Source organism: Candidatus Kosakonia sp. 282A-S69 (genome assembly GCF_029433855.1).
Lineage (GTDB): Bacteria > Pseudomonadota > Gammaproteobacteria > Enterobacterales > Enterobacteriaceae > Kosakonia > Kosakonia cowanii_A.
Genome location: NZ_JAROAU010000003.1, coordinates 115,344 through 305,933, shown reverse-complemented (window position 1 = coordinate 305,933; position 190,590 = coordinate 115,344). Strand labels below are relative to the sequence as shown.

Below are 190,590 nucleotides of genomic sequence, written 5' to 3'. Positions count from 1 at the left end.
TCAACGCCTGCGGCGTTAGTCCGGGCCCGGGCACCACTTATTCAGAGAACCCAGCCTATGGCTGGGTTTTTGCTTTTTTGCGACCTGACTCTCCATCGAACTGCGTTCGATTATTCGCCGCCTACACGCGTCATTTTAATTAATACCGAAGAATGCATGTTATAAATTAATATTATTCAAAAAACAGTAATGCCATTTCTTTTATCTATAGTATTTGGAGTTTAACAAACGAATAAAATCATTATTTATCGACGTTATTATTGATCGGCAATGGAATTTGACACAGATCACAACAAGCAGTTATCTCTTTTACAGCCTCTTATTACAGATTGCCTTTGGGATTTTTATTCTATAAATAATACCCTCGCTTTTTATTACAGGGGAAAGTAAATGACCAATCCATTTGAAAATGAAAATATTACTTTTTTAGTATTAGTTAACGCAGAGAATCAGCACTCTTTATGGCCGGAATTTATGGCGATTCCTGACGGCTGGGATGTTGTCTGCGGGCCTGCCAGCCGCAAAGAGTGTATCCAGTATATCGAGGAAAACTGGAAGGATATCAAACCAAAAAGTTTACAAAGTCTATAACTCTTTGTTGCCCACTCGTTATCCTGTTTCGCTTTAATATTGAGGTTTTATATGTCCGCACCAGAAGACATGGAATATTTCGCTCTAACGTCGGCTCAGATGGGCATGTGGTTAGCGAATGAAGTTGCACTGAATCAAGCAAATAATAATATTAGTGAGTATTTAATTATTGATGGTGCCATTAACCCATCACTCTTTAAAGACGCTATAAAAAGGATGTTTGCTGAAACTGATGCCATGCATGGTCGTTTTTTTCATGAAAATAACGACGTCAGGCAGACATTGACGCCTGTTAATGATTATGAAGCAGACTATTATGATTTCAGTATGATGGACGACCCGTGGGCAACCGCCATTGAATATATGACGGCGCAGACAAACAGGGCATACTCACTCTCTGAAAAGCACCTGTTTACCTTTTTCCTGATTAAGGTCGCCGAAAATAAGCATATCTATTATCAGTGCAGCCATCACATTCTTATCGACGGCTTTGGCGCCGCGCTGATCCTCAACCGCGCCATTGAAATCTACAACTGCTTAATCGCTGGTGACCCGGTCTCTCCCTCTCCTTTTGGCAGTTTTAAAACCTTGATGGCAGATGATATCGAGTATCGCCACTCAAACCGCTTCGCCCGTGACAGGCAATACTGGATGTCGCGCTTTAGCGACCTGCCCGAACCGGTCAGCCTCGCCGGTCGCGCCGCGCCCTGCGAACACCTTTTGCGCCAGCGCATTTCACTCGAAAAGCCGTTCCACGACGCCATTGTGCAAAGGGCGAGGGACTCCGGTTTTACGCTGCCGCAGCTGCTCACCGCTCTGAGCGCCATTTACCTTTACCGCATTACCGGCAATGAGGATTTAGTGATTGGCTTTCCGATGACGGCACGCGTTGGGCAAGCGCAGCGCAGCATTCCCGGCTTTATGTCCAATATTATGCCGTTGCGCTTAAACTTATCTCCGGCGCTTACGCTCAACGAAGTCATGGCGCAGGCGAGGAAGGAGATGATCTCCTCTCTGCGCCATCAGCAATACCGTCATGAAGATCTGCTTCGCGATCTTAACGTCACCCGCCCGCTGTTTAACACCGCCATCAACGTTGAACTCTTCGGCGAAAGCCTGGCGCTGACAGGGGCGGAAACGTTATCCGTTAATCTCTCCAACGGTCCGGTGGAAGATTTAAGCATCTTTTTCTTTGGCTATGGCGATGAGCGCCCAATAGTGCTTGGCTTCGACGCCAACAGCGCGCTCTATAGTGAGCAAGAGCTGCTTGCCCATTATGAAAGAATGACGGCGCTGTTCAGTGAACTGATAGCCAACCCTGAGATGGCTATCGGCACGCCCTCTTTAGTGACCGCCAGTGAGTATCAGCAAATTGCCCTGCTGAATGATAAAACCGCCTCGCCGACGCCGTCACTTACGCTGGCAGAGTGCTTTGAAAAACAGGTTCACCTTACACCCGATGCCCCGGCCATCTATTACCGCGAAAGCGTGCTGAGCTATGCGCAGTTAAATAGCCAGGTCAATCGAATGAGCCACTATTTATGCCAGCAGGGCGTTCGGTCGGGCGACATTGTCGGGCTGCTGCTACCGCGCACGGAGAATCTGGTGATCGCCATGCTGGCGATTATGAAAGCCGGTGCGATCTATATGCCATTAGATCCCGATCACCCCAGCGAACGCATAAAACATATTCTCGCTACCGCCGCGCCTGCCTGCCTGTTAACCACCTCCGAAACAGCGTCACTGGTTGCGCAATTCCCGCAACATCAAATTGATGATAACGACATTATTGCCGGGATGGCTTCGCAGCCGGAAACCGCCCCCGTAACAACGCCCGCACAGCGGCAGCAGGCGGCGTATGTGCTCTTCACCTCCGGCTCTACCGGCGCGCCAAAAGGGGTGCTGATCCCCCATTACGCATTGACCAATTTCATGGTGGCGATGCAGCAACATGTTCAGCTCTCGGCTGAGCATCGTTTTATGGCCGTTACCACGGTCGGGTTCGATATTGCCGCGCTGGAGCTTTTCCTGCCGCTGCTCAACGGCGCAGCGGTGGTGATTGCCTCACGCGAAGCGGCGCGCGATCCGCACCTGCTGGCAACCAGGATCGCCCGCTGGAACATTACCCATCTGCAGGGCACGCCAGCATTGTGGCAGGGTTTAGTCAGCTACCAGCCGCAGGCGCTGGCCGGACTGACCGCACTGGTCGGCGGTGACGCCCTGGCGACCAATCTGGCCGAACAGATGGTCGCGCTGGCGTCGAGAGTGATTCAGGTTTACGGGCCAACGGAAACCACTATCTGGTCAACAATCCGCGAGTTAACCGCCGACAGCGTTGCCGCGTCCAACATCGGTCTGCCGATCAACAATACCCAGGTTTATATCCTCGACAGCGCGCTGCAGCCGGTGCCGGTGGGTCAGGCCGGCGAGCTCTATATCGCCGGCGATGGCCTGGCGTTTGGCTACCTGAAACGCGCCGATCTTACCAGCGAGCGTTTTGTCGCTAATCCGTTTGGCCCGAAGGGCTCGCGCATCTACCGCACCGGGGATATCGCCTTTTGGGAGAGGGATATGCAGATAGGCTTCCTCGGGCGCGCGGACAACCAGGTGAAGATCCGCGGCTACCGCATTGAACTCGGCGATATCGAAAACGCGCTGCTCGCCTCGAAGGCAATCAAGCAGGCGCTGGTGCTCGCGCATGATGAGAAAGCCTCCGGGCAAAAGCGGCTGGTGGCCTATGTGGTTGCGCACGATGGTGCGGACTGTTCGCCAGAAACGCTGCGCGCCGACTTAGGCAAAAAGCTGCCGGATTATATGGTGCCGTCAGTGATGATGGTGCTGGAGCAGTTCCCCCTGACGGCAAATGGCAAAATTGACCGCCGCGCGCTGCCCGTACCAGCCTTCACCGCACCCGCCCGCGTGCTCCCCTCTACGCCGCAGCAGGAAAAACTCTGCCAGCTCTTTGCCGAGTGCCTGGAGTGCGCCCAGCCGGGGATCGATGACAACTTCTTTAGCCTCGGCGGCCACTCACTGCTGGCGCTGAAACTGCTGAGCCGCATCCGCGAAGAATTCAGATGCGAGATCTCGCTGAAGGCGATCTTCGACGCGCCCACCGTGGCAGAGCTGAGCGCGCTAATTGATGCCGGAAGCGGCACCCCCGTGCGCCCTGCGCTGGTGGCGCAAACGCGCCCCGCGCTGCTGCCGATGTCATTTGCCCAGCAGCGTCTGTGGCTACAGGAGCAGATCGCGCCGGGCAGCACTTACAATATGCCGCTCGCCGTCAGGCTGAAGGGCAAACTGGACGCCACAATACTGGCGCAAGCGCTGGCGGATGTTATCGCCCGCCATGAAAGCCTGCGTACGCGGTTGACGCAGCAGGATGATACCCCTTGCCAGCAGGTACTGACGCCAGAAGAGGCGGCATTCACCCTGCAACAACAGACCATTGCACCGCAACATCTCACCGCACAGCTGATGCAACATAGCGCGCACATTTTCGCCCTCGATCGCGAGTTGCCGATCAAAGGCTGGCTCTATCAACTGGCACCCGAGCAGCATGTTCTGCTGCTGGTGATCCACCACACCGCGGGCGACGGCGGCTCCCTCTTCCCGCTGTTGCAGGATCTGAGCCTCTGCTGGCAGGCGCGGCAGGCAGGTCACGCTCCCGAGCTTGCGCCGCTTGCCGTGCAGTATGCGGATTATGCCCTCTGGCAACGCGCGCTGCTCAGTGACGAGCAGGATGAGAACGCCCTCTTCTCCCGGCAAATGGCCTACTGGCGCAACCAGTTGCAGGGGCTGGCGGAGGAGATAACGCTGGCAGGCGATCGTCCGCGTCCGGCGCGCGCCAGCTATGCGGGCGATCGCGTCGCCTTTACGCTGCCGGATGGCGTTTTTACAAAGCTGACGGCGCTAAGTACACAAACGGGTGCCAGCCTCTTTATGCTGCTGCACGCAGCCCTGGTGGCGCTGCTGCACCGCATGGGCGCGGGCGACGATATTGCGATCGGTACGCCGATCTATGGTCGTACCGATATCGCGCAGCTCCCGATGATTGGCTATTTCGCCAACACCGCAGTGCTGCGCACCCGGGCGTCCGGTAACCCTGAGTTACGCACGCTGATTGAACTGGCGCGCAGCGCCGTGCTGGAAGCCAATGAGCACCAAGATGTTCCCTTCGAACGGCTTGTAGAAGCCCTGGCGCCGGACCGCTCTCTGGCGAAGCATCCGCTGTTTCAGGTGATGCTGGCAGTCGATACGCCGTGGCCGCAGGCCATCAACCTGCAAGGGCTGCAGCTTGAACAGCTTGAGCTGCCCACCACCAGCGCGAAATTTGATCTGCTGTTTAATTTCAATATTGATGAGCAGCAGGGGCGCGTAAGCGGGCATATCGAATACGCTACCGATCTCTATAACGCGCGCACAATTGAGGGCGTTGCCGAGCGCCTACTCCACGTTATTGAGACGCTGGTGAGCGCGCCGGCCACCCGTGTCGGCGAGCTGGCGCTATTAACGCCTGTCCAGCGCGAAACGCTGCTTGGCGGCTGGAATGCCACCCATGTCGCGCTACCTGAAGTGCGTTTAGCCGCGCTGTTTGAACAGCAGGTGCTGCGCACCCCTGACGCCATTGCCGTGAAGGAAGGCAGCAAAACGGTGACCTACCGCCAGCTAAACCAGGCGGCGAACCGTCTGGCGCACCGGCTGCTGGCGCTGAACGGCGGGCATACATTCTGCGCCGGGCTGTTGATGCAGCACTCCATTGATGAAGTGATTGCCACCCTTGCGGTAATCAAGGCGGGCGGTGCTTACCTGCCGCTGCGCCCGCGCGATCCCGTTGAGCGCCAGCAGATGATGCTGGATGACGCGGGTGCCACGCTGCTGATCGCCGATCCCGGCCTGCCGCTTCCGGACGCTGCGCATATCATTCACCTGGCTGACGAGGCGCAGCGGGCGGGAACCGAGACCAACCCGGCATTAACCGGCGCGCCAGAGAGCCTCGCTTACATCATGTACACCTCCGGCTCGACCGGCAAACCAAAAGGGATTGCCGTCAATCAGCAGAGCGTGGCGGCCCTGGCCCTCGATCGGCGCTGGTCGCGGGAGGATCATCAGCGTGTATTGCTGCACTCTCCGTCAGCTTTTGACGCCGCCACCTGGGAGCTGTGGGTGCCGCTGCTCTGCGGCGGTCAGCTGATCGTCGCCCCCGCCGGTGAGCTGGATATTGATGCGCTGGCGCAGATCGTCATGGCGGAGAACGTCACCGCGCTGTGGCTCACCGCCGGTCTGTTCCGTCTGATGGCCGAGGAGCATGCCAGCGCCCTGAAAGCGGTGCGGCTGCTGATTGCCGGGGGAGATGTGTTGCCGGTAGCGGCAATCAGAAAAGTGATGACGCAGTGCCCCGGGCTGAAGATGATGAATGGCTACGGCCCGACGGAAACGACCACGTTTGCCACCACGCACCTGATGCCGGGCATCCCGACGGAGATGACGGTGCCCATCGGTGCGCCGCTCGATAACATGCAGGTCTACGTACTGGATGGTTATCTTAATCCGGTGCCGGTCGGCGTGCCCGGCGAGTTGTATATCGCCGGTCTCGGCCTGGCGCGTGGCTACCATAAACAGCCGGTGCTCACGGCAACGCACTTTGTCGCCAACCCCTTCGCGCAGCCCGGCGAGCGCATGTACCGCTCCGGGGACTGGGTGCGCTGGCGTGAAGATGGCGTGCTCGAATACCTCAGCCGTGGCGATCAGCAGGTGAAAATTCGCGGCTTCCGTATTGAGCTGGCGGAAGTGGAAACCGCGCTGCAACAGCAGCCTGCCGTGGCGCAGGCGCTGGCCTGCATCGTCGAGCCTAACCCGGGTAATAAGCAAATTGTCGCCTACGTTCTCGCTCGCAAAGAGGCAGCCTTCGATGCGGCACAGCTGCGCGAGGCGCTAAGCGCGCAGTTACCAGACTTTATGGTGCCGGCGATGATTATCCCGCTGGAGAGCTTCCCCCTTAACGCCAACGGCAAAGTGGATATGCGCGCCCTGCCCGCGCCGCGCTTTACCGCCGAACAGCGTCGTGGCGCGCGCAATGAGCGAGAGAGCACGCTCTGCGCGCTCTTTGCAGAGGTGCTCGGCTTAGACGAGATCGGCATTGACGACAACTTCTTTGCCCTCGGCGGCCACTCGCTGCTGGCTTCCCGTCTGGTGAGCAAGGTGCGCCGCGAAATGCGTGTTGATCCTGCCATTCGCGATCTCTTTGAAGCGCCGACGGTGGCGCAGTTTGCTGAGCGTTTACACGCCGCCGCGCCTTCACGCTTGCTGCTACAGGCGCGTGAAAAGCCCGCCCGTCTGCCGCTTTCGGCCGCGCAGCGGCGGTTGTGGATGATCGATCGCATCGAGGGAAAAACCGCCACCTACAATATGCCCCTGACCCTTGAACTGGAAGGCGGGGTCAATGTGGCGGCGCTGGCGGCGGCACTGAACGATGTGAAGCTGCGCCACGAAACACTGCGCACCCGCTTTTTACTCCAGCCAGACGGCACCGTTTATCAGCATGTTACCGAGGGTGAAGAGGCGTGCTGTACTCTGGCGGTAAGCGACGTTTTGCCGGACGAACTGCAACGTGAAGTGCTGAACGCTGCGCAATATACCTTCGATTTAGCCGCAGAAGATCCCTGCCGCGCATGGCTGTTTAGCGTGAATGAAGAGCGCCATCTGCTGCTGTTCTTAATGCACCATATCGCCAGCGATGGCAGTTCGCTCTCACCACTACTTCAGGATCTGGCGGCGGCTTACAACGCCCGCGCGCAGGGTAATGCTCCGGCCTTTACGCCGCTGCCGGTAAGCTATGGTGATTATGTGCTGTGGCAGAACGACTGGCTGGGCGAGATCAACGCCGCGGAGAGCCTGGCGGGGCGCCAGCTCGCCTGGTGGCGCAACACGCTCGCCGATCTTCCCGACGAGCTGAAACTGCCCTTTGACCGCCCGCGCCCGGCACGGGCAAGTTACAGAGGCAAACAGTGCCGCTTTACCATTGATGAAATGTTGCACGCTCGCCTGCTTGAGGTCGCACAAGCGCACAACGCCAGCCTGTTTATGGTATTGCAGGCCGCACTGGTCGTGCTGCTGCACCGGATGGGCGCGGGCAACGACATTCCTGTTGGTACCGCCATTGCCGGACGCCGCGATGAGGCGCTTGAACCGCTGGTCGGCTTCTTTATTAATACGCTGGTGATGCGCGCCACGCTTGACGACAACCTCACCTTCAGCGCCCTGCTGGAGAGTGTCCGTGACTATGCACTGCAAGCCTACGAACACCAGGATCTCCCCTTTGATAACCTGGTCGAAGCGCTAAATCCTGAGCGTACACTGGCGCGGCACCCTCTCTTCCAGGTGATGCTGGTGCTGCAAAACATGGCCTACAGCGAAGCGCACTTTGACAATCTGCATACCCAGGTCGCCACACCGCTGCTGCCGGTAGCGAAGTTCGATCTGACCTTTAACATTGAGGAGACGCCCACCGCGCTCAACGGCATTCTCGAATACGCCACCGATCTGTTTGACGATGCCACAGCCGAAGCGCTGGCCGCGCGTTTTGTGCTGGTGCTGAATGCCGTCATGGCGCAGCCGCAACGACGCGTCGGCAGCGTTCCCCTGCTGCTGCCCGCGGAATGCCAGGCCGCAGTGCCGGTCTGCACCCCCTTTGACAAGTGGGCTAACGCCACGCTGCATGAGGTTTTTGAACAGCGCGTACGTGAAACACCGCAGGCGACGGCTCTGAGCCTTGGCGAGGAAACGCTAAGCTATGACGAGCTGAACCGGCGCGCCAACCAGCTGGCACGTTACCTGGTAAGCCGCGGCATCGGCACGGAAGATAGCGTTGCGCTGGCGCTGCCACGCACCCTGGAGACACTGGTGGCGCTACTCGCTACCGTCAAAGCGGGCGCAGCCTATCTGCCGCTGGATGTGCATAATCCGGCGGATCGCCTGGCCTACATTGTTGACGACGCCAGACCGGCGCTGATTATCACCCTCGCAGAGTATGCCGGTACCCTCAGCAGCACGCTGCCCGAACTGCTGCTCGATACGCCGCAGTGTCAGCAGCAGCTGGCGCAGCTGCGCGATGAAAACCTCAATGACGCCGAGCGCCTGCGTCCTGTCAGCCCGGAGAACCTGGCTTATATCATCTACACCTCCGGCTCCACCGGTAAACCGAAAGGGGTGATGATTCACCACAGCAATGTGCTGCGCCTCTTTGCGGCAACCGAGGGGTGGTTTAACTTTGCCCGCACCGATATCTGGACGCTGTTCCACTCCTGCTCGTTCGATTTCTCCGTCTGGGAGATCTGGGGCCCGCTGCTCTATGGCGGCGAACTGGTGGTGGTGCCGTTTATTGTCAGCCGCGATCCGCAGGCCTTTTTGAAACTGCTGAGTGAAAAACGGGTCACTATTCTCAACCAGACGCCTTCCGCCTTTTATCAGTTGATCGAAGCGGAAAACGCGGTTGCGCCAGCAAGCTATCCATTGGCGCTGCGCAAAGTCGTATTTGGCGGTGAAGCGCTCGATTTGAACCAACTCGAGCGCTGGTATCAGCGCCATGACGACGCCGCGCCGGAGCTGATCAACATGTACGGCATCACCGAGACCACCGTCCACGTAAGCTATCAGCCGCTGACGGCGGAGGGGGCGCGCAACGCCTCCGGTAGCCCGATTGGCGTGGCGATCCCCGATCTGCATATCCATCTGTTAGACGATGCGCTGCAACCTGTGCCGGTGGGCGTGGAGGGCGAGATGTATATCAGCGGCGCAGGCCTGGCGCGTGGCTACCTCAATCGCGTGGCGCTGAGCAGTGAACGCTTTGTTGCCGACCCCTATGGTGAACCCGGTGCGCGTATGTACCGCTCCGGTGATATGGCAATCCGCACCCGCAAAGGCGAGCTGAACTATTTAGGCCGCGCCGATCAGCAGGTAAAACTGCGCGGGTTCCGCATTGAGCTGGGCGAGATTGCCGCCGCGCTGGCGAGCTATCCGCACGTGACCCAGGCCGAGGTGATCCTGCAAAATGATCGCCCCGGCAACCCGCAACTGGTGGGCTATATCATTAGCGACAACGGTAGCCCTGTCGACATGGCAGCGCTGCGCCATCATGCGGCGGACAAATTGCCGGAATATATGGTGCCGGCCGCCATTGTGCAGATGGAGAAATTCCCGCTGACCATTAATGGCAAGCTGGATAAACGCGCCTTGCCGAAGCCGAACTTTATGCAGAGTGCGACCCGTCGCCAGCCGCGCAACGCACAGGAGGCGATGTTAGCGGACCTCTTCGCAGAGGTATTGCAACTTGAAGCGCCGGGCATTGATGACAACTTCTTTATGCTCGGCGGCCATTCGCTGTTAGCGATGCGCCTGATAAGCCGCATCAGCAGCGAGCTGGGCAAAAATGTACCCATCCGTACGCTGTTTGATTACCCCACCGTGGCACAGCTCGCCAGCCAGCTTGCACAAGCGGATATGGCCCCGAAAGTGGCGCTGACTCCGCAGCCGCGCAGCGAGTATCTGCCGCTCTCCTTTGCCCAGCAGCGCATGTGGCTGTTGAAGAACCTCGATGATAACCACGCGGCTTACAACATGCCGCTCGCCGTGCGCTTCAGCGGACCGCTCAATGAAGAGGCGCTGGGCCAGGCGCTGCGTGATGTCGTTGCGCGTCATGAAGTGTTGCGCACGCTCTACCCAATTCACCAGGAGCAGCCTTACCAGCATATCCTCGCCGCCGATTCCGTTGAGATGACGCTGGCGGTGAAGGCGGTGAGTGAGGAGGCGCTCGCCAGCGCGCTGGATGAGGCATCAACCTATGCTTTCGATCTGGCGCGGGAGATCCCGCTGCGCTGTACGCTGTTCCGTTTGCCGCAGACCCATGAACAGGTGTTGCTGATTGTCATTCACCATATTGCCTGCGACGGCGGCTCGCTGGCACCGCTGTTCCACGATATCTCCTGCGCTTACAACGCACGCTGTAAGCAGCAGGAGCCGACCTGGACGCCGCTGGCGGTGCAGTATGCCGACTATGCGCTCTGGCAGCGCAGCCTGCTCGGTGAAATCGAGGAGCACACGCCACTCTGCGCGCAGCAGATCGCCTTCTGGCGCAGCGCGCTGGCGGGCGCACCGGAGGAGATGCTGCTGCCTGTCGATCGTCCGCATCCGGCATCACCGGGCTATGTGGGGGATCGGGTCCATTTCCATATTGATGAGGCACTCTATCAGCGGATTAAAATCCTGACGCAACAGGAGGGGGTCACGCCCTTTATGCTGCTGCAGGCGACTGCCGCGATCCTCTTTAGCCGCATGGGCGCGGGCGATGATATTACCCTCGGTACCGCCGCGGCGGGACGTGCGGATGAAGCAATCAGCGATCTGGTGGGCTTCTTCGTCAATACGCTGGTGCTACGCGTCGATCTGGCGGCAAATCCCAGCTTCCGCACGACGCTTGCCAGCGTTCGCGACTCTATGCTCTCCGCCTATGTCAACCAGGATGTGCCGTTCGACTGGGTGGTAAAAGCGTTAAATCCGGGGCGCTCTTCCGCCAGACATCCCCTCTTCCAGGTGATGATGGTGCTGCAAAACAACGCGAATACACCGCCGCAACTGGTGGATATGCAGGCCAGCCACCAGCCGGTGGGTCTGGTGACGACCAAGTTTGATCTGCTGTTCAACTTTGATGAGATTAGCGGCGAAGAGGGGGAGGTGCGCGCGCTTGATGCGCAAATTGATTTCCCGGTGGAACTGTTTGATCGTTCGACTGTTATCGCGCTGGCGGGCTACTTTGTGCAGCTGTTGCAGGCGGCGGTCGATGCGCCGGATCTGCCGGTGAAAAACCTGCCGTTACTGAGTGGCGAACAGCGCAATGCGCTTATTCATGCCGGCAACGACACCTTTGTGCATCTGCCGCCAGCCACGCTAGCGCAGGAGTTTGCCGGCCAGGTGGCGAAAACGCCGCATCACATCGCCATCAGCTGCGGCGACGAGCAGCTTACTTATCAGGAGCTGGATGCGCGCGCCAATGCCTTAGCGCATCGCCTGCAACAGCGTGGAGTGACAGCGGATCGGGGCGTGGCATTACTCCTGGAGCGCTCCCTCTCACTGGTGATTGGCGTGCTCGCCGTGGTGAAAGCGGGCGGCTTCTATGTGCCGCTGCGCACCAGCGATCCGTTTGAGCGTTGGCAGCATATTACCCATACGCTGGATGTGCACATTGCGGTCGTCGATGAACGGCACAGCGCGACGCCTCTGCCGGAAGGGATTGAGGTGCTGACGGTCAACAGTGCGCATACGCAGGAAGAGGCACCGACCATCACGACGCCGCTCAAGCCTGACCATATCGCTTATGTGATGTTTACCTCCGGCTCCACCGGGCAACCGAAAGGCATTGCCGTCACCCAGGATAACGTCGTTGCCCTGGCGCGCGATCGCCGCTGGAAAGGGGAGGATCATCAGCGCATTCTGCTGCACTCGCCGTATGCTTTTGACGCTTCAACCATTGAGATCTGGGCGGCACTGCTGAACGGTCATCATGGGGTGATCGTGCCGGGAGACGCGATGGATCTGCCGGCTATCACCTCAACGATTACCGATCGCAAAGTGACCGCGGTGTTTTTAACCTCCGGGCTGTTCCGCCTGATTGCCGAAGAGGCCTGGCAGTGTCTGGCGGGGGTCAGCAAACTCTATACCGGCGGGGAGAAGATCTCCGCAAGCGCGGTACAGTCAATGCGCGAGCAGTTGCCGGACCTCGAACTGGTGAACATGTATGGCCCGACAGAGGCGACCACCTACGCGACGGTTTATCGGATTACGCAGGCAGATGCACCCTATCTGGATGTGCCGATCGGCTATGCGAAAGATAACGCCCGCGTCTATGTGCTGGATGAGTATTTGCAACCGCTGCCGGAGGGGGTGGCTGGCGAACTTTACATCGCCGGACGCGGGCTGGCGCGTGGCTATATGAACCATCCGGGGCTTAGCGCATCACACTTCGTCGCCGATCCTTACGGGCCTGCGGGGAGCCGTATGTACCGCACTGGCGATAGGGTCAAACGCCGCCGCGATGGCGCAATCAACTTTGTCAGCCGCGGCGATCAGCAGGTGAAAATTCGCGGCTTCAGGATCGAGCCCGCTGAAATCGAGATCGTGCTGAAGCAGCATGACGCCGTGCAGCAGGTGGCGGTCATTCCGTTTGAAGATGCGGCGGGTCATAAACAGCTGGTCGCGTATGTGGTGGCAAAGGGTCCGCAACAGGGCTTATCCGCGGCGTTGCAGCAATTTGCCCGTGAACGCCTACCGGACTTTATGGTGCCTGCGGCGGTGGTACTGCTGGAGGCGCTGCCGCTCAATGGCAACGATAAGCTGGAGATCAAAGCGTTGCCGAAGCCGGATTTCAGCACCGGGGCCAGGCGTCAACCACAAAGCGAGCGGGAGATATGGCTGGCGAAAAAATTCAGTACGTTGCTCAAAGTTGAGAATGTCAGCATCGACAGCAGCTTCTTCGCCATGGGCGGCCACTCCCTGCTGGCGGCGCGGTTGATTACGCAGATCGACCGCGAGCTGCAGGTGAAGCTGACCATCCGCGATCTGTTTGAAGCGCCGACGGTGGCGATGCTGGCGCAGCGGCTGGGGAGCAACCGGCGCAGCAGCATGCTGGATGTGATACTGCCACTCCAGCCACTGGGCGACAAACCCGCGCTGTTCTGTCTGCCTCCCGGCGGCGGCCTGAGCTGGTCATACTCGGGGCTTATCGGCTATCTCGGCGAGCAGCAACCGATCTATGGTCTGCAGTCAAGCAGGATCAGCACCGGCGTGCCAACAGGCTCCGTCGCGGAGCTGGCGAAAAGCTATCTGGCGGAGATCTATAACGTCCAGCCAGCAGGCCCTTACGCCCTTCTCGGCTGGTCCTTTGGCTGCCATCTGGCTCATGAAGTCGCTACGCTGCTACAACAAGCAGGTCATGAGGTCAGCATGCTGGTGCTGGTGGATGGCTATCCGCTCGGGGAGCGTTATCTCGAGACGGTGCTCAGCGACGAAGAGGGCTTAGAGGTGCTGTTTGAAGCGCTGGTCGGTGGCGTTCCGCAAGACAAAACGCAGTTCTCGGTTGAGGGGCTGCGCAGTGGGTTGCAGGCGATTGAACATCCTCTCGCTGACGTGGAGCCAGTGATTTTCGAACGCATTTTCGCCGAGCTTCGCGATGCGCCTGCGCTGCTGGCAACTCTCACACCGGGGCGCTATCACGGTGATATGCTTTTCTTCAAAGCGACGCAGCGTGATGCGGATGGGGAGGATTTCGATCCCCAGCTCTGGGCAAACTATGTGGATGGCAATATCATCGTCCACACTGTGCCGGGTACCCATAACGGTATGTTCAGCCCGGAGGCGTTGAAAACCATCGGCCCGGTTATTCAGCGCTGGCTTGAGAGCCGCTGAGCGCATTGCCCGTTATGGTAATAAAACCGCCGTCATGGCGGTTTTATTACCTATTGATAAGTAGCGAAATGTTGACTCCATATACCCATCACGCACTGCCGCCTTTTATCACTCATCTTGAGATGGGGACAATGGCGGCCATACCGGGGCTCGCCTACTGCCAGCTCTCTTTTGATCGCTACGCCTGGCAGGATGAGCTGTTTGCCCGCTACGCGATCCCATTTCCCCCGCGCCTGCATGCTGCGGGCGTAAAGCGTCGGGCAGAGTACCTGGCCGCGCGTTACGGCGCAAAGCGGCTGCTTGCGCACCACGGCTGCGACGCCAGTGTTGGCATGGCTGCGGATCGCGCGCCCCTCTGGCCTGCCGGCTGGTGCGGCAGTCTTTCCCATACCCATGACCGGGCGATAGCCATCATCGCGCCAGGCGATGGGGGCCTGACGCCGGGTGTGGATATTGAAATGTTGGCTCCGGAAACCATGCGCGAAACCGCCGACATGTTCACCTCGGCGCAGGAGCAGGCGCTGCTCGCGGCCTGCCCTCTGCCCTATGAGAGTGCGCTACTGATCGCCTTCTCCGCGAAAGAGAGCCTGTTCAAGGCGCTCTACCCCGAAGTAAGGCGCTTTTTTGACTTCGATGCCGCCCGGGTTTGCCAGATTGATACGACAGCGCAGCGCATCACGCTTGAACTGACACAAACCCTGACGGCGCGCAGAGCGCAGGGGAGTCAGCTAACGGGTTACTACTTCCTCGCAGAGGATCACCTCATCACGCTTATTGCCTGAGGTATCGCCCGCCATACAGAGTGACAGCCTCTCTTCGTTTATGCAGGAGAGGCTGACTATCCCCGCTTAGCGACCTCCGCATTACCCCTTTTATTACTTATATTTTTTCACCGCCATTAATTCACTCAAATTAAACACCAGGCCTCAAAACAACACTCAAAAAAAATACTTAAATATTTTCTCAGCCATAAATAAAAATAATAATTTACTTAAGCGCTATATATGCACGCAAGTTATTAACAAAACCAAAGAAAACCCATTTTTATTGCTTTAACAGAGATTGTTATATATAAAAATGAGGTTCCCTTTACGCACAGGATAAAGCAATGAGCAATCCCTTCGAAAATGAGAGTCTTATATTCACCGTATTAGTTAATCAAGAAAACCAACACGCTTTATGGCCTGAATTTATTCAGATCCCGGATGGCTGGGAGCCCACCTTTGGCCCGGCAGCCCGGGCTGAATGCCTGCAATACATTGAGCAAAACTGGACGGACATTAAACCCAGAAGCCTGCAAAACAGGTAGTTGTACAAATTTTTTTGTCGTTTTCTACTATTGAGGTTTTAATTATGTCCGCGCTAATTGACAAGGATTACGTCGCCTTAACATCTGCACAAATGGGAATGTGGCTAGCGAATGAAGTCACCCTGCATCCGGGAAATAATACCATCAGTGAATATTTAATTATTGATGGCGAAGTGATCCCACGTTTTTTTAAAGCCGCAGTCAGACAAATGATCGCTGAAGCAGAAACAATGCACGGCCGATTTTATCAAACAGACAATACGGTAAAACAGCAGCTTCCCGCGATCGAAAATTATGATGCCGCATTTTACGATTTCAGTGCGCGTCCGGAGCCGCTGGAAGCCGCGCTGGCTTTTATGAGCGAGCAGACAAACCAGCACTTCTCCCTTATGCAAGGGAACGCCTTTACCTTTTTTCTCATCAAGCTCAGCGCAAAGAGATATATCTACTACCACTGCTGCCACCACATCCTGCTGGACGGTTTTGGCGCCTCGCTTATCCTTCGCCGCACGGTTGATATCTACGACGCGCTGGTGATGGATAAACCTGTTCCCCCCACGCCCTTCGGCAACTTTCGCGCGTTGCTTGCTGAGGAGGCCGCCTACAGAAATTCAAACCGCTTCATCCGCGATCGCGACTACTGGATGGCGCGCTTTCAGGATACGCCTACGGCAGCAAGCCTGGCAGGCCGCAGCGCGCCGGATGCGCCCATCATCCGCCAGCGTAAAAATATTGATGCAGGCCTGCATCACGCCCTGCATCGCCATGCCGAAGCCGCAGGCTGCACGCTCCCCCAGCTGCTTACGGCGTTAACCGCCATTTACCTCTACCGCATGACAGGCCACGAAGAGGTGGTGATTGGGCTGCCGCTGGCGGCACGCGTCGGGCGGGTGCAGCGCACCACCCCCGCAATGATGTCCAACATCCTGCCGTTGCGGCTGCCGCTCTCGCCTGCGCTGACGCTTGATGATGTGCTGGCCCTTGCAGCAAAAGAGATGATGTCCGCGTTACGCCATCAGCAGTATCCCCATGACGATCTCACCCGCGACCTTAGCCTCACGCGCCCGCTCTACCACACCACGGTCAACGTTGAGTTATTTGGCGACGATCTGGCGTTCAACGGCGCGAAAACCTTCCCGGTGAATACCAGCAACGGCCCGGTTGAAGATCTCGCGATCTTCTTTTATGGCTATGGCGATGCGCATACGCTGGTCGTCGGCTTTGACGCCAATAGCGCGCTCTACAGCCCAGAGAGCTTATCCGCCCATCACCACCGCATGCTGGCGCTGTTTAGCAAGTTAATCGACCATCCGCACGCCCCGATTGCCGCCCCCTCGCTGCTAAGCGTAGAGGAGGAGCGGCTTCTCGCGCAGGCAAATGATACCTGCGCACCCGTGCCGCCCCTCTCCTTTGCGGCGCTGTTTGAACGCCAGGCCAGAAGCACGCCGCACGCGCCTGCCCTTGACGATTGGCACACCCAATTGAGCTACAGCGAGCTTAATTGCCAGGCAAACCGGCTCAGCCGCTATATACAGGCGCAGGGCGTACGTCCCGGCGACAGTGTCGCGCTGTTATTGCCGCGCACGGTGGATATGGTCATTGCCATGCTGGCGGTCGCCAAGGCGCAGGCCGTTTACCTGCCGCTTGATGCCGGGCACCCGGCGGAGCGCCTGCAACACATTCTTGCTACCGCCCAACCGGCGCTGATTCTCTCCTCGGCGCAAACCGCCGGCATAATAACGGGTTATCGCCAGCAGCAGATCGACAGTGACGCAGCGGTGGCGGCCATTGCGGCACTGAATGATGATAACCCTGCGACGCTGCCACAGCCGCAGCAGCCGGCGTATGTGCTCTTTACTTCTGGCTCCACCGGCGCGCCGAAAGGGGTGCTCGTCTCCCACGGCGCGTTAACAAACTTCCTGACCGCAATGCAGCACACCGTGCAGCTGACGGCGCAGCATCGGCTGTTAGCCGTAACGACCCTCAGTTTTGATATCGCCGCGCTGGAGCTTTTATTGCCGCTGATGAGCGGCGCGTCTGTGGTCATTGCTTCGCGGGAGTGTGCGCGCGACCCGCGTCTGCTGGCGCAGGCGATCGCTGAAAAACAGATCAGCCATATGCAGGGCACGCCCGCGCTGTGGCATGGGTTAGTGGCCTATCAGCCCGACTCGCTCGCGGGCCTGACGGCGCTGGTCGGCGGCGACGCGCTACCCAACATGCTCGCGCAGCAGATGGTCGCGCGCGCTGCGCGCGTTATTCAGCTCTACGGCCCCACTGAAACCACCATCTGGTCAACCATAAGCGAACTGAGCGCCGCGAACCTCTCGCCGTCGGTGATTGGTAAACCCCTCTTTAACACCCGTATCCATATCCTTGATGACGCCCTCAAACCGGTGCCAGTTGGGCAGCCAGGCGAGCTCTATATCGCCGGTGACGGGCTGGCGATCGGCTATCTCAACCGGGCAGATTTAACCTGCGAGCGCTTTGTTGCCAGCCCCTTTGATGAAGGGGGCCAGCGGATGTATCGCACGGGCGATATGGCCTGCTGGAGCGAAGAGCAGACGATCGTCTTTCTTGGCCGGGTCGACAATCAGGTCAAGATCCGCGGCTATCGCATTGAACTCGGGGAGATTGAAAACGTGCTCCATGCTCTGCCCGAGGTCAAACAGGCGCTGGTGGTCGCTCATGAAGAGCCGGCGAGCGGGCAGAAACGGCTGGTGGCGTACGTTGTGGCACACAATGCTGACGCCTGTACGCCGGAGGCGCTGCGCGCGGCATCAGCACAAAAACTGCCGGACTATATGGTGCCCGCGCTGGTGATGCTGCTGGCGCATCTCCCTCTGACAGCCAACGGCAAAATTGACCGCCGGGCACTGCCGCAGCCAACCTTTACCTCTCTCGCCCGGGTGCCGCCTACTACTGCGCAGCAGCAGGAGCTGTGCCGGCTGTTTGCCGAGTGCCTGGCCATCGAACCGCCGGGTATACACGACAACTTTTTTAGCCTCGGCGGACACTCGCTGTTAGCACTGCAGTTACTGAACCGCCTGCGCCAGAGCTTCGGCGTGGAGCTGTCACTGAAAACGTTGTTTGATGCGCCGACGGTTGCTGAACTGAGCACGCATATCGCGCAGACGCACAGCCAGCCGGCCCGCCCTGCGCTGACCGCGCAACCCCGCCCGCCGCAGCTGCCAATGTCGTTTGCCCAGCAGCGCTTGTGGTTGCAGCAGCAAATCGCCCCCAGCAGCGCCTACAACATGCCGCTGGCGCTAACGCTGAGCGGCCCGCTGGATGCAGCTGTGCTGGCGCAGGCGCTCTCTGACGTCATCGCTCGCCATGAAAGCCTGCGCACCCTCTTAACGCAACAGGAAGAGATGCCCTGCCAGCAGATCCTTCCGGCACACGACGTCAAATTCACGCTGCCGACCCTCACCATCGCCCCCGAGCACCTTGATGAGCAACTGGAGAAGCACTGCCAGCATCTGTTTGCGCTGGATAGCGAACTGCCTGTCAAAGCCTGGCTCTATCAGCTGGCAGCGGATCAACATGTTCTGCTGCTGCTCATTCACCATACCGCAGGGGACGGTGGTTCACTCTTACCGCTGCTGGAGGATTTGAGCCTCTGCTGGCAGGCGCGGGCCACGGGCCAACGCCCGTCGCTGCCGCCGCTGGCGGTCCAGTACGCCGATTATGCGCTCTGGCAGCGCGCCTTGCTGAGCGAAGCGCCCGGCGCAAATGCGCGCTATACGCAGCAGATGGCCTACTGGTGTCAACAGCTGGCAGGCGTGCCGGAAGAGGTGACGCTGCCCGCCGACCGGCCACGTCCGGCACAGGCAGATTATCGCGGCGATCGCGTTGACTTTGCGCTCACTCATGAGCTGTTATCGCGCCTGAAACAACGGAGCGATGAGCTGGGCGTGAGTCTGTTCATGCTGCTCCATACGGCAGTGGCAACGCTGCTACACCGTCTGGGCGCGGGCGATGATATCGTGATCGGCACGCCGCTCTTTGCCCGTAGCGACGTCGCCCTGCTCCCGCTGATTGGCTATTTCGCCAACACGGCGGTACTGCGAACGGATATGAGAGGCAACCCGACGCTTAACGCCATCCTCGCCCAGGCGAAATCGGCGGTGCTGGAAGCCAATCAGCATCAGGATCTCCCCTTTGAGCAGGTCGTCGAGGCGCTGGCACCCGACCGCACGTTAGCCCGCCACCCGCTCTTTCAGGTGATGATAGTGGTCGATACGCCGTGGCCGCAGGCGGTCACGTTCCCGCAGGTCGGGGTGGCACAACGTCAGCTCCCGACCACCACCGCCAAATTTGATCTGCTGTTTCATTTTGATGTTGATGAGGCACAGCAGCGCCTGAGCGGGCATATTGAATATGCCACCGCTCTGTATGATAGCGCCACGATTGCGGGCTTTACCCAACAGTTGATCCGGGTCATCGAGACCATTGTGCAGCGCCCTGACGCCCGCGTCGCGGAGGTCTCGTTGTTAAGCGATACGCAGCGTGAAACCGTGCTTAAGCGCTGGAACGCAACAGATGTCACGTTGCCGCCGCTGACGCTGGCCGGGCTGTTTGAAACGCAGGTACAGCGCGCCCCGGACGCCATCGCGGTGAAAGAGGGTGACAAAACGCTGAGCTATCGCCACCTCAATGCGGCAGCGAACCAGCTTGCGCATCGCCTGATGGCGCAAACCCGGGGCGCGCCATTCTGCGCCGGGTTACTGATGCAGCACTCAATTAACGAAGTTATCGCCGTGCTCGCCGTGATCAAGGCGGGTGGCGCTTACCTGCCGCTGCGCATCACCGATCCGCTGGAGCGCCAGCAGTTCATTGTGGATGAGGCCGGTGCAACGCTACTGCTGGCGGATGCCGCACTACCGCGGCCCACGGTCGATAACGTGATCCTGCTTGATGATCTGCCGAAGTCCCACTGGCCAGTAAGCAACCCGCCGCAGCCCTCTGTGCCCGGCACGCTTGCCTACATCATGTTCACCTCCGGCTCGACCGGTAAGCCAAAAGGAATTGCGGTCGAGCAACAGAGCGTGGCGGCGCTGGCGCTGGATCGGCGCTGGCGGGCCGAGGATCATCAGCGGGTGCTGCTGCACTCTCCGTCGGCCTTTGATGCCTCAACCTGGGAGTTGTGGGTACCGTTGCTGTGCGGTGGTACCGTTATCGTCGCGCCCGCGGGCGAGCTGGATATTGATACGCTGACGCAGACTATCGTCGAGGAGAAGATCACCGCGCTCTGGCTCACCGCCGGGCTGTTTCACCTGATGGCAGAGGTGCATCCGCAGGCGATGAAGACCGTGCATTTACTGATTGCGGGTGGCGATGTGCTCTCCACGCACGCGATTCGCGAGGTGATGAGGCACAACCCAACGCTTGTGATGATGAATGGCTATGGCCCAACGGAAACCACCACCTTCGCAACGACCTGGCGCATGGCGCAGATCCCCGACGGCGTGACGGTGCCTGTCGGCACACCGCTGGACAACATGCAGGTTTATGTCCTTGATGCTTATCTCAACCCGGTGCCTGTCGGCATGCCCGGTGAGCTCTATATTGCCGGCATTGGGCTGGCGCGCGGCTATCATCGCAACCCCTGTCTGACCGCAACGCATTTTGTCGCCAACCCCTTCTCAGCGCCTGGCGCGCGTATGTATCGCTCCGGCGACTGGGTGCGCTGGCGGCAGGATGGCGTGCTGGAGTACCTCAACCGTGGCGATCAGCAGGTTAAAATTCGCGGCTTCCGCATTGAGCTGGCTGAAGTTGAGGCGGCCCTGCAGAAGCAGGCAACGGTCGCCCAGGCGCTGGTGAGCGCCCGTGAAAGCAGCCCGGGAAACAGGCAGCTCATCGCGTGGGTGACGGCCAAACCTGGCGAAACCTGCGATGCCGACGCGCTGCGTCGGGCGCTGGGCGCGCAGCTGCCGGACTTTATGGTGCCAGCCATGATCATTGCGCTTGAGCAGCTTCCTTTGACCGCCAACGGTAAAGTCGATCAGCGCGCCCTCCCTGCGCCGCACTTCGCCACCGCCGCGCACCGTGCGCCGCGTAATGATCTTGAACGCACTCTCTGTGCGCTCTTCGCCGCAGTGTTAGGGGTGCCGGAGGTAGGCATCGACGATCACTTCTTTGCCCTCGGTGGACACTCGCTGATGGCCTCCCGCCTGGTCAGCAGAATTCGCCGGGTGCTCAATCTCAACCCGGCGATCCGTGATCTGTTTGAAGCACCGACAGTGGCGCAGTTTGCCGGGCGGTTACAGGCCAGCGGGAGCGCGCGTCCGCGCCTCTGCCCACACCAGCGACCGCCGCGTCTGCCGCTCTCTTCAGCACAGCGTCGCCTCTGGATGGTCGATCGTATTGAGCAGGGTAAATTCACCTACAACATGCCCGTTACTCTCACCTTACGGGGAGAGGTCGTCGTCTCCGCCCTCATGATGGCGCTCGACGATATCGTGCTGCGCCATGAAAGCCTGCGCACACGCTTTCACGAGCTTAACGATGGCACGGTTTGCCAGAAGATCACTCCGCCGTCGTCGGCATGTTGCCCGCTGACCCAGCTCACGGTTTCCGCCGACGATCTGCCCCACGCCGTGCAGACCGCGGCGCAATATACCTTCGATCTGGCGCAGGAAGATCCCTGCCGCGCATGGCTGTTTAAGGTGGATGAAGGGCAGCATCTGTTACTTATCCTGATGCACCATATCGCCAGCGATGGCGGCTCGATCGCCCCGCTGCTGCGCGATCTGGCAGAGGCCTACAACGCCCGCGCACGGAACCAGTCGCCCGCCTGGGCAGAGCTTGCGGTGCAGTATGCCGACTACACGCTGTGGCAGCAGGCGCTGCTGGGCGCGCCGGAGGAGAAAGCGAGCCTCTTTAACCGCCAGTTGGCCTGGTGGCGCGATACTCTGCACGACCTGCCCGATGAGCTTCAGTTGCCCACAGATCGGCCGCGCCCGCTGCGCGCCAGCTACGTGGGTAAACAGTGCCACTTTGCCATTGATGCCCGGACAACCACCGCGTTAGAGGCGCTGGCACGGCAGCATAACGCCAGCTTGTTTATGGTGTTACAAGCCGCGCTGGCGGTGCTGCTCTGCCGCTGCGGCGCCGGTGAGGATATCCCACTCGGCACGGTGAGCGAGGGGCGTAGCGATGAGGCGCTCGAACCGCTGGTGGGCTTTTTTATCAATACTCTGGTTATGCGTACCGATCTCAGCGGTGATCCGACCTTCGTGACGTTACTCGATCGCGTTCGCGAACAGACGCTGGCGGCCTGGGAGCACCAGGATCTCCCCTTCGAGAGCCTGGTTGAGGCGTTAAATCCCGCACGCTCGCTGGCGCGGCATCCCCTCTTCCAGGTGATGCTGGTGCTGCAAAACGTCGCGCGCAGCGATGCCCTGTTCGATGAGCTGGAAACCGCCGTCGCCACGCCATCGTTGCCGGTGGCGAAATTCGATCTCACCTTCAACCTCGAAGAGACGCCTGAGGGGCTGCGCGGCATGGTGGAGTACGCCGTGGATCTGTTTGACGAGGCCACCGTCGTGCGCATGGCGGGCTATTTCACCCACTTGCTGGCAGCCATTGCGGCCAATGCCGCGCGTCGCGTGAGCGAACTGCCGATCTTCAGCGACGCTGAGCAACATCAAATTATGCAGGTGTGGAATAACAGCGCGCGGGACGTTCCCGCCGCGACATTTGCTGAGCAGTTTGAAGCCATCGTGCGCGCCACGCCGCAGGCAACGGCCCTGATTGCCGATGAGGAGACGCTGACCTACGCACAGCTGGATCGGCGGGCAAACCGCCTGGCGAATCTGATGCTGGCGCGGGGCATCGGTGCCGAGCAGATTGTCGCCATCGCACTGCCGCGATCCGTTGCGCTGATTGTCACGCTGATTGCCACGATGAAAACGGGCGCGGCCTATCTGCCTCTCGATCCTGATTATCCGCCCGATCGGGTGGAGTACATGTTAAGCCACGCGCAGCCAGGGCTGGTGGTAAGCCAGGCAGAATTTGCCGACCGGCTGGCGCCGGCGTATGCCGCGCTACACCTTGACCACCCGGCCCTGCGCGGGCTGCTTGCCGAACAGAGCGCAGAAGAGATTACGTTGCCGCGCAGGCTACAGTGCGATAACGCCGCCTACCTTATTTACACCTCCGGCTCGACCGGTACACCAAAAGGTGTCGTCGTCACCCATCGGGGGATTGGTCACCTGGTTGCCAGCATGGTTGCGCGCCTCCACGTCACGCCGCAAAGCCGTGTATTGCAGTTCGCCTCGCTAAGCTTCGACGCCTCATTCTGGGATATCAGCATGGCGCTGCTGAGCGGCGCGGCGCTGGTTGTAGCCACAAAAGAGGCGCTCACGCCCGGCAAACCGCTCTATACCCTCATGCGCGAACGCGCTGTGACCCACGCCACGCTGCCGCCGGTTGGGCTGGCGGTCATGCCGCGCGAACCGCTGCCCGAACTGGCGACACTCATCGTCGCCGGGGAGGCCTGCCCGCCGGAACTGATTGCCTTCTGGGGCTCCGGTCGGCGGATGATTAACGCCTATGGGCCGAGCGAATCGACCGTGTGCGCCACCATCAGCCAGCCGTTGCAGGCCGATCGCCTGCCGCCGATTGGCAGGCCGATTTTCAATATGCAGGCCTATGTGTTGGATGCACATCTGAACCCCGTTCCGCCGGGAGTTAAAGGTGAGCTCTATATTGCCGGTGAAAGCCTGGCGCGGGGCTACCTGAAACGACCCGATTTAACGGCGGAACGCTTCGTCGCCAACCCCTTTGGTGCCAGGGGCAGCCGGATGTACCGCACCGGCGATATGGCAAGCTGGAGCAGTGACGGCGAGCTGATGTTTGCCGGGCGCGTCGATCACCAGGTCAAAATCCGCGGTTTTCGTATTGAGCTGGGTGAGGTTGAATCCCAGCTGCGCAAACATCCGCAGGTTGCGCAGGCAACGGTGATTGTTCGTGAAGATAAGCCCGGCCTGCGCCAGCTGGTGGCCTACGCCGTCGCCCGCGATGAGCGCGCGCAGGGCGGGGAGATCCGCGACTTTTTGCGCGACTTTCTGCCGGACTATATGTTGCCGGTTGCCGTTGTCCTGTTACCGGCGATCCCGGTCACACCAAACGGCAAAGTCGACCGCCGGGCGCTGCCTGCACCGCAGTTTGCCCGCGCGCAGCACACCCCACCGTGTAACGCGCAGGAGCAGTTGCTTAGTACGCTGTTCGCCGAGTTGCTCAATCTGCCGGAGGTTGACCGCACAATGAGCTTCTTCGAGTTGGGCGGCGACAGCATCACGGCGATACAGCTGGTGGCACGCGCCCGCCAGGCGGGGTGGCTTTTCACCCCACGCGATGTATTTGAGCATAAATCGGTCGCCGGGCTGGCCAGCATCATGACCGCGGTTGCGGAGCGGGAAAGCGCTCCGCAGATTGCCGCCGTCGGCGAGCTGCCCGCCACGCCGATCGTCCACTGGTTAATGGAGAACCCCGGCGATATCAACGCCTTCTGCCAGGCTACGCTGCTGCAAACGCCCGCCAATCTGGATGCGCAGGCTCTGCAGGAGATGCTCGCCGCGCTGGTCAGCCATCATGATGCGCTGCGCTTAACTGCCCGCCGCGATGCCAGCGGCGACATCGTTCTCTGTGTGCCGCCTGCCGCTGATGAGAATGGAATGCTGGAGATTATCGATGACCAGCCTCTCTCAGCCGAACAACGGCAGCAGCAGATTCAGGAGGCCTGTCGCCGGGCGAAGCAGCGGCTCGATCCGGCGCGCGGTAAGATGGTGCAGGCCGTCTGGTTCCGCGCCGCGCTCGGGCAACCGGGGCAGCTGATGCTGCTACTCCACCATCTGGTAGTGGATGGCGTCTCCTGGCGGATACTCGCCTCCGATCTGCTCGCCCTCTGGCGCGCGCGCAGCGCGGGGAGAAAGGCGCAGCTGACGGACGCGGGCACCTCCTTTCGCACCTGGGCGATGCGCCTTGAGCAGGAGGCGCAACGCCGTGGCGATGAGCTGGCGCACTGGCAGAGCGTGCTCAGCCAGCCGGACGCGCTGTTAACCACACGGCCTCTGGCAGACGCGCGTGACACCCTCGCCACCAGCGCATCTCTGCGCATGGAGCTTGGTAGCGAATTCACCCAGCCCCTGCTGGCGACCCTGCCGGCACGCTTTCACGCCAGTATCCATGATGTGCTGCTCTGCGCCCTGGCACTGGCCATCACGGCCTGGCGCGAGGATGGGCAAACGGATGTGCTGCTGGATGTCGAAGGGCACGGGCGCGAAGAGTTAGCGGGCACGGAGCTGTCGAGTACCGTTGGCTGGTTTACCACGCTCTACCCGGTGCGTCTGGCGCCGGGTCGCGCGCAGCTGACCCGTCCCGACTCGCTGGACAGCGCCCTCAAGCGTGTCAAAGAGCAGCTGCGCCAGGTGCCGGAGAACGGGCTGGGTTATGGCCTGCTGCGCTATCTCAACCGCCAAACCCGCCCGCTGCTTGCCGCGCTGCCGCAACCGCAAATCGGCTTTAACTATCTGGGTCGTTTCAGCGTCGAAGAGGCGCGCGACTGGCAGCTTGCGGCTGAGGCCCACCTGCTTGATACCCGCGCGCACGACAGCTTCGCGCTGCCGCACGCCCTCTCGCTCAATGCGATGGTAGAAGAGCGTGCGAGCGGCCCGGTGCTGGTGGCGAACTGGTGCCGGGCGACTGAGCTTTATGCTGAAGAGCGGGTAAGTCGCCTGGCTACGGGGTGGTTTAACTGGCTGAAAGCCCTGTCGCAGCTTACGCAGGTCGAAGATATCGGCGGTTTCACCCCTTCCGATATGCCCCTTGTCGCGCTGCAACAGGCGGGGCTGTCAAAACTTCAGTCAAAATGGACGAAGAAAAAATGAATATGGATATTAAAGAGATACTTCCGTTATCCCCGTTACAGAAAGGTCTGCTGTTCCATATGCTGCTTGATACGCGCGGCAGCGATGCCTATCAGGTGCAGCAGGTTTATCAGCTTGAGGGGGAGCTGAATGTCGCCAGGCTCAAACAGGCTGTCGGGCTGCTGCTGGCGCGCCATCCCCATCTCTGCGCCGGGTTTGAGTATGAAGAGGTCGACACACCGGTTCAGCTGATCCTCTCCGGCCTGCCGCTCCCCTGGCAGGAGGTTGATTTAAGCACCATGTCGCTGGAGCAGCAGACGTCGGCTTTTCACACGCTGCTTGAGAGGGACTATAACAACCGCTTCGCCCCCGGCACGCCGCCCCTGCTGCGTTTTACCCTTGTAAAGTGCGCGCCGACGCAGCATAAGCTGATTTTCACCAACCACCATCTGTTGCTGGACGGCTGGTCGATCCCGGTACTGCTCGAAGAGCTGTTTCGCTTATACCTCGCTGACACGCCGGAGGGTGAACTGCCGCCAGCCGTGCCCTACCGCGACTATCTGCAGTGGCTCGCCCGGCGCGACACCGGGAAGATGCGCGAGGCCTGGCGCGAGGCGTTACGCGGCCTGCAAGCCCCCACCTGCCTTGCCGGTGGGCGTACCACCGACAATTTGCAACCGCACCTGCTCTACAGAACGGTGGATGCCGGGCGAACCCGGCAGCTTAACCGCTGCGCCCGCGAGCTTGGCGTGACGGTCAATACTCTGTTGCAGTGCGCCTGGGGCATGCTGCTTGGCGCGCTCACCGGGCGCTGCGACGTTGTTTTTGGCATCACCGTTTCCGGCAGGCCGGCGGAGCTTAGCGGCATCGAAAGGATGGTCGGGTTACTGATCAATACGCTCCCGCTTCGCCTGACGTGGCGCATGGATGAGCGTTTCGCCACCCTGCTGCAACGTTTGCAGGCTGAGCAGACGCGCCTGCTCGACAGCCAGTATCTCGATCTCACCACCATTCAGGCTGACGCCGGCGGCGAACCGCTGTTTGATACGCTGATGGTGTTTGAGAATTACCCACACAGCGCAAGTGCCGCGGCGAGCGAAAAGTTAACCGTCTCGCTGGACTCGCACCGCGGCGGCGATGCCTCTCACTATCCGCTGGGGCTCATCGCCGTTCCCGGCGAAACGCTCTCGCTGCGTTTTAGCGCGCTGGCAGATATTTTTGCCGATGAAGAGGTTGAGCGGCTGGCGGACCGGTTCCTGCATCTGCTTTATACCCTCATCGACCGCCCCGACAGCCTTATTGGTCATGCTTCGCTGTTACTGCCGCAGGAGGCGCAGGCGCTGCTTCCTGTGCCGATCTCATTCGCTGACAGCGTGCAAACCACGCTGCATGAGGTGTTTGAACAACGCGCCGCGCAATATCCCGATGCCACTGCCCTCTCGCTTGGCGATAATTCACTGCGCTACGACGAGCTGAACCAGCGGGCGAACCAACTCGCCCGTCATCTGGTGAGCTGCGGGATTGGCAGCGAGGAGTGTGTGGCGCTGGCGCTACCGCGCACGCTTGAGGCGCTGGTTGCCACGCTTGCCGTGCTCAAGGCGGGCGCGGCGTACCTGCCGCTGGACGTGCATAACCCGCCTGAGCGGCTGGCCTACATTCTTTCCGATGCCAGACCGGCGCTGATCGTTTCGCTGCAGGAGTATGCGGGGATGTTTGCCGAATCGCCGTTGCTGCTTCTGGATAGCGCCGAAAGCCAGCAGCAACTGGCGCAGCTCAGCGGTGCCGATCTCCAGCAGACCGAGCGGCTGCGCCCGGTGCAGGCGCACAATCTCGCCTATATCATTTACACCTCTGGCTCCACCGGCAACCCGAAAGGGGTGATGATCCCGCACAGCAACGTGCTGCGTCTTTTCGCCGCAACAGAGGCGTGGTTTAGCTTCTCATGCCACGATATCTGGACCCTGTTTCACTCCTGCTCGTTCGACTTCTCCGTCTGGGAAATATGGGGCGCGCTGCTCTATGGCGGCGAACTGGTCGTAGTGCCCTTTATGGTCAGCCGCGATCCGCAGGCCTTTTTGCGGCTGTTAAGCGATAAAAAAGTGACCATCCTCAACCAGACGCCGTCAGCCTTCTATCAGCTGATCGAAGCCGAGCGCAACCTGCCCCACGATGCGCTGCCGCTGGCGCTGCGTAAGGTCATTTTCGGCGGCGAAGCGCTCGATCTCAGCCAGCTTTCGCGCTGGTATCAGCGCCACCCGGATACGGCACCCGAACTCATCAATATGTACGGCATCACGGAGACCACCGTGCATGTGAGCTATCAGCCGTTAACCGCGGCGCGCGCACGCGAGGCCACAGGCAGCCTTATCGGCATGGCGATCCCAGATCAGCACATCCATCTGCTGGATGATGCGCTGCGTCCGGTGCCGCCGGGCGTGGAGGGCGAAATGTATATCAGCGGTGCCGGGCTGGCGCGCGGCTATCTGAACCGTGTCGCCCTCTCCAGCCAGCGCTTTGTCGCCGATCCCTGGGGGGCACCGGGCTCACGCATGTATCGCTCCGGCGATATCGCCGTCAGGAGCAAAGAGGGTGAACTGCACTACCTCGGGCGCGCGGATCAGCAGGTGAAGCTGCGCGGTTTTCGTATTGAGCTGGGCGAAATTGCCGCCGTGCTGCGCAGTGCGCCACAGGTCAGCCATGCAGAGGTGGTGCTGCTTGATGCCGACACTCAGCCGCAGCTGGTGGCCTACGTCACTGGCGACACTCCCGCGCCACTCGATATGGACGCGCTGCGCAATGTGGCGGCAGCAAAACTGCCGGGCTACATGGTGCCGACGGCGATTATCCAGCTTGCGCAGTTCCCGCTGACCCTCAACGGCAAGCTGGATAAGCGCGCCCTGCCGCGCCCCGATTTGACGGCCAGAAGCGAACGACGCGCACCGCGCACTCTGCAGGAGGAGATCCTGCAGGGGCTGTTTGCCGAGGTGTTGCAGTCAGATCTTCCCGGCATTGATGATGACTTCTTTGCCCTCGGCGGCCATTCGCTGCTGGCGATGCGGCTGGTGAGCCTTATCACCCGCGCGCTGGAGGTTGAGGTGCCGATCCGCACGCTGTTTGACTATCCAACGGTCGCGCAGCTCGCCGGCCAACTGGCGAAACAGGGAAGCCGGCCGGGTGAAGCGCTACGCCCCCAGCCGCGCAGCGCGCGGTTGCCTCTCTCTTTAGCCCAGCAGCGCATGTGGCTGCTGAAAAATCTTGATAACAACCATGCGGCCTACAACATGCCGCTCGCCATCCGTTTACAGGGGGCGCTGAACGACGCTGCACTGCGTGAAGCCGTGCGGGATGTGGTTGCGCGCCATGAGATCCTGCGCACCCGCTACCCGCTCCACCAGGGGCAGCCCTGGCAGGAGATCCTCGCGCCCGATGCACTTGAGGTGACATTCGAGGTGAACGACATCGCGGCCTCGTCGCTGGCCGATGCCCTGAATCGCGCCGCTGCCTGCCCGTTTGAGCTGGCAGATGAGATCCCGCTTCGCGCCACGCTGTTCCACCTTTCGCAAACACAAGAGCATGTGCTGCTGCTGGTTATCCACCATATCGCCTGTGATGGCGGTTCGCTGGCACCGCTGTTTCGCGATCTCGCCTGCGCCTACACGGCGCGCTGCGCCATGAAAATACCGGAGTGGACGCCGTTGCCGGTGCAGTATGCCGATTACGCCCTCTGGCAGCGCGAGAGGTTGGGTGAAATAGAGAACCATAGCGAGATCGCCGCCCGGCAGCTCGCGTTCTGGCGCGAGGCTCTCTCCGGCGTGCCCGAGGCGATGGCTCTGCCTGTCGATCGTCATCCGACTGCCGAGACGAATTATCTCGGTGAGCAGGTCAGGCTGCGCATTGATGAGCGTCTCTATCAGCAGATTACACAGCTGGCCCGCCATGAGGGGGCCACCCCCTTTATGGTGCTGCAAACCGCCGCCGCCATCCTCTTTAGCAGAATGGGGGCTGGAGAGGATATTACGCTCGGCACCGCCGTCGCCGGACGTTCAGATGAGGCAATGCGCGATCTGGTGGGATTCTTCGTCAATACGCTGGTACTTCGCGTTGATCTGGCAGCAAACCCCACCGTCGGTGAGGCGCTGGCTCAGGTGCGCGAGTTTATGCTCTCCGCCTGGGTTAACCAGGAGGTTCCCTTTGACTGGGTGGTGAAAAGCCTCAATCCCGAGCGCGTCAGTGGCAGGCATCCGCTCTTCCAGGTGATGATGGTGCTGCAAAATAACGACGCCACGCCGCCGCAGTTCGCGGAGCTGTCGCTTTTGCCGCAGCCGGTAGGGCTGGTGACCACCAAGTTTGATTTGACCTTCAACGTTGAGCAGGTCCACGACCCGCGCGGCGACGTTAGCGCGCTGGAGGTGCAGATCGACTACCCGGTCGATCGCTTTGATGCGCAGACCATCACTGCCCTGGCGGACTCCTTCACCCACCTGCTGCAAGCCATGGTTGATGCACCGGATAGCGCGGTGATGACGCTGCCGCTGCTCAGTGACCGCCAGCGTAAGCAGATGCTTGATGTGTGGAACGAGACTCACTGCGACGTGCCACCAGCCACCTTAGCCGCGCACTTTTCCCGCCAGGTTGCCGCCACGCCGCAGCGTATTGCCGTCAGCTGCGCGCAGGAACAACTCAGCTATCAGCAGCTGGATAGCTGCGCCAACGCTCTCGCGCGGCGCCTGCAACACCAGGGCGTAAACATGGAACAGGGCGTGGCGGTGTTAATGACACGCTCTCTTTCGCTGGTGATTGCCCTTCTCGCCGTGGTGAAAGCGGGCGGTTTCTATGTGCCGCTACGCGCAAGCGATCCCACTGAACGCTGGCAACATATTATTGATGAACTGGATGTGCGCTGCGTGCTGGTAGATGAAAATCACAGCCAGGCCGCGCTGCCTGCGGGCGTGCAGAGGCTTATCGTCGATGACGCGGCAACCCAGGCCGCGGCTCCGGCTGTCTCAACACCGGTGACGCCGCACCATCTGGCTTATGTGATGTTTACCTCCGGTTCGACCGGCAAACCGAAAGGGATTGCCACCACCCAGGATAACGTGCTGGCATTAGCCCGCGACCGCCGCTGGCAAGCGGAGGCCTGCCAGCGCATTCTGCTGCACTCGGCCTATGCGTTCGACGCCTCAACCTGGGAGTTGTGGGGGACGCTGCTCAATGGTCACCATGCCGTGATCGTCCCCGGCGAGACGCTGGATCTGCCGCTGCTCACCGCCACCCTCGTTGAGGGCAAGGTCACGACCGCCTTTTTAACCTCCGGGCTGTTCCGCCTGATTGCCGAGGAGGCGAGCGACGCTCTCGCAGGCTTGCGCCGGGTCTACACCGGCGGGGAGAAGATCTCTGCCAGCGCGGTACAAGCCGTGCGCGAGCGCTGGCCGCACCTCGAACTGCTGAATATCTATGGCCCGACGGAGATCACGACCTATGCGACGGACTACCTCATCACCCAGGCCGATGCGCCCTATGTTGACGTGCCGATTGGCAGAGCGTTCGATAACACCCGTCTCTACGTGCTTGATAGCCATCTTCAGCCGGTGCCTCCGGGCGTGGCGGCGGAGCTCTATATCGCCGGGCGCGGGGTGGCGCGCGGCTATGTCAACCACCCGGCGCTGAGTGCGGCACACTTTGTCGCCGATCCCTTTGGCCCAGCGGGAAGCCGGATGTATCGCACCGGCGATATTGTCAAATGGCGGCGCGATGGCGCGCTCTGTTTTGACAGCCGCCGCGATCAGCAGGTGAAAATTCGCGGTTTCCGTATTGAACCCGGTGAAGTGGAGATGGTGCTCAAGCAGCACGCTGCGGTTCAGCAGGCCGCGGTGGTGGCGCTTGAGGATCGCCACGGTAATAAGCAGCTTGTCGCCTATGTGGTGCCCTCTGTGCAGGAGGCAGATCTGAGCGCTTCTCTGCAACAGTTTGCGCGCGATCGGCTCCCGGACTTTATGGTGCCGGCGGCGATTGTGCTGCTGGCGGCGCTGCCGCTTAACGCCAACGGTAAGCTGGCGCTTGCCGATTTGCCGAAGCCCGATTTTCATATTGAGCCAGGACGCGCGCCGCAAAACGAGCGGGAGCTCTGGCTGGCCAGGCAGTTTTGCGAGCTGCTCAATGTGGAAGCGATCACCGTCGACAGCAGCTTTTTTGCACTCGGCGGCCACTCCTTACTGGCGGCACGGCTGATTAACGCTATCGACACAACGTGGAAGGTGAAACTGACCCTGCGCGATCTGTTTGAGCACCCGACGGTGGCGCTGCTGGCACAGAGGCTACAGAGTAATCAGCGCAGTAACGTGCTGGATGTGCTGCTGCCACTGCAACCGCGCGGAGAGAAAACGCCCCTCTTCTGCCTGCCGCCCGGTGGCGGCTTGAGCTGGTCCTACGCCGGGCTTATTCCCTGGCTTGGCGATGCGCAGCCGCTGTTTGGCCTGCAGGCGCAACGGTTGAGCAGCGGCAAGTCATTACCCTCGGTTAACGCGCTGGCAAAACGTTACCTTGCGGAGATAGTGAAGGTTCAGCCAAACGGCCCTTATGCCCTGCTCGGCTGGTCGTTTGGCTGCCATCTGGCCCATGAAATCGCCACCCTGTTGCAGCAGGCCGGACAAGTTGTCAGCGCCCTGATCCTGCTCGATGGCTACCCGTTGGGCGAACGCTATCGCGAAAAAGAGCGGCAAGACAGCGAGAGCCTCGCTGCGCTGTTTGAAGCCTTAACCGGCAGCGTGCCCGATGAGAGTGCGCTCACCGTCGAGGCGCTGCGCCGCTGCTTAGTGGCGCAGGAGCATCCGCTGGCGGTGATGGAGCCTGTGGTTTTTGAGCATATCCTTGCTGAATTCCGCGAGGCGCCACGTCTGCTGGCGGCGTTCACACCGTCGCGCTTTCAGGGGGATATTCTGTTCCTGCGCGCGGCAACGCGCCGCGTCGGTGAAGAGAGACTTGATGCGCAGCTGTGGTCGCCCTTCGTTGAGGGGAGAGTCGTGACCCACACCCTGCCCTGCAGCCATGATGGCATGTTCAGCCCGCAGGCGTTGCAGCAGGCCGGGCCGCTGATCCGTGACTGGATAGCCGGGCGGGAGTAGCGCTTTCCTGCATAAAAAACCGCCTGCAGGGCGGTTTTTTTATCTCTGCGACCGAGGGGATCAAAAGCGGCTCTCTTTGAGCCCGAGCGAATGGAGCATTAGCTTGATGACCGGTACGCTGAGGATAAAGAGCACCAGCAGGAGCAATACCTGCCGCGCATCCAGCGCCAGCGCCCAGCCGCACGCCAGCGCTACACCGATGCCGGAGTCCGCCTGATCGAGAAAGAGAAACAGCCCTTTCCTGCGCACGGGCAGCGTGCCCGGCGCAATACCCAGCCCCCGCTTCAGCGCCGAGTTCGGCAGTTCGCCAAGCATATACCCCAGCCCCGTCGCCGCGCCCAGCAGCCACGGGTTATCCACCTCATCAGCCAGACAGAGCGGGGCCACCAGCGTGCTGATAAGCGGCACCACCACCCCCCCTCGCCAGGTCTTGTTGCTGCCAAACAGACGCGCATTGAGCGGAACCGCGAGCCAGGGAAGCATGTTGCAGGTCACCACCACCATATGCACGCAGCCGGCAATAAACACCGGCAGCAGTAGCCGCCAGAGCATCCACGGTGAAGGGTCATCCATACACGCCTCCGAGATGCAGCGCGCCAAACAGCGCCGCGCCGCTAAGACAGAGCGAAAAGAGGGCCATCAGTGAGGAGAACTTAGGAAAGGGGCGATCGAGGAGCATTGCCAGGCTGAACAGCGTTAATGTCACGCTCAGCAGCGCTGAGCAGAACCGAGGCGGCAAAAAGAGCGCCAGCAGCGACCAGCCGCTGAGGATAAACAGACTCCAGAAGACCGGCATGCCCAGATAAGCCAGCGCGGCGTTGTGGGTGATATTGCCGCTTTCGTTAAAGCGGGAGAGCCGAAGCGCGCCGCACACCACCATCAGGGCAAGAAAAAACGCGCCGCCGCCGCGATAGCCGCTGAGATAAAAAATCAGCGCAGGCGCCACCAGGTAGAGCAGCAGATCGCAAAAGCCGTCAAGATAGCGGCCAAACGGTCGCTCGCAGCCGAGCCAGCGCGCCAGTTTGCCATCCAGCGCATCGGCCAGCATGGCGAGGTAAAGCAGGCTGATACTGAGCCAGATAGCGCCGGATAAGGCGGCCTCTATCCCGGCAAGGGCGATAACCATGCCCGTCAGCGTCAGGCAATCTGGTAATGAGAGACGGCAGATAAAGGGAGATCTCATCAGCACACCTCCGGACAAAAGGGCTTCAGTTTTCGCCGTGCGATCAAGCAACGCAGCCGCGCGCGATCGATACGGCTGTAATGGCGCGCATCGACGGGCAGTTTTGCGCAGACCCAGAAGCGGACCGGCTCATCGGGAAAGAGGGTTGCCAGCAATGGCGCGGCGGCGCGGCACTGCGCCGCCTGTTGCAGCACCACGCAAATCTCCCCCTGCGGCCCCTGCACCACCGCGCTGGCGGTGATCCCCGGCAGGTCATTGAGCTGCTTTTCCACGGGATAAGGCGACAGGGTTAAGCCGGAGGGTGTGCGCAGCTGGTCGGCGATCCTGCCCGTCAACCAGAGGCGCTGCTGCGCATCCAGAAAACCGCTGTCTCCGGTGCGGTGCCAGATGCGCCCCTCCCTATCGCGGATTTTAGTGCGCCGCTCCGCCTGCGGGTTATCAAGATAACGGGTCAGCACCTGCGGCCCGCAGACCCAAATCTCTCCCTCCTCCCCCGCGGGCTGTGGCGCCTGCTGACGCACAATCAGGATCGCGGTTTGCGGCCCCGATCGCCCGACAAGGTAGCCTGGCTGCTTGTCCCAGGCGTCAAGAAGCTCATTCGCATCAACATTGCTGATGGGATCGGCTTCCGACGCGCCATAGCTCACCGCGCAGCGCGCGTGTGGAAAATAGTCGCGGGCAGCAAGTAACAGCGCGCGGGTCACCGGTGCGCCGCCAATAATCACCTCCCTCACCGCAGGAAAGCGGCACTGCTGCACATCGGCATAGGCGACAAGCTCGCGTAGCCAGGCGGGCGAGACACTCAGGCGCGTGATCGCCTCAGCGTTAATCGTGTCGGCAATCATCTGCACCGGCAGGCGGCCCTGCGCATCAAAAGTAGGCAACAAATAGCAGCACCCCGCGTGAAAATGACTGAAGAGCGTCAGGAGCGGAAAAGAGGTGACATCCCGCGGCTGGCGGTGCGCAAAGAAGTGGCTCATCGCCCGGCATTGCGCCAGCAGAGAGTGGTGGGAGCGCACGACCCCTTTTGGCGTGCCCGTCGATCCGCTGGTAAAGGTCAGCAGCGCGGTCGCCTCATCATCAAGGGGCTGAACGCGAAAGGCGGTGCCAGCGCCCTCCGCCTCCGCCTCCGCCTGTTCTAAGGGGGCGGTAAAGAGCCGCGGGGTATCGATCGTAAAGCGGCGAATCATCCACAGCTCCGGCAGCAGATACCAATGCTTCCCCGCCTTTTGCGCCACGATCATGGCGCTCAGACGCGCCTGTTTCAGGCAGCTACGCAGTTGCTGGCGCGGCAGATTTTTTTGCACCAGTACGGGTATTAGTCCGGCCCCCAGCATCGCGTAGAGCAGAGGGTAAAACTCCATCTCCGCAGTCAGCAGCAGCAGTACGCGCGCGCCGGCCTGCAGCCCGCTGCGCTCCAGCCTGCGCTGATACACCGCCGCGCGGGAGAGAAGCTGCGCATAGGTGAGGATTTCACGCCCGCCGCAGAGCGCGGGCAGCGATTGAGGCTGTTGCAGCAAATAGTCACAGAAGTTCATAGCGCACATCCCTGTAATAGAGCCCATAGTGGTGGAAAACCTTGTGCGGGCTACGACAAGCGCGCAGCGCGGTGGCGGTCGTCGGCCCTTTCCAGTTAAGCAGTGCCGCGCCGAGGCGCGGCCACTGGGCATCAAAACTGAAGAGAAAGCGGCGCACCAGCGTGGCGTAGAGCGGCGAGCGGCGGTAGCGCGGCACAATCATGATGGTTTTGAAGATCCCGGTTCGCTGACGCCTGTCCGCCAGGTTAAACAGCAGGCCGGCGACATCGCCCTGTGGGCCGAAGGCGAGACAGGAGCCCGGCGCATCGAAACAGGGTTGCAACGATTCGACATTAAAGTGCCAGTCGAAGAGCGCCTCGCTGCCGGGAGTCCAGCCGACGCTCTTCGCAAAATGGTGGATGATGAGCGTATAAAGCTCCTGCCGGTGCGCCAGCCACAGCGCGGGGGTCAGCGGTCGGAGGGAGAAATCAGCCGCCCGCCAGCGCCCGATATCCTTTTCGGGAAGGGGCAACTGACGCACCGTATTTGCATCTTCAAAGAGCGAGAAGTAGCGCGCCAGCGGCTGAAACCCCATCTGCGCAAGCAGATGCTGATACCACGGCGGGTTATAGGGCTCGCCGGCAAACGGCGCGCTGATCGGCGTGTCCAGGCGCAGGCGAAATTTGCCTAACGTGCTGAAATTAATCGGCCCGATAAGCCGTGAAGCGCCCTGGGTTTTTGCCCAGCGCATCAGGGCGCGAAACAGGCGATGGTCAGGAATGCAGTTATTAATGGTTTCCCAGAAACCAAAATTCACCACCGTTTCCCCTGCGGCGTTGAGGGTGGCGAAACCGGCTAAGCGCGCACAGTCGCGGATGTAACCAGTCCAGACGCGGCCCTGCTGCATAAAGGGGTTGGCGGCGCTAAACTGGCGCGCCATGACGGCAGCCTCTTCGCCAGGCCAGAATGGATCACACGCATAGATCTGCGGTGCAATCGCCAGAAACCCCTTCTCCAGCGTATCGCCCGCCCGCCACTCCTGCTCAATCAATGGTCGGCTCATGTTCCCCTCTCCCTCTCTCGATGTTGCGCGTAATCTTCCCGTTCGCGCCGTTCATGCGGATCACCTCGCCCTGCTGAAGCTGGCGGGTCACGCCGGGTACACCAACAATGGCCGGAATACCCATCTCGCGGGCGACGATGGCGGAGTGCGACAGCGTCGAGCCGCGCTCGACAATCAAACCGCCAAGGCCGGGAAAGAGCGGCGCCCACCCCGGATCGGTGCGCACGGTGCAGAGGATGGTACCGGCCAGGTTGCTCGCCTCCTCCGGGCAGAGCACCAGGCTCACCGGCGCTTCCACGATACCGGGGTAGCAGCCGGTGCCTTGCAGGTGCGTAAGATCCGCCGCCGCTGGCTGCGCGGCGTGCAGCGTCTGCTGCTGGAACAGCGTCTGCGTAATGGTTAAGCGGTGAGCGGGCTCCTCCTCCTGCTGATAGCACGCATATTCGGCGCGCCGCTGCGCAATCAGGGCGGTTAAGCCCGTTTGCACCGCCGTTCCCTCAAGCCCCTGGTAGATCTCCTCCCGTGTCAGCCAGAAGATATCCCGGTCACTGTCCAGCACCCCTTCGAGCGCCAGCTGGTGCCCCAGTTGAAGATAGATATCGCGGTAGAGGGCAAACATTTTCGTGCGGGTGAAACGCATCGTTTCGCGGTGGTGGATCGCCCGTTTCAGCCTGCTGAGATGGCGTTTGAAGCGCGCCAGCGCGCGCTTGCCGCGCGTTTGCTGCAAATGGCAGAAGACCCTCTCTTCCGCGTCGGCCCGCAGCTTCGCCGTCGGCTTTGCCTGCACGGTTTCACTGCTCAGATAACTCCTCAGTATGTTAAAGAGAATACGGGGGTCCTGACGCAGCGTGATGCTCTCCAGCTTCAGTTCGCCAATGGTGCGATCGCCATACTGCTCGATGTAGTCGAGACACTGCTGATAAAAATAGCTATCCAGCGCGTTAAGGCGGATAAGCAGATGGGGACTACTATCGCTTTGAATAAGGGCCGCCAGCTGCGGGCGTTGACGGGCATACTGGCTCAGCGCCAGCAGATGCCGGGTCGGCGCCGTGCTGATCAGCTGCTCCTCGTCTGCCAGCAGATCGCCGCTTAATTGCTGATGCTCATCGGGCCAGGCTGCGCGCAGTACGGACTGCACTTTGCCGTTATAGCGGGCAACATAAAAGTCATTCACAATGGGCGCGGTCCAGCGCTTCAGCAGATGTTCATCAAGGTATTTAAGCCGACCAATAAGCTCCGCCGGAGAGAGGGTGTGGAGAGTGTCGCGATCGACATGGCTCTGCGCGAGAGTGTAGTTATGCAAAAACTGACGGATACGCGGTTCAAGCGTGAAGAGCGCCCAGGTGACCCGCGCGCCCATCTTTAGCATCGCCGGCAGCGCGGCGACCTTTTCACGCGTGGAAAGCGGCTTATCCTTGATGATATCCACCGGTTCCTCCAGCCCCATCATCGCTTCCATATCACTTTTATTCATCCTGAACGACGGCAACAGCAGCAGAGCCCGATACCAGTTCTGGATGTTGTAATAGACCCGACCGCGCACCAGGCTGAGCATATTGTCAGTAATGGCCCGGCGCTGCTCGCGCTCCCTGGCAGAGCAGCCTGCCAGTTGCAGAGTTTGCTCATACACCGTGGCGTAAGCGGCGCGGGCGAAGGAGAAGGTGAGCGGCGTCGTCACCCCGCAGTAAGACTCCTGAATATTGGCATTGTCACAGATCAGCGTCTCGCTCGCGCAGCCGCTATCTTTCGGCAGATGGGTAATGGGCCGGGTTTGCAGCAGGTGCAGATGGTTATCTTTGAGCGTCCACTCAATATCCTGCGGCGCGCGCAGCGCCCGGGCGATCGCGGCGCCCATATCGCGCAGGGCGAGGATTTGCGCCGCCTTCAGCGAGGGTGCCGCCGCCTGGCTGTCATCAAGCGTCACCTCCCGGGTGCCGGTGCCGCGCTTGCGGTCAAAGACCACGGCGGTGTGTTTCTGGCTGAGCTGTTGTGTAAAGCCGCTCCCCTGCAGCGGGACGTTAAACTCGTCGGTGTTGCACTGCCCCGAAACGATCCCCTCTCCGCATCCCCAGGCAGCAGAGATAAGCATCGTCTGGCGCGAACCGCTGACCGGGTGTGCGGTAAAGAGTACGCCTGACACCTCGCCTTCGACCATCTCCTGAACAATGACCGCGCAGTGGATCGCGCTGAGCGCCAGACCTTTGCGCTGACGATAGGCCATGGCGCGTGCGCTCCAGGTTGACATCATCACCCCTTTTACCGCATCGACCAGCTGCTGCAGGCCGCGCTGAAAGAGAAAGCTGTCCATCTGCCCGGCAAAAGAGGCCTGACGGGCATCCTCGTCGCTGCAGGAGGAGCGCACCGCCCAGAACCGCTCGTCGCCCAGTGTGGCGAGCGCATGCATCAGGGGCTCCGGCAGCGGCAGCCGGGCGAGGCGCGCGCTGATTTTCCCGGCAATGGTTTCAATCTGATCCGCGGGCATCTCCGGCGAGAGCTGGGCGACCCACTGCGAGGCTTTCGCATCGCAGCGCAGCATCTCATCCATCGCACCGGCGGGGATCACCCACCAGTCCGGTACCGGATAACCATGGGCGGTGAGCCACAAGAGGTTGGCTGCCTTGCCGCCCAGTTGCTGCTCATCAAGTGTGACCGCATCGGCGGCAGAGTAGAGATAGTTCACGGTAACTCCTTTTAGATCCGTTGCTCACTAAGCTCAATCAGATGTCCCCAGGTGCGCAAAATGGCGGGAAACCAGGGGCGTGGCTTGACGTGATGAAGCATCAGGTAAAACGACAGTCGGCGCAGGCCGAAGTCGCGCAGGGCGAGCCAGAAACCGCGATACCACTCCCCGACATCAATAGCGGTTCCCAGACGCCTTGCCAGTTGCCTGCGGTGAAACTCCACGTGGTGTAACAGCGTTTGCAGCGTGGTGCGCTCATCGAGCGTCCACGTTAAGAGTTCAGCCAGATCGCGCTGCGGAACATGCAGCGTTGCCAGCTCCCAGTCCCAGCAGCAGAGGCGTGCATCCTCACGGCGCAGCGCGATATTGCGCGGGCTAAAGTCGTTGTGCACCAGCGTTCTCGGCAGCGTCGCCAGCTCGCGCCACTGCGCCGTGCTCTCCCCGGCGCACTTAAGCCAGTGGTGCAGCAGCGGCCTGGTGAAGAGCAGTGGAGCGCTGCGATGGCTGAAGGTGGCGATGGCCTGCCAGAGCGGCACCATGCTGCTGATCGTGTCGATGGAGGGAGAGTCGATATGGCAAAAGGTGGCCTGCAGGGCGTCATCGCGGCGATACCAGAGAGCGTGAATATCGGCGATGCCCTGCAACGCGGCATCGATCTGCGCGGGCTGCCAGCGCACGCCGTTTGACAGGCTGTTGAGCAGCGCCTCCTCCCCGAGCAGCTCCTCAATGATGATGCTGTGCTTCCCATCTTCGTAGGTGCCGTAGAGCGTCGGTACATGGCGGGTAAAAGCGGGATCGGTTTGCGTAATCAGCGCCATCTCCCTTTCACGCGCATGGCTGAACTCGCTGACAGGAAGCAAGCGCACAAGCAGATCGGCAAGCTCGGGGGCGCAGCCTGCCGCCAGCGAGTGCAGCAGTTGGGCTATCGCATCGGTTTGCGGTTTGTGCTTCAGCAGCGCCGCCACCTGGGTGCCATCTTCACGCTGCAGGCGGTAGGCAAACAGGCCAATGGGCAGCGTCGCGCTATGCGAACTGAGCGCCGTCAGGATACTCTCCTGGCTCCCCTGCCAGCGCATCGCGGTGACACTCCGGGGCGGCTCTTCGCCCCACGCGGCGGTATAGCGGGCGCGCTGAAAGCAGCGGCACAGCGGGTCCTCTTCTGCTCTGCCGGAAGGTGCGCTACGCCGCTGACGACCAAGCTGCTCATGGGATTTCGCAAACTCATCGCTCGCCAGCGCGCTAAGGGTTGAGATATCGAGGGCCAGGCAAAATGAGGCGATGATCTCCGCCAGCCTTTCGCTGCCGTTTGTCCCATGGCAGCCCAACATTTGCAGGCACTCGGCCTGATCGGGAAGCGTGGTACCGCCACCGACCGTGCCGACCACCAGCGCCGGGAGCGTCATGCTGCAGTAGACGTCACCCTCCGGTGTCAGGCGCATTTGCAGCTGCGAGAGGGAGGATTCATGGCTACAGGCGATATCCTGGCCGAGGGCGGTAAACATCGCCGCGATGACGTTGGCGGTATTGATATTTACTCCCGTCATGCCTGCGGCAACGGAGCCTTCACAAAATCCCTGAAACGCCTCGACCAGCTGCGCGGGTGCGATGCGCAAACAGCTGCGGCAGGCGGCGGCGGTCAGCGTTGCCTCGGCGATCACCTGGGTTCCTCTGCCCTGGGCAAAGCTGCTCCACGAGCTTTTCTTATCACTGGAGAGGTTGCTTTCAAGGATGTAACGCTGGGGGGCTAATGCCAGCGGAAGATGTTCGAGGATCCACCTGCACGCCTGCCAGGTGCAGGTGGTGGTCATATTCTGCCCGGCGGCGTCTGCCGTGTGATAGGTAAAGGTCAGGTGCACGGCATTGCCGATGACGCGCGGCGTCAGGCTGGTGAGGCGCGCAAAACGCGAATGCTGGCGCACAATATCGCTGATGTCGGTGAAATAGTCCTCGGCCCAGGCGCAGAAAGCGAGCGCATCGCGCACCGAGATAAATTCGAAGCGCGGCGAGCGCATCATCCGCTGGCCGGTGACGCGCGCCGTCGCCCCGCCACTGTGAGTGATAGCGCTGGCACCGCGCGAAACCGAGGCCACCAGCGCCCCTTCGCTGGTCGCCAGCGGCGCGTAAAAGATCCCCTTCGCGCGCCAGCCGTTGATAAGCAGCGGCCCGGCAATACCGACCGGCACTTCAACCGAGCCGATAAACCCCTCAAGATGACTCTGCAACGTCTCCGCCTGCAGATGGGTGGCAGAGAGCCGGTTTAAGGCGTGGCCGGTGTGCTGACGCAGCCAGACCAGCCTTTTTTGCCGCCCCTTCTCACTCCAGTCGTAGAGATGGCGACGGGGTAGAGCGGCGGCGCTTTGCAAAGGCGCGTCGCGCGGGTGGCACAGCTTTAGCTGCCAGTAGCACTGTTTATTCTCCCGCGCCGAGCGGCAGGTTAAAGTCGCCGACCACTGCCCGCTCTGCTGTCGCTCTTTATGCAGAAGCCTGAGCGCCGGGAGCTGAACAGCCTGTTCGTAGAGTGATAACGCGCGCTGCGGACCGGAGATAAACGCATCGCAGCGATCTTCGCTTTCAAATAAGAGTGTAAACTCGGTCGGGTGGATATCGACAATGGTTGCCGTAATTAATGATTTCATCATTATTACCTCTTCCCTGTGCTACAAATATATTTCAACGATACACAATATATATCCTGCCAACATTGCCATGCCGACCATCGCCTCATTTCTTTTCCTGTTCCGCTGACCGGGATTAATCAGAAAAATCAGCAACTGGCTTACGGAAAAGAAATTAACCAAACCACTTACCACATAAAACCAGCCCGACACCGCACCGGTTTTGCATAAAATAAGAAAATATTGCGTAATGGCCATCAATATAAGCAGACTGACAATCATTAATACCGAAAGCGGGCGACCATATAATTGCGACCAGCTGGTCACCTCTTCACGATCCTCATCCGGGCCTTTACATTTACGCGTGATTTCAAAAATTAATCCGCATAAAAAAGCGAGCAACATCAGAAAAATAAGCGGCAGTTCAAGCGTCACCACCGGCGAGGCCAGCGTGGCCAGCCACCAGATTACAAACGGCATTACCAGCGTGTGGGAGAGCGCGTAGAGAGCGAAGTGCCGCTTAAGCCACTCAGCCACAAAAAACTCTTTCGTCATCAGGAAGGTCCAGCTGAGCAGCAGCCCCCAGCTTAGCCATACCTGCTGCTGCCCCTGTGCGAGCAGAGCGATGCCGCCCAGCTGGAGCAGCACGCAGAGCGCACCGAGCAGCTTCAGGTGAGCCAGGCTGATAATGCCCTGCTGCAATACGCGCTGCGGGTGATGAAGGCAGTCATCCGCATAATCTTTATGTTCATCCAGCACGCGTAACAGCAGAAAAAAGGAGAGTGACAGCAGGCAGCCGAGCGCTATTTTTGCTGGGCTAATAGTGGCTTGCGCGGGTATAGCAACGGAAAAGGATAAAAACCAAAGAATAAAAAAGAGCGGTATATTTGTTAAAGGAAAGCGTTCATTCACCCATAACATCATTCGCGAAAACAGCGAACTATTTTCTCTACAGGTCATAGCAACCCCCGATAAATAATTATCTGAAAACAGAAAGATCGTCACGCTTAATGACATTATTAACAAGACAACTCTGTAAGAAATGAAATAACGGTGCGTGCAGAGCCAATATAAATCTCTACCTGTGCAGTTTCATTTAAAAAAACCGCCTGATGTGATCGCTCTCTAATAATATTAAGAAGTTATTAATTATTCGTTATAAAAGACGAAACAATAATATTGTTGCCTTAGTGCTTTTAAGATTAAATTATTTAATTGCACGGCGGCGGGAAATAAAAAAGGCCATGCGTGTGGGCATGGCCTTTATGCGCGAGAACGTTAGCTCAGCGAAGAGGTAGGTGTGGCAGATTTTAAGGCAGGTTGCGGTGCGTCGCTCCACAGGGTGTCATAAGCGTGGCCGGTGAGATCCTCAACGATGTGGCGCGCTTGCGGCGTCACGCTCTGTTTCAGGCCGCCCGCCTTCAGGCGATCGAGCTCTTCCACAAAGATGCGGTGCGTGCGCTTATTCAGATGGAAGGTCAACGCCTGCCATAGCGCCACCAGCAGCAGGCCAACGGTGCCGACAAACAGGAGCATCACAATGGTGTTGATCGCCTCCTGCGGCTGTACCTGGCTGCCTTTCACGAAACCGCCGCTCTGCAGCAGCAGCCCCACGGCGAAGGTGGCGATGGCGACCGTGGTTTTGCGTGAAAAGGTCATTACCGCGGCGAACAGCCCTTCGCGGCGCTGGCGCGTCACCATTTCGTCAATATCCGGAATAAACGGGAAGACGTTCCACGGTGTGAACTCCAGCACGCAGCGCCCCACCTGGTAGAGACCGGCAAGGATCACCAGCACCAGCACGCTATGCGCGGTCGGGAACTGGTAGACCAGGAAGAAGCCCGCCAGGCAGATCATCATCAGGCTATAGGCGAATACATAGAGGCGTGAAGGGCCAAATTTGATGATTGCCACCCCTGCCGCCAGCGTGACCGGCAGGCCGACAATGCTCATCGATAGCAGCGTGCCCGCCAGCGACGACGAGACATTCAGACAGTAAACGCAGAAGAAAACGAACACCGTGTTGTAAACATCTTTCGCGGTAAAGGAGAAGAGGTAGATAGCCAAATGTTTACGAAAGGCGCGGATCTTAAGCGTGGAGGCATAATCTTTAAACAGCGCGCCAATGCCGGAGAGCTTCTGCGCCATGCTGCGCGCCGGTGCCGCTCTCTCCATCTCGGCCACCATTTCCGGGGTCAGCTCGCGCTCCCAGGTCACGCGCCAGGAGATAAAGACGCAGACCATAAAGAGCACGGCGAAGACAACGCCGTTGATGAGATACGCATCGGCGTTCTTCTCGCCCAGCCAGCCAATCAGCAAGCCTGGAATAAAAGTGGCGAGGAAGGTGCCGGAAGCGGAAAGAAACATGCGGCAGGTCGAGAGCTTGGTGCGATCGTTAAAATCTTTTGTCATCTCTGAAGGCAGCGTCTCCCAGGGGATCAGCACCATCGCGGCGATGATCTCAAAGGCGAGGTAGACGGCGAGATAGAACCAGAAGTTCATGCCGTTGAGCCAGAGCAGGATATAGACCAGCATCAGCGGTGCGCCGATCAACAGAAAGAAGCGGCGGCGGCCAAACTTTTTACCTAAGGCATTTTTATAAAAGTGGTCAGTAAAGCTGCCCATAAACAGGCTGACGATGGCATCGACAATACGGGCAATGGCAACAATAGAGGCGGCTTCGAGCGGTGACAGGCCGACAAAGGTGGTGTAGTAGAAGAGCAGCCAGGCACCAATGACTGTAAAGGCCCCGCCGCCCATAATATCCGTCATGCCATAGCCAATGCTGACAGGGATTGTGACTTTACGCGGTTCACGACTCATCATCCCCTCCCGCCTTTTGCTTAATATCATTCGTTATCAGAGACATATAAACCCCATTTAAGGATCATCGCGTTAAACGCTGGCCGCTGTTTTGCACGGCCTGGTAGTGACGCATGCTTCACGGACTCCACGTTATCTCTGCCAACGAATTCAAGTCTACTACCATACAAGATGAAGCGGTGAAATTGTGAACTTCGCCATAACCCGCGCAAAATAACGCATAACGGGAATGAAAAAGTAAAAAAATGTGAGACAGCGCTGAGTTTATTACGCCTGATGCGTAATGGCCGGAACCGGTGCGGGAGAAGGAGAAATTGATCGGCTTATGGAAGGGGAGAGAGCCCGCCGGCATGCAGACGGGCGGTGTGTTAACGCGCACAGTTCATTCCAGTAGCTGTAGCGCATGACGAGATGGAAGCGTTCACTTTTCATCGTAAATCCATAAGGAGGGATGGTAGTCGAGGCCGTAGAGCAGGCCAAAGGGGATCAGCAGCGCGACATGCCGCCCGGAATCAAACTCCCCCTCCTCTACCGGCACATTCAGCGGTGGGGCGAGGCGTGAGAGCCATTGTTGCAGCCGTTGTTTCATCAGCACGTTCTCCAGCAGAGGGTTGATGCTGCCAGTAAAACGCACTTTGATGGCTAACCAAAACGACAATTTTTTCACTCATTTGCCGAAAAACGCAAAAGGCGCGGGCAAAAAAAAGCCCCTGCGCGAAGGCAGAGGCAAGGCCATGTCCGAGCCGTAAAACTTAGTTAAAGACCATTCCGCCATCAATCAGCAGAGATTGCCCGGTCATGTAATCCGAATCGGGGCCAGCGAGGTAAGAGACGCACGCGGCCACATCTTCCGGCTCCGACAGACGACCTAGGGTAATGCGTTTCGCAAACTCTTCGGTACCGTAACCGATCGGTTTACCCGCTGCTTCAGAGACCTGGCGGTCAATCTCGGCCCACATCGGTGTTTTCACGATACCCGGGCAGAAGCCATTAACGGTAATCCCCAGCGGGGCCAGATCGCGCGCGGCGGTCTGGGTTAAGCCGCGCACCGCGAATTTGCTTGAGCTGTAGACCGCCAGCTCCGGGTTACCAACGTGGCCGGCCTGCGAACAGGCATTGATAATTTTGCCGCCATGTTTTTCCGCTTTGAAGGCCTGGATCGCCGCCTGCATGCCCCAAATCACGCCTTTGACGTTGATGTTATAGACCTTATCGATCACCTCTTCGGTGATGGACTCAATCGGCGTTGAAGGCGCGACCCCGGCATTGTTGACGATCACGTCAAAGCCGTGCAGTTTTTTGCGCGTCTCTTCGACGGCGGCAAAGACCTGCTCGCGGCTGGAAACGTCGACGGTGACGGCAATTGCGCTACCGTTGCTGGCGTTGATCTCCTCGGCCACCGCTTTCGCGGTCTCGCTGTTGTAGTCGGCAACGGCAATGGCAAAACCATCTTTTGCCAGACGCAGGGCGATGGCGCGGCCAATGCCCTGGCCGGCACCGGTAACAAATGCGACTTTTTTCATAACGACTCCTTAGTTTTTACAGAATCTGGCTGAGGTGCAGCTGGCCCATCAACAGCGGGTTGTCGCTGTAGTCGACCGGAATGGCGACCACCGCCGGGCCTTGTGTGTCCATCGCTGCGCGCAGCGTCGGCTCCAGTGCGGCGGTGCTTTCAACGGCAAACCCTTTCGCGCCGAAAGATTCGGCATAGGCTTTAAAGTCGACGGGGCCGAAGTTGACCCCGGAGAGGCGCTGATATTTTTTCTCTTCCTGAATCGCCACCATGTTGTAGGCGTTATCCACCCAGATGATGTGCAGGATATTGGCGCCGAGACGCACAGCGGTTTCCAGCTCCATGCTGGATTGTAAAAACCCGCCGTCGCCGGAGACAGAGACCACTTTGCGCCCCGGGTTCACCAGCCATGCACCAATCGCCCACGGCAGGGCAACGCCCATCGTCTGCTGGCCGTTGGAGATCATCACCTGGCGCGCGCGGAAGCTATAGAGGTAGCGGGCAATCCAGATATGGAAGCTGCCCATATCCACCGTCAGGGTGACGTCGTTATTCACGATATCCTGCATCGCGCGAACAATGCGCAGCGGGTGAATAGCGAACTGATTGAGCTGCGCGCCTTTACGGCTGAGCAGTTCACGCTGGTTGCGACGGTCAATCAGGATTTCCGAGGCGCGCGGCGAGAGCACCAGCGGTTCGGCAATCTTATGTGCCAGCTTATCGAGCGTGCTGGCGATATCACCAATCAGCTCAACGCTCGGCGAGTAGTTGCGCTCTTCATACGCAGGCAGCACGTCAATATGCACCAGCTTCGCATCGCCGGTGTTCCACATCGCTGGCTCATACTCCACCGGGCTGTAGCCGATACAGATGACCAGGTCCGCCAGGTGCAGCAACCGGTCGCCCGCCTGGTTATTGAAGAGGCCCACGCGCCCGGCAAAGCGGGTAAAGTGCTCCTGATTAACCGCGCCCGCCGCCTGGTAGGTGCTGGTCACCGGAATATGGGTTTTCTCCAGCAGGTGATGCAGCGCGGCAATATTCTCTTCCCGGCTGGCCATCAGGCCGAGCAGGAAGACAGGATTTTTCGCTCCGGCAATCAGCTTCGCCACTTCATCAATCATCTTATCGGGCGCGGAGCCCAACTGCGGCACGGCGTTAGAGGGCAGAATATTACCGCTGGCCGGTTGGTCGGAGATATCCTGCGGAATGCTGACAAACGCACTGCCCGGGCGGCCCTGTTCGGCGGCGCGGAAGGCGTTCGAGACCACTTCGGAGATGGCATCCGGGGAGGAGATCTCAACGGAATATTTGGTCACCGGCTGGAACATCGCGACCGTGTCCATGCTCTGGTGCACCAGCTTGGCTTTGTCGGCGCGTTTCACCGCCCCGCCCAGCGCAACCACCGGGTCGCCTTCGCTGTTGGCGGTCGCCATGCCGGTAATCAGGTTGGAGCAACCGGGACCAGAGGTCACCAGCGCCACGCCCGCTTTGCCGGTGATACGCCCGACCGCTGCCGCCATAAATGCGGCGTTCGCTTCGTGGCGTACCGGAATAAGTTCAATGGAGGAATCGAGAAGAGAATCAAACACTTTATCGATTTTCGCGCCGGGGATGCCGAAGACATGTTTGACACCCTGCGCTTCCAGTTGCCCCACCACCATGTCGGCACCGTGGGCCCACATCTGGGTATGGCGTTCGTTGCTCATACACTACTCCTTTACATCACTTAGTTCTCAACCGAACGGATGGCGGCGTCCAGGTTATCCGGGTGCAGATCCGCTTTCAGGAAGGCTTCATCGGCAGGGAGATCGATCATCAGTTGATGGATTTCACCAAACGTCAGCGTGCCGTGATCCAGCTGGTAGTCGAGGAGATGACCGCCACCATGGCGATCGTCGGTAATAAAGTGTTCGTGGTAACCCGCCACATTGATCCCCTGCATATGTTGCGGGGTGCGGAAGCCGACCAGCACACCGTCGCGGCCGTTAAAACGGAAGACCGGCTGATCGTCGAGCACATCGGTCATCGCGCGGTAGGGCGGCGTCTGGCGCGGCACGGTGCGGGTATGCGCATGGCGGAAGTGACCGTCGATACGCAGGGCGCAAAAGAGGTTGTCGGACGGAATCTGCCGATCAATCACCTCATGCAGCGCCTGGCGGCTAATGGGTTCCTCAAACACGTGGCGGTATTGCGGTTTGAACCAGGTCATTACCGCAAAAGGGGTTTTCTGCTCCGGCTTCGCGGCGCGGGCGCTGCCATCGGAACGTAATTGGTACACTTCGCTGTTAAAGGCAATTAATTCACCATCAAGCTCATTAAATGTACCCAGACCAAAATCACCATGACTAAGTAGATCCTTAATCGTGGTATTCCCTTCATAAACGCCGCTAAGTAGCGCACTCATTAGCGATGTTTGATATATCACGCCGTTTGGCTTGCTTTCAGAAAAAGCACGAATTGTGTTTCGTAGATTTCCCTCGCAAGAACAATCAGTTGCGTCACTCATCATCTTTTCCCCCACTGTAGAGACGATTAGAAAAGCTGATTAAATATTGACTCGTTTCAGCGGGGGATTCCAATATAGAAAACATGAGGGTTTAAGATGTTTTAGATATGGAACTTCGTTATTTACGTTATTTTGTCGCCGTTGCCCAGACGCAACACTTCACGCGCGCAGCGGAAATGCTCGGTATGTCGCAGCCGCCATTAAGCCAACAGATTCGTCGTCTTGAACAAGAGGTGGGCACCCCGTTGTTCCATCGCCAGACGCGCGGCGTCACGCTCACCGAGGCTGGCGAGGCCTTTTATGATGATGCCTGCCATATCCTTGCGATGAGCGATGCAGCGCTGGAAAAAGCGAAGGGCATCGCCCGGGGGATTAACGGCAAGCTCAACCTTGGCGTGACCAGCTCCAACGCTTTCCATACCCACTTTTTCTCGGTGCTGCGCCAGTTTCAGCGCGACTACCCAAAGGTGGCGCTCTATCAGAAAGAGGACAATATGGCGACGCTGATCCACGGCCTGGATGAGGGGTTAATTGACGTTGCATTCGTGCGCCTGCCGTGCGAAAGCAGCAAAACCTTTAGCCTGAAGCTGGTGGATGAGGAGCCGATGCTGATTGCCCTGCACCGCACTCATCCGCTGGCGGCGAAGGCGGATATTGCACTCAGCGAGTTGCAGAACACGCCGCTGATTCTCTTTCCGCAGGCGGTATCGCCGGGGCTGTATGAGCTGATCTACAACGCCTGCCTGCGTGCCGGTGTGGAGATGGAGAATGCCCATCAGGCCTCGCAGTTCTCCTCATCCCTGAGCATGGTGGCCGCCGGTTTCGGCTTTGCCATCATTCCGCAGTCGATGGCCTGCTTTGGTCATCCGATGGTGACATTTCATTCGATGGCGGGAAATACGCTGAAAACCGATGTGGCGCTGGCGTGGCGCAAGTTCGAACGCTCGCCTGCGGTCAGGCGGTTTATCGATCACTTTTAAGCGCCCGAGGACTCGGGCGCAGAGCCCTTAACGGCGGTGGGTATTGACGACCTGATTGATGCCTTTGCCATCAAGCGCGGCACCAGGATCGGCGAAAAAATCGAGATTGAAGTAAGTGTCATCGGTCAACAGTTCAACCCGGTGCCAGTACTCCGGCGGGCTGATGCCAAACTGCCCCGCTTCGATCACCACCTCGCTCTCCGGGGTGGCCTCATGTTCACTGGCAAAACCGATATATTTCACCGCGCCCTGCATCACCGACAGACGGCCATAGACCCCTTTCTTAGTGTTATGGTGCGTCAGAAGCACCTGCGGCACCGTCTCTTTCGTCCAGAAGGGCGTTGTGCGGGTGTGGCGAAAATGGAGTGGAATAAACTGCGTCATTGTTAGCCTCCGGTTACCAGCCGCATACGTTGGTCTCTTCATCCGATTCATAGCCGCGGACGATATTAATCAGATCTTTTACCGCATCCGCCGTAATAAGGGGATCGGTCAGTTCACTGAGGTCGCTGAAATCTTTATCGACCGAGACACCATTATTATTATTGGTGACGGTAAGCGTATATTCACCGCTATGGTCGGAAGAGAGATTTAATTTTGCAACCAGTTCAGTAACGGCCTGATTCGCAATATCAGGAACGTAGAGTGACATCGGCTTTAAATAAACTTTCTGCTCTGTTTTACCGCTTTCCTGATGGCAAACCGAGAGTGAATAACCTCTATTTTCTCTATCCATAATTGCTACCTCAACCTTCAATCAGAATTTTGGGATCAACATAGAAATCGACGCTGAACACGGTGTCATCACTGAGCGCCTCGATATTGTGCCATTTTTCAGGCGGGAAGACGCCGAACTCCCCGGCGTGGATGGTCAGGGTTTCCACCGGTTGCGGGCTGGTCTCATCGGCATAGCCGTAGTAGCGGATCGCGCCGCGCTGCACGCTTAAACGGGGGTAGACACCAGGCCGGGTACCGGCATCAAGATGGCGTTTCCAGATGGAGGCCGGCGCCGTCTCTTTTGTCCAGAAAGGGGTGGTGCGAGTGTGGACATAATTCACGGGTATGGCAATGCGTTGCATATTTCATCCTCTTTTTATCTCAGCCGCTGTCGTTGCCGGGAGGGGAAAAATAATATGCTGGATAGCATATACCTGTTTAAAAAAATATCGACTGTTTTTTATGAATGTTATTTCAAGTTGATAAGATAAATCTTCTTTAAACCTATTTCGTGCTACTTTTTATACTCCATAAGGAGTGTATTTATAAAAAATAAAAACGCGATAAAAATGAAACCAGCATAGCCAGTAAATGTAATTATTTATTCGGCAACGCTAAACGATGCCCCCAAAATGGGGGCAACGTCGCTTATTGCAGAAGAGCGCGCTCCCAGCCGTCAAAGATCGCCGCCACGTTATACTGCGCGGCGTCCGCCTCGCTTAGTTGATAGCGCTCACCCCCCTGCCCGGCACCTGGCCCGCGGTTACTGGCCTCATAAAAGCGGCTGTCCTGCGGGTAAAACCATATTTTGTCGCCGTTTTTATCTTTGCCGGACATCTTGTCCCAGCCGTAGATATGGTCATCAATCTCGCTATTGATAATCGCCGCCAGGCCAATGGCGTTAGGGTCGGCATAACGCCCGTCACTAAACTGGGTGGTCGGGTGCCAGGGACGGCCCAGCGCAAAGCTTTTCGCCGGCACGCCCGGCTCTTTGCTCAACTTACTGTTGATAATAAACAGACCAAACCGCTCGTCGGCCTGGGTGGCAGGCGCGGTGAGGTAACCATACGGCGGTGCGGTGTCATGACGGTTACGGGCGATGATTTCGCAGCGATCGAACACCGCGATACCGGGGCCAAAGATAAAATCGACATGGCCGCTGATGGCACAGTCGGTGAAGTAGCTGCGGCTACCCTGCTTGCTGTAGAAGGTGTCCTGGTAACCCTCAAGGCGAACGTGGCGAAAGCGCGCTCTGTCTGCCCCTTCTGCCACCATCAGCGCCACCGCCTGGGTATCTTTTAACTTCTTCGCATCGCCTTCCGGCAGCGCGGCGTTGGCGGGAAAATCGAAAGTATTGCGAATAGTGAGGTGCTCCAGCGTCACGCCGCTGGCTCGGATCTCTACGGTGCTGGTGCGCCCGGTGCCGAGCTTCTGCCCCTGCTCATCCAGCGCACCCGCGGGCGTATTGGCCTCAATCACTGTGCCCGCCGTCGATTGCCCGACCAGCGTGACGGGCTTTTCAATCACCAGCCGCTCATGCCAGCGCCCCTCTTTAATCAGAATGCGCCACGGTGTGCCGTTCTGCGGGGCGGCGTCGAGCGCCTGGCCGATAGTGGAAAACTCACCGGCCTTCGGCGTGGGCGATACCACGGCGTTCCACTCGGCCGCTTGCGCGCTGGCGCTCAGGCAGGCCAGCAGCAGTGCGGAGCAGTGCAGGGTTTTCATTATTCTCTCCTTGGTAGGTTTTTGGACATGGGCAGTTGATGCAGCCAGGGCGCAGATCTGCCAGATATGACGCTATGCCAGCGCGGCGCGCCGGTTGAATCAGGATCTGTTTCTGGCAAATAGCGGCCTCTGTCCAAATCAGAAAGGAGAGTCGGCTTAACGGGCTGTAATGCTTTTAATTTTTTACACCAGCATAGGTGAGTAAAAAGCGTTTGCGAATTTTAAAACGCTGTTTTGAGATCAAACTCAAACTTATCAGGCAGATTACTTAAACGAGAATCAAAACTATTATCACGATAGAGGAGAGAATTTATTCCTGCCCGACCAGGTTGTTTCTGAATGCAGCTATATATGCAAGCAGGTTGATTAATTGGCTAAAAAGACCTTAAATCATAAGAAGATATTTTAACTGGCCTCAGGTGTGCTTTTCTGGCAACCTTTGCTTTCTTTTGAGTCGGTAAAAAATTAACATTGCCCGACGTGGTTTCAATATTTGAACGCGGACTCAACCTGCAACGGTAAGTAAAATAATCATGAAAAATAAAAAGATAGACACGATGGCCCGCGTCGCTATGCGCATCAGGGGCTTATCAGTAAAGGAAAAACGCCTTCGCTACCAGGATAAGATGTTCACCTTTAAATATGTTTCCGGACATTACGAAGTCTTTTTGGACGGAGAAAAAGTTGACACCTTTGCCACGGAAAACATCAATCAGGCGATTGCAGATTTTAAAGAAAAAAATAACAAAAACAGGCGCTGATAAACCTGCAAATACGCTTTTCTGCTCCGCTTCGACCGCTGTAATTAAATCTTAGAGCACACATAATACCGGGCGACATTACCGTTCGCGCCGGTCTTTTCGTGCACGCCATTAAACTCCCCAGGAAACAACCTCTTAAAATTAGTAGCCAAATCACCAGGTTAGGCATAATTTTTTTACATAAACTGTTTACTTGGTAACGATAATTCATATCATCTTGATAATTACTCTCAACATGAGAGCGGTGCTTACCTGACCGGTTCCGGTCATCCTCACCTGCATTATCAGGAACGTTATAAGAATGAAAAATCGTTACCTTTGGGCTATTAACCCCTGTTTGTTGATGATGTTATCCGCGCAGGCTGCGGCGCAAGACGCTAAAGAGGAGACGCTGGTAGTGGCTGCAAGCCGCGCCAATCATAGCGTCGCCGATATGGCGCAAACCACCTGGGTCATTGAGCAGGCTGAAATTGAGCAGCAAGTTCAGGGCGGCAAGGAGTTAAAAGAGGTGCTGGCGCAGCTTATTCCGGGAATGGATGTCAGCAGCCAGGGGCGCACCAACTACGGCATGAATATGCGCGGGCGCTCAATGATGGTGATGGTTGACGGTGTACGCCTCAACTCATCGCGCACCGACAGCCGCCAGCTTGATTCAATCGATCCCTTCAATATCTCGCGTATTGAGATTATCTCCGGCGCCACTTCGCTCTATGGCGGCGGCAGCACCGGTGGCCTGATCAATATCGTCACCAAAAAGGGGCAGCCGGAGACGGAAGTGGAGTTCCAGACCGGGACCAAAAGCGGCTTTAATAGCCATAACGATCATGACGATAACGTCGCGGCCTCGGTGAGTGGCGGTAATGATAAGGCCTCCGGGCGGTTGTCGGTTGCGTATCAGCGCTACGGCGGCTGGTATGACGGCAAAGGTGATGAGGTGATCATCGATAACACCCAGACCGGCCTGCAATACTCTGACCGTCTTGATGTGATGGGCACCGGTACGCTCAATATCGATGAGCACCAGCAATTACAACTCACCACGCAGTACTTTAAGAGTGAGTCGGACGGGAAACATGGCCTCTTCTTAGGCGAGAACTTCTCGGCGGTGACCGGCTCCGGCTCCGCCTACAACAAAGGCAACCTTGATGCCGACCGGATTCCGGGCACCGAGCGCCACCTGATTAATCTGCAATACTCGAACACCGATTTCTGGGGCCAGGATGTGGTAGCGCAGATCTACTATCGCGACGAGAGCCTGGCGTTTTACCCCTTCCCGACGCTCTCCAGTGGCCGGGTTTCCAGCATTGGCGCGTCGCAGCAGAAGACCGACTTTTATGGCGGCAAGCTCACCATCAACAGCAAACCGGTTGATGACCTGACGCTGACCTGGGGGATCGATGCCGAACATGAAAACTTCGACGCCAACCAGCAGTTCTTTAATCTCAACAGCGCCGCCGCCAGCGGTGGAATGCAGCTGGATAAAACCTTTAAGGTCGAGCGCTACCCGGGCTACAGCATCACTAACATCGCGCCATTCCTGCAAAGCAGTTACGACATTGACGCCATCACTCTGAGCGGCGGCGTGCGTTACCAGTACACCGAAAACCGCGTCGACGATTTTGTCGGTTACACGCAGCAGCAGGCGATTGCCAGCGGTAAAGCCACCTCGGCGGACGCCGTACCGGGCGGCAAAACGGATTACAACAACCTGCTGTTTAACGCTGGCATCCTCGGCCATCTGACCGACCGCCAGCAGTTGTGGTTCAACTTCTCGCAGGGCTTTGAGATCCCGGACCTGGCGAAATATTACGGTGCCGGTACCTATCAACTGGTCGATGGTCACTACCGCCTGCTGAACAGCGTCAATGTCAACGATTCGAAGCTGGACGGCGTAAAAGTGAATGCCTACGAACTGGGCTGGCGCTATACCGGTGATAACCTGCGCACGCAGATTGCGGGCTACTACTCCCTCTCCGATAAAACCATCAACATCAATAAAAATGATATGACTATCAATATTGATGATGATAAGCGCCGTATTTATGGCGTTGAGGGTCAGGTGGATTACTTCTTTACCGACAGCGAGTGGAGCACCGGGGCCAACTTTAACGCCATCAAATCCGAGACGCGAGTCAACGGTAAGTGGGAAAAACTGAGCGTCGACAGCGCCAGCCCGTCGAAAGTGAGCGCCTGGATCAACTGGGCGCCGGGCGACTGGACGCTGCGTCTGCAAAGCACCCAGACCTTCGATCTCTCCGACGCCGATGGCAAACGCATCGATGGCTATAACACAGTCGATATGCTCGGCAGTTACGCCCTGCCGGTAGGCAAAGTGAGCTTTAGCGTGGAAAACCTGCTGGATGAGGAGTACACCACCGCATGGGGTCAGCGTGCGCCGGGATTATATAGCCCAACCTATGGCGCACCAGGGTTATATACCTATAAAGGTCGTGGCCGGACATTCGGTGTAAATTATTCGGTTCTTTTCTGATATTTACTGCCGCCTGTTAACCAGGCGGCAGTAATTCTCAGCCGAATGCCTGCTTATAATCAATCCTGCTTGCCTTACCTTAAGCTAAATATAATTATTATTTTTGAGTTATTTCTGAATTAACTGACTGAGAATATAAAATATATTAACTAAAATGGCGAAGTGTTATTGCATATCCGTCGGGGTAGACTCGCCGGGTGCAATCTGCTGCGCCTGTTTTATTTTGCTCTGTTGAGCAGTTTGGTTAAGCGCCTCAATTTCCTGAGCGCGTGCCAGCTGCTCCTGCGTCACCTTTCTTCCGGTAAAGGCATCAATCATTTCGGTTCGCCCATCGGGATATTTCACTACTGTCACCAGTCGCCCGCCGAACTGTGGAATGCCTGACATCTCTAGCGCATAATCAATCTCTTGATTTTGCTCTCTTTTCTTTTGACGCACCGGCTCTTCGGCTTTGACCTCTTTGCTCTCCTTATGGCTCTCCGCTTTGCTGGAAAGGGTCACTTTTATGCTCTCATCCTGGTAGGTGTGAGCCTCTTTGACGTTCTCTGTAGAGGTGGTCATCGCCGCTTTATGGGTGGCGTGCTCGTGTGTGTTGGCAAGCGGAGGGCTTGCCTGAATAGCCTGAATCTCCTGCATAATTCTCTCCGCGCGTAGTTAACAGATAATTAGCTGATGACTCCTCCGGGATGAGTCGAAAAAAATATCCCTATAACGTTTATCGTCAGCCAGAGAAAACAAATTAATAAGAAATAATGGTAACAGTAGCTTAATTACAGACATTTTAAAAATAAGAAAAGGCTTATTTAATAGAATATTAATTTAACTTAAAGCGGCGAGATAATAATAAATCCTTTTTAAGTCAGCGCATTTAAATAAAACTTTTGCAGATAACCAGTGAAAGATAGCGCGGTCGATAACCACAATAATGGCCACTCTTTTCCGCCCGGTTTGTGGTGTATCCTCGCCAGAGGCGACTGCTACACTGCAAGGCATGTAGCCCGACAACTTCAAACATCACAGAGAGGGAAACGCTATGTCAGACAACTATCAACCCCCGAAGGTGTGGACATGGGATCAATCCGGCGGCGGCGCGTTTGCCAATATCAACCGTCCGGTTTCCGGTGCCACTCATGAAAAAGCGCTGCCGACGGGCAAACATCCGTTGCAGCTCTACTCGCTCGGTACGCCGAACGGCCAGAAAGTAACCATTATGCTTGAAGAACTGCTGGCGAAAGGCGTCTCTGAAGCGGAGTACGATGCGTGGCTGATCCGTATCGGTGAAGGGGATCAATTCTCCAGCGGTTTTGTCGAGGTGAACCCCAACTCGAAAATCCCGGCGCTGCGCGACCACAGCACCACGCCGCCGACCCGCGTGTTTGAATCGGGCAATATCCTGCTCTATCTGGCAGAGAAGTTTGGTCATTTTCTGCCGCGCGATCTCGCCGCTCGCACCGAAACGCTGAACTGGCTCTTCTGGCTGCAGGGCTCCGCGCCGTTCCTTGGCGGTGGCTTTGGTCACTTCTACAGCTATGCGCCAGTAAAGATCGAATACGCCATCAACCGCTTCACCATGGAGGCCAAGCGCCAGCTCGATGTGCTGGATAAGCAACTGGCGGAACATCAATTTGTCGCGGGCGATGAGTACACCATTGCCGATATGGCGATCTGGCCATGGTACGGCAACGTGGTACTGGGCAACGTCTATGATGCGGCAGAGTTCCTCGATGCGGGCAGCTACAAAAACGTCCAGCGCTGGGCGAAGGCGATCGCTGAACGCCCGGCCGTGAAGCGCGGCCGCATGGTGAACCGCACCTTCGGCCCGGCGAATGAGCAGCTGCATGAGCGCCACGACGCCAGCGACTTCGATACGCAAACCGAAGATAAACGCGGCGCGTAAGGGAATGATAAAGGCGGCGCGCCAGCAGGCGATTGTGCAGCTTCTGAAGAGCCAGCAGTCGATGACCACTGCCGCGCTCGCCGCTGAGCTTGCCGTCAGCGTGGAGACCATTCGCCGCGATCTCAATGCCCTGCAGATGCAGGGCAAAATTGTGCGTCGACATGGTCGCGCACGCACCCTGGCTGACGGCAGCGAGCCGTTTCGCGCTCGCTTAAAAAGCCACTATGCGGATAAGGCCGATATCGCCCGCCATGCGCTGAACTGGGTGGAAGCCGGGATGACGCTGGCGCTGGATGCCAGCTCAACCTGCTTTCACCTGGCGCGGCAGCTGCCCGATATCCCGCTGACGGTGTTTACCAATAGTTTGCCGGTGTGCGAGGTGATGGCCCGGCGGCAGCACAGTGAGCTTATCTGCTCCGGCGGCCGGCTGGCGCGCGGTGAGCGCTGTTACGTCAATCCGGCGCTCGCCAGCCTGCTTAAATCGCTGGAGATCGATCTCTTTATCTTTTCCTGCGAGGGGATTGATGGCAACGGCGAGATGTGGGATTCCACACGGCATAACGCGGCGTTTAAATCGGCACTGCTGCGCCGGGCGCAGCAGTCGCTGTTACTGATTGATAAGAGTAAGTTTTATCGCGCCAGCGAAGCCAGCATCGGTCACCTTTCCCTGGTGACACAAATGATCACCGACGCGCCCCATCCCTGAGGCGCGCTATTACAGGATTAGAACGCGACCCACTCATCGGACGATGCGCCAGGTTTGCGTGCTGCGCCACGGCCCATGTCAGGTTTAACCAGGTTAGGCGCGGCGGGTTTGTGCTCCTCTTCGCGGGTCAAACGGAACTGCTGCACGGAACGCTGCAACTCTTCGGTCTGACGCTCCAGCGCAGCGGCAGCAGCCGAGACCTGCTCAACCAACGAGGCGTTCTGCTGCGTGACGTTATCCATCTGCGTGATGGCAACGCCCACCTGCGAGATCCCTTTGCTCTGCTCGGCAGAGGCGGCGGCAATCTCTTTCATAATGGTGGTCACTTCACGCACGGCGCGCAGAATGCCCTCCATCGTGGTGCCGGTGTCATTGACCAGCTGCGCCCCTTTCTCAACGCGTGAGACGGAGTCGGCGATCAGCGTTTCGATCTCTTTTGCCGCGCCCGCACTGCGGCTGGCGAGGTTACGCACTTCGCCAGCCACCACCGCAAAACCACGCCCCTGTTCACCGGCACGCGCCGCTTCTACCGCCGCGTTAAGAGCAAGAATATTGGTCTGGAAAGCGATGCTGTTAATCACCGTAGTGATTTCAGCAATCTTCTTCGAACTGCCGGAGATACCGTCCATCGTGCTGATCACCTCTTTCACCAGCGCGCCACCTTTGCTGGCGGTGACCGAGGCGACTTCTGCCAGCTCGCTCGCCTGGCTGGCGTTATCGGCGTTCAGTTTCACCGTGGCGGTCAGCTCTTCCATGCTGGCGGCAGTCTCCTCCAGCGCGGCGGCCTGCTCTTCGGTACGTGATGAGAGGTCGTTATTACCGGTGGAGATCTCAGACGCGCCGCGCCAGATGTTTTCACTGCCGTGGCGGATGCTGCTTACCGCTTCGCGCAGGCTGTCCTGCATTGCTAACAGCAGCGGGATCACCTGGCCGACGCAGTTACGCCCCATATCTTCCAGCGGCTGACTGAGATCGCCCTGTGCTATCAGATTGAAGTGCGCACGAATACGGGCCAGCGGTTTGACCAGCATGCTCACAAGATAGCGATCCGTAAACAGCAAAATCAGCAAGCCCAGCACCATCGCGACAATGATCGCGGTGCGGGTGGTACTGGTCTGGTGGTCGACCATCATGCGGGTTTCATCCAGCATGACGCCAGCGGCTTTGTTGAAGTTCTCGTTCGCGAGGCCAAAGTTGCGGCTCAGTCCAGGCGTAACGTTATTCGCCTGCGCGCGGTAGGCTTCCGGCGAGCCCTGCTGCGCCAGCTGCATCTGCGGCGTAACGCCCTGCTCCAGCAGCGCCTGCCAGCCAGCGATCACCTGTTCGGAGACGTTGGGATCCATCGGCCCTGGCGAAACGGCTTTGAAGTCGGCAAGGCGTTTTGCCATGTTATCCAGTGCCTGCTGCACGGGTGCCATGTCCGGTGTTGCCCCCGCCGCTTTGGCTTCCATCACGCGGTTCAGACGCGTCACAAAGCGAAAGTATTGGTCATTGCCCTGGCTCAGAAGCGTCATTTGTGTCACCAGTTGGCGGTCAACTTCATTACCGTCGGCAACTTTTGACAAAGAAGAAACGCTATACAGCCCGACGCCAGACCACAGCACGCCGAAGACCCCGAGGATCACCAGCAATACGGCGCGTATAGTGAAGTTACGAAGCATATTCATAATATTATTCCTTGCGGTGAAGGTAGCCCCTCGCCTGCGGGCGAGAGTTATCATTTTTATCGGCACGCGGCAGAGAAGTTGTATAGTCGCTTTAAAATATTTATGTAAAAAAATGAGCTCTTTTTTGTTATGCCTTTTACAAAGGTGATGCCCCGAGGAATAGTTATTCTGCTAACTTTTTGTTGCGCAACCGCAATGACATATAAAACATAAGAAATTGATTTTAAAGGGATAAAACCAGGAAATCGGGAGTGGAACAATAAGCCAAGCGAGTTTTAATGCATCAGCAAGAAAATAGATAACCCGCTTTTAAATTATTAATTTTGATCCTATTAAAAACTCTCAAACAAATAAAAGTCGGCTAACGAAATCTCCTTTTTATATATTTAACGAACGCAAAAAAAGGATAAAAACAGGCGAAAAATGAGTTTTTACACGCTTATTTAATAATTCGGCCCGCAAGGCTTCGCGAGCCGCTCTAAACGCGCAAGCCTAATAACCATGCGCCCTGCCGAGGCGCGGGCTGCCCTGTGTGCTACTGCGCACATTTTTGTTACGCGGGAGGCCATCGCTTTTTCTTATATTTCACCCTATTTTTACGACCTGGCAGGAAAAAGGGCGGCGGCTTTTTATCACCGCCTTCCAGGAATTTTCGTAGATTTAAGCTGTAACTAAAAAGAATTAAGCAGCGGTGTAAGGCGCGCGCGGAACATTATTTGTTACCGCCGTTTGCCTTCCGCTCGGCCCCTCTTTTGCTGACAGGCGATCGCACGTAAGATAGAAACGTCGTTTCAAAACTACCCGTCATCGCCAGATACGAGAGGAGAGATTATGCCCGGCTTCGCCAACCCTCAGCGTTATGAAGAGATGCAGTATCGTTACTGCGGCAAAAGCGGTTTGCAACTGCCCGCCCTGTCGCTCGGTTTGTGGCACAGCTTTGGTCACGTCAACACGCTGGATGCACAGCGCGCGCTACTGCGTAAAGCGTTCGATCTGGGAATGACTCACTTCGATTTAGCCAATAACTACGGCCCGCCCGCGGGCAGCGCGGAGGAGAATTTTGGTCGCCTGCTGCGCGACGATTTTGCCCCCTACCGCGATGAACTGATTATCTCCACCAAGGCTGGTTACGATATGTGGCCTGGCCCTTACGGCTCCGGCGGATCACGCAAATATCTCCTCGCCAGCCTCGATCAGAGTCTTAAGCGTCTTGGCGTCGACTATGTTGATATCTTCTACTCGCACCGCGTGGATGAGAAGACCCCAATGGAGGAGACTGCCGCTGCGCTGGCGCAGGCGGTGCAGAGCGGTAAAGCGCTCTATGTCGGGATCTCCTCTTATTCGACAGCGCGTACGCAGCAGATGGCCGCGCTGCTGCGCGAGTGGAAAGTGCCGCTACTTATTCATCAACCCTCCTACAACATCCTCAATCGCTGGGTCGATAACAGCGGGCTTTTAGACGCGCTTGAGGAGAATGGCGTCGGCTGTATCGCATTTACGCCGCTGGCGCAGGGGTTGCTGACGGGAAAATACCTTAACGGCATCCCTGAGGGATCACGCATGCAGCGCGAAGGCAAAAAGGTGCGCGGCCTGACGGAGAAGATGCTGACCGAGAGCAATCTCGCCAGCCTGCGTCTGCTTAATGAGATGGCCGAGCGCCGTGGGCAGTCGATGACGCAGATGGCCCTGAGCTGGCTGTTAAAAGATGCGCGCGTAACTTCGGTATTGATGGGTGCCAGCCGCCCGGAGCAACTGGAGGAGAATGTGCAGGCGTTAAACAACCTGAGCTTCAGCGCCGATGAGCTGGCGCAAATTGATAAGCATGTGGCCGACGGGGAGTTGAACCTGTGGCAGGCGTCGTCAGATAAGTAAGGCTGCTTTGCCGGATGGCGCTACGCTTATCCGGCTTACGGGAGAGAGGTTGACTGGCGGCCTGATAAGACGCAGCCGGCAATCAATGCTTGCCGCGGGTTAACCGATCCAGATAGCCCATCACAAAGGCGGAGAGGACAAAGGTCAGGTGGATAATCACATACCACATCAGCTTGTTGTCCGGGACATTCTTCGCATCCATAAAGACGCGCAGCAGGTGAATCGACGAAATGGCGACAATCGACGCCGCCACTTTATTTTTTAACGAGGTGGCGTCCATTTTCCCCAGCCAGTTCAGCTTCTCCTTGTGCGCGCCAATATCGAGCTGCGAAACAAAATTTTCATAGCCGGAGAACATCACCATCACCAGCAGACCGCCGACCAGCGTCATATCCACCAGCGACAAAAGCGTAAGGATCAGGTCCGCCTCTGCCAGTGAGAAGATGTTAGGGATGACGTGAAAAATCTCCTGGAAGAATTTGATGGCCAGCGCCAGGAGAGCAAGAGAGAGGCCAAAATAGACCGGGGCAAGCAACCAGCGCGAAGCGTACATTGCGTTTTCCAGAAAGCGTTCCATGTTCCGTAGTGTCTCGTCAGATAGCTAAACTGGCGCTCAGTATAGCCTGGCACCGTCAGCCTTTTGCAACACTCCGGCTGAGTTAACTACACGTCGCCGGGATTAACCCATGGACGCTGGTTCTCCGGCCAGACCAGCACCACCAGCGCCGGGTAAGCTTCCGTACTGAACTCCTGGAAACATTGGCGCAGGTTGAGCACATCCAGATCGCTGGCGGAGACTTTTTCGCCATTGACGCAGCGTTTTTTAATGTTGTCGTAATACTTATACACGGCGGAATTGAGATCGCTGCAACGGCGCTGGGCTTCAAATAAACCGGGCGTGTTATTTATCTCTGCCATCTTCATGCGCTTGATCGTCGCTTGCAAAAAATCGATATATTCGTGGTTAACGCGCCAGTACCACGCTGGGGTAATCGCGTTCATTAACGCCGAGAAATGATCTTCGCCCTCTTCTTTTGACAATGGCGCTAACTGAGGCGCATGTTCATTAATTTCACTAAGGGGAGTCTTTTTATTGTACGCATGCATCAATAATAAAACGCCGCCTGTTAGCAGCAATAAAGTAATAACAGAATACAAAATACTGTCCATCGGCAGACTCCTTTTTTTTGATTTTAAAATTGCCCCATGATATTGTCAACGAACCTCGCCCCTTAATATTCTCTCCCCTGTTAAATAGTAAAGGATAATAGAAATGCTTCCCGAGAACCTTGTCCCGGCGCGCTTTCATCTTTCTGCCGTTGAAACCCGGGCAGGAGAAGAGGGAAAAGAGCCTGATTTTACTCAGGATATCGGCCCACTTTCTGAGCATGCGCAAAATATACTGGCCAACGCCAGCCGCAGCGGACAATCTCGTAATATGCTGCTTGAAGAGCACGATCGCCATATTAAAGATCGATTATTCCGCGTCGTAAAAATTGAGACCTTTGCGCGTTTACTTAATGATTTACAAGCCGAAGGTGAGATTGATGCTCAGAGCCTGAGCAAAATAATTTCCGATAAGACGCAAGCTATTAACGAATCAGGTGATGAGATTTGGCTTAATCTGATTACCCGCGAAAAAGATGAGCCAATATTTTATAAACTTGGGGATGAATAACGTGGCTGAAATTGAAAATAATAACGTCTATATCAATTACAGCGAAAGCAAAAGCGACGAATTTATCTTAAAGCAGAATATCGACGCGCTGGTGCAGAGTAAAAACGAGACGATTCAACGCATCGCCCAGGATTTAGTCTCCATTCCTGCGGCGCTGGTGCAGTTAAAGTGGCAAAACCGTCGGGAAATCTACCCCCTGCAGGTGAAAGAGGAGATTTACGGCGCGACGATTGCCGCCATCATCGAACAGCATCCTGAACTACGCGAAAAGATCATGGGGCGGCTGGAGGCTAACTATCAGCACCTGGTCAGCCGCGAGAGTGCGACCCTGCGCTGGAGCCGCAAACTGAGCGAGGGGCTATACCGCACCTCGACAGTCTCAACAGGGGTGGTGAACGAAAAGCCTGCCAAAGTGAATAGCAAAGGAAGCCACCCGTCTGGATCAAGAAAATCCTGAATTTGCCTGCGAAGTCAGCGTGAACTTCTATCCTTAAGGTCTAAGCAACCGATATGGAGGATACTTAATGGCAACTGACCAGACAAAAATCCAGGATCCGACCACCCAGTACTACACCGGAGAATATCCTAAGCAGAAGCAGCCCTACCCGGGCGTGCAGGCTAAAATGGAGCCGGTTCCCGATTGTGGTGAAAAGAGCTATGTCGGCAGCGAGCGGCTGAAAGGCCGTAAAGCGTTAGTGACCGGCGGCGACTCCGGCATTGGTCGTGCAGCGGCGATTGCCTATGCCCGTGAAGGTGCGGATGTCGCTATCAACTATCTTCCTGCCGAAGAGGAAGATGCGCAGCAGGTTAAAGAACAGATTGAAGCCGCCGGGCGCAAAGCCGTGCTGATCCCGGGCGACTTGAGCGATGAAGCCTTTGCCCGCTCCCTGCCGCATAAAGCGAAAGAGCAGCTTGGCGGCCTGGATGTGCTGGCGCTGGTAGCAGGCACGCAAACCGCAATCGAGGAGATTGCAGACCTCAGCAGCGAGCAGTTTATCTATACCTACAAGGTCAACGTTTTCGCGCTCTTCTGGATTACCCAGGAGGCGATTCCGCTGATGCCGCGCGGGGGCAGCATTATTACCACCTCGTCGATTCAGGCTTATCAGCCGAGCACCCATCTGCTTGATTACGCCTCGACAAAAGCGGCTATTCTCAACTACACCCGCGGGCTGGCAAAACAGGTCGCTGAGAAGGGCATTCGCGTGAATAGCGTCGCGCCGGGGCCAATCTGGACCGCCCTGCAGATCTCCGGCGGCCAGCCGCAGGAGAAACTGCCGGAGTTCGGCCAGCAGACGCCGCTTAAACGCGCCGGTCAGCCAGCCGAGCTGGCACCGGTTTATGTCTATCTGGCAAGCCAGGAGTCAAGCTACGTCACTGCTGAAGTGCATGGCGTGACGGGTGGCGAGCACCTCAGTTAAGCAGGCATAAAAAAAGCTGGCTTCGGCCAGCTTTTTTATCTCTTGTGCGGGTTATTTCGCTTTCGCGACCTCTTCCCCTACCAGACCGATCTTCAGGTAGCCCGCCTGATGCAGGCTGTCCATCACTTTCATCATCGTCTCGTAATCTACGGTCTTATCAGCGCGGAAGAAGATGGTGGTCTCTTTTTTGCCTTCGGTTACCGCATTCAGCTGGTTGATCATCGTCTCTTCCGTTACCGGATCGTTGCCGATAAACATGCTGTTGTCCGCCTTCACGGAAAGATAGATCGGTTTTTCCGGGCGCGGCTGCGGCTGGCTGGAAGAGGCAGGCAGATTGACCTTAACATCGACGGTGGCAAGCGGCGCGGCCACCATAAAGATAATCAGCAGCACCAGCATCACGTCGATAAACGGCGTGACGTTGATTTCGTGCATTTCGCCGTTATCGTCGAGGTTTTCATTAAGACGCATTGCCATAGAGACTCACCCTACGCGTAATTTCTGGGTGGTACGAACCGGCTGCGCGTTGCTGGCGGCCAGATCCAGATCGCGGCTTTGCAGCAGCAGCACCTGAGCGGCAACATCACCGAGGTTCGCTTTATAGTTACCGATCATGCGCGCAAAGATGTTGTAGATCACCACCGCCGGGATCGCGGCAACCAGGCCAATAGCCGTCGCCAGCAGCGCTTCGGCGATGCCCGGCGCAACAACCGCGAGGTTAGTGGTTTGCGTCTGCGCGATGCCGATAAAGCTGTTCATGATGCCCCACACGGTTCCAAACAGACCGATAAAGGGCGAAATTGCGCCGATGGTGGCGAGGAATCCGTTGCCGCGACCCATCTGACGCCCCGTTGCCGCCACGCGGCGCTCAAGGCGAAAACCGGTACGCTCTTTGATCCCTTCGTTATCTTCGCTGCCTGCGGAAAGTTCCAGTTCGTTTTGCGCTTCGTTAATCAGCAGCGCGCTCAGGCTTCGGGCGTGGAAGGTCGAGGCGATCTCAGTAGCCTGATCCAGTGAGCGGGCATCGGCCAGCTGCTGCTGTTCACGCTTAAGGCGGCGCTTCTGCCCGAGGATCTCAACGCTTTTACTGAAGAAAAGCGCCCAGGTGACGACTGACGCCAGAATCAGGCCGATCATCACGATTTTCACCACGATATCGGCGTGCTGATACATACCCCATACGGAAAGATCCGTCTGCATCAAATTATTACCCACTCTGTTTCTCCGGGACGCAAATCACAAAAAACACTGCGCCATAATAGCAAAAAGTCGTCGAATTGATAGTAGTTCTCATTAGTATTTACATAGTGCACAACACAACCTGCACTTTCCTTGCGTTGACGCAGTAAACAGGCGCGTCTGCTGGTTTTATAGAAAAATTCACCGCCTCTGATGCATCATTTCACAATCATGGTAGTCTGGACATCCAGACGTATAAAAACAGGCTGAGCAGACATGACGGCGAAACATCTCGATACCGCGCTGGTAAACGCCGGGCGGAGCAAAAAGTATACTCAGGGTTCGGTGAATACGGTGATTCAGCGCGCCTCCTCCTTGGTGTTTGACACGGTGGAAGCGAAAAAGCACGCCACACGCAACCGCGCCAACGGCGAGCTTTTTTATGGACGCCGCGGGACGTTAACTCACTTCTCCCTGCAAGAGGCAATGTGCGAGCTGGAGGGCGGTGCCGGTTGCGCGCTCTTCCCCTGCGGCGCGGCAGCGGTGGCGAACACCATCCTCGCCTTTGTCGAACAGGGCGATCACCTATTAATGACCAATACCGCCTACGAACCGACGCAGGATTTCAGCACCAAAATTCTCGCTAAACTGGGCGTCACCACCAGTTGGTTCGATCCGCTGATTGGCTCAAGCATCGTGCACCTGGTGCAACCCAACACCAAAGTGGTGTTTCTTGAATCGCCTGGCTCCATCACCATGGAAGTGCATGACGTTCCCGCCATCGTGCAGGCGGTGCGCAGCGTCGCACCTGACGCCATCATTATGATCGACAACACCTGGGCGGCGGGCGTGCTGTTTAAGGCGCTTGAGTTTGATATCGATATCTCTATTCAGGCAGGCACCAAGTATCTGATTGGTCACTCCGATGCGATGGTCGGCACCGCTGTGGCGAACGCCCGCTGCTGGGAGCAACTGCGGGAAAATGCTTACCTGATGGGACAGATGCTGGACGCGGATACCGCCTATATGACCAGCCGCGGCCTGCGTACGCTGGGGGTACGTTTACGCCAGCATCACGAAAGCAGCCTGAAGATCGCCGAGTGGTTGGCGGCGCATCCGCAGGTGGCGCAGGTCAATCATCCGGCGCTGCCGGGCAGTAAAGGGCATGAGTACTGGAAGCGGGATTTCAGCGGCAGCAGCGGCCTCTTCTCCTTTGTGCTGAACAAGCGTTTAAACGATGAAGAGCTGGCTAATTACCTCGATCATTTTTCGCTCTTCAGCATGGCCTATTCATGGGGCGGGTTTGAATCGCTGATCCTCGCCAGCCAGCCTGAGCACATCGCAGCTATCCGCCCGGAAGGGCGCGTCGACTTCAGCGGCACGCTGATCCGATTGCACATTGGTTTAGAAAACGTTGATGATCTTATCGGTGATTTAGTGGCAGGCTTTCAGCGCATCATGTAAACCAGGTTTAACGGGGCAAAAAGTAAGATTATTCTCCCTTTGTTGCGCCCCGGATCGAGGTCTTTTTGGCGAAGTGGAGTACAATAGCCTCCTCTACGCGGTTCCACAGGAAAGCCCATGGCTGTTATTCAAGATATTATTGCTGCGCTCTGGCATCACGACTTTGCTGCGCTGGCCGATCCGCATGTTGTCGGCGTTGTCTATCTCGTGATGTTTGCCACGCTCTTTTTAGAGAACGGCCTGCTTCCTGCCTCGTTTTTACCGGGCGACAGTCTATTGCTGCTCGCCGGGGCGCTGATTGCGCGCGGCTGCATGGATTTCGTCTCAACGCTGCTGATCCTTACCTCTGCCGCCAGTCTCGGCTGCTGGCTGAGCTATGTTCAGGGGCGCTGGCTGGGCAATACGCGTATCGTCAAAAGCTGGCTGGCGCAGCTGCCGGTGAAGTATCACGAGCGCGCCACCTGCATGTTTGACCGTCACGGCCTGCTGGCGCTGCTGGCCGGGCGTTTTCTGGCCTTTATCCGTACCCTGCTGCCGACGATGGCCGGCATCTCAGGCCTGTCGAACCGCCGCTTTCAGCTCTTCAACTGGCTGAGCGCGCTGCTGTGGGTCGGCGTGGTGATCTCGCTCGGCTACGCTATCAGCATGATCCCGTTTGTAAAACGCCATGAAGATCAGGTGATGACCTTTTTAATGGTGCTGCCGGTTTTCCTGCTGGTGGTCGGCCTGATTGGCGCCGTCACCGTCGTGCTAAAGAAGAAGTTCAGCAACGCCTGAGCCACCGCCCTCTTCCCGTGAAGAGGGCGTCTGTTATGCCCCCTGCATGGTGCGAATGCGCGCCAAATCCTCTCCCGGCGTCACGCCGAAGTAACGTTTAAATTCGCGGCTGAACTGCGACGGGCTCTCATAGCCAACGCGCATCGCCGCCGCGCTCGCTTTCATCCCATCGTGCACCATCAGCATCCGCGCTTTATGCAGCCGGTAGGTTTTCAGGTATTGCAGCGGAGAAGTACTGGTCACCGATTTGAAGTTATGGTGAAAGGCCGAGACGCTCATGTTCGCTTCTGCCGCTAACTGGTCGACGCTGAGGTTTTCGGTGTACTGGCTCTCGATGCGCTTTAAGACACGGCTAATCAGACTGAAGTGGGTCTGGCGGCTCACCAGCGCCAGCAGCGCGCCGCCGCGCGGCCCGGTCAGCACGTGATAGAGCATCTCGCGGATAATCTGCTTGCCCAGGATGCGCGCATCCAGCGGCCGCTCCATCACATCCAGCAGGCGCTCTGCCGCACAGAGGATCTCCTCCGATAACACCGCCGAGTTAATGCCACTGGCAGCGTTCTCCGGACGAAAATGCTCATCTTCACCGATATCCATTAGCAGCTCCTGCAACTGCAAAATATCGACATTGAGACGAATACCCGCCAGCGGCACCTCCGGCGTGGCAAAGGTTTCACACTCGAAGGGCAGCGGCACCGTTAACAGCAAATATTCATTGGTGTCATAGCGAAAGACGCGCTCGTTGATATACCCGATTTTATGACCGGAAAAGAGAAACACGATCCCCGGCTGGTACATCACTGGCGTACGGGTGCCGGGCTGCGTGCCATAGAGCAGACGGATATCCGGCAGCAGCGCGCTCAGTCTATTTTCATTACTTTTCAGTTTCTTAACTTTTTCAGTTAGATGCAGGCAGATCGCTTCACGGTTCATGCTTTGCCACTCCGGCGGCCAGTTTTAACGGCTCTAGTGTGCAAACTTTTGTGACATTTCTCCAGTCGGTTAGAGAAACAGGCAAGACATCGGCAGGAATGTGCATTGAGCCTGCGCAGCCCCGCGCCCACAATAATCTGCATCGGGCGGCCTGCCGCCTCAGATTTTTCACCTCATCAGAAGGGAACGAGCAATGAATAACTTTAATCTGCATACCCCAACCCACATTCTTTTTGGCAAAGGCGCGATTGCCGAGCTGCGCGCGCAAATCCCTGACAACGCCCGCGTGCTGATCACCTACGGCGGCGGCAGCGTGAAAAAAAATGGCGTGCTTGACCAGGTTTACAGCGCGCTTCAGGGGATGGATGTGCGTGAATTCAGCGGTATCGAACCGAACCCGACCTACGAAACGCTGATGAAAGCAGTGCAGGTGGTGCGCGATGAGAAGATCACTTTCCTGCTGGCGGTCGGCGGCGGTTCGGTGCTGGATGGCACCAAATTCATCGCGGCGGCAGCGCACTACGCCGAAGGTGTCGATCCGTGGCACATCCTGCAAACCCGCGGGAGCGAGATCAAAAGTGCTATCCCGATGGGTTCCGTACTGACGCTGCCTGCGACCGGCTCTGAATCCAACGCCGGCGCGGTGGTTTCCCGTAAAGCGACCGGTGATAAGCAGGCATTTCACTCACCGTTCGTGCGACCGGTCTTTGCGGTGCTCGATCCGGTTTACACCTACACCCTGCCCCCACGTCAGGTGGCGAATGGCGTAGTTGACGCCTTTGTCCATACTGTAGAGCAGTACGTCACTTATCCGGTGGATGGCAAAATTCAGGATCGCTTCGCCGAAGGCATTCTGCTGACGCTGATTGAAGATGGCCCAAAAGCGTTGCAGGAGCCGGAAAATTACAACGTGCGTGCCAACGTTATGTGGGCGGCGACCCAGGCGCTGAATGGCCTGATTGGCGCGGGCGTGCCGCAGGATTGGGCTACCCATATGCTGGGTCATGAGTTGACGGCGATGCACGGGCTTGACCACGCACAAACCCTGGCGGTCGTACTGCCTGCGCTGTGGAATGAGAAACGCGACACCAAACGTGAAAAACTGCTGCAGTATGCCGCGCGCGTCTGGAATATCACCGAGGGCAGCGACGATGAGCGCATTGACGCGGCAATTACCGCTACGCGCGACTTCTTCGAGCGTATGGGCGTGCCGACGCGCCTGTCCGGCTACGGCCTCGATGGCAGCTCCATTCCGGCGCTGTTGGCTAAACTGGAAGAGCACGGCATGACGGCGCTGGGCGAGCATCAGGATATTACGCTGGATGTGAGCCGCCGCATCTACGAAGCCGCGCGCTAAGCGCTTATCCGTCCCGGCTTTCGTTTTTGGGTTTTTCGACCACACTTAATGCAAACCAGCTTACCGGGCCTGTCCCGGTAAGCCTAGCGAAAGGAGAAATGCATGACACATCCAACGGTGATTAAACTCGCTGACGGCAATCTGATGCCGCAACTGGGTCTTGGCGTGTGGAAAGCGAGCAACGAGGAAGTGGTTACCGCCATCCATAAAGCACTGGAGGTGGGCTATCGCTCCATCGATACCGCTGCTGCTTACAAGAACGAAGAGGGAGTCGGTAAAGCATTAGCCAGTGCGGGCGTGCCGCGCGAAGAGTTGTTCATTACGACTAAATTGTGGAATGACGATCAGAAACGCCCGGCTGAAGCGTTTAAAGAGAGCCTGGAGAAGCTTCAGCTCGATTATGTCGATCTCTACCTGATGCACTGGCCGATGCCGGCAATCGATCACTATGTCGAGGCCTGGAAAGGGATGATCGAACTGCAGCAGCAGGGGCTGATCAAGAGTATCGGCGTCTGTAACTTCCAGACCCACCACCTGCAAAAGATTATTGATGAAACCAGCGTCATTCCGGTGGTTAACCAGATCGAACTCCATCCGCTGCTGCAACAGCGCCAGCTGCATGCCTGGAATGCCACACATAAGATCCAGACCGAATCCTGGAGCCCGCTGGCACAGGGCGGCGAAGGGGTCTTCGATCAGAAAATCATTCGCGATCTGGCGGATAAATATGGCAAAACCCCGGCGCAGATCGTTATTCGCTGGCATCTCGACAGCGGCCTGGTGGTGATCCCGAAATCGGTCACTCCTGCGCGCATCGTTGAGAACTTCGACGTCTGGGATTTCCGCCTTGATAAAGATGAGCTGAGCGAAATCGCCAAACTGGACGAGGGAAAACGCCTCGGGCCAGACCCGGATCAGTTCGGCGGTTAAAGGCATTAAACGTAGTCAAACGTAGGCCGGATAAGGCGAAGCCGCCATCCGGCACATCCCTGCGCCATGCCTTGCCGGATGGCGCTGACGCTTATCCGGCCTACACATCACCTTATCGCGTCGCTTTTTTCCTCTGGTGCGCAATCGGCGTATGTTTGGTTAATGCCGGGCGCGTGCTGCGGCTCTGGCGGCGCGCTTCACGCATCTCCTCTGCCGTTGGCGCAGGCACCAGGCACTCACGGCGTGAACCAATCAGGTGCTTTTTACCCATCGCCTCCAGCGCCTGGCGCAGCAGCGGCCAGTTGGCCGGATCGTGGTAGCGCAGCAGCGCTTTATGCAGACGGCGCTGCTTATCTCCTTTTGGCACCACCACCTCTTCACTCTTGTAATCGATCTTCGCCAGCGGGTTCTTGCCGGTGTAATACATCGTCGTTGAATTTGCCAGCGGCGATGGATAGAAGTTCTGTACCTGATCGAGACGGAAACGGTGGCGCTTCAGCCACAGCGCCAGGTTGACCATATCCTCATCACGCGTACCGGGATGGGCGGAGATAAAGTAAGGGATCAGATACTGCTCTTTGCCCGCCTGCTTCGAGTAGGTGTCGAAAAGCTGCTTGAAGCGATCATAACTGCCCATGCCTGGCTTCATCATCTTCGACAGCGGCCCCGCTTCGGTATGTTCCGGTGCAATTTTCAGATAGCCGCCAACGTGGTGCATCGCCAGCTCTTTAACATAGCGCGGATCTTCCACCGCCAGATCGTAACGCACGCCGGAGGCGATAAGGATCTTCTTGATGCCGCGTAGATCGCGGGCACGGCGGTAGAGATTGATGGTCGGCTGATGGTTAGTCTCCATATGCGGGCAGATCTCCGGATAGACGCAGGAGAGGCGTCGGCAGGTCTGCTCGGCGCGCGGCGAGGTGCAGCGCAGCATATACATATTGGCCGTTGGCCCGCCAAGATCGGAGATCACACCGGTAAAACCGGGCACCGTGTCGCGGATTGCCTCGATCTCATTGATGATCGAATCCTCAGAGCGGCTCTGGATAATGCGCCCTTCATGCTCGGTGATAGAACAGAAAGAGCAACCGCCAAAACAGCCGCGCATGATGTTAATCGAGAAGCGAATCATGTCGTAGGCCGGAATACGGCTCTCGCCATAGGCCGGATGCGGCACGCGCTGGTAAGGCAGCGCAAAGACACTGTCCATCTCCTCCGTCGAGAGCGGAATGGCAGGTGGGTTGATCCAGATATAGCGATCGCCATGCTTTTGCAGCAGCGCGCGGGCGCAGCCGGGGTTAGTTTCGTGATGCAGAATGCGCGACGCATGGGCATAGAGCACTTTGTCCGCTTTCACCTTCTCGTAGGAGGGCAGCAGCACGTAGCTCTTTTCCCATGGCTTCAGACGCGGCGGCTGCACGGTCACCCGTTTCGCGGCCTGCGGCTCAACAGCGTTATTATCGGCGCAGGGCAGATCCTCGCCGTACGGGTGCGGGATCGGGTCGATCTTTCCCGGCGTGTCGAGGCGGGTGGAGTCTACCCCGCTCCAGCCTGGCAGCGCCTCTTTCACCATGATCGCCGTATTGCGCACTTCGCGGATCTCGCCGATTGGCTCACCGGCCGCAAGGCGGTGCGCCACCTCGACCAGCGGGCGCTCGCCGTTACCAAAGATCAGCATATCCGCCTTGGCATCGACCAACACCGAGCGGCGCACGGTGTCAGACCAGTAATCATAATGGGCGGTGCGGCGCAGGCTGGCCTCAATCCCGCCGAGGATCACCGGCACCTCTCTCCACGCCTCTTTACAGCGCTGGGTATAAACCAGCGTTGCGCGATCCGGGCGTTTGCCGGCCACGTTATCCGGCGTATAGGCATCGTCGTGGCGCAGCTTACGATCGGCGGTGTAGCGGTTGATCATCGAATCCATATTGCCGGCGGTGACGCCGAAAAAGAGGTTCGGTTTGCCGAGGCGCATAAAGTCCGTTTTGTTGCTCCAGTCCGGCTGAGCAATGATGCCGACGCGAAAGCCCTGCGCTTCCAGCATCCTTCCGCAAATCGCCATACCGAAGCTCGGGTGATCGACATAGGCATCGCCGGTCACCAGGATGATGTCGCAGCTGTCCCAGCCGAGTTCATCCATCTCCTCGCGCGACATCGGCAGGAAAGGCGCGGGGCCGAAGCAGGCCGCCCAATACTGCGGCCAGGAGAAAAGATCGCGATCCGGCTGGATCAGGGAGAGTGCGCTCATCGTGCTTCCAGAAAGGGTAAAAAAGGAGTCAAAGGGCGGCGATTATACGCCCTCTTTGTGTGGGAATAGAAGGAGCTTTTTTCAGCACCCGGCGGACAGCGGGCCGCCGGGTTGGGGAGGGTTATGGAGCCGGGTTGACCAGCAGCTGGCCGACCGAGCCGCGATCGGCCATCTCCAGCGTCTGGCTCTGGAACTGGAATGGGAAGTGCGGCCACGAAGGCTGACCAAACCACACCAGCAGCTCCACCTGGCCGTCGATCCAGACGGTGTCTTTCCAGCCGCGATCTTCCGGGAATGGCAGCGCGCCGTTGACGCTGCGCAGCATAAACATCGCGCCTTCGATATGGAACGACTGCGGCATCTCCGCGCGCACCGTCCAGCGCTCCCAGGTACCCTGCTGGGCGGTCACATCGATACGCTGCGGATCCCACAGCTGCCCATTGATACCCGGATCGCTACCGAGTGTCATATCCCGGCTGCGCGATGGCGAACCGGCCATCAGATCCGCCGACAGCAGGCGCATCGGCAGGGTATCCGTAACCAGCGGCAGCAGGCCGGTAGGACGCAGAGTCAGCACCAGCGTGGAGATGAGGATACTCGACGGCTCAAACAGACCGCGCAAACGATCCATAATCCCCGCCGCTTCGCCGCAGGTAATCGAGACTTCATCGCCGTTAGTCATATCGACCAGCACTTCGCGCCGCTCGCCGGGTGCCAGCGACAATTGCTTGACGGACACCGGCGCTGGCAGGAAGCCCTGATCGCCCGCGATAACATGCAGAGCGCGGCCGTCGCTCATCTGGAGCAGATAGCGCCGGGAGTTGGAGGCATTGAGCAGGCGCAGACGCACCCAGCCGCGGGAGACTTCGACAAACGGGCTCTGCGCGCCGTTGACCATCAAGGTATCGCCGACAAACCCACCGCTGCCCGGCTCGCTATACTCCGGTGTACCGAAGTTATCCAGCCGTTTATCCTGGATGATGACCGGGAAGTCATCCACGCCGTAGTGATTGGGGATCGGCAACGCTTTGCTGATCTCATCCTCCACCAGCCACATCCCCGCCAGCCCGTTATAGACCTGCTCAGCGGTGCGGTTCGGCGTGTTGGCGTGATACCACAATGTCGCCGCGCTCTGGCGAATCGGCAGCACCGGCGCCCAGTCATTGCTGGCGCTCATCATCCGCGCCGCGCCGCCCATCAGCGGGCCTGGCACCTGCAGGCCGCTCACGGTCATCGCCACGTTTTCCGCCAGCCGGTTGCTGTAGATAAGCTTTACGTCATCGCCATTCCAGACGCGGATGGTCGGCCCGAGATAGCGACCGTTAATGCCGGCAACCGGCGCGCGGGTACCTTTTACAAAGGACCAGTGCGCGCGCTGGAGCGTCAGGAAAAGCGGCTGTCCGCGTCGCGATTCCAGCAGTGGCGGAACGGGCAGCGGCGGTTGCTGCCCGGCAGCATTCGCCCTCAGCGGCACTGCGCTGGTACATAGCGCAAGGCCGGAAGCCTGAAGAAACTGACGCCGACTGAGTGACATATTTGCTCCGAGTAACACTGACTTAATACGCCAGAGGCTGTGTGCCTCCGGGTTTGCTCACACCTGATGTTTAAACCCGACCGGCGGCTTCGCGCTCTGCCACTTCTTTATCGAGCTCTTCGATTTTTGCCGCCATCAGTTCGCGGCAGTGGGTCGCTAACTTACGAACCTGATCTTTACCAAACTGCGAAACATCCACCGGCGGCAGCATCTCAACAATCACCAGCCCATTATTCAGGCGGTTGAGATTCACTTTATTCGAGGTGGTGGAGACGCAGACCGGAATAATCGGCACACCGGCGGCAATCGCGGCGTGGAACGCACCGGTTTTAAACGGTAGCAGACCGCGACCGCGGCTGCGGGTCCCTTCCGGGAACATCCAGATTGAAATATTGCGTTTCTGAATCTGCTTCACGACCTGGGCGATGGTGCCGTGCGCTTTGGCGCGGTTATCGCGGTCAATCAGCAGGTTGCCGGTCAGCCAGTAGAGTTGACCAAAAAACGGGATCCACAGCAGGCTCTTTTTACCGACGGTAACCGTCGGTGGCAGCACGATGCCGGAGGCGGTCACCATATCGTAGTTGTTCTGGTGATTGGCGATATAGATGGCGTTGCCGAACTTATCGGCGCCCGGTGGCAGGCGTTTTTCAACTTTCAGCCCGCATACCGGCGCGAGGCGACCAAAAAGATGGCCAAAGGTGGCGACATGTTTTGGGTTTCGGGGACTGAACAGGCAGTAAAGCGAACCAAATACCGAGACCAGAATGGAGTAAATAACGATGATGATGACACGAAAAATAAATAACATAGCGACCTCTGAAGCCCATACCCTGAGCATTATATACACGCCAGCGTAATTCCGCTGATGCTGGCTGCGCCTCGCTGACCGCGATGCGGTCCGGGCTTGTGTTATGCGGCCTTTAAAAAGAACGTATTGTTAATCGCAATCCGCGAATAAACAACGTCTTTACGGGAAATTTGCTAAGAAATATCTCCCCGCGCACGGCGGGGAGAAGATGATGAAGATTACTCTTCGCTATCGCCCGCGCCCGGACGGGCCGGCGAGTCGATCTCTACGCGGTCAATCTTCTGCAAACCGCGCATCAGCGTACCGCGACGTCCGCGCTCGCCATGCACTTTTTGCAGCTCTTCCGGACGCAGTTTGATTTTGCGTTTACCAACGTGGAGCGTCAGCGTGCTCTGCGGTGGCAGCAGGTAGAGATGCGCCAGCGCGTCGCTCCCTTTCGCCGCATCGGCGGAGGGAATGCCGATGATCTTGTTGCCTTTGCCTTTGGAGAGCTGCGGCAGATCGCTGACCGGGAACATCAGCATGCGCCCGGCGGCGGTGATCGCCAGCAGCATATCCTCGTCATGCTCGATGGCAATCGGTGCCATCACGCGCGCGTTATCAGGCAGGTTGATCAGCGCTTTGCCGGCACGGTTACGGGCGATTAAGTCATTAAAGGTACAGACGAAACCATAACCCGCGTCGGAGGCCATCAGCAGCTTCTGATCTTCATTACTCATGATCATATGCTCAACCGTCGCGCCCGGCGGCAGCGTCAGTTTGCCGGTAATCGGCTCGCCCTGCCCGCGTGCCGACGGCAGCGAAATCGGGTCAACGGCATAGCTGCGCCCGGTGGTATCGATAAATACTACCGGCTGGTTGCTCTTGCCCTTCGCCGACGCTTTCCAGCTGTCGCCCGCTTTGTAGCTCAGCCCCTGCGCGTCAATATCATGCCCTTTGGCGCTGCGTACCCAGCCCATCTGCGACAGCACGATGGTGACCGGCTCTGACGGCAGCATATCGTGCTCGCTCATCGCTTTGGCCTCTTCGCGCTCGTGCAGCGGTGAGCGGCGATCGTCGCCGAAAGCGGCGGCATCGGCCTGCAGCTCTTTCTTCAGCAGGGTGTTCATTTTGCGCTCGGAGGCAAGAGTCGCCTGCAACTGATCGCGCTCTTTCTCCAGCTCGCTCTGCTCGCCGCGGATCTTCATCTCTTCCAGTTTGGCGAGGTGGCGCAGTTTTAACTCAAGAATGGCTTCAGCCTGGGTTTCACTGATGCCGAAACGGGACATCAGCACCGGCTTCGGCTCATCTTCCCCGCGGATAATCTCAATCACTTCGTCGATGTTGAGAAACGCCACCAGCAAACCTTCAAGGATATGCAGGCGCTTGAGCACTTTCTCCAGGCGGTGATTCAGGCGGCGGCGCACCGTATCGCGGCGGAAGGTCAGCCATTCGGAGAGGATCTCCAGCAGGTTTTTCACCGCCGGGCGACCATCCAGGCCAATCATATTGAGGTTGATACGGTAGCTCTTCTCCAGATCGGTCGTGGCGAAGAGGTGGTTCATTACCTGATCCATATCGACGCGGTTGGAGCGCGGCACCACCACCAGGCGGGTCGGGTTTTCGTGATCCGACTCATCGCGCAGGTCGTCAACCATCGGCAATTTTTTGTTGCGCATTTGGCTTGCGATCTGCTCCAGCACGCGCGCGCCGGAGACCTGGTGCGGCAGTGCGGTGATCACCACGGCACCATCCTCTTTTTTCCACACCGCGCGCATACGCACGGAGCCGCGACCGTTCTGGTAGATTTTGCGGATCTCCGCACGCGAGGTGATGATCTCCGCTTCGGTCGGGTAGTCCGGCCCCTGGACAATATCCAGCAGCTCATCAAGGGTGGTTTTTGGCTGGTCAATCAGCGCAATCGCCGCGTTGGCAACTTCACGCAGGTTGTGCGGCGGGATGTCCGTCGCCATACCGACGGCAATACCGGTCGTGCCGTTCAGCAAAATGTTCGGCAGACGGGCAGGCAGCATTTTCGGCTCCTGCAGCGTACCGTCGAAGTTTGGCACCCACTCAACGGTGCCCTGCCCCAGCTCGCTCAGCAGCAGCTCGGCATATTTTGACAGGCGGGATTCGGTATAACGCATGGCGGCGAAGGATTTCGGATCGTCCGGCGCCCCCCAGTTCCCCTGGCCGTCGACCAGCGGGTAGCGATAGGAGAAGGGCTGCGCCATCAGCACCATCGCTTCATAGCAGGCACTGTCGCCATGCGGGTGGTATTTACCCAGGACATCGCCCACGGTACGGGCGGATTTCTTGAACTTCGCGCTGGCGCTCAGCCCCAGTTCAGACATTGCGTAGACGATGCGACGCTGAACGGGTTTCAGGCCATCACCGATAAACGGCAACGCACGATCCATGATGACGTACATGGAGTAGTTCAGGTATGCGTTTTCCGTAAATTCATGCAGCGCAAGGCGCTCTGCCATATCGCTCATTAATCGTGATTCCTCAACGTATGCGCCCACCTTTTCGGCGGCAATATTGCCGCAGATACTACCCTATCTGCGGCGAGGAGTCATAGCGATGCGCGATTTTTTCACGAGCGGTCAGCGCTTACTGACCGACTTTGCGGATCTCTTTTACGTCGATCTCAACGGAGTTCCAGTCTTTGTCCACTTCACCCTGGATTTCAACCTTATCCTGCGGTCCGACGCTCAGCCCTTTCCAGCGTTTCTGGTCAATATCGACATTGATGGTGCCAGTAGCATCTTTAAAGGAGTAGGTGTCATCCGAGATGCGCTCAACGATGTTCCCGCTAAGCGTCACCCAGGCATCATCGCGCAGGGATTTTGCACTCTCAACGGTCGCTTTACTGCCGTTTGGCCCGGTAAAGCCGCCGCCCTGCTGGGTGGTGTTTTGTTGTTGTGCCGCACCCGGGCCGGTAAAACCGCCCTGATTAGCAGCAAATGCCGGCGCGGCGCAGAGTGCGAGAACAGCGGTGATAGCAGCAAACTTTTTCATCTTATCTCTCCCTTTTTGTTGGTAAGGCTCCATTAAGCCAGCCACTTCTTAACAACTTCTTAAGGCGTAAAAAGATTATTTTTCGCTGTACAACGCCCGTGACGAGCGGGTTAACTGCCTGCAGGTCTGGATACACGGAGAGAGTATGCGAATTCTGCTCATAGAAGATGATGCGCTGATTGGCGACGGTCTGAAGGCTGGCCTGGGTAAAAAAGGCTTCACGGTGGACTGGTTTACCGACGGCAAGCTCGGCAAGGCGGCGCTGTTTGCCGCACCGTATGACGCGGTGATCCTTGACTTAACGCTACCGGGTCTGGATGGGCTGACAATCCTGCGCGACTGGCGCGAGGAGAAGCGCGGCGAGCCGGTGCTGATCCTCACCGCCCGCGACGCCATTGAGCAGCGTGTCGAAGGGCTACGACTCGGCGCTGATGATTATCTCTGCAAACCCTTTGCGCTGGTGGAAGTCGCCGCCCGGCTGGAAGCGCTGATTCGCCGCGCCCACGGACAGGCACAAAGCCTGCTACGGCACGGCCAGGTTACGCTCGACCCGGTAAGTCTGGTGGCCACCTTTCATAATGAGACGCTGGTGCTGAAACCAAAAGAGTTCGCGCTGCTGGAGCTTCTGCTGCGCAACGTTGGGCGCGTGTTGCCGCGAAAAGCGATTGAAGAGAAGCTCTACAGCTGGGATGGGGATGTCTCCAGCAACGCGGTAGAAGTGCATGTGCACCACCTGCGCCGCAAGCTCGGTAGCGACTTTATCCGCACCGTGCACGGCATCGGCTACACCTTAGGAGAGGCATGAAATTTACGTTTCCCCATAGCCTGCGGCTGCGTCTGACGCTGCTCTTTTTGCTGCTTTCGCTGGCGGCCTGGCTCTGCGCCAGCGTCGTCGCCTGGCAGCAGACGCGCGATAAACTCGACAAGCTCTTTGATACCCAGCAGATGCTGTTCGCCAAACGGCTGAGCGTAATGAAGCTCGATCAACTGCAAAGCGCCGCGCCGCAGGTCACGAAAAAAAGGATGAAGCATGGTCATCTCGATGATGACGTGCTGGCCTTCGCCATCTACTCCACCGACGGCAAACTGCTGCTACACGATGGCGATAACGGGCGCGATATCCCCTACTCCTGGCGTCGCGATGGCTTTGATGATGGGCAGCTGCGCGATGATGACGATAAGTGGCGCTTTCTGTGGCTAACCGCGCCCGGCGGTGAATACCGCATTGTTATCGGCCAGGAGTGGGAGTATCGCGAGGAGATGGCGCTGGAGATTATTACCTCACAGCTAACACCATGGCTGGTGGCGCTGCCGTTAATGCTGCTGCTGTTAATCGCCCTGCTGACCCTTGAGCTGCGCCCCTTGAAAAAGGTGGCGCTGGCGCTGCGTTCACGCGCTCCGGATCGCGCCGATGCGCTGGAGATCCGCGGCGTGCCTGGCGAAGTGCGCCCGCTGCTGGATGCGCTCAACCAACTCTTTGCCCGCACGCACACCATGATGCTGCGCGAGCGGCGCTTTACCTCCGACGCCGCCCACGAGTTGCGTAGCCCGCTTGCGGCGCTGAAAGTGCAGACAGAAGTCGCGCAGCTCTCCGATGACGATCGCACAGCCCGCACCAAAGCCCTGAGTCAGTTACATCTCGGCATCGATCGCGCGACGCGGCTGGTCGATCAGCTGTTAACCCTCTCGCGCCTCGATTCGCTGGAGCATATGGATGATGTCGAGACGCTGGCGCTTGATGCGCTGCTGCAATCGGCGGTGATGGAGACCTACCACAGCGCGCAGCAGGCAGGGATTGATATCCGTCTGCACCTGAATGCACACGGCGTACGCCGCCAGGGACAGCCGCTACTGCTTAGCCTGCTGGTGCGCAACCTGCTGGATAACGCCATCCGCTACAGCCCGCCAGGCAGCGTAGTGGATGTCATACTTGAAGCCCATAGCCTGAGCGTGCGGGATAACGGGCCGGGGGTCAGCGAAGAGGCGCTGGCGCGTATTGGCGAGCGCTTCTATCGCCCGCCGGGGCAGGCCGAAACCGGCAGCGGCCTCGGGTTATCGATTGTCCAGCGCATCGCCGCCCTGCATCAGATGCAGGCCACGTTTACCAACCATCCTGAGGGGGGCTTTAACGTCACACTACGCTGGTAAAGCAATTATTGCTTATTGAGCAAAAGTCTTTGCCATTATTGCCAATTTAATCGCACCGTTGATGCGGATAGAATCGCCGACAAACGTATTTATCCGGGAACAAAAAATGAGCAATATTCTGATTATCAACGGCGCGAAGAAATTCGCACACTCCAATGGCGAACTGAACGATACCCTGACCGACGTTGCGGCAAGCTTCCTGCGCGATGCCGGGCACAATGTGAAAACCGTGCGTACCGACGGGGAGTATGACGTTAAAGCGGAAGTGGAGAACTTCCTGTGGGCCGACACGGTGATCTGGCAGATGCCGGGCTGGTGGATGGGCGCGCCGTGGACGGTGAAAAAGTATATGGATGATGTCTTTACCGAAGGCCACGGTTCACTGTACGCCAGCGATGGTCGTACCCGCTCTGATGCAGCGAAAAAGTATGGCTCCGGCGGCTTAATCCAGGGCAAAACTTACATGCTGTCGCTCACCTGGAACGCGCCAATTGACGCCTTTACCGATAAAGAGCAGTTCTTCCACGGCGTCGGCGTTGACGGCGTTTACCTGCCGTTCCATAAAGCGAACCAGTTCCTCGGTATGGACGCGCTGCCGACATTTATCGTCAACGACGTCATCAAAATGCCGGATGTCCCGCGTTATATTGCAGAATATCGCAAGCATCTGGCGGAGATTTTTGCTTAACTGTAGCTGGACTTAAAAGGAGTAAACCATGTTGACAGTAGTAGCAGAGATCCGCACTCGTCCGGGGCAGCACCATCGCCAGGCCGTGCTTGATGAATTCGCGAAAATTGTACCGGTTGTGCTGCAAGAAGCAGGCTGCCACGGCTATGAGCCGCTGATCGACCACGCCGCTGGCGTTAGCTTCCAGACGACCGCACCGGATTCCATCACGATGGTCGAGCGTTGGGAAAGCGTTACGCATCTTGAAGCGCATCTGCAAACGCCCCACATGAAAGCGTGGAGCGAAGCAGTAAAAGGCGATGTCCTCGAGACCCATATCCGTATTCTCGAATCGGGTCTGTAAGGTGCTTCCCCTCACCGCCAGGCGGGGGGAGAATACTCAGGCCGGCGTGGGCAAAACGGCTCCCCGGCCCGTTGCTTACCAGTACAACTTCCAGCTCAGCGAGAAACGCGCCAGCGCTTCGACATAGAAGTAATCCCCCCAGCTTGCACACTCATCCACCCCTTTATTGCTCGACAAATGATAGACCGAGTGCTTGAGCAGACCGTTGGTCGCCTCATGCTTGCCCGCCAGATAGTGCTCATTTAACGACGACATAATGCGCATCGCCCACTGCTGGTAATGGGCACGGTCCGGATCGGTCACCGGCAGCTGTTTAACCAGCTCCAGCAAACCGCATACCGCAATCGCCGCCGATGAGGAGTCGCGCAGCGCATCGGTGCCGACCAACGCCAAATCCCAGTGGCAGACCGCATCTTCCGGCAGGCGATTGAGGAAATAGTTCGCCAGCCGTTTTGACAGCGCCACCATCTCTTTATCACCGGTATAGATATAGCTCAGCAGAAAGCCGTAAATCCCCCACGCCTGGCCGCGCGACCAGCATGAATCATCGGCGTAGCCCTGCTGGGTGTTGCCATAGCGCGGCGCGCCGGTCTGCACATCCATATAGTAAGTGTGAAAGGTAGAGGCATCTTCGCGCACAAGGTACTTTGCCGCCTGGTTAACGTGGGCTTCGGCGGCGTCGGCAAAGCGCCTGTCGCCGGTTTGCTCCGTCGCCCAATAGAGCAGCGGCAGATTCATATTGCAGTCGATGATCATCCGCCCGGCCTGGGCAGGATCGGTTAGATCGCCCCACGCCTGGATAATTTGCGCTTTTTCATGAAAGCGCTCCAGCAGCGCTTCGGCCGCCAGCAGCGCAAAGCCGCGCGCGTCGCGATTGCCGGTTAAGCGCCAGGCCGCCACGCAGGAGAGCGTGTATAAAAAGCCGAGATCGTGGGTGTTAGTATCTTCACGTCCGGCGATGCGCAGGCCAAAGGAGCGCACGTGGCGCTCGGCCAGCGCACGAAACGCCTCGTCGCCGCTCATCTCCCAGGCCAGCCACAGCTGCCCGGTCCAGAAACTGGTGGTCCACTCGACGTTGCCGGTCAACGGATAAAAGCCGTCGACGCAGGTCTCCGCCGGAAACTGTTCACCGAACTCGGTTAAATGACGGCGAATCAGTTCAAGGGTATGGCTACGCGCAGACTCCAGTTCATCTTTAAAAGTTTGCGCATCGGGCGCGGCCGGGCATGGGCGTAACGTTTCCTCGTTGATTTTACTTAACATCGTTCGGTTCCTTCTCTGTTCAATAATCGGATAGCCATTACCCTGCCGTTTTCGCATCCAGCGTGCGGGCTTGCCGCCATTTGCTCTGGCAGGCAGACAGGGTAAACAGGGAGATAAAGGTAAAGGTCAGTGCAATCGCGCCCATGATGATATAGGTGTGTTCAAAGCCGATGCGGTCATACAAAATCCCCGCAGGTGACGAGACCACCACATTGCCGACGTAGAGCATCGCCTGGTAACCCAGCAGATACATGGTGGCATTAACGCGTTTGTCGAAATGCTCGGCGATATATTTAAATACCGACACCAGCAGCAAACAGATTTCGAGGCCGTAGAGCGGTTTAAGGATCGAAATAAGCAGATGCGATTCGCACAGCCCGGAGATAATTAACCGCCCGCCAACAATCAGGCCGACAATTAATAATCCGCGCTTGGCACCAATAAAGTTCACCAACAGCGGGATCACCATATACATGACAAATTCCATGCCCGACTGCACCGTACCCAGATACCCAAACACCGCATTGCCTTCATGCACATCGTCAAAGAAGGTGACGAAGTAGCGCGAGAATTGCTGTTCGGCAATAAACATCATCCACGCGACACCGGCGACATAGAGGCAGAAGGCGCAGAATTTACGGTTGCGCAGCAGCGCATAGACATCGGCAGGCGCGATCTTCTCTTTGGTCAGCACGTCACCCGCGTGAGCGGAGTGGACATTCACTTTCAGGCTCAGCAACACCGCCAGCATAATCAGCGATGCCACGGACCCCATGATGAAGTTATAGGCCGGCGAGAGGTTAAACAGCAGGCCGGAGAAGGAGGAGGCCACCGCCCAGCCCAGCGATCCCCACATGCGGATCTGCCCGAACTCCATACCGTTTAAACGGCTGTAACGGTCGGTATAGGATTCGCACGCCGCCACGCCTGCATACCAGGCGAAGCTTAGATAGATGGCGCCGACAATAATGCCGACCAGCGTGTTGGACATTAATAACGGCTGATAGACATAGATAAAGAAGGGTGCCATTAAGGCCGACATCAGCACGACAAAATAGAGCAGGTATTTGCTCATGCCGATTTTATCCAGGATATAGCCATAAATCGGTTTCAGAATAACGGAGAAGATACCGTTAACGGCAAACACCGTGCCGATCACCGTCCCGCTTAAATTGGCTTTTTGCCCGAGCCAAATTGCCAGCAAACCAATACTCGCCGACCAGGTAAAAAAGTAGAGAAAGATAAAAGTGCTGATTTTGTAATATTCAGTTTTATTATTTATGGTGATTTTTTCCATACTATCCTCGACGAAAGCATGTAGGGTTCAGCGTTATTTCCCGGCCAGCGCCGGGAATCAAAGTGCAATCTCGACACGGTTTTTCTGCCCCGGTTGATGGATCACCAGCGCGTTATTGTTGATAAAAAGTTCCGGTAAGAGCGGGTTGAAGGCCAATTCGCAGGTTGCCGCCTGCACGGCGCACGCTAGCCACTGCTGGCCTGGGGCAATGTCGGTACGCAGCACGGGAATGGAAGCGCAGGGTGAAAACATGATGCTGCTGTTAGGCGGTGTGATGATGCTGTCCGCCTCACGTGTAGCATCAGTAAGCAGGTTGAAAATACCACTTACGCCGTTTTCAGCGACCACCAGGCTGCCGTGCTGCTCAGGACGATGGGGCGCTTTCAGCACTGCAAAGCCCCCTTCCACGCTGGTCAGCGTGCGCGCGGTATCGATACGGTGGACGCGAAGATGCCACTCCCCGCAGGGGATAAGCCAGGTGGCGATCTGCACGTCATGCCACGGCGACCAGCGCGAGAAGATCGCCTGTTGGCTTATCACCACCTCGTCGCACTCGCGGCGGCCGCGAAAGTAGTTATCCCCTGCGCTCAGCAGCAGCATTGAGTCGCAGGCAGCATGTTTAATGCCGTAGCGCCCGCGCTCAATGGTGAAACCAAAGCGGCTGGAGTAGGCGAATTTGGTGTATTTCGCTTCGGTATTAACGTAGTTGTTCAGTTCAAGCTGTCCGGCAGTCAGCATCCAGACATGCTTTGACTCTTCGCTGTGCACGATAAGCTGCCCGGCAGGGGCGATAACTCGCTGCGCGTCGAGCCGCGGTAGCGGCTGCTCTTCGGCGCGCCAGAAGGGGTGAGACGCGGGCAGCGCGAGGATCAAGAAGACCTTCAGCGCCCAGTAGGGCGAGCCTGGCGAGTTGTAATCTTCGCACATCGCCAGGTTCGGGTAGGCAAAACCGAGCGTCAGAATACCATCGCGATCGAAGATGGGTTGTTTGAGCCACCAGCGCAGATGGCGCAGGATCACGCCTTTTACCACACCCGGCGTAAAGACCGGCAGCCCGGCAAAGGCGACAGCGCTCCAGAAGGCGACCATCGCAAAGCGGTAGGTGAGGCTGCGGCCAAACGGCACCGACTCCCCCTCTGCCGCCGACATGTAGATGAAGTCTTCGGCAAAGCGGCTTGCGCGCTCGCGAATCGTTGCCGCGCGCGTGACGTCCTCTTCGCCGTTCAGCGCGGCGTAGATCAGGCCATAAAAATGGAACGCCATCGAGATGTAGTAATCTTTTGGCCGACCGGGGCCGTCGGAGTACCACCCTTCGCCGAGATAGTAGGCATCCATCATCGCGAAGCGGCGCTCAACTGCCTGTGCATCCCACGGCAAACCGGCGCGTTTAAACCCCAGCTGCACCATGATAGCGAAGAAGTTCCAGTTACTGTCGGGCATCTCCGCTTCGGTGATCTGGTTAAGCCAGCGGTAGAGGTTCTCAGTTTGCTGGGCAGTGAAGTTCAGCATGAACTTTTCGCCCAGCAGCGCCAGCCCGAGACCATAGGCTGCCATCTCCACCAGCCGCTGATCGTATGCCACGGTGTCGCCCCAGTAGCCGCTATCCTGCGGATCGGTGCCGCGCTTAATCGCCAGCAGATATTTCTCGCTGAACGTTTGTGCATCGCCGCCCGCCATTAGCGGAAACAGCCCCCATAGCGCGCGGGAGAGCCCCTCCATTTCAGCAATCTCATCGTTGTAATGGGCGCTGGTGGCACCGAGGGAGAAGTGCGTCGCACCGGCCGGGAACTGTTTATCCAGCGCGTCGAGCATGGTAGTCAGCGCGCTGACCACGTCTTCGCGGGATGACAATGGATTTGATTTTTTTTCGTGCGCCGCCTGCATAACTTCCCTCCCCTGATGTGTGGCAGAAGAATAGTTAATGAGCAGCGCGGTGAAATGTTAGCTCTGTCACACCGCCGTAACTTCTCTGAACCTGTTATTGAGAAAATTTAAAACCGTGGTTTATAAATGGCTACAGGCAAGTAAAAATTGAGATTGATTGCACCATGACTTCAGGCTTGCAGACAGAGCGGCTGGAACTGATTACCCTCAACGATGCGATTGTGTCGTTTAGCCGCCTCTATGCCAATACCGTGCGTTACCATCACTGGCATCAGTGCCTGGAAGTGCTCTATGTCGAAGAGGGGTTTGGCGTGGTGATTGTTGATAATCGTCACTACACCATGCGGCCCGGCAGGCTCTTTTTCTTCCCGCCCTTTACGCTGCACCGGGTGATGGTGGATGAGCAGGCGCAGGATTGTTATCGCCGTACCATTATCCATGTCGACCACCATGTCGTGCTCAAACACCTGCGCGATTTTCCGCATAATCACCAGCGCCTGCAGCGCCTCTCCTTGCGCGGCGGCGCAGCGGTGGTGATGGATGCGGCCGATATTCATCCCCATATCGATCACCTGTTTAGCTGTTATGCGAAGCTGTCCGAGAACCGCAGCCTCAACGTCGAGCAGGTCGCCTGTTTGCTGCTCAATCTGTTAAGTATGTTGCCGGAAGATAATGAGAAATTACCGGAAGAGCAGAGCGGGATCGCCACGCCAGTGATGTTCTGGCTGCAGGAGAATTACCGGCAGAAGTTTAGCCTGCAACGGCTCGCCGGGGATCTCGGTAAGTCCCGCAGCTATGTCTCGCGCCGCTTCCACTTCGAGACCGGGGAGCCGATCCATCAATATTTAAATACTCTGCGCCTGCGCAAAGCGTGCGACTCGCTGCTTCATACGCCGCTCAGCATCCGCGAGATCGCCATTGATGTCGGTTTTTCCGATGTAACGTACTTTATCAGCGCTTTTAAACGCGGTATCGGCGAAACGCCGTTGCAGTACCGGAAGAATCATCGAAACGAACAAGTCCTTAGAAAGCACCTTTAAAAGCGCTTTTTAAGCTTCAGGAGCGCCTCGAAAACCCGCGCGTCCCGGCAGCACAGCTTCATGGGCGCAAAGATCAGTACAAAATTAAGCTACACGGCGCGGGATACCGGCTGGCCTATAAGGTCGAGGATGAGAGCATCACCGTGACGGTGATGGGTGTGGGCAAACGCGAGAACGATGAGATCTATACTGCCACCCGCTTCAGATAAGATGCACAACGTAACGGATGGCGGCTTACGCCTTATCCGGCCTACATCAAACCCGAACAAGTTGAGCAAGCCCGGTAAGCAGAACGCCACCGGGCATTCAGGATTACGCTTCGATTTCCGCCGTATCACCCTTCTCTTGCAGCCAGTTGCGTCGATCTTCCGAGCGCTTCTTGGCCAGCAACATATCCATCACGGCATCAGTCTGCTTATCATCTTCGTCGCTGATGACCAGCTGCACCAGACGGCGGGTATTCGGATCGAGCGTGGTTTCACGCAGCTGCATCGGGTTCATCTCGCCCAGCCCTTTAAAACGCTGTACGTTCGGTTTGCCCTTTTTGCGTTTCAGCTGCTCCAGCACGCCGGTTTTTTCCTCTTCCGTTAACGCGTAATAGACCTCTTTGCCAAGATCGATACGGTAGAGCGGCGGTAGCGCGACATAGACGTGTCCGTTTTTCACAAGCGTTCTGAAGTGCTTCACAAACAGCGCGCAGAGCAGCGTGGCGATGTGCAGGCCGTCAGAATCCGCATCGGCAAGAATACAGATCTTGCCATAGCGCAGCTGGCTGAGATCTTCGCTATCCGGATCGATACCGATCGCGACCGAAATATCATGCACCTCTTGCGAGGCCAGCACCTCATCGGAGGAGACCTCCCAGGTGTTAAGGATCTTACCCTTCAGCGGCATGATCGCCTGAAACTCGCGATCGCGTGCCTGCTTCGCCGATCCGCCCGCGGAGTCCCCTTCCACCAGGAAGAGTTCGGTTCGCGAGAGATCCTGCGCGGTGCAATCCGCCAGCTTGCCGGGCAGTGCCGGGCCGCTGGTAAGCTTTTTACGCACCACTTTTTTGGCGGCGCGCATGCGGCGCTGGGCGCTGGAGATCGCCATCTCTGCCAGCAATTCCGCCGTCTGAATATTCTGGTTCAGCCACAGGCTGAAGGCATCTTTCACCACGCCGGAGACGAACGCCGCGCACTGACGGGAGGAGAGACGCTCTTTGGTCTGCCCGGCAAACTGCGGATCCTGCATTTTGACCGACAGCACGTAAGCGCAGCGATCCCAGATATCTTCTGCCGAGAGCTTCACGCCGCGCGGCAGAATATTGCGGTATTCGCAGAATTCGCGCATCGCATCAAGCAGGCCCTGACGCAGACCGTTCACGTGGGTCCCGCCCTGCATGGTCGGGATCAGGTTTACGTAGCTCTCGGTCAGCAGCTCGCCGCCTTCCGGTAGCCAGAGCAGCGCCCAGTCCACCGCCTCCGTTTCGGCAGAGAAGTTGCCGATAAAGGGCTTTTCCGGCAGCGTCGGCAGGCCATTTACCGCTTCGCTCAGGTAGTCGTTCAGACCATCCTGGTAGCACCAGCGCTGCTCGGCGTTATTCACATTGTCTTTAAAGAGAATTTCAACGCCCGGGCAGAGCACCGCTTTCGCTTTCAGCAGATGCATCAGGCGCGAAACGGAGAAGCGCGGGCTGTCGAAGAAGGATTCATCCGGCCAGAAGTGAACGCTGGTACCGGTATTGCGCTTACCGCAGGTGCCAATGACCTGCAGATCCTGCACCTTGTCACCGTTCTCAAAAGCGATGCTGTAGACCTGGCCGTCGCGTTTGACGGTCACTTCTACGCGCCGTGACAGGGCGTTAACCACCGAAATGCCGACGCCGTGCAGGCCGCCCGAGAACTGGTAGTTTTTATTAGAAAATTTACCGCCCGCATGCAGGCGGCAGAGGATCAGCTCGACGGCAGGAACGCCCTCTTCCGGGTGGATATCCACCGGCATGCCGCGCCCGTCGTCGATAACTTCCAGCGACTGATCGGCGTGAAGAATGACCTCCACGCGCTTCGCGTGGCCCGCCAGCGCTTCATCCACGCTGTTATCAATAACTTCCTGCCCCAGATGGTTAGGGCGCGTGGTATCGGTATACATCCCCGGACGGCGGCGAACCGGCTCAAGCCCGGTGAGTACCTCTATGGCATCAGCGTTATAGGATTGCGTCATGGTGTATTCGTAGATAGTGATCGCATCGTTTCCAGCGGCTTATTCAAGCCCAAGGAAATCGATAATCTGTGTGAAATGTTTCTCAAAGCCCGTGAAGGCGTGATTTCCGCCCTCTTCAACTGTCTGACGGCAGGCATCGTAATAGGCCACCGCCTGGCGGTAATCGAGCACTTCGTCCCCGGTTTGCTGCAGCAGCCAGATCAGATCCGGCGCCTCAAGCGGGTCAACTTGCATCACTTTGAGCTCGTAAATATGGCGAGACTCTAGCACATATTGCTGCCCTGTGTAGGGGTTCTCGTTAGGGCCGAGATAATCCGCCAGCAATTCAAATGGCCGAACCGCCGGATTGACCACCACCGCCGGCAACATAAAGCATTGCGAGAGCCAGGTCGCCAGATAACCGCCGAGCGAAGAACCGACAATACCGAGCGTTTTTCCGCCCCGTTCAAGCACCAGCGACTCCAGCATCTCTGCGGCCTCGGCCGGATAGGGCGGCAGTTGCGGCACCACCATTTCAATATGCGGATGATGCTGCGCGACCCATTGCGCCAGCTGCGTCGCTTTGCCGGATCTGGGCGAACTGTTGAAACCATGCAGATAGAGAAGCGTTGACATCAATAGCCTTCTGAGGCGGTATCGGGTCTGAACTCGCTCCCCGCCAGACGGCACACTTCGGTGTGCAGCGTTCCGTCAGGGTAGAGATCCAGCCAGCGCCAGCCTGGCGCGATGGTATCAAGCGTGAAGCTGGCGCAGTGCGGCTTAAACTGCACGCAGGTCGACGGTGTTGCCAGCAAGCGGCGACCATTCCAGTCGAGATCCAGCTCCTGATGGATATGTCCACACAGCAGCGTGCGCACCTGAGGAAAGCGTTGCAGCACATTATCCAGCTCCGCGGCGTTGCGCAGGCTGTGCTGATCGAGCCAGCTACAGCCGGACGGCAGCGGATGGTGATGCAGAAGCAGTAAGGTGTGACGCTGCGGGCTGTCGGTGAGTTTCTTCTCCAGCCAGTCGAGCTGAAATTCGCTTAACTCACCGTGCGGAACGCCAAACACCTGGCTGTCGAGCAGCAGAATTTGCCACTGCTCGCCGACAAAAACACGTTTCGCGGGCGAGATACCGGCATCCTGCAGCGCGCTGTACATGGCAGGTTGAAAATCGTGATTGCCCGGCAGCCAGACGCAGGGTGCGTCGAAGCTTGCGATACCTTCAGCAAAGTGCTGATAGGCCGCAGCGGTATGATCCTGCGCCAAATCGCCGGTAGCGACAATCAGATCGCACGAACGCTGCTGAACCCGGATCGCATTCAGTACCGCCTGATAGCTCTCCCAGGTGTTAACTCCTAACAGCGTTTCATGCTTTTTGGCGAACAGGTGAGAATCGGTTATTTGTAATACCCTGACTCTGGACTCACTCCCCAGAGAGAGGTTTAACAGGCTTTCCAAATGGTGTCCTTAGGTTTCACGACGCTAACAAACCGGAATCGCCATTGCTCCATGTGCTAAACAGTAACGCAGCCAGTCGGCCAGAAACTGGTTAATTTGATGCTTTTCGTCGCGTTGATGCAACTTTTTATTGGGGTAATCATAACGCGCTTTAAATCGAAAGATCTGCTGGCTCGAACACACTTCGGCTACCATCGCATCGTGATACAGGCGCACTGTCATTGAGGGCAGGCTCCAGTAGCTGACGGCAGGCGCGGTCTGTTCGATCTCCACAAGCGTAGTGTAGCGGGTGGATTCAACAATCGTTAATCGGTACTGCGCATTGGTCACCTGATAACTTACCGCTTCGCCTGCCTCATCATTACGCGGTAGCAGGCGGCGCAGCTGGGCGAAATTGGTTTCGCACAGGCGCATCATTTCTGGGAAGTCAGGTGTGTAACGCTTCATTTTTTCCACTCGTTTTGTAAGCTCTCATAATGCAGCTGCAGCCATTGCAAGGCGATGACAGACGCTGCGTTGTCAATTGTCCCCTCTTCTACCCACTGGTAAGCCTGCTCCCGGCTCACCACATGAACACGAATATCTTCGTTTTCATCCACAAGGCCATGAATACCCGAGGCCTGTGTGGCATCCACTTCGCCAACCAATACGGCAGTGCGCTCGCTGGTACCGCCCGGGCTTGCCAGGTAGCTCAGCATCCTTTTCACGCGTCCGACCGCTAAACCGGCCTCTTCGCCCGCTTCGCGCCGTGCGACATCTTCATCCGACTCGCCCGCTTCAATCATGCCGGCAACCATCTCCAGCAGCCACGGCGTGTCGCTGGTGTCGAAGGCCGCAATGCGAATCTGTTCGATCAGCACAACTTCGTCGCGCACAGGGTCATAGGGTAGCAAGACTGCGGCGTGACCGCGTTCAAAAATTTCACGCTGCACTTCGCCGCTCATTCCCCCATTAAAAAGACGATGGCGAAAACGATAGCGGACGAGCGAAAAAAAACCGGTGTAGAGTGTTTCCCGTGCAATAATTTCTACATCATTTTTTGTGAAAGTGACGATGGATGAGTCTGGCTTATTCATTGGCGGCGTCTCAAATGAAGTGATGATAAATCGGTGGATTTTCAAGCCTGTTTTACGCGTGTTTCAAGCGCTATGTGTTAGATTGATGCAAATTTATGCCGATGGCACGTTACGCCAAGCTTTCGCGGTGCGTACTTCTGGTAGAATCTGCGATTATTTTTCCAATTTAGATCAGCGCTAGTACTGCTTCACAACAAGGAATGCAAATGAAGAAATTGCTCCCCCTCTTTATCGGCCTGAGCCTGTCCGGTTTCAGTGCGATGAGCCAGGCAGAAAACCTGTTACAGGTTTATCAGCAGGCGCGTTTAAGCAACCCGGATCTGCGTAAATCTGCCGCCGACCGCGATGCCGCCTTCGAAAAGATTAATGAAGCGCGTAGCCCGTTACTGCCTCAGCTTGGTTTGGGGGCAGACTACACCTACACCAACGGTTTCCGCGATAGCCAGGGTGTCGATTCCAATGTAACCAGCGGTTCACTGCAGTTAACGCAGACCATTTTTGATATGTCGAAATGGCGTGCGCTGACTCTACAGGAAAAAACAGCCGGGATTCAGGATGTCACCTGGCAGACCGACCAGCAGACGCTGATGCTGAACACCGCAACCGCCTACTTCAACGTGCTGAGCGCCATCGATACGCTCTCCTACACCGAAGCGCAGAAGCAGTCTATCTATCGCCAGTTAGATCAAACCACCCAGCGCTTTAACGTCGGCCTGGTTGCCATCACCGATGTGCAGAACGCCCGCTCACAGTATGACACCGTGCTGGCGAACGAAGTTTCCGCGCGTAACGCGCTGGATAACGCCGTAGAGACGCTGCGCCAGGTGACCGGTAACTACTATCCGGAGCTGGCGTCGCTGAACGTCCAGAGCTTTAAGACTGACAAACCGCAGCCGGTGAACAACCTGCTGAAAGAAGCGGAAAAACGCAACCTGACGCTGCTGCAGGCGCGTTTGAGCCAGGATCTGGCGCGCGAACAGATTCGCCAGGCGCAGGATGGTCACTTGCCGACCCTCGATTTGACCGCCTCTACCAGCGTGTCGAACTCCTCCTACAGCGGCTCCAGAACGCGTAATAACTCGCAGTTCAGCGACTCCGATGTTGGTCAGAACAAAGTTGGCCTCAGCTTCTCGCTGCCGCTCTACCAGGGTGGTCAGGTGAACTCACAGGTCAAGCAGGCACAGTTTAACTTTGTTGGTGCCAGCGAGCAGCTGGAGAGCGCGCACCGCAGCGTAGTGCAGAACGTTCGCTCCTCCTTTAATAACGTCAACGCCTCGATCAGCAGCATCAACGCCTACAAACAGGCGGTGGTTTCTGCACAGAGCTCGCTCGACGCGATGGAAGCGGGTTACTCGGTCGGTACACGCACAATTGTTGACGTGCTGGATGCCACCACCACGCTCTACAACGCGAAGCAGCAACTCTCAAGCGCTCGTTATAACTACCTGATTAACCAGCTGAATATTAAGCAGGCGCTCGGTACGCTGAACGAGCAGGATCTGGTCGCACTCAACGGTGCGCTGGGCAAATCCATCTCTACCGCGCCAGAGAGCGTGGCGCCGGAGAATCCGCAGCAGCAGGCTAAAGTTGAGAACTTCGGCGCGGATGCACAACCTGCCGCCGCGCGCACTGGCCTGACGCGTTAATCACCCGCAGTACACCACGGGGGCACCCAGCCCCCGTTTTTACGTAAGGCAACGTAAAGGCCTCCTCGCCTCGCTTTAATTTCGACCACCCATCCTCTATCCTGATCGTCTATTCATGCCTTTGGGGTCCACAGGAAGATAAAAATGAAACGGACAAAAAATATCAATCATGCGACGTTCCGCAAAAGCTGGAGCGCACGTCATTTAACGCCTGTCGCGCTGGCGGTCTCCGCCGTATTTATGCTGGCAGCCTGTGAACAAAATGACGAAACAGTTTCTATGTACCAGAACGCCGACGACTGCTCCTCGGCGAATCCGGGTAAAAGCGCGGAGTGTACCGCCGCCTACAACAACGCCTTAAAAGAAGCCGAACGCACCGCGCCGAAGTACGCCTCGCGCGAAGATTGCGTGGCTGAGTTTGGCGAAGGTCAGTGCCAGCAGGCGCCTGCACAAGCGGGCGTCGGTGCGGCGGGCACAGAAAACCAGGCGCAGAACCAGTCCAGCGGCAGCTTCTGGATGCCGCTGATGGCCGGTTACATGATGGGCCGCTTAATGGGCGGCGGCGCGGGCTTTGCTCAGCAGCCGCTCTTCAGCTCGCGTAACCCGGCAAGCCCGGCTTACGGGCAGTACACCGACGCCTCCGGTAAAGGCTATGGTGCAGCGCAGCCGGGCCGTACCGCAACGGTGCCTAAAACTGCGTTAGCGCCGAAACCGGCGACCACCACCACCGTCACCCGCGGCGGCTTTGGTGAATCTGTTGCCAAACAGAACAGCATGCAGCGCAGCAGCGCATCCGGCACCTCCAGTCGTTCCATGGGTGGCTGACGTCGATGGAGAGAATCAGTATCAGCGAGCGCCCTGACTGGCGCGAGAAAGCGACGGAGTATGGCTTTAACTTTCATACCATGTATGGCGAACCCTACTGGTGTGAGGATGCCTACTATAAACTGACGCTTGCCCAGGTAGAGAAGCTGGAGGATGTCACCGCCGAGCTGCACCAGATGTGCCTGCAGGTGGTGGAAAAGGTCGTTGCCAGCGATGAGCTGATGACCAAATTCCGCATTCCGAAACACACCTGGGGCTTTGTGCGCCAGTCGTGGGCCACGCGCCAGCCTTCGCTCTATTCACGTCTCGATCTCGCCTGGGATGGCGTCGGCGAACCTAAGCTGTTGGAAAACAACGCTGACACGCCGACCTCGCTGTATGAAGCGGCCTTCTTTCAGTGGATCTGGCTCGAAGATCAGCTCAACGCTGGCAACCTGCCGCAGGAGAGCGATCAGTTCAACAGCCTGCAGGAGAAGCTCATCGCACGCTTCGCCGAGCTGCGCGAGCAGCACGGCTTCCAGCTGCTCCACTTCACCTGCTGCCGAGATACGGTAGAAGATCGCGGAACGGTGCAGTATCTCCAGGATTGCGCGGCCGAAGCGGAGCTGGCCTCTGAGTTTCTCTATATTGAAGATATTGGTCTCGGTGAAAAGGGGCAGTTTTCCGATCTACAGGATCAGGTGATCGGCAACCTCTTCAAGCTCTATCCGTGGGAATACATGCTGCGAGAAATGTTCTCCACCAAGCTTGAAGATGCCGGTGTGCGCTGGCTGGAACCGGCCTGGAAGAGCATTATCTCCAACAAAGCGCTGCTGCCGATGCTGTGGCAGATGTTCCCGAATCATCCCAATCTGCTGCCGGCCTGGTTTGCTGATGAAGATCATCCGCCGATGGAGAAGTATGTCGTGAAGCCGATCTTCTCCCGCGAAGGTGCCAACGTCTCGATCGTCGAGAACGGCAAGACCGTTGAGTCGGTGGAAGGCCCTTATGGCGAAGAGGGGATGATTGTGCAGGAGTTCTACCCGCTGCCGAAGTTTGGCGACAGCTATACGCTGATTGGCAGCTGGCTTATTAACGATCAGCCTGCCGGGATCGGCATCCGCGAAGATCGGGCGCTGATCACCCAGGATCTCTCCCGCTTCTATCCGCATATCTTTACCGAATAAATAAAAAACCCGGCCATTACGCGCCGGGTTTTTTATAGTCACAGGCTGAGCCTACATCACGCCAAACAGTTTCGGCAGGAAGAGCGAGATAGCCGGAATATAGGTCACCAGCATCAGCACCACGAACAGGATGGCGTAGAAAGGCAGCATCGCCTTCACCACCTGCTCGATCTTCTGTTTACTCACCGCGCTGGCGACAAAGAGTACCGATCCCACCGGCGGCGTAATCAACCCGATCCCCAGATTGACCAGCATGATCATGCCGAAATGCACCGGATCGATTCCCAGCGCATTGGTCACCGGCAGCAAGACCGGCGTCAGGATCAGGATCAGCGGTGCCATATCCATCAGCGTGCCGAGCAGCAGCAGCATGATGTTAATGCACATCAGGATCACATACTTGTTGTCAGAGAGCTGGGTAAACGCCTCGGTGATGCGGCCCGGCAGCTGCATATAGGTCATCACCGCGCCGAAGGCCGAGGCGAAACCGATCAGGATCATCACAATGGTGACGGTTTTCACCGTGCGGTACATCAGCTTCGGTAGCTCGGACCATTTATAGTCACGATAGATAAACATGGTGACGAAAAAGGCCCACAGACAGGCGATCGCCGCCGATTCGGTAGCGGTAAAGATCCCGGAAAGGATGCCGCCCATGATGATCACCACCGTCATCAGCCCCCACAGCGTATCGGCAAAGATCTTCAACGCCTGGCGAAACGGGACGCGCTCCCCTTTCGGATAGCCACGCTTATGGGCAAAGACCACGCACATCACCATCAGGGTGAAACTGAGCAGCAGGCCAGGCAAAATCCCGGCGATAAACAGCGCCGCGATGGAGACAGTTCCGCCCGTCGCCAGCGAGTAGATCACCGAGTTGTGGCTGGGTGGCGTCAGGATCGCCTGCACCGATCCGCTGGCGGTAACCGCAGCGGCGAAATCGCGCGGGTAACCCTTTTTATCCATCTCCGGGATCATCACCGAGCCAATCGAGGCGGTATCTGCCACTGACGATCCCGAAATAGCGCCGAAAAACGTCGAGGCGACGATGTTAACCAGCGACAGCCCGCCACGAATAAAGCCGACAAAGATATAGGCAAAGTTGACTAATCTGCGGGCAATACCGCCCTCCGCCATGATCGCCCCGGCCAGGATAAAGAACGGGATCGCCAGTAGTGAGAATTTATTGACGCCGTTGGTCAACTGGATCATCACCGCTTCCAGTGGAATATCGATATACCACGCGCCGAGTACCGCGCTGATGCCGACCGCATAGGCGACCGGCACGCCAATCGCCAGCATAATGGCGAGCGTAAAGACCAGAATAAATGCATCCATAAAGGTTCCTTACTGGAATCAGCTCGACGAGCCGAGCATCACCACCGGACGGTGGTACTGCGCGCCAAAAAGCATCTTCTCGACAATGAACAGAAGGGTGATTGCAGAGCCAATCGGCAGCGGTAAATAGCTCTCTCCGGCGGTAAAGAGCGGGAACTCTGCCACCGGCTGCTCCCACAATTCGGCGCACAGCGTCGCGCTGTACCAGAGGATAAAGAGGCTGATGGCCATCAGCATCAGATCCGCCAGCAGGAAACAGACCTTACGCAGCGGCTCGCTTAACCTGTCGGTCATCATGGTGACGGCAATATGCGAACCGGCACGGTAGCTCACGGCAGCGCCGATAAAGGTAAAGGTCACCATGCAGATGATCGCCACCGGCTCCGGCCAGGAGAGCGCGCTGTTCAACACATAGCGGGCGAAAATCCCCACGGGGATAATCGCGACCATCACCAACAGCGCAAGCCCAGCCACCCACATAGAGAGGCGATAGAGAATATCCATTAACAACGAATAGCGTTCTGCCATAGCGGTTTTCCCGGTAGAAGTCGCAAACGGGCAGGCGGAGCTGCCCGGCCAGCTTACTGCACGTCCTGGATCCGCTTAATCAGATCCTGGTGCGCGTTACCGTATTTATCGCGTACCGACTGCGTGGCATCGTAGAAAGCTTTGGTGTCGATGTCGTGGAACTGCACACCGCCCGCTTTCATCGCCTGTAGCGACTTCTCGTTATAGGCTTTCCACAGCTCGCGCTGCTCCGCCTGCGCCTCTTTCGCCAGCTTGAGGATCAGCTCCTGGTCCTCTTTTTTTAGCTTGTCCCACTTGGCTTTTGAGAAGAGAAACAGCTCGGGAATAATGAAGTGTTTGCTCCAGGTGTAGTTCTTCACCACCGGCAAATAGTTGTGCGCCACAAAGGTTGGCGGGTTGTTCTCTGTGCCATCTATAACCCCGGTCTGCATGCCGCTGAAGACTTCACTCACCCCCATCGCGACCGAGTTCGCCCCCATCGCTTTCAGGGTATCGAGGGCAATTGGGCTGCCCTGAACGCGGATTTTCATCCCTTTCAAATCTTCCGCTTTAGTGACCGGCGCTTTGGTAATGAGGTTGCGCGTGCCGGCATCCATCCAGCCGAGGAAAACCAGCCGCGACTTGCTGCTTGCAGTAAGCCGATTGCCAATCTCCTGGCCAATCATGCCGTCGAGCACTTTGTGCATATGATCTTCATCGCGAAAAATATAGGGCAGCGTGAAAACGTTAATCTCCGGCAATATTGCCGCCACCGGCGTCATCGAGACGCGAATAATATCGATCGCGCCGATTTGCGCCTGTTCGATTACCTGTTTTTCATCGCCTAACACGCCGCCGGGAAAGGTTTTAATTTCCAGCCGGCCATCGGTAGCCTTACTCAATTTCTCACCCATATGTTTTACCGCCACGACATTGGGGTAATCCGCCGGGTGAACATCGGCAGCGCGAAACGTTTGTGCAAGAGCGGTATGCGACATAAAGAGCAGAGCGGAACTGATCGAGAGAGTCAGAAAACGTTGTGCTGAGTTCATATTGCCGGATCTCCAGAAGTTTCATTTTTGGCACACTCAAAACTGCCGCGAGCAGAAAGCGCGTGGCTGGCGTCGAGAGTGATGATGGGTATGAGAACAGGACAATCAGAAGGGTAGTCACTGGCGAGAATTTGCGCGACGATGGGGTTCACAAAAAACACCAAAATCAGCACAGCGTTTCATTTTTGCAGCACAGTTCTTTTTATTTTCATAAAAACCCCGGTTCAGAGGCGTTTTTTTGCGATCTTTCTCCGGTTTCCGCGATTCTGGCGCAAAAAAATGGCGCATTGCGCGCCATCGTTTTTAACCCACCTGCACCGACAGCATGCTGATGGAAGCCATCTCCATCCCCTCGACGGGAATGGAGAGCGGCTCGTTGCCATCCCATGCGCCAAGCACATAGAGCAGTGGCAGAAAGTGTTCCGGCGTCGGATTGGCGAGCGGACCACTATCATGGTCGAGATAGTTGACCAGTGGATGCTGTTCAACTGCCCCCTGCCACGCCAGGTTCTGCTTCACAAAATCGTTGAAGGCGACTGCCCACGCAAAGGGCGTGGTGTCACCGTGCCAGCGCGCCGTGCGCAGGTTGTGCACCACATTACCGCTGGCGATAATCATCACCCCTTCATCACGCAGCGCGGCGAGCTTACGCCCCATCTCCATATGCCACGCCGCCGGTTTGGTGCTGTCGATACTGAGTTGCACCATGGGAATATCCGCATTGGGGTACATCTTGATCAGTACGCCCCAGGCACCATGATCGAAGCCCCAGGCTTCATGATCGAGCGTCACCGGTACCGGTGAGAGCAGCGCCATCAGCTGCTCTGCCAGCGCGGGCGAACCCGGCGCAGGGTAATGCACGTCGTGCAGCGCCTGCGGGAATCCGCCGAAATCGTGGATCGTCTGCGGTCTCTCCATCGCCGTTACGCCAGTGCCGCGCGTAAACCAGTGCGCCGAGATCGCCACAATCGCTTTTGGACGCGGTAAGGTGTCGCCCAGTTTCCGCCAGGCGCGGGTATAAACATTATCCTGCAGCGCATTCATTGGGTTGCCATGCCCAAGAAACAATGCGGGCATACGGGTTGCAGACATGAGGATATCCTTACAGAAGATGCCAATATGATGAAAGCAGGTTACGCTTTTTCTCAGGGCGATGAACTCAGATAAGCATGATGAAGATCGTCAGTAATTTTGAATGTAAGGAATACGTAAAAGTGCCGTGGCTGCCTCGCTTTTCCGCGGGCGAAAACTTACATTAATGAGAATGATTATCATAAAGGAGCAATGTATGTCAGTCCCGTTGATTCTGACCATCCTGGCGGGCGCCGCCACGTTTATTGGCGCCATTCTGGGCGTTATCGGCCAGAAACCCTCCAACCGCGTACTGGCATTTTCGCTCGGCTTTGCCGCCGGGATCATGCTGCTTATCTCCTTAATGGAGATGCTCCCCGCCGCGCTGGCAACCGAAAGTATGCCGCCAATGCTCGGTTACGGCATGTTTGTCGTGGGTTTGCTCGGCTACTTCGCACTGGATCGCCTGCTGCCTCATGCCCATGCGCAGGATTTAATGCAGGGCTCGCAGGAGGCATTGCCGCGCGGCATCCGCCGTACCGCCATTCTGCTGACGCTCGGTATCAGCCTGCACAACTTCCCGGAGGGGATCGCCACCTACGTAACCGCCAGCAACGACCTGGAGCTGGGCTTCGGCATCGCTTTTGCCGTGGCTTTACACAATATTCCTGAAGGCCTGGCGGTGGCAGGCCCGGTCTACGCGGCAACCGGCTCAAAACGTAGCGCCGTGATGTGGGCCGGTATATCCGGTCTGGCAGAGATCCTTGGCGGCGTGCTGGCGTGGCTGATTCTCGGTAGCCTTGTCTCGCCGGTGGTGATGGCCGCAATTATGGCGGCGGTCGCGGGGATTATGGTCGCACTGTCGGTGGATGAGTTAATGCCGCTGGCAAAGGAGATCGATCCCAACAACAACCCAAGCTATGGCGTGCTGTGCGGCATGTCGGTGATGGGCTTAAGCCTGGTCGCCCTGCAGGCGATGGGCTTCGGCGGTTAACGGCTGCGCCACGCTATTTGGTCTGCCCCACGCGCTGAAATCTTCTCAGCTCTGCCTGCGCGCGCTGGTAGCCTTCGTAAACGGCATCGCGCTCGTGGCGGCAGGCCCTGTAACGGCGTCTCAGGGCGTGCACATAACCGACCACCAGCACCACGACGAGCAGCAACCAATACCAGGAAATAAACACGGCGCCTCCGCAAATAAACTTTCGCAAAAATAATGAGTTAGCCGCAGCGAGTCTATGCCGCAGCGCCTACCACTTTATAAGTAGAGGGGGTGAATAGCAATGCGGAAGTCCTGTAAGCACACCAAACTTTGACCTGGCGCAGGCAAAAAAAATCCGACGCCGCTGGCATCGGATTTTCTCTGCTGCATGCCCGCGATTAGCTGGCTTTGCGCTCCAGATCCTGGCGGTAAGCCACCAGGTCTTCAATTGTCACAACGGCCATATTGTGCTGTTTCGCAAAGGCGATGCACTCCGGCGCGCGCGCCATTGAGCCATCATCATTGGTTAATTCACACAGTACGCCGGCCGGTTTAAAGCCCGCCAGCGAGACCAGGTCGATGGTCGCTTCAGTGTGGCCACCGCGGGTCAGCACGCCGCCCTCCTGCGCGCGCAGCGGGAAGACGTGCCCAGGACGGTGCAGATCGGACGGTTTAGCGTCATCAGCGATGGCAGCGCGCACGGTGGTCAGGCGGTCAGCAGCGGAAACGCCGGTGGTTACGCCATGTGCTGCTTCGATAGTGACAGTAAAACCGGTGCCGAAGGCGCTGGTGTTGTTCTCCACCATCATCGGCAGGTCAAGCTGCTTACGACGTTCGTCGGTGAGGCAGAGGCAAACAATGCCGCTACCGTGACGGATAGTAAGCGCCATCTGCTCAACGGTCATGGTTTCGGCAGCGAAAATCATATCGCCTTCATTTTCACGGCTCTCATCATCAAGAACCATCACACCACGCCCTTCGCGCAGGGCAGCAAGCGCCTGTTCAACGCGATCGAAAGCGGTGCCAAAAGAGGAAAGTAGCGTCTGATTCATGGTAAAAGACCTCAATAAAGTTATGGTTACCAGAATCAGGGCAGTCTTAGGAGTGTCATTAAACGACCAAAAATAACGCGAGCGGGCACCTTTGCCCGGCAGAATCGTTACTCTCTCCCATCCGGACTTTAACCGTCGGCCCCGGAATTACACCGGATCTGCTGACCTTCAAACCAACGTCTGAAGCGCTCGCGGGCTTTCAGCGTACGCTGATTTACCGCCGGTGGGGAATTTCGCCCCGCCCTGAGAATAAGCGCGATAACTATAACGCCAATGATAACGGCGGGCAATGCATAAGCTTCAAACAATTCTGGTTTATCACCTGCAGTTATCACACTACAATAATTAGCTGAGCCCATCCGAGCAGGGAACCGAAAATGATTGATCCGAAGAAAATTGAACAGATTGCACGACAGGTTCACGAATCCATGCCGAAAGGGATCCGTGAGCTTGGCGAAGACGTTGAGAAGAAGATTCGCCAGGCTTTGCAGGGGCAGTTAACCCGCCTTGATTTGGTCAGCCGGGAAGAGTTCGATGTACAGACGCAGGTTCTGCTGCGCACCCGCGAAAAACTGGCGCTGCTGGAGCAGCGTCTGAACGATCTGGAAAACCGCGGTTCCACCTCTGCCAGCACGCAACCGGCTCCCGCGCCTGTTGTAGCCTCTGAGGTGACGGAAATTAAACCGGCACCGGCGATCCCGCCTGTGGACGAGACGCCGTAATAAAAAACGGGCCGCAAGGCCCGTTCTGCTTTACAGAGTAACTCGCCGCTTACTGGCTGTTTTTCTGAATCTTTTTGATGATATTCGTCGTCGAGCAGCCATCTTCAAAGTTGAGCACCAGCACTTCCCCGCCGTTAGCCCACACCTCTTCGCTGCCAGCGATTTGTTCCGGTTTATAATCCCCGCCTTTCACCAGCTTATCCGGCAGAACCCCAGCAATCAGACGCTGCGGCGTATCCTCTTCAAACGAGACCACCCAGTCCACGGCTTCCAGCGCGCTCAGCACAATCATGCGCTGCTCAAGCGGATTAACCGGACGGGTTTCGCCTTTCAGGCGTCTGGTGGAGGCATCGCTGTTGACCGCAACAATCAGGCGGTCGCCGAGCTTGCGCGCGTTCGCCAGGTATGAGACATGCCCGGCGTGGAGAATGTCGAAGACGCCGTTGGTCATCACCACTTTTTCACCGCGTTTGCGCGCGGCGGCAACGGCCACTTTCAGCTCCTCTTCGCTCATCACACCGAAGCCCGTTTCCGCGCGACCGCGGACGGCGTTTTCCAGCTCGATGGGTGAAACCGTTGAGGTACCGAGTTTACCGACCACCACACCGGCGGCAGCGTTGGCAAAGAAGCAGGCTTCCTCCAGCGAGTTACCCGCAGCAAGCGTCGCCGCCAGCACGCCAATTACCGTATCGCCAGCCCCCGTCACGTCATAGACTTCCTGCGCCTGGGTCGGCATATGCAGCGGCGCTTTACCCGGCTGCAGCAGCGTCATACCCTGCTCGGAGCGGGTCACCAGCAAGGCAGAGAGATCGTAATCGGCGATCACTTTCATGCCGCGCTCAACGATCTCCTCTTCGCTCTTACACTTGCCCGCCACCGCTTCAAACTCAGAGAGATTCGGCGTCAGCAGCGTCGCGCCGCGATAGCGCTCGAAATCGGTTCCTTTCGGATCGATCAGCACCGGTACACCGGCTTTCCGCGCCAGTGCAATCATCTGCTGAACGCTGTTGAGCGCGCCTTTGGCGTAATCGGAGAGCACCAGCGCGCCAATCGATCCCAGCGCCTGGTTGATGCGCTCATGCATTGGCTGCGGATCGACGCCCTCAAACCCCTCTTCAAAATCGAGGCGGATCAGCTGCTGGTTGCGTGACAGCACGCGCAGCTTGGTGATGGTTGGGTGAGTCGGAACAGAAACAAAGTCGCAATTGACGTTAACATCCGCCAGCGCTTTGCTCAGCGCGCGCGCCGCGTCATCAATGCCAGTCAGGCCTACCAGCCGCGCGGAGGCACCCAGCGAGGCAATGTTCATCGCCACGTTCGCCGCGCCGCCCGGACGCTCTTCAATGGTGTCGACTTTGACCACCGGCACCGGCGCTTCCGGGGAGATGCGGCTGGTTGGACCGTACCAGTAACGATCCAGCATCACATCGCCCACCACCATCACACCGGCTTGTTTAAACTCTGGCAGCGTAACTTTCATTCCTGTCTCCTGAGAGATACAAAATTTGCGCGCGATGATATCACACTTACGCCGGGGCGCACGGTTCCACCAGCCACTTCACCCAGCTGGTTTTAATCAGCTCTCGTTCAGCGACAAAGCAGGAGCGCGGCACATTTCCCGGCAGCTCCTGCAGCGCCAGGTGGTGCAGCTCATCGCGCAGCGTGGTGTAAGCATGGGTCAGCGCCAGTGCCTCCTGCTCCTCCATGATGCCGTTCTGCGCCAGCCCTTCCAGAATGCGCACATTGTCTGACCAGCGCGTCAGCTTCGGCTTGTCGTGGGCGTAACGCAGCACCAGATATTGCGCGATAAACTCGATGTCGGTAATGCCGCCCTCATCGGTTTTCAGATCGAAGCGATCTTTCTGTTTATTGCCGAGGTGGGCACGCATCTTCTCGCGCATCTCGCGCACTTCGGTTTGCAGCGTTGTGCCATCGCGCGATGTCAGCAGAATATCGCGGCGAATCGTGTCGAACTGCGCGGTGAGTTGCGGGTCGCCATACACCACGCGTGCGCGGGCCAGCGCCTGATGCTCCCAGGTCCAGGCTTCGTTTTTCTGGTAATCGGCGAAGGCCTCAGCGGTGGTAACCAACATTCCTGCCGCGCCGGAAGGGCGCAGACGCGCGTCGACTTCATAAAGGATGCCGGAAGAGGTGCGCGTGCTGAAGAGATGCATAATGCGCTGCGCCAGCCGCAGGTAGAACTGACGGCCATCGATTTCGCGCTCGCCGTCAGTCATCACATCCATTGGGCAGTCATGCAAAAAGACCAGATCGAGGTCGGAACTGTAGCCAAGCTCCCAGCCGCCCAGTTTGCCATAGCCAACCACAGCAAAGCCGCGCCCTTCGCGATCGTGCAGATGCATTGGCTGTCCGTAGCGCTTCACCATCTGTCCCCATGCTTGCTGAACCACGGCGTCAATAATCGCTTCTGCCAGCCAGGTTAAGTGATCGCTCACTTTCATCACCGGCAGCGTACCGGCAATATCCGCCGCCGCAACGCGCAGCAGCTGCGCCTGCTTGAACTGACGCAGAGCTTCCAGCTGCTGCTCCTCATCCTCTTCCGGCACGCGTAGCAGATACTGGCGCAGCTCATCGCGGTAGGCGTTCATCGCCGTCGGCTGGTAGAGCGTGGCGGGATCGAGCAGCTCGTCGAGCAGGATCGGGTAGCGCGCCAGCTGGCTCGCCACCATCGGTGAAGCGGCACACAGCGAGATGAGATGTTTCAGCGCGCCGGGAAATTCGCTCAGCAACTCAAGGTAGGTGGTGCGGGTCACGATGCCGGTAAGCAGCGGCATCAGACGCGATAGCGGCACCGGCGCATCCTCGCGCGAGCAGACATCGCTCAGCAGGTGCGGCATCAGGTGATCGAGCACCTGGCGGCCGCGCTGGCCGATGGGGCGTTTATCAAGCTCTTTGCGGAAATCGGCGATCAGTGCCACCACACGACGGCGATCCTCATCGCTTAAATGCGCGATCCCCGGCGTGCTGTCCTCCTCCTGCAGCGCGTCCTGCCACAGCTCGCGCCACTGTTCAGAGAGCGCCTCATCGGCAGACTCCGCTTCATCATCGCCAATCAGTTCATTAAAGATGCGCCGCACGGCGGCCATATGCGCCTCAAGCCGGCTGCTGAGCGTGTCCCAATTCTCCACGCCCATGCCCCAGGCAAGACGCGCGCGGTTCAGATCATCATCCGGCAGCGTCTGCGTCTGCTCGTCATTAATGCTTTGTAGCAGATTCTCCAGCCGTCGCAGCCAGAGGTAGGCTGCGCGCAGTGTATCTGCATCGCCCTCCGGCAACAGGTGCAGCTGATCGATAGCCGCTAAGGTCGGCAGCAGCGAACGGGATTGCAGCGCCGGCTCACGTCCGCCGCGAATCAGCTGGAAAACCTGCACGATAAATTCGATTTCGCGAATGCCACCCGCGCCGAGCTTGATGTTGTCCTTCAGGCCCCGGCGGCGCACTTCGCGGGCAATCATCCCTTTCATATTGCGCAGGGACTGGATCACGCTGAAGTCGATATAGCGGCGGAAGACAAACGGACGCAGCATGGCGCGCAGTTCGTTGGCATGCACGCCCTCGTCATCGCCCATGATCCGCGCTTTCACCATTGCGTAGCGCTCCCAGTCGCGCCCCTGCTCCTGGTAATAATCCTCCAGCGCGGCAAAGCTCAGCACCAGCGGGCCACTTTCGCCAAATGGGCGCAGGCGCATATCGACACGGTAGACAAACCCATCCTGCGTCGGCTGGTCGAGCACTTTGATCAGCCGCTGCCCAAGGCGCGTGAAAAACTGGGCGTTATCGAGCTCGCGTCTGCCGCCCTGTGTCACACCGTTTTCCGGCCAGGCGAAGATCAAATCGATATCGGAAGAGAAGTTAAGCTCGCCGCCGCCGAGCTTACCCATGCCGAGCACCAGCATCGGCTGCGGTACGCCCTGTGCATTGCACGGCGTTCCCCATTCGCGACAGCAGGCGCTATAAAGCCACTCTCGCGCGGCGACGATCACTGTTTCCGCCAGCACGCTTAACTGTTGCAGCACTGCCTCATCACTGATTAGGCGCAGCGCCTGCGCCCAGGCGATACGCACCATGATGCGGCGGCGAAACTGGCGCAGCGCGCGCATCAGCGATGCTTCGTCGGTGACGGTTTGCAGCAGCGCATCCAGCCATGTCGCATAGTGCTGCCACTCATCAGCCGTGGGCGGCGCGCTCTCAAGCTCTGCCAGCCACTCTGGCCAGGCGGCCAGGCTCTGCTGGACGAAATCACTGAACGTGAGCACTGACTGCGCCTGCGCGCTAAGCGGCCGGTCGGTGAGCGCCTCCGGCAGACGGGAAAGCACCGTTTGCCAGTGTTGCGATAAGGGGGATGCGTGCTGCATTCAAAACGTCCTTACGTTAGCGTTTCCCGCTGTGTAGCCAGAATGGCTCTTCGTTAATGGCGGTATTACGGAAATGCTCAATTTCGATTTTCTGGCGCGTTTCAATCGCGTGGTAGAGACCCTGCCAGTTCTCCAGCCACGCGTTCGCCCGCGCCCGATCGTAGTAGCCTGCCAGCAGTAGCGTGCTGTCGATATCACGCGCCAGGCGCGGCAGCTGATCGCGATAGCTGTCGCCAAGATGGTGAGCAAAGGTCTTTTTCAGTTCAGAAGCGGTGCGCGAGAGGTGAATATCGGCGAAGCGCTTGAAGGAGTCGGCAAATTTCGCCTGCGCTTTTTCATCAAGAAACGCGCGCCAGCCCTGAGTCACCAGCCACTCCGTTAACAGCAGTTTCGCCATCGCCGAGGGCACATCCCATACCGCCGTTTCAGCGGAAACGGAGGAGGTCAGCGTCGCTTCCGCCTGGGTTAGCAGATCACGTAAGTGAGCGCTCGCTTTACGCGGCACAATGCCGCCAAAGAGCGTAAAGGTGTGGCGCAGCAGCGCAATGGCGCGCAGCACTTCAGGCCGTGCCGCGTCATCACCGCGCACCCACAGCTCTTCATGGTACTGCCACTGGGAGAGCGCCAGTTCCAGCGCGCTGGTAAACGCCTGCTCAACGGTCGCTTTCGGCGCGGGCTGCATAAAGGGCGTCGGGCGCAGTTCGCGCGGCGCGTTGCCCTGTGCGAGATGATACCCGCGCGCGGCTTTGCTCAGGCTGCCCTGACGCAGGCAGGAGAGCGTGGCCAGCTGACGCGACAGCTTGAGAATATCCGCCGCATCGCCGCTCAGCAGTTCGAGTTCAAGCTCGCAAATCGGCTCGGCGAACTCACCCGCTTTCACTTCCCCTAAATCGAGGCCAATCTCAATACGGCTATCGCCGACGTTGACCAGCCACTTTTCGCGGTAAAAATCGGTGCTGAACAGCGGCTGCGCGCGCAACTGGAGGTTATCCGGCAGGCCACCTTCGGGCCAGACCTCAGCGGGAAAGCGCGAAAGGTCAAGTTCGGCCTTATCGAGGGGAATGTTATATTCCGGGCGCTGATGTAAACCGCCAATGACGCGACCGGCGATTTTCATCGTCATCTCATATTGGCCGTTCACACCGCGAATCCGCAGCCCCATATCATGGCTGCGCAGCCAATTGTCAGGCGTTTCGTAATAGATGTTGAGTAACTGGCTGGACGCGATATGTTCGTCGGTCAGCGTATGAAGATGTTGACGAAGCGTTTCCACGCAGTCGCTCTTCACGATAAACTTTAATTCGATTTCCTGAGCCATGGCCTTGCACTTATGGTTATGTCACATCAGTGAAAATTTTGGCGAACTAACGCGCCCTGGGTTTGTCAGTAGATAGTATTTTTTGCCAAATTGCCATGAATGCGCAATCTGGCGGGTGCAAATGTTCGCATCAGTGCGCAGTTTGATCTGGAAGATTCCGATTGATGGTGCCCGTCGGGTGTCGTCAGACTGTCGCCACTGTTTACCATTCACATTCAAAGAAAATAATGATTGCCTGATGCCAAATTTACGCCTGATTGGAATAACCCTTTTCGCGCTTAGCGTCTCTGTCGGCACCCACGCTGAAGAGAAACGGTATGTTTCGGACGAATTGAGCACCTGGGTCCGTAGCGGCCCCGGCGATAATTACCGCCTTGTTGGCACGGTAAACGCCGGTGAAGAGGTCGCCCTGCTGCAACAAAATAATGAGTATGGCCAGGTGCGTGACAGCAGCGGCCGTACTGCCTGGATCCCGCTTAAACAGCTTAACACCCAGCCCAGCCTGCGCACACGCGTGCCGGAACTGGAAAACCAGGTGAAAACGTTGACCGATAAGCTGACTAATATCGACAACACCTGGAACCAGCGTACCGCGGAGATGCAGCAGAAGGTGGCGCGCAGCGACGGAGTGATTAACGGTCTCAAAGATGAGAACCAGAAGCTCAAGAATGAGCTGATCGTAGCGCAGAAAAAGGTTAACGCCGCCAACCTGCAGCTGGATGACAAGCAGCGCACCATCATCATGCAGTGGTTTATGTATGGCGGTGGCGTGCTGGGCGCGGGCCTGCTGCTCGGCCTGTTACTGCCGCACATGATCCCGACGCGTAAACGCAAAGATCGCTGGATGAACTAAGCAGATTCGCCATCTTCTCTACACTTACGTATTATCTGACGACAAATGTGTTGAGGAGAGTGGCGGCGTGAAGAGTTATCTGGTCGGTGGTGCAGTACGCGATACATTGTTGGGTCTGCCGGTCAAAGACAGAGATTGGGTAGTGGTCGGTGCCACGCCGCAAGAGATGCTCGATGCGGGCTACCAGCAGGTAGGCCGCGATTTTCCTGTCTTCCTCCATCCGCAAAGCCGTGAGGAGTACGCCCTGGCGCGCACCGAGCGGAAGTCCGGTTCCGGCTATACCGGTTTTACCTGCTATGCCGCCCCCGATGTCACGCTTGAGCAGGATCTGCTGCGCCGTGATTTAACCGTCAACGCACTGGCGCAGGATGAAAACGGCACGATTATCGATCCGTTTAACGGTCAGCAGGATCTGCGTCAGCGCACTCTGCGCCATGTCTCCCCCGCGTTTAATGAAGATCCGCTTCGCGTGCTGCGCGTGGCGCGTTTCGCCGCCCGTTATGCTCACCTTAGCTTTCGTATCGCCGATGAAACCATGAGGCTGATGCGAGATATGACCGCGGCCGGCGAGCTGGCGCACCTCACGCCCGAGCGAGTGTGGAAAGAGACGGAGAGCGCACTGCGCACCCGTAATCCGCAGGTCTACTTTCAGGTGCTGCGCGACTGCGGCGCGCTAAAGGTACTTTTCCCGGAGATCGATGCGCTGTTTGGCGTTCCGGCCCCGGCAAAATGGCACCCGGAGATTGATACCGGTATTCACACGCTGATGACAGTATCAATGGCAGCGATGCTGAGCCCCGAGGTGGATGTGCGTTTCGCCACGCTGTGCCATGACCTCGGTAAAGGGCTGACACCACCCGCGCTCTGGCCGCGCCATCACGGTCACGGCCCGGCAGGTGTCAGGCTGGTAGAGGGTTTATGCCAGCGTCTGCGTGTACCGAATGAGCTTCGTGATTTGGCAAAGCTGGTGGCTGAGTTTCACGATCTGATCCACACCTTCCCCATTCTGCAGCCGAAAACCATCGTCAAGCTGTTCGATGCAATTGATGCATGGCGCAAACCGCAGCGAGTGGAGCAAATCGCGCTCACCAGCGAAGCGGATGTACGCGGGCGTACCGGCTTTGAAGCCATTGATTACTCGCAGGGGCGCTTACTGCGTGCGGCCTGGGAAGTGGCGCGCGCGGTGCCGACAAAAGCGGTGATTGAGGCGGGTTTTACCGGTGCGGCAGTGCGTGAAGAGTTAACCCGCCGACGTATCGCGGCGGTTGCGCAGTGGAAAGCAGAGCACTGCCCTCAGCCCGAAGCCTGAGGGCGATAATGCTTAGAAGAAGACAACGTAGACCGCTGCAGCGACGATGAAGCGGTAGATCGCGAACGGAATAAAGGAGATGTGTTTAATCAGCTCCAGGAAGGTTTTGATAGCGATCAGCGCGACGATAAATGCTGTCACGAAACCGACGGCGAACATCGGGATATCGCCAGTGGTGAGAAAACCGATGCTCTTATAGAGATCGAGCGCGGTTGCGCCCATCATCATCGGCACCGCCAGCAGGAACGAGAACTCCGAGGCAGCGTAACGGCTGACGCCCACCAGCATACCGCCAGAGATAGTCGCGCCGGAGCGGGAGAAGCCCGGCCACAGCGCCAGACACTGGAAGCAGCCAATCAAAAATGCCTGGCGATAGGTCATATCATCAACGCCCTGCGCGCGCGGCACTTTCGGCTTCAGCAGTTCCGCGGCGATCAGCAACACGCCACCCACCACCAGGGCATAGGCGACATTTTTTGGGTTGAAGAGCGTTTTGATCGCATCGTGGAACACCAGGCCTATCACCACCGCCGGGATCATCCCCAGCAGAATATGGATCAGCGACAAACGCCCGCTGCCGGTGCCTTCATGGCGCGGCGGCTTGCCGAAATGGATGCCGATAAGGCCAAAGAGGCGGCGCCAGAACATCACCACCACGGCGAGAATCGAGCCGAGCTGAATCACAACTTCAAAGGTTTTTGCAGTATCGCCTTCAAAGCCCAACAGATGGCCGACGATAATCATGTGACCCGTACTGGAAACGGGAAGAAACTCGGTAAGCCCCTCAACGACACCAAGAATGGCCGCCACCAGCAGGGAGTGCATATCGCTCATCAAATAAACCCCTAAAAAGATATAAAAAACGGCTCATCCAGTGGAGAAGCCGCGAAAAGCCGTATCTATGACCTGAATACTAGCGTTTGGTTTAACGATGATGAATTTAAATACTTTTTTTCGGATTTAGGCCACGCTCGATAACTACACCCACATTTTTAGCCCGTGCCACTGCGCCAGGCTTGCTCAGTTTGATGCGCACCCAGGGGGAGTTAAAACGCGCCAGCAACAGCTCTGCCACCTCTTCTGCGACACGTTCCACCAGCGCAAAACGCGCGCCTTCAACGTGTCCCACGACGGTCTCGGCAATATCCGCGTAGCTCAGGCAATCCTGTACATCATCGCTTTTTGCCGCCAGGCGGTTATCCCATGCCATTTCGATATCGAACACTAACTGCTGCTCAATGGTCTGTTCCCAGTCATAAACACCAATCGTGGTGATCACCGAAAGCTGCTCGATAAATACAATATCCATCCTACCCCGCCTGCTGATTACGCCTGGGCGACTGCCGCCAGGCCGCTGTATGAGTGGTTATCCGCCAGATTTTGCACAAAACCCGGATACCACTTTCCGAAATTTATGCGTATTATCCATGGATGCAGAGAATAAAACGACATTTTCAAAACGGAACAGCGTTATGAGTGCAATCGCGCCTGGGATGATCGTCCTTGCGTACCTTTGTGGCTCAATCTCCAGCGCCATCCTGGTCTGCCGCCTTGCTGGTTTCCCTGACCCGCGAGAGAGTGGCTCCGGTAACCCCGGAGCTACCAACGTATTACGTATTGGCGGCAAGGGCGCAGCCGCAGCGGTACTGATTTTTGATGTTTTAAAAGGGATGCTGCCGGTATGGGGCGCCTACGCGCTTGGCGTTACGCCCTTCTGGCTGGGTCTTATCGCTATCGCCGCCTGTCTGGGCCATATCTGGCCGGTATTCTTTAAATTTAAAGGCGGTAAAGGCGTGGCCACCGCGTTTGGTGCGATTGCGCCGATCGGCTGGGATTTAACGGGCGTCATGGCGGGCACCTGGCTGCTGACAGTGCTGTTAAGCGGCTACTCGTCGCTGGGCGCGATTGTCAGCGCGCTGATTGCGCCATTTTATGTCTGGTGGTTTAAACCGCAGTTCACCTTTCCGGTGGCGATGCTCTCATGCCTGATCCTGCTGCGTCATCATGACAATATTCAGCGTTTATGGCGGCGTCAGGAGAGCAAAATCTGGACGAAGCTGAAAAAGAAAAAGCGGCAGGATAAAGCATAGATCTGCCCGGCGCGTGAAGAGACCGGGCAGTAGTCACTCAGGCGGCGGGAAGTTCCGCCAGCGGCCAGCGCGGACGCACCGTCACGCCAAGCCCGACATCATCACCCGCTTTCAGGCGCACCATACCCGCATAGGCAATCATTGCCCCGTTATCGGTACAGAACTCCGGGCGGGCATAGAACACTTCACCGCGACGTTTTTCCATCATCTGCCCCAGTTTTGCACGCAGCGTACGGTTAGCGCTGACGCCACCCGCCATCACCAGCCGGGTGAATCCGGTTTGATCCAGCGCGCGTTTGCATTTGATCATCAGCGTATCGACCACCGCATCCTCAAACGCACGCGCGATATCAGCCCGTGTCTGATCGTCATTACCACTGTTACGAATAGTATTGGCGGCAAAGGTTTTCAGGCCGGAGAAGCTGAAATCAAGCCCTGGCCGATCGGTCATCGGACGCGGGAACACAAAGCGCCCCTCCGTTCCCTGCGACGCCATCTTCGACAACATCGGCCCGCCAGGGTAATCAAGACCCAGTAGTTTAGCCGTTTTGTCGAACGCTTCGCCGGCAGCATCATCAATGGACTCGCCGAGCAGCTCATAATGACCGATGCCGGTCACGCTGATGAGTTGCGTGTGACCGCCGGAAACCAGCAGCGCGACAAACGGAAACGCCGGCGGGTTCTCTTCCAGCATCGGTGCCAGCAGGTGACCTTCCATATGATGTACCGCAATCGCCGGAACATCCCAGGCGAAAGCCAGCGAGCGGCCAATGGTCGCCCCGACCAGCAGCGCGCCGACAAGACCCGGCCCCGCGGTATACGCCACTGCATCAATCTCTCTGGCGGTTAATCCGGCCTCTTTTATCGCCGCCTGAATCAGCGGCACGGTTTTACGCACGTGGTCGCGTGAGGCGAGTTCAGGCACCACCCCGCCGTAATCGGCGTGCAGTTTTACCTGACTATAGAGTTGGTTAGCGAGAAGACCTTGTTGGTCGTCATAGATAGCGATGCCGGTTTCATCGCAGGATGTTTCAATACCCAGTACGCGCATGGCTCTGTTTACCTCTTTGCAATAGCGCGCAGTGTAGGGCGAATGCCGGGCGATGTAAAACTTTGCTCACTTGTGCAGCTGAGTTCGTGTATACTCCTCACCCTTACAAAAGTCCCCTTTCAAAAAGGGCGGCGGTGCTTTACAAAGCAGCACCAGTTGCAGTAAAATTCCGCACCATTTTGAAATAAGCTGGCGTGAACGCCAGCGGCAAACCGATTTAATCAAAGGTGAGAGGCACATGCCGGTAATTAAAGTACGTGAAAACGAGCCGTTCGACGTAGCTCTGCGTCGCTTCAAGCGTTCCTGCGAGAAAGCAGGTGTTCTGGCGGAAGTTCGTCGTCGTGAGTTCTATGAAAAACCGACTACCGAACGTAAACGCGCTAAAGCATCCGCTGTGAAACGTCACGCGAAGAAACTGGCTCGCGAAAACGCACGCCGTACTCGTCTGTACTAATTACTGAGGGCGAGCGCCCTCTGTGTTAGACCGAGTTGTAGTTGTAAGGCCGTGCTTCCGAAAGGAATGCGCGGCTTATTTTCGTTTATAACCTCATATAATTTTCGCCTTTTCAGCAACTTACCGCTGAAGAGCATAACGAAAACTATATAAGATCAAAACGGGGCCTATGGCTGGACGAATCCCACGTGTTTTTATCAATGACCTGCTGGCGCGCACCGACATCGTCGATCTTATTGACGCGCGCGTAAAGCTAAAAAAGCAGGGCAAGAACTACCATGCGTGCTGTCCATTCCATAACGAGAAAACCCCCTCTTTCACCGTAAACGGTGAAAAACAGTTTTACCACTGCTTTGGTTGTGGCGCGCACGGCAACGCCCTCGACTTTTTAATGAACTACGACAAGCTCGAGTTCGTCGAAAGCGTCGAAGAGCTGGCGGCAATGCACAACCTCGAAGTGCCGTTCGAAGCAGGCAGCGGACCGAGCCTGATAGAGCGCCATCAACGGCAAACACTCTATCAACTGATGGACGGGCTGAATGCTTTTTATCAGCAATCGCTGACCCAATCCGCCGCAGAGCCTGCTCGACAGTACCTCTCCGGACGCGGTTTGAGCAGTGAAGTCATTACGCGATTCGCTATTGGTTATGCGCCGCCCGGTTGGGACAACGTACTAAAACGTTTCGGCAACAATAGTGAGAACCGCAAGTCGCTGATCGATGCAGGCATGCTGGTCACAAACGATCAAGGACGCAGTTACGATCGCTTCCGCGAGCGGGTGATGTTTCCGATTCGCGACAAGCGCGGCCGGGTGATTGGTTTTGGTGGACGCGTGCTGGGCAACGATACGCCCAAATACCTGAACTCACCGGAAACGGACATTTTTCATAAGGGTCGCCAGCTGTACGGCCTTTATGAAGCGCAGCAGGATAAGGATGAACCGCAGCGGCTGTTAGTGGTCGAAGGTTACATGGACGTGGTGGCGCTGGCGCAATATGGCATTAACTATGCCGTTGCCTCGCTTGGCACCTCCACGACGGCGGATCATATTCAGCTGCTGTTCCGGGTGACCAAAAACGTCATCTGCTGTTATGACGGCGACCGCGCCGGCCGCGAAGCCGCATGGCGGGCGCTGGAAACCGCGCTGCCCTATATGAGCGACGGTCGTCAGCTGCGTTTTATGTTTCTGCCAGATGGCGAAGATCCGGATACGCTGGTGCGTAAAGAGGGCAAAGAGGCGTTCGAAGCGCGGATGGAGCAGGCTCAGCCTCTCTCCACGTTTCTGTTTAACAGCCTGTTGCCGAAGGCAGATTTGACCACGCCGGATGGTACGACGCAGCTTGCCGCGCTGGCGCTGCCGTTGATCAACCAGGTGCCGGGCGAGACGCTGCGTATTCAGTTACGCCAGATGCTGGGCAACAAGATTGGCATTTTCGACGATGCGCAGCTCGATCGATTAATGCCGAAGCAGGTGGAGAGCGCGGCGGCGCGGCCTGCCCCTCAGCTAAAACGCACAACCATGCGTATACTGATAGGGTTGTTGATCCAGAACCCGGAGCTTGCACCAAAAGTGCCTCCGCTGGCCGGTCTTGATCAATCCAGACTGCCCGGACTTGGCTTATTTGCAGAACTGGTCAACACTTGTTTGTCTCAACCTGGTCTGACAACTGGGCAGTTATTGGAACATTATCGCGGCACGAATGAAGCCGCAACCCTTGAAAAACTGTCAATGTGGGACGATATAGCAGATAAGGACATCGCTGAAAAAACCTTTACCGACGCGCTCAATCATATGTTTGATTCGATGCTTGAACGGCGACAAGAAGAGTTGATAGCTCGCGATCGCACGCACGGTCTAAGCAGCGAAGAACGCCGGGAGCTCTGGCAGTTGAACCAGGAGCTGGCTAAAAAATAAATTCAACGGCTTAAGTGCCGATAATCGTTCGGGTTGATCCCGACAGCCGCGACGAGGGCCAGCGGCAAAAATATAAATACACCCTCGCGTTAAATGTTGGCGGTTTATTTCGCTAACCGACACCAACCTCATGAATTTAAGTGTGGATACCGTCTTATGGAGCAAAACCCGCAGTCACAGCTGAAGCTTCTTGTTACCCGTGGTAAGGAGCAAGGCTATCTGACCTATGCCGAGGTCAATGACCATCTGCCGGAAGATATCGTCGACTCCGATCAGATCGAAGACATCATCCAAATGATCAACGACATGGGCATCCAGGTGATGGAAGAAGCACCGGATGCTGATGATCTGTTGCTGGCTGAAAACTCCAACAACACAGACGAAGATGCTGAAGAAGCCGCTGCACAGGTTCTGTCCAGCGTAGAGTCTGAAATCGGACGAACTACCGACCCGGTGCGCATGTACATGCGCGAAATGGGCACCGTTGAACTGCTGACCCGTGAAGGCGAAATCGACATCGCCAAGCGTATTGAAGACGGGATTAACCAGGTTCAGTGCTCCGTTGCCGAGTATCCGGAAGCCATCACCTACCTGCTGGAACAGTACGACCGTGTTGAAGCAGAGCAGGCTCGCCTCTCCGATCTGATCACCGGTTTTGTCGATCCGAATGCCGAAGAAGATATGGCGCCCACGGCGACCCACGTCGGCTCTGAGCTCTCCAGCGAAGAGATGGACGACGATGAAGATGAAGAAGAAGACGACAGCGATGACGACAGCGACGATGACAACAGCATCGATCCTGAGCTGGCGCGTGAGAAATTCGCTGAACTGCGCACGCAGTACGAGCTGACTCGCGACACTATCAAAGCAAAAGGACGCAGCCACGCTGCCGCACAGGAAGAGATCCTCAAGCTGTCTGAAGTCTTCAAGCAGTTCCGTCTGGTGCCAAAGCAGTTCGACTACCTGGTAAACAGCATGCGCGTGATGATGGATCGCGTACGCACCCAGGAGCGCATCATCATGAAACTGTGCGTTGAACAGTGCAAAATGCCGAAGAAAAACTTCATCACCCTCTTCACCGGTAATGAAACCAGCGAAACCTGGTTCAACGCCGCGCTGGCCATGAACAAACCATGGTCTGAGAAGCTGAAGGATGTGACTGAAGAAGTGCAACGCGGCCTGATGAAGCTGCAGCAGATTGAAGAAGAGACCGGCCTGACGATTGAACAGGTTAAAGATATCAACCGTCGTATGTCTATCGGCGAAGCGAAAGCGCGTCGTGCGAAGAAAGAGATGGTGGAAGCGAACTTACGTCTGGTTATCTCTATCGCCAAGAAATACACCAACCGTGGTCTGCAGTTCCTCGATCTGATTCAGGAAGGGAACATCGGCCTGATGAAAGCGGTTGATAAGTTCGAATATCGCCGCGGTTACAAATTCTCCACCTATGCCACCTGGTGGATCCGTCAGGCGATCACCCGCTCTATCGCGGATCAGGCGCGCACCATCCGTATTCCGGTGCATATGATTGAGACGATCAACAAGCTCAACCGTATCTCTCGCCAGATGCTGCAGGAGATGGGTCGCGAGCCGACGCCGGAAGAGCTGGCTGAGCGTATGCTGATGCCGGAAGATAAGATCCGTAAAGTGCTGAAGATCGCCAAAGAGCCAATCTCCATGGAAACGCCAATTGGCGATGATGAAGATTCGCATCTGGGTGATTTTATCGAGGATACCACCCTCGAGCTGCCGCTGGACTCGGCAACCACCGAGAGCCTGCGCGCTGCAACGCACGATGTGCTGGCTGGCCTTACCGCCCGTGAAGCGAAGGTGCTGCGCATGCGTTTCGGTATCGACATGAATACCGACCATACGCTGGAAGAGGTAGGTAAACAGTTCGACGTTACCCGCGAACGTATCCGTCAGATCGAAGCGAAGGCGCTGCGCAAACTGCGCCACCCGAGCCGCTCTGAAGTGCTGCGTAGCTTCCTCGACGATTAATCGTCACGCCAGATAAAAAAGCTCCCTGACGGGAGCTTTTTTTCGCCTGTTATTCACAACCCACGCGCTGCCAGCGCCTCATCCAGCTCGCGGTAGGCTTCAACCAGCTTCTCCAGCGAAGCGCGGTTCAGGCCACTGGGATTGGGTAGTACCCAGATTTGCGTCACACCGATGGTTATCTCCTGCTTACCCCACTTCGCACCGCGCACGCTAAAGGCTTGTTCAAAAGCCTGTTTGCCAAGCACCGCCAGCGCGGCGGGCTGATACTCTTCTATTTTATGCACCAGCTCCCTGCCGCCAGTGCGCAGCTCATGCAGCCCGACTTCCGTCGCCTGCACGGTCGGACGCTGAACCAGCATGGTGATGCCGCAGCGCGTGTCCAGCAGATGGTGCTCATCCTCAGGGCGCAACTGCTGGTCGGTAAAGCCGGCCTGATGGATCACTTTCCAGAAGCGATTGCCAGGGTGCGCAAAATGAAAACCCGTGTGGGCAGAGGATTTCCCCGGATTAATGCCACAAAACACGACGCGCAGTCCCGGCGCCAGAATATCGTGGATCATACTTAACTCCCGATCAGAAACGATAAACTTAAGTATAAGAGATTGAAAATGCGCTGTTTATAAAAACATCAGCCGGGCGATTCCCGCTGGATTGCGAGGATAAGTTACTCTATAATTCACCGCCACGGCCCCTTAGCTCAGTGGTTAGAGCAGGCGACTCATAATCGCTTGGTCGTTGGTTCAAACCCAACAGGGGCCACCAAATTTTAGCTTTAAAATCATATGATTAAGCCACTCGAAAGAGTGGCTTTTTTGTACTCTTTCCCTACAGTGTCGCAAAAGTGTCGCAGCAATTTATGAAGCAAGTTGTTCGATGAGGATACGTCATGAGTTATTACGATGATATAAACACTGATTACTGCCCAAACTGCCACGCTAAAATTCAAGGGATGGGCTCCTGCGAATGCATTACTTATGACAATCGTTGCTCATCCTGCGGCGTTCCGCTGAAGAATGTCCGTATAGAGGTTTGCTCTCCATCTGAAGCCCCCTACATTCTTTATGCTATTGAGATTGATGTTAGCCGATTAAAAAAACAACAATAAGTTATTGGTTAGGTTATGTAATATAGCTTGCTTCAGGGGAAATACAAATATAAAAAAACATAAAAATCATGAACATACAAACTGAAAGCTATAACACATGCAGTAATATGTCGCAAAAATGTCGCACAAAATCACTTTATTCTTTGTTTTCTTAAGATAGCAATTGATCTAACCCTCACTATTAGTATAGGTTTATCGCATCCCTAACTAATATCTTTCTGAACTCTATTAATAGGAGGAGTGCTTGAAAACTAAATTCCCCGGTTACTACAGTACACCAGAAGAATCTCTATCTAATATATGGTCAAGTGAATCAACATTGTTTGTTTTCGATACAAATTGTCTCCTCAATCTTTATCGATGTGAAGAGCAGACGCGCGAAGACATTTTAAATGTCATGCAGGCCATAGCTAATCGAATATGGATTCCATTTCAGGTTGGCTTGGAGTTCCAAAAAAACAGAAGAGTAATAATTAACTCAAGCATAGAAAGCCTCGAAAACATTAGAGAAGCCCTAAGAAATATTTATACTCAAAACATGCTTGACCATGGGAAAGTGAAGCGTGCTTTATATAACAATCTAAATGAAAGCATTTCAAAACTTCAGAAATCATTAAAAAAGCCTATAGAATCATTTATCGAAAGCGAAATCAGCACAAGAATAAAAAGCAAGGAAGCCATTTCGTCACATGATTCTATTCGCGATGCAATCGATAAAATTATCGGTGATAAAGTCGGTAATATACCTGCACAAGCCACCATCGATGAAATTGATAAAGAAGGAGAACAGCGGTACTCAAATAAGATTCCGCCGGGATTCAAAGACTCTTCGAAAAAAGAAATAACTTACCATTCTGGAATTGCCTTCCAAGACAGATTTGGTGATTTATATCTTTGGAAAGAGTTAATAAATAAAGCTGGAGATAAAAACATACAGAACATTTTTTTTATAAGCGATGACACAAAAGACGATTGGCTTTTTAAATATAAAAATACTGTACACGGCCCCCTTGAGTCTTTGAAGACTGAGATATGCCAACAATCCAGCATTGAGCATTTCAGGTTAATAAATCAATTCACATTTTTAAATGAAGCAAAAAAATACCTAGACGACATCAATGTAAGCGATGAATCATTAGAAGAGATCGAAAAAATATCGCTAAGAAACTCAAACCCAGAATCACACCTTGATACTTTCCGTGATAATGAAAAGTCTTCGTTCAAATGGTCGATTAACGATAGCCTTAAAGATTTTTTAGGAGGCCATTCTAAAGAAGTTAGGATCAGATACCGAAAAGAACACTTAATATTTCAAGCACATGAGCAACTCGAAATTTTTGAAAAATTAGCCGATAAAACTTTGTTCGTATTAAATGATCTTATAGGGTTGGAGGAAGTTTATAATATAGAGGTTAGAAAAAATTACAAAAATTTTTATGAGAGCTTATCTTCTTCTCTACATATAGCAAGAGGGTATGCTAACGATTTGTCAGAATTAATAAAAGACAATGGCGAAGCTCAACAAATAATTACATCTACTATTAAATTGAGACAACACTGTGACTTACTGGATAAGGGCGTTATCAATACATTGAATTATCTTGAGTCTGAATTTAGATAAATCACACAAAATGCGCGCTGGTTTCGTCCAGTGCTCTCGCGTTCTTACATGCGATAAGTAAGCACTATCAGCACTGAAGCCGGGTTAGCAAGAATGACCCGGCTATCGCATTGCCGCATTCATTCTCTAAAGATGCTTACCATGGACGAGCGCGACATTTTTTCCCAGTGCTCAAAAGCATTTATCCACGCCGCAGACTCATCAGGAAAGGTTTTACCAGCAACGGGCAACCACTCACGCGTGCCGCCAGTGATATCCAGATAGCGCACGTCCCAGCCTTCAGGATGTGGCCGGATAACATAGCGCTGATCCGGCAGAAAGAAAGACGTATAAAAAGCGTCTTTGGTTAGTTCCTCTCCTTCATCAAGAAAAACGAAAACCGCGCCACATATGGAAACCCGCCTCATTTTGTCGTCCCCCGCAAAACCAAAATACTGTATATAAAAACAGTATAACAAAGTTAAAAATTTTCAGTCCACGCAAAATCACCAATGCGCCTGCACCGCCCGCCGTTACTGACGTTGCGGCTTATTCCCCATGCTGCCGATAAATCGATTTGCTTACCTTTTCCTGCAGGATCTGCTTTCCCTCACTGACGAGCCAGTCAATAAAATACTTGATAGGATGGGTGTCCACTCTATGCAAAAGGTGATTTTATGACTGATTTGTTTCCACATTCCGTAGTGCTCAACGATGAAAAATATGCAGCGAATTGGGACATGAATAAAGGGGTGATACGCATTGTAGTTGGGGAGAATCCTCCCCCGCTTCATCCTGGTGATGTAGTGGAACTTTTCATAAGTGGTAAAGCCAGCAATATCAAAAAATTCACTGTCACCAGTCCTCCCATTCATCACAAGGGTGCCTCTGCGGAGAAGGGGCGAAAATGCAGGTTACTGTTCAATGTCTCCGAGCTAAGAGGATAAATTTAGCTTTAATTCAGAAAATCTTTTGCTTGCATCCTTCCTTCAAGTTGCTCGTTTTGAGAGCTAAATTTATTCACATTTTTCAGTCTTTGAAAAATTCCTAGCCCCTCTGAAACCCGTACCAGCTATGGCTTTGCGGGTTTTCCTTTATTTTTCGCTCTCACATAACTTGATCCTCTAAATCTCACGTAAAATCTAAAAAAACTCTATTTTTCCGATAGTTATAATTTTGGCTAGATCCTTCGCGGATCCTTTTTACTGAAAAGCACTGAAATTCTTTTCATTTTTTTCAGTCCGGGTTTTTACGCCAGCGCCCGGCAAGGGCGCGGGTTTCCACCATGCCAAGCGTCTGAACATAACTTCCTGTAACAAACGTCGCGCGGCGCGCTTTGTCAGCAAAGATTTTAATCTCGTTTTCGGGAAAATAAGGCCGCTTGTACTTTCCATAAGGTACGTTGAAAAAGCCGTTGCGGTTATAGCGGCACAGGCCATTAAAACAATGGCGGTTAAGATAAAGAAAAAGGGCTGCTCGCCATTCTGGATCAGCATCGTGATTGAAAGAATCGCGACTATCGTAAAAGCCATCCTCAGTATTGAAGGTTTCGAACAGATGCCGGGTACGGTCAATCAAATCAAGAGGATTTGCCGCTATCTCTTTGTATAAAGCAATCAGATCGGGATTAACGTCACCAATTAAGTATTCGTCATATTCAGTATTGAGCATGACGGAACATGAACCAGCAAAGGGCTCAACCAGGCGTTTACCTTTCGGCAGATGTGGACGCAACTGCGTCATAAGGCGGGCTTTGCTGCCCACCCATTTTAATGGTGATTTTATTGCCATGCTGCACCATCTTTACTGCTGATGGCTTCGGCTTCTGCACGGATTAGTTCTACGATCTCCGCTGCGCTTAGACCCTCAATGGCAGCATACGCGGCCAGTTTATCGAGACGCGTTGAACACAGATCCGCAGCGGCGGCTTTGCCCTCCTGGGTGGCTTTATTCAACATGGAGAGAAGATCTGTTCCTGATTTTATTAAGGGCAAATCCTGTCTTGTCATTCGCATTTCGGTTTCCTTAAGGCAAAAGAATCTCCGGCCATTGCGGTAATGGCCGATAAATTCAGGGTTTGATTAGTGAAAAACGGGGGTTTTAACTACAGCAGAATGATTTGGCGCCGGGACTTTATGAAGCGGGTAAGTCTGACGCCACCACTCCTGAATTAACGCCTTAATCTCACCCTGCCCAAGCGCGCCGGCGGTGTAGAACAAAGCCCGTAGGCTGGCCAGCGCCTCAATCTGGCTTTCTTTTATTTCGGCTTCCCGGTAAACGGTGCACCACATAGCGGCATTAATGGCCAGCCAGTGCCTTTGATTTGTCAGGTGTTCCGTATCGTTGAAGAAGAACGGATGCAGCGAAACGCGCCCGGCTTTATCAGTATTTTTGCTGATAAACATCAGAGCGTAATTCATTGGCACCAGCCAGGCGTTTAGCTCTGTGGCGAGTGTGGTTTTGTCTACAGAAATTATTGTCATAGCGGAAGTCCTGGTTTATCGCTGACGCAGCTGGTTGCGCCCGGCGATCAGATTTGCAGTACTTGCGGGAAGTACGGCAGCAGATTGCTGTGGTGTGCAGGTCTTGTTAGTAATGCGTCGAGCAGTACGCGGGGAAAAGTCCTGTTGCCTCAACGAACCGAACCCCGCAAACAAGTTGCGCGCATGCTGAATACCGGCACGAAGCTGCAACATTCGGCGATGATCCAGACGCGCATAAAGCTCATACCAGTTACATTCAGCTAGGCCTGAACTCAACACCTCGGCACCGTGCAGTGATGCAGCATGAAGGACTAATCCCCGCCACTCGGGTTTGAGCGAGTCCCAGTATTTAGCCGCCTCCGAATGACCAGGAAACAGCTGTTCGCGTAATGTCTGGATGCGCTCAAGATTAGAAGGCATGGACACCTCCGATAAATTTGGTGAAACGCTCCCAAATAGAAATTGGGCGTGTATTGAATTTATGAATATGCGACGGGTTCCAGCGCTTGCCGTTTGGCAGTTCAATCCAGCCATTTCCATAGCTGGGAAGTTGCGGCGTCGGTGATTGTCTTTTGAGCATTGATGCAATGTCTTTCATAAGAACGCCTCACATCAGCCCGGTGGCATTTGTCGTCACAATATCGACGGCCGCAGCCAGCACGGGCATTGAGGAAACACGGCTTTCAACGGTATAAGCCAAAACAGAAAGGCTGCGGATTGCATCGCGAGCACGATCAAGAATTTGAGTGCGGCGGGCAGTTGTCATGTGATCTGTTGATACTGCTTCCCCAGCAATCGCGCCCACGCATGCAGTCGCACTAAGGGCGCAAAACTGCATGTTGGCTTCTGTTGCGTTGTTGACTGGAACAGACGGAAGGCAGTTAATCTGTGCGAGCAGCCCATCAAGCAAACGCCCATCCTCTGTACTATCAGTGATGGCCAACAGGTCTTCACAGGTCAGACGGTGTGGTTGCAATGGATTCAGCTTGTTACGCAGTAATTGTGGGCGCATATCAACGGCAGCGGCCACATCTTCCAGATTGTGTGCCAGCGCAAATGCTCGGCAAGCTGCATCAAAGTGAGCGTGTTTAGAAGTCTGATAATCAAACATTGTTAGCGCCTCCCTAATCCGTAGGATGAATTACGCGTTAAGCGAAACATTACATTCGCTTAACGCCATCACGGTTAAGGCGGCCATATTCACTTCAACCAGCCCTTTTTTCTGCGCACCTTTAGGCTTGATTGGGAGTTTCCCGTACGAAATCAGATTCTCAGCAGTACTTCGCGACATACCAGTACGGCGGCAATATTCATCAAGTGGAATGTATGGATCGGGGATCACGATTGTAATGTTGGGACGCATAATGCAAACTCCTCTGGTTATGGATAAGCCAATATCCACTGTTATTAACCTATATTCGCAAAAAACTACAACAAGGAGAGGCTAGATCGTATTAAGCGACAATTCAATACATTTCTCGCATTTTACGAATTGCTGGCTAAATTATGGGCAAATTCTCTTACGGACAAATCAGCCATAGCAGTGAAGTGCTCGACAGAGTAATTAATGCTTATGGATTTACGTCTAAGCTGATGCTTGCCGACCATTTTGATATGGCATCAAGTAGTCTGGCTGGCCGCTACAAACGTGGTGGTTTTCCCGCTGACATGGTTGTTCGGTGTGTAGCTGAAACTGGCGCGTCGTTAGAGTGGCTTGCTACTGGCCAAGGTAGGAAATTCGACGATGAAGAACTCGACATCATGAAAATGCCTCGTCGAAAAATAGTTGATGGTCTGCTTTACGATTCAGGGATGTACATGCTTGATAAGGTTTCATTCCTACCAGGTATTCCCTTACCTAAATCCCCAATCTGCGTACTTGAAGGTAACAACCAGTTTATAGTTGATACCTCCTTCACTGAGGTTTATGACGATCAGTGGCTTGTTGAAATTGAGGGGAAAACAAGCGTTCGCACTCTGACTCGTATTCCCATCAAGAAGGTTCGTGTTAGCGGTGTGGGTATGGCTTTTGATTGTGGCATTGATGACATTACTATCATCGGCCGCGTTGTCCTGACGATTAAATAATATGACCATAAGAAAACTCAGCGATGGCCAATGGATTGCTGACTTTTATGCGGTCAACCGTAGTGATGGCAAGCAAGGCAAAAGAGTACGAAAGAAGTTTGCAACCAAAGGCGAGGCGTTAGCATTTGAAAACTACACTCTTCAAAAAGTTGAGGACACGCCCTGGCTTGGACAAGGCAAAGACAAACGCCGCCTTTCCGATCTAGTTCATCTATGGTTTGAGCGCCACGGAATAACTTTGCGTGACGGTGAGAAACGTAAAAGCACCATGCTTTGGGCTGATCAGTGCATGGGTTCTCCCCTGGCTACGGAATTCTCAGCCCAGCTTTTCACCGCGTACCGGGCTAAAAGGCTCGATGGCCATTTTGCCCGTACTAAGCGCGTCACTCAGGTTTCGCCTCGCACCATGAACTTAGAGCACGCGTATTTACTCGCTGTATTCAATGAATTGAAACGGCTTGGTGAATGGGAAGCGCCAAACCCGTTAGAAAACGTTCGACAGTTTAGAACAGAAGAAAGCGAGATGGCATATTTAACGGGTGAGCAGATTGATCGACTTTTAGAGGCATGTAAACTCAGTTCTGCAAAAGATTTGGAAATGATAGTGAGACTTTGTTTGTCTACTGGTGCTCGGTGGGGAGAGGCTGAGAAACTAAAACGCAGTCAATTCACCGCAGGGAAGGTTACATTTATCAAAACCAAAGGGAAGCGTAACCGCACCATCCCACTTAATCCAGCAATAATAGCCGAATTACCAAAAAAGAATGGTACACTTTTCGCCCCATGTTATTACGCCTTTAGATCAGCCCTTGAAAGGGCAGGAATTGAATTGCCGGCTGGGCAGATGACGCACGTTCTCAGGCACACTTTTGCATCCCATTTTATGATGAATGGAGGAAATATCCTTGTCCTGCAGCGAATACTAGGACATACAGACATCAAAATGACTATGCGTTACGCTCACTTTGCTCCAAACCATCTAGAAAAAGCAATAAAATTCAATCCCTTAGCCAAATGATAAAATTTTAGGATTATTGATGAGTAAAACTAACTTAGAAAATTATTTGAGTTATTATCAATCTTTAAATTCTCCAGGGTTTGCCGTTTTGGTTGTTGGCGAGTGGGGATCTGGCAAAACATACCAGGTTCTTAAAGCAATTCCTCCAAGCTTACAATGTCACGTGAGCTTATTTGGAATAGATAACGCCCAAGAAGTTTACACTACTGTTTTTGCTAAAATGTATCCTGGAAAGCATTTTGCAAAAAAAATAATTGATTTAACTAAAGACGTCTCAATTGAAATTGGTGGAATAACCTCAGGAGCAGGAAGCTTAATAGGAAATGCACTTGGCCCATTAATTAAACAAACAGTCGATAAAGATAAAATAATAATATTCGATGACCTTGAACGCTGCGCAATCCCAAACAATGATATATTAGGCGTTATAAATCAATATGTTGAGCACCATCAATGTAGAGTAATTATAATCGCTCATGATAAAAAAACCCATGATAACTTTATTACAACGAAAGAAAAAATTGTCGGACATACAATAAAAGTCGAACCACAAATTGACGATGCAGCAAAACATTTCTTCCCTCAAAATTATCATATAAACAATTATTCTTTCGCTAAATCCATTATATTGGATGCCTTTAAAAAAACTGAGTGTCAATCACTAAGAATATTAAAATCTGTCATTGGTGACTGCAATAGATTAATTAGATGCCTTGAGCCAATACATATTAAAAACCAGTCAGCAATGCAAGCATTATTTAATCACTTCTGTATAGTCAACATTGAATTTAGACTTGGAAATCTTGATGCAAATAATCTTAAGATATTCCCCAAAAGCCATTTAGAATATTTGGCATTCAAAAGTAAATCTGAGAAAGCTAGCGAAGAAGAACAAAAAAAAGCACGTAATATAATCAAATTCATATCTAAATATCCTACAGAAGACATCAGAACGCCTATAATAAGAAATGAATTATTAGCAATTATTTTAGAAACAGGTAGTTATCCAAAAAAAGAAATCATCGATTCCGTAAATATTTCCAAGTACTTTTTTCAGAACATTAAGCGTCCTGCATGGGTAACAATAATAAATTTTGATAGTTTAGATAGTGATGTCGTAAGACCGGCAATTGAAGAAATGTTTAATAGCTTCAGAAATTTTAAAATAATAGAAATTGAAGATTTAATGCACAGCTTCTGCTTAACTTACATGCTATCTGAAATTAATGAAGTCAACATGAGCTTTGATGACATCTACTCATTCCAGTGCGAATACATTAAAAATCTTCTAGATAAAGGGCTACTTCCACCCGCGCCACTATTATATGATCCGTTTTCTGATAATATTTACAGAAGTGCACGGAACTATACATATTGGATCAAAGATTCTTATAGCTGGTATGTCGATGAAGTAGTACAAACTTTAAAAAAATCAAGAAAAGAAAGTCAGATAAAAAAACGACCGGAGTATGCTGAAGATATTTTAATTGCACTTGAAACAGATGTGGAACTGTTTAAGTCCTTAATTATTGGAGATGGAACAATTTCGGGGAAGTATTCAACAATAGACATATTATCTCAAATTCCACCGGAAGACTTTGTAATTTATTGGCTGACGCTTCCTGTTGATTCTTGGAGTAGAATTGCTGATATTTTGATATCCAGATACTCTAATGGTTCATTACTGCATTTACTTAATGGTGAAAAACTATGGTTGTGCGAAGTAAACCTATGCCTAATTTTTGAAGCTAAGAGGAACAAAGGCATCGATAGAGCCAGAATCGAACGCCTTTTCCCCCACAGCGTGCTTGTCGAATTATAATGTCGCAAAAGTGTCGCAAGAACATAAGAATATAGGTGTATATAAGTACATATTTGTTTCTTATGTTGCTGATTTTCATGTAAGTTATTGTTTTTTAAAAAGCGATCATGGTTCTCATAATCGCTTGGTCGTTGGTTCAAACCCAACAGGGGCCACCAAATTTTAGCTTTAAAATCATATGATTAAGCCACTCGAAAGAGTGGCTTTTTTATTGAGTAATTTAAAAGTGGCGATGTAATGGCGATCAATTTTTACTATGGCGATGTCATGGCATAAAAAACCGCACAAAGGCGGGTCTTTTCACATCCATAATTGATGCTGTCTGGTATGAGTTCGATTGGGTGGCACAAGGTCTCCGAATCCTTATTAGTACTTGCACCGGTCAGGATGAAAAAAATCACAGAATGCATGCGAAAAAAGGCATCAAATGCGTTCATCCGCATACATCATCTACCTGAGCTTCAAGGAGTATTTATTTATCTTTCGCAGGCTTTAAAACGCGGTAAATTTTACTCACTACATACACGGTTAGAATCCCAATAGATATAGACGAAACCCCAAGAAAAATTATTGACGAGAGGAAGGGACTGAACAAGCCACCCAAACTTGTAAAATCGCTAATCCGGAGAAGGATGTCACTGGGTACCTTTCTTAACACAATCTCAGGAATGATGAGGAAAGAAATAATTCCAGCTAAAACATAGACGACAATTTTTCGACTTGTTTTCATTTTCAGCAATGCCTCTGCATATAACCCGGATCAATCCAACAATAAGAGACCAGGAGCTTAGCGCCTGGAGCGCCTTAAGAGCCTAAACACTTTTTTAGTTAGCTCAATAGTGAGCACGCCCAGCAAAATAGATGCTAAACCAAGAAAAATCAGTAACGAAAGAAGGTGGCTAAACACGCCTCCGAGACTTGTGAAATCACTGAGTCGGGCAAATTGTTCCGGAGTCAGAACGCGAATCACGATTTCTGGAATAGTGAAAAAGAAAACCATAACAACAAGAACATAAACCACTTTCATAACGCTTTTTTTCATTATCTTCCTTGATCCCTATATCTTTAGTACGGTCCCGAACCCCAGAATTACACATTCACTGGTGCTCCCGAGCATCCCCAGCTACACCCTACATAAAAACACGATCATGGCAGTTATGACGGCGCTGCTGCTTTGCTTTGTGATGTTTGTCATTGAATCCGTGCTAGCAGACAACAACAGTCGTGGATAATAACGTCTTACGCAGGTCTGTTTTTTCTCTTCTCCCCGGTGCGCGGCAGCATCGGAACAAAATCGTCACCGCGCGGGGTCATTACCGATTGCTTGCGGGTAATAAAAATAGTGTCCGACGGAATATCTTTATTCACAAATGACATGGCACCAATCACCACGTTATCGCCAATCGTGATTGGCCCCACCAGGCATGAATTGGCGCCGATATCGACGTTATCACCGATGCGAATAAAATCGTTATCCGTCATTCCCTGAACAACGCCAATCGTCGTGTTTTGCCGGATAGTAAAATTAGCGCCAATTCGCGCGCTATAGGTGATAACAACGCCGGTATGGTGCGGTATATGCAGTCCGGGTCCTATTCTGGCTTCCAGATCGATATCCGCCGCGAATTTGCTCTTAATCATATTGGAGAGTGATTCAGCTACCCGCTTCTGGCGCTTGTTACCATGCTCATTCATTTCACTGGCCAGCCGCCACCAGAATAAAAAATTCCTGCGGCGGTTTTTCTTCTCCCGAAGAAGACGGCGAAACGAGAATTTATCTTTGCGAATGACCTCAATGCGCCAGAACTCACGCAGATCGTGTGCCTTAGACGAGAAAATAAAAAAGAGGCATGTTAACAGTTTGATAGTGAGTCTCCTGCCCCTCTCGCTAGCGCTTACGGGGGATTCATAATTTCCTCACAATCATAACATTTGAAACAATTGCCGACAAAGCGTCCTGCAGCACGCCCTCCATACGTCACCTTTTTGATACCCTGCCGCTGTGAGATCATTTCCCCTTCTGAGCATCCCCTGGCACGCCTGTACCGACACTTTGAGCCGCTTATCGCGCAATTAGAACGCCATAAGCGCAATTTTTATAGAAAGACTAACGCATTGAAATATGCCCATGTAATATGAGGCCGGGCTATTGCGACTTTCGCCTGCGTGGTCCAGATTTGATGAATAACGACTCCCCCTTAACAGACTCATTAAGCGCTTTGACGAAACGCCATGAACAAACCCATAAAACGGCTTGAAATCATCAAATACGCCATTGAACTGGAGGATGACAGCATCATCCTCAGCCAGCTTCCTTTGCTGAAAACGGAAGTGACCGACCCGGAGTTAGCGTTTATTGTTCACGCGCTCGAAGAGAAAAATTACAGCGATGCAATGCGCGCCATTACGGCGTGGCTCCAGAGCCAGCGCTCGATCGTCAGTTGGCAGGATCCGCAGGTTGCCGCCAGCAAGCTGGAGCTGAAAGCGCTGGAGGAGCAGCTTCGCGAGCTTATCGACAAGCGCAATGCGCGCATCCAGCAGCTGGATGAATTTAACGATCTCTACTTAACCCGTCTGGGGCCGCTGATGTCGCAGATCCTGCGCCTGCGTAAAATGCTGGCTGAAGCCGCGGTGCGTCGCCAGGAAGCGGAAGCGCGTCGCCGTGAGGCCGACTATCTGCGCTGCCAGAAATACCTCTCCCAGGCGGTGAACGTGCTGGTGACGCTCACGCAGCGCTGGCAGAGCATGCCACCGCACTCCCTGCAGGCAGCGGAAGCACGTAAACATCTCCAGCAGCAAAGCGAGCTGATCGCCTCCCTGCTTGCAGAAGCGCAGGAGCTGGAGCGCGGACTGACGCGTGAAGAGGAGCCGACGCGCCAGGCGCGCGACGAAGCGCGTCAGGAGTATGAAAGCTATCAGGAGCAGCAGCACGACGCGGAAAAACGGTTCAGCTTCGAGCAGAAGATGTCGGAAGAGGAGCGCCATGAGCTGAAACGCCTCTGGCGTCAGGCGAGTAAACTCTGTCACCCCGATCTGGTCGACAGCGACATGAAAAACGATGCTAACAGCATGATGGTGCAGCTCAACCAGGCTCGTCAGCGCGGCGATCTGAGCGCGATTCGCTCTATGCTCAGCCGTCTGCAAAAAGGGCTGGAGCCGCTGATGGCCAGCGACAGGCTGAATGACGTGCAGCGTCTGCGTCAGCGCATTGTTGAAGTGAAGCAGCATATCGCTACGCTGATTGAAGAGTTAATGACGCTGGAGAAAGAGGAGACCTGGCAGTTGGTCTCTTCCCTCGGCGATCGGGAAACCTACTTCCGCCAGCAGGAGAAAGCGCTGGCTGAGATCCGGGAATCCCTTGAGCAGCAGGTTAGCGAAGCCGAATACGACGAAGTTGCCTGATATGCGCCCGGCGCTCTGCCGGGCCGCAGCTATTTTTTGTGCCAGTAAGCCTGCGCGCGAACGAGCTGCTGATCGATGGTGTCCGTTTCAAACTGTGCCTTCAGCGATTTCACTACCTCCCCCTCTCCGGTCAGCCAGATAAAATAGCCCTCATCCGGCACAGTGAGCGCCGCCAGCTTTTCTGCCACCTTCTGCGGGTGTTGCCCAATCACATACTGAATATCAAAACCCTCCAGGTGTGCGAGATAGTCCTGGTAAGCGGCATTGTCGATCGTCACCAGCGCCGTTACCTGCGGGCGGCGCGCAAGCTGGCTTATCGCTTCCAGGCGGCGACGGAGAGCCGGCATACCGGACTCATCGCACACATAGAGTTGCCAGGCATAACCTTCCGGCACCACCAGCGAACCGCGCGGCCCGCCAATAGTCAGATGATCTCCGGCCTGCGCGTTAAGCGCCCAGCTGCTCGCCACACCACCGTCGTGAAGATAAAAATCGAGCGTCAGCTCATGACGGCTGCCATCATAGAGCGGCGTATAGTCGCGCGACTGTGGACGCGGCCCATCGCCCCAGTCAATCCCCTCATCCGTTACCACTGGCGGAACAAAAGACGTGCCCGCCTGCGGGAAAAAAACTTTGGTGTGGTCATCGAAACCGCGTGAACTAAAGCCATCGAGCTGCTCACCGCCAAGCACAATGCGCTGGAAGCCCTCGCTTGCCCGCTCAGCGCGCAAAACGGTTAACTGGCGAAAACGTAGCTCATTGCGTACGCGTTGCGGATAGCATGAAGGAGTTGTGGTCATAATCGGCCCTACTGAGTGTGAAACAGATATATCTAAATTTTGTGCAAATGATAATGATTGTTGTTCTTAGCGAAGGCAAGATCTTTTTAAGATATAACTACCACCGGGCGCACACTCTGATAAAACTGTCAATTAAATATATACTTATCAATAAGATAAAAAGATTAAATCAATCAGGCCTGTTACCACACCTAATTTAGATATAGATTAGATATATCAGATTACAACGGAGAGTAAGATGCGCCCTTCTTATGACAGTCACGATAACGAACGCCACGGCGCTCGTCGGCAACGCTTTTTTGGCCACGGGGAGTTACGTATTGTGCTGCTGCATCTTCTGCGCGACAGCGCAAGCCACGGCTATGAGCTGATCAAAGCCATCGAAACGCTGACCGAGGGAAACTACACGCCCAGCCCCGGCGTGATCTACCCGACTCTCGATCTGTTGCGCGATCAGCAGTTAATCACCATCAGCGATGAGGAGAGTGGGCGCAGGGTGATTGCAATAACGCGACACGGTCAGCAGTGGCTGGATGAGAGCCAGCAGCAACTGGCGCAGATTCTGGAACGGATCAAAGCACGTAACGTCGGTTATCAGTTGCGCAGGGATCCGCAGATGAAGCGGGCGCTGGCTAATTTTAAAGCCGTGCTTGATTTGCGTGTTAACCAGCAGGCACTCAGCGCCGCGCAGCTTAAACAGATAATTGGCATTATCGACCGCGCGGCGCTGGAGATATCCCAGCTGGATTAAGCTGGCATTGGCGCTTCACGCAGGCGGAAGACTTTCACCAGCTCACGCAGATGCAGCGCCTGGTCGTTCAGTGCCGCCGCCGCCGCCACGGACTCTTCCACCAGGCTTGAGTTCTGCTGGGTCGTGGAGTCAATCAGGCCAATAGCGCTGTTGATCTGCGAAATACCATCGGTCTGCTCGCGGCTCGCCTGGCCGATTTCACGCAGGATCACATCCATCTCTTCGACGTTGGTCACCATACCGTTAATCAGCGCGCTGGCTTTCTCCACCAGCGCCATCCCTTCACGGGTCTGGCTGGCTGAGTTCTCAATCAGATGGCGAATATCATTCGCCGATGAGGCACTTTTCTGCGCCAGCTGACGCACTTCACCCGCCACCACGGCAAACCCACGGCCATGCTCACCGGCACGCGCCGCTTCAACCGCAGCATTCAACGCCAGGATGTTGGTCTGGAAGGCAATCGCGTCAATCAGGTTGATGATGTCGGACATGCGATTAGAGGTGTCATTGATAACCCGCATCTTCTCGGTGACCTGCATCATCATCTCGCCATTGCTTTTCACCACCGTCGCGGCATCGGCCGACAGTGTCGTGGCTTCAGAGGTGTGATCGGCCGTGTTCTTCACGGTTGCGGTGATCTGCTCCATGGAGGCCGCGGTCTGCTCAACGGAACTCGCCTGCTCTTCGGTGCGCGCCGCCAGATCCTGGTTACCGGCAACAATCTGCGCCGCCGCGCTGGAGATATTTTCAGAGCCGTTCTGCACCTGATGCACAATCTCCACCAGACGATTTTTCATCTCCATCAGCGCACGCAATAGCGTCCCCGTTTCATCACGGTGATGCGAGTCAATCGACCGGGTTAAGTCGCCATCGGCAATCGCTTCAGCAAAAGCCACTGCTTCACCGAGCGGGCGGGTGATCATCCGCGCGATCACTACGCCAATCAGGGTGCCGAGAGCAATGCTGATCGCCGCCAGTGCAATAAGGAGCAGGCGGTTGGAGCCAAAGTCGTTCTGCACCTGCTGACCCGCGTCGCGCATCTGCTGATCCTGAATGGCAATCAGCGCCTGCACTTTCGCTTTATAGGCATTCTGGACGTTGATGGTATTGGTCATCATCTCCTGAATGGCGGCCGCGCGATCGTTGCGCTTTACCGCATCGAGGATGCGAAAACGGGAGTCGAGGTACTGCTGGCGCACGGTACGGATTTCAGCGAGGATTTGCTGTGACTGCTCGTCGCGCAGGTTTTCCGACAGATCTGCCAGCAAGGCAGTAATACGCGCACTGATAGCCGCCAGCTCTTTTTGAGAATCAGCCGACCATTTGCCGTCCGTATCTAACAGCATTAATTGTTGCGTACTGACAAACGTCTGGAAATTATCAATTAGCTGGTTTGCTTTTACCGTAGTTGGATAATCCTCATGCACAATTTCCTGCATACCATTGTTGGCACGATTAAGGCTAAAAAGCGAGAAACAGGAACTCACCACCATCAATACAATAAGGAACCCGAATGCCAGAAATAACTTCGTACCTATTTTTACATCATGTAAAAACATATCTTCTCCGTGGATTTGAATGTCTTGCTGACAAAAGCTTTGAACCCTAATTCAGAAGGCACGCTTAAGTCCCCGGCGCGAATGGAAAGCCTGCCGCCACCTGACGTTATCGGTAACGTTAATGCTAACTTTATGAGTTTGATCGTTTTTTTATTAAATTAATTGGCCTCAGGATAGTCAGAAGCTATCAATACAGCCTCATTGATCGTTATTTGTTTCGGTTTCTTATAATTTCAATCATATATTAACGGGAGTTAACTAGAGTTAATTGGAAATTAAATTTCATGCTAACTAATTTATTCCCCCCAAGCCTGAAGAAGCCTTACTTAATAAAAAATTAACAATTAAGAAAAAATTATTAACAAGGACATGTATGAGAAGAAATAAAAAAACCGCCAGCGGAGGTGGCGGTTTTTTTAATTAAATATCCATTAATGCAAAACGGAAACCGCATCCTGTAGGCGACCCGCACGCTGTTTCACCATTGACGACACCTCCGCACTCTGCTCAACCAGCCCGGCGTTTTTCTGGGTAATGGCATCCAGTTCCGCCACGGCACGCGTCAGATCCGCCAGCCCCGATGCCTGCTCAGAGGTGGACTGGCTAATCTGGGCAATCAAGGCGGTGACATCTTTGACCTGAGCCACGATATCGTCCATGGTGCGGCCCGCCGCGTGAACCTGATCGGAGCCGGACTGCACTTTGCTGGCGCTGGCATCGATCAGTTTACGGATATCATTCGCGGCGTTAGCGCTGCGGCTTGCCAGGTGGCGAACTTCCCCGGCGACCACAGCGAAGCCTTTCCCCTGCTCCCCTGCCCTTGCCGCCTCGACCGCGGCGTTCAGCGCCAGGATATTGGTCTGGAAAGCGATATCGTTAATCAGCGCGGTGATGGAGCCGATACGCTGCGTGCTGTCGGCAATCTCATCCATGGTTTTGACCACCGTTTCCATCGCTTTACCACCATGAGCAGCGGCGTTACTGGCGGAGCTGGAGAGCTTATCCGCCGCAGAGGCCGTTTCTGAGTTGCTCTGTACCGACGCGGCCATCTGGCCCATGGTCGCCACAGTCTGCTGCACGTTTACCACCGTCTGGCGTGTGCGCTCATTTAAATCTTCGTTGCCCTTCGCCAGCGTTTCGCTGCCGTTAAGCACGCTGCTTACCTGCCCGGAGACATCATTAATCAACCAGCGGCACATCAGCCCCAGCTGCCCGACCGAGCGCAGGATTAGCCCCACTTCATCGCTACGGTTGAGGAAATCGACGTTGTTACGATCGCCTGTCGCCACGCTCAGCGCCTGCTTTGCCACATTCTCGACCGGACGAACAATTTGCCACTCAAACGCCAGCGCGCCCAGCAGCGTTACCAGCGTACTAACCAACATCGACACGGGATGCGCGCCGGTTAACCACAGCGCCGCCAGTTGCGCCACCCACAGCAGCGCCATGACGCTGCGCGCGCGCCAGCGCAGCGGAAGCGTGGCCACTTTCCCAAGTGCGCCTTTCCCCAGCACCAGCCCTTTATGCAGGCGCTTTTTGCTGCGTCCTTCATTTAATGCGTTGTAGAGCGGTTCAACCGCCGCGATCTCCTGCTCCGTCGCGCGGGTGCGGATCGACATATAGCCAGTCACCTCACCGTTACGCACCATCGGAACGGCATTCGCCCGCACCCAGTAGTGGTCGCCATTTTTACGGCGGTTTTTCACAATGCCGCTCCATGGTTCGCCCTGTTTCAGGGTGAACCACATATCGGCAAATGCTGCTTTCGGCATGTCGGGATGGCGCACGATATTGTGCGGTTGGCCGTTTAACTCATTGAGGTGATAACCGCTGGCGTGAATAAACGCATCGTTAGCGTGAGTGATGTAGCTCTGCGTATCAGTGGTGGACATCAGCGTGGCGTCATCGTCCAGCGGGAAGTTACGCTGGCTGACATAAAGAGGAGAAGACATGGTTGCGTCCTGTGCAGGTTATATTGCCGTGAAAAAAGTATTGCGAATGTTATTTCGGCGATAATGAATTTATCTTTAGTTGTTAAATTTGATTTAGATCGCAAATCGGCAGAAAACCCTGATTCTTATAGGTTTGTTAAGATATTGATTTTAATAGTTTCACTCTGAAAACACTTAGTCAGCCTTACTGGTTATGCCCCATTTTCATGCATCCGACGCTCTTTTTTGGCGCAAAAGGCCTTTTCACTCTCTCGCCCTGCATTTTTTAACAATGTTGTAACCTCTTTTTGGGCCGGTCGGCATGATTAAATCTTGTACGATTCAGATTTCACCTGGCGTTTATCCCGATTTCACTGCCCGCCGCCGAAGTGGCGTAATCCCTGCAATACTTTAATCAGTATCATGTGATACGCGACTCCTGGAGCTTATTTTGAACAGGTTACCTTCCAGCGCATCCGCCTTAGCGTGCAGCGCTCACGCCCTGAATCTCATCGAGAAGCGAACGCTTGATCATGAGGAGATGAAAGCTTTAAACCGAGAGGTAGTGGATTACTTTAAAGAGCATGTTAACCCGGGGTTTTTAGAGTATCGCAAATCTGTAACTGCCGGCGGGGATTACGGAGCCGTAGAGTGGCAAGCAGGCAGTCTGAATACGCTTGTCGACACCCAGGGAGTGGAGTTTTTAGATTGCCTGGGTGGATTTGGTATTTTCAATGTGGGGCACCGTAATCCAGTTGTCGTTTCCGCCGTACAGAACCAACTCGCCAAACAACCTCTGCATAGCCAGGAGCTTCTTGACCCGCTACGGGCGATGCTGGCAAAAACGCTGGCAGCGCTTGCGCCTGGCAAACTTAAATACAGCTTCTTTAGTAACAGCGGCACGGAGTCCGTGGAAGCGGCGCTGAAACTGGCGAAGGCGTATCAATCTCCGCGTGGGAAATTCTCTTTTATCGCCACCAGCGGCGCGTTCCATGGCAAATCGCTTGGCTCGCTCTCGGCGACGGCGAAGTCGACCTTCCGTAAACCCTTTATGCCGCTGCTGCCGGGCTTCCACCATGTGCCGTTTGGCGATATCGACGCCATGCGTACTGCGCTGAGCGAAGGGCTGAAGACCGGGGATGAAGTTGCGGCGGTGATACTTGAGCCGATTCAGGGTGAAGGGGGCGTGATCCTCCCTCCGCCGGGTTATCTGCCTGCGGTACGTAAGCTGTGCGATGAGTTTGGCGCGCTGCTTATTTTCGACGAAGTGCAAACTGGTATGGGGCGCACCGGCAGGATGTTCGCCTGCGAGCATGAAAACGTTCAACCGGACATCATGTGTTTAGCCAAAGCCCTTGGCGGCGGCGTGATGCCAATTGGCGCGACCATTGCTACCGAAGAGGTCTTTTCGGTGCTGTTTGATAACCCCTTCCTGCACACCACCACCTTTGGCGGTAATCCACTGGCCTGCGCGGCGGCGCTGGCAACCATCAATGTGCTGCTGGAAGAGAACCTGCCGGCGCAGGCAGAGCAGAAAGGGGACATGTTGCTGGATGGCTTCCGTGCGCTGGCGCGTGACTATCCCGATCTGGTACAGGATGTACGCGGGCGCGGCATGTTGATGGCGCTTGAGTTTGTGGATAACGAAACGGGTTACAACTTTGCCAGCGAGATGTTCCGTCAGCGCGTGCTGGTGGCCGGCACGCTCAATAATGCGAAAACCATTCGTATTGAGCCGCCGCTCACGCTCACCGTGGAGCAGTGCGAGCAGGTGCTGCACGCCGCAGGCGAGGCGCTGGCGGCGCTGCGCGTTTCGGTGGAGCCGGTGTAACTCCCTGCCCGATGGCGCTTCGCTTATCGGGCCTGCAATTTACTCTCCCCCGCAGACCAGATAAGGCGCAGCCGCCATCCGGTATTTTTGTCCGATGGCGCTTCGCTTACCGGGCCTGCAATTTGCTCTCCCCCGCAGACCAGATAAGGCGCAGCCGCCATCCGGCATTTTTGTCCAATGGCGCTTCGCTTACCGGGCCTGAAATTTGCTCTCCCCCGTAGGCCGGATAAGGCGCAGCCGCCATCCGGCATTTTCTCTGTCTGCGCTTTTTTGAATCCCATCACAATCATTTACTGCCGCTTTTCCCTTCTGTTGTCGCGGCGGCTACAGTAGAACTCATCCGACCACATAACAATAATTTTACATTGGAAGAGAGCATGAGCCACTACCCGTCGCTGTTCGCCCCGCTAGATCTGGGTTTTACCCAGCTTAAAAACCGTGTGCTGATGGGATCGATGCACACCGGTCTGGAGGAGCGCCCGGACGGCGCAGAGCGGCTGGCGGCCTTCTATGCCGAGCGCGCCCGTCACGGCGTGGCGTTAATTGTTACGGGCGGCATCTCCCCCGCCCCCTCCGGCGTGACAATGGAGGGCGCCGCAGTGCTGAACGATGTCAGCCAGCTGCCGCACCATCGGCACATTACCGAAGCAGTGCATCTGGAGGGTGGGAAGATCGCGCTACAGATCCTCCATACCGGGCGCTACAGTTTTCAGCCTAACCTGGTCGCCCCCTCCGCTATTCAGGCTCCCATCAACCGCTTCAAACCTCATGAACTGAGCCATGATGAAATTCTTAGCCTGATTGAGGATTTCGCCCGCTGCGCGCACCTGGCACAGCAGGCCGGTTACGACGGTGTCGAGGTGATGGGCTCTGAAGGCTATCTGATTAACCAGTTTCTCGCCGCGCGCACCAACCAGCGGGAAGATGAATGGGGCGGTGATTATGCTCGCCGGATGCGTTTTCCCCTTGAGGTAGTGCGGGCGATCCGTGAGCGGGTTGGGGAGCACTTCATCCTGATTTATCGCCTGTCGATGCTCGATCTGGTGGAGGGCGGCGGCACGCTGGATGAGACCATTGCGCTGGCGCAGGCCGTTGAAGCTGCAGGTGCTACGCTTATCAATACAGGGATTGGCTGGCATGAAGCGCGCATCCCGACCATCGCCACGCCGGTACCGCGCGGAGCGTTTAGCTGGGTGACGCGCAAGCTGAAAGGCAAAGTAAACGTCCCGCTGATCACCACTAACCGGATTAACGATCCACAGGTAGCCGAAGCGATCCTCGCGCGCGGCGATGCGGATATGGTGTCGATGGCGCGGCCGTTTCTCGCCGATGCAGAGCTATTAAGCAAAGCGCAGAGCGGCCGCGAAGAGGAGATTAACACCTGCATTGGCTGTAACCAGGCGTGTCTGGATCAGATCTTTTACGGCAAAGTGACCTCCTGCCTGGTCAACCCGCGTGCGTGCCACGAAACGCTGATGCCGATCTCCCCGGCAGAGCAGAAGAAAAACCTCGCGGTGGTTGGCGCAGGCCCGGCCGGTCTGGCCTTTGCGGTGAACGCCGCCGCGCGCGGCCACAGTGTGACACTGTTTGATGCACAGGCAGAGATCGGCGGGCAGTTTAACGTCGCGAAACAGATCCCCGGTAAAGAGGAGTTTTACGAAACTCTGCGTTACTACCGCCGGATGCTCGACAAAACCGCCGTCGCGCTCTGCCTGAACCAACGTGTCGATCCCGGCATGCTGACGCTGTTTGATGAGGTGATCCTCGCCTGCGGCATCGAGCCGCGGATGCCGCTGATCGACGGCATCGATCATCCAAAAGTGCTGAACTATCTCGACGTGCTGCGCGATAAAGCGCCGGTCGGCGAGCGCGTGGCGATCGTCGGCTGCGGCGGCATTGGCTTTGATACCGCAGTCTATTTAAGCCAGCCGGGGGAATCGACCAGCCAGAATATCGCTGAATTCTGCGTGGAGTGGGGAATTGATACCAGTCTGAATGAGGTCGGCGGCCTGCGCCCGGAAGGGCCGCAACTGCCGAAAAGCCCGCGACAGATTGTGATGCTGCAACGCAAGGCCAGCAAGCCGGGCGAAGGACTCGGGAAAACCACCGGCTGGATCCACCGCGCCACGCTGCTGTCGCGCGGCGTGAAGATGATCCCGGCTGTGAGCTACCAGAAGATTGACGATGAGGGTTTACATATTCTGGTCGGCGGCGAACCTCAAGTGCTGGCAGTGGATAATGTGGTGATCTGCGCCGGTCAGGAGCCGCGACGCGAGCTGGCCGAACCGCTTCGCGAAGCGGGTAAACCGGTGCATTTGATTGGCGGCTGCGATGTGGCGATGGAGCTGGATGCCCGCCGGGCGATAGCGCAGGGCACCCAACTGGCGTTAACCATTTAAAAAAAATGCCTGATGGCGCTGCGCTTGCCAGGCCTACGGGGTTTGAGACGTTGTTGGCCGGATAAGGCGTGAGCCGCCATCCGGCAAAGCGCCTGATGGCGCGTTCGGTTAGCGCTTCTTGCGCACTTTGACCGATTTGAGGATCACGAACTTATTGTTGGTCACCACGGTTTCGCAGTTACCGAACACGCGTTTGAGCTTGCGGAAATAGTCGAGATGGCGATTGCCGACAATGCGTAATTCACCGCCATATTTCAGGCAGCGGCGCGCATCGTTAAACATCTGCCAGGCGATGTGATCGGTGATGGCGCTCTGCTGATGGAAAGGCGGGTTACAGAGCACCGCAGTAAAGCGATCCGGCTCAATGCCAGAGAGCGCGTTATTGATCATAAACTCGCAGCGCTCCATATCCTCTGGCAGGTTGCTCTCCACATTCAGACGTGAAGAGGCGACCGCCATTGCCGACTCATCAACAAACAGCACCTGCGCCTGCGGGTTATTCGCCAGCAGCTGCATGCCAATCACGCCATTACCGCAGCCGAGATCCACTATCTCGCCCTCCACGTTTTCCGGTAGATATTGCAGGAAAAAGCGTGCGCCGATATCCAGCCCGCTGCGGGAAAAAACATTCGCGTGGTTGTGGATGGTCCAGGGGGTGCCATCAAGCTTCCAGCTTGCCAGCAGCGGCGTTTCGACAGGCGCGGGGGCGCTAAAAGTGCAGTTAATCAAGCGTGCTTTGCGCCATGCCAGTGTTGTAGTGGTTGGGCCGAGGATCTTTTCAAACAGCGCGATTGTCGAATTATGAATATCGCGGGTTTTTGCACCGGCGATAATCCGCGTTTGTGGCGTAACCACGTCGCGCAGGGCGCGCAGCTGCTGCTCAAGCAGCGCCAGCTGTTTTGGTATTTTGATCAGCACTAATGCCGGGTCGGCCGGCAGCGGGCTGAGGCAATCCTGAAACGTGACCGCCGCTTCATCCAGATCGTTAATGCGCAGGTTATGCTGCGTTGCCAGCTCGGCAATAAAGGAGTCATTAATCGACACCGGATGGTGGGCCGCCAGCGCGCAGGCCAGCGCGCCGAAGCTGTCGTTGAAGATCAGAACCGGGCCATCGACCGCATCCACCTGTTGCAGGAGATATTCATCCGCTGCATCCCACGCCTGTAGCGACGCCTCTTCCACGCCGACAGGGAATCTGTCTAAAGTGAATGACTGTCCGTTTAACTCAACCTGGCTCATCGACCCTCCGCAATGCTAAAATTCGCGCGTTTTATCGCTCAATTACCGAAGGATGTAAACATATTTCACCATGAAGACCCTTACCTATCTTCAGGGATATCCTGAATCCCTGCTGGCGCAGGTGCATACGCTGATTGAGCAGAACCGTCTGGGCGAGGTGCTGGCAAAACGCTACCCCGACAGCCACGGTGTCACCACCGATAAAGCGCTCTATCACTATACGCAAGAGATGAAAAACCAGTTTCTGCGTAACGCCGCGCCGCTGAACAAAGTGATGTATGACAGCAAAATTCATGTGCTTAATAATGCCCTTGGCCTGCACACCGCCATTTCCCGCGTACAGGGCGGTAAGCTGAAAGCGAAAGCGGAGATTCGCGTCGCCACCGTTTTCCGCGATGCGCCGGAAGCCTTTCTGCGCATGATTGTGGTACACGAACTGGCGCACCTGCGCGAGAAAGAGCACAACAAAGCCTTTTACCAGCTCTGCTGTCATATGGAGCCGCAGTATCACCAGCTTGAGTTTGATACCAGGCTGTGGTTGACCCATCTCACCTTGCGCTAAGCGTGCGCGCCAGCGCACTGGTTTTGTCATGTTGACGTGATAGAGTGACAGCGCAACCCTTTAACGGAGAAGTAGCGCCTTTATGATACGTTTCGCTGTCATAGGGACGAACTGGATCACGCGCCAGTTTGTCGATGCCGCCCATGAAACGGGCAAATACAGACTCACCGCCGTCTATTCCCGCAGCCTTGAACAGGCGCAAACCTTCGCCACCGACTACCCTGTCGAGCATCTCTTTACCTCACTTGAGGAGATGGCGCAGAGCGATGCGATTGACGCGGTCTATATTGCCAGCCCCAACGCCTTGCACTTTCCGCAGACGCAGCTGTTTCTCAGCCATAAAAAGCATGTGATCTGCGAAAAACCACTGGCCTCAAACCTGCGTGAAGTGGAAGCCGCCATCGCCTGCGCCCGTGAAAATCAGGTGGTGCTGTTTGAAGCCTTCAAAACCGCCAGCCTGCCAAACTTCCTGGTGCTGAAACAGTCGCTGGCGAAAGCGGGCAAGTTACGTAAAGCATTTATTAACTACTGCCAGTACTCATCGCGCTACCAGCGTTTCCTCGACGGCGAAAACCCCAACACCTTCAACCCCGCGTTCTCTAACGGGTCGATTATGGATATCGGGTTTTACTGCCTCGCCTCGGCGGTGGCGCTGTGGGGCGAGCCGCACAGCGTGCAGGCTTCGGCGAGCCTGCTCTCAAGCGGCGTCGATGCGCATGGCGTGGTGGTAATGAATTACGGCGATTTCAGCGTCACGCTGCAGCACTCGAAGGTGAGCGATTCGGTGCTGGCGAGTGAGATTCAGGGTGAAGCGGGCTCACTGGTCATTGAAAAGATTTCCGAGTGCCAGAAACTCTCCTTCATACCGCGCGGCGGCAAAGCGCAGGAGCTAACGCAGCCACAGCATATCAATACTATGCTGTATGAAGCCGAGACGTTCGCGCGGCTGGTGGAGGAGAATGAGGTGAACCATCCAGGCCTTGCGGTCAGCCGGATTACGGCAAAACTGCAAACCGAGATCCGCCGCCAGACTGGCGTCATCTTTCCGGCAGATGAAGTCGACGCACAGCTCCCTGCGTAAAGCTGCGTAAGGAGCGATCGCAATTCATTGACGCGATCAATATGTTGACATATTTTGTTACCTGCAAAGGGGAGTAACTTCTTCGCCGGTGGATCGTCATTACGGTGCGTAAAGCATCCGGTCGCCGGGCGTCGTCATTGACGTAAGTGAGACCTTGCCGGAAGGCGAAATCCCCCTGCACCTGGCAAGCGGCTAACGTCTTCTGACGTTGGCCGTTTTTGTTTGGGTGAGGATCCGGGAATGAATAGTGTTGGCACACCGATGTTATGGGGCGGTTTCGCCGTTGTCGTGGTGATTATGCTGGCGATCGACCTTCTGCTTCAGGGACGTCGTGGTGCGCACACGATGACAATGAAGCAGGCGGCCGTTTGGTCAGTGGTGTGGGTTAGCCTGTCGCTGCTGTTTAATGCCGCCTTCTGGTGGTATCTGACGCAGACCGAAGGGCGCGCGGTAGCGGATACGCAGGCGCTGGCGTTTTTAACCGGTTATTTGATTGAAAAAGCGCTGGCGGTAGATAACGTCTTTGTCTGGCTGATGCTGTTTAGCTACTTTGCCGTCCCTGCGGCATTGCAACGCCGGGTGCTGATCTATGGCGTACTCGGGGCGATCGTGCTGCGTACCATCATGATCTTCGCCGGTAGCTGGCTGATCACCCAATTCTCATGGCTGCTCTACGTGTTTGGTGCCTTCCTGCTCTTTACCGGCGTGAAGATGGCGCTGGCGAAAGAGGATGAGAAGGGCATTGGCGACAAACCGCTGGTACGCTGGCTGCGCAGCCACCTGCGCATGACCGACAGCATCGAAAATGAGCACTTTTTTGTGCGCAAAAACGGTCTGCTGTATGCCACGCCGCTACTGCTGGTGCTGATTCTGGTGGAGCTGAGCGATGTGATTTTCGCCGTCGACAGCATTCCGGCGATCTTCGCCGTCACTACCGATCCCTTTATCGTCCTGACCTCTAACCTGTTTGCCATTCTGGGGCTGCGCGCGATGTACTTCCTGCTGGCGGGCGTGGCGGAGCGCTTCTCGATGCTCAAATATGGTCTGTCGGTGATTCTGGTGTTTATCGGTATCAAGATGCTGATCGTCGATTTCTTCCATATCCCGATCGCCATCTCACTTGGCGTGGTAGGCGGCATTCTGGTGCTGACGCTGCTGATTAATACCTGGGTTAACTACCAGAACGACAAGAAAAACCGCGCGTAAGCCGTAAATCGCCGCTCTGCCACCCCGGCGAGCGGCGATTCCTCGCGCCCTGTCGCCTTTGTCACAAAACGCTAACATCGATAATAAAAAAGCCGCGCCAGCGTGTAAAAGTACACTTCCCGCACTTCCCTGTTGCCGCAGAGTTCATATACTCCTTTTAGCAAACAATTGTTACATCCTGACAAAGCTCTGTTTAAAAGAGCAGCGGGGTGTGATCTCACAACATGAAAGGAAAAAGGGCATGACAACGCACCGCTCGTCAGGGTTGCTGCAACGTTTCGTTGATGGCAGCCTGGTGAAACAGATTCTTCTCGGCCTCGTTCTGGGGATTTTACTGGCGTGGATCTCAACGCCCGCCGCTATCGCCACCGGTATACTCGGTACGCTGTTTGTGAGCGCCTTAAAAGCTGTTGCACCGGTGCTGGTATTGATGCTGGTGATGGCGTCTATTGCCGGGCACCAGCAGGGCCAGCGCACACATCTTCGCCCGGTGCTGTTTCTTTATCTTCTCGGCACCTTCTCTGCCGCCCTTACCGCCGTACTGGTCAGTTTTCTCTTCCCTTCCACGCTTCAGCTTGCGCCCGGCGCCAGCGACATTGCCCCCCCTTCCGGTATTGTCGAGGTTCTGCGCGGCTTGCTGACCAGCATGATCGCCAACCCGGTGACAGCAATTATGGAAGCAAACTATATCGGCATCCTGGTGTGGGCCGTCGGGCTGGGTTATGCCCTGCGTCACAGCAGTGAAACGACGAAAAAGATGGTGCAGGATATGTCAGGCGCCGTCACCTTTATGGTGCGGATCGTGATTCGTTTTGCGCCGCTTGGCATTTTCGGTCTCGTCTCCTCGACGCTGGCTACTTCCGGTTTTGGCGCGCTGCTGGGCTATGCGCAACTGCTGGTGGTGCTGGTGGGCTGCATGGCGTTTGTCGCGCTGGTGATCAACCCATTGCTGGTCTACTGGAAGATCCGCCGCAACCCCTACCCGCTGGTCTTTACCTGCCTGCGCGAAAGTGGCGTAACCGCCTTTTTCACCCGCAGTTCAGCGGCCAATATCCCGGTCAATATGACGCTGTGTGAGAAGCTCAATCTCGATCGCGACACCTACTCAGTCTCTATTCCGCTGGGGGCGACCATTAATATGGCGGGCGCGGCGATCACCATTACCGTGCTGGCGCTGGCGGCGGTACATACATTAGGGATTACCGTCGATCTGCCAACGGCGCTGCTGCTGAGTGTGGTCGCGTCGCTGTGTGCCTGCGGCGCATCCGGGGTGGCGGGCGGCTCACTGCTGCTGATCCCGCTGGCCTGCAACATGTTTGGTATCTCCAACGATGTCGCGATGCAGGTGGTAGCGGTCGGTTTTATTATCGGCGTGTTGCAGGACTCCTGCGAAACCGCGCTCAACTCCTCAACCGATGTGCTGTTTACCGCGGCGGTGTGCCAGGCGGAAGATGCGCGTCTGGTGAAGAACGCATTACGTAACTAACCGGCGGACAGGCGATAAAAAAAGCGGCGCTCTCAGGGTAGCGCCGCTTTGCTTAGTGCACCTCAGTGCGATTTATAAAGTTACACCACTTTTGAAGATGGCTAACTCACGGAAATCATTTTTCTCATTGCAGGTCTGTTTGCCGTTGGCGATCTCTACAATCACATCAACAAACTCCTCCAGAAGCTGCGGCATTGCTTTGCCGTGGATCAACTGACCTGCATCAAAATCGATCCAGTGTTTCTTTTTCGCGGCCAGCTCACTGTTGGTGGCGATTTTCACCGTCGGCACAAAACCGCCATAAGGCGTCCCGCGACCGGTGCTGAAGAGCACCATATGGCAGCCAGCACCGGCTAATGCGCTGGTTGCGACCGCATCGTTACCGGGCGCGCTCAGCAGATTGAGGCCGGGGGTTTGCAGGCGCTCACCGTAGCGCAGCACATCAACCACCTGGCTGGCCCCCGCTTTCTGCGTACAGCCCAGCGACTTCTCCTCAAGCGTGGTGATACCGCCCGCTTTGTTGCCCGGCGACGGGTTCTCATAGATCGGCTGATTGTGAGCAATAAAGTACTGTTTGAAGTCATTAACCATGGTCACTGTCTTCTCAAAGGTACTTTCGTCGCGACAGTGGCTCATCAGAATACGCTCAGCGCCAAACATCTCCGGCACTTCGGTCAGCACCGTGGTGCCCCCATTGCCAATCACATAATCCGAGAAACGGCCGAGCATGGGGTTTGCGGTAATACCGGAAAGCCCGTCAGAGCCACCGCACTCCAGACCAAACTTCAGCTCGCTCAGCTTACCCGGCTCGCGTTTATCGTTACGCATGGCCTCATAGAGCGCATGCAGATGCAAAAGCCCCGCTTCCACTTCGTCGTCCTGGTGTTGGCAGACCATAAAGTGGACGCGCTCAGCATCAAATTCGCCCAGCGTCTGGCGGAAAGCGTCAACCTGGTTGTTTTCACACCCGAGGCCAATCACCAGCACCGCGCCCGCATTCGGATGGCGCACCATGTTTTGCAGCATGGTGCGCGTGTTGATGTGGTCATCGCCCAGTTGTGAACAGCCGTAGGTATGGCTGAAGAGGTAAACGCCGTCGATACCTTCGGCATCATGGGTCTCTTTCAGGAAACGGGTCTGGATCTGACGGGCGATGCCATTGACGCAGCCGACTGTCGGCAGGATCCACAACTCATTACGGATCCCCACGTCCCCATTCGCCCGGCGGTAGATCTGCACGTCACGATCGCCCGCCTGGCTGCCCTCAGCCTGGAAATCAGGTTGATAGCTATACTCGTCCAGATCGCTGAGGTTCGTTCGCGCATTGTGGGAATGGATATACTCGCCCGACGCGATATCTGACGTCGCATGACCAATCGGCAGACCATATTTGACAATATTTTCGCCCTGCCTGATGGTGTGCAGCGCAAACTTATGCCCGCGCGTCACCGCCTGGCGTAGCTGTACTGTCTGGTTGTCGATAATGACTTCCGCGCCTTCAGCAAGATCGGCCAGCGCTACTGCGACGTTATCCAGCGAATGGATCTTGATGTATTGCATATCAACCTCAAACGGCCCTAGTTCAGTTCAATCGCGAAGTAATCACGCGCATTGTTAAAGCAGATGTTTTTCACCATTTCACCCAGCAGCTGAATATCAGCCGGGGCTTCGCCCGCCTCCACCCAGCGGCCAATCATCTGGCAGAGGATGCGGCGGAAATATTCATGACGGGTATAAGAGAGGAAGCTGCGGCTGTCGGTCAGCATGCCGACAAAGCGGCTCAGCAGACCAAGCTGCGCAAGCTGCGTCATCTGACGCTCCATGCCATCTTTCTGATCGTTAAACCACCAGCCGGAGCCGAACTGCATTTTGCCCGGCATCCCTTCGCCCTGGAAGTTACCGATCATGGTGCCCAGCACTTCGTTATCGCGCGGGTTCAGGCAGTAAAGAATGGTTTTCGGCAGCAGGTTATCTTCATTCTGCTTGCTCAGCAGTCTGGATAACTCTTCCGCCAGCGGACGGTCGTTGATGGAGTCGAAGCCGACATCCGGGCCGAGCAGTTTGAACTGACGCTGGTTGTTATTACGCAGCGCGCCGATATGGTACTGCTGCACCCATTCGCGACGGGCATATTCCGCGCCGAGCCATACCAGCACCGCGGTCTTAAACTGCGCCACCTCTTTTTCACTCAGCGTTTCACCCGCCAGGCGACGCGCCAGAATGGCGTCGAGCTCTGATTCAGATGCTTCGGCAAACAGCACCACGTCCAGCGCGTGGTCAGAGACTTTACAGCCGTGCGCGGCAAAGTGATCGAGGCGTTTCGTCAGCGCCGTTTGCAGGTCGGTAAAGCGGCGGATCTCGGTATCAGAGACTTCACCCAGTTTCGCCATGTAGTCGTTAAAGGTCGCCTGTTCGATATTAAAGGCCTTATCCGGACGCCAGCTCGGCAGCACTTTGGTGCCAAAAGAGGTCTCTTTAGCGATTGCCGCGTGGTGCTCCAGTGAATCGATCGGATCATCGGTGGTGCCGACCATTTTGACGTTCATCTGCTGCATGATGCCGCGCGCGGAGAAGCTATCCTGCGCCAGCAGTGCGTTACCGCGCTCCCAGATCTCGTCAGCCGTAGAGGGTGACAGCAACTTACCTGTAATACCAAACGGGCGGCGCAGCTCAAGATGCGTCCAGTGGTATAACGGGTTGCCGATAGTGTGCGGAACGGTCGCCGCCCAGGCATCAAACTTCTCACGATCGGACGCATCGCCGGTACAGAGACGCTCCGGTACGCCATTGGTACGCATCGCACGCCACTTGTAGTGGTCGCCTTTCAGCCAGATGTCATACAAGTTTTTGAAACGGTAATCTTCCGCAATCTGCTGCGGCGGCAGGTGGCAGTGGTAGTCAAAAATCGGCTGGTCTTTGGCGTAGTCGTGGTACAGACGGCGGGCAAATTCGGTATCCAGCAGGAAATCTTCGGTCATAAACGGGGTCATTATCGTCTTCCTCTCAACGAGTGCGTCTGATGTCTACCTTAATGCTGTCAAAGTTATCACACCAATTTCTATAGACCGAAGGTATTTTCGTGAGTTGGATCAATAAAAGCAGACAAAAACTGACACATCAATTCGTTAAACCGCCCGCCAGGCCGCGCCAAATCTGGCTCTCCACGCCTAAGCTAAAGACCACACAAAGAAAAACGCTTTTGTGATATCACTCACCTTTTCAAGTTGTATGACAAGTTATCTTGCTGCCGTCGAATTGATAACCCGACGGAATGCATTCCCGATAAGACGTTAATCGGAATTAACGGTACGGACGCCGACTTACAAACAGAACGTTTACTGATGGCAGGCTTGGGCCGTAGCGGAACCTCTTTTCCGGTTACGCCCTCCCGTTTCCACCCTCCGATGCGAGTGAAGGGTGTCCGCGCAAGCGGTAATAACATAACGATGAGGTTTACATGCGTAAAATCAAAGGATTACGTTGGTATATGATAGCGCTGGTGACGGTCGGCACCGTGCTTGGCTACCTGACACGTAACACCATAGCGGCAGCCGCTCCCACGTTAATGGAAGAGTTGCACATTTCGACTCAGCAATATTCGTATATCATCGCGGCTTACTCTGCGGCCTATACCGTCATGCAGCCGGTTGCAGGATACGTCCTCGACGTTCTGGGCACCAAAATTGGTTATGCCTTCTTCGCAATTACCTGGGCTATCTTCTGCGGCGCGACCGCACTGGCAGGCAGCTGGGGCGGTCTGGCACTGGCACGCGGCGCCGTGGGTGCCGCTGAAGCGGCCATGATTCCGGCGGGGCTGAAAGCGGCCTCTGAATGGTTCCCGGCAAAAGAGCGCTCCATCGCCGTCGGCTACTTCAACGTCGGTTCGTCAATTGGCGCGATGATTGCGCCGCCGCTGGTGGTATGGGCAATCGTCATGCACAGCTGGGAGATGGCATTCATTATCTCCGGCGTTCTGAGCTTTGTCTGGGCGATGGCCTGGCTCATCTTCTATAAGCACCCGCGCGAACAGAAAAAATTGAGCGAAGAAGAGCGTGAATACATCATTGGTGGCCAGGAAGCACAGCACCAGACCAACAACGGTAAGAAAATGTCGGTTCGCCAGATCCTTGGTACCCGTCAGTTCTGGGGTATCGCGCTGCCGCGTTTTCTGGCTGAGCCAGCCTGGGGGACCTTTAACGCCTGGATCCCGCTGTTCATGTTCAAAGTGTATGGCTTTAACCTGAAAGAGATTGCGATGTTCGCCTGGATGCCGATGCTCTTCGCGGATCTGGGTTGCATCGTGGGCGGTTACCTGCCGCCGCTGTTCCAGCGCATCTTCGGCGTGAACCTGATTGTATCGCGTAAAATGGTGGTTACTATGGGCGCGCTGCTGATGATTGGCCCAGGCATGATCGGTCTTTTCACCAGCCCCTATGTAGCAATTGGCCTGCTCTGTATCGGCGGCTTTGCGCACCAGTCTCTCTCCGGCGCATTGATTACGCTCTCTTCCGACGTATTTGGTCGTAACGAAGTGGCGACAGCCAACGGCCTGACCGGGATGGCGGCATGGATGGCAAGCACCATGTTCGCGCTGGTGGTTGGCGCGCTGGCGGATACCATCGGCTTTAGCCCGCTCTTCGCAGTGCTGGCGCTGTTTGACCTGCTGGGCGCAGTGCTGATCTGGACGGTGCTGAAAAACAAATCTGCCGAAGAGGTAGCAAAAGAGCAGGCTCTCGGCTCGCCCGCCGCACAAAGTTAGCCCCGCTTTTTAACACTCTTCAAAGCCGCCTGAGGGCGGCTTTTTCGTTATTGATAATGGTGAGAAAGCGCTAAAAGTGGTATAACAAATCCAATTATTACCCTCTCCTCTGGAGCCTGTATGGAAATCTCCGAACCACGACGTCTTTATCAGCAACTTGCCGCCGAGCTTAAAAACCGGATTGAGCAAGGCGTTTATCTTGTGGGGGAGAAGCTGCCCGCCGAGCGCTTTATCGCCGATGAGAAGAGCGTCAGCCGGACCGTGGTGCGTGAAGCGATCATCATGCTCGAAGTGGAGGGGTATGTCGAAGTACGTAAAGGCTCCGGCATTCATGTCATCTCCAACCAGGCGCGCCATACTCAAGCGCCGGATGAGAATCTTGAGTTCGCCAGCTACGGCCCTTTTGAGCTTCTGCAGGCGCGCCAGCTGATTGAGAGCAATATTGCGGAGTTCGCCGCCACGCAGGTGACGAAGCAGGACATCATGAAGCTGATGGAGATTCAGGACAAAGCCCGCAAAGAGAAGTGCTTTCGCGACTCCGAGTGGGATTTGCAGTTTCACGTACAGGTCGCGCTGGCGACGCAAAACACGGCCCTGGCAGCTATCGTTGAAAAGATGTGGACGCAGCGTGTGCACAACCCCTACTGGAAGAAACTGCACGACCATATCGACCTGCGCACCGTCGATAACTGGTGTGACGATCACGACCAGATCCTGAAGGCACTGATCCGCAAAGATCCCCACGGCGCAAAACTGGCAATGTGGCAGCACCTTGAAAACACCAAACAGATGCTGTTTAACGAAACCAGCGACGACTTCGAGTTTAATGCCGATCGCTATCTTTTCGCCGAAAACCCGGTGGTACACCTTGATACGGCGGCCAGCGGCACGAAATAAAAATCCTCTGCGGGCGCACACTTACGCTGCGCCCGTAAGAATTTTGGGTAAGTGAAAAGTATAGAGTGTCAGCGTGTGTAAATACCCTCGCCTCTTTCCGCCTTCCCCCGGCAAAATCACCTCTGAGCGCTTTTCAGACTGACGCATTACCTCAGCCTTTGTTACAATTGGATGCATTTCGCTTCTGTGTGAGTCAGCGCTTGCTCACAGCGCCTCACCAGGATGACCCCTGCACCGGATGTGCCACGAGCGACCATAATGTATGAGAACGTATCGCCGTGCTGTTTCGTACGTAGCAGACGTGACGTAAACCGATGTACCAGGAACACCGAATGGAACTTTTAAGCCAGTTACTTCACGCCCTTTGGAGCCAGGATTTTGAGACGCTGTCGCAGCCTGGCATGATCGGCATGCTCTATTTCGTTTTGTTTGTCATTTTATTTCTGGAGAACGGTTTGCTGCCGGCGGCGTTTCTGCCCGGTGACAGCCTGCTGGTGTTGGTTGGTGTGCTGATTGCTAAAGGTGCGCTGGGCTATCCGCAAACCGTGCTGCTGCTTACCATCGCCGCAAGTACCGGCTGCTGGCTGAGCTACATCCAGGGGCGCTGGCTTGGCAACACGCGGCTGGTGCAGAAATGGCTCTCTCATCTTCCGGCCCACTACCACCAGCGCGCGCACCATCTGTTCCATAAACATGGGCTGTCGGCGCTGCTGGTTGGGCGCTTTATCGCATTTGTTCGCACGCTGTTGCCAACTATTGCCGGGCTCTCTGGTCTGAGCAATACGCGTTTTCAATTTTTCAACTGGATGAGCGGCCTGCTGTGGGTGCTGATCCTGACGACGCTGGGTTACCTGTTGGGCATCACGCCGGTGTTTAAAAAGTATGAAGATGCGCTGATGTCCTGTTTGATGCTGCTTCCGGTGGTGCTGCTGGTGATTGGCCTGGTTGGCTCACTGGTGGTGTTATGGAAGAAAAAACATAGCAATCGGAGTTAAAAGACAATGGAACTGCGTGCGCCTTTTCTGCGTTGGGTATGCACAAGCCTCACTGCGGCGGCGCTCTTTTGCGTGCTGTTTCTCGCCTGGACGGCGGTGCAGAATCGCGAGTCGACGCTTGCGATCCGCCCGCTGACGCAAAACATTACCGTGCCGGATGGCTTCTCCATCTGGCACCATCTCGACGCCAACGGCATTCACTTTAAAAGTATTACCCCGCAGGACGACACCCTGCTGATTAAATTCGACTCCAGCGAGCAGAGCGCGGCTGCCAAAGCCGTGCTGGATCGCACTCTCCCCCAGGGGTATGTCATCGCCGCTCAGGATGATGCCGACACCCAAACTTCTGCGTGGCTTAACCGCCTGCGCAACAGTACACATCGATTCGGTTAATCTCTCCAGGATTCTGAATCTTTTCACTAACTTTGGTGTTTAGCCGTTACTTAACTATGCTTGAGTAACGGGACCAGGGTTCACATTACGTAACTGGATGCTGGCGTACCCTGTTTCGCCAGCTAACAACGGAAGGTTATCGATTATGAAAAACCGCATCGCTATGGCGCTGGCTCTTTTTTCCGTTAGCGCTTTTTCCCATGCTGCTTCACCCTGTCAGGAAAAGGAGCATGAGATCCAACGCGAAATCAGCTATGCCGAAAAGCATAACAATCAGAGCCGTATTGACGGGTTGAATAAAGCCCTGCGCGAAGTTCGCGCCAGCTGTTCTGATGAGAAGCTGCGCGCTGCGCATCAAAAGAAAATCGCCGAACAGAAAGAAGAGATTGCCGAGCGCCGTCGCGACCTGAGCGAAGCGAAAGAGAAAGGCGATGCGGACAAGATACACAAGCGAGAGCACAAGCTGAAAGAGGCTCAGCAGGAGTTGAAATCTCTTGAAGCGCGTGACTACTGATTAAATGGAAATGACCACACACTCACCTGGAGAGAATTATGTCGAAAGATAATGCTGACCATCTGCGCGCTGAGTTGAAATCGCTGGCGGACACCCTGGAAGAAGTGCTGGGTAATTCTGGTGAAAAATCGAAAGAAGAGCTGAGCAAGCTGCGTACCAGGGCGGAAAAAGCGCTGCGTAACAGTCGCGAACGTCTGGGCGATACCGGTGATGTCATTGCTCGTCAGACCCGCGAAGCCGCCGCCCGTACCGATGAGTACGTGCGTGACAACCCGTGGGCCAGCGTTGGCATCGGCGCCGCAATCGGCGTGGTGTTAGGCGTTCTGATGTCGCGTCGCTGATATGGCGGATTCACGATACGCGCAAGGGCCTGGCAAAAGCGCGCTCGGGATTGGTCAGCGTATGCTGACCATTCTGGTTGAAATGGTTGAGACCCGCCTGCGGCTGGCGGTTGTTGAGCTTGAAGAAGAGAAAGCCAACCTGTTCCAGCTGCTCCTGATGGTGGGGCTGACCATGCTTTTCGCTGCATTTGGCCTGATGAGTCTGATGGTGCTAATTATTTGGGCCGTCGATCCGCAATATCGCTTGAATGTGATGATTGCAACCACCGTAGTGTTGCTGGTGCTGGCGCTGATAGGCGGCATTTCGACACTGCGTAAAGCGCGGGCCTCGACACTGCTGCGTCACACGCGTCAGGAGCTGTCGAACGATCGCGCCTTGCTGGAGGACGATAAATCGTGAGCAGCAAAGCCGAACGTCTGAAGCGTAAAGCGCAATTGCTCAGCATGATCCAGCAGCAACGTCTGGATCTTACCGCCGGGCGTCGTGACTGGCTTGAGGCCACCGGCGCTTACGATCGCGGCTGGAACACGCTGTTAAGCCTGCGCTCATGGGCGCTGGTGGGCAGTAGCGCAATGGCTATCTGGACTGTTCGCCACCCTAATATGCTGGTGCGCTGGGCCAGACGCGGTTTCGGTGCCTGGAGCCTGTGGCGGCTGGTGAAATCCACCCTCAATGCGCCGCGCTAAAGCGTCACTTGCTTGCTAACACGGGCGATCCTGGGATCGCCCGTTTGCATTTTTGCTTAAGCAATTTTTTTGAAAGACTTCGACAGTTTTCATAGCTAACAATATTTTCCCGCCACGATTACTATCCTCTCCATCAACTGCAAGCCCACGGCACACGCCGTTTATTACAATAATTTTACTGCATAGAGCCTATGCGGTTCCTGGAGAGAAAGATGAAAAAATTAGAAGATGTTGGTTTCCTGGTTGCCCGTATTCTGATGCCGATTCTGTTCATCGTCGCGGGCTGGGGCAAAATCACCGGTTATGCCGGCACTCAGCAATATATGGAATCGATGGGCGTACCGGGTTTCCTCCTGCCGCTGACCATCCTGCTTGAATTTGGCGGCGGTCTGGCCATTCTGTTCGGTTTCCTGACCCGCACCACCGCGCTGTTCACCGCTGGCTTTACGCTGCTGACGGCGTTTATCTTCCACAACAACTTTGCGGAAGGCGCGAACTCCATTATGTTCATGAAAAACCTGACCATCGCTGGCGGCTACCTGCTGCTGGGCATCACCGGTCCGGGCGCGTTCAGCATCGACCGCGTACTGAATAAAAAGTGGTAAGCGCTCTATACTGACTGAATACACCAAAGCGAGGAGTTTACTCCTCGCTTTTGCTATCAGAAGGAGAAGCAGCAATGGGACAACTGATTGACGGCGTCTGGCACGACACCTGGTATGACACCAAATCCACCGGCGGGCGCTTTAAACGTTCAGAATCGGTGTTTCGCAACTGGCTGACAGCCGATGGCGCTGCCGGCCCCTCGGGCGAAAGCGGGTTTGCCGCCGAAAAAGATCGCTACCACCTCTACATTTCACTCGCCTGCCCCTGGGCACACCGCACGCTAATCCTGCGTAAGCTGAAAGGCCTGGAGCCTTTTTTACCGGTCTCGGTCGTACACCCGCTGATGCTGGAAAATGGCTGGACGTTTGGCGACGATTTTCCTGCCGCAACGGGTGACACCCTCTATCAGCACGAGTTTCTCTACCAGCTCTATCTCCATGCCGATCCGCACTATACCGGGCGCGTAACGGTACCGGTGGTATGGGATAAGAAGAATCACACCATCGTCAGCAATGAATCAGCGGATATTATTCGCATGTTCAATACTGCCTTCGACGGGCTGGGGGCTAAAGCCGGGGATTACTACCCGCCTGAGCTGCGTGAGAAGATTGACGAGCTGAACGGCTGGATCTACGACAATGTGAATAACGGCGTCTACAAAGCCGGTTTCGCCACCAGCCAGCAGGCCTACGATGAAGCGGTAACCGGGGTGTTTAGCGCGCTGGAGCGCCTGGAGCAGATCCTTGGGCGGCACCGCTATCTGACGGGCGACCGCCTGACCGAAGCGGATATCCGTTTATGGACAACGCTGGTGCGCTTCGATCCGGTCTATGCGACGCACTTTAAATGCGATAAGCGCCGCATCAGTGATTACCTCAACCTGCATGGTTTCCTGCGCGATCTCTATCAGATGCCGGGCATCGCCGAAACGGTTGATTTTGCGCATATCCGCAATCACTACTATCGCAGCCACAAAACGCTAAACCCGACGGGGATAATCTCCATCGGCCCGTGGCAGGATCTTGATGAACCTCACGGTCGGGACAGCCGTTTTTCCTGAACTTTCGGGCGCGTCACATCGCGCCCAAATAATTCCCCGCCCGACTTATCCCTTTGTAAATTTGCCGTCTATTCTTACTGTTATCGTTGTTAAAACAACGGATTGACCGTTGAGCGAGGTAGAAAATGGACTGGTACTTCTGGGTGCTTCGCAATTACGCCACTTTCCACGGACGCGCCCATCGCCGCGAATTCTGGATGTTCACACTCGTTAACATCATTCTGTTCGGCGTGCTGAATGTGATTGACCGAATCGTGGGATGGCACCACATCTTAAGCCTGGTTTATACGCTGCTGATGCTGGTGCCGACGCTGGCGGTACAGGTGCGCCGCCTGCATGACACCAACCGCAGCTGGCGCTGGCTGCTGCTGATGATTATTCCCCTGTTTGGCTGGCTGGCGCTGCTCGCCTTCTATAGCCAGCGCGGCACGCCGCAGGAGAACGAGTTCGGCCCGGAACCGCAGCCTTTTCCACAAACGGTGCATGCGACCGAGCGCGGCGCGTAGGGTTATTTACCGGCAAAAAGCTTGGGGATCTCACGCAGACACCAGGCTTTGCCCTCGCCCATGCTGTCGCGACGCCAGGCCATAATAATATCCACCTGCCCGCTGTACTCCGGGCTGACCACGCGCAGGCGGCCCTCCGCAATATCACGCTCAACCAGCGGATAGGGCATGGTGGCGACGCCCAGCCCGGCGAGTAACGCCTGGCGTTTATCTTCAATCGTACTGACCGTGAGCCTCGGTTGTTTATCCAGTAGCTGAACCGTAAGCACCGGACGTTCGCGAGCGGTATCCGCCACGGCCACACCGCGATACTTCACGCGCGTGATTTCTGAGAGCGGCTCCGGCTCCTGATGAATAGGGTGATCCGGGGCAGCGACATAGACATTCATCACGCTGTAGAGCTTGCGCGAGTTGATCTCGGATGAGGAGCGAAAGTGCATATCCGGCGCGACAACAATATCTGCCCGCCCCTGCTCCAGGCGCTCCCAGGCACCCGCCAGCACTTCGGTGATAATCGATAGCTGGGTGGTGGCTTTCGCCGCCAGTCTCTCTACCAGTGGAAACAGCTCTACTGTCGGCACCAGCGCTTCCGTTACCAGCGTTAAATGGGTTTCCCAGCCGCGCGCCAGCGCTTCGGCATCGGTTGTCAATTTATCTGCTGCTTCCAGCAGTACGCGCCCGCGCTCCAGCAGCATACGCCCAACGTTGGTGAATTTGGTGCGGTGGCCGGAGCGGTCAAACAGCACCACATCCAGCTCTTCTTCAAGTTTTTGCATGGTGTAGCTGAGCGCGGAGGGGACACGCCCCAGCTCATCTGCCGCAGCAGCAAAGCTACCGCGGCGGTCAATTGCATCCATCACGCGCAGTGCTTCGAGCGTCAGTGCCCTTTCTTTGGCCATAGGTGTTCTCATTCAGGAAATTTGAACATACCGGGCAGAATATCTGGCTAACAATGCAGCGTCCATCCCTTTAACATTGTTTTAAGTAAAGAGAGGTCAAGAATAATGATTACTACCCGAACGGCAAAACAGTGCGGACAAGCTGACTTCGGCTGGCTTCAGGCCCGCTATACCTTCTCCTTTGGACACTATTTTGATCCCAAACTGCTGGGCTATGCGTCACTGCGCGTGTTGAACCAGGAAGTGCTCGCACCAGGGGCTTCTTTTCAGCCGCGCGCCTACCCGAAAGTGGATATTCTGAATCTGATACTGGAAGGTGAAGCGGAGTACCGCGATAGCGAAGGCCACCACGTGCAGGCAAAAGCGGGTGAAGCACTGCTCATCGCAACCCAGCCAGGCGTCAGCTATAGCGAACATAATCTGAGCAAAGATAAGTCGCTTACGCGCATGCAACTATGGCTGGATGCCTGCCCGGAGCGGGAAAACCCTCCGGTGCAGAAGCTGACCCTTGCTGATGACGCCTGCCAGCTACTGGCCTCGCCGGATGGCGACAAAGGTAGCCTGCAGCTGCGCCAGCAGGTCTGGCTGCACCATATTTCGCTCAATAAGGGCGAAGAGTTGAAAATCGAATTAAACGGACCGCGGGCCTATCTGCAGTCCATTCACGGGACGGTGCATGCCGTCACCCATCACAAAGAGCAAGAGGCCCTCACCTGTGGTGATGGCGCTTTTATTCGTGATGAAGCCACTATCACGCTGGTCGCCGACACGCCGCTTCGCGCGCTGTTGGTTGATTTACCGGTGTAATGAACATTTTTATCAGGTGAGTAAATGAGTATCCGCACTATGTACAGTTCATTCGATCACGTCACGCAGAGTGATAACAGTTCCGCCGCCGCCAACCTGGCGTTCGGGTTTGAAGAGATGCTGACGGAACTTGAAGTGATCGTCGAAGAAGCCGTTGTCCGACTTGCTGAGGAAGAAGAAGCCGCCTGATTGCCGGCCCCGGCGTACGCCGGGGTTCTGTTCCTGCCTTTATGATGCCGCGCGCAGTGAAAACGCACTCTCCTGACTGAACGCCTCCTGCATAAACCGCCGTAAAATTTCCGCCGCACCCGGCGCGGGCGTTACGCCTGCAATTAAACTGTCGGTATCGCCCCCCTCTTTTTCGATATGGGGACGGTTAAGCCGTAGCAGATCGCAGGCGATCACCGGCCGCATTTCCGGATGAAACTGCACCGAAAAGGCGTTTGGCCCGTAGCGTACGATCTGATGAGGATCGTGAACCGAGGCGCCCAGCACCGTGGCGCCAATGGGTAGACGAGTGACCGTCTGCCGGTGCGTCAGGTGTGCAGGAAAGCTCTCTTGCAGATGCGCAAGCAGCGGATCGTGAGCCGCTGCGGCATTGAGATAGACTGTTTTTGTCCCCGCTTCACGTCCATCTTTGTGATACTGCACATCACCGCCCAGCGCCCAGGCCATCAGCTGATGACCGTAACAGACGCCAAACAGCGGCATCTCCACCGCCATCGCTTCGCGGATCCACGCGGCGGTTTGCTCGCTCCACGGCAATCTGTCTGTGACCATCGCCCAGGATCCGGTGATGATAGCCGCCCGGTGCGGATCCGGTGCCGGCAGCGTTTCGCCTTCGAAAACCCGGATCACTTCAACGTCATCAAGCTCGCACCCCAGCAGTTGGCAAAACCAGAGCGGCACATCGCCGTGCGCATCGCGCATGGCCTGTGGAGCGTTCCCCATCTGAAGAATCAAAATTGATTTTTGTTGCATACCAGCAACGCCTCCCGTGGCGAAAAAATAGACACGTGCCAGACAGAGTAGCGCGTTTCGCCGCCAGAATGATCGATTAATTGTTTATGAATTAGACAGAATGAGATGAGAGAGAGGTCATAGCCAGCCGTCGAGGGCGTTAGTAGGCCTGATAAGCACAGCGCCATCAGGCATTTGCATCCATCGCCGGATGGCGGCTCACGCCTTATCCGGCCTACGCAAATGCCGGGATCAGCTATCGTTGCAGGCCTGATAAGCGCAGCGCCATCAGGCACTGGCACCCGTTGCCGGATGGCGGCTCGCGCCTTATCCGGCCTACGCAAATGCCGGGATCAGCTATCGTTGCAGGGCTGATAAGCGCAGCGCCATCAGGCACTGGCACCCGTTGCCGGATGGCGGCTCACGCCTTATCCGGCCTACGCAAATACCGGGATCAGCTGTCGTTGCAGGCCTGCAAAAGCAAAAACCCCGCCGAGGCGGGGTTTTTTAAGAGGTGAAACTGACCGATAAGCCGGGTTCTGTCGTGGACAGTCATTCATCTAGGCCAGCAATCGCTCACTGGCTCAAGCAGCCTACCCGGGTTCAGTACGGGCCGTACCTTGTGAACCCCTATTTGGCCTTGCTCCGGGTGGAGTTTACCGTGCCGCGAACTGTTGCCAGACGCGCGGTGCGCTCTTACCGCACCCTTTCACCCTTACCTGATCCCGCTTGCGCGGGCCATCGGCGGTTTGCTCTCTGTTGCACTGGTCGTAGGCTTGCGCCTCCCAGGCGTTACCTGGCACCCTGCCCTATGGAGCCCGGACTTTCCTCCCCTCCGCCCGTCTCCCCCAAAGAGGACGACGACGAAGCGGCGACTGTCTGGTCAGCTTCGGCGCGCAGTATAGAGGGTTTGCGCCTGCCTGTCACCCTTCCGTCGACATTCCCACCGCCAGCGTCGCCGCGATATTTCGCGAGGCGCGGTAAATATTGTCAAACGCGCCGCGAAACGCCTCCTCCAGCGTACCAATCGTGGTCAATACGCTGAACACCGCGTCGATACCGTACTGATGTACCACGCCGACATCGCTGGTCAAACTGCCGGCAATCCCAATCACCGGCTTATGATATTTTTTGGCTACCTGCGCCACGCCCACCGGCACTTTGCCGTGAATGCTCTGGCTGTCGATGCGCCCTTCGCCCGTCACCACCAGCGTGCAGTCGTGGATATGCTCCTCCAGATTGAGCGCCTGGGTAACAATCTCAATACCGCTGCGCAACTCCGCGCCGAGAAACGCCATCAGCGCCGCGCCCATGCCGCCCGCCGCCCCCGATCCCGGTACGCGCTGCACATCGATATGCAGATCTTTTTTGATCACCGCGGCAAAGTGTTCGAGACTGCGATCCAGCTCGACGATCATCGCTTCCGTCGCCCCTTTTTGCGGGCCAAAAATGCGCGATGCGCCGCTCTCGCCGGTAAGCGGGTTGGTCACATCGCAGGCCACGCGGATCGTGCAGCCCTGCAAGCGCGGATCGAGGCCAGAGAGATCGATATGATTGAGGCTCATCAGGCTACCGCCGCCGTGACCGATCTCTTTGCCGTTGCCATCCATAAGACGCGCGCCCAGCGCCTGCACCATACCGGCACCGCCGTCATTGGTCGCGCTGCCACCGATGCCGATGATGATGTGGCGCGCACCGTTATCCAGCGCCTGCAAAATCAGCTCCCCGGTGCCGCGCGACGTGGTAATTAACGGATTACGTCGTTCAGGCTCGACCAGCACCAGCCCGCTTGCCGCGGCCATCTCAATAAACGCGGTAGCGCCATCTCCAGAGCTCCCCCAGCAGGCCGTAACCGGCTCGCCCAGCGGACCGGTTACGCGGGCGGTATGCATCGCGCCCTGCGTGGCGGCTACCATGGCCTCAACGGTGCCCTCACCGCCATCCGCGACCGGAACAGAGACATAGTGCGCATCGGGAAAGATCTCCCGAAATCCTTTTTCAATTGCCTGCGCGACCTGTGTCGCAGAGAGGCTCTCTTTGTAAGAGTCTGGGGCGATTACGATTTTCATAGTGGTGAGCCTGGTCAAGCCGCGCACGTCACCCTGCAAGCCAGAGACGGCCTGCAGAAGTGGATATCAAGAGAAGCAAGGTGACGCCTGCACCTTTCTGATTAACGAGTGACTTCGACTTTCGCCAGTTTCTCGTAGTAGCACGCCAGTGCACTGTGATCGGAGGTGCCCATGCCGTCGGCGCGCAGCGCCTGCATCATCTCCATCACCACGGCGGTCAGGGGCAGCTGCGCGCCCACGCCGTGCGAGGTATCCAGCGCATTCGCCAGATCTTTGATATGCAGATCGATACGGAAACCCGGTTTAAAGTTGCGATCCATCACCATCGGCGCTTTCGCCTCCAGCACGGTGCTGCCCGCAAGGCCGCCGCGGATCGCCTGGAAGACCAGATCCGGGTTAACGCCCGCTTTCGTCGCCAGGGTCAAGGCTTCCGACATGGCGGCAATATTGAGCGCCACAATCACCTGGTTCGCCAGTTTGGTGACGTTCCCCGCGCCGATATCGCCGGTATGTACCACCGAACCTGCCATCGCTTTCATCAGGTCATAGTGCTTTTCAAACACCGCTTTGTCGCCGCCAACCATTACAGAGAGCGTGCCGTCGATCGCTTTCGGTTCGCCGCCGCTGACCGGCGCATCGAGCATGTCAACGCCTTTCGCTTTTAGCGCCTCGCTGATTTCACGGCTCGCCAGCGGCGCAATGGAGCTCATGTCGATCAGCACCGTGCCCGCTCTCGCCCCTTCAATAATGCCACCTTCACCCAGCGCCACCTCTTTCACCTGTGGCGAATTTGGCAGCATGGTGATGATGACATCGCACTGCCCGGCGATCGCTTTGGCATTGCTCGCGGTTTGTGCACCGGCGGCGACCAGCTCGCCCACCGCGTCACTGTTCCGGTCGACGACCACCAGTGAGTAACCGGCTTTGATGAGGTTTTTACTCATGGGTTTGCCCATAATGCCGAGGCCAATGAAACCGACTTTCATCGTCATAATTGCGTCTCTCTCTTTAAGGGGGTGAGGTTATTTTTTAAAGGCGTCGGCGAGTCTCTGCGTTGCCGCACGGAATACGCCCAGATCGCTGCCGACAGCAACCACGGTCGCGCCCCACTCAAGGTAGCGACGCGCGTCTGCCTCAACCGGCGCCAGGATGCCGCTCGGTTTGTTGTGAGCCCTGGCGCGGGCGAAAATATGTTGAATGGTGCGCTGCACTTCCGGGTGCGCGGCATTGCCGATGTAACCGAGCGTCGCCGCCAGGTCGCTTGGCCCGACAAACACACCATCGACGCCGTCGGTTGAGAGGATCGCGTCAAGATTATCGACGCCCGCCTGGCTCTCTATCTGCACCAGAATTGAGATATTGGCGTTGGACTGGCGGAAGTAGTCCGGTACGGTGCCGAACATATTGGCGCGGTGTGATACGGAGACGCCGCGAATGCCTTCCGGCGGATAGCGGGTCGCCGCCACGGCGAGCAGCGCATCCTCTTCGCTCTCGACGAAGGGAATAAGGAAGTTATAGAAACCGATATCGAGCAGCCGCTTGATGATCACCGCATCGTTGGTGGGCACGCGCACCACCGGTGCACTGACGCTGCCTTTGAGCGCCATCAGCTGCGGAACAAAAGTGAGCACGTCATTGGGCGCGTGTTCGCCATCAAGCAGCAGCCAGTCGAAACCGGCCAGCCCGAGCACTTCGGTGCTGATATGGCTACCCAGCGCGGACCAGCAGCCAATCTGAACCTGCTGCGCGGCCAGCGCGGCCTTGAATTTGTTAGGGAAGATATCGTTAGTCATCTTTTGTACCTTAAATGTGTTGGTGCTTATTTCTTCAGTTCCATACGTTTGATGTCGCCGACGACAAACAGGTAGCAGACCATCATCATCAGAGCTGAACAGCCGACGAACACCAGCGCGCCGTTGAAGGAGTGCAGCTCTTTCACCATGTAGCCGATAACCAGCGGCGTGGCGATAGAGGCGACATTACCAAAGACGTTAAACACGCCGCCGCACAGACCCACAATCTCTTTTGGCGCGACATCGGAAATCACCGGCCAGCCAAGCGCCCCAAAACCTTTACCGAAGAAGGCCAGCGCCATCAGCGCGACCACCAGCGCGGTGTTGTTGGTGTAGTTACAGAGGATAATGCTGGAGGCGAGCAGCATCCCCATCACGATAGGCACTTTACGCGCCACCGTCAGCGATGAGCCACGTTTAATCAGATAATCGGAGAAGAGCCCACCCAGCACGCCGCCGACAAAACCGCACAACGCCGGGATGGACGCAACAAAACCCACTTTGAGGATCGACATCCCCTTCTCCTGCACAAGGTAGATGGGAAACCAGGTGAGGAAGAACCAGGTAATGGTGTTAAGAAAGTACTGACCAAAGAAGATGCCCAGCATCATGCGGTTGCTTAGCAGTTGCTTGATGTAATCCAGCTTCGGCCCGGCTTTTTTGTCGTCACCCGCTTTTTTGTGGTCCATATCGACCACTGCGCCATTCTGCGCAATGTACGCCAGCTCTTCGCCGGTCATACGCGGGTGGTCGGTTGGGTTATGCACAAACTTCACCCACGCAAAAGTCAGCACGAAACCGATCGCGCCCATAACGGTAAAGACATGCTCCCAGCCCCAGGCGTAGGTCAGCCAGCCAAGCAGCGGTGAGAAGAGCGCCAGCGAGAAGTATTGCGCCGCGTTAAAAAGTGCCGAGGCGGTGCCACGCTCCTTCGCCGGAAACCAGGCCGCGACGATGCGCGCATTCGCCGGAAATGAGGGCGCTTCAGAGAAGCCGAGCATAAACCGCATGATAAACATCGAAACCCCGGCCCAGGCGAGCGGGAACACCCCGACAAATCCCTGCAGGAAGGTGAAGAGCGACCAGAAAAAGAGGCTATAGGTGTAGACGCGTTTGGAGCCGAAGCGGTCAAGCAGCCAGCCGCCGGGGATCTGCATCAGCAGGTAGGCCCAGCCAAAGGCAGAGAAGATATAGCCCATCGAGACGGAATCGAGTTGTAGCGCCTGGGCGACATCGGTTCCGGCAATAGAGAGCGTGGCACGGTCCGCGTAGTTGACTGCGGTGACCATAAATATAATCAACAGAATTAAATAACGGGTAGGAATCGCCCGTTTTGCTTCGACGGTTTGTTCAATAGCCATTTTAATTCCCTCGGACACCGCAAACTTTTAAATATAGTTATTTGGCTAGTTTATCTGATGATATTTAACAACGTAGAGTTAATTCAGATAACAGAGACAGAGATTTAATTAGCACTCAGTATAAACAGCGTCGGGGGAACACACATTGTAACCTTGCTCAATTTTTTAGTTATCTTAAAAGATTATTTTGAGCATATGCCCATAAAGCTGGGCGCTGATGCACACTTCTTGCATTATGCCGCCGCGCAGCATACGGCCCGACATTAATAGGTGATTTGTGTCACATTTTAATAGCTGAACACCTGACATTCTTATTTCAAGCCAACAAGACTTTTCTTGCTGATATTAATTTCAGAGTAAAAGAACTGATTTCTCTATTGTGAGTGATACAGCGTACCGTGAGCGGGAGATAAATTAATAATGTCCGACATTGAAATAAGACAGCAATTGCCTGGCGCGTTTTATATTAAGGTTCACGACGCCGATAATGTCGCCATTATCGTTAACGATAATGGTTTAAAAGCCGGTACCCGCTTCCCGGATGGTCTGGAGCTGATTGAGCATATTCCACAGGGGCATAAAGTTGCCCTGGCCGATATTCCTCATCACGGCGAGATCGTGCGCTATGGTGAAGTGATCGGCTACGCCGTGCGCCCGATCCCGCGCGGCAGCTGGATCGATGAATCCCTCGTGGAGCTGCCGACGGCGCCACCGCTCGGCACTCTGCCGCTGGCAACCAAAGTTCCCGAACCCTTGCCGCCACTGGAGGGGTACACCTTCGAAGGCTACCGCAACGCGGATGGCAGCGTCGGCACGAAAAATCTGCTCGGCTTAACCACCAGCGTGCACTGCGTTGCCGGGGTAGTCGATTATGTGGTGAAACTGATCGAGCGCGATCTGCTGCCGAAATACCCCAATGTCGATGGCGTGGTCGGTCTTAATCATCTTTACGGCTGCGGCGTGGCCATTAATGCTCCGGCGGCAGTGATCCCGATTCGCACTATTCACAACATCTCCCTTAACCCGAACTTCGGCGGCGAAGTGATGGTGATTGGCCTCGGCTGTGAAAAGTTGCAGCCGGAGCGGCTGCTACAGGGGACGGAGGATGTGCAGGCGATCCCGGCTGACGGCGCAAGCATTGTGCGTCTGCAGGATGAGCACCACCTTGGCTTCCGCTCGATGGTCGATGACATTCTGCAGGTCGCCGAGCGGCATCTGGTAAAACTCAACCAGCGCCAACGCGAAACCTGCCCGGCTTCTGAACTGGTGGTCGGCATGCAGTGCGGCGGCAGCGACGCCTTCTCCGGCGTAACCGCGAATCCGGCGGTGGGCTTTGCCTCCGATCTGCTGATCCGCTGCGGCGGCACGGTGATGTTCTCGGAAGTGACGGAAGTGCGCGACGCAATCCACCTGCTGACCCCGCGCGCGATTAACGAAGAGGTGGGCAGACGCCTGCTGGAAGAGATGGCCTGGTACGATAACTATCTCGATCTTGGCAAAACCGACCGCAGCGCCAACCCGTCGCCCGGCAACAAAAAAGGCGGGCTGGCTAACGTGGTGGAAAAAGCGCTGGGCTCGATTGCCAAATCAGGTAAGAGCGCCATTTCCGAGGTGCTCTCCCCCGGCCAGCGCCCAACCAGACGCGGCCTGATCTACGCCGCTACACCAGCCAGCGATTTCGTCTGCGGTACTCAGCAGGTAGCCTCCGGCATTACCGTGCAGGTCTTTACCACCGGTCGCGGTACTCCCTATGGGCTGATGGCGGTACCGGTGATCAAAATGGCTACCCGCACTGAGCTGGCAAACCGCTGGTATGACTTAATGGATATTAATGCGGGCACCATCGCTACCGGCGAAGAGAGCATTGAGGAGGTGGGCTGGAAGCTGTTCCACTTCATTCTGGATGTCGCCAGTGGGCGCAAAAAAACCTTTTCCGATCAATGGGGATTGCATAACCAGCTGGCGGTGTTTAACCCGGCACCGGTGACCTGATCCCCGCAAGAGTGTGACAAGCACACGATTAGCATGGCTCCGGCCATGCTTTTTTTTGCCTCGCCTCCTTTCATTCTCTTTCCCTCCCTTTCGAAACTTTCATTTTTACGATTTAAATCACAAAAAAGCGTTCCGAAAGTCTATATCTTCTTTCGAAAAAACCAAACGAAAGTGTTCGGAGGCAGGATGTTCATCATTTCAACAAAAACCATGCTTAGTAAGGCGCAGCGCGAAGGCTACGCGGTGCCTGCCTTTAATATCCATAACCTCGAAACGCTTCAGGTCGTCGTTGAGACCGCCGCCGAGTTACGCTCGCCGCTGATTGTTGCAGGTACACCAGGGACCTTTAACTACGCCGGAATCGGCAATATTGTTGCCATCGCCGCCGATCTGGCAAAGACCTGGAACCAGCCGCTGGCGATCCATCTCGATCATCATGAAGAGCTTGCGGATATCGAGCGCAAAGTACACGCCGGGGTGCGCTCGGTGATGATTGACGGTTCGCATCTCCCTTACGCGGAAAATGTGGCAGTGGTAAAAGCCGTTACCGACTACTGCCACCGCTATGACGTCAGCGTCGAGGCGGAGCTGGGTCGTCTTGGCGGTCAGGAGGACGATCTGATCGTCGATGCCAAAGACACGCGCTTCACTCATCCGCAGCAGGCGCAGGATTTTATCAAAAAGACCGGCATCGACTCGCTTGCGGTGGCGATCGGTACCGCGCACGGCCTCTACAGCGCGGAGCCAAAGCTCGATTTCGATCGGCTGGCGGAGATTCGTCAGGAGGTCGAGGTTCCGCTGGTGTTACACGGCGCTTCCGGCCTGCCTGGCACCGAGATCCGCCGCGCTATCGGCCTTGGCATCTGCAAGGTCAACGTTGCCACCGAACTCAAAATCGCCTTTTCCGACGCGCTTAAGACGTACCTGCTCTCGCACCCGAACGCCAGCGATCCGCGCCACTACATGGTGCCGGCCAAAGCCGCCATGAAGGATGTGGTACGCAAAGTCATCCACGATTGCGGCTGTGAAGGGAAGCTGTAACCCCACCCATTTAACCGGAGACTCACGTGAAAGAGATTATTGCCCGCCATAAAGCGGGAGAGCACCTTGGTATCTGTTCCGTCTGCTCGGCCCATCCGTTGGTGATTGAAGCCGCGCTGCGCTTCGATGTGCATACCAATAACCCTGTGCTGATCGAAGCGACCTCCAACCAGGTTAACCAGTTTGGCGGCTATACCGGCATGCAGCCAGCCGATTTCCGCGACTTTGTCTATGCCATCGCCCATGATGTCGGCTTCCCGCTGGAGCGGCTGATCCTCGGCGGCGATCACCTCGGGCCTAACTGCTGGCAGAACGAGCACGCCGACGCGGCGATGGAGAAAGCGATTGCACTGATCGAAGCTTACGTTGCCGCCGGGTTTAGCAAGATCCACCTTGATGCATCGATGTCCTGCGCGGACGATCCCGTTCCGCTGGCTCCGCACGTGGTGGCGGAGCGCGCCGCACGTCTGTGTCTGGCTGCGGAGCGGACGGCAAGCGAGGCGCAGAAAAAAGCGCTGACCTATGTCATCGGCACGGAAGTGCCGGTGCCGGGCGGCGAGGCCAGCAGCATCAGCGCTGTGCACGTTACCCATGTAGAAGATGCCGCGCGCACGCTGGAAACTCACCGTGTCGCCTTCGCAGCGCTGGGGCTTGAAGAGGCGATGACGCGGGTTATCGCCATCGTCGTTCAGCCCGGCGTGGAGTTTGATCATACGCAGGTTATTCATTACCAGCCTCAGGCCGCCGAAGCGCTTTCCGGCTGGATCCGCCAGACGCCGATGGTCTATGAAGCCCACTCGACGGATTACCAGTCCCGCCACGCCTACCGCGCACTGGTACGCGATCATTTCGCCATTCTGAAAGTTGGCCCGGCGCTGACCTTTGCCCTGCGCGAAGCAATTTACGCCCTCGCGCAGATGGAGAACGAGCTGATTGCTCCGGAGAATCGTAGCCGGGTGCTAGAGGTGATTGACGAAGTGATGCTGAACGAGCCGGACTACTGGAAGAAGTATTACCACCCCACCTGGAGCCAGGCGATGGTCGATATCCACTTCAGCCTCTCTGACCGCATCCGTTACTACTGGCCCCACCCGCGCATTCGCCATGCGGTGGAAAAACTACTCGCTAATCTCGACACCGCCAGTCTGCCACTGGGGCTGATTAGTCAGTTTATGCCTCTACAACTGGAACGCGCGTCGCTAAAAGAGATAGCCACAACGCCACGCAGCCTGATTATTGACAAAATACAGGACGTATTGCGTGCCTATCGCTACGGCTGCGCCCCTGAAACTGCCTGTTAAGCGGAGAGTGTATGAGCCAACTGTTTGTCCGAACCGGAGTCGATTTTGCCTCACGTCAGCAGCTGCTGGCACATATTGGCGAGGAGATGCTGGCAAAAGGCGTCGTCCATAAGAGCTACCCCGCCGCGCTGCTGGCGCGCGAGGAAAGCTACCCAACCGGCATCGCACTGGAGCGTCATGCGATCGCCATTCCCCACTGCGAGGCAAGCCACGCGCTCTCTCCGGCGCTCTATCTGATTCGACCGCGCAAACCGGTCTATTTTCAGCGAGCTGATGATGATGGTGAGGTTGCCGTCTCGCTCATTATTGCCCTGATTGTTGAAAACCCGGCGGCGCAGCTGGCGCTACTGAGAAAACTGTTTAGTGAGCTACAAAACCCGAACACGCTGGACGTGCTGCTGAACGCCGCGGATGGCGATCTGGCGAGACATTTTCGGGAGAAGATCCTGGAGCCTGAAACATGCGGGCAGGCTTAATAACATACTGATAATAAAAGGAGTACCCTATGAAACGTAAAGTGATTGTCGCCTGCGGCGGTGCCGTCGCCACCTCCACAATGGCGGCAGAAGAGATCAAAGAGCTGTGCGATACACACCGCATCGAGCTGGATCTTGTGCAGTGTCGCGTCAACGAGATCGAAACCTATATGGATGGCGCGGATCTTATCTGCACCACCGCGAAAGTGGATCGCGCCTTCGGCGATATTCCTGTCGTGCACGGTATGCCCTTCGTTTCAGGCGTCGGCATTGAGGCGCTACAGCAAAAAATCCTGACCATTCTCGTGGGGTAACGCTATGTTTAGCGAAATAATGCGCTACATCCTCGACTTAGGCCCTACCGTTATGCTGCCGGTAGTGATCATTATTTTCTCGAAGCTGCTGGGGATGAAACTCGGCGACTGCTTTAAATCAGGCCTGCATATTGGCATCGGCTTTGTCGGCATTGGCCTGGTGATCGGCTTGATGCTCGACTCTATCGGCCCGGCGGCTAAAGCCATGGCGGAGCACTTCCAGATCAACCTGCAGGTCATCGATGTTGGCTGGCCGGGATCGTCACCGATGACATGGGCATCGCAAATTGCGCTGGTTGCCATCCCTGTCGCCATCGCGGTGAATATCCTCATGCTGGTAACGCGCATGACGCGTGTGGTCAACGTGGATATCTGGAATATCTGGCACATGACCTTCACCGGCGCACTGCTGCATCTCGCCACCGGCTCCTACTGGATTGGCATCCTTGGCGTGGCGGTGCACGCGGCGTTCGTCTATAAACTGGGCGACTGGTTTGCCAAAGATACGCGTGACTTCTTTGGCCTCGAAGGCATCGCCATTCCTCATGGCACCTCTGCATATCTGGGCCCGGTTGCCGTACTGGTGGACACCATCATCGACAAAATCCCGGGCCTGAAGCGTATTCATTTCAGCGCCGACGATATTCAGAAACGTTTTGGGCCCTTTGGCGAACCGGTCACCGTCGGTTTTGTGATGGGGATTGTGATTGGGTTACTGGCCGGTTATGACCTGAAAGGTGTACTGCAACTGGCGGTCAAAACCGCTGCCGTCATGCTGCTGATGCCGCGGGTGATCAAACCGATAATGGATGGCCTGACGCCGATCGCGAAACAGGCGCGTAAACGTCTGCAGGCGAAGTTCGGTACCCAGGAGTTCTTGATCGGTCTCGATCCAGCACTGCTGCTGGGTCATACCTCAGTGGTCTCTGCCAGCCTGATCTTTATCCCTCTGAGCATTCTGATCGCGGTGCTGGTGCCGGGTAACCAGGTGCTGCCATTCGGTGACCTGGCGACCATTGGATTCTTTGTGGCGATGGCTGTTGCGGTGCATCAGGGCAACCTGTTCCGTACGCTGATCTCCGGGGTCATTATCATGAGCATGACTCTGTGGATCGCCACGCAAACCATCGGCCTGCATACGCAGCTGGCCGCCAACGCTGGCGCGCTAAAAGCAGGCGCAAGGGTGGCCTCGATGGACCAGGGCGGTTCTCCGGTTACCTGGCTGCTTATTCAACTCTTTACCTGGCAAAATCTGGTCGGTTTCGTGGTTATCGCCGCGATTTATCTGGCCGGCGTCCTGCTTACCTGGCGCAGAGCGCGCCACGTGAAAGCGGCGGAGAAAGCGGCTGCTACGCCGGAAAGCCAGCCCGCATCGTGATCATTGGGGGAGCGGTCGCTCCCCTGTTACATCCTGGAGAGTGTTATGAAATCAGTGGTTATTCATGCTGAGGGCAACGTCTGCGTTGAAGAGCGGCCCGAACCCCAGTTGCAGCATGAGGATGAGGTGAAAGTGAGAGTGGTCAGCTCCGGCCTGTGCGGCTCGGACATTGCACGCATTTTCGCTAACGGCGCGCATTTTTACCCCATTACCCTTGGACATGAGTTCAGCGGTTATGTTGAGGCCTGTGGATCATCGGTCACCGATCTGCGCACCGGCGACGCCGTGGCCTGCGTACCGTTGCTGCCCTGCTTTGACTGTGAGGCCTGCCGCCGGGAATACTACTCGCTGTGCAAACGCTACCAGTTTATCGGATCGCGCTGCGACGGCGGCAACGCCGAATATATTGTCGTTAAGCGGCCCAACCTGGTTCGCTTACCTGCGGATCTGCCCATTGAAGATGGAGCGTTTATTGAACCGATAACCGTTGGCCTGCACGCGTTTCACCTCGCCGGCGGCTGCAAAGATAAAAACGTAGTGATCGTCGGAGCCGGCACTATCGGGCTGCTGGCAATGCAGTGCGCGCGGGCCTTAGGAGCAAGAAGCGTCACTGCCATTGATATCAACCCTGACAAATTAGCACTGGCTACCGCGCTTGGTGCCACCCGCACCTTTAACAGCCGCGATCAGAATGCAGGAGTCCTCCTCGCCGGGCTGGAGAAAGAGTGTTTTGATCAGCTTGTGCTGGAAACGGCGGGTACGCCACAAACGGTCTCGCTGGCAATCGAAATTGCCGGGCCGCGTGCGCAGGTGGCGCTGGTGGGGACGCTGCATGACGAGCTCACGCTTACTGCCAGGGTATTTGGGCTGATTTTGCGTAAAGAGCTAACGCTTATCGGTAGCTGGATGAACTACTCTGGCCCCTGGCCCGGGGAGGAGTGGCATACCGCTGCACGCCTGCTTACGGAAAAACGCCTCGCTCTTGAGCCGCTGGTTGCTCATCGCGGTGGCCCCGAAAGCTACGCGCGCGCGGTGCAGGCGCTGAATGGTAAACCGATGCAGGGAAAAATCCTGCTGCGCCTCGATTAAGCGACAGAGCCAGCAACCTGCGCTGGCTCACATTTCCTTTCGAAAGTTAACGTTCACGTTTCATAAACCTTCGATTACACTACGGGGAGTTAATTCGCAGGCAAATCAAAATGAACTCATTTGAACGAAGGAATAAGATCGTCGATCTGGTGAATGCGCAGGGAAGTGTGCTGGTCATTGACCTCTCGAATAGCTTTGGGATTTCAGAAGTCACTATCCGCGCCGATCTACGACTGCTGGAAGAGAAAGGTCTGGTGACGCGCTTTCACGGCGGCGCAGCGAAACCGGGCAGCTACATGCTCGAAAGCGAAAATCAGGAAGTGGTGCTGGAAGATCGCTACAAACTGGCGAGCGACCCGAAGAAGCGTATTGCTCAGGCAGCGGCAGCCATGATCGATGCGGGGATGACGATTATCCTCGACAGCGGCAGCACCACGATGTTGATTGCCGAAGCGCTGGCGAAAAAAAGCAATATCACCGTTATCACCAATAACCTCCCCGCCGCGTTTGCCCTGTCTGAAAACAAGGACATCACTCTGGTAGTATGCGGCGGCACCTTGCGGCATAAAACCCATTCGATGCACGGCACGATTGCAGAGCGTTCACTGCAGGGGATCAGCGCCGATATCATGTTTGTGGGTGCAGATGGCATCGATCCGACCCATGGCATCACTACCTTTAATGAAGGCTACTCCATCAGCAGCGTAATGGCGGCGGCGGCGCATAAGGTTGTGGCAGTGGTGGACGCCAGCAAATTTAACCGCCGCGGCTTTAATCAAGTGCTGCCGATGGAGAAGATCGACTGCGTGATCACTGACGAGGGGATTGGCGAGCCAGAGAAGGCGGCTTTGAAGAAGCTGGGTAAGGAGTTACGGGTGGTTTAATATCATGCTGACGCAGAGCAGGCCGCTGTCACCTTATCTGCCAGCGGCCCCTCTCTTCGCGCCAATGCGCTGCAGCTTACCCTTTTGCTGTAGCGATTGCAGATAGCGCTTCACCATGCGCGCACTTACCGGCAGTTGATGAAGCGCAGTCGACTGACTCAAGCATCCAGAGCCCCAACCACGCCGCAATCTTAACGAGCGGGTTGAGGATCGCAGCGGCGATGGTAAAGGGAGGCTCATCGCGGCGCATCGGTGTTACCCCTGGTTATCCAGCGCGTACTTATAGAGCGCGTTTTTCTTCACGCCGTGAATTTCTGCTGCCAGCGCGGCGGCTTTTTTCAGCGGTAGTTCAGCTTGCAGTAGCGCCAGCGTACGTAGTGCATCGGCGGGCAGCGCATCCTCCTGCGCTTTATGGCCTTCGACAATCAAGACCATCTCGCCTTTGCGGCGGTTCTCATCCTCTTTCACCCACGCCAGCAGTTCACCAACCGGCGCGCCCTGAATGCTCTCCCAGGTTTTGGTCAGCTCGCGCGCCAGCACCACGTAACGGGAGGGGCCCCAAACCGCAACCATATCCTCCAGGCTCTCCAGCAGACGATGGGTCGACTCATAAAAGATTAAGGTGCGCGGCTCAGCCTCAATCGCTTTGAGCGCGTCGCGACGGCCTTTTGATTTTGCCGGAAGAAAGCCTTCGTAACAGAAGCGATCGGAGGGCAGCCCTGCTGCACTGAGGGCGGCAATCGCCGCGCAGGGGCCTGGCAGCGGCACAACGCGAATACCGGCTTCGCGGCAGGTGCGCACCAGGTGATAACCGGGATCGTTAATCAGCGGCGTACCCGCATCGGAAACCAGCGCAATGTTCTGCCCCTCTTTCAGCTTCGCCACCAGCATTTGCGCTTTTTGCTGCTCGTTATGGTCGTGAAGGGCAAACATCCGCGCGTTAATAGCGAAATGTTGCAGCAGTAAACCGGTGTGGCGGGTATCCTCAGCGGCAATCAAATCAACGTCTTGCAACACGGTTAATGCGCGTTGGGTAATATCAGCCAAATTCCCGATGGGAGTAGGTACAATATAAAGCTGACCTTGAGAATTCTCCGCCGATTCGTGTTGTTTCATTGTTTCATCCGTATTGCCGATTTAATATTGAGCACTGCGTAAAAAATATCACTGGATACAGTATGCTACCGTCAAAATTTCTTCGTTCGAAAGCCACGCGCTGTCTGCCTGTGGTGCTGGCCGCCCTGCTCTTCGCGGGCTGCGGCACCCAGTCAACAGACCAGAGCACCTCGCATATGGAGGGCTCAGCGCAGGCTGATTCTGCCTACTACCTGCATCAGATGCAGCAAAGCACAGATGATAGCAAGACCAACTGGCAATTACTCGCCATTCGTGCACTGCTCAAAGAGGGCAAAACCCAGCACGCCAACGAGCTGTTTGGTCAGCTGCCGCAGGATCTGAACGATACGCAGCGTAAAGAGTACGCGCTGCTCGCCGCCGAAATGAAGCTGGCGCAGCGTGATGTAACCGGTGCCCAGGCGCTGCTCGATAAGATCGACCCCGCTGAACTTGAGAAAAACCAGCAGGCGCGTTACTGGCAAATCGCCATTGCCGCCGCGCAGGGCAAACCGTCTCTGACGCTGCTGCGCGCCCTTATCGCCCGCCAACCGCTGCTGACGACGCCGGAAGAGCAGCAGAAAAATATCGATGCCACCTGGCAGGCGCTCTCCTCCATGACGCAGGATCAGGCCAAAACGCTGGTGATCAACGCCGATGAAGTGACGCTGCAGGGCTGGCTCGATCTGCAACGTATGTGGTTCGACAACCGCAACGATGCCGGGATGCTGAAAGCCGGTATCAGCGACTGGCAGACCCGTTACCCGCAGAACCCGGCGGCGAAAATGCTGCCGACTCAGCTCTCCAACCTGCAAAATTTTAAACCCGCATCGACCAGTAAAATCGCCCTGCTGTTGCCGTTAAACGGCCAGGCGGCGGTGTTTGGTCGCGCTATCCAGCAGGGGTTTGAAGCGGCGAAAAACGGTGCCTCCCAGGTCACTGGCCCGGCTGTTCCGCAGCAGGTGGCGCAGGCCGCCACCTCTGACGTGGTGAGCCCTTCGCAGGCGAATGTCGCCGACCTGACCAACAGCGAGGCACAGCAGAGCGTTGATGCACCGAATGCGCAGGCGGTACAGGCACCGGATAGCGCAGCGCAAAGCGCCCCTGCCGATGAAGCGCAGCCTGCCGGAAACGCCCAGCAGCCAGCCGCGAATAGTGAGCAACCTGCGGCGAATGCGCAGCAAACGCCTGCCACGACTGCGCCACAAACCTCGACACCACAGCCCGTCGCCGTCACCGCCCAGGCTAACGCAGGTGCGGAGCTGAAAATCTACGACACCAGCGCCCAGCCGATGGATCAGATCCTCAACCAGGTTCAGCAGGATGGCGCAAGCATCGTCGTCGGCCCGCTGTTGAAAAATCACGTTGAAGAGCTGATGCGCAGCCATACCACACTCAATGTGCTGGCGCTCAACCAGCCGGAGCAGGTCGAGAATCGACCGAACATCTGCTACTTCGCTCTGTCGCCGGAAGATGAAGCCCGCGACGCGGCGCGCCATATTCACGATCAGGGGCGTCAGGCACCGCTGCTGCTGATCCCGCGCAGCGCGCTGGGCGATCGCGTCAGCACCGCGTTTGCCGACGAGTGGCAGAAGATCGGCGGCGGCGTTGTGCTGGCACAGAAATTTGGTTCTACCGCTGAGTTGCGTATGGGACTGAATGGTCGCTCCGGCATCTCGATGACCGGCAGCCCGGTCTCCGCCAGCCTGCCGCAGCAGCAGGGCGTCACTATTGGCGGCCTCAATATTCCGGCACCGCCGAGCGATGCGCAGATTAGCGGCGGCGGCAAAGTTGATGCGGTCTATATTCTGGCGACGCAGGATGAAATAGCGCTGATCAAGCCGATGATCACTCTGCGCACCGGCAGCCAGAGCGGTGTCATGCTCTACGCCAGCTCGCGCAGCGCGCAGGGCGGCGCGGGGCCGGACTTCCGTCTTGAGATGGAAGGGCTGCAATACAATGAGATACCGATGCTGGCGGGTGGCAATCCTTCCCTGATGCAGCAAGCGCTGCGCAGCGTGAATAATGACTATTCGCTGGCGCGTCTCTATGCGATGGGCGCGGATGCCTGGTCGCTGGCGAATAACTTCTCGCAAATGCGTCAGGTGCCGGGCTTTGAGCTGAACGGCAACACCGGCGATCTCACCGCCACCCAGGATTGCGTGATCAACAGGAAGTTGTCATGGCTGAAATACCAGCAGGGGCAGATCGTCCCGGCAAACTAACCCGCAAACAGAGCGGCGATGCCTGGGAGATGCAGGCGCGCCGTTTTCTGCAGAGCAAGGGATTGCTTTTTATCGCCGCCAACGTGCGCGAGCGCGGCGGCGAAATCGACCTGATTATGCGCCACGGTAGCACTACCGTCTTCGTCGAGGTGCGCTACCGCGCCTCGGCGCGTTTTGGCGGTGCGGCAAGCAGCGTAACCCTCGCCAAGCAGCGCAAACTGCTGCATACCGCCCAATTGTGGCTTGCCCGGCACAATGGGAGTTTTGATACTGTGGATTGCCGGTTTGATGTGGTAGCCTTCACCGGAAATGACGTTGAGTGGCTACAGAACGCCTTTGGCGGCCACGCATAATTGCTCAATCATAGGGATTACCGTGCTCGAACGAATTAAAGTCTGCTTTACGGAAAGCATTCAAACGCAAATTGCAGCTGCGGAAGCGCTGCCCGACGCGATTTCCCGCGCAGCCATGACAATGGTGCACTCCCTGCTCAACGGCAACAAAATCCTCTGTTGTGGCAACGGCACTTCCGCCGCCAACGCACAGCATTTTGCTGCCAGCATGATCAACCGCTTTGAAACAGAGCGTCCCAGTTTACCTGCCATTGCACTTAATACCGATAATGTGGTCTTAACCGCGATAGCGAATGACCGTCTGCATGACGAGATTTATGCCAAGCAGGTGCGCGCCCTGGGCCACAACGGCGACATTTTGCTGGCGATCTCCACCCGGGGTAACAGCCGCGATATCGTGAAAGCCGTGGAAGCGGCGGTAACGCGCGATATGTCGATCATCGCGCTGACCGGTTATGACGGCGGCGAGCTGGCTGGCCTGCTGGGCCCGCAGGATGTGGAAATTCGTATTCCTTCTCACCGCAGCGCGCGCATCCAGGAGATGCACATGCTGACGGTGAATTGCTTGTGCGATTTGATTGATAACACGCTTTTTCCTCACCAGGATGATTAAGGAGTACACATGAAGGCATTTACGCCCCTCGCAGTCCTTATTTCCGCACTGCTGCTACAGGGTTGCGTTGGCGCAGTGGTGGTCGGTTCTGCCGCCGTCGGCACCAAAGCCGCGACGGATCCCCGCACCGTGGGCACCCAGGTGGATGACGGCACCCTGGAGCTGCGCGTCAACAGCGCACTGTCGAAAGATCAGCAGTTGAAGAAAGAGGCGCGTGTTAATGTCACCGCCTATCAGGGGAAAGTGCTGTTGACCGGCCAGGCGCCGAATACTGAGCTCTCTTCACGGGCGAAACAGATTGCCATCGGCGTTGAAGGCGCAACGGAGGTCTTTAACGAGATCCGTCCGGGTCAGCCAATTGGCCTGGGTACGGCTTCGTCCGATACCTGGATCACCACCAAAGTACGCTCGCAGCTGCTCGGCAGCGACCAGGTGAAATCCTCTAACGTAAAAGTCACCACCGAGAACGGCGAAGTGTTCCTGATGGGGCTGGTGACCGCGCGTGAAGGCCAGGCCGCGGCAGATATTGCCAGCCGCGTCAGCGGCGTCAAGCACGTCACTACCGCCTTTACCCTGCTCAAATAATGAAAAAGCCCGGTTGATACCGGGCTTTTTTTTCGCTTCAGGCGTTAAATCAGGGCGATAAATCCGGTCAGCATTCCGCACACCGCCACCAGCGCGGCGGTCAGCCACAGGGCTTTTGCCGGGAAGGATTTGCGCAGCATCACCAGCGACGGCAGGCTTACCGCCGGCAGCGTAATCAGCAGCGCCAGCGCAGGCGCCATTCCCATCCCCGCCAGCATCATGGTCTGCACAATCGGGATCTCGGCCGCCGTTGGAATAACAAACAGGCAGCCAGCAATCGCCATCGCCACCACCCACAGCACCGTGTTATCCACTGCGCCATCGGCATGAGGGAAGAGCCAGACGCGCGCGGCGCCCAGCACCAGTACCGCAACAATATAGACCGGGATGGTGCTCCAGAAGAGTTGCCACAGCGCTCTGCCCCAGCGTGACATAAAGCTGCCCTGCGGCTCCGGCAGCGTGATATCAACAGCTTCCGCCTGCTGCGGGCTCTCTTTAACCACGGTCTGCACAATCATGGCAACGCCGAGCACCGTCACCAGCCCCGCCACCAGGCGGATAGCGGCGAAGTGCCAGCCGAGCACAAAGCCCATAAACACCAGTGTTGCCGGGTTGAGCAGCGGGTTGCCCATCCAGAAGGCGAGCGCGCCGCCCATTGAGACGCGCTGGCGACGCATACCGGCGGCCACGGGTGCCGCACAGCAGGAGCACATCATGCCCGGCAAGGAGAAGAGTGTGCCGAGCAGCGTGCCGCGAAAGCGCTGCTGCCCGAGCGTGCGCAGCAGCCAGTCGCGCGGGATCAGCACCTGAATCAGCGAGCCGAGCAGCACGCCAAGCATGGCGGCTTTCCAGACGGCAAGAAAATAGACCATGGCGTAATCCAGCGCCGCGTTAAACGGGCTGGCATCGGCCTGCGCAAGAATCGATTTACCAATGCTGTGCGTCTCGGCAGCAGTGAAGGCTTTGCCGTAGTAAGGCTGCCATTTCGCAAACCAGAGACCAACAATAACAACAAGAAAAAACAGCGCGGGTTTCCACCATTGGATCGGTGTCGCCGCCTGAGGTGAAGACTGACCAGCCATAACATGCCCCGGGGATAGTGTGGTTTTTAGCCCCGGCATAGTACGCCTGAATTGCTATTTTGCAAACGGGCGCGGCGATGCCATCGCCCACAGCTGTGCTGATTCGATAATTTCTACCCCGCGGTTATCGCCAGAACGCGCCGCGGCCAGCAGCGCGCGGGCGACATCTTGCGCGGCAATCGACTTCCAGTTACCCGGCAGCAGGCGAAATAGCGGTGCCAGCAGTGATTCGTTAGCCCGTTTTTTCTCACGCTCACCGAGCAGCATCGACGGACGCGCCAGCGTCAGCGATGGCCACTGCTGAGCGATAAGCGCTGCTTCCATCTCCCCTTTCACCCGGTTATAGAAAAAGGGCGAATGCGCATTAGCGCCCATGGAACTGACCACCAGCAGCTGTCTGGCATTGAGCCTTTGGCCAGTTAAGGCCGTGTCTACCACCAGCGTGAAGTCGGCCAGCACAAATGCCTCTTTGCTGCCCGCTTCGCGCCGCGTGGTGCCCAGGCAGCAGAAGACCGTATCAACCGGTTCGGTGACCTGCGCCAGCGCATCGCTGAGCTGCGGGTCGTGCGGATTGATTACGCCTTCGGCGCTTTGCAGCGGCCGACGCGTTGGCGCGTAGATGGCGCTGACGCCCGGCTCCGCCATCAGCAACCGCAACAGATGCCCGCCGACTAAACCGGTCGCGCCGGTGATTAATACCCGCTCCATCCCCTCTCCTTTACAGACGAATCTGCCTTGCAATGTCAGCCTCGTGAACCAGGCTTACGGTTACTGGTGAGTACAGTATGGATAACTCCCTTTCTGAAGCCAAAACAACGGAGGAAGTATGAGCAAGAAAATAGCGGTCTTGATCACCGACGAGTTTGAAGATTCAGAATTCACCTCTCCGGCAGAAGCCTATCGCAAAGCCGGGCATGAGGTTGTGACGATTGAGAAAGAGGCCGGAAAAACCGTCACCGGCAAACAGGGCGAGGCAAAAGTTAAGATCGATAAAGCCATTGATGACGTGAGCCCGGATGAATTTGACGCCCTGCTGTTGCCTGGCGGTCACTCCCCTGACTCTCTGCGCGGCGACGACCGCTTTGTCACCTTTACCCGCGAATTTGTTGACTCCGGTAAACCGGTGTTTGCCATCTGCCATGGCCCACAGTTGCTGATTAGCGCCGATGTGATCCGTGGCCGCAAGCTGACGGCGGTGAAACCGATTGTGATTGATGTGAAAAACGCCGGTGCGGAGTTTTTCGACCAGGAGGTGGTGATCGATAAAGATCAGCTGGTCACCAGCCGTACGCCTGATGACTTACCGGCATTTAACCGCGAAGCGCTGCGTCTACTCGGTGCCTGAGTCGCGTAGCCAGTGAAATTTTTTGCCAAATCCCAGCGTGTTGTCGGTGAATTTGATTTCGCTAAGGCGAATCTCCCACATCGGGGCTGACAGCGCGCGGGCTATCGGAAAGCGTCGGTTGTAGCGCTCGCGCAGCGCCGCGCTTTCCGCCTCTTCCAGCCGTTTTATCTCACCGGAAAATTGCACGCCGCGAATCAAGGCGACGCTTTTCGGCTGCCCGTTAACCGTACCGGCCACCGGGGCGCGTGAGCCTGTCATCTGCGCATGACGCGTTTTATCTTCGCTCAGCACATAGAAGGCGATGGCCTGCGGATCGTAGATATAGAAGGCGTTGGCGCACCAGAGTTCGCCCTCTTTTGCCACGCACCAGGTCACGACATGCTGCTTTGCCAGCCAGCGGTTAATCGCCGCAAGAGACTCCATTTTTTCTCCTTCTCATGCTATTTTTCGCCCACCTTAACACAGCGAAGATCCCTATGACGCCCTGGTTTCTCTATCTCATCCGTACGCGCGACAACCTGCTCTACACCGGTATTACAACCGATGTTGCGCGGCGTTTTACGCAGCATCAAACGGGAAAGGGGGCGAAAGCGCTGCGCGGTAAGGGCGCGCTGGAACTGGTCTTTTCGGCGCAGGTTGGCGAGCGTTCGCTGGCGCTACGCCTCGAGTATCGTATTAAGCAGTTACCCAAGCCTCAGAAAGAGCGCCTCGTTGCCGGAGAGGGCGTATTCGAGGCGCTGCGGGAAACGCTACTGACGTCAGGGGTTAAAAGCGATTGAAGTGATCGCTGTACTCCACCAGGCCACTGACACCATTGAAAGCGTCGTCAGCAAGGCGATGTACGAGGAATGCGGCTTCGCTTTGCGACCAGGCGCAGCGTAAATCGTACTGCGCTGCCCGTTCAAAGCCTAAACGCTGGTAGAAATCAGCATCGCCCAGCGTTACCGCGGCGGCGTAGCCAAATTCATTGAGTGAATCCAGCCCTTCATAGACGAGCTGGCGGGCAATGCCCTGACCGCGGTAGGCTTGATCCACCGCCAGCGGCGCGAGCGCCACCCACTGCAGCTCCTCACCTGCGACAGCGACCGGGCTAAATGCCGCATAGCCCACCACCTGCCCTTCATCGTCCGTGGCAACGCATCCCAGCGTGATCAACCCGTCTTCACGCAGATCGTGCACCAGTGACGCTTCAGCCTCGCCGCTGAAACTGCGGCGCAGGAGAGCGTCGATACCAGGTGCATCAATGGGAATTTCAACTCTAATCAGCATGGCTCACCTACAGAAGGTTGTGTCGTTGCAGGCGGCGTTTTCAGGCCCGCCTCAACAAAATCCGCCAGCTGCAGCAGCATCACCCGCAGGGGTTTTGGCATCTGCTCCAGCTCAATGGCGTCCATCAGGTTTTTAACATACAGCCCCAGTTCCGTGTCCCCTTCAATAAGCAGGCGACGCTGGAAGAAAAGCGTATCCGGATCCTGTTTTCGCGCGGCAATCATCAGTAAATCGCTGGCATCGGCGCTAAAGCTGACATCCGCGTCGGCAGACTCACGCACGAGCATCTGCCCGTCCTCAACAGAGGTATACCACGTCAGGCCAATATCACGTACCTGAATACTTAACCAGCGCCCTTCAAGAAACTCAAGCTCACCCTCCGCCAGCGCCTGTTGGAATTGCCAGCGCAGCACCTGTTCCAGCACCTGACGTTTGAGGGCAAACGGCGTCAGCTTTACCGGAACAGCGAGCAGTGACGGGCCAAGATGAACAAGCTGTGAGCGCAATTTTTCCAACACGACGATGACTCCCTGAAGTGATAATACGCGCTATTTTGCCACAATCAGCAATGTGCATAGCGGCGCATATCAACAATTACGGAATAAATGGGCAACGATTATTGCCGTCATCAATACGCATTTAACTGCCTCAAATCAAAAATTGTCGCTGACAGGTTAACTAGAATCCCAGCTCATTAACAATTCAGTGACCCTTCGGGGTACGCCCGGGCCACTGCGCCCCTGATTGCAGGAAAGACTATGGAGTTGCTCTGCCCTGCCGGGAACCTACCGGCACTGAAAGCGGCCATCGAAAATGGTGCCGATGCGGTATATATCGGCCTGAAAGATGACACTAACGCCCGTCATTTTGCCGGACTCAACTTTACCGAGAAGAAGCTGCAGGAAGCGGTCAGTTTCGTGCACCAGCATCGCCGCAAGCTGCATATTGCCATCAATACCTTTGCGCACCCGGATGGCTACCAGCGCTGGGAGCGCGCGGTGGATATGGCGGCGCAGATTGGCGCGGATGCGCTGATCCTGGCCGACCTCGCGATGCTGGAGTATGCCGCCGCGCGCTATCCGCATATTGAGCGTCACGTCTCCGTGCAGGCCTCGGCGACCAATGAAGAGGCGATCCGCTTTTATCACCGTCACTTTGATGTCGCCCGCGTGGTGCTGCCGCGTGTGCTCTCCATTCATCAAGTCAAACAGCTTGCCCGCGTGACGCCGGTACCGCTGGAAGTTTTCGCCTTCGGTAGCCTGTGCATCATGGCTGAAGGGCGCTGTTACCTCTCCTCTTACCTGACCGGCGAGTCACCGAATACCGTCGGTGCCTGCTCTCCGGCGCGCTTTGTGCGCTGGCAACAAACGCCGCAGGGGCTGGAATCCCGCCTCAACGATGTGCTGATCGATCGCTATCAGGAGGGGGAAAACGCCGGTTACCCGACGCTGTGCAAAGGGCGCTATCGGGTGGATGGCGAGCGCTATCACGTGCTGGAGGAGCCGACCAGCCTCAACACGCTTGAGCTGCTGCCAGATCTGCTGGCGGCGAATATTGCCTCAGTGAAAATTGAAGGGCGCCAGCGCAGCCCGGCGTATGTCAGCCTGGTGGCGAAAGTGTGGCGACAGGCGATCGATCGCTGTATCGCCTCCCCGCAGGATTTTGTGCCACAACCGGCGTGGATGGCGACACTCGGTGCGATGTCAGAAGGCACCCAGACCACCCTCGGCGCGTATCACCGTAAATGGCAGTAGGTAAACCATGAAATATTCATTAGGGCCGGTGCTTTACTACTGGTCAAAAGAGACACTTGAGGATTTTTATCAGCAGGCGGCAAACAGCCACGCTGATGTGGTCTATCTCGGTGAAGCGGTGTGCAGCAAACGCCGCGCGACGAAAGTGGGTGACTGGCTGGCGATGGCAAAAGCGCTGGCCGACAGCGGCAAACAGGTGGTGATTTCGACGCTGGCGCTGGTACAGGCCTCATCGGAACTCAACGAACTGAAGCGCTATGTCGATAACGGCGAGTTTCTGCTGGAGGCGAGCGATCTTGGCGTAGTGAATTTGTGCGCCGAGCGCAAGCTGCCGTTTGTCGCCGGGCATGCCCTTAACTGCTATAACGCCGTTACCCTGCGCTTGCTGCTCAAACAGGGGATGGTGCGCTGGTGCATGCCGGTGGAGCTCTCCCGCGACTGGCTGGTGAACCTGCTCGATCAGTGCGACACGCTGGCGATTCGCCATCAGTTCGAAGTTGAAGTGCTGAGCTATGGCCATCTGCCTCTCGCCTACTCTGCCCGCTGTTTTACCGCGCGTTCGGAGAATCGGCCGAAGGATGAGTGCGAAACCTGCTGCATTAACTACCCGACCGGGCGCAGCATGCGTTCGCAGGAGGATCAACAGGTTTTCGTACTCAACGGCATTCAGACCATGAGTGGCTATGTCTACAACCTCGGCAATGAGCTCACCTCAATGCAGGGGTTGGTCGATATTGTGCGGCTTTCGCCGATGGGCAGTGAAACCTTCACCATGCTGGAGGCGTTCAAAGCGAATGAAACCGGCGGCGCGCCGCTGCCGCTGGCGTCGGACAGCGACTGCAATGGTTACTGGCGCAGGCTGCCGGGGCTGATGCTCGAGGCGTAAAAGGCTCACTTTGTTAACAGCAATCGTCGCCCGTTCATGCAGTATGAAAGTTGCAGCTTTTCTGGCCTGACGCGGCTCCTTGCGCCAGGCTGGAAGAAGACCTTCAATCTGATGACGATGCTGTAGCAAAGTGAGTGTTTATGTCTGAGAAAACCGTTGCGTTTTCGGTGCTTGATTTAGCGCCGATTCCACAAAACTCAAGCGCGCGTGACGCGTTTACCCATTCCCTCGATCTGGCGAAGCTGGCAGAGAAGCGCGGTTACGATCGCTTCTGGCTGGCGGAGCACCACAATATGACCGGCATCGCCAGCGCGGCGACGTCGGTCTTGATCGGCTACCTGGCGGCGAATACGCAAACCCTGCGTCTCGGCTCTGGCGGCGTGATGCTGCCGAACCACGCTCCGCTGGTGATCGCCGAGCAGTTCGGGACGCTGAATACGCTCTATCCGGGGCGTATCGATCTCGGGCTTGGCCGTGCGCCGGGCAGCGATCAGCGCACCATGATGGCGCTGCGCCGCCATATGAGCGGCGATGTTGATAATTTCCCGCGCGATGTGAAGGAGCTGGTTGACTGGTTTGATGCTAACGATCCGAACCCGCACGTGCGCCCGGTACCGGGTTACGGCGAGAAGATCCCGGTATGGCTGTTAGGCTCAAGCCTTTACAGTGCGCAGCTTGCCGCCCAACAGGGTCTGCCGTTTGCCTTCGCCTCACACTTTGCGCCAGATATGCTGTTCCAGGCGCTGCACCTCTATCGCACCCAGTTCAGGCCCTCGGCGCGGCTGGATAAACCCTACGCGATGGTGTGCATCAATATTGTCGCCGCCGACAGTAATCGCGATGCGGAGTATCTCTTTACCTCTATGCAGCAGGCGTTTGTGAAGCTGCGCCGCGGTGAGACGAGCCAGCTGCCGCCGCCGATTGAGAATATGGATCACTTCTGGTCGCCGTCTGAACAGTATGGCGTGCAGCAGGCGTTGAGCATGTCGCTGGTGGGTGATAAAGCGAAAGTGCGCCACGGGCTTGAGTCGATCCTGCGGGAAACCGGGGCGGATGAGATTATGGTTAACGGGCAAATATTCGATCACCAGGCGCGGCTGCACTCGTTTGAGCTGGCGATGCAGGTGAAAGAGGAAATGTTTGGTTAGAACGTTGCCCGTTTTATGCCGGATGGCGCTGCGCTTATCCGGCCTACGGGGATCGTGCGGTCTTTATGCCGGGTGGTGCTGACGCTGATCCGGCCTACGGGGATCGTGCGGTTTTATGCCGGATGGCGCTGCGCTTATCCGGCCTACGTGATTGCGCGGTGTTTATGCCGGATGACGCTGGCGCTTATTTGGCCTGCATAATCGTGCAGGCCGGGTTTGATTAGTGATAGACCGGTAACAGATTAAAGCTCGATAACAGATGCACCACCGCATTGCCTGCACCAAACAGCAGGATCAGAATAATCATCGGTTTACCGCCCCAGACTCGAAACGCCGGGCTACCGAAGCGTTTACGTGAAGCGTTCGCCAGCAGCGCTGGCACAATCGCCGCCCAGATGGTGGCAGCTAAACCCGCATAACCAATGGCGTATAAAAAGCCGTTCGGCCACAGCAGCCCCCCAATGATCGGCGGCAGAAATGTCAGCAGCGCGGTTTTGAAACGCCCCAGCGGCGCATCATTGAATTTGAAGAGATCGGCCAGGTAATCAAACAGCCCCAGCGTCACGCCGAGGAAAGAGCTGGCGACGGCAAAGTTGGAGAAGATCACCAGCAGCAGATCGAGGCTGCGGCTGTTCAGCACGCCGCTCAACGCCTGCACCAGCACATCGATATTGCCTCCCTTTGCCGCGATATCGATAAACGCCGGCCGGGCAATATTCCCCATTGTCACCAGTAACCAAATCACATACAGCCCGAGCGCCAGCAGCGTGCCGTAGACCAGACAGCGGGTAATAACGCGCGGATCTTTACCGTAATACTTCATCAGGCTCGGCACATTGCCGTGGTAGCCGAAAGAGGCGAGACAGAACGGCAACGTCATCAGCAGATAGGGTGTATAAGAGGCGTCGCTCTGCGCGACGTTAAACAGCGTTGCCGGCTGCACATGCCCGAGCAGGCTGCCGAAGGTGAGGAAGAAGGTGATCACTTTAGCGCCCAGCACAATCGCCGTCATGCGGCTGACCGCGTGGGTTGAGAGCCAGACGATAAACGCCACCAACAGCGCAAACCCCAGCCCTGCCAGCCGCGGCGGCACATCCAGCGACATTTCAGCAAAAGTGTGGTGCAGAATCGAGCCGCTCGCTGAGATGTAGGCGTAGGTCAGGATATAGAGCACAAAGGCGATAGAGAGGCCGTTGATCAGGTTCCAGCTCTTGCCCAGCAGATCTTTGGTCATGGTGTCGAAGCTTGCGCCGCTGCGGTAGTTGAGGTTGGCTTCGAGGATCATCAGGCCAGAGTGCAGCATGCAGAACCAGGTAAAAACCAGTGCCAGAAGCGACCAGAAGAACCACGCGCCAGACATCACCACCGGCAGGGAAAACATGCCTGCGCCAATAATTGTGCCGCCGATAATCACCACTCCGCCGAACAGCGAAGGGGAAGCCTGGGTGGTTGTCAGTGTCGACATCTGAAACGTTCTCCTGTAGTGGCACTATGCCGAAAGTGAAGCCGATGCATTGTACCAGTACAGGAGTACATTGCGGATAAAAAAAGCCCCAATCTTTTCGATCGGGGCTGTATCTATTACTTTACGTTTTAAGCGTAAGGTTTACGCGTCACGACGACGGCTAGTACCTTCTTCGCGACGCGGGCCACGATTTTCACGACGCTCACCGCTGAAACGGCCTGCACCAGCCGGTGCTGAACCGTCACGACGCGGACCGCGACCGCCTTCACGACGCTCACCGCCGCCAAAGCTACGACGCTCGCCGCCAGGACGACGTTCGCTACGCTCACGCGGCTGCGCATCACCCAGCAGCTGCATATTCATCGGTTTGTTGAGAATACGCGTGCGGGTAAAGTGCTGAAGAACCTCGCCCGGCATGCCTTTCGGCAGCTCGATAGTGGAGTGAGAACCGAACAGTTTGATGTTACCGATGTAGCGGCTGCTGATGTCGCCTTCGTTCGCGATTGCGCCAACGATATGACGAACTTCAACACCGTCATCACGGCCCACTTCAATACGGTACAGCTCCATATCGCCAACATCGCGACGCTCACGACGCGGACGGTCCTCACCGCCACGATCGCTACGCGGACCACGGTCATTGCGATCGCCACGGCGTTCGAAACGATCATCACGCTCGCGGAACTCACGCTTAGGACGCATCGGTGCATCCGGCGGCAGGATCAGCGGACGTTCGCCCTGTGCCATTTTCAGCAGTGCGGCAGCCAGCGTTTCAATATCCATCTCGTCTTCAGAAGCGGGCTGGATTTTCGCCAGCAGCGCGCGGTACTGATCCAGATCGCTGCTTTCCAGCTGCTGCTGTACTTTCGCGGCGAATTTTTCCAGACGGCGTTTGCCCAGCAGCTCTGCGTTCGGCAGCTCTACTTCCGGAATGGTCAGCTTCATCGTACGTTCGATGTTGCGCAGCAGACGACGTTCGCGGTTCTCAACGAACAGCAGCGCGCGACCCGCACGACCCGCACGACCGGTACGGCCGATACGGTGAACGTAAGACTCAGAGTCCATCGGGATGTCGTAGTTAACAACCAGGCTGATGCGCTCAACGTCCAGGCCACGGGCCGCAACGTCGGTTGCAATCAGGATGTCCAGACGACCATCTTTCAGACGTTCCAGAGTCTGCTCACGCAGAGCCTGATTCATGTCACCGTTCAGCGCGGCGCTGTTGTAACCGTTGCGCTCCAGCGCTTCAGCCACTTCCAGGGTCGCGTTTTTGGTGCGCACGAAGATGATCGCAGCATCAAAATCTTCTGCTTCAAGGAAGCGAACCAGCGCTTCGTTTTTACGCATGCCGTAGACAGACCAGTAGCTCTGGCTGATGTCCGGGCGGGTTGTCACGCTGGACTGGATGCGCACTTCCTGCGGCTCTTTCATAAAGCGGCGGGTGATGCGGCGAATCGCTTCCGGCATGGTGGCGGAGAACAGAGCGGTCTGATGACCTTCCGGGATCTGCGCCATGATAGTTTCTACGTCTTCGATGAAGCCCATGCGCAGCATTTCGTCGGCTTCATCCAGCACCAGACCGCTCAGTTTAGAGAGATCAAGAGTGCCGCGTTTCAGGTGATCCAGCAGGCGTCCCGGCGTACCGACAACGATCTGCGGACCCTGACGCAGGGCGCGTAATTGCACGTCATAACGCTGGCCGCCGTACAGAGCAACCACGTTTACGCCATGCATGTGTTTAGAGAAATCGGTCATCGCTTCAGCTACCTGAACCGCCAGTTCGCGGGTTGGAGCAAGCACAAGGATCTGCGGCGCACGCAGGTCCGGATCGATGTTATTAAGCAGCGGAAGAGAAAACGCTGCGGTTTTCCCGCTACCAGTCTGGGCCATGCCCAGCACGTCACGACCGCTCAGCAGGTGCGGAATGCACTCCGCCTGGATCGGAGATGGTTTTTCGTAACCGAGATCGTTAAGGGCTTCAAGGATAGGAGCCTTCAGGCCCAGATCTGCAAAAGTGGTTTCGAATTCAGCCATGTAGTACAAGTGCCTCTATGTCATTGGCGGCCAGTCTACATAACTCATCGTGAAAATATTTGGCAATTTTCATTGAAAAGTGTGAACCGGCTCAAAGTAGGTGTATTGACGAACAACAACGCCCTCACCAGTTAAGGTGATGGCAATCAAAAAAGATTACGGGCTGATGTTTATGTCGTCAGCTATTGCTGGTCCGATTCTGCCAGGTCGTCTTGCTCCTGGCCCAAGAGCGATAATTCCAACAATGCATAACGGTGCTCAACGAAGTTGTGGACGTTGTTAGCAACCGCTAATTTGAACAGTGCCGTAGCGCTGTCCTTATCCCCCAGACTTAGGTAGTACTTACCTAAATAGAAGTTGGTTTCACTGAGATGCTCAGCGAGCGAGGTGTTATCCGTTGCGTCCGCCTTCAGGCGATCCATCAGCGCAGTTTCGCTAATGTCACCGAGGTAGAACTCGACAATATTCCATCCCCATTGCTCCTTGTCCGATTTTTCGAAGCGCTGCTTCAGTGCTTCTTTCGCCTTGTTCTCATCGAGCTTCCGCTCAACGATGTAAAGCCACAGGCTACGGAAAGGATCATTAGGATCGTCTTGATAAAACGCCAGCAGATCATCTTGCGCTAACTTATCACGGCCGCCGTAGTGCAGAGCGATACCGCGGTTTAAGTGCGCGTAGTTGTAAGTTGGATCAAGCTCAAGTACAGAATCAAACGCTTCATAGGCAGCAT

General features: G+C 56.3%; 161 protein-coding genes, 1 tRNA gene, 1 other RNA gene, 2 pseudogenes and 1 riboswitch (1 of these 166 cut by a window edge). Of the genes and pseudogenes, 82 read left to right on the top strand and 83 right to left on the bottom strand.

From position 1 onward, the window contains the following. Positions 1-390 precede the first annotated feature (390 nt). From PU683_RS07110 to PU683_RS07085, 6 genes are all read left to right on the top strand, one after another. A complete protein-coding gene (locus PU683_RS07110) occupies positions 391-591 on the top strand; it encodes an MbtH family protein (protein WP_277170823.1) in 201 nt (66 codons plus the stop codon). A gap of 51 nt (positions 592-642) precedes the next feature. Then, positions 643-14,043 carry a non-ribosomal peptide synthetase gene (locus PU683_RS07105; protein WP_346771060.1) on the top strand — a complete coding sequence of 4,467 codons (13,401 nt, stop codon included), beginning with the start codon at positions 643-645 and terminating at the stop codon, positions 14,041-14,043. A 68-nt stretch (positions 14,044-14,111) separates the two neighbouring features. After that, positions 14,112-14,825 carry a 4'-phosphopantetheinyl transferase family protein gene (locus tag PU683_RS07100; protein ID WP_277170822.1) on the top strand — a complete coding sequence of 238 codons (714 nt, stop codon included), beginning with the start codon at positions 14,112-14,114 and terminating at the stop codon, positions 14,823-14,825. A 326-nt stretch (positions 14,826-15,151) separates the two neighbouring features. Then, a complete protein-coding gene (locus PU683_RS07095; RefSeq protein ID WP_277170821.1) occupies positions 15,152-15,352 on the top strand; it encodes an MbtH family protein in 201 nt (66 codons plus the stop codon). A gap of 44 nt (positions 15,353-15,396) precedes the next feature. Further along, positions 15,397-26,244 carry a non-ribosomal peptide synthetase gene (locus tag PU683_RS07090; protein WP_277170820.1) on the top strand — a complete coding sequence of 3,616 codons (10,848 nt, stop codon included), beginning with the start codon at positions 15,397-15,399 and terminating at the stop codon, positions 26,242-26,244. Further along, positions 26,241-33,344 (top strand): amino acid adenylation domain-containing protein, encoded by a 7,104-nt coding sequence (locus PU683_RS07085; RefSeq protein ID WP_277170819.1) that lies wholly within the window; start codon positions 26,241-26,243, stop codon positions 33,342-33,344. The genes PU683_RS07090 and PU683_RS07085 overlap by 4 nt, the downstream gene beginning before the upstream one ends. Before the next feature lie 60 nt (positions 33,345-33,404). Here the strand turns inward: PU683_RS07085 and PU683_RS07080 are convergent, their stop codons facing one another. From PU683_RS07080 to budA, 12 genes are all read right to left on the bottom strand, one after another. Continuing rightward, positions 33,405-33,917 carry a cytidylyltransferase family protein gene (locus PU683_RS07080; RefSeq protein WP_277170818.1) on the bottom strand — a complete coding sequence of 171 codons (513 nt, stop codon included), beginning with the start codon at positions 33,915-33,917 and terminating at the stop codon, positions 33,405-33,407. Next, the gene (locus PU683_RS07075) at positions 33,910-34,527 is read right to left on the bottom strand and encodes a CDP-alcohol phosphatidyltransferase family protein (protein WP_277170817.1); all 618 of its coding nucleotides are present in this window, start codon (positions 34,525-34,527) and stop codon (positions 33,910-33,912) included. Before PU683_RS07075 ends, PU683_RS07080 begins: the two co-directional genes overlap by 8 nt. Then, on the bottom strand, positions 34,527-36,065 hold the full coding sequence (locus tag PU683_RS07070; RefSeq protein ID WP_277170816.1) for an AMP-binding protein: 1,539 nt from the start codon (positions 36,063-36,065) through the stop codon (positions 34,527-34,529). Before PU683_RS07070 ends, PU683_RS07075 begins: the two co-directional genes overlap by 1 nt. After that, positions 36,052-37,107, bottom strand: coding sequence for a hypothetical protein (locus PU683_RS07065; RefSeq protein WP_277170815.1), 1,056 nt, complete (start codon positions 37,105-37,107; stop codon positions 36,052-36,054). Before PU683_RS07065 ends, PU683_RS07070 begins: the two co-directional genes overlap by 14 nt. Next, positions 37,088-39,787, bottom strand: coding sequence for a phosphoenolpyruvate synthase (locus tag PU683_RS07060; RefSeq protein ID WP_277170814.1), 2,700 nt, complete (start codon positions 39,785-39,787; stop codon positions 37,088-37,090). Before PU683_RS07060 ends, PU683_RS07065 begins: the two co-directional genes overlap by 20 nt. Positions 39,788-39,798: 11 nt before the next feature. Then, the gene (locus PU683_RS07055; RefSeq protein WP_277170813.1) at positions 39,799-42,426 is read right to left on the bottom strand and encodes a phosphotransferase; all 2,628 of its coding nucleotides are present in this window, start codon (positions 42,424-42,426) and stop codon (positions 39,799-39,801) included. Between the two features lie 18 nt (positions 42,427-42,444). Then, complete coding sequence (locus tag PU683_RS07050) at positions 42,445-43,362, bottom strand: UbiA prenyltransferase family protein (RefSeq protein ID WP_277170812.1); 918 nt, start codon at positions 43,360-43,362, stop codon at positions 42,445-42,447. A 318-nt stretch (positions 43,363-43,680) separates the two neighbouring features. Continuing rightward, positions 43,681-45,225, bottom strand: a complete 1,545-nt coding sequence (locus tag PU683_RS07045; protein ID WP_277174228.1) for an MFS transporter — start codon at positions 45,223-45,225, stop codon at positions 43,681-43,683. A gap of 421 nt (positions 45,226-45,646) precedes the next feature. Beyond that, the gene (locus tag PU683_RS07040) at positions 45,647-45,883 is read right to left on the bottom strand and encodes a hypothetical protein (protein WP_277170811.1); all 237 of its coding nucleotides are present in this window, start codon (positions 45,881-45,883) and stop codon (positions 45,647-45,649) included. Positions 45,884-45,977: 94 nt separating this feature from the next. Then, positions 45,978-46,748: a (S)-acetoin forming diacetyl reductase gene (locus tag PU683_RS07035; RefSeq protein WP_277170810.1), complete on the bottom strand. Its 771-nt coding sequence runs from the start codon at positions 46,746-46,748 to the stop codon at positions 45,978-45,980. Between the two features lie 16 nt (positions 46,749-46,764). After that, positions 46,765-48,444, bottom strand: a complete 1,680-nt coding sequence (alsS, locus tag PU683_RS07030; RefSeq protein WP_200134782.1) for an acetolactate synthase AlsS — start codon at positions 48,442-48,444, stop codon at positions 46,765-46,767. A 20-nt stretch (positions 48,445-48,464) separates the two neighbouring features. After that, the gene (budA, locus tag PU683_RS07025; protein ID WP_277174227.1) at positions 48,465-49,244 is read right to left on the bottom strand and encodes an acetolactate decarboxylase; all 780 of its coding nucleotides are present in this window, start codon (positions 49,242-49,244) and stop codon (positions 48,465-48,467) included. 107 nt (positions 49,245-49,351) lie between these two features. Between budA and PU683_RS07020 the strand changes: the two genes are divergently transcribed. Next, entirely contained in the window at positions 49,352-50,224 is an 873-nt protein-coding gene (locus PU683_RS07020) for a LysR family transcriptional regulator (RefSeq protein WP_277170809.1), read from the top strand. Between the two features lie 27 nt (positions 50,225-50,251). Here the strand turns inward: PU683_RS07020 and PU683_RS07015 are convergent, their stop codons facing one another. From PU683_RS07015 to PU683_RS07000, 4 genes are all read right to left on the bottom strand, one after another. Continuing rightward, the gene (locus tag PU683_RS07015) at positions 50,252-50,608 is read right to left on the bottom strand and encodes a TehB family protein (protein ID WP_277170808.1); all 357 of its coding nucleotides are present in this window, start codon (positions 50,606-50,608) and stop codon (positions 50,252-50,254) included. Positions 50,609-50,621: 13 nt separating this feature from the next. After that, positions 50,622-50,960, bottom strand: a complete 339-nt coding sequence (locus tag PU683_RS07010; protein WP_277170807.1) for a DUF1869 domain-containing protein — start codon at positions 50,958-50,960, stop codon at positions 50,622-50,624. 10 nt (positions 50,961-50,970) lie between these two features. After that, the gene (locus PU683_RS07005) at positions 50,971-51,303 is read right to left on the bottom strand and encodes a TehB family protein (RefSeq protein WP_277170806.1); all 333 of its coding nucleotides are present in this window, start codon (positions 51,301-51,303) and stop codon (positions 50,971-50,973) included. A 286-nt stretch (positions 51,304-51,589) separates the two neighbouring features. Beyond that, positions 51,590-52,666, bottom strand: a complete 1,077-nt coding sequence (locus PU683_RS07000) for a pectinesterase family protein (RefSeq protein ID WP_277170805.1) — start codon at positions 52,664-52,666, stop codon at positions 51,590-51,592. Positions 52,667-53,199: 533 nt separating this feature from the next. On the opposite strand from PU683_RS07000, the gene PU683_RS06995 reads away from it, so the two are divergent. After that, the gene (locus tag PU683_RS06995; RefSeq protein ID WP_042718032.1) at positions 53,200-53,427 is read left to right on the top strand and encodes a hypothetical protein; all 228 of its coding nucleotides are present in this window, start codon (positions 53,200-53,202) and stop codon (positions 53,425-53,427) included. Positions 53,428-53,728: 301 nt separating this feature from the next. Continuing rightward, the gene (locus PU683_RS06990; protein ID WP_277170804.1) at positions 53,729-55,918 is read left to right on the top strand and encodes a TonB-dependent siderophore receptor; all 2,190 of its coding nucleotides are present in this window, start codon (positions 53,729-53,731) and stop codon (positions 55,916-55,918) included. A gap of 165 nt (positions 55,919-56,083) precedes the next feature. On the opposite strand, the gene PU683_RS06985 is transcribed toward PU683_RS06990, so the two are convergent. After that, the gene (locus PU683_RS06985) at positions 56,084-56,554 is read right to left on the bottom strand and encodes a hypothetical protein (protein ID WP_277170803.1); all 471 of its coding nucleotides are present in this window, start codon (positions 56,552-56,554) and stop codon (positions 56,084-56,086) included. Positions 56,555-56,951: 397 nt separating this feature from the next. Here PU683_RS06985 and yghU point away from each other — a divergent pair, with 397 nt between their 5' ends. Together yghU and fucR are read left to right on the top strand one after the other, a co-directional pair. Continuing rightward, positions 56,952-57,815, top strand: a complete 864-nt coding sequence (gene yghU / locus PU683_RS06980; protein WP_054803388.1) for a glutathione-dependent disulfide-bond oxidoreductase — start codon at positions 56,952-56,954, stop codon at positions 57,813-57,815. 7 nt (positions 57,816-57,822) lie between these two features. Next, entirely contained in the window at positions 57,823-58,521 is a 699-nt protein-coding gene (gene fucR, locus PU683_RS06975; RefSeq protein ID WP_277174226.1) for an L-fucose operon activator, read from the top strand. A 17-nt stretch (positions 58,522-58,538) separates the two neighbouring features. Here fucR and PU683_RS06970 read toward each other — a convergent pair whose 3' ends face one another. Further along, positions 58,539-60,188, bottom strand: coding sequence for a methyl-accepting chemotaxis protein (locus PU683_RS06970; RefSeq protein WP_277170802.1), 1,650 nt, complete (start codon positions 60,186-60,188; stop codon positions 58,539-58,541). A gap of 831 nt (positions 60,189-61,019) precedes the next feature. Between PU683_RS06970 and PU683_RS06965 the strand changes: the two genes are divergently transcribed. Further along, positions 61,020-62,060: an aldo/keto reductase gene (locus PU683_RS06965; protein ID WP_277170801.1), complete on the top strand. Its 1,041-nt coding sequence runs from the start codon at positions 61,020-61,022 to the stop codon at positions 62,058-62,060. Positions 62,061-62,142: 82 nt separating this feature from the next. Here the strand turns inward: PU683_RS06965 and PU683_RS06960 are convergent, their stop codons facing one another. Further along, entirely contained in the window at positions 62,143-62,637 is a 495-nt protein-coding gene (locus tag PU683_RS06960; RefSeq protein WP_277170800.1) for a TIGR00645 family protein, read from the bottom strand. Between the two features lie 86 nt (positions 62,638-62,723). After that, positions 62,724-63,230: an ESA_00282 family adhesion-associated protein gene (locus PU683_RS06955; protein ID WP_277170799.1), complete on the bottom strand. Its 507-nt coding sequence runs from the start codon at positions 63,228-63,230 to the stop codon at positions 62,724-62,726. Positions 63,231-63,333: 103 nt separating this feature from the next. Here PU683_RS06955 and PU683_RS06950 point away from each other — a divergent pair, with 103 nt between their 5' ends. The 3 genes from PU683_RS06950 (at position 63,334) to PU683_RS06940 (ending at position 65,159) form a co-directional block, all read left to right on the top strand. Further along, entirely contained in the window at positions 63,334-63,738 is a 405-nt protein-coding gene (locus PU683_RS06950) for a hypothetical protein (protein WP_277170798.1), read from the top strand. 1 nt (position 63,739) lies between these two features. Next, positions 63,740-64,195, top strand: coding sequence for a cytoplasmic protein (locus tag PU683_RS06945; protein ID WP_277170797.1), 456 nt, complete (start codon positions 63,740-63,742; stop codon positions 64,193-64,195). 67 nt (positions 64,196-64,262) lie between these two features. Beyond that, the gene (locus tag PU683_RS06940) at positions 64,263-65,159 is read left to right on the top strand and encodes an SDR family oxidoreductase (protein ID WP_277170796.1); all 897 of its coding nucleotides are present in this window, start codon (positions 64,263-64,265) and stop codon (positions 65,157-65,159) included. A 51-nt stretch (positions 65,160-65,210) separates the two neighbouring features. Here the strand turns inward: PU683_RS06940 and exbD are convergent, their stop codons facing one another. Both exbD and exbB read right to left on the bottom strand, forming a co-directional pair. Then, positions 65,211-65,636, bottom strand: coding sequence for a TonB system transport protein ExbD (gene exbD, locus PU683_RS06935; protein ID WP_277170795.1), 426 nt, complete (start codon positions 65,634-65,636; stop codon positions 65,211-65,213). A gap of 6 nt (positions 65,637-65,642) precedes the next feature. Then, positions 65,643-66,374: a tol-pal system-associated acyl-CoA thioesterase gene (gene exbB / locus PU683_RS06930; protein ID WP_277170794.1), complete on the bottom strand. Its 732-nt coding sequence runs from the start codon at positions 66,372-66,374 to the stop codon at positions 65,643-65,645. A 240-nt stretch (positions 66,375-66,614) separates the two neighbouring features. On the opposite strand from exbB, the gene metC reads away from it, so the two are divergent. Next, a complete protein-coding gene (gene metC, locus PU683_RS06925; RefSeq protein ID WP_277170793.1) occupies positions 66,615-67,802 on the top strand; it encodes a cystathionine beta-lyase in 1,188 nt (395 codons plus the stop codon). Positions 67,803-67,919: 117 nt separating this feature from the next. Beyond that, on the top strand, positions 67,920-68,579 hold the full coding sequence (locus tag PU683_RS06920; protein ID WP_128482097.1) for a DedA family protein: 660 nt from the start codon (positions 67,920-67,922) through the stop codon (positions 68,577-68,579). A gap of 33 nt (positions 68,580-68,612) precedes the next feature. Here PU683_RS06920 and PU683_RS06915 read toward each other — a convergent pair whose 3' ends face one another. Further along, positions 68,613-69,512, bottom strand: a complete 900-nt coding sequence (locus PU683_RS06915) for an AraC family transcriptional regulator (protein WP_277170792.1) — start codon at positions 69,510-69,512, stop codon at positions 68,613-68,615. Between the two features lie 193 nt (positions 69,513-69,705). Between PU683_RS06915 and yqhD the strand changes: the two genes are divergently transcribed. Together yqhD and dkgA are read left to right on the top strand one after the other, a co-directional pair. After that, positions 69,706-70,869 (top strand): alcohol dehydrogenase, encoded by a 1,164-nt coding sequence (gene yqhD, locus PU683_RS06910; protein ID WP_277170791.1) that lies wholly within the window; start codon positions 69,706-69,708, stop codon positions 70,867-70,869. 102 nt (positions 70,870-70,971) lie between these two features. Beyond that, positions 70,972-71,799 (top strand): 2,5-didehydrogluconate reductase DkgA, encoded by an 828-nt coding sequence (dkgA, locus tag PU683_RS06905; protein ID WP_277170790.1) that lies wholly within the window; start codon positions 70,972-70,974, stop codon positions 71,797-71,799. 112 nt (positions 71,800-71,911) lie between these two features. On the opposite strand, the gene PU683_RS06900 is transcribed toward dkgA, so the two are convergent. The 5 genes from PU683_RS06900 to PU683_RS06880 form a co-directional block, all read right to left on the bottom strand. Continuing rightward, complete coding sequence (locus PU683_RS06900; RefSeq protein ID WP_277170789.1) at positions 71,912-74,047, bottom strand: YgiQ family radical SAM protein; 2,136 nt, start codon at positions 74,045-74,047, stop codon at positions 71,912-71,914. A 121-nt stretch (positions 74,048-74,168) separates the two neighbouring features. After that, on the bottom strand, positions 74,169-75,581 hold the full coding sequence (gene ftsP, locus PU683_RS06895) for a cell division protein FtsP (protein WP_277170788.1): 1,413 nt from the start codon (positions 75,579-75,581) through the stop codon (positions 74,169-74,171). 70 nt (positions 75,582-75,651) lie between these two features. After that, positions 75,652-76,389: a 1-acylglycerol-3-phosphate O-acyltransferase gene (locus PU683_RS06890; protein WP_277170787.1), complete on the bottom strand. Its 738-nt coding sequence runs from the start codon at positions 76,387-76,389 to the stop codon at positions 75,652-75,654. Positions 76,390-76,607: 218 nt separating this feature from the next. Continuing rightward, on the bottom strand, positions 76,608-78,866 hold the full coding sequence (parC, locus tag PU683_RS06885) for a DNA topoisomerase IV subunit A (RefSeq protein ID WP_277170786.1): 2,259 nt from the start codon (positions 78,864-78,866) through the stop codon (positions 76,608-76,610). 118 nt (positions 78,867-78,984) lie between these two features. Continuing rightward, positions 78,985-79,392, bottom strand: coding sequence for a YgiW/YdeI family stress tolerance OB fold protein (locus PU683_RS06880; protein WP_277170785.1), 408 nt, complete (start codon positions 79,390-79,392; stop codon positions 78,985-78,987). A gap of 145 nt (positions 79,393-79,537) precedes the next feature. On the opposite strand from PU683_RS06880, the gene qseB reads away from it, so the two are divergent. From qseB to PU683_RS06860, 4 genes are all read left to right on the top strand, one after another. Further along, positions 79,538-80,197, top strand: a complete 660-nt coding sequence (gene qseB, locus PU683_RS06875; RefSeq protein ID WP_277170784.1) for a quorum sensing response regulator transcription factor QseB — start codon at positions 79,538-79,540, stop codon at positions 80,195-80,197. Further along, positions 80,194-81,540: a quorum sensing histidine kinase QseC gene (gene qseC, locus PU683_RS06870; protein WP_277170783.1), complete on the top strand. Its 1,347-nt coding sequence runs from the start codon at positions 80,194-80,196 to the stop codon at positions 81,538-81,540. The genes qseB and qseC overlap by 4 nt, the downstream gene beginning before the upstream one ends. A 106-nt stretch (positions 81,541-81,646) precedes the next feature. Next, positions 81,647-82,228: an NAD(P)H-dependent oxidoreductase gene (locus PU683_RS06865; protein ID WP_277170782.1), complete on the top strand. Its 582-nt coding sequence runs from the start codon at positions 81,647-81,649 to the stop codon at positions 82,226-82,228. A gap of 28 nt (positions 82,229-82,256) precedes the next feature. Continuing rightward, on the top strand, positions 82,257-82,571 hold the full coding sequence (locus tag PU683_RS06860; RefSeq protein WP_277170781.1) for a putative quinol monooxygenase: 315 nt from the start codon (positions 82,257-82,259) through the stop codon (positions 82,569-82,571). Positions 82,572-82,646: 75 nt separating this feature from the next. Here PU683_RS06860 and PU683_RS06855 read toward each other — a convergent pair whose 3' ends face one another. The 3 genes from PU683_RS06855 to PU683_RS06845 are packed head-to-tail and all read right to left on the bottom strand — an operon-like array spanning position 82,647 to position 87,015. Then, positions 82,647-83,834 (bottom strand): glycoside hydrolase family 88 protein, encoded by a 1,188-nt coding sequence (locus PU683_RS06855; RefSeq protein WP_277170780.1) that lies wholly within the window; start codon positions 83,832-83,834, stop codon positions 82,647-82,649. A gap of 37 nt (positions 83,835-83,871) precedes the next feature. Beyond that, positions 83,872-85,131, bottom strand: coding sequence for an oligosaccharide MFS transporter (locus PU683_RS06850; protein ID WP_277170779.1), 1,260 nt, complete (start codon positions 85,129-85,131; stop codon positions 83,872-83,874). A 57-nt stretch (positions 85,132-85,188) separates the two neighbouring features. Beyond that, the gene (locus PU683_RS06845; protein WP_277170778.1) at positions 85,189-87,015 is read right to left on the bottom strand and encodes a DUF2264 domain-containing protein; all 1,827 of its coding nucleotides are present in this window, start codon (positions 87,013-87,015) and stop codon (positions 85,189-85,191) included. Between the two features lie 164 nt (positions 87,016-87,179). On the opposite strand from PU683_RS06845, the gene PU683_RS06840 reads away from it, so the two are divergent. Together PU683_RS06840 and PU683_RS06835 are read left to right on the top strand one after the other, a co-directional pair. Then, positions 87,180-88,055: a helix-turn-helix transcriptional regulator gene (locus PU683_RS06840; RefSeq protein WP_277170777.1), complete on the top strand. Its 876-nt coding sequence runs from the start codon at positions 87,180-87,182 to the stop codon at positions 88,053-88,055. Between the two features lie 11 nt (positions 88,056-88,066). Further along, positions 88,067-88,264, top strand: a pseudogene (locus PU683_RS06835) (type II toxin-antitoxin system RelE family toxin); the annotation flags it as partial. Positions 88,265-88,367: 103 nt separating this feature from the next. On the opposite strand, the gene parE reads toward PU683_RS06835, so the two are convergent. The 5 genes from parE to nudF are packed head-to-tail and all read right to left on the bottom strand — an operon-like array spanning position 88,368 to position 92,778. Continuing rightward, positions 88,368-90,260, bottom strand: coding sequence for a DNA topoisomerase IV subunit B (parE, locus tag PU683_RS06830; protein WP_277170776.1), 1,893 nt, complete (start codon positions 90,258-90,260; stop codon positions 88,368-88,370). Between the two features lie 39 nt (positions 90,261-90,299). Next, positions 90,300-90,875, bottom strand: a complete 576-nt coding sequence (gene yqiA, locus PU683_RS06825; protein ID WP_277170775.1) for an esterase YqiA — start codon at positions 90,873-90,875, stop codon at positions 90,300-90,302. Continuing rightward, the gene (gene cpdA, locus PU683_RS06820) at positions 90,875-91,702 is read right to left on the bottom strand and encodes a 3',5'-cyclic-AMP phosphodiesterase (RefSeq protein ID WP_277170774.1); all 828 of its coding nucleotides are present in this window, start codon (positions 91,700-91,702) and stop codon (positions 90,875-90,877) included. The genes yqiA and cpdA overlap by 1 nt, the downstream gene beginning before the upstream one ends. Positions 91,703-91,726: 24 nt before the next feature. Next, positions 91,727-92,149, bottom strand: a complete 423-nt coding sequence (locus PU683_RS06815; RefSeq protein WP_023480711.1) for a DUF1249 family protein — start codon at positions 92,147-92,149, stop codon at positions 91,727-91,729. After that, entirely contained in the window at positions 92,146-92,778 is a 633-nt protein-coding gene (gene nudF, locus PU683_RS06810; RefSeq protein ID WP_277170773.1) for an ADP-ribose diphosphatase, read from the bottom strand. Before nudF ends, PU683_RS06815 begins: the two co-directional genes overlap by 4 nt. A gap of 206 nt (positions 92,779-92,984) precedes the next feature. Here nudF and tolC point away from each other — a divergent pair, with 206 nt between their 5' ends. From tolC to PU683_RS06795, 3 genes are all read left to right on the top strand, one after another. Beyond that, positions 92,985-94,424, top strand: a complete 1,440-nt coding sequence (gene tolC / locus PU683_RS06805) for an outer membrane channel protein TolC (RefSeq protein ID WP_277170772.1) — start codon at positions 92,985-92,987, stop codon at positions 94,422-94,424. 144 nt (positions 94,425-94,568) lie between these two features. After that, complete coding sequence (locus tag PU683_RS06800) at positions 94,569-95,249, top strand: DUF1190 family protein (RefSeq protein ID WP_277170771.1); 681 nt, start codon at positions 94,569-94,571, stop codon at positions 95,247-95,249. Positions 95,250-95,254: 5 nt separating this feature from the next. After that, a complete protein-coding gene (locus tag PU683_RS06795) occupies positions 95,255-96,415 on the top strand; it encodes a glutathionylspermidine synthase family protein (RefSeq protein ID WP_277170770.1) in 1,161 nt (386 codons plus the stop codon). 51 nt (positions 96,416-96,466) lie between these two features. On the opposite strand, the gene PU683_RS06790 is transcribed toward PU683_RS06795, so the two are convergent. Genes PU683_RS06790 through PU683_RS06780 form a run of 3 tightly spaced genes read right to left on the bottom strand, consistent with a single transcriptional unit; the run spans position 96,467 to position 99,258 of the window. Further along, positions 96,467-97,753: a TRAP transporter large permease gene (locus tag PU683_RS06790; protein WP_042717980.1), complete on the bottom strand. Its 1,287-nt coding sequence runs from the start codon at positions 97,751-97,753 to the stop codon at positions 96,467-96,469. An 18-nt stretch (positions 97,754-97,771) separates the two neighbouring features. After that, the gene (locus PU683_RS06785) at positions 97,772-98,281 is read right to left on the bottom strand and encodes a TRAP transporter small permease (protein WP_094422138.1); all 510 of its coding nucleotides are present in this window, start codon (positions 98,279-98,281) and stop codon (positions 97,772-97,774) included. Positions 98,282-98,334: 53 nt separating this feature from the next. Then, positions 98,335-99,258, bottom strand: coding sequence for a TRAP transporter substrate-binding protein (locus PU683_RS06780; RefSeq protein WP_431190953.1), 924 nt, complete (start codon positions 99,256-99,258; stop codon positions 98,335-98,337). Positions 99,259-99,374: 116 nt separating this feature from the next. Between PU683_RS06780 and PU683_RS06775 the strand changes: the two genes are divergently transcribed. Then, positions 99,375-99,644, top strand: coding sequence for a hypothetical protein (locus PU683_RS06775; RefSeq protein ID WP_277170768.1), 270 nt, complete (start codon positions 99,375-99,377; stop codon positions 99,642-99,644). Here PU683_RS06775 and ygiD read toward each other — a convergent pair. Then, positions 99,616-100,404: a 4,5-DOPA-extradiol-dioxygenase gene (gene ygiD / locus PU683_RS06770; RefSeq protein WP_277170767.1), complete on the bottom strand. Its 789-nt coding sequence runs from the start codon at positions 100,402-100,404 to the stop codon at positions 99,616-99,618. The genes PU683_RS06775 and ygiD overlap by 29 nt on opposite strands. 196 nt (positions 100,405-100,600) lie before the next feature. Between ygiD and zupT the strand changes: the two genes are divergently transcribed. Then, on the top strand, positions 100,601-101,377 hold the full coding sequence (gene zupT, locus PU683_RS06765) for a zinc transporter ZupT (RefSeq protein ID WP_023481018.1): 777 nt from the start codon (positions 100,601-100,603) through the stop codon (positions 101,375-101,377). A 13-nt stretch (positions 101,378-101,390) separates the two neighbouring features. Here the strand turns inward: zupT and PU683_RS06760 are convergent, their stop codons facing one another. Further along, positions 101,391-101,564: a hypothetical protein gene (locus tag PU683_RS06760; protein WP_277170766.1), complete on the bottom strand. Its 174-nt coding sequence runs from the start codon at positions 101,562-101,564 to the stop codon at positions 101,391-101,393. A gap of 196 nt (positions 101,565-101,760) precedes the next feature. Next, positions 101,761-102,414, bottom strand: a complete 654-nt coding sequence (gene ribB / locus PU683_RS06755; protein WP_277170765.1) for a 3,4-dihydroxy-2-butanone-4-phosphate synthase — start codon at positions 102,412-102,414, stop codon at positions 101,761-101,763. A 105-nt stretch (positions 102,415-102,519) separates the two neighbouring features. Next, positions 102,520-102,669, bottom strand: a riboswitch (FMN riboswitch). A gap of 122 nt (positions 102,670-102,791) precedes the next feature. On the opposite strand from ribB, the gene ubiK reads away from it, so the two are divergent. Further along, entirely contained in the window at positions 102,792-103,136 is a 345-nt protein-coding gene (gene ubiK / locus PU683_RS06750) for a ubiquinone biosynthesis accessory factor UbiK (RefSeq protein WP_277170764.1), read from the top strand. A gap of 49 nt (positions 103,137-103,185) precedes the next feature. On the opposite strand, the gene hldE is transcribed toward ubiK, so the two are convergent. The 3 genes from hldE to PU683_RS06735 are packed head-to-tail and all read right to left on the bottom strand — an operon-like array spanning position 103,186 to position 108,830. Then, positions 103,186-104,616 (bottom strand): bifunctional D-glycero-beta-D-manno-heptose-7-phosphate kinase/D-glycero-beta-D-manno-heptose 1-phosphate adenylyltransferase HldE, encoded by a 1,431-nt coding sequence (hldE, locus tag PU683_RS06745; protein ID WP_277170763.1) that lies wholly within the window; start codon positions 104,614-104,616, stop codon positions 103,186-103,188. Between the two features lie 46 nt (positions 104,617-104,662). Continuing rightward, the gene (gene glnE, locus PU683_RS06740) at positions 104,663-107,512 is read right to left on the bottom strand and encodes a bifunctional [glutamate--ammonia ligase]-adenylyl-L-tyrosine phosphorylase/[glutamate--ammonia-ligase] adenylyltransferase (protein ID WP_277170762.1); all 2,850 of its coding nucleotides are present in this window, start codon (positions 107,510-107,512) and stop codon (positions 104,663-104,665) included. A gap of 16 nt (positions 107,513-107,528) precedes the next feature. Then, positions 107,529-108,830 (bottom strand): CYTH domain-containing protein, encoded by a 1,302-nt coding sequence (locus tag PU683_RS06735; RefSeq protein WP_277170761.1) that lies wholly within the window; start codon positions 108,828-108,830, stop codon positions 107,529-107,531. 238 nt (positions 108,831-109,068) lie between these two features. Between PU683_RS06735 and PU683_RS06730 the strand changes: the two genes are divergently transcribed. Further along, entirely contained in the window at positions 109,069-109,683 is a 615-nt protein-coding gene (locus tag PU683_RS06730; RefSeq protein ID WP_124967231.1) for a TIGR04211 family SH3 domain-containing protein, read from the top strand. A 67-nt stretch (positions 109,684-109,750) separates the two neighbouring features. Further along, positions 109,751-110,992: a multifunctional CCA addition/repair protein gene (locus PU683_RS06725; RefSeq protein WP_277170760.1), complete on the top strand. Its 1,242-nt coding sequence runs from the start codon at positions 109,751-109,753 to the stop codon at positions 110,990-110,992. Between the two features lie 12 nt (positions 110,993-111,004). On the opposite strand, the gene bacA is transcribed toward PU683_RS06725, so the two are convergent. Continuing rightward, positions 111,005-111,826 carry an undecaprenyl-diphosphate phosphatase gene (gene bacA / locus PU683_RS06720; protein ID WP_023480824.1) on the bottom strand — a complete coding sequence of 274 codons (822 nt, stop codon included), beginning with the start codon at positions 111,824-111,826 and terminating at the stop codon, positions 111,005-111,007. 106 nt (positions 111,827-111,932) lie between these two features. After that, positions 111,933-112,301 (bottom strand): bifunctional dihydroneopterin aldolase/7,8-dihydroneopterin epimerase, encoded by a 369-nt coding sequence (folB, locus tag PU683_RS06715; RefSeq protein ID WP_277170759.1) that lies wholly within the window; start codon positions 112,299-112,301, stop codon positions 111,933-111,935. Positions 112,302-112,464: 163 nt separating this feature from the next. Here folB and plsY point away from each other — a divergent pair, with 163 nt between their 5' ends. Then, positions 112,465-113,082, top strand: coding sequence for a glycerol-3-phosphate 1-O-acyltransferase PlsY (gene plsY / locus PU683_RS06710; protein ID WP_277170758.1), 618 nt, complete (start codon positions 112,465-112,467; stop codon positions 113,080-113,082). 37 nt (positions 113,083-113,119) lie between these two features. Here plsY and tsaD read toward each other — a convergent pair whose 3' ends face one another. After that, positions 113,120-114,133, bottom strand: coding sequence for a tRNA (adenosine(37)-N6)-threonylcarbamoyltransferase complex transferase subunit TsaD (tsaD, locus tag PU683_RS06705; RefSeq protein ID WP_277170757.1), 1,014 nt, complete (start codon positions 114,131-114,133; stop codon positions 113,120-113,122). A 238-nt stretch (positions 114,134-114,371) separates the two neighbouring features. On the opposite strand from tsaD, the gene rpsU reads away from it, so the two are divergent. The 3 genes from rpsU to rpoD all read left to right on the top strand — a co-directional run bounded on the left by rpsU (position 114,372) and on the right by rpoD (position 118,503). After that, positions 114,372-114,587: a 30S ribosomal protein S21 gene (rpsU, locus tag PU683_RS06700; protein ID WP_001144069.1), complete on the top strand. Its 216-nt coding sequence runs from the start codon at positions 114,372-114,374 to the stop codon at positions 114,585-114,587. 169 nt (positions 114,588-114,756) lie between these two features. Then, a complete protein-coding gene (gene dnaG / locus PU683_RS06695; protein ID WP_277170756.1) occupies positions 114,757-116,502 on the top strand; it encodes a DNA primase in 1,746 nt (581 codons plus the stop codon). A gap of 156 nt (positions 116,503-116,658) precedes the next feature. Continuing rightward, positions 116,659-118,503: an RNA polymerase sigma factor RpoD gene (gene rpoD, locus PU683_RS06690; protein ID WP_023480889.1), complete on the top strand. Its 1,845-nt coding sequence runs from the start codon at positions 116,659-116,661 to the stop codon at positions 118,501-118,503. Between the two features lie 53 nt (positions 118,504-118,556). On the opposite strand, the gene mug is transcribed toward rpoD, so the two are convergent. Then, positions 118,557-119,063 (bottom strand): G/U mismatch-specific DNA glycosylase, encoded by a 507-nt coding sequence (gene mug, locus PU683_RS06685; protein WP_277170755.1) that lies wholly within the window; start codon positions 119,061-119,063, stop codon positions 118,557-118,559. 126 nt (positions 119,064-119,189) lie between these two features. Between mug and PU683_RS06680 the strand changes: the two genes are divergently transcribed. The 3 genes from PU683_RS06680 to PU683_RS06670 all read left to right on the top strand — a co-directional run bounded on the left by PU683_RS06680 (position 119,190) and on the right by PU683_RS06670 (position 121,229). Beyond that, positions 119,190-119,265, top strand: a tRNA-Ile gene (locus PU683_RS06680). Positions 119,266-119,389: 124 nt separating this feature from the next. Then, a complete protein-coding gene (locus PU683_RS06675; protein ID WP_277170754.1) occupies positions 119,390-119,608 on the top strand; it encodes a hypothetical protein in 219 nt (72 codons plus the stop codon). Between the two features lie 244 nt (positions 119,609-119,852). Beyond that, the gene (locus PU683_RS06670) at positions 119,853-121,229 is read left to right on the top strand and encodes a PIN-like domain-containing protein (RefSeq protein WP_277170753.1); all 1,377 of its coding nucleotides are present in this window, start codon (positions 119,853-119,855) and stop codon (positions 121,227-121,229) included. A 119-nt stretch (positions 121,230-121,348) separates the two neighbouring features. Here PU683_RS06670 and PU683_RS06665 read toward each other — a convergent pair whose 3' ends face one another. Further along, the gene (locus PU683_RS06665; RefSeq protein WP_277170752.1) at positions 121,349-121,636 is read right to left on the bottom strand and encodes a hypothetical protein; all 288 of its coding nucleotides are present in this window, start codon (positions 121,634-121,636) and stop codon (positions 121,349-121,351) included. Between the two features lie 249 nt (positions 121,637-121,885). On the opposite strand from PU683_RS06665, the gene PU683_RS06660 reads away from it, so the two are divergent. Further along, positions 121,886-122,155: a hypothetical protein gene (locus PU683_RS06660; protein WP_277170751.1), complete on the top strand. Its 270-nt coding sequence runs from the start codon at positions 121,886-121,888 to the stop codon at positions 122,153-122,155. Positions 122,156-122,489: 334 nt separating this feature from the next. Here PU683_RS06660 and PU683_RS06655 read toward each other — a convergent pair. The 7 genes and pseudogenes from PU683_RS06655 to PU683_RS06625 all read right to left on the bottom strand — a co-directional run. Beyond that, positions 122,490-122,999 (bottom strand): annotated as a pseudogene (locus tag PU683_RS06655) (Dam family site-specific DNA-(adenine-N6)-methyltransferase); the annotation flags it as partial. After that, positions 122,990-123,223 carry a DUF2732 family protein gene (locus PU683_RS06650; RefSeq protein ID WP_277170750.1) on the bottom strand — a complete coding sequence of 78 codons (234 nt, stop codon included), beginning with the start codon at positions 123,221-123,223 and terminating at the stop codon, positions 122,990-122,992. The gene PU683_RS06650 and the pseudogene PU683_RS06655, both read right to left, overlap by 10 nt. 66 nt (positions 123,224-123,289) lie before the next feature. Further along, positions 123,290-123,691 (bottom strand): hypothetical protein, encoded by a 402-nt coding sequence (locus PU683_RS06645; RefSeq protein WP_277170749.1) that lies wholly within the window; start codon positions 123,689-123,691, stop codon positions 123,290-123,292. Between the two features lie 15 nt (positions 123,692-123,706). Beyond that, complete coding sequence (locus tag PU683_RS06640; protein WP_277170748.1) at positions 123,707-124,111, bottom strand: hypothetical protein; 405 nt, start codon at positions 124,109-124,111, stop codon at positions 123,707-123,709. Further along, entirely contained in the window at positions 124,101-124,289 is a 189-nt protein-coding gene (locus tag PU683_RS06635; protein WP_277170747.1) for a phage filamentation protein Fil family protein, read from the bottom strand. Before PU683_RS06635 ends, PU683_RS06640 begins: the two co-directional genes overlap by 11 nt. A gap of 9 nt (positions 124,290-124,298) precedes the next feature. Continuing rightward, complete coding sequence (locus PU683_RS06630) at positions 124,299-124,802, bottom strand: phage regulatory CII family protein (RefSeq protein WP_277170746.1); 504 nt, start codon at positions 124,800-124,802, stop codon at positions 124,299-124,301. Between the two features lie 30 nt (positions 124,803-124,832). Beyond that, positions 124,833-125,054 (bottom strand): helix-turn-helix transcriptional regulator, encoded by a 222-nt coding sequence (locus tag PU683_RS06625; RefSeq protein WP_021293716.1) that lies wholly within the window; start codon positions 125,052-125,054, stop codon positions 124,833-124,835. A gap of 143 nt (positions 125,055-125,197) precedes the next feature. On the opposite strand from PU683_RS06625, the gene PU683_RS06620 reads away from it, so the two are divergent. From PU683_RS06620 to PU683_RS06610, 3 genes are read left to right on the top strand one after another with little or no spacing between them, the layout of a single operon-like run. Further along, on the top strand, positions 125,198-125,779 hold the full coding sequence (locus PU683_RS06620) for a phage repressor protein CI (RefSeq protein ID WP_277170745.1): 582 nt from the start codon (positions 125,198-125,200) through the stop codon (positions 125,777-125,779). 1 nt (position 125,780) lies between these two features. After that, positions 125,781-126,797 carry a phage integrase gene (locus tag PU683_RS06615; RefSeq protein WP_277170744.1) on the top strand — a complete coding sequence of 339 codons (1,017 nt, stop codon included), beginning with the start codon at positions 125,781-125,783 and terminating at the stop codon, positions 126,795-126,797. 19 nt (positions 126,798-126,816) lie between these two features. After that, positions 126,817-128,619, top strand: a complete 1,803-nt coding sequence (locus tag PU683_RS06610) for a P-loop NTPase fold protein (protein WP_277170743.1) — start codon at positions 126,817-126,819, stop codon at positions 128,617-128,619. Between the two features lie 787 nt (positions 128,620-129,406). On the opposite strand, the gene PU683_RS06605 is transcribed toward PU683_RS06610, so the two are convergent. Next, positions 129,407-129,661, bottom strand: coding sequence for a hypothetical protein (locus PU683_RS06605; protein ID WP_277170742.1), 255 nt, complete (start codon positions 129,659-129,661; stop codon positions 129,407-129,409). A gap of 197 nt (positions 129,662-129,858) precedes the next feature. Continuing rightward, a complete protein-coding gene (locus PU683_RS06600; RefSeq protein ID WP_277170741.1) occupies positions 129,859-130,314 on the bottom strand; it encodes a serine acetyltransferase in 456 nt (151 codons plus the stop codon). Between the two features lie 537 nt (positions 130,315-130,851). On the opposite strand from PU683_RS06600, the gene PU683_RS06595 reads away from it, so the two are divergent. After that, a complete protein-coding gene (locus PU683_RS06595; protein WP_277170740.1) occupies positions 130,852-132,021 on the top strand; it encodes a coiled-coil domain-containing protein in 1,170 nt (389 codons plus the stop codon). Between the two features lie 29 nt (positions 132,022-132,050). Here the strand turns inward: PU683_RS06595 and PU683_RS06590 are convergent, their stop codons facing one another. Further along, entirely contained in the window at positions 132,051-132,821 is a 771-nt protein-coding gene (locus PU683_RS06590) for a siderophore-interacting protein (protein ID WP_277170739.1), read from the bottom strand. Between the two features lie 238 nt (positions 132,822-133,059). Between PU683_RS06590 and PU683_RS06585 the strand changes: the two genes are divergently transcribed. Beyond that, the gene (locus PU683_RS06585; RefSeq protein WP_277170738.1) at positions 133,060-133,572 is read left to right on the top strand and encodes a PadR family transcriptional regulator; all 513 of its coding nucleotides are present in this window, start codon (positions 133,060-133,062) and stop codon (positions 133,570-133,572) included. On the opposite strand, the gene PU683_RS06580 is transcribed toward PU683_RS06585, so the two are convergent. Together PU683_RS06580 and PU683_RS06575 are read right to left on the bottom strand one after the other, a co-directional pair. Next, a complete protein-coding gene (locus tag PU683_RS06580) occupies positions 133,569-135,131 on the bottom strand; it encodes a methyl-accepting chemotaxis protein (protein ID WP_277170737.1) in 1,563 nt (520 codons plus the stop codon). The two genes, PU683_RS06585 and PU683_RS06580, sit on opposite strands and share 4 nt — an antisense overlap. Positions 135,132-135,562: 431 nt before the next feature. Beyond that, positions 135,563-137,083, bottom strand: a complete 1,521-nt coding sequence (locus tag PU683_RS06575) for a methyl-accepting chemotaxis protein (protein WP_277170736.1) — start codon at positions 137,081-137,083, stop codon at positions 135,563-135,565. Positions 137,084-137,513: 430 nt separating this feature from the next. Here PU683_RS06575 and ygjG point away from each other — a divergent pair, with 430 nt between their 5' ends. Both ygjG and PU683_RS06565 read left to right on the top strand, forming a co-directional pair. Then, positions 137,514-138,893: a putrescine aminotransferase gene (gene ygjG / locus PU683_RS06570; protein ID WP_277170735.1), complete on the top strand. Its 1,380-nt coding sequence runs from the start codon at positions 137,514-137,516 to the stop codon at positions 138,891-138,893. A 377-nt stretch (positions 138,894-139,270) separates the two neighbouring features. Then, positions 139,271-141,292: an oxidoreductase gene (locus PU683_RS06565; RefSeq protein ID WP_277170734.1), complete on the top strand. Its 2,022-nt coding sequence runs from the start codon at positions 139,271-139,273 to the stop codon at positions 141,290-141,292. Between the two features lie 108 nt (positions 141,293-141,400). Here PU683_RS06565 and rlmG read toward each other — a convergent pair whose 3' ends face one another. After that, positions 141,401-142,531: a 23S rRNA (guanine(1835)-N(2))-methyltransferase RlmG gene (gene rlmG / locus PU683_RS06560; protein ID WP_277170733.1), complete on the bottom strand. Its 1,131-nt coding sequence runs from the start codon at positions 142,529-142,531 to the stop codon at positions 141,401-141,403. A 70-nt stretch (positions 142,532-142,601) separates the two neighbouring features. On the opposite strand from rlmG, the gene PU683_RS06555 reads away from it, so the two are divergent. The 4 genes from PU683_RS06555 (at position 142,602) to sstT (ending at position 146,866) form a co-directional block, all read left to right on the top strand. Continuing rightward, complete coding sequence (locus PU683_RS06555) at positions 142,602-143,093, top strand: M48 metallopeptidase family protein (RefSeq protein WP_277170732.1); 492 nt, start codon at positions 142,602-142,604, stop codon at positions 143,091-143,093. Positions 143,094-143,175: 82 nt separating this feature from the next. Next, complete coding sequence (locus PU683_RS06550; protein WP_277170731.1) at positions 143,176-144,174, top strand: Gfo/Idh/MocA family protein; 999 nt, start codon at positions 143,176-143,178, stop codon at positions 144,172-144,174. Positions 144,175-144,414: 240 nt separating this feature from the next. Beyond that, positions 144,415-145,380, top strand: coding sequence for a TerC family protein (locus PU683_RS06545; RefSeq protein WP_277170730.1), 966 nt, complete (start codon positions 144,415-144,417; stop codon positions 145,378-145,380). A 241-nt stretch (positions 145,381-145,621) separates the two neighbouring features. Then, complete coding sequence (sstT, locus tag PU683_RS06540) at positions 145,622-146,866, top strand: serine/threonine transporter SstT (protein WP_277170729.1); 1,245 nt, start codon at positions 145,622-145,624, stop codon at positions 146,864-146,866. A 72-nt stretch (positions 146,867-146,938) separates the two neighbouring features. Here sstT and PU683_RS06535 read toward each other — a convergent pair whose 3' ends face one another. Together PU683_RS06535 and uxaC are read right to left on the bottom strand one after the other, a co-directional pair. After that, positions 146,939-148,426 (bottom strand): UxaA family hydrolase, encoded by a 1,488-nt coding sequence (locus PU683_RS06535; protein WP_277170728.1) that lies wholly within the window; start codon positions 148,424-148,426, stop codon positions 146,939-146,941. Between the two features lie 17 nt (positions 148,427-148,443). After that, positions 148,444-149,856: a glucuronate isomerase gene (gene uxaC, locus PU683_RS06530; protein WP_277170727.1), complete on the bottom strand. Its 1,413-nt coding sequence runs from the start codon at positions 149,854-149,856 to the stop codon at positions 148,444-148,446. 467 nt (positions 149,857-150,323) lie between these two features. Here uxaC and PU683_RS06525 point away from each other — a divergent pair, with 467 nt between their 5' ends. From PU683_RS06525 to PU683_RS06475, 11 genes are all read left to right on the top strand, one after another. After that, entirely contained in the window at positions 150,324-151,625 is a 1,302-nt protein-coding gene (locus PU683_RS06525; protein WP_277170726.1) for an MFS transporter, read from the top strand. Positions 151,626-151,745: 120 nt separating this feature from the next. Then, positions 151,746-152,522 (top strand): transcriptional regulator ExuR, encoded by a 777-nt coding sequence (exuR, locus tag PU683_RS06520; RefSeq protein ID WP_277170725.1) that lies wholly within the window; start codon positions 151,746-151,748, stop codon positions 152,520-152,522. A gap of 332 nt (positions 152,523-152,854) precedes the next feature. Further along, entirely contained in the window at positions 152,855-153,517 is a 663-nt protein-coding gene (gene yqjA / locus PU683_RS06515; RefSeq protein ID WP_277170724.1) for a DedA family general envelope maintenance protein YqjA, read from the top strand. A 6-nt stretch (positions 153,518-153,523) separates the two neighbouring features. Beyond that, on the top strand, positions 153,524-153,910 hold the full coding sequence (gene mzrA, locus PU683_RS06510) for an EnvZ/OmpR regulon moderator MzrA (RefSeq protein ID WP_277170723.1): 387 nt from the start codon (positions 153,524-153,526) through the stop codon (positions 153,908-153,910). Between the two features lie 145 nt (positions 153,911-154,055). Continuing rightward, the gene (locus PU683_RS06505; RefSeq protein WP_277170722.1) at positions 154,056-154,424 is read left to right on the top strand and encodes a DUF1090 domain-containing protein; all 369 of its coding nucleotides are present in this window, start codon (positions 154,056-154,058) and stop codon (positions 154,422-154,424) included. 38 nt (positions 154,425-154,462) lie between these two features. Continuing rightward, positions 154,463-154,765: an ElaB/YgaM/YqjD family protein gene (locus tag PU683_RS06500; protein WP_277170721.1), complete on the top strand. Its 303-nt coding sequence runs from the start codon at positions 154,463-154,465 to the stop codon at positions 154,763-154,765. Between the two features lies 1 nt (position 154,766). Then, entirely contained in the window at positions 154,767-155,165 is a 399-nt protein-coding gene (locus PU683_RS06495; RefSeq protein WP_034813644.1) for a phage holin family protein, read from the top strand. Beyond that, complete coding sequence (locus tag PU683_RS06490; RefSeq protein WP_277170720.1) at positions 155,162-155,452, top strand: YqjK-like family protein; 291 nt, start codon at positions 155,162-155,164, stop codon at positions 155,450-155,452. Before PU683_RS06495 ends, PU683_RS06490 begins: the two co-directional genes overlap by 4 nt. A gap of 212 nt (positions 155,453-155,664) precedes the next feature. Continuing rightward, entirely contained in the window at positions 155,665-156,057 is a 393-nt protein-coding gene (locus PU683_RS06485; protein WP_277170719.1) for a DoxX family protein, read from the top strand. A 74-nt stretch (positions 156,058-156,131) separates the two neighbouring features. Then, positions 156,132-157,118, top strand: a complete 987-nt coding sequence (locus PU683_RS06480) for a glutathione S-transferase family protein (RefSeq protein ID WP_277170718.1) — start codon at positions 156,132-156,134, stop codon at positions 157,116-157,118. 125 nt (positions 157,119-157,243) lie between these two features. Continuing rightward, a complete protein-coding gene (locus tag PU683_RS06475; RefSeq protein WP_277170717.1) occupies positions 157,244-157,624 on the top strand; it encodes a DUF805 domain-containing protein in 381 nt (126 codons plus the stop codon). A gap of 2 nt (positions 157,625-157,626) precedes the next feature. Here the strand turns inward: PU683_RS06475 and PU683_RS06470 are convergent, their stop codons facing one another. Continuing rightward, positions 157,627-158,523, bottom strand: a complete 897-nt coding sequence (locus PU683_RS06470; RefSeq protein ID WP_277170716.1) for a LysR family transcriptional regulator — start codon at positions 158,521-158,523, stop codon at positions 157,627-157,629. A gap of 105 nt (positions 158,524-158,628) precedes the next feature. Between PU683_RS06470 and PU683_RS06465 the strand changes: the two genes are divergently transcribed. Together PU683_RS06465 and PU683_RS06460 are read left to right on the top strand one after the other, a co-directional pair. Beyond that, the gene (locus PU683_RS06465) at positions 158,629-159,330 is read left to right on the top strand and encodes a pirin family protein (RefSeq protein ID WP_277170715.1); all 702 of its coding nucleotides are present in this window, start codon (positions 158,629-158,631) and stop codon (positions 159,328-159,330) included. Positions 159,331-159,354: 24 nt separating this feature from the next. Further along, positions 159,355-159,519, top strand: coding sequence for a hypothetical protein (locus PU683_RS06460; RefSeq protein ID WP_277170714.1), 165 nt, complete (start codon positions 159,355-159,357; stop codon positions 159,517-159,519). Between the two features lie 39 nt (positions 159,520-159,558). Here the strand turns inward: PU683_RS06460 and PU683_RS06455 are convergent, their stop codons facing one another. The 6 genes from PU683_RS06455 to PU683_RS06430 all read right to left on the bottom strand — a co-directional run bounded on the left by PU683_RS06455 (position 159,559) and on the right by PU683_RS06430 (position 165,513). Beyond that, positions 159,559-160,311 (bottom strand): glutamine amidotransferase, encoded by a 753-nt coding sequence (locus PU683_RS06455; RefSeq protein WP_277170713.1) that lies wholly within the window; start codon positions 160,309-160,311, stop codon positions 159,559-159,561. 491 nt (positions 160,312-160,802) lie between these two features. Further along, an RNA gene (gene rnpB, locus PU683_RS06450) (RNase P RNA component class A) lies at positions 160,803-161,181 on the bottom strand. A 32-nt stretch (positions 161,182-161,213) separates the two neighbouring features. After that, entirely contained in the window at positions 161,214-162,359 is a 1,146-nt protein-coding gene (gene garK / locus PU683_RS06445; protein WP_277170712.1) for a glycerate 2-kinase, read from the bottom strand. 101 nt (positions 162,360-162,460) lie between these two features. After that, positions 162,461-163,351: a 2-hydroxy-3-oxopropionate reductase gene (garR, locus tag PU683_RS06440; protein ID WP_277170711.1), complete on the bottom strand. Its 891-nt coding sequence runs from the start codon at positions 163,349-163,351 to the stop codon at positions 162,461-162,463. Between the two features lie 30 nt (positions 163,352-163,381). Continuing rightward, entirely contained in the window at positions 163,382-164,152 is a 771-nt protein-coding gene (gene garL / locus PU683_RS06435) for a 2-dehydro-3-deoxyglucarate aldolase (RefSeq protein ID WP_277170710.1), read from the bottom strand. A gap of 26 nt (positions 164,153-164,178) precedes the next feature. After that, positions 164,179-165,513: an MFS transporter gene (locus PU683_RS06430; protein ID WP_277170709.1), complete on the bottom strand. Its 1,335-nt coding sequence runs from the start codon at positions 165,511-165,513 to the stop codon at positions 164,179-164,181. Positions 165,514-165,933: 420 nt separating this feature from the next. Between PU683_RS06430 and garD the strand changes: the two genes are divergently transcribed. The 8 genes from garD (at position 165,934) to PU683_RS06390 (ending at position 173,988) form a co-directional block, all read left to right on the top strand. Next, positions 165,934-167,505 carry a galactarate dehydratase gene (gene garD, locus PU683_RS06425; protein ID WP_277170708.1) on the top strand — a complete coding sequence of 524 codons (1,572 nt, stop codon included), beginning with the start codon at positions 165,934-165,936 and terminating at the stop codon, positions 167,503-167,505. Positions 167,506-167,691: 186 nt separating this feature from the next. Continuing rightward, complete coding sequence (locus PU683_RS06420; protein ID WP_277170707.1) at positions 167,692-168,546, top strand: tagatose bisphosphate family class II aldolase; 855 nt, start codon at positions 167,692-167,694, stop codon at positions 168,544-168,546. 26 nt (positions 168,547-168,572) lie between these two features. Then, positions 168,573-169,847, top strand: coding sequence for a tagatose-bisphosphate aldolase subunit GatZ (gene gatZ / locus PU683_RS06415; RefSeq protein ID WP_277170706.1), 1,275 nt, complete (start codon positions 168,573-168,575; stop codon positions 169,845-169,847). Between the two features lie 11 nt (positions 169,848-169,858). After that, positions 169,859-170,323 (top strand): PTS galactitol transporter subunit IIA, encoded by a 465-nt coding sequence (gatA, locus tag PU683_RS06410; RefSeq protein ID WP_277170705.1) that lies wholly within the window; start codon positions 169,859-169,861, stop codon positions 170,321-170,323. Between the two features lie 29 nt (positions 170,324-170,352). Continuing rightward, a complete protein-coding gene (gene gatB, locus PU683_RS06405) occupies positions 170,353-170,637 on the top strand; it encodes a PTS galactitol transporter subunit IIB (protein WP_277170704.1) in 285 nt (94 codons plus the stop codon). 4 nt (positions 170,638-170,641) lie between these two features. After that, positions 170,642-172,015, top strand: a complete 1,374-nt coding sequence (locus tag PU683_RS06400; protein WP_277170703.1) for a PTS galactitol transporter subunit IIC — start codon at positions 170,642-170,644, stop codon at positions 172,013-172,015. Between the two features lie 45 nt (positions 172,016-172,060). Further along, on the top strand, positions 172,061-173,104 hold the full coding sequence (gene gatD, locus PU683_RS06395; RefSeq protein WP_277170702.1) for a galactitol-1-phosphate 5-dehydrogenase: 1,044 nt from the start codon (positions 172,061-172,063) through the stop codon (positions 173,102-173,104). Positions 173,105-173,214: 110 nt separating this feature from the next. Beyond that, on the top strand, positions 173,215-173,988 hold the full coding sequence (locus PU683_RS06390; RefSeq protein WP_277170701.1) for a DeoR/GlpR family DNA-binding transcription regulator: 774 nt from the start codon (positions 173,215-173,217) through the stop codon (positions 173,986-173,988). Positions 173,989-174,021: 33 nt separating this feature from the next. Here the strand turns inward: PU683_RS06390 and PU683_RS06385 are convergent, their stop codons facing one another. Continuing rightward, on the bottom strand, positions 174,022-174,228 hold the full coding sequence (locus PU683_RS06385; RefSeq protein ID WP_277170700.1) for a FaeA/PapI family transcriptional regulator: 207 nt from the start codon (positions 174,226-174,228) through the stop codon (positions 174,022-174,024). A 15-nt stretch (positions 174,229-174,243) separates the two neighbouring features. Beyond that, positions 174,244-175,104: a 16S rRNA (cytidine(1402)-2'-O)-methyltransferase gene (rsmI, locus tag PU683_RS06380; RefSeq protein WP_023480862.1), complete on the bottom strand. Its 861-nt coding sequence runs from the start codon at positions 175,102-175,104 to the stop codon at positions 174,244-174,246. 62 nt (positions 175,105-175,166) lie between these two features. On the opposite strand from rsmI, the gene PU683_RS06375 reads away from it, so the two are divergent. The 4 genes from PU683_RS06375 to dolP are packed head-to-tail and all read left to right on the top strand — an operon-like array spanning position 175,167 to position 178,877. Beyond that, a complete protein-coding gene (locus PU683_RS06375; protein ID WP_277170699.1) occupies positions 175,167-177,326 on the top strand; it encodes a penicillin-binding protein activator in 2,160 nt (719 codons plus the stop codon). Further along, the gene (locus PU683_RS06370) at positions 177,284-177,679 is read left to right on the top strand and encodes a YraN family protein (protein ID WP_277170698.1); all 396 of its coding nucleotides are present in this window, start codon (positions 177,284-177,286) and stop codon (positions 177,677-177,679) included. Before PU683_RS06375 ends, PU683_RS06370 begins: the two co-directional genes overlap by 43 nt. A gap of 22 nt (positions 177,680-177,701) precedes the next feature. After that, on the top strand, positions 177,702-178,292 hold the full coding sequence (gene diaA / locus PU683_RS06365) for a DnaA initiator-associating protein DiaA (RefSeq protein ID WP_023481027.1): 591 nt from the start codon (positions 177,702-177,704) through the stop codon (positions 178,290-178,292). Between the two features lie 9 nt (positions 178,293-178,301). Beyond that, on the top strand, positions 178,302-178,877 hold the full coding sequence (gene dolP / locus PU683_RS06360; RefSeq protein ID WP_023480922.1) for a division/outer membrane stress-associated lipid-binding lipoprotein: 576 nt from the start codon (positions 178,302-178,304) through the stop codon (positions 178,875-178,877). Positions 178,878-178,921: 44 nt separating this feature from the next. Here the strand turns inward: dolP and PU683_RS06355 are convergent, their stop codons facing one another. After that, complete coding sequence (locus PU683_RS06355; RefSeq protein WP_277170697.1) at positions 178,922-179,959, bottom strand: permease; 1,038 nt, start codon at positions 179,957-179,959, stop codon at positions 178,922-178,924. A 54-nt stretch (positions 179,960-180,013) separates the two neighbouring features. Further along, positions 180,014-180,667, bottom strand: a complete 654-nt coding sequence (locus tag PU683_RS06350) for an NAD-dependent epimerase/dehydratase family protein (RefSeq protein WP_277170696.1) — start codon at positions 180,665-180,667, stop codon at positions 180,014-180,016. 118 nt (positions 180,668-180,785) lie between these two features. Between PU683_RS06350 and PU683_RS06345 the strand changes: the two genes are divergently transcribed. Continuing rightward, the gene (locus PU683_RS06345; protein WP_023480806.1) at positions 180,786-181,304 is read left to right on the top strand and encodes a type 1 glutamine amidotransferase domain-containing protein; all 519 of its coding nucleotides are present in this window, start codon (positions 180,786-180,788) and stop codon (positions 181,302-181,304) included. Here PU683_RS06345 and PU683_RS06340 read toward each other — a convergent pair. Continuing rightward, positions 181,290-181,727 carry a YhbP family protein gene (locus PU683_RS06340; RefSeq protein WP_277170695.1) on the bottom strand — a complete coding sequence of 146 codons (438 nt, stop codon included), beginning with the start codon at positions 181,725-181,727 and terminating at the stop codon, positions 181,290-181,292. The two genes, PU683_RS06345 and PU683_RS06340, sit on opposite strands and share 15 nt — an antisense overlap. Before the next feature lie 14 nt (positions 181,728-181,741). On the opposite strand from PU683_RS06340, the gene PU683_RS06335 reads away from it, so the two are divergent. After that, positions 181,742-182,083, top strand: coding sequence for a GIY-YIG nuclease family protein (locus PU683_RS06335; protein WP_431190928.1), 342 nt, complete (start codon positions 181,742-181,744; stop codon positions 182,081-182,083). Here PU683_RS06335 and PU683_RS06330 read toward each other — a convergent pair. Together PU683_RS06330 and ubiT are read right to left on the bottom strand one after the other, a co-directional pair. After that, complete coding sequence (locus tag PU683_RS06330; RefSeq protein ID WP_277170693.1) at positions 182,070-182,573, bottom strand: GNAT family N-acetyltransferase; 504 nt, start codon at positions 182,571-182,573, stop codon at positions 182,070-182,072. The two genes, PU683_RS06335 and PU683_RS06330, sit on opposite strands and share 14 nt — an antisense overlap. Beyond that, positions 182,567-183,091, bottom strand: a complete 525-nt coding sequence (gene ubiT, locus PU683_RS06325; protein ID WP_277170692.1) for a ubiquinone anaerobic biosynthesis accessory factor UbiT — start codon at positions 183,089-183,091, stop codon at positions 182,567-182,569. Before ubiT ends, PU683_RS06330 begins: the two co-directional genes overlap by 7 nt. 240 nt (positions 183,092-183,331) lie before the next feature. Here ubiT and ubiU point away from each other — a divergent pair, with 240 nt between their 5' ends. The 3 genes from ubiU to PU683_RS06310 all read left to right on the top strand — a co-directional run bounded on the left by ubiU (position 183,332) and on the right by PU683_RS06310 (position 186,361). Continuing rightward, positions 183,332-184,327 carry a ubiquinone anaerobic biosynthesis protein UbiU gene (ubiU, locus tag PU683_RS06320; RefSeq protein ID WP_277170691.1) on the top strand — a complete coding sequence of 332 codons (996 nt, stop codon included), beginning with the start codon at positions 183,332-183,334 and terminating at the stop codon, positions 184,325-184,327. A gap of 7 nt (positions 184,328-184,334) precedes the next feature. Continuing rightward, on the top strand, positions 184,335-185,213 hold the full coding sequence (locus tag PU683_RS06315) for a U32 family peptidase (RefSeq protein WP_277170690.1): 879 nt from the start codon (positions 184,335-184,337) through the stop codon (positions 185,211-185,213). A 140-nt stretch (positions 185,214-185,353) separates the two neighbouring features. Continuing rightward, positions 185,354-186,361 (top strand): luciferase-like monooxygenase, encoded by a 1,008-nt coding sequence (locus PU683_RS06310; RefSeq protein WP_277170689.1) that lies wholly within the window; start codon positions 185,354-185,356, stop codon positions 186,359-186,361. A 220-nt stretch (positions 186,362-186,581) separates the two neighbouring features. Here the strand turns inward: PU683_RS06310 and mtr are convergent, their stop codons facing one another. The 4 genes from mtr to nlpI form a co-directional block, all read right to left on the bottom strand. Further along, entirely contained in the window at positions 186,582-187,826 is a 1,245-nt protein-coding gene (mtr, locus tag PU683_RS06305) for a tryptophan permease (RefSeq protein ID WP_277170688.1), read from the bottom strand. 141 nt (positions 187,827-187,967) lie between these two features. Beyond that, complete coding sequence (locus PU683_RS06300; protein WP_277170687.1) at positions 187,968-189,860, bottom strand: DEAD/DEAH family ATP-dependent RNA helicase; 1,893 nt, start codon at positions 189,858-189,860, stop codon at positions 187,968-187,970. Continuing rightward, a complete protein-coding gene (gene yrbN / locus PU683_RS22415) occupies positions 189,853-189,933 on the bottom strand; it encodes a protein YrbN (RefSeq protein ID WP_124971232.1) in 81 nt (26 codons plus the stop codon). Before yrbN ends, PU683_RS06300 begins: the two co-directional genes overlap by 8 nt. A 109-nt stretch (positions 189,934-190,042) precedes the next feature. Beyond that, positions 190,043-190,590: the 3' portion of a lipoprotein NlpI gene (gene nlpI, locus PU683_RS06295; protein ID WP_277170686.1), read on the bottom strand. The gene runs 337 nt beyond the window's last position; the window shows 548 of its 885 coding nt (coding positions 338-885); its start codon lies off the right edge, out of view; the stop codon is at positions 190,043-190,045.

Bases quoted from the DNA above. Each gene is read 5' to 3' on its own strand.
- garR (WP_277170711.1), bottom strand. From the start codon at position 163,351: ATGACGATGAAAGTCGGTTTCATTGGCCTCGGCATTATGGGCAAACCC.
- plsY (WP_277170758.1), top strand. From the start codon at position 112,465: ATGAGTGCAATCGCGCCTGGGATGATCGTCCTTGCGTACCTTTGTGGC.
- PU683_RS06855 (WP_277170780.1), bottom strand. From the start codon at position 83,834: ATGTTAAGTAAAATCAACGAGGAAACGTTACGCCCATGCCCGGCCGCG.
- PU683_RS06665 (WP_277170752.1), bottom strand. From the start codon at position 121,636: ATGAGGCGGGTTTCCATATGTGGCGCGGTTTTCGTTTTTCTTGATGAA.
- PU683_RS06430 (WP_277170709.1), bottom strand. From the start codon at position 165,513: ATGGCTATTGAACAAACCGTCGAAGCAAAACGGGCGATTCCTACCCGT.
- PU683_RS06845 (WP_277170778.1), bottom strand. From the start codon at position 87,015: ATGCAGGCGGCGCACGAAAAAAAATCAAATCCATTGTCATCCCGCGAA.
- PU683_RS06330 (WP_277170693.1), bottom strand. From the start codon at position 182,573: ATGCTGATTAGAGTTGAAATTCCCATTGATGCACCTGGTATCGACGCT.
- bacA (WP_023480824.1), bottom strand. From the start codon at position 111,826: ATGAGCGATATGCACTCCCTGCTGGTGGCGGCCATTCTTGGTGTCGTT.
- rlmG (WP_277170733.1), bottom strand. From the start codon at position 142,531: ATGAGCCAGGTTGAGTTAAACGGACAGTCATTCACTTTAGACAGATTC.
- mtr (WP_277170688.1), bottom strand. From the start codon at position 187,826: ATGTCGACACTGACAACCACCCAGGCTTCCCCTTCGCTGTTCGGCGGA.
- PU683_RS07100 (WP_277170822.1), top strand. From the start codon at position 14,112: ATGTTGACTCCATATACCCATCACGCACTGCCGCCTTTTATCACTCAT.
- PU683_RS06525 (WP_277170726.1), top strand. From the start codon at position 150,324: ATGCGTAAAATCAAAGGATTACGTTGGTATATGATAGCGCTGGTGACG.
- PU683_RS07050 (WP_277170812.1), bottom strand. From the start codon at position 43,362: ATGACCTGTAGAGAAAATAGTTCGCTGTTTTCGCGAATGATGTTATGG.
- PU683_RS06940 (WP_277170796.1), top strand. From the start codon at position 64,263: ATGGCAACTGACCAGACAAAAATCCAGGATCCGACCACCCAGTACTAC.
- mzrA (WP_277170723.1), top strand. From the start codon at position 153,524: ATGGAACTGCGTGCGCCTTTTCTGCGTTGGGTATGCACAAGCCTCACT.
- PU683_RS06890 (WP_277170787.1), bottom strand. From the start codon at position 76,389: ATGTTATTTATTTTTCGTGTCATCATCATCGTTATTTACTCCATTCTG.
- PU683_RS06455 (WP_277170713.1), bottom strand. From the start codon at position 160,311: ATGCAACAAAAATCAATTTTGATTCTTCAGATGGGGAACGCTCCACAG.
- PU683_RS07070 (WP_277170816.1), bottom strand. From the start codon at position 36,065: ATGAACTTCTGTGACTATTTGCTGCAACAGCCTCAATCGCTGCCCGCG.
- PU683_RS06550 (WP_277170731.1), top strand. From the start codon at position 143,176: ATGATACGTTTCGCTGTCATAGGGACGAACTGGATCACGCGCCAGTTT.
- PU683_RS07045 (WP_277174228.1), bottom strand. From the start codon at position 45,225: ATGAGTCGTGAACCGCGTAAAGTCACAATCCCTGTCAGCATTGGCTAT.
- PU683_RS06645 (WP_277170749.1), bottom strand. From the start codon at position 123,691: ATGACAATAATTTCTGTAGACAAAACCACACTCGCCACAGAGCTAAAC.
- PU683_RS07035 (WP_277170810.1), bottom strand. From the start codon at position 46,748: ATGAAAAAAGTCGCATTTGTTACCGGTGCCGGCCAGGGCATTGGCCGC.
- budA (WP_277174227.1), bottom strand. From the start codon at position 49,244: ATGAGTGACGCAACTGATTGTTCTTGCGAGGGAAATCTACGAAACACA.
- gatB (WP_277170704.1), top strand. From the start codon at position 170,353: ATGAAACGTAAAGTGATTGTCGCCTGCGGCGGTGCCGTCGCCACCTCC.
- ftsP (WP_277170788.1), bottom strand. From the start codon at position 75,581: ATGTCACTCAGTCGGCGTCAGTTTCTTCAGGCTTCCGGCCTTGCGCTA.
- rpsU (WP_001144069.1), top strand. From the start codon at position 114,372: ATGCCGGTAATTAAAGTACGTGAAAACGAGCCGTTCGACGTAGCTCTG.
- PU683_RS06480 (WP_277170718.1), top strand. From the start codon at position 156,132: ATGGGACAACTGATTGACGGCGTCTGGCACGACACCTGGTATGACACC.
- yqjA (WP_277170724.1), top strand. From the start codon at position 152,855: ATGGAACTTTTAAGCCAGTTACTTCACGCCCTTTGGAGCCAGGATTTT.
- PU683_RS06960 (WP_277170800.1), bottom strand. From the start codon at position 62,637: ATGGAACGCTTTCTGGAAAACGCAATGTACGCTTCGCGCTGGTTGCTT.
- PU683_RS06735 (WP_277170761.1), bottom strand. From the start codon at position 108,830: ATGGCTCAGGAAATCGAATTAAAGTTTATCGTGAAGAGCGACTGCGTG.
- PU683_RS07080 (WP_277170818.1), bottom strand. From the start codon at position 33,917: ATGGATGACCCTTCACCGTGGATGCTCTGGCGGCTACTGCTGCCGGTG.
- sstT (WP_277170729.1), top strand. From the start codon at position 145,622: ATGACAACGCACCGCTCGTCAGGGTTGCTGCAACGTTTCGTTGATGGC.
- PU683_RS06900 (WP_277170789.1), bottom strand. From the start codon at position 74,047: ATGAGCGCACTCTCCCTGATCCAGCCGGATCGCGATCTTTTCTCCTGG.
- PU683_RS06615 (WP_277170744.1), top strand. From the start codon at position 125,781: ATGACCATAAGAAAACTCAGCGATGGCCAATGGATTGCTGACTTTTAT.
- PU683_RS06460 (WP_277170714.1), top strand. From the start codon at position 159,355: ATGAGTATCCGCACTATGTACAGTTCATTCGATCACGTCACGCAGAGT.
- PU683_RS06675 (WP_277170754.1), top strand. From the start codon at position 119,390: ATGAGTTATTACGATGATATAAACACTGATTACTGCCCAAACTGCCAC.
- PU683_RS06345 (WP_023480806.1), top strand. From the start codon at position 180,786: ATGAGCAAGAAAATAGCGGTCTTGATCACCGACGAGTTTGAAGATTCA.
- PU683_RS06635 (WP_277170747.1), bottom strand. From the start codon at position 124,289: ATGAAAGACATTGCATCAATGCTCAAAAGACAATCACCGACGCCGCAA.
- PU683_RS06420 (WP_277170707.1), top strand. From the start codon at position 167,692: ATGTTCATCATTTCAACAAAAACCATGCTTAGTAAGGCGCAGCGCGAA.
- ubiK (WP_277170764.1), top strand. From the start codon at position 102,792: ATGATTGATCCGAAGAAAATTGAACAGATTGCACGACAGGTTCACGAA.
- PU683_RS06640 (WP_277170748.1), bottom strand. From the start codon at position 124,111: ATGCCTTCTAATCTTGAGCGCATCCAGACATTACGCGAACAGCTGTTT.
- exuR (WP_277170725.1), top strand. From the start codon at position 151,746: ATGGAAATCTCCGAACCACGACGTCTTTATCAGCAACTTGCCGCCGAG.
- PU683_RS06955 (WP_277170799.1), bottom strand. From the start codon at position 63,230: ATGGACAGTATTTTGTATTCTGTTATTACTTTATTGCTGCTAACAGGC.
- garD (WP_277170708.1), top strand. From the start codon at position 165,934: ATGTCCGACATTGAAATAAGACAGCAATTGCCTGGCGCGTTTTATATT.
- PU683_RS06485 (WP_277170719.1), top strand. From the start codon at position 155,665: ATGAAAAAATTAGAAGATGTTGGTTTCCTGGTTGCCCGTATTCTGATG.
- yghU (WP_054803388.1), top strand. From the start codon at position 56,952: ATGTCAGACAACTATCAACCCCCGAAGGTGTGGACATGGGATCAATCC.
- PU683_RS06385 (WP_277170700.1), bottom strand. From the start codon at position 174,228: ATGAGCCTCCCTTTACCATCGCCGCTGCGATCCTCAACCCGCTCGTTA.
- PU683_RS06465 (WP_277170715.1), top strand. From the start codon at position 158,629: ATGATTACTACCCGAACGGCAAAACAGTGCGGACAAGCTGACTTCGGC.
- zupT (WP_023481018.1), top strand. From the start codon at position 100,601: ATGTCAGTCCCGTTGATTCTGACCATCCTGGCGGGCGCCGCCACGTTT.
- ubiU (WP_277170691.1), top strand. From the start codon at position 183,332: ATGGAGTTGCTCTGCCCTGCCGGGAACCTACCGGCACTGAAAGCGGCC.
- nudF (WP_277170773.1), bottom strand. From the start codon at position 92,778: ATGAATAAGCCAGACTCATCCATCGTCACTTTCACAAAAAATGATGTA.
- PU683_RS07105 (WP_346771060.1), top strand. From the start codon at position 643: ATGTCCGCACCAGAAGACATGGAATATTTCGCTCTAACGTCGGCTCAG.
- ygiD (WP_277170767.1), bottom strand. From the start codon at position 100,404: ATGTCTGCAACCCGTATGCCCGCATTGTTTCTTGGGCATGGCAACCCA.
- PU683_RS07085 (WP_277170819.1), top strand. From the start codon at position 26,241: ATGAATATGGATATTAAAGAGATACTTCCGTTATCCCCGTTACAGAAA.
- uxaC (WP_277170727.1), bottom strand. From the start codon at position 149,856: ATGACCCCGTTTATGACCGAAGATTTCCTGCTGGATACCGAATTTGCC.
- PU683_RS06650 (WP_277170750.1), bottom strand. From the start codon at position 123,223: ATGCGAATGACAAGACAGGATTTGCCCTTAATAAAATCAGGAACAGAT.
- PU683_RS06780 (WP_431190953.1), bottom strand. From the start codon at position 99,258: ATGTCGCATACCGCTCTTGCACAAACGTTTCGCGCTGCCGATGTTCAC.
- PU683_RS06865 (WP_277170782.1), top strand. From the start codon at position 81,647: ATGAGCAATATTCTGATTATCAACGGCGCGAAGAAATTCGCACACTCC.
- PU683_RS06390 (WP_277170701.1), top strand. From the start codon at position 173,215: ATGAACTCATTTGAACGAAGGAATAAGATCGTCGATCTGGTGAATGCG.
- yqhD (WP_277170791.1), top strand. From the start codon at position 69,706: ATGAATAACTTTAATCTGCATACCCCAACCCACATTCTTTTTGGCAAA.
- PU683_RS06575 (WP_277170736.1), bottom strand. From the start codon at position 137,083: ATGTCTTCTCCTCTTTATGTCAGCCAGCGTAACTTCCCGCTGGACGAT.
- rpoD (WP_023480889.1), top strand. From the start codon at position 116,659: ATGGAGCAAAACCCGCAGTCACAGCTGAAGCTTCTTGTTACCCGTGGT.
- PU683_RS06915 (WP_277170792.1), bottom strand. From the start codon at position 69,512: ATGAACCGTGAAGCGATCTGCCTGCATCTAACTGAAAAAGTTAAGAAA.
- PU683_RS07000 (WP_277170805.1), bottom strand. From the start codon at position 52,666: ATGAAAACCCTGCACTGCTCCGCACTGCTGCTGGCCTGCCTGAGCGCC.
- qseB (WP_277170784.1), top strand. From the start codon at position 79,538: ATGCGAATTCTGCTCATAGAAGATGATGCGCTGATTGGCGACGGTCTG.
- PU683_RS06600 (WP_277170741.1), bottom strand. From the start codon at position 130,314: ATGAATGAGCATGGTAACAAGCGCCAGAAGCGGGTAGCTGAATCACTC.
- rsmI (WP_023480862.1), bottom strand. From the start codon at position 175,104: ATGAAACAACACGAATCGGCGGAGAATTCTCAAGGTCAGCTTTATATT.
- PU683_RS06625 (WP_021293716.1), bottom strand. From the start codon at position 125,054: ATGCGTCCCAACATTACAATCGTGATCCCCGATCCATACATTCCACTT.
- PU683_RS06545 (WP_277170730.1), top strand. From the start codon at position 144,415: ATGAATAGTGTTGGCACACCGATGTTATGGGGCGGTTTCGCCGTTGTC.
- PU683_RS06375 (WP_277170699.1), top strand. From the start codon at position 175,167: ATGCTACCGTCAAAATTTCTTCGTTCGAAAGCCACGCGCTGTCTGCCT.
- PU683_RS06730 (WP_124967231.1), top strand. From the start codon at position 109,069: ATGCCAAATTTACGCCTGATTGGAATAACCCTTTTCGCGCTTAGCGTC.
- hldE (WP_277170763.1), bottom strand. From the start codon at position 104,616: ATGAAAGTTACGCTGCCAGAGTTTAAACAAGCCGGTGTGATGGTGGTG.
- PU683_RS06630 (WP_277170746.1), bottom strand. From the start codon at position 124,802: ATGTTTGATTATCAGACTTCTAAACACGCTCACTTTGATGCAGCTTGC.
- PU683_RS06610 (WP_277170743.1), top strand. From the start codon at position 126,817: ATGAGTAAAACTAACTTAGAAAATTATTTGAGTTATTATCAATCTTTA.
- PU683_RS06950 (WP_277170798.1), top strand. From the start codon at position 63,334: ATGCTTCCCGAGAACCTTGTCCCGGCGCGCTTTCATCTTTCTGCCGTT.
- yqiA (WP_277170775.1), bottom strand. From the start codon at position 90,875: ATGTCAACGCTTCTCTATCTGCATGGTTTCAACAGTTCGCCCAGATCC.
- PU683_RS06920 (WP_128482097.1), top strand. From the start codon at position 67,920: ATGGCTGTTATTCAAGATATTATTGCTGCGCTCTGGCATCACGACTTT.
- PU683_RS06565 (WP_277170734.1), top strand. From the start codon at position 139,271: ATGAGCCACTACCCGTCGCTGTTCGCCCCGCTAGATCTGGGTTTTACC.
- PU683_RS06990 (WP_277170804.1), top strand. From the start codon at position 53,729: ATGAAAAATCGTTACCTTTGGGCTATTAACCCCTGTTTGTTGATGATG.
- PU683_RS06850 (WP_277170779.1), bottom strand. From the start codon at position 85,131: ATGGAAAAAATCACCATAAATAATAAAACTGAATATTACAAAATCAGC.
- PU683_RS06500 (WP_277170721.1), top strand. From the start codon at position 154,463: ATGTCGAAAGATAATGCTGACCATCTGCGCGCTGAGTTGAAATCGCTG.
- glnE (WP_277170762.1), bottom strand. From the start codon at position 107,512: ATGCAGCACGCATCCCCCTTATCGCAACACTGGCAAACGGTGCTTTCC.
- PU683_RS06355 (WP_277170697.1), bottom strand. From the start codon at position 179,959: ATGGCTGGTCAGTCTTCACCTCAGGCGGCGACACCGATCCAATGGTGG.
- alsS (WP_200134782.1), bottom strand. From the start codon at position 48,444: ATGAGCAACGAACGCCATACCCAGATGTGGGCCCACGGTGCCGACATG.
- PU683_RS07095 (WP_277170821.1), top strand. From the start codon at position 15,152: ATGAGCAATCCCTTCGAAAATGAGAGTCTTATATTCACCGTATTAGTT.
- PU683_RS07010 (WP_277170807.1), bottom strand. From the start codon at position 50,960: ATGGATAGAGAAAATAGAGGTTATTCACTCTCGGTTTGCCATCAGGAA.
- PU683_RS07015 (WP_277170808.1), bottom strand. From the start codon at position 50,608: ATGACGCAGTTTATTCCACTCCATTTTCGCCACACCCGCACAACGCCC.
- mug (WP_277170755.1), bottom strand. From the start codon at position 119,063: ATGATCCACGATATTCTGGCGCCGGGACTGCGCGTCGTGTTTTGTGGC.
- folB (WP_277170759.1), bottom strand. From the start codon at position 112,301: ATGGATATTGTATTTATCGAGCAGCTTTCGGTGATCACCACGATTGGT.
- PU683_RS06300 (WP_277170687.1), bottom strand. From the start codon at position 189,860: ATGGCTGAATTCGAAACCACTTTTGCAGATCTGGGCCTGAAGGCTCCT.
- PU683_RS06505 (WP_277170722.1), top strand. From the start codon at position 154,056: ATGAAAAACCGCATCGCTATGGCGCTGGCTCTTTTTTCCGTTAGCGCT.
- PU683_RS06860 (WP_277170781.1), top strand. From the start codon at position 82,257: ATGTTGACAGTAGTAGCAGAGATCCGCACTCGTCCGGGGCAGCACCAT.
- PU683_RS06815 (WP_023480711.1), bottom strand. From the start codon at position 92,149: ATGAAGCGTTACACACCTGACTTCCCAGAAATGATGCGCCTGTGCGAA.
- PU683_RS06985 (WP_277170803.1), bottom strand. From the start codon at position 56,554: ATGCAGGAGATTCAGGCTATTCAGGCAAGCCCTCCGCTTGCCAACACA.
- PU683_RS06310 (WP_277170689.1), top strand. From the start codon at position 185,354: ATGTCTGAGAAAACCGTTGCGTTTTCGGTGCTTGATTTAGCGCCGATT.
- PU683_RS06340 (WP_277170695.1), bottom strand. From the start codon at position 181,727: ATGGAGTCTCTTGCGGCGATTAACCGCTGGCTGGCAAAGCAGCATGTC.
- tolC (WP_277170772.1), top strand. From the start codon at position 92,985: ATGAAGAAATTGCTCCCCCTCTTTATCGGCCTGAGCCTGTCCGGTTTC.
- PU683_RS07020 (WP_277170809.1), top strand. From the start codon at position 49,352: ATGGAACTTCGTTATTTACGTTATTTTGTCGCCGTTGCCCAGACGCAA.
- PU683_RS06535 (WP_277170728.1), bottom strand. From the start codon at position 148,426: ATGCAATACATCAAGATCCATTCGCTGGATAACGTCGCAGTAGCGCTG.
- ribB (WP_277170765.1), bottom strand. From the start codon at position 102,414: ATGAATCAGACGCTACTTTCCTCTTTTGGCACCGCTTTCGATCGCGTT.
- PU683_RS07110 (WP_277170823.1), top strand. From the start codon at position 391: ATGACCAATCCATTTGAAAATGAAAATATTACTTTTTTAGTATTAGTT.
- PU683_RS06315 (WP_277170690.1), top strand. From the start codon at position 184,335: ATGAAATATTCATTAGGGCCGGTGCTTTACTACTGGTCAAAAGAGACA.
- PU683_RS06970 (WP_277170802.1), bottom strand. From the start codon at position 60,188: ATGAATATGCTTCGTAACTTCACTATACGCGCCGTATTGCTGGTGATC.
- PU683_RS06800 (WP_277170771.1), top strand. From the start codon at position 94,569: ATGAAACGGACAAAAAATATCAATCATGCGACGTTCCGCAAAAGCTGG.
- PU683_RS06660 (WP_277170751.1), top strand. From the start codon at position 121,886: ATGACTGATTTGTTTCCACATTCCGTAGTGCTCAACGATGAAAAATAT.
- PU683_RS06470 (WP_277170716.1), bottom strand. From the start codon at position 158,523: ATGGCCAAAGAAAGGGCACTGACGCTCGAAGCACTGCGCGTGATGGAT.
- PU683_RS06795 (WP_277170770.1), top strand. From the start codon at position 95,255: ATGGAGAGAATCAGTATCAGCGAGCGCCCTGACTGGCGCGAGAAAGCG.
- PU683_RS06595 (WP_277170740.1), top strand. From the start codon at position 130,852: ATGAACAAACCCATAAAACGGCTTGAAATCATCAAATACGCCATTGAA.
- parC (WP_277170786.1), bottom strand. From the start codon at position 78,866: ATGAGCGATATGGCAGAGCGCCTTGCGCTGCATGAATTTACGGAAAAC.
- PU683_RS07065 (WP_277170815.1), bottom strand. From the start codon at position 37,107: ATGAGCCGACCATTGATTGAGCAGGAGTGGCGGGCGGGCGATACGCTG.
- PU683_RS06475 (WP_277170717.1), top strand. From the start codon at position 157,244: ATGGACTGGTACTTCTGGGTGCTTCGCAATTACGCCACTTTCCACGGA.
- PU683_RS06585 (WP_277170738.1), top strand. From the start codon at position 133,060: ATGCGCCCTTCTTATGACAGTCACGATAACGAACGCCACGGCGCTCGT.
- PU683_RS06590 (WP_277170739.1), bottom strand. From the start codon at position 132,821: ATGACCACAACTCCTTCATGCTATCCGCAACGCGTACGCAATGAGCTA.
- PU683_RS06495 (WP_034813644.1), top strand. From the start codon at position 154,767: ATGGCGGATTCACGATACGCGCAAGGGCCTGGCAAAAGCGCGCTCGGG.
- PU683_RS06555 (WP_277170732.1), top strand. From the start codon at position 142,602: ATGAAGACCCTTACCTATCTTCAGGGATATCCTGAATCCCTGCTGGCG.
- gatA (WP_277170705.1), top strand. From the start codon at position 169,859: ATGAGCCAACTGTTTGTCCGAACCGGAGTCGATTTTGCCTCACGTCAG.
- dnaG (WP_277170756.1), top strand. From the start codon at position 114,757: ATGGCTGGACGAATCCCACGTGTTTTTATCAATGACCTGCTGGCGCGC.
- PU683_RS06370 (WP_277170698.1), top strand. From the start codon at position 177,284: ATGGCTGAAATACCAGCAGGGGCAGATCGTCCCGGCAAACTAACCCGC.
- tsaD (WP_277170757.1), bottom strand. From the start codon at position 114,133: ATGCGCGTACTGGGTATTGAAACATCCTGCGATGAAACCGGCATCGCT.
- exbD (WP_277170795.1), bottom strand. From the start codon at position 65,636: ATGGCAATGCGTCTTAATGAAAACCTCGACGATAACGGCGAAATGCAC.
- metC (WP_277170793.1), top strand. From the start codon at position 66,615: ATGACGGCGAAACATCTCGATACCGCGCTGGTAAACGCCGGGCGGAGC.
- PU683_RS07075 (WP_277170817.1), bottom strand. From the start codon at position 34,527: ATGAGATCTCCCTTTATCTGCCGTCTCTCATTACCAGATTGCCTGACG.
- PU683_RS06995 (WP_042718032.1), top strand. From the start codon at position 53,200: ATGAAAAATAAAAAGATAGACACGATGGCCCGCGTCGCTATGCGCATC.
- garK (WP_277170712.1), bottom strand. From the start codon at position 162,359: ATGAAAATCGTAATCGCCCCAGACTCTTACAAAGAGAGCCTCTCTGCG.
- qseC (WP_277170783.1), top strand. From the start codon at position 80,194: ATGAAATTTACGTTTCCCCATAGCCTGCGGCTGCGTCTGACGCTGCTC.
- PU683_RS06785 (WP_094422138.1), bottom strand. From the start codon at position 98,281: ATGGCAGAACGCTATTCGTTGTTAATGGATATTCTCTATCGCCTCTCT.
- yrbN (WP_124971232.1), bottom strand. From the start codon at position 189,933: ATGAAAATTGCCAAATATTTTCACGATGAGTTATGTAGACTGGCCGCC.
- PU683_RS06620 (WP_277170745.1), top strand. From the start codon at position 125,198: ATGGGCAAATTCTCTTACGGACAAATCAGCCATAGCAGTGAAGTGCTC.
- PU683_RS06880 (WP_277170785.1), bottom strand. From the start codon at position 79,392: ATGAAAAAGTTTGCTGCTATCACCGCTGTTCTCGCACTCTGCGCCGCG.
- PU683_RS06580 (WP_277170737.1), bottom strand. From the start codon at position 135,131: ATGTTTTTACATGATGTAAAAATAGGTACGAAGTTATTTCTGGCATTC.
- PU683_RS06335 (WP_431190928.1), top strand. From the start codon at position 181,742: ATGCTATTTTTCGCCCACCTTAACACAGCGAAGATCCCTATGACGCCC.
- PU683_RS06400 (WP_277170703.1), top strand. From the start codon at position 170,642: ATGTTTAGCGAAATAATGCGCTACATCCTCGACTTAGGCCCTACCGTT.
- PU683_RS06840 (WP_277170777.1), top strand. From the start codon at position 87,180: ATGACTTCAGGCTTGCAGACAGAGCGGCTGGAACTGATTACCCTCAAC.
- parE (WP_277170776.1), bottom strand. From the start codon at position 90,260: ATGACGCAATCCTATAACGCTGATGCCATAGAGGTACTCACCGGGCTT.
- PU683_RS06965 (WP_277170801.1), top strand. From the start codon at position 61,020: ATGCCCGGCTTCGCCAACCCTCAGCGTTATGAAGAGATGCAGTATCGT.
- PU683_RS07055 (WP_277170813.1), bottom strand. From the start codon at position 42,426: ATGATGAAATCATTAATTACGGCAACCATTGTCGATATCCACCCGACC.
- PU683_RS07090 (WP_277170820.1), top strand. From the start codon at position 15,397: ATGTCCGCGCTAATTGACAAGGATTACGTCGCCTTAACATCTGCACAA.
- dolP (WP_023480922.1), top strand. From the start codon at position 178,302: ATGAAGGCATTTACGCCCCTCGCAGTCCTTATTTCCGCACTGCTGCTA.
- garL (WP_277170710.1), bottom strand. From the start codon at position 164,152: ATGACTAACGATATCTTCCCTAACAAATTCAAGGCCGCGCTGGCCGCG.
- PU683_RS07005 (WP_277170806.1), bottom strand. From the start codon at position 51,303: ATGCAACGCATTGCCATACCCGTGAATTATGTCCACACTCGCACCACC.
- PU683_RS06350 (WP_277170696.1), bottom strand. From the start codon at position 180,667: ATGGAGCGGGTATTAATCACCGGCGCGACCGGTTTAGTCGGCGGGCAT.
- PU683_RS06605 (WP_277170742.1), bottom strand. From the start codon at position 129,661: ATGAAAAAAAGCGTTATGAAAGTGGTTTATGTTCTTGTTGTTATGGTT.
- dkgA (WP_277170790.1), top strand. From the start codon at position 70,972: ATGACACATCCAACGGTGATTAAACTCGCTGACGGCAATCTGATGCCG.
- PU683_RS06790 (WP_042717980.1), bottom strand. From the start codon at position 97,753: ATGGATGCATTTATTCTGGTCTTTACGCTCGCCATTATGCTGGCGATT.
- gatD (WP_277170702.1), top strand. From the start codon at position 172,061: ATGAAATCAGTGGTTATTCATGCTGAGGGCAACGTCTGCGTTGAAGAG.